Origin of the sequence: Telluribacter humicola, assembly GCF_017355935.1 — a bacterium.
Taxonomy (GTDB): domain Bacteria; phylum Bacteroidota; class Bacteroidia; order Cytophagales; family Spirosomataceae; genus Telluribacter; species Telluribacter humicola.
On record NZ_JAFIQT010000008.1, the window covers coordinates 1 to 211,126 of the forward strand.

General features: G+C 49.5%; 174 protein-coding genes, 3 tRNA genes and 1 riboswitch. Of the genes, 100 read left to right on the plus strand and 77 right to left on the minus strand.

What is annotated here, in order from left to right:
- Nucleotides 1–198: 198 nt before the first annotated feature.
- The gene (locus JUB14_RS23960) at nt 199–525 is read right to left on the minus strand and encodes a single-stranded DNA-binding protein (protein WP_207509400.1); all 327 of its coding nucleotides are present in this window, start codon (nt 523–525) and stop codon (nt 199–201) included.
- A 262-nt stretch (nt 526–787) separates the two neighbouring features.
- Between JUB14_RS23960 and JUB14_RS23965 the strand changes: the two genes are divergently transcribed.
- Entirely contained in the window at nt 788–1,078 is a 291-nt protein-coding gene (locus JUB14_RS23965; protein ID WP_229368214.1) for a hypothetical protein, read from the plus strand.
- A gap of 358 nt (nt 1,079–1,436) precedes the next feature.
- Here JUB14_RS23965 and JUB14_RS23970 read toward each other — a convergent pair whose 3' ends face one another.
- Nucleotides 1,437–3,002 carry a phytoene desaturase family protein gene (locus JUB14_RS23970; RefSeq protein WP_207509402.1) on the minus strand — a complete coding sequence of 522 codons (1,566 nt, stop codon included), beginning with the start codon at nt 3,000–3,002 and terminating at the stop codon, nt 1,437–1,439.
- Nucleotides 3,003–3,177: 175 nt separating this feature from the next.
- On the opposite strand from JUB14_RS23970, the gene JUB14_RS23975 reads away from it, so the two are divergent.
- The 5 genes from JUB14_RS23975 (at nt 3,178) to JUB14_RS23995 (ending at nt 7,288) form a co-directional block, all read left to right on the plus strand.
- The gene (locus tag JUB14_RS23975) at nt 3,178–3,918 is read left to right on the plus strand and encodes a response regulator transcription factor (RefSeq protein ID WP_207509403.1); all 741 of its coding nucleotides are present in this window, start codon (nt 3,178–3,180) and stop codon (nt 3,916–3,918) included.
- 11 nt (nt 3,919–3,929) lie between these two features.
- Nucleotides 3,930–5,309, plus strand: a complete 1,380-nt coding sequence (locus tag JUB14_RS23980) for a HAMP domain-containing sensor histidine kinase (RefSeq protein WP_207509404.1) — start codon at nt 3,930–3,932, stop codon at nt 5,307–5,309.
- A gap of 161 nt (nt 5,310–5,470) precedes the next feature.
- The gene (locus JUB14_RS23985) at nt 5,471–5,965 is read left to right on the plus strand and encodes a hypothetical protein (RefSeq protein WP_207509405.1); all 495 of its coding nucleotides are present in this window, start codon (nt 5,471–5,473) and stop codon (nt 5,963–5,965) included.
- A 40-nt stretch (nt 5,966–6,005) separates the two neighbouring features.
- Entirely contained in the window at nt 6,006–6,491 is a 486-nt protein-coding gene (locus JUB14_RS23990) for a lipocalin-like domain-containing protein (RefSeq protein ID WP_207509406.1), read from the plus strand.
- Between the two features lie 2 nt (nt 6,492–6,493).
- Nucleotides 6,494–7,288, plus strand: a complete 795-nt coding sequence (locus JUB14_RS23995; protein WP_207509407.1) for a YoaK family protein — start codon at nt 6,494–6,496, stop codon at nt 7,286–7,288.
- Nucleotides 7,289–7,366: 78 nt separating this feature from the next.
- Here the strand turns inward: JUB14_RS23995 and JUB14_RS24000 are convergent, their stop codons facing one another.
- Together JUB14_RS24000 and JUB14_RS24005 are read right to left on the minus strand one after the other, a co-directional pair.
- A complete protein-coding gene (locus JUB14_RS24000; protein ID WP_229368217.1) occupies nt 7,367–9,712 on the minus strand; it encodes a CehA/McbA family metallohydrolase in 2,346 nt (781 codons plus the stop codon).
- A 356-nt stretch (nt 9,713–10,068) separates the two neighbouring features.
- Nucleotides 10,069–10,323 (minus strand): hypothetical protein, encoded by a 255-nt coding sequence (locus JUB14_RS24005; RefSeq protein WP_207509408.1) that lies wholly within the window; start codon nt 10,321–10,323, stop codon nt 10,069–10,071.
- A gap of 311 nt (nt 10,324–10,634) precedes the next feature.
- On the opposite strand from JUB14_RS24005, the gene JUB14_RS24010 reads away from it, so the two are divergent.
- Nucleotides 10,635–12,905 (plus strand): DUF7133 domain-containing protein, encoded by a 2,271-nt coding sequence (locus JUB14_RS24010; RefSeq protein WP_207509409.1) that lies wholly within the window; start codon nt 10,635–10,637, stop codon nt 12,903–12,905.
- A 14-nt stretch (nt 12,906–12,919) separates the two neighbouring features.
- On the opposite strand, the gene JUB14_RS24015 is transcribed toward JUB14_RS24010, so the two are convergent.
- The 3 genes from JUB14_RS24015 to JUB14_RS24025 form a co-directional block, all read right to left on the minus strand.
- Nucleotides 12,920–13,840: a DUF5996 family protein gene (locus JUB14_RS24015; protein ID WP_207509410.1), complete on the minus strand. Its 921-nt coding sequence runs from the start codon at nt 13,838–13,840 to the stop codon at nt 12,920–12,922.
- A 315-nt stretch (nt 13,841–14,155) separates the two neighbouring features.
- Nucleotides 14,156–14,674 carry a hypothetical protein gene (locus tag JUB14_RS24020; RefSeq protein ID WP_229368220.1) on the minus strand — a complete coding sequence of 173 codons (519 nt, stop codon included), beginning with the start codon at nt 14,672–14,674 and terminating at the stop codon, nt 14,156–14,158.
- 10 nt (nt 14,675–14,684) lie between these two features.
- Entirely contained in the window at nt 14,685–15,839 is a 1,155-nt protein-coding gene (locus JUB14_RS24025; protein ID WP_207509411.1) for a zinc-dependent alcohol dehydrogenase, read from the minus strand.
- 372 nt (nt 15,840–16,211) lie between these two features.
- Between JUB14_RS24025 and JUB14_RS24030 the strand changes: the two genes are divergently transcribed.
- The gene (locus tag JUB14_RS24030) at nt 16,212–16,613 is read left to right on the plus strand and encodes a hypothetical protein (RefSeq protein ID WP_207509412.1); all 402 of its coding nucleotides are present in this window, start codon (nt 16,212–16,214) and stop codon (nt 16,611–16,613) included.
- Between the two features lie 622 nt (nt 16,614–17,235).
- On the opposite strand, the gene JUB14_RS24035 is transcribed toward JUB14_RS24030, so the two are convergent.
- From JUB14_RS24035 to rpoN, 4 genes are all read right to left on the minus strand, one after another.
- Nucleotides 17,236–17,309: transfer RNA gene (locus JUB14_RS24035), tRNA-Arg, on the minus strand.
- Between the two features lie 93 nt (nt 17,310–17,402).
- Nucleotides 17,403–18,182, minus strand: a complete 780-nt coding sequence (locus JUB14_RS24040; RefSeq protein WP_207509413.1) for an enoyl-CoA hydratase/isomerase family protein — start codon at nt 18,180–18,182, stop codon at nt 17,403–17,405.
- A 48-nt stretch (nt 18,183–18,230) separates the two neighbouring features.
- Nucleotides 18,231–18,869, minus strand: a complete 639-nt coding sequence (locus tag JUB14_RS24045) for a hypothetical protein (RefSeq protein WP_229368222.1) — start codon at nt 18,867–18,869, stop codon at nt 18,231–18,233.
- A gap of 98 nt (nt 18,870–18,967) precedes the next feature.
- A complete protein-coding gene (rpoN, locus tag JUB14_RS24050; protein ID WP_207509414.1) occupies nt 18,968–20,428 on the minus strand; it encodes an RNA polymerase factor sigma-54 in 1,461 nt (486 codons plus the stop codon).
- Nucleotides 20,429–20,765: 337 nt separating this feature from the next.
- On the opposite strand from rpoN, the gene asnS reads away from it, so the two are divergent.
- Nucleotides 20,766–22,217, plus strand: coding sequence for an asparagine--tRNA ligase (asnS, locus tag JUB14_RS24055; protein ID WP_207509415.1), 1,452 nt, complete (start codon nt 20,766–20,768; stop codon nt 22,215–22,217).
- Nucleotides 22,218–22,343: 126 nt separating this feature from the next.
- Here the strand turns inward: asnS and JUB14_RS24060 are convergent, their stop codons facing one another.
- Complete coding sequence (locus JUB14_RS24060; protein ID WP_374757831.1) at nt 22,344–23,405, minus strand: hypothetical protein; 1,062 nt, start codon at nt 23,403–23,405, stop codon at nt 22,344–22,346.
- Nucleotides 23,406–23,772: 367 nt separating this feature from the next.
- Here JUB14_RS24060 and treS point away from each other — a divergent pair, with 367 nt between their 5' ends.
- Together treS and JUB14_RS24070 are read left to right on the plus strand one after the other, a co-directional pair.
- Complete coding sequence (gene treS / locus JUB14_RS24065; RefSeq protein ID WP_207509417.1) at nt 23,773–27,126, plus strand: maltose alpha-D-glucosyltransferase; 3,354 nt, start codon at nt 23,773–23,775, stop codon at nt 27,124–27,126.
- 115 nt (nt 27,127–27,241) lie between these two features.
- On the plus strand, nt 27,242–28,327 hold the full coding sequence (locus tag JUB14_RS24070; RefSeq protein ID WP_207509418.1) for a complex I subunit 1/NuoH family protein: 1,086 nt from the start codon (nt 27,242–27,244) through the stop codon (nt 28,325–28,327).
- 75 nt (nt 28,328–28,402) lie between these two features.
- Here JUB14_RS24070 and JUB14_RS28045 read toward each other — a convergent pair whose 3' ends face one another.
- Both JUB14_RS28045 and JUB14_RS24080 read right to left on the minus strand, forming a co-directional pair.
- The gene (locus tag JUB14_RS28045) at nt 28,403–30,949 is read right to left on the minus strand and encodes a PKD domain-containing protein (protein ID WP_207509419.1); all 2,547 of its coding nucleotides are present in this window, start codon (nt 30,947–30,949) and stop codon (nt 28,403–28,405) included.
- Between the two features lie 383 nt (nt 30,950–31,332).
- The gene (locus JUB14_RS24080; protein WP_207509420.1) at nt 31,333–32,163 is read right to left on the minus strand and encodes a universal stress protein; all 831 of its coding nucleotides are present in this window, start codon (nt 32,161–32,163) and stop codon (nt 31,333–31,335) included.
- A gap of 181 nt (nt 32,164–32,344) precedes the next feature.
- Between JUB14_RS24080 and JUB14_RS24085 the strand changes: the two genes are divergently transcribed.
- From JUB14_RS24085 to JUB14_RS24095, 3 genes are all read left to right on the plus strand, one after another.
- Nucleotides 32,345–33,112: a LolA-like protein gene (locus JUB14_RS24085; RefSeq protein WP_207509421.1), complete on the plus strand. Its 768-nt coding sequence runs from the start codon at nt 32,345–32,347 to the stop codon at nt 33,110–33,112.
- Nucleotides 33,113–33,184: 72 nt separating this feature from the next.
- A complete protein-coding gene (hemH, locus tag JUB14_RS24090) occupies nt 33,185–34,249 on the plus strand; it encodes a ferrochelatase (protein ID WP_207509422.1) in 1,065 nt (354 codons plus the stop codon).
- A 33-nt stretch (nt 34,250–34,282) separates the two neighbouring features.
- Entirely contained in the window at nt 34,283–34,876 is a 594-nt protein-coding gene (locus tag JUB14_RS24095) for an NAD(P)H-dependent oxidoreductase (protein ID WP_207509423.1), read from the plus strand.
- Between the two features lie 39 nt (nt 34,877–34,915).
- Here the strand turns inward: JUB14_RS24095 and JUB14_RS24100 are convergent, their stop codons facing one another.
- The 15 genes from JUB14_RS24100 to JUB14_RS24170 all read right to left on the minus strand — a co-directional run bounded on the left by JUB14_RS24100 (nt 34,916) and on the right by JUB14_RS24170 (nt 49,647).
- Nucleotides 34,916–36,061, minus strand: coding sequence for a cysteine desulfurase family protein (locus JUB14_RS24100; protein WP_207509424.1), 1,146 nt, complete (start codon nt 36,059–36,061; stop codon nt 34,916–34,918).
- A gap of 80 nt (nt 36,062–36,141) precedes the next feature.
- The gene (locus tag JUB14_RS24105) at nt 36,142–36,501 is read right to left on the minus strand and encodes a hypothetical protein (RefSeq protein WP_207509425.1); all 360 of its coding nucleotides are present in this window, start codon (nt 36,499–36,501) and stop codon (nt 36,142–36,144) included.
- 71 nt (nt 36,502–36,572) lie between these two features.
- Entirely contained in the window at nt 36,573–37,973 is a 1,401-nt protein-coding gene (glmM, locus tag JUB14_RS24110; RefSeq protein ID WP_207509426.1) for a phosphoglucosamine mutase, read from the minus strand.
- Nucleotides 37,974–38,083: 110 nt separating this feature from the next.
- Complete coding sequence (locus JUB14_RS24115) at nt 38,084–38,923, minus strand: transglutaminase family protein (protein ID WP_207509427.1); 840 nt, start codon at nt 38,921–38,923, stop codon at nt 38,084–38,086.
- Complete coding sequence (locus JUB14_RS24120; protein WP_207509428.1) at nt 38,913–39,656, minus strand: proteasome-type protease; 744 nt, start codon at nt 39,654–39,656, stop codon at nt 38,913–38,915. Before JUB14_RS24120 ends, JUB14_RS24115 begins: the two co-directional genes overlap by 11 nt.
- A 90-nt stretch (nt 39,657–39,746) precedes the next feature.
- Nucleotides 39,747–40,754 carry an alpha-E domain-containing protein gene (locus JUB14_RS24125; RefSeq protein ID WP_207509429.1) on the minus strand — a complete coding sequence of 336 codons (1,008 nt, stop codon included), beginning with the start codon at nt 40,752–40,754 and terminating at the stop codon, nt 39,747–39,749.
- A 215-nt stretch (nt 40,755–40,969) separates the two neighbouring features.
- The gene (locus JUB14_RS24130; RefSeq protein WP_207509430.1) at nt 40,970–41,833 is read right to left on the minus strand and encodes a M28 family peptidase; all 864 of its coding nucleotides are present in this window, start codon (nt 41,831–41,833) and stop codon (nt 40,970–40,972) included.
- 75 nt (nt 41,834–41,908) lie between these two features.
- Complete coding sequence (locus JUB14_RS24135) at nt 41,909–42,949, minus strand: methionine synthase (protein ID WP_207509431.1); 1,041 nt, start codon at nt 42,947–42,949, stop codon at nt 41,909–41,911.
- 187 nt (nt 42,950–43,136) lie between these two features.
- Nucleotides 43,137–43,916, minus strand: coding sequence for a sugar isomerase domain-containing protein (locus JUB14_RS24140; protein ID WP_207509432.1), 780 nt, complete (start codon nt 43,914–43,916; stop codon nt 43,137–43,139).
- A 43-nt stretch (nt 43,917–43,959) separates the two neighbouring features.
- Nucleotides 43,960–44,748: a class D beta-lactamase gene (gene blaOXA / locus JUB14_RS24145; protein WP_207509433.1), complete on the minus strand. Its 789-nt coding sequence runs from the start codon at nt 44,746–44,748 to the stop codon at nt 43,960–43,962.
- 17 nt (nt 44,749–44,765) lie between these two features.
- The gene (locus JUB14_RS24150) at nt 44,766–45,458 is read right to left on the minus strand and encodes a hypothetical protein (RefSeq protein ID WP_207509434.1); all 693 of its coding nucleotides are present in this window, start codon (nt 45,456–45,458) and stop codon (nt 44,766–44,768) included.
- 136 nt (nt 45,459–45,594) lie between these two features.
- The gene (locus tag JUB14_RS24155; RefSeq protein WP_207509435.1) at nt 45,595–46,494 is read right to left on the minus strand and encodes an ROK family protein; all 900 of its coding nucleotides are present in this window, start codon (nt 46,492–46,494) and stop codon (nt 45,595–45,597) included.
- Between the two features lie 19 nt (nt 46,495–46,513).
- Nucleotides 46,514–47,305 carry an SDR family NAD(P)-dependent oxidoreductase gene (locus tag JUB14_RS24160; RefSeq protein ID WP_207509436.1) on the minus strand — a complete coding sequence of 264 codons (792 nt, stop codon included), beginning with the start codon at nt 47,303–47,305 and terminating at the stop codon, nt 46,514–46,516.
- 107 nt (nt 47,306–47,412) lie between these two features.
- Nucleotides 47,413–48,654, minus strand: coding sequence for an ATP-dependent Clp protease ATP-binding subunit ClpX (gene clpX / locus JUB14_RS24165; protein WP_207509437.1), 1,242 nt, complete (start codon nt 48,652–48,654; stop codon nt 47,413–47,415).
- Between the two features lie 318 nt (nt 48,655–48,972).
- Nucleotides 48,973–49,647, minus strand: coding sequence for a ClpP family protease (locus JUB14_RS24170; RefSeq protein ID WP_207509438.1), 675 nt, complete (start codon nt 49,645–49,647; stop codon nt 48,973–48,975).
- A 222-nt stretch (nt 49,648–49,869) separates the two neighbouring features.
- Between JUB14_RS24170 and JUB14_RS24175 the strand changes: the two genes are divergently transcribed.
- Nucleotides 49,870–50,247 carry a helix-turn-helix domain-containing protein gene (locus tag JUB14_RS24175; protein WP_207509439.1) on the plus strand — a complete coding sequence of 126 codons (378 nt, stop codon included), beginning with the start codon at nt 49,870–49,872 and terminating at the stop codon, nt 50,245–50,247.
- A 169-nt stretch (nt 50,248–50,416) separates the two neighbouring features.
- Here JUB14_RS24175 and tig read toward each other — a convergent pair whose 3' ends face one another.
- Nucleotides 50,417–51,766, minus strand: a complete 1,350-nt coding sequence (tig, locus tag JUB14_RS24180) for a trigger factor (protein ID WP_207509440.1) — start codon at nt 51,764–51,766, stop codon at nt 50,417–50,419.
- 266 nt (nt 51,767–52,032) lie between these two features.
- Nucleotides 52,033–52,114: transfer RNA gene (locus JUB14_RS24185), tRNA-Leu, on the minus strand.
- Nucleotides 52,115–52,288: 174 nt separating this feature from the next.
- Between JUB14_RS24185 and JUB14_RS24190 the strand changes: the two genes are divergently transcribed.
- The 19 genes from JUB14_RS24190 to JUB14_RS24280 all read left to right on the plus strand — a co-directional run bounded on the left by JUB14_RS24190 (nt 52,289) and on the right by JUB14_RS24280 (nt 73,407).
- Nucleotides 52,289–54,550 carry a RelA/SpoT family protein gene (locus JUB14_RS24190; RefSeq protein ID WP_207509441.1) on the plus strand — a complete coding sequence of 754 codons (2,262 nt, stop codon included), beginning with the start codon at nt 52,289–52,291 and terminating at the stop codon, nt 54,548–54,550.
- Between the two features lie 96 nt (nt 54,551–54,646).
- Nucleotides 54,647–55,153 carry a Fur family transcriptional regulator gene (locus JUB14_RS24195; protein ID WP_207509442.1) on the plus strand — a complete coding sequence of 169 codons (507 nt, stop codon included), beginning with the start codon at nt 54,647–54,649 and terminating at the stop codon, nt 55,151–55,153.
- A gap of 141 nt (nt 55,154–55,294) precedes the next feature.
- Nucleotides 55,295–56,590, plus strand: coding sequence for an adenylosuccinate synthase (locus tag JUB14_RS24200; RefSeq protein ID WP_207509443.1), 1,296 nt, complete (start codon nt 55,295–55,297; stop codon nt 56,588–56,590).
- Nucleotides 56,591–56,718: 128 nt separating this feature from the next.
- Nucleotides 56,719–57,909, plus strand: coding sequence for a glycosyltransferase (locus JUB14_RS24205; RefSeq protein WP_207509444.1), 1,191 nt, complete (start codon nt 56,719–56,721; stop codon nt 57,907–57,909).
- A gap of 192 nt (nt 57,910–58,101) precedes the next feature.
- Nucleotides 58,102–59,280 (plus strand): sulfite oxidase, encoded by a 1,179-nt coding sequence (locus JUB14_RS24210; RefSeq protein WP_207509445.1) that lies wholly within the window; start codon nt 58,102–58,104, stop codon nt 59,278–59,280.
- Between the two features lie 35 nt (nt 59,281–59,315).
- Nucleotides 59,316–59,732, plus strand: coding sequence for a hypothetical protein (locus tag JUB14_RS24215; RefSeq protein ID WP_207509446.1), 417 nt, complete (start codon nt 59,316–59,318; stop codon nt 59,730–59,732).
- A complete protein-coding gene (locus tag JUB14_RS27800) occupies nt 59,732–60,550 on the plus strand; it encodes a hypothetical protein (RefSeq protein ID WP_229368225.1) in 819 nt (272 codons plus the stop codon). Before JUB14_RS24215 ends, JUB14_RS27800 begins: the two co-directional genes overlap by 1 nt.
- A gap of 175 nt (nt 60,551–60,725) precedes the next feature.
- Entirely contained in the window at nt 60,726–61,883 is a 1,158-nt protein-coding gene (locus JUB14_RS24225) for a hypothetical protein (protein ID WP_207509447.1), read from the plus strand.
- A gap of 84 nt (nt 61,884–61,967) precedes the next feature.
- Nucleotides 61,968–63,356, plus strand: a complete 1,389-nt coding sequence (locus JUB14_RS24230; RefSeq protein ID WP_207509448.1) for a hypothetical protein — start codon at nt 61,968–61,970, stop codon at nt 63,354–63,356.
- Between the two features lie 121 nt (nt 63,357–63,477).
- Entirely contained in the window at nt 63,478–63,990 is a 513-nt protein-coding gene (locus tag JUB14_RS24235) for a GNAT family N-acetyltransferase (RefSeq protein ID WP_207509449.1), read from the plus strand.
- Nucleotides 63,991–64,053: 63 nt separating this feature from the next.
- On the plus strand, nt 64,054–64,899 hold the full coding sequence (locus JUB14_RS24240) for an MBL fold metallo-hydrolase (RefSeq protein ID WP_207509450.1): 846 nt from the start codon (nt 64,054–64,056) through the stop codon (nt 64,897–64,899).
- Between the two features lie 185 nt (nt 64,900–65,084).
- Entirely contained in the window at nt 65,085–66,800 is a 1,716-nt protein-coding gene (locus JUB14_RS24245) for an AMP-binding protein (RefSeq protein WP_207509451.1), read from the plus strand.
- A 207-nt stretch (nt 66,801–67,007) separates the two neighbouring features.
- Nucleotides 67,008–67,739 carry an alpha/beta fold hydrolase gene (locus JUB14_RS24250; protein WP_207509452.1) on the plus strand — a complete coding sequence of 244 codons (732 nt, stop codon included), beginning with the start codon at nt 67,008–67,010 and terminating at the stop codon, nt 67,737–67,739.
- A gap of 106 nt (nt 67,740–67,845) precedes the next feature.
- Nucleotides 67,846–69,216: a sugar porter family MFS transporter gene (locus tag JUB14_RS24255; RefSeq protein WP_207509453.1), complete on the plus strand. Its 1,371-nt coding sequence runs from the start codon at nt 67,846–67,848 to the stop codon at nt 69,214–69,216.
- Nucleotides 69,217–69,318: 102 nt separating this feature from the next.
- Complete coding sequence (locus tag JUB14_RS24260; RefSeq protein ID WP_207509454.1) at nt 69,319–70,521, plus strand: alpha/beta hydrolase family protein; 1,203 nt, start codon at nt 69,319–69,321, stop codon at nt 70,519–70,521.
- Between the two features lie 197 nt (nt 70,522–70,718).
- The gene (locus JUB14_RS24265) at nt 70,719–71,696 is read left to right on the plus strand and encodes a mechanosensitive ion channel family protein (protein WP_207509455.1); all 978 of its coding nucleotides are present in this window, start codon (nt 70,719–70,721) and stop codon (nt 71,694–71,696) included.
- 45 nt (nt 71,697–71,741) lie between these two features.
- Nucleotides 71,742–72,614, plus strand: a complete 873-nt coding sequence (gene cysM, locus JUB14_RS24270) for a cysteine synthase CysM (protein ID WP_207509456.1) — start codon at nt 71,742–71,744, stop codon at nt 72,612–72,614.
- A 125-nt stretch (nt 72,615–72,739) separates the two neighbouring features.
- Nucleotides 72,740–72,973, plus strand: coding sequence for a hypothetical protein (locus JUB14_RS24275; RefSeq protein WP_207509457.1), 234 nt, complete (start codon nt 72,740–72,742; stop codon nt 72,971–72,973).
- Nucleotides 72,974–73,167: 194 nt separating this feature from the next.
- Nucleotides 73,168–73,407: a hypothetical protein gene (locus tag JUB14_RS24280; protein ID WP_207509458.1), complete on the plus strand. Its 240-nt coding sequence runs from the start codon at nt 73,168–73,170 to the stop codon at nt 73,405–73,407.
- Nucleotides 73,408–73,450: 43 nt separating this feature from the next.
- On the opposite strand, the gene JUB14_RS24285 is transcribed toward JUB14_RS24280, so the two are convergent.
- Nucleotides 73,451–75,568, minus strand: a complete 2,118-nt coding sequence (locus tag JUB14_RS24285; RefSeq protein ID WP_207509459.1) for an outer membrane protein assembly factor BamB family protein — start codon at nt 75,566–75,568, stop codon at nt 73,451–73,453.
- Between the two features lie 64 nt (nt 75,569–75,632).
- A complete protein-coding gene (locus JUB14_RS24290) occupies nt 75,633–76,055 on the minus strand; it encodes a cytochrome B (protein WP_207509460.1) in 423 nt (140 codons plus the stop codon).
- Between the two features lie 165 nt (nt 76,056–76,220).
- On the opposite strand from JUB14_RS24290, the gene JUB14_RS24295 reads away from it, so the two are divergent.
- From JUB14_RS24295 to JUB14_RS24320, 6 genes are all read left to right on the plus strand, one after another.
- A complete protein-coding gene (locus JUB14_RS24295; RefSeq protein WP_207509461.1) occupies nt 76,221–76,523 on the plus strand; it encodes a DUF4286 family protein in 303 nt (100 codons plus the stop codon).
- A gap of 236 nt (nt 76,524–76,759) precedes the next feature.
- Nucleotides 76,760–77,128: a ribosome hibernation-promoting factor, HPF/YfiA family gene (gene hpf / locus JUB14_RS24300; RefSeq protein WP_207509462.1), complete on the plus strand. Its 369-nt coding sequence runs from the start codon at nt 76,760–76,762 to the stop codon at nt 77,126–77,128.
- Nucleotides 77,129–77,391: 263 nt separating this feature from the next.
- Nucleotides 77,392–78,594 (plus strand): hypothetical protein, encoded by a 1,203-nt coding sequence (locus JUB14_RS24305; RefSeq protein WP_207509463.1) that lies wholly within the window; start codon nt 77,392–77,394, stop codon nt 78,592–78,594.
- Between the two features lie 183 nt (nt 78,595–78,777).
- Nucleotides 78,778–79,983, plus strand: a complete 1,206-nt coding sequence (locus JUB14_RS24310; protein ID WP_207509464.1) for a hypothetical protein — start codon at nt 78,778–78,780, stop codon at nt 79,981–79,983.
- 383 nt (nt 79,984–80,366) lie between these two features.
- Nucleotides 80,367–81,449 carry an efflux RND transporter periplasmic adaptor subunit gene (locus JUB14_RS24315; protein ID WP_207509465.1) on the plus strand — a complete coding sequence of 361 codons (1,083 nt, stop codon included), beginning with the start codon at nt 80,367–80,369 and terminating at the stop codon, nt 81,447–81,449.
- A 29-nt stretch (nt 81,450–81,478) separates the two neighbouring features.
- On the plus strand, nt 81,479–84,592 hold the full coding sequence (locus JUB14_RS24320; RefSeq protein WP_207509466.1) for an efflux RND transporter permease subunit: 3,114 nt from the start codon (nt 81,479–81,481) through the stop codon (nt 84,590–84,592).
- 64 nt (nt 84,593–84,656) lie between these two features.
- Here the strand turns inward: JUB14_RS24320 and JUB14_RS24325 are convergent, their stop codons facing one another.
- The 5 genes from JUB14_RS24325 to JUB14_RS24345 form a co-directional block, all read right to left on the minus strand.
- Nucleotides 84,657–85,553 (minus strand): MBL fold metallo-hydrolase, encoded by an 897-nt coding sequence (locus JUB14_RS24325; RefSeq protein WP_207509467.1) that lies wholly within the window; start codon nt 85,551–85,553, stop codon nt 84,657–84,659.
- A 132-nt stretch (nt 85,554–85,685) separates the two neighbouring features.
- The gene (metK, locus tag JUB14_RS24330; RefSeq protein WP_207509468.1) at nt 85,686–86,966 is read right to left on the minus strand and encodes a methionine adenosyltransferase; all 1,281 of its coding nucleotides are present in this window, start codon (nt 86,964–86,966) and stop codon (nt 85,686–85,688) included.
- Between the two features lie 79 nt (nt 86,967–87,045).
- Nucleotides 87,046–87,157, minus strand: a riboswitch (SAM-I-IV-variant riboswitch).
- A gap of 67 nt (nt 87,158–87,224) precedes the next feature.
- Nucleotides 87,225–88,385 (minus strand): lycopene cyclase family protein, encoded by a 1,161-nt coding sequence (locus tag JUB14_RS24335; RefSeq protein ID WP_207509469.1) that lies wholly within the window; start codon nt 88,383–88,385, stop codon nt 87,225–87,227.
- 137 nt (nt 88,386–88,522) lie between these two features.
- Nucleotides 88,523–89,401: a lipoyl synthase gene (gene lipA / locus JUB14_RS24340; protein ID WP_207509470.1), complete on the minus strand. Its 879-nt coding sequence runs from the start codon at nt 89,399–89,401 to the stop codon at nt 88,523–88,525.
- Between the two features lie 105 nt (nt 89,402–89,506).
- Nucleotides 89,507–90,265 carry a hypothetical protein gene (locus JUB14_RS24345; protein WP_207509471.1) on the minus strand — a complete coding sequence of 253 codons (759 nt, stop codon included), beginning with the start codon at nt 90,263–90,265 and terminating at the stop codon, nt 89,507–89,509.
- 148 nt (nt 90,266–90,413) lie between these two features.
- Here JUB14_RS24345 and JUB14_RS24350 point away from each other — a divergent pair, with 148 nt between their 5' ends.
- A complete protein-coding gene (locus JUB14_RS24350) occupies nt 90,414–90,842 on the plus strand; it encodes an OsmC family protein (RefSeq protein ID WP_207509472.1) in 429 nt (142 codons plus the stop codon).
- A 58-nt stretch (nt 90,843–90,900) separates the two neighbouring features.
- Here JUB14_RS24350 and ytxJ read toward each other — a convergent pair whose 3' ends face one another.
- The gene (ytxJ, locus tag JUB14_RS24355) at nt 90,901–91,257 is read right to left on the minus strand and encodes a bacillithiol system redox-active protein YtxJ (protein WP_207509473.1); all 357 of its coding nucleotides are present in this window, start codon (nt 91,255–91,257) and stop codon (nt 90,901–90,903) included.
- Nucleotides 91,258–91,339: 82 nt separating this feature from the next.
- Nucleotides 91,340–91,723, minus strand: a complete 384-nt coding sequence (locus JUB14_RS24360; protein WP_229368228.1) for a hypothetical protein — start codon at nt 91,721–91,723, stop codon at nt 91,340–91,342.
- 83 nt (nt 91,724–91,806) lie between these two features.
- On the opposite strand from JUB14_RS24360, the gene JUB14_RS24365 reads away from it, so the two are divergent.
- On the plus strand, nt 91,807–93,069 hold the full coding sequence (locus tag JUB14_RS24365) for a 3-deoxy-D-manno-octulosonic acid transferase (protein WP_229368231.1): 1,263 nt from the start codon (nt 91,807–91,809) through the stop codon (nt 93,067–93,069).
- A gap of 25 nt (nt 93,070–93,094) precedes the next feature.
- Here the strand turns inward: JUB14_RS24365 and JUB14_RS24370 are convergent, their stop codons facing one another.
- Entirely contained in the window at nt 93,095–94,318 is a 1,224-nt protein-coding gene (locus JUB14_RS24370) for an ROK family protein (RefSeq protein ID WP_207509474.1), read from the minus strand.
- A gap of 362 nt (nt 94,319–94,680) precedes the next feature.
- On the opposite strand from JUB14_RS24370, the gene rsgA reads away from it, so the two are divergent.
- Nucleotides 94,681–95,592: a ribosome small subunit-dependent GTPase A gene (gene rsgA, locus JUB14_RS24375; protein WP_374757832.1), complete on the plus strand. Its 912-nt coding sequence runs from the start codon at nt 94,681–94,683 to the stop codon at nt 95,590–95,592.
- Between the two features lie 61 nt (nt 95,593–95,653).
- Nucleotides 95,654–96,070 (plus strand): methylmalonyl-CoA epimerase, encoded by a 417-nt coding sequence (mce, locus tag JUB14_RS24380; RefSeq protein WP_207509476.1) that lies wholly within the window; start codon nt 95,654–95,656, stop codon nt 96,068–96,070.
- 21 nt (nt 96,071–96,091) lie between these two features.
- Here mce and tamL read toward each other — a convergent pair whose 3' ends face one another.
- From tamL to JUB14_RS24395, 3 genes are all read right to left on the minus strand, one after another.
- Complete coding sequence (gene tamL, locus JUB14_RS24385; protein WP_207509477.1) at nt 96,092–98,452, minus strand: translocation and assembly module lipoprotein TamL; 2,361 nt, start codon at nt 98,450–98,452, stop codon at nt 96,092–96,094.
- On the minus strand, nt 98,449–103,386 hold the full coding sequence (locus JUB14_RS24390; protein WP_207509478.1) for a translocation/assembly module TamB domain-containing protein: 4,938 nt from the start codon (nt 103,384–103,386) through the stop codon (nt 98,449–98,451). Before JUB14_RS24390 ends, tamL begins: the two co-directional genes overlap by 4 nt.
- A gap of 70 nt (nt 103,387–103,456) precedes the next feature.
- The gene (locus tag JUB14_RS24395; protein ID WP_207509479.1) at nt 103,457–104,191 is read right to left on the minus strand and encodes a hypothetical protein; all 735 of its coding nucleotides are present in this window, start codon (nt 104,189–104,191) and stop codon (nt 103,457–103,459) included.
- Between the two features lie 316 nt (nt 104,192–104,507).
- On the opposite strand from JUB14_RS24395, the gene JUB14_RS24400 reads away from it, so the two are divergent.
- Nucleotides 104,508–105,881 (plus strand): cystathionine beta-synthase, encoded by a 1,374-nt coding sequence (locus tag JUB14_RS24400; protein WP_207509480.1) that lies wholly within the window; start codon nt 104,508–104,510, stop codon nt 105,879–105,881.
- 91 nt (nt 105,882–105,972) lie between these two features.
- Here JUB14_RS24400 and JUB14_RS24405 read toward each other — a convergent pair whose 3' ends face one another.
- On the minus strand, nt 105,973–108,402 hold the full coding sequence (locus JUB14_RS24405) for a TonB-dependent receptor (RefSeq protein ID WP_310586193.1): 2,430 nt from the start codon (nt 108,400–108,402) through the stop codon (nt 105,973–105,975).
- A gap of 257 nt (nt 108,403–108,659) precedes the next feature.
- On the opposite strand from JUB14_RS24405, the gene JUB14_RS24410 reads away from it, so the two are divergent.
- Nucleotides 108,660–110,300, plus strand: coding sequence for a beta-N-acetylhexosaminidase (locus tag JUB14_RS24410; protein ID WP_207509481.1), 1,641 nt, complete (start codon nt 108,660–108,662; stop codon nt 110,298–110,300).
- Nucleotides 110,301–110,424: 124 nt separating this feature from the next.
- Nucleotides 110,425–110,865: a peptide-methionine (R)-S-oxide reductase MsrB gene (gene msrB, locus JUB14_RS24415; RefSeq protein WP_207509482.1), complete on the plus strand. Its 441-nt coding sequence runs from the start codon at nt 110,425–110,427 to the stop codon at nt 110,863–110,865.
- A gap of 23 nt (nt 110,866–110,888) precedes the next feature.
- Here the strand turns inward: msrB and JUB14_RS24420 are convergent, their stop codons facing one another.
- Nucleotides 110,889–111,656, minus strand: coding sequence for an EcsC family protein (locus JUB14_RS24420; RefSeq protein ID WP_207509483.1), 768 nt, complete (start codon nt 111,654–111,656; stop codon nt 110,889–110,891).
- A gap of 378 nt (nt 111,657–112,034) precedes the next feature.
- On the opposite strand from JUB14_RS24420, the gene JUB14_RS24425 reads away from it, so the two are divergent.
- The 4 genes from JUB14_RS24425 to lolA1 all read left to right on the plus strand — a co-directional run bounded on the left by JUB14_RS24425 (nt 112,035) and on the right by lolA1 (nt 119,412).
- Nucleotides 112,035–114,641, plus strand: a complete 2,607-nt coding sequence (locus tag JUB14_RS24425) for a zinc-dependent metalloprotease (protein WP_229368233.1) — start codon at nt 112,035–112,037, stop codon at nt 114,639–114,641.
- 284 nt (nt 114,642–114,925) lie between these two features.
- Complete coding sequence (locus JUB14_RS24430; RefSeq protein ID WP_207509484.1) at nt 114,926–115,972, plus strand: quinone-dependent dihydroorotate dehydrogenase; 1,047 nt, start codon at nt 114,926–114,928, stop codon at nt 115,970–115,972.
- Between the two features lie 46 nt (nt 115,973–116,018).
- Nucleotides 116,019–118,616 carry an FtsK/SpoIIIE family DNA translocase gene (locus JUB14_RS24435; RefSeq protein ID WP_207509485.1) on the plus strand — a complete coding sequence of 866 codons (2,598 nt, stop codon included), beginning with the start codon at nt 116,019–116,021 and terminating at the stop codon, nt 118,614–118,616.
- 145 nt (nt 118,617–118,761) lie between these two features.
- A complete protein-coding gene (gene lolA1 / locus JUB14_RS24440) occupies nt 118,762–119,412 on the plus strand; it encodes an outer membrane lipoprotein periplasmic chaperone LolA1 (RefSeq protein ID WP_229368234.1) in 651 nt (216 codons plus the stop codon).
- A 139-nt stretch (nt 119,413–119,551) separates the two neighbouring features.
- Here lolA1 and purQ read toward each other — a convergent pair whose 3' ends face one another.
- The gene (purQ, locus tag JUB14_RS24445; protein ID WP_207509486.1) at nt 119,552–120,241 is read right to left on the minus strand and encodes a phosphoribosylformylglycinamidine synthase subunit PurQ; all 690 of its coding nucleotides are present in this window, start codon (nt 120,239–120,241) and stop codon (nt 119,552–119,554) included.
- Nucleotides 120,242–120,452: 211 nt separating this feature from the next.
- Between purQ and JUB14_RS24450 the strand changes: the two genes are divergently transcribed.
- Both JUB14_RS24450 and JUB14_RS24455 read left to right on the plus strand, forming a co-directional pair.
- Nucleotides 120,453–122,090, plus strand: coding sequence for a sulfatase-like hydrolase/transferase (locus JUB14_RS24450; protein WP_207509487.1), 1,638 nt, complete (start codon nt 120,453–120,455; stop codon nt 122,088–122,090).
- A 436-nt stretch (nt 122,091–122,526) separates the two neighbouring features.
- Nucleotides 122,527–122,910 carry a hypothetical protein gene (locus JUB14_RS24455; RefSeq protein ID WP_207509488.1) on the plus strand — a complete coding sequence of 128 codons (384 nt, stop codon included), beginning with the start codon at nt 122,527–122,529 and terminating at the stop codon, nt 122,908–122,910.
- A gap of 82 nt (nt 122,911–122,992) precedes the next feature.
- Here JUB14_RS24455 and ahcY read toward each other — a convergent pair whose 3' ends face one another.
- The 5 genes from ahcY to JUB14_RS24480 form a co-directional block, all read right to left on the minus strand.
- Nucleotides 122,993–124,309, minus strand: coding sequence for an adenosylhomocysteinase (gene ahcY, locus JUB14_RS24460; protein WP_207509489.1), 1,317 nt, complete (start codon nt 124,307–124,309; stop codon nt 122,993–122,995).
- Nucleotides 124,310–124,766: 457 nt separating this feature from the next.
- Nucleotides 124,767–125,351, minus strand: a complete 585-nt coding sequence (locus JUB14_RS24465) for a hypothetical protein (protein WP_207509490.1) — start codon at nt 125,349–125,351, stop codon at nt 124,767–124,769.
- 98 nt (nt 125,352–125,449) lie between these two features.
- Nucleotides 125,450–126,040: a carboxymuconolactone decarboxylase family protein gene (locus tag JUB14_RS24470; protein WP_207509491.1), complete on the minus strand. Its 591-nt coding sequence runs from the start codon at nt 126,038–126,040 to the stop codon at nt 125,450–125,452.
- A gap of 83 nt (nt 126,041–126,123) precedes the next feature.
- Nucleotides 126,124–126,678, minus strand: coding sequence for a peroxiredoxin (locus JUB14_RS24475; RefSeq protein WP_207509492.1), 555 nt, complete (start codon nt 126,676–126,678; stop codon nt 126,124–126,126).
- 338 nt (nt 126,679–127,016) lie between these two features.
- Nucleotides 127,017–128,318 carry a UDP-N-acetylmuramoyl-tripeptide--D-alanyl-D-alanine ligase gene (locus JUB14_RS24480; protein ID WP_207509493.1) on the minus strand — a complete coding sequence of 434 codons (1,302 nt, stop codon included), beginning with the start codon at nt 128,316–128,318 and terminating at the stop codon, nt 127,017–127,019.
- Nucleotides 128,319–128,432: 114 nt separating this feature from the next.
- Between JUB14_RS24480 and JUB14_RS24485 the strand changes: the two genes are divergently transcribed.
- The 3 genes from JUB14_RS24485 (at nt 128,433) to JUB14_RS24495 (ending at nt 132,036) form a co-directional block, all read left to right on the plus strand.
- On the plus strand, nt 128,433–130,658 hold the full coding sequence (locus JUB14_RS24485; RefSeq protein WP_207509494.1) for a T9SS type A sorting domain-containing protein: 2,226 nt from the start codon (nt 128,433–128,435) through the stop codon (nt 130,656–130,658).
- Nucleotides 130,659–130,853: 195 nt separating this feature from the next.
- On the plus strand, nt 130,854–131,249 hold the full coding sequence (locus JUB14_RS24490) for a hypothetical protein (RefSeq protein WP_207509495.1): 396 nt from the start codon (nt 130,854–130,856) through the stop codon (nt 131,247–131,249).
- A 307-nt stretch (nt 131,250–131,556) separates the two neighbouring features.
- Nucleotides 131,557–132,036, plus strand: a complete 480-nt coding sequence (locus JUB14_RS24495; protein WP_207509496.1) for a hypothetical protein — start codon at nt 131,557–131,559, stop codon at nt 132,034–132,036.
- A 618-nt stretch (nt 132,037–132,654) separates the two neighbouring features.
- Here the strand turns inward: JUB14_RS24495 and JUB14_RS24500 are convergent.
- Nucleotides 132,655–132,984, minus strand: a complete 330-nt coding sequence (locus JUB14_RS24500) for a DMT family protein (protein WP_207509497.1) — start codon at nt 132,982–132,984, stop codon at nt 132,655–132,657.
- Between the two features lie 254 nt (nt 132,985–133,238).
- Here JUB14_RS24500 and JUB14_RS24505 point away from each other — a divergent pair, with 254 nt between their 5' ends.
- Both JUB14_RS24505 and JUB14_RS24510 read left to right on the plus strand, forming a co-directional pair.
- Nucleotides 133,239–134,651 carry a purine-cytosine permease family protein gene (locus JUB14_RS24505; RefSeq protein ID WP_207509498.1) on the plus strand — a complete coding sequence of 471 codons (1,413 nt, stop codon included), beginning with the start codon at nt 133,239–133,241 and terminating at the stop codon, nt 134,649–134,651.
- A 33-nt stretch (nt 134,652–134,684) separates the two neighbouring features.
- Nucleotides 134,685–134,864 (plus strand): hypothetical protein, encoded by a 180-nt coding sequence (locus tag JUB14_RS24510; RefSeq protein ID WP_207509499.1) that lies wholly within the window; start codon nt 134,685–134,687, stop codon nt 134,862–134,864.
- An 11-nt stretch (nt 134,865–134,875) separates the two neighbouring features.
- Here JUB14_RS24510 and JUB14_RS24515 read toward each other — a convergent pair whose 3' ends face one another.
- Entirely contained in the window at nt 134,876–135,355 is a 480-nt protein-coding gene (locus JUB14_RS24515) for a RidA family protein (RefSeq protein WP_207509500.1), read from the minus strand.
- A 165-nt stretch (nt 135,356–135,520) separates the two neighbouring features.
- Between JUB14_RS24515 and JUB14_RS24520 the strand changes: the two genes are divergently transcribed.
- The 7 genes from JUB14_RS24520 (at nt 135,521) to JUB14_RS24550 (ending at nt 142,215) form a co-directional block, all read left to right on the plus strand.
- The gene (locus JUB14_RS24520) at nt 135,521–136,678 is read left to right on the plus strand and encodes an FAD-dependent oxidoreductase (RefSeq protein WP_207509501.1); all 1,158 of its coding nucleotides are present in this window, start codon (nt 135,521–135,523) and stop codon (nt 136,676–136,678) included.
- Nucleotides 136,679–136,831: 153 nt separating this feature from the next.
- Nucleotides 136,832–137,590, plus strand: coding sequence for a molybdate ABC transporter substrate-binding protein (modA, locus tag JUB14_RS24525; protein ID WP_207509502.1), 759 nt, complete (start codon nt 136,832–136,834; stop codon nt 137,588–137,590).
- A 53-nt stretch (nt 137,591–137,643) separates the two neighbouring features.
- Nucleotides 137,644–138,318, plus strand: a complete 675-nt coding sequence (gene modB / locus JUB14_RS24530; RefSeq protein ID WP_207509503.1) for a molybdate ABC transporter permease subunit — start codon at nt 137,644–137,646, stop codon at nt 138,316–138,318.
- A complete protein-coding gene (locus tag JUB14_RS24535) occupies nt 138,299–139,189 on the plus strand; it encodes an ABC transporter ATP-binding protein (protein ID WP_310586195.1) in 891 nt (296 codons plus the stop codon). The genes modB and JUB14_RS24535 overlap by 20 nt, the downstream gene beginning before the upstream one ends.
- A 55-nt stretch (nt 139,190–139,244) precedes the next feature.
- The gene (locus tag JUB14_RS24540) at nt 139,245–140,684 is read left to right on the plus strand and encodes a sulfatase family protein (protein WP_207509504.1); all 1,440 of its coding nucleotides are present in this window, start codon (nt 139,245–139,247) and stop codon (nt 140,682–140,684) included.
- A 27-nt stretch (nt 140,685–140,711) separates the two neighbouring features.
- The gene (locus JUB14_RS24545) at nt 140,712–141,482 is read left to right on the plus strand and encodes a LytR/AlgR family response regulator transcription factor (protein WP_207509505.1); all 771 of its coding nucleotides are present in this window, start codon (nt 140,712–140,714) and stop codon (nt 141,480–141,482) included.
- Nucleotides 141,483–141,537: 55 nt separating this feature from the next.
- Nucleotides 141,538–142,215, plus strand: coding sequence for an SGNH/GDSL hydrolase family protein (locus JUB14_RS24550; RefSeq protein ID WP_207509506.1), 678 nt, complete (start codon nt 141,538–141,540; stop codon nt 142,213–142,215).
- 53 nt (nt 142,216–142,268) lie between these two features.
- Here the strand turns inward: JUB14_RS24550 and JUB14_RS24555 are convergent, their stop codons facing one another.
- The 7 genes from JUB14_RS24555 to thrA form a co-directional block, all read right to left on the minus strand.
- Nucleotides 142,269–143,252, minus strand: a complete 984-nt coding sequence (locus JUB14_RS24555) for a sterol desaturase family protein (RefSeq protein WP_207509507.1) — start codon at nt 143,250–143,252, stop codon at nt 142,269–142,271.
- Nucleotides 143,253–143,434: 182 nt separating this feature from the next.
- Nucleotides 143,435–144,394, minus strand: coding sequence for a DNA-3-methyladenine glycosylase family protein (locus JUB14_RS24560; RefSeq protein WP_207509508.1), 960 nt, complete (start codon nt 144,392–144,394; stop codon nt 143,435–143,437).
- A gap of 43 nt (nt 144,395–144,437) precedes the next feature.
- Nucleotides 144,438–146,027: a hypothetical protein gene (locus tag JUB14_RS24565; RefSeq protein ID WP_207509509.1), complete on the minus strand. Its 1,590-nt coding sequence runs from the start codon at nt 146,025–146,027 to the stop codon at nt 144,438–144,440.
- A 195-nt stretch (nt 146,028–146,222) separates the two neighbouring features.
- Entirely contained in the window at nt 146,223–147,119 is an 897-nt protein-coding gene (locus JUB14_RS24570) for a nucleotidyltransferase family protein (protein ID WP_207509510.1), read from the minus strand.
- A gap of 189 nt (nt 147,120–147,308) precedes the next feature.
- Complete coding sequence (locus JUB14_RS24575) at nt 147,309–147,635, minus strand: HesB/IscA family protein (RefSeq protein ID WP_207509511.1); 327 nt, start codon at nt 147,633–147,635, stop codon at nt 147,309–147,311.
- A gap of 122 nt (nt 147,636–147,757) precedes the next feature.
- Nucleotides 147,758–148,696, minus strand: coding sequence for a homoserine kinase (locus JUB14_RS24580; RefSeq protein WP_207509512.1), 939 nt, complete (start codon nt 148,694–148,696; stop codon nt 147,758–147,760).
- A gap of 22 nt (nt 148,697–148,718) precedes the next feature.
- Complete coding sequence (gene thrA, locus JUB14_RS24585; RefSeq protein ID WP_207509513.1) at nt 148,719–151,181, minus strand: bifunctional aspartate kinase/homoserine dehydrogenase I; 2,463 nt, start codon at nt 151,179–151,181, stop codon at nt 148,719–148,721.
- A 244-nt stretch (nt 151,182–151,425) separates the two neighbouring features.
- On the opposite strand from thrA, the gene JUB14_RS24590 reads away from it, so the two are divergent.
- On the plus strand, nt 151,426–152,706 hold the full coding sequence (locus JUB14_RS24590) for an MFS transporter (protein WP_207509514.1): 1,281 nt from the start codon (nt 151,426–151,428) through the stop codon (nt 152,704–152,706).
- Between the two features lie 28 nt (nt 152,707–152,734).
- Here the strand turns inward: JUB14_RS24590 and JUB14_RS24595 are convergent, their stop codons facing one another.
- Both JUB14_RS24595 and JUB14_RS24600 read right to left on the minus strand, forming a co-directional pair.
- Nucleotides 152,735–153,472: a hypothetical protein gene (locus tag JUB14_RS24595; protein WP_207509515.1), complete on the minus strand. Its 738-nt coding sequence runs from the start codon at nt 153,470–153,472 to the stop codon at nt 152,735–152,737.
- Nucleotide 153,473: 1 nt separating this feature from the next.
- Nucleotides 153,474–155,063 (minus strand): McrB family protein, encoded by a 1,590-nt coding sequence (locus JUB14_RS24600; protein WP_207509516.1) that lies wholly within the window; start codon nt 155,061–155,063, stop codon nt 153,474–153,476.
- A gap of 181 nt (nt 155,064–155,244) precedes the next feature.
- Between JUB14_RS24600 and JUB14_RS24605 the strand changes: the two genes are divergently transcribed.
- The gene (locus JUB14_RS24605; protein ID WP_207509517.1) at nt 155,245–155,493 is read left to right on the plus strand and encodes a hypothetical protein; all 249 of its coding nucleotides are present in this window, start codon (nt 155,245–155,247) and stop codon (nt 155,491–155,493) included.
- Nucleotides 155,494–155,506: 13 nt separating this feature from the next.
- Here JUB14_RS24605 and JUB14_RS24610 read toward each other — a convergent pair whose 3' ends face one another.
- The gene (locus JUB14_RS24610) at nt 155,507–158,458 is read right to left on the minus strand and encodes an FAD-binding and (Fe-S)-binding domain-containing protein (RefSeq protein WP_207509518.1); all 2,952 of its coding nucleotides are present in this window, start codon (nt 158,456–158,458) and stop codon (nt 155,507–155,509) included.
- Nucleotides 158,459–158,615: 157 nt separating this feature from the next.
- Here JUB14_RS24610 and JUB14_RS24615 point away from each other — a divergent pair, with 157 nt between their 5' ends.
- Both JUB14_RS24615 and JUB14_RS24620 read left to right on the plus strand, forming a co-directional pair.
- Nucleotides 158,616–160,103, plus strand: a complete 1,488-nt coding sequence (locus JUB14_RS24615) for a TlpA family protein disulfide reductase (protein WP_207509519.1) — start codon at nt 158,616–158,618, stop codon at nt 160,101–160,103.
- 83 nt (nt 160,104–160,186) lie between these two features.
- Nucleotides 160,187–161,506 (plus strand): porin, encoded by a 1,320-nt coding sequence (locus JUB14_RS24620; RefSeq protein WP_229368237.1) that lies wholly within the window; start codon nt 160,187–160,189, stop codon nt 161,504–161,506.
- Nucleotides 161,507–161,598: 92 nt separating this feature from the next.
- Here JUB14_RS24620 and JUB14_RS24625 read toward each other — a convergent pair whose 3' ends face one another.
- Nucleotides 161,599–162,177 (minus strand): DUF4136 domain-containing protein, encoded by a 579-nt coding sequence (locus JUB14_RS24625; RefSeq protein WP_207509520.1) that lies wholly within the window; start codon nt 162,175–162,177, stop codon nt 161,599–161,601.
- Nucleotides 162,178–162,567: 390 nt separating this feature from the next.
- Nucleotides 162,568–163,803, minus strand: a complete 1,236-nt coding sequence (locus JUB14_RS24630; RefSeq protein WP_229368239.1) for a DUF6786 family protein — start codon at nt 163,801–163,803, stop codon at nt 162,568–162,570.
- A gap of 233 nt (nt 163,804–164,036) precedes the next feature.
- Between JUB14_RS24630 and JUB14_RS24635 the strand changes: the two genes are divergently transcribed.
- Nucleotides 164,037–165,194, plus strand: a complete 1,158-nt coding sequence (locus JUB14_RS24635; protein WP_207509521.1) for a pyridoxal phosphate-dependent aminotransferase — start codon at nt 164,037–164,039, stop codon at nt 165,192–165,194.
- 97 nt (nt 165,195–165,291) lie between these two features.
- Nucleotides 165,292–166,149 carry a prephenate dehydrogenase gene (locus JUB14_RS24640; RefSeq protein WP_207509522.1) on the plus strand — a complete coding sequence of 286 codons (858 nt, stop codon included), beginning with the start codon at nt 165,292–165,294 and terminating at the stop codon, nt 166,147–166,149.
- Nucleotides 166,150–166,275: 126 nt separating this feature from the next.
- Here the strand turns inward: JUB14_RS24640 and JUB14_RS24645 are convergent, their stop codons facing one another.
- On the minus strand, nt 166,276–166,554 hold the full coding sequence (locus JUB14_RS24645; protein WP_229368242.1) for a nucleotidyltransferase family protein: 279 nt from the start codon (nt 166,552–166,554) through the stop codon (nt 166,276–166,278).
- Nucleotides 166,555–166,719: 165 nt separating this feature from the next.
- Here JUB14_RS24645 and JUB14_RS24650 point away from each other — a divergent pair, with 165 nt between their 5' ends.
- From JUB14_RS24650 to JUB14_RS24685, 8 genes are all read left to right on the plus strand, one after another.
- Nucleotides 166,720–167,289 (plus strand): Uma2 family endonuclease, encoded by a 570-nt coding sequence (locus JUB14_RS24650; protein WP_207509524.1) that lies wholly within the window; start codon nt 166,720–166,722, stop codon nt 167,287–167,289.
- 102 nt (nt 167,290–167,391) lie between these two features.
- Nucleotides 167,392–168,693, plus strand: coding sequence for a TolC family protein (locus tag JUB14_RS24655; protein WP_207509525.1), 1,302 nt, complete (start codon nt 167,392–167,394; stop codon nt 168,691–168,693).
- Between the two features lie 90 nt (nt 168,694–168,783).
- Nucleotides 168,784–169,878, plus strand: a complete 1,095-nt coding sequence (locus tag JUB14_RS24660; RefSeq protein ID WP_207509526.1) for an efflux RND transporter periplasmic adaptor subunit — start codon at nt 168,784–168,786, stop codon at nt 169,876–169,878.
- Nucleotides 169,879–169,930: 52 nt separating this feature from the next.
- A complete protein-coding gene (locus JUB14_RS24665) occupies nt 169,931–170,302 on the plus strand; it encodes a GxxExxY protein (protein WP_207509527.1) in 372 nt (123 codons plus the stop codon).
- Nucleotides 170,303–170,367: 65 nt separating this feature from the next.
- Nucleotides 170,368–171,618 (plus strand): ABC transporter permease, encoded by a 1,251-nt coding sequence (locus JUB14_RS24670; protein WP_207509528.1) that lies wholly within the window; start codon nt 170,368–170,370, stop codon nt 171,616–171,618.
- 56 nt (nt 171,619–171,674) lie between these two features.
- Complete coding sequence (locus JUB14_RS24675) at nt 171,675–172,382, plus strand: ABC transporter ATP-binding protein (protein WP_207509529.1); 708 nt, start codon at nt 171,675–171,677, stop codon at nt 172,380–172,382.
- On the plus strand, nt 172,366–173,391 hold the full coding sequence (locus JUB14_RS24680) for a sensor histidine kinase (protein ID WP_207509530.1): 1,026 nt from the start codon (nt 172,366–172,368) through the stop codon (nt 173,389–173,391). The genes JUB14_RS24675 and JUB14_RS24680 overlap by 17 nt, the downstream gene beginning before the upstream one ends.
- Before the next feature lie 85 nt (nt 173,392–173,476).
- Nucleotides 173,477–174,229 (plus strand): class I SAM-dependent methyltransferase, encoded by a 753-nt coding sequence (locus JUB14_RS24685; RefSeq protein ID WP_207509531.1) that lies wholly within the window; start codon nt 173,477–173,479, stop codon nt 174,227–174,229.
- Nucleotides 174,230–174,373: 144 nt separating this feature from the next.
- On the opposite strand, the gene JUB14_RS24690 is transcribed toward JUB14_RS24685, so the two are convergent.
- A complete protein-coding gene (locus tag JUB14_RS24690; RefSeq protein WP_207509532.1) occupies nt 174,374–175,780 on the minus strand; it encodes an MBL fold metallo-hydrolase in 1,407 nt (468 codons plus the stop codon).
- Between the two features lie 162 nt (nt 175,781–175,942).
- Nucleotides 175,943–177,328, minus strand: a complete 1,386-nt coding sequence (locus tag JUB14_RS24695) for an MATE family efflux transporter (RefSeq protein WP_207509533.1) — start codon at nt 177,326–177,328, stop codon at nt 175,943–175,945.
- Nucleotides 177,329–177,758: 430 nt separating this feature from the next.
- Here JUB14_RS24695 and hflX point away from each other — a divergent pair, with 430 nt between their 5' ends.
- The 5 genes from hflX to JUB14_RS24720 all read left to right on the plus strand — a co-directional run bounded on the left by hflX (nt 177,759) and on the right by JUB14_RS24720 (nt 180,985).
- Nucleotides 177,759–179,018 (plus strand): GTPase HflX, encoded by a 1,260-nt coding sequence (gene hflX, locus JUB14_RS24700; RefSeq protein ID WP_207509534.1) that lies wholly within the window; start codon nt 177,759–177,761, stop codon nt 179,016–179,018.
- Nucleotides 179,019–179,094: 76 nt separating this feature from the next.
- Nucleotides 179,095–179,166 (plus strand) — tRNA-Arg (locus tag JUB14_RS24705).
- A 263-nt stretch (nt 179,167–179,429) separates the two neighbouring features.
- Nucleotides 179,430–179,717 (plus strand): TM2 domain-containing protein, encoded by a 288-nt coding sequence (locus tag JUB14_RS24710; protein WP_207509535.1) that lies wholly within the window; start codon nt 179,430–179,432, stop codon nt 179,715–179,717.
- 44 nt (nt 179,718–179,761) lie between these two features.
- Nucleotides 179,762–179,947, plus strand: coding sequence for a hypothetical protein (locus tag JUB14_RS24715; protein WP_207509536.1), 186 nt, complete (start codon nt 179,762–179,764; stop codon nt 179,945–179,947).
- 159 nt (nt 179,948–180,106) lie between these two features.
- The gene (locus JUB14_RS24720; RefSeq protein ID WP_207509537.1) at nt 180,107–180,985 is read left to right on the plus strand and encodes a DNA/RNA non-specific endonuclease; all 879 of its coding nucleotides are present in this window, start codon (nt 180,107–180,109) and stop codon (nt 180,983–180,985) included.
- A gap of 215 nt (nt 180,986–181,200) precedes the next feature.
- Here JUB14_RS24720 and JUB14_RS24725 read toward each other — a convergent pair whose 3' ends face one another.
- Nucleotides 181,201–182,145 carry a DUF808 domain-containing protein gene (locus JUB14_RS24725; RefSeq protein WP_207509538.1) on the minus strand — a complete coding sequence of 315 codons (945 nt, stop codon included), beginning with the start codon at nt 182,143–182,145 and terminating at the stop codon, nt 181,201–181,203.
- A 459-nt stretch (nt 182,146–182,604) separates the two neighbouring features.
- Nucleotides 182,605–183,033: a response regulator gene (locus tag JUB14_RS24730; protein WP_207509539.1), complete on the minus strand. Its 429-nt coding sequence runs from the start codon at nt 183,031–183,033 to the stop codon at nt 182,605–182,607.
- A 398-nt stretch (nt 183,034–183,431) separates the two neighbouring features.
- Here JUB14_RS24730 and JUB14_RS24735 point away from each other — a divergent pair, with 398 nt between their 5' ends.
- The 6 genes from JUB14_RS24735 to JUB14_RS24760 all read left to right on the plus strand — a co-directional run bounded on the left by JUB14_RS24735 (nt 183,432) and on the right by JUB14_RS24760 (nt 193,292).
- On the plus strand, nt 183,432–184,025 hold the full coding sequence (locus JUB14_RS24735; RefSeq protein WP_207509540.1) for an RNA polymerase sigma factor: 594 nt from the start codon (nt 183,432–183,434) through the stop codon (nt 184,023–184,025).
- A 71-nt stretch (nt 184,026–184,096) separates the two neighbouring features.
- A complete protein-coding gene (locus tag JUB14_RS24740) occupies nt 184,097–185,281 on the plus strand; it encodes a FecR family protein (protein ID WP_207509541.1) in 1,185 nt (394 codons plus the stop codon).
- 266 nt (nt 185,282–185,547) lie between these two features.
- A complete protein-coding gene (locus JUB14_RS24745) occupies nt 185,548–189,018 on the plus strand; it encodes a TonB-dependent receptor (RefSeq protein ID WP_229368245.1) in 3,471 nt (1,156 codons plus the stop codon).
- 20 nt (nt 189,019–189,038) lie between these two features.
- Complete coding sequence (locus tag JUB14_RS24750) at nt 189,039–190,481, plus strand: RagB/SusD family nutrient uptake outer membrane protein (protein ID WP_207509543.1); 1,443 nt, start codon at nt 189,039–189,041, stop codon at nt 190,479–190,481.
- A gap of 121 nt (nt 190,482–190,602) precedes the next feature.
- Nucleotides 190,603–191,778: a M14 family zinc carboxypeptidase gene (locus JUB14_RS24755; protein WP_310586196.1), complete on the plus strand. Its 1,176-nt coding sequence runs from the start codon at nt 190,603–190,605 to the stop codon at nt 191,776–191,778.
- A complete protein-coding gene (locus tag JUB14_RS24760; protein WP_207509545.1) occupies nt 191,775–193,292 on the plus strand; it encodes a PQQ-dependent sugar dehydrogenase in 1,518 nt (505 codons plus the stop codon). Before JUB14_RS24755 ends, JUB14_RS24760 begins: the two co-directional genes overlap by 4 nt.
- A 110-nt stretch (nt 193,293–193,402) precedes the next feature.
- Here JUB14_RS24760 and JUB14_RS24765 read toward each other — a convergent pair whose 3' ends face one another.
- The gene (locus JUB14_RS24765) at nt 193,403–194,959 is read right to left on the minus strand and encodes a hypothetical protein (protein WP_207509546.1); all 1,557 of its coding nucleotides are present in this window, start codon (nt 194,957–194,959) and stop codon (nt 193,403–193,405) included.
- Nucleotides 194,960–195,557: 598 nt separating this feature from the next.
- Here JUB14_RS24765 and JUB14_RS24770 point away from each other — a divergent pair.
- Genes JUB14_RS24770 through JUB14_RS24780 form a run of 3 tightly spaced genes read left to right on the plus strand, consistent with a single transcriptional unit; the run spans nt 195,558 to nt 199,694 of the window.
- Nucleotides 195,558–196,979 (plus strand): DegT/DnrJ/EryC1/StrS family aminotransferase, encoded by a 1,422-nt coding sequence (locus tag JUB14_RS24770; protein WP_207509547.1) that lies wholly within the window; start codon nt 195,558–195,560, stop codon nt 196,977–196,979.
- Between the two features lie 7 nt (nt 196,980–196,986).
- Nucleotides 196,987–198,354: a neutral/alkaline non-lysosomal ceramidase N-terminal domain-containing protein gene (locus tag JUB14_RS24775; RefSeq protein ID WP_207509548.1), complete on the plus strand. Its 1,368-nt coding sequence runs from the start codon at nt 196,987–196,989 to the stop codon at nt 198,352–198,354.
- A 20-nt stretch (nt 198,355–198,374) separates the two neighbouring features.
- Nucleotides 198,375–199,694, plus strand: a complete 1,320-nt coding sequence (locus JUB14_RS24780; RefSeq protein WP_207509549.1) for an NHL repeat-containing protein — start codon at nt 198,375–198,377, stop codon at nt 199,692–199,694.
- A 71-nt stretch (nt 199,695–199,765) separates the two neighbouring features.
- Here JUB14_RS24780 and JUB14_RS24785 read toward each other — a convergent pair whose 3' ends face one another.
- Both JUB14_RS24785 and JUB14_RS24790 read right to left on the minus strand, forming a co-directional pair.
- On the minus strand, nt 199,766–199,996 hold the full coding sequence (locus tag JUB14_RS24785; protein ID WP_207509550.1) for a hypothetical protein: 231 nt from the start codon (nt 199,994–199,996) through the stop codon (nt 199,766–199,768).
- 144 nt (nt 199,997–200,140) lie between these two features.
- Complete coding sequence (locus JUB14_RS24790; protein WP_207509551.1) at nt 200,141–200,566, minus strand: response regulator; 426 nt, start codon at nt 200,564–200,566, stop codon at nt 200,141–200,143.
- Nucleotides 200,567–200,994: 428 nt separating this feature from the next.
- On the opposite strand from JUB14_RS24790, the gene JUB14_RS24795 reads away from it, so the two are divergent.
- From JUB14_RS24795 to JUB14_RS24815, 5 genes are all read left to right on the plus strand, one after another.
- Nucleotides 200,995–201,252, plus strand: a complete 258-nt coding sequence (locus JUB14_RS24795; protein WP_207509552.1) for a hypothetical protein — start codon at nt 200,995–200,997, stop codon at nt 201,250–201,252.
- Between the two features lie 194 nt (nt 201,253–201,446).
- Nucleotides 201,447–202,055 carry an EF-hand domain-containing protein gene (locus JUB14_RS24800; protein ID WP_207509553.1) on the plus strand — a complete coding sequence of 203 codons (609 nt, stop codon included), beginning with the start codon at nt 201,447–201,449 and terminating at the stop codon, nt 202,053–202,055.
- Between the two features lie 219 nt (nt 202,056–202,274).
- Nucleotides 202,275–204,698, plus strand: a complete 2,424-nt coding sequence (locus JUB14_RS24805) for a glycoside hydrolase family 2 TIM barrel-domain containing protein (protein ID WP_207509554.1) — start codon at nt 202,275–202,277, stop codon at nt 204,696–204,698.
- Between the two features lie 70 nt (nt 204,699–204,768).
- Nucleotides 204,769–204,981, plus strand: a complete 213-nt coding sequence (locus JUB14_RS24810; RefSeq protein WP_207509555.1) for a hypothetical protein — start codon at nt 204,769–204,771, stop codon at nt 204,979–204,981.
- A gap of 119 nt (nt 204,982–205,100) precedes the next feature.
- Nucleotides 205,101–205,349, plus strand: coding sequence for a hypothetical protein (locus tag JUB14_RS24815; RefSeq protein ID WP_207509556.1), 249 nt, complete (start codon nt 205,101–205,103; stop codon nt 205,347–205,349).
- Nucleotides 205,350–205,466: 117 nt separating this feature from the next.
- Here JUB14_RS24815 and tnpA read toward each other — a convergent pair whose 3' ends face one another.
- From tnpA to JUB14_RS24830, 3 genes are all read right to left on the minus strand, one after another.
- A complete protein-coding gene (gene tnpA / locus JUB14_RS24820; protein ID WP_207509557.1) occupies nt 205,467–205,946 on the minus strand; it encodes an IS200/IS605 family transposase in 480 nt (159 codons plus the stop codon).
- A gap of 260 nt (nt 205,947–206,206) precedes the next feature.
- The gene (locus JUB14_RS24825) at nt 206,207–207,226 is read right to left on the minus strand and encodes a patatin-like phospholipase family protein (protein WP_207509558.1); all 1,020 of its coding nucleotides are present in this window, start codon (nt 207,224–207,226) and stop codon (nt 206,207–206,209) included.
- Nucleotides 207,227–207,258: 32 nt separating this feature from the next.
- A complete protein-coding gene (locus tag JUB14_RS24830; RefSeq protein ID WP_207509559.1) occupies nt 207,259–207,804 on the minus strand; it encodes a hypothetical protein in 546 nt (181 codons plus the stop codon).
- A gap of 627 nt (nt 207,805–208,431) precedes the next feature.
- On the opposite strand from JUB14_RS24830, the gene JUB14_RS24835 reads away from it, so the two are divergent.
- Both JUB14_RS24835 and JUB14_RS24840 read left to right on the plus strand, forming a co-directional pair.
- Complete coding sequence (locus JUB14_RS24835) at nt 208,432–209,400, plus strand: hypothetical protein (protein ID WP_207509560.1); 969 nt, start codon at nt 208,432–208,434, stop codon at nt 209,398–209,400.
- On the plus strand, nt 209,390–211,042 hold the full coding sequence (locus JUB14_RS24840) for an RNA-directed DNA polymerase (protein WP_207509561.1): 1,653 nt from the start codon (nt 209,390–209,392) through the stop codon (nt 211,040–211,042). The genes JUB14_RS24835 and JUB14_RS24840 overlap by 11 nt, the downstream gene beginning before the upstream one ends.
- The last annotated feature ends 84 nt before the right edge of the window (nt 211,043–211,126 follow it).

Genomic DNA, 211,126 nt, shown 5'->3' on the forward strand with positions numbered 1-211,126 from the left:
CAAGACAGGAGCCACAGCCAACGCTGCGGCTCCTTTGCTGTTTATATACACCTGCCTACTACTACTCTTCAGCAACAACAAAGAGAGCCCTGTATACAATGGATGAGGCTCTCTTTACAAATCTTTATATATTACTTCTTAGCCTAAGCAAGAGAGGTACGGCAATGCCGTACCTCCCAATTTTTAAGCAACCTCACATCAGGCTCTCACTCTGTTTACTTCCTCAACTTTACTGGCAACTATCTCTATTACCTTTACCGTCTGATCATCTTTGTTCTGGTATTGGCGGTAGTTCAAACGACCTTCTACAGCGATCAATTTTCCCTTGGCTAGTAGTTGTTCACATGACTGTGCCAGCTTGCCCCAGGCAACGACAGTATGCCAGGATGTATTCGTGACTTCTTCCTTATTACGATTAAGATAAGTCTCGCTGGTAGCCAGGCTGAAGGTAGCTAGTTTGCCTCCTTCGAATTCTTTCACGGTGATTTCTCTTCCAACGTTTCCGATTAATTTTACTGCGTTCATAAGTCTGTATTGTTTAAAGTTCTAAAGTTGTCTTTGTTAATTAGGTTGTTGTAAACCCGCAGTACAAAGGTGGCAAATCGGAACAAATGGATTCGGTTAGTAAGTGTTTATAATCGTATAAAAATGCTTGTAGTCGTTTGCAAATGGATGTGTATCTTCGTATCTTGTAGAAGATCAACAGGATAAGCAACGACGAATGAAATATTGCTTGGAATGCGAGACTCCCATTACGGGAAGGGCAGACAAAAAGTTTTGCTCAGATATGTGTCGTAATAGCTACAATAACAGGCTCAATTCTGACTCATATAATGTAGTCAGGAATATAAACAACCAACTGCGCCGGAACCGGAGGATACTGGAAGAAATTTGTCAGGATGACAAGGCTAAAACAACGAAGAGTACCCTAATTACCAGAGGGTTTGACTTCAACTTTATTACTAGTCAACGTACTACTCAGAAGGGCAACATCTACCACTTTGTGTATGACTATGGCTATCTGGAATTAGAAAATGATATTTATCTGATTGTAAAGGATAGCCGGAATGAGAAGTAGTATGCTGCTGCGAACACGGCAGCATACTACTTCTTAGAATTTAGAATGATGTTTACTTAAATGCCTTGGAGTCGCTTGTATACAGGTGCTGAACTTATCTTCGGTACCTTAATCTACTGGTATATCTATATATACTTTTCATTTCTGGTATAATAGCTGGTCATTTTACAACAGAACCTTCCATAGCCTCTAAACTTATAAATTCATACCCATCATATTTTGGCATATTGATTAACTGCTCGAAGTACTCCGCAGCTAGTTGCTTGCTATGACTGAGAGATATCTGGCTGAAGGTTCTGCTGTAGAGTTGTTGCAACAGCTTTTCAAAGTCAACAGTCGGAATAGCACAGAGAGGCATTCAGGATCCGTAGATTAATTTCATGGCGGCGTGGTAGCCGGGTATGCCACTTACAGCGCCTCCGCGTTCGGCTCCCGAGCCACAGAGTAGTATACCAGCATGATTGGTTTCGACACCTCGTTTCCCTACATAATCAGCCCCATCAGCATAAAACCAGCTGAGCGGTGAGTGAAATATATTACCACGAGGTAAACGAAGTTCCTTTTCCAGGTCTAGTGCACTTTTTGCTTCCATACATAGGGTGCCATCAGCCTGTCGGGCTATACAATCCTGAATGGGTTCGTTGAACCACTCATTGAGCGTACTGAGGTACTTGTCCAGTAGCTGTTGTTTAGTTAGCTCAGGATTATCCAGAAACAGAGCGTAGGGGGCATCCAATCCAAAGAGGGTAATTGTGTGGTACCCCTGTCGTTGCAAATCATCACTTAATATGGAGCCATCGGTCAGGGTGTGGCAGTATATTTCAAAAGGGGGCCGCTCGGGCAGTTGACCTTGCTGGCTTAGCTCAAAAGCTGTGGCCTGGTCGGTGTAGGATTGGTTAAAGTGAAATGTACCGGCAAAGGCATCTTCCGGATTAGTATCCGAGCGAAGGTACGGCAATCTGCGGAGCAGCATATTCACTTTGAATGCAGTACCTTCCTGTTCAGTGGTAACCTCTCCAGGTGCCTGACCAACTAATCGCTGGAGTTCAGCCGGAGCCGCATTGACCAGAACATGTCCGGCCTGCACGGTTACCTCTTTGTCTCTACTTATAAATTGGACCGATGGATGAGTAGCATGAGGACTGATATGAAGAACCTCCGCATTGGTAAGTACTTCTACTCCCGATTGAACCGCTTGCTGGTACAAAGCTGAGGTTAGGGCTCCCATACCACCTACAGGTACCCGCCACTCACCCGTTTGGTTGCCGATAACGTGGTACAGGAATGTACGGTTTTGCAGCAAGCCAGGGTCATGGGCATGCGTATTAGCACTGATCCGGGCATCTGTCAGTACCACGCCCCGTAGTACATCGTGTTGTATGTGCTTTTCTATGAATTCACCCAGTGGCTTCTCGACCAGCCATTCCCAGATAGCCCGATCTTCCGCATCGCTAAACTCACGTTCCCATTCTTCCTTCGGGCGTAGTGGTTGTAGCAAGCTGGGCCACACCTTATCAGCAAACCGTTGAATCCGCCGCTGCATGAGTTGATACCCTTTATAATCATCAGGATGCAGGCGCTCGATCTGTGACTGGTTAGCGGCTTCATGTTCGTTACTCAAAAGAAGCCCGTCGGCTTCTGAGCCGCGCCAGAAGGGGGTGTAGGAGGTAGTACGTCTTCTTCGTAGATCCAATTGCAGCTGCAGGTCATGCATGATCTGCCGGGGAAACAGGCTGATCAGGTAGGAGTAGCGCGACAGATAGGCTTCATAGTCAGGGAAAACGCGCTGAGAGGTAGTAGCCCCACCGACGTAGCTATTTCGTTCCAGCATCAGCACGCTTTTTCCTGCCTTCGCCAGGTAGCAGGCTGCGACCAGACCATTGTGTCCGGCTCCGACTATAATTACATCATATTTTGATTTCATTCTATTAGCTATATTACCTTCATGACAGGTAGCTACTTATTGCTGTTGTAGCCATCTCCATGTATACTCCCGCTTCCTTGGTAAGAAGGACGAGAGTGAACCCTTATCATTGTACGGGTAAAGGAAAGATGTAATTTTGAGAAATAGACCGGCCTTACCTATACTTTTTATAAAAATGCAGGATAACAAGCACAACGATTTTATACTGACAAGCAAAAAGAAAAAGATCCTGCTCATAGAAGATGATGCGCATGTATGTTCGTTTGTTAATAAAGGATTAAGTGAAGAAGGCTATGAGGTAAGCATAGCGATGGATGGAAACGTAGGGCTGCAGATGGCGCTGTCACTGAGCTACGACCTGATCATTCTGGATATTATGCTACCCTCAATCAGTGGTATAGATGTGTGTACGTACATCCGGGAACACGACGGTCAGATACCTATCTTATTGCTTTCGGCCCTGGGAAGTACCGAGAATGTCGTGATGGGACTGGACATAGGGGCTGATGACTACCTAACCAAGCCCTTCAAATTTATTGAGCTAGTAGCCCGGATCAAGGCGCTGTTGAGACGGAAAGAAAACAAGAAAGCCGAAGATACGGGCCAGGAGGTCATGCATTTTGCGGATCTGGAGCTTAATAACTATACCAAAGAGGTAAGGCGGAATAACCACGAAATATCACTCACCTCTACCGAATACCGCCTCCTGCATATGTTTATGCATAACCCAAGACGGGTACTATCGCGGGTGGAGATACTGGAGGAAGTATGGGGCGTCAATTTTGATATGGGGACCAATGTAGTAGATGTATATGTCAATTACCTCCGGAAGAAGCTGGAAAAGGCCGGTGAATCGCGACTTATACATACCGTAATTGGGATGGGCTATGTGATGAAGGAGAACCACGAAAACTAAGCGGACAACCTATGAAGATCACAACCCGAATCTTACTGCTACTTACAGGAGTCTTCTTATCGCTTATCCTGCTGCTTAGTGGATTTATCTACTACGCCTCAGCCAACTACTCGTTTGAAGATTTCTACAAAAGATTAGAGATCAGAGCGGCTACTACGGCCAAGATCTACCTCGAAGACAATCAGGATATCAATGCCATCAAAGAGGTGAGGCAGAGTTATCTGGAGCAGCTCCCTAAGGAAGATATCCAGATCATGCTTACCCCATATGGAGATTCGCTGCGGATCAAGGCGAGTCAGTTGAATGTACCTATAAAGTTTCTTGATGATATCAAGAGGGAAGGAAGCGCCAACTACAGGAAACAAAACCTGTTCTATACCGGGATCCGGTACAAGCCTTCGGACACGAATAAAGACTACCTGGTCATCGTTTCGGCCGAGAACTACTACTTTACCCATCATATAACGTACCTCCGAAACCTGTTGATTTCGGCGCTTATCATCTCCCTCGTACTGGTACTGTTAATTTCTTTCTGGATATCCAGGAAGATAGTTCAGCCACTGCAGGACATTACTACCCGCGTAAAAGACATTAGTTCTGAGAACCTGAATCTCAGGCTTAAGGCGTCCGAAAACGAAGATGAACTGAGTACGCTGACTAAAACATTCAACGACATGCTCGACCGTCTGGAAGCCGCTTTTGAGACCCAGAAGAACTTCGTAAGTAATGCTTCTCACGAGCTGAATACCCCGCTGACATCCATCATAGGTGAAGCTGATGTGATCCTGTCGAAGCCAAGGCAGCCACACGAGTACCAGGAGGCCATATTGGCTATACTGGAAGAAGCCGAAAAGCTGAACAAGAAAACCCAGGCGCTGCTCTTCCTGGCCCAGACCGGGTACAATGGGAAGGTACTGAAATTTGATAAAGTACGTATAGATCAGTTGGTACTGGATGTAAAAGAAACCGTGGATAAGATATATCCTACCAATAGGGTAATCATCGACTTCAGCTTCCTGCCCGAAAGCCCCGAAAAGCTTAAAGTCAAAGGCAACGAACAGTTGCTGCACCTGGCTCTTTCTAATGTGATCATGAATGCCTGTAAGTACTCTAATAACGACACCGTGCGGGTATCGCTGGGGGCATCGTCGCAGCAGATTATCATTGTAGTAAAGGACCTGGGGATAGGTATACCCGAAAATGAAATCAAATACATATATGATCCCTTTTTCAGGGCCAGTAATACCAAACGATTTGAAGGATACGGCATCGGATTACCGATCACCCGCAACGTAGTGAAGATGCATGATGGCGAAATAGTAGTGAGCTCGGTTCTTAATCAGGGGGTCACGGTTGAGATCAAACTTCCCGTCGGCAACTATAAACTATGACTTTATAATGATATTTTACAACGTATAGTTGTTTCTAATCCCGCTTTAATCCGGCTCTTAACACATTCTAATTTCGCTCTTACAGCATTCTAATTCCACTCTTAAGCCGCTCTAATACCTTCGCCATAGCTTTGTAAGTATAAAAAATAACTTATAAAGCTATGGCGAACACTATTCTTATACCTACCGATTTTACCATTGAATCACTGAATGTAGTAAAGGGAGCTCTGAGGCAGTTGGATGGTGAAGAAGTTAATCTCATTCTTGTATATTCTGCTCATCTCTCGGACTGTATTACAGATTTGCTCTTTTTCTCCAAAAAGAAATATCTGGAAGACTTGCAGAATGAAAAGTTTAAGGAAGCCTGTGAGATTCTGCTGAATAAGTACGCCTCTCAGATCAACTCCTTCTCCATTGATCTGTTTACGGGCAATTACCAGAGTACCTTCCACAACTTCCTGTTGGGCAACAAGGTCGATGCCATATTTATTCCCAAAAGTTACAAGCTGAAATTAGGGCAAAAGCAAAGCTTTGACTTGCTGCCCTATTGCAGGAAAAGCCCTGTACAGTGTGTGGAGATTGACTGGAACGAAACCCGCAATGTACCTGAGAAGGACAAGGTAGCAGAGTTGTTTTTTATGCCTAATCCCGTATAAGCGTACAGGTTAAGAATAGACCTTAAGTAAATTGATAACTATGAGAAGCAAGTTAGGTGCATACTATATAGGAATTTTTTTGGCAGCCGTATCAGGTTTTCTGCTTCTCGTTTCCAGTGCTGCCAGCCCGGATCAGCTACTAGCGGGTACCTGGGAGGAAGTGGCCTGGGAATACGAAAAGGTAGATAAGTCGCGGGGGGCTGATACGCTCTCGAGCAAGGTAATCTCAGAGGATGTGAAGCAGATGATCGCTCAGGACCTGATTGTTCACCGAGCGGAGAAGTGGCACTTCTGGCCCAACGGTACCCTGAGCCTCATAGCGGAAGGTGATATAAACGACGCTCCTCGTAAGCGACTCAACTGGCGGCTCAAGGGACGGGGACACATACTCCTGCTGCACTATAACGATGAGACAGAAGAGAGCTACAACATAGTAAAGTTGACTCAGGACGAGCTGACGCTGCACTTCTATACCGAAATGCAAGCACGAGGGATAGCGAAAATAACGTTTAAAAGAGTCAGATAGCCATGCTTAGAAAATACAGCAATAGCAGAAGCCTGAGAGATAACATCCAGTTAGGAGTACTGACTGCTTTTTCGGCGGGTATGGTAAACGTGGCGTCGCTTATCATATTTTTTGCATTTACTTCGAACGTAACGGGTCATTACGCCATCCTGGCTGAGGAAATCGCTAAGGGGCACTGGTACCAGGTAGGGGTGGTCTTTGCCTGGATACTGCTCTTCTTTATGGGAGCCTTTGTAGCCAATTTTATCATTATCAATCTTAATAAGAAAAATGCCTACGCGGCTCACGCGCTTCCGCTCCTACTGGAAATGCTGTGTTTAGTTACGGTAGGAATATACGGGCAGTACTACTACCAGGAGACTCTCACCGAAACCGAAGTACTCGTTGGCCTGATGTTATTCGCAATGGGTTTGCAGAATGGTATGACCGCCAGTGTTTCAAACTTTGTGGTAAAGACCACCCACCTCACCGGTCTTACTACTGATCTGGGTATCCTGTTCTCCATGTTTACTCAGAAGGAGTTCCGGGATAATCCCACGTTGGTAGGACGAGCTAAACTGCTTGTTTCTATTGCGGTGTCGTATGTGAGTGCCGGTGTACTATCAGCTCTGATCTACCACAGGCTGCAGTTCAGGGTGTTTTTTGTAGTAGCGTGCGTTATTGTAGTTATTATATGCTACGACTACTCTAAGCTACGGTTCCTGCAATTGATCAAGCGAAGAAATGTAGGCAAGGCACTCGAGGCCAAGATGGAAGCTATCCATCAGGACCAAACGGTCGGGCAGACTTCACATTAAGTAGTATAAAGATCTATAAATAGAGCCTACCTCTGTTAGTTAAGGGGTGGGCTATATTTGTAAGATTCGTTGTAGCTGCTAATCTACTTCACTTTCGGCTAGGATCTGATGGTAGGTATGCCGGGCATGTTCGTAAGCTTTTCGGGCTGCTTCTCGCTCATGGGCAGCTATCTGAGGTTCTTTCTGCCCCCAGCACTGATCTACGGCTCTGGCACACCAGTCGGCACTCTTCCGGGAGGCGCGTACGGGCTTGTCATTCACAGTAATGAATACCGGATTGGTATGTGATGAGGGCAGAATACGTAAGGCTACCCAGCTACTTCGCTCAATAGGTACCTCAAATGCTATATCCCGTACAGTACCATCGGCCACTATACTTTTGGTGGCGACTACTTTCCCATTGACCACTACCTCTACAGGTACTTCGCGGGTATCCCCCTTACGCGCGCGCTCCAGGTCCCAATAGGGTTGCTTGTCATAGCTACGCTTACGGATTTCCTCATTGGGCTTTTCGTCCAGCCGGGCGGCTACCCTTGCCGTTACCCGTACCTTGGCAGGCTTACCGAGTTTTAATTCACTTCCATTAGTACCTACGGGGAGGTCGTTGACCTGGAAGTCCATCAGGTGACTTTTGCCATCTGATACATAGGCTCGTCCCTGCCGGATACCTTCTACCCAGGCATCGTAGTTGAGCTGGTCGTCCAGCTGTACGTAGCTGCGTCCCAGCCCCACCCGCTCACCGTAGATACAGGGGAAATCGGTTTCGCCGCTGATACGGGTCCGGAAGCCGCAGTTGAGGGTATGGTACCAGATGTTAAGCTCCCATACCGAGGGAGTATCTACGGTTGAGATGAAGTCTACTGCATCGTGTGTGACATCGACGATGTATTCATTGGCCCCGATGCCGTCGAACTTCGGCATATCAAAGTGGGGGAGCTGGCTGGTCTTGACTTCCAGTCCCCAACCTGAATGGGCGAAGCCAACTACGGCCCCCTGCTTTTTGGCCCACTGGAGTACCGGCAGGTCCCAGGTTGGCCAGTCTTCCAGTACTTTGGTACCCGGATAATTCTGCTCTATGAGGCGTAGTAGTACCAGGTGGCCGCTATGGCTGGAAGGAAACCCCGATACTTCCAGATCGTACCGCATGAGGGTGTTCTCCGTAGATAAAGCGTTATCCTTCGCCTCAAAAAACTGCTTCTGGTAGTAGTAGCCCGGCCCCCAGGTCAGGACGCTACCCACATGGAGCGCTTCGCCTAGTATATGTCGCATCATATCCTGCGGCAGTACCCCTTCCGTAGGAGACTCATAGTGCATACAGCCTGCGGCATGAATGTGGTGGTCGCCCGAGTACCAACCTGGTCTGGAAGGACCCTTTCGAGTCGTTCCCGGTCGGGCCGCCGCTCCCACCTTAGAGGGATCAATCCATCTTTCCAGCCGAACATTTATCGTCTGTGGCTGGCCGGGCAGCACAGTAAGGCGTTGTTGCTTCTCTATATACTCTGGTCCACGGGTGTACTTAATGTTGTACTCTCCAGCCGGAAGCCGGATGCTCTCGCCGTGGGCGCGGTAGATCTGTGGGTGAAAGTTAAAGTCGGGGGCCAGACGCTTGGCCCGGGAGGGGTAGATGCGCCCCTGCGGGTCCTGGATCAGAAAGGAGGCCGTGGTAGGCTGGCCGTACTCATCCAGTACCTGAAATTTGACCTCCTGAGAGGGCTGACAGGTAAAAAGAATATCTGCATCGTTGCGGAAGCCAATATCCTGGGTACCCTGCCCTACATTAAAGCTGATTTTAGCTTCGCGCTTACCGGCGTCACGGCTATAAAGCTGAATAATGCGGTATTCGAGTTCGAGCCCTGAAAGCTGAGGACGTAGCGGAGGCTTATCGTACATGCTCAGATCCAGCCAGCGATTAGCAACATCATAGGCGGTAATGGTCTGCTGAGGACGCGAATCAAAGCTAAACTTAATATCGTTATTACCACGAGCATATACGGGCAGCGCATGAGGACTTTCGGCTTTGAGCTGTGCCGTGACTCCGGCTTCATTCCGTACCTTGACCAAATACGTCCGCCAGCCTTGTTCAGATAGTACCGGCTTAGTAAGTCCCTGATCTACCTTTACCCGGCTTTCAGGATTGATATGTATTTCCAGCAGGCAGTATTTATCCAGCACCTCCTGGATCTGAGTCTGGGCTCTGGCTGTGTTAGAATCATGAAAAGCTTTTTCCAGTACTTGAAGATCAGGAGGAGAGATAGGCTCCCCCAGGTATTCCATCGCTTCCACAAGGCGTTTGACCTGGGCCGTTAGCGGTTGTAACTCGACAGTTTTCTCTACCTGATGATGATCGTGCTGTGCCGTAGCAGGCGTTGGTAACAGACATGGGAAAAACAGCAAAAAAAGCCACATGAATAAGCAGCGACTCATAGGCTGACGACAGGCTATCAAGGAAAGTAAGATCCTGCGGATGTACATACGTATATGCATTTAGAAGGCGCCAGTAGTGATGTTGACCGCTGTGCAACTTGTGAAATCACAAGCCTAAGCAAGATACTAAGAGTAGCAATAAACTCAATGAGCTTAGGCAGGAAGCTTGCGTTGGAAAGAGTAATACAAAATTAGCTTCATCAAAACGGACCTCTTAAAGTTTCGTCTGAAGACAAATCCAACTAAGAAAGACTATGAGATGGTATTGGGGAGGAAAAGGCAAAAGTGTAGAATACAGGCAACATTTTATTGCCCAAATAGAAGAATGGTTACTAGTAAAAGATCATGCCTGTTTATTATGCGATTAGAGTTGTCCCTAGCTCTGTTGCTGGCTTTTGCTGCATTACGGCTTGAATTGTCCCGCTAATTTCACTCATTTTCTGATCTTCAAAGAAAGTCAGGAGAGCAGGAAGACAAGCTGGATTGATTGATCCAAACATTTCACGAAAGCTATCCAGATCATCTTCGGTGTAATCTACCTGATGACCACGTTCAACTATTTGCATAGCTTTTATTACCTGAATTACAGAGCCATTAAAGTCTCTAATCATTTACGCTATTTTTTATTGTACGACTATTATCCTTGTAACCTTAATAGATTATAGGGTAGATATAAAATAACTGTACCAGTAGTTACTATTTTGTCGCTATTGTTAGTAAGTGGTCATTAAAGTATTGATAACCTCGGTGTAGACTGATAATCATCGGTTTATTGGCTGTTCGTCTGCCTGCATAAAGGCCACTCTGAACCTCCTGCTTTGATCTGATGGAGCAAGGGCATAATAACGTAAATCTATATGGAAATGAGTAGGTGAGCAGATTCATCAGGTTTTGAATTAGGAGCTTATGTATCGCTACGCTTATGAAACAGATTATATGGCCTGCTGTCGCCCTTGCTGCGCTCCTGGTAGTGACAGTCGCTGCTCACCAGACCACACCCTCGGAGGGGCAGGAAGATCCATTCACTACACCTCGTACCGTTAGCCAGGCACCTAATACACTCACTCTGTCACCGCAGGAGGCTCTGAAGACCTTCAGGCTACCCGAGGGATACAGACTAGAGGTAGTAGCCAGTGAGCCTATGATTTCGGAGCCCTCTTCGCTGGCCTGGGACGGGAATGGACGTCTATATGTGGCTCAGTTGGAAACTTATATGCAGACTATCGATGCCAAAGAGCAAGATAGCCCCCGAAGCCGTATCATGCTCCTGGAGGATACCGACAGCGATGGGAAGATGGATAAAAGCTCTGTTTTTGTAGATGGGCTGCTGTCCCCTCGTATGATCCTGAGCGTAGGCCATGAGCTACTGGTCAATGAAACAAACTCGTATGATATTACTGCCTATAAAGACACCAATGGTGATGGCAAAGCCGACCAGAAACGGCTGGTGTACAAGCATCCCAAAAAGGCCTATGGCAACGTAGAACACCAGCGCAGTGGCTTGGACTGGAACCTGGACAACTGGATCTATGTCACGACCGATCCGGTCAGGTTTCGGTATAAGAAGGGAAGACTGGAGGTGGATACACTCGTTGGGGGCTCCAATGGCCAGTGGGGGCTCACCCATGATAACTACGGACGGTTATTCTTCAGCCGGGCTGCGTCGGGCATCGCGGCATCCGGCTTTCAGATCAATCCTGTTTACGGGCAGCTCGACCTTACTGATGCTACCGATAAGGAGTTTGGTCAGGTGTGGCCTATCATCAAAACTCCCGATGTGAACGGAGGTCCTCGCACCCTGCGCCCTGATAGTACTATGTTTGGCTTCACGTCGGTGTGCGGCCAGTCGGTATTTCGAGGGGATAGACTACCACAAACTATACAGGGAGACTATATAGCGGCTGAGCCGGTGGGGCGGTTTATTTGGCGTGCCAATATCACCGATACCGACGGAAAGATCACGCTGAGCAATGTCTATAAGCAGGATGAATTCATTGCCTCTACGGATATGAATTTCCGCCCGGTCAATACCTACACCGGCCCCGATGGATGTCTGTACATTGTTGATATGTACCGTGGAGTGATACAGGAGTCGACCTGGGCGCAACCGGGCAGCTTCCTGTATGACCAGATTATGAGCAAGGGCCTCCATAAAAACGTAAGGAACGGGCGTATCTATCGGCTGGTATATGAAGGGATGAAGCGGGGACCAATGCCCCGTATGCTGGATGAGCCGGCTACCCAACTGCTTACCTACCTGGACCATCCTAACGGCTGGTGGCGTGATAATGCGCAGAAAGAGTTGATAGTACGGGGAGATAAATCAGTGGTGACCGCCTTACGTAAGAAGGCCATTGGCAAAGACAGAGCTACATCAGCTTTGGGTCGACTGCATGCCTTATGGACGCTGGAGGGCCTGGAGTCGCTGGACAAGCCGACCCTTTTAAACGCCTTGAAAGACTTGGATGTTCAGGTCAGAAAAGCAGCTGTAAGAATGAGCGAGCCCTACCTGAATAAAGCTGATGCCCCGGTGCTTGCAGCCCTAAAGGTGTTAATCCATGATGCCAGCCGGGATGTGCAAAGTCAGCTGGTGCTTTCACTAAGTACCTCCCGCTCCCCACAGGCAGTACGTCTGGCCGAAAGTATCCTCAGAGGAAAGCCGGAAGACGAACTACTGGCAGGTATACAAAAAAGCCTTAAGAAGAACGAGGAGGCTCAGAAGTATGGTTATAAACTATTGGCGCTGGAAGAGCCGGTCAGAAAGTCTATCATGGAAGGGGCTACTATATTTAACTCCCTCTGTGCCTCCTGCCATGGGCCGGAAGGGCAGGGGCTGACTACCCGAATCGCCCCTCCGCTCATCAGCAAGTTCAAGCTCATTGAGAACAAGGAGGAGGTAATCAAGATCATGCTGCACGGCTTGAAAGGACCCGTAGATGGTCACGTATACAACGATCAGATGCCCCCTATGGGCAGCAACAGCGACGAGTGGATAGCCTCAGTACTCAACTATGTACGCTATGACCTATGTATGCGTAGCTTTCCGCAAATGGGCTCCGGGTATATCAACTGGGTTATTGTAAAACCGGAGCAGGTACAAGCCGTTCGGCAGCAAACCGCCGGACGCAACACCGCCTGGACCTGGCAAGAGCTACTAGCCGAGCGGGAAAAGTTGCGCGGAGCCCAGAGGTAGGAGCGTTAGCTAAATCAGGATTGGGGCGTATAATTCATTTCCAGCGTGGGCCTGTTCCAATGTGCCAGGTCTGCGGCCGCCTCGTAGGTACTGCGCAGAAAGCTTAGGAGCATGGCAGAAGGATCTTCTGCACGTTGTACCACCTCATAGGGAAGGATAAATTCTCCCAGCTGTGGATGGTAGTATGCTTGCTCGGGTTGTACGGTAGCCTGCTTGTACCCATCCGGCTCGGGATAAACATAGCTGTAAAAAGCTGCCTGCGGAAAGGCCTCACTACCGGGCCAGAAACCACAGCTACTCACTTCCTGCGAATACGCTTCCTGTGCTACCCAGTCGGGTAAGTTAGGGACGCCCCCCGGGTGCTTCGGCGCCTCGCGACCTGAAAAGCGTGTAACAGCCAAATCAAAACTACCCCAGAAAAAATGTACCGGACTGCACTTCCCCCTAAACTCCGAACGAAAACGGGTAAATACCTCCTGAGCCCGCAGCAGTACCTGGTGAAGCGCCGCCGCCTGCTCGGGATCGTAGGTAGCGTGTGCGTGATCTTCATGGAAAGGAACAGGATCTACCAGTTCATTGGGTACGGGATGAATGTCAACCTCTATGTCCAGTTGCCTCAGCGCACCCAGTACCTTCTCATAGCAGCCAGCCACCGACAGTTCCTGTAAGTCAAAGGATCGCTCTTCGGCCGTACTGGTTTTGATCAGGAGATGGTGTTTATGAAAGTCAAAGTCAATCTGAAAATGTTTGTTGCCAGCCGGAACGTCGGAAGTAGTCAGGCCGGTGGGCGTAACATAGAGCGTCACGTGCCAGGAGTGGTTGATCCAGGGCGTTTTGGCCAGCCGGATCTTTCCTACAATCTGCGTCCACAGATGCAGCGTCTCGTAAGTAGCTTGGGCTTTTTCAAAGGAGAGTGCGGGCCATACTGCTTTCATAGGGGTATCAGGTTTGGGAGTAGTTGATTCAGGTAGCTGCGGTAGAGTTCCTTTACAGGAACTACCTATAAGAGGTTCTGTTTAAAAGTTGCTGAGACTTGGTCTATGGCTATAACCGTAAATCATGATCTGTTTGTAAAGAACTAGCTCGGAAGAACGAGAAGCTGGAGCAGCTTGAAGCCATTGTGAAGGAGCTCCAGAAAGAAATAGAGGCACAGCGGGAAGTGAAATAGCCTGTTCAGGTATATCTATATTAATCAAACAGCCCGGCTCCTGCGAGCCGGGCTGTTTGATGAGGTACTAGCGAAGTGAGGACTAGTCGTCTTTATCCCGATTTAGAAAGGCAAACAGGGCTGTCACTACTAGCGCCCCGATAGCTACCTTCTTGGCTAACCCCATAGGGTTGTGCTTCAGCTCAGCTTTGATGCCTCTTTCAGCGAATATATTAGGGAAATGACCGTTCTTGATATCATCAATGATACCTTCTACTACATTGACACGATCGGCCAATAGCAGAGGTAACCAGTGGCCATAGCTCGATTCGCCGTATTGAAAGGCATAACGACGGAGTTGTCCGCTGAGGCCCTGAGGCGGCACGGTACCTCCAAATACAGCCGTTACATTCGGACGCTCATTGGAGTGCAGTACCTCGCTCGTAATGGGCTGCAGCGGTGGCCGCTCCCAGGTATACCCTTTATGCTCATCGTTGTTACGCTGCTTCATCGGGTAGGTAGGGTCATTTTTTGGGTCGGCATCTATACCCCAACCTTTAATGTGTGAGTGGTCCCCACCCCTGTTATTCTCAAATGGCATGTTTTCAATTTTCTTTTCCATAACGTCCTATTTACATTCTGGCTGATGGTGGAATAAGTACTGGCTTGATGCAGTTATCTAGCTTATCGGCAAATATGCGATAGGCATCGGATACCTCTTCCAGAGGAATGCGGTGCGTAATAAGTGCTTTTGGGTCCAGGATACCATTCTGCACGTGCTCAATCAGCCTCGGTAGCAGGCGTTTTACCGAGGCCTGGTTGGCCCGGATGGTAATGCCCTTGTTCACTACGTTGCCGATAGGTACCAGGTTATCAGTTGGTCCGTATACCCCCACAATAGACACAATACCCCCCTTCTTTACTGAGTTGATAGCCCAGTGCAGTGCCGTAGCTGATCCGGCCTGCAGGAGCAGCTTGCGGCCGGTTATGGTTTGCATGGTACTGCCCGCAGCTTCTGCGCCTACGGCATCGATACATACATCCGCACCCAGCGAGTCAGTTGTACGTTTCACAAATACCACCGGATCTCCTACTGACATAAAGTTGTAGGCCTCACATTGCGCGTAGTTGCGGACGAATTCAAGTCGGTATTCCTCTTTGTCAAATACGATAACCCGACCGGCTCCAAACAGCCAGGCGCACCGGGCTGCCATGATGCCCACCGGGCCGGCTCCAAATACCACCACCGTGTCACCCTTCTGTATTCCTCCCATTTCGGCGGCCTGATAACCCGTAGGTACCACATCCGTAAGCATGACAGCATCGTCCAGATCCATCCCCTCGGGTATCACCGTAGGCCCTACATTCGCATAGGGTACGCGTACATACTCAGCCTGTCCACCGGCATACCCACCGGTCGTATGGGAGTAGCCAAATATACCACCGGCGGCAGTCGCCTGGGGGTTTGCCTCGTGGCAGTTTCCGTAGAGTCCCTGCTTGCAAAAGGCACATCTTCCGCAGGCAATATTAAAAGGCACTATTACATTATCACCGACCTTTATTTTGTGCACATCCGCTCCTACCTCTTCCACCACGCCGACGAACTCATGCCCGAAGGTTTCTCCCACGCGCGTGTCGGGTACATTACCATTATACAAATGCAGATCAGACCCACAGATACAGGAGCGGGTCACCCGGACAATAGCATCCTCAGGATGCTGTATCTGGGGTAGGGGTTTGTGGTCGATGCGGACCCGTTGCGGTCCCCGGTAATTCATTGCCAGCATAGTCTGTTCCTTTCCGTTTTATCGTTACCAAATCTATTACACAATTTTACCCTGTACTTCTATAAGGTCCAGGAAACAAATACCTGAATCAATACAGAAGCATATCCGGTAAATCCTATAAACAGGGTTGAAGTAGTATTGTTTGGCTTGATGATCAGTGAGAAAGGAACTTGTAACAGTGTGTGACTTAGAAGTGCCCCGGGAGCGAAAGCAGAACCATACCGTTCTGCCCATTCATAATATATGATGAGCAGGACAACGCTACCAACACAAATGGTCGTAATCTGATACTAAAATTGGCTCGGAAATTGATGGGAGGGTAAATTGGCTTGATAAGCCTCTACTTTACACCATAGAATAGACTTTAGATCAATGCAAAATGTCCCTCCTGCCGAGAAGAAACTACTTCTTTGGCAAATGATCGGAATCTGTGTACTAGTCCTACTCGCACTGGTCCAGATGAGGCGAGTGATACCAGGATCATCCCCTGTTACCGAGCCTTCGGCCTCCAATTCCAGCGTAGCCTATGAGCATGAAAACAGAAGGTATAATGCTACACAGGCCATCCTGGAAAGCCTGGGAGAGCCCGGAAGTTATGAGGAGATAAACTACCGGGAGTTTTTTTCGAATAGTTCTGATCCAAAGAGGTATTACCAGGCTACCATCCGATTCAAAGCCAAAGACGCCTCGGGAGCCTATGTTGTTCAGAGGCTCTGCTTTCACTTCACCAGCGAGGGGGACGTAACGGAGATTTTTACCTGTGGCTTTCACTAGCCACAGGCTTTTCTTGTCTCAGCCTTGCCATAGGTACTTCCGTAACTACTTATATACAACTGAGCTATCAGCCCTTGTAAAGGGACTTACATAGGGGGATAGGGCCTGGATACAAGGCTACTTGCGTGCTCAGGCAGTCGTGGTCTTATGTCTTTGTCTGGTCTTTAGCAGGGACTTGCTCCGTCGGCTATTCCCGTTAAATTTTACTGAACAAATCGCTCCCCAGATACCAACCGACCACATCAGGCAAATCAAAAGTTCGAAGATCCTCATTGTGTATTTATACTATTATAGTGTGTTAACGGACTCCCTTTTAAGAAGATATTTTCTCCAAAAATATAGCTCACCTATACGAATACCAAAAAAAGTCTACTAAAAGTTGCCTCACAGTCTGCACTATAGTCAAAAAGTGTACTTATTATGGTAGTATTTAAGGAGTATAGATTGTGCCGCAAGGGTATTTTGAGCCCTTGCTTTCACTATCTAACTTGTGTGGATTAGGTGACAAGATTAGGCTCGAAATTGAATAGCCTTCCTGCTGCTGAGTTATGTGAAGACTTAATCACGGAAAGAAGCTTATTAAACAAAGAAGCCGCTAAATCAGATGATTTAGCGGCTTTTGTGGTCTCGTAGGGATTCGAACCCCAAACCTCCTGATCCGTAGTCAGGTGCTCTATCCAATTGAGCTACGAAACCGTTGTCGTTGAATTGGATTGCAAAACTAAGGGATTGGCCTATACGACGCAAGTACTGTCACAAAAAAATATCTTAAATTTTTAGCTGCCACATTCAACGTCCCTGATAATCAGGAGTCCGCTTCTGCAAAAAAGATTGAATGCCTTCGCGCGCATCCTGAGTTTGACTAAGCTGGTCCTGTAATTGGGCTTCCAGATCGAGCATGGCGGTGAGGTCAGACTGTAACGAGCTGTTAAATGCCTGCTTCATGGCACCGATGGCCTGGGTGGGAGCGGAGCGGTAGTAGGCGAGTACCTCCTGTACGGCTTCGTCGAGCTGAGCAGCGGGTACGGCACGGGCTATAAGGCCCATCTGAGCAGCTTCGGTGGCATAGACGCGCCGACCGGTCGAGGCCAGTTCAAAAGCGCGGGCCACGCCTACCAGACGCGGTAGCATGTAAGTAGCGCCGGCGTCGGGCATAAGGCCTATACCAACAAAGAGCAGGGACAGGTAGGCCTCCTCAGAAGCAATAACTAGATCACAAGCTAGAGCCAGTGAACAGCCGGCCCCGGCGGCCAAGCCATTGAGGCGGCAGACTACCGGCTTGGGAATGGTACGTAGCGCCATGATCATGGGGTTATAGCGGGTGCGCAGGGCTTCGCCAAAGCCCGCGGCATCACCTATGCCTACTTTGAGGTCAGCGCCTGAGCAGAAGGCCTTATCTCCGGTAGCGGTAAGTAGTACAACCCGTACACCAGAGTCTGCAGCGGCTGCCTGTACGGCATTGGTAACTTCCAGTATGAGGTCAGGGCTGAGGGCGTGAAAGACCTGGGGGCGGTTAAGGCTGATACGGGCTACGCCCTCGGCTACTTCATAAAGCAGGTGCTGATACATGTAAAGCAGGATCTGGTGGTCACAGGCGGTAGCAGCTCCGCCATCCGCCTAAAAAAATGTAAATATGGCAACAGTACTCACCACTACACCCAAAGCCAGACCGGCACCTACCTGGGCCGGGGTATGGGCGTTGAGGTGGAGGCGGGCACTCATCAGCCAGCCGGTGATCAAGATACCGAGAATCAGCGGATAAAACAATGTAGTGTCGCCGTAACGCAGAAACAGACAGGCAATGGCTCCTAGACAGCCGCCCATACCGGTAGCATGGGCGCTGATCTTCCAGCGCAGGCTGATCAGGGCTACCACGGCCATAGAGAAAGTAATACTGCCCAGTACGATCGAGATACCGGGGGCCAGATCACTAATAGGCTCAAATTGCCAGCCAAACAGGTAGGTAGCAAATGTATAGATGATGACTGTAGTAATGTAGGGCAGGCGCCGGTCGGCCAGGTTGTCGAGGTGCAGACTCCTGATATAGCCGAGTTTATAGAAGTAGAATATGACCAGTGCCGGGGCCAGAAAGGTATTCATAAACAGCAGGAGCAGTAAGCTCCCCTGCGCGGAGAGACTCAGGGTATTGATGCCCAGCAGTTCGGGTACAAACAGAAACAGTAACCCAAACAGGTAGGTGGGCATCAAAAGGGGATGCAGAACTACCGACAGAAAAAGCGCAACTCGCGTATTCAACGTATTCTTAACAACTTGGTTTGTGTAACAAACAACAAAATTAGTCTGAATTGGTACACGAACAAGCTGATTTATACGGAAAAGACGTGGCGGGGGCTTTATATCTGCTTGCGCAGGCGCGCAACCGGTATATTTAGCTGTTCACGGTACTTGGCTACGGTACGTCGGGCAATGTTGTAGCCCTTTTCGTTAAGCAGCTTTTCCAGTTTGTCGTCGGAGAAAGGTTTACGTTTAGGCTCGCTCTCTATCAGCTCGCGCAGTATGTTCTTCACCTCGCGGCTACTCACATCTTCACCCGATTCGGTAGAGATACCCTCCGAGAAGAAGTACTTAAGTGGATAAAGACCAAATTCCGTCTGGACAGACTTGCTGCTGGCTACCCGCGATACCGTCGACACATCCATCTCGATGATGTTGGCGATGTCTTTCAGGATCATGGGGCGAAGCTTGGTTTCGTCACCCTCCTGGAAGAAGTCGTACTGGTACTTCAGGATAGCGTTCATGGTGCGCATGAGCGTAGCCTGGCGCTGCTTAATAGCATCAATAAACCATTTGGCTGAGTCGAGCTTCTGCTTTACGAAAGTTACCGTCTCACGGACATGGCGGTTGGACTTGTCGCTTTTATGGTAGGTGTCCAGCATTTCGGCAAAGGTACGGTTGACCCGTAACTCCGGCGCGTTACGCGAATTGAGGCTTACTTCCAGCCGGCCGTTGTGGCTGGCGAGTATGAAGTCGGGCGTCAGGTACTGAGCACCATTATCATCGCCTTCCACAGAACCCGGTTTGGGATTTAGCCGTATAATGAGGTTAAGCACCTGGCGGGCTTCCTCCTGATTCATATTGAGTCGCTTCTGAATCTTCTCGTAGTGCTTCTTGGAGAATTCTTCAAAGTAGTGCTCAATAGTCTGCAGGGCCAGCTGTACGATGAGGTCACGCTGATCTTTGCGACGTAACTGCAGCAGCAGACACTCCTGCAGGTTACGGGCTCCGATGCCGGCGGGCTCCAGGCTCTGGATTTTTTTCAGAACATCTTCCAGTTCCTGTTCGCTGGTATATATTCCCTGCGTAAACACCAGGTCGCTGGCAATGGCCTTGAGCGGACGACGCAGGTATCCATCACCTTCCAGGCTACCCAATAGGTGCAGGCCCAGGTAACGCTGCTGATCAGTTAGATGTAGAAAACCAAACTGCTGATACAGGCTATCAATAAGAGTCAGGCGGGTGGCTACCGGAAATTCTCTATCCTCGTCATCACTTCCAAATGATCCGTCGCCATACATTTTATAACCGCTGAGCTCATCCTGATTAAGATAGCTCTCAATATCTATATCATCATTAGAGGCCTGACGCTCATCGTAATCAGCATCATCATCCCCATCAGACTCGTATTCACTTTTCTGAATTTCTTCGGCTCCTTCCTCAAGGGCCGGATTCATTTCTAACTCTTCCTTAATACGGGCATCAAGTTCGGCAGTGGGTATTTGCAATAACTTAATAAACTGAATTTGCTGCGGAGACAGCTTCTGCAGTAGCGTTTGGTTTAAACTCAGTTTTTGCATGTACTAGTAGAGGTTTTCATACGCAATTTTAATAAAGATCACTTTATACGAACCTTGAACACCAAACAACCTTGGTTCGTTTTCAGGGGTATCAATTGTTGTACCAAATTAGTGCAATTTAAGAAAATAGTTAAAAAAAGTTTGTAACCATTTTTGACATAGTTGATTATTAGCCTCTTAGGCTACAAAAAACTTTAGAGGGTCTGTAGGGCTAAGATAGCGGGGGGCATAGGGGAGCACGTATTATTACTATATGATACGTAGGTTTTCGCTATTGATATTTATAAATTTGCAACCTTATTTTGCTAAGTTTCAACATTTAAGAAGTACATAATCAATGGGTCCAGTACAGATCAAGCAGTTAATACAAGAAGCGCCCGTAGGTGAGTCGGTCGAAGTTAAAGGGTGGGTACGTACCAAGCGTGAAAGCAAGAATGCCATATTTATCGCGCTTAATGACGGTTCTACCATTCATACCATACAGGCGGTTGCTGAACCGGGCCAAATAGCCGAAGACCTACTGCGCCTGATCACTACCGGATCATGTATAAAAGTAACCGGTCAACTGGTAGAGTCGATGGGCTCGGGACAGTCGGTGGAGGTAAAGATAGTGGATGTTCACGTATATGGCACGGCCGATCCGGAAGTATATCCGCTACAGCCTAAAAAGCACTCGCTGGAATTCCTGCGCGAAATCGCCCACCTGCGCCCGCGGACCAATACCTTCAGTGCTATCCTGCGCCTGCGTCATGCACTGGCCTACGCTGTGCATAAGTACTACAATGACAACGGATTCTTCTACCTGCATACGCCTATCATTACGGCTTCTGATGCGGAAGGAGCGGGGGAGATGTTCCGGGTCACGACCTTGGATATGTACAATCCTCCTAAGGATGAGGAAGGCAAAATAGACTATAAAGAAGATTTCTTTGGCCGCGAAACCAACCTGACCGTATCCGGCCAGCTGGAAGGGGAGCTGGGGGCCCTGGCCTTATCAAAAATCTATACCTTCGGACCTACATTCCGGGCCGAAAACTCTAATACCACCCGTCACCTGGCTGAGTTCTGGATGATCGAGCCGGAGATGGCCTTCTTTGAGCTGGAAGACAATATGGATCTGGCTGAAGACTTTGTGAAGTACGTGATCCGGTACGCCCTTGACAACTGCGCAGATGATCTGGCATTCCTGGAGAAGCGCCAGGCCGAAGAAGAAAAGAGCAAGCCACAAAACGAGCGCTCTATGCCGCTGCTGGAAAAGCTTCATTTTGTAGTGGACAATCCGTTCGAACGGTTGACCTATACGGAGGCGATTGATATACTCTTAAAATCAAAAGCACATAAGGAGAAGAAGTTCCAGTTTCCGGTGGAGTGGGGTATAGACCTACAGAGTGAACACGAGCGTTACCTGGTGGAGAAACACTTCAAAAAGCCGGTAATCCTGACCAACTACCCCCGCGAAATCAAGGCTTTCTATATGAAGCAGGACGAAGAGTCGTCGGCGACTCCCGGGCCAACCGTACGCGCCATGGATGTACTGTTCCCCGGTATCGGTGAAATCATCGGTGGTAGCCAGCGGGAGGATGATTACGAGAAGCTCATCCAGCGTGTACACGAAGTAGGTATCGAACCTGAGAATGTGTGGTGGTATCTCGAAACACGTAAGTTCGGTTCGGCTCCTCACTCCGGTTTTGGGTTGGGTTTTGAGCGTCTGGTTCTGTTTGTATCGGGTATGGGTAACATTCGTGACGTGATCCCATTCCCCCGCTATCCCAAGAGCGCCGAGTTCTGATAATCTAGTAGTTAGATAATTATTAAGGAGCCGTACAGCAGGATACATACCTGGCTATACGGCTCCTTAATAATTTAGGATGCTTTAATTCATAAATCAGAATGAAGAATTCATCATTCAGAATTATTAATTCTCTCCTCCTCCGGTTATCTCTTTTACTTTATCAAAGAATCCGCGCTTGCGGTCGGAGTTGATGCCCCAGTCGGCGGGTATACTCTGATACCCTTCGTTGAAGCCTTCCCCCGCTTTGCGGTAGTCGAAGTAGCCCCAGGAAGCGTAGGCCTTGATGGCGTTGACGAAGTTGTTGACCGGCTGGTCAAACCCAAAATGGTCGTCCTCGTTAAAGACGATGGGCTGGCTGCGGTAGCCTTCGACCTGCCGGGTTTGCTCGACCATCTTGGTAATACGGGCCGGGGCTTCTACACCATTGCCGTGCAGCAGTATATAATCAGCAGCCTGTACTACATTGGGTTTGGGTATGGCCCCTCCTCCGTAGCTGGTACTAACCAGCAGGCGGTAGCCATTTCCTTCTTTCTGCTTTACCCACTCTATAAGCTCATGTACCCGCTCAGGTTGCAGGATAGCGTGGTCGTACCGGATGTTGCACTCGTTGTTGATCTCGATCAGGACGTTGCGGTAGCCTTTGCGTAGCAGCCAGCCCGTAGCATTGTCGACAGCGTTGATGACCGCTTTTTCGTCTTCCAGGTGTTCGTCCTGTCCGAAGTAAAAGAGCCCCAGCATGACTACCATCCCCAGCTCATCGGCTCTTTTCAGGATGCGATCCAGCCGGGCCATGTAGTCAGGGCGCAGGTTACCCTTAGGGTCAAAAGCCGAGTTGATCCAGCCCTTGTTGCCGTAGCCCGTTGGGCTGCCTCCCTGCAGGTTGAGGGTAAACGCCAGTAGTCCGTGGCGGTACCACAGTTCCATGGCCCTCACAAATTCGTCAGTATTACGGTCAGGGTCCCACTTTTGGGTGTCTGGGTAGCCAAACTGATTTCGGGTCTCGGCATTGAGGTCATCAAAAATGCCCTGTACCATTCTGGAATTGATCAGTAACCCTTCAATCTTATGCCCATCCCAGTAGCGACCTGGGTAGGTAGGTTTCCCATTGATGTAGAATTGTTCCCCCCTTATTTCCACAATCGTTCGGGGACGGTTCTGAGAGTAGCCGGAGTAGCTGACCAGCATACCCGCTATACCTAGTACTATAAATGCTCTGATCCTGCTTCGCATGTGGGTAGAGATGTAAAGTTTCAGTAATAATTCACACTTAATCAAAGCGTATTTCCAAACATGACTACTTAGATATAGTTATGATAATAGAAATAGGTACGGTGGCTGCCTTACATTCCTTCACTGCTGCCGCAAATCTATTCTCCCCTCTGTCTATATACGTTAGCGCTTAGAATACCTTGCCCGGGCGGTTGAATTTAATACTGCTAAAACCCGGCATTTTGAGCAACAGACACAATCTACTCCTGTGCGGCCGGCACTTTCTCCGATGTGGGTGGCACGTTAATTTATGTAGGTATAAATCGAAAAATTAAGAGAAACTATGGCAAAAAGTAAAACCGTATTAGACGATAACCTCCACTGGTATAAGGACGCTATTATATACGAGCTGCACATCAAAGCATTCAGAGACGGCAACGGAGACGGTATAGGCGACTTCCAGGGTATCATGGAAAAGCTGGATTATCTGGAAGATCTGGGTGTAACAGCCATCTGGGTACTTCCCTTTTATCCTTCTCCACTGCGTGATGACGGCTACGATATAGCCGACTACTATAGTATTAACCCGTCATACGGTGATATAAAACAGTTTAAAGCTTTCCTGGATGAGGCGCATAGCCGCAACCTGAAAGTAATCACTGAGCTGGTTATTAACCACACGTCGGACTTGCATCCGTGGTTCCAGCGGGCGCGCAAAGCTCCTAAGGGGTCACCCGAGCGGGACTTCTACGTATGGACCGACGATCCTACAAAGTATAAGGATGTCCGTATTATTTTTCAGGATTATGAAGTTTCTAACTGGACCTGGGACTCGGTGGCGCAGCAGTACTACTGGCACCGCTTTTTCCACCACCAGCCTGACCTCAACTATGATAGTCCGCTGGTACAGGAAGAGGTGTTTAAGGTTATAGATTTCTGGTGTGAAATGGGGGTAGATGGCTTCCGTCTGGATGCCGTTCCGTACCTCTACGAACGCGAAGGTACTAACGGGGAGAACCTACCCGAAACGCACGCTTTCCTGAAAAAGCTGCGGGCGCATATGGATAAAAAGCACCCGGGCAGGGTGTTCCTGGCGGAGGCAAATATGTGGCCGGAGGACTCCGCCTCTTACTTTGGAGATGGCGATGAGTGTCATATGAACTACCACTTCCCGGTCATGCCACGGATGTTCATGGCCCTGCAGATGGAAGACCGGTACCCCATCACCGATATATTTGACCAGACTCCCGAGATACCTGAGGTATGTCAGTGGGCTATATTTCTGCGGAACCATGATGAGCTGACGCTGGAAATGGTGACAGACGAAGAGCGGGACTACATGTATAAAGTATACGCCAAAGACCCCAAAGCCAAGATCAATTTGGGGATCCGGCACCGTCTGGCACCGCTCATGGAGAACAACCGCCGGAAGATCGAGCTGATGAACTGCCTGCTGTTTTCACTGAGTGGTACGCCGGTAATCTACTATGGTGATGAGATAGGAATGGGTGATAACTACTACCTGGGTGACCGCGATGGAGTACGTACGCCTATGCAGTGGTCGCCCGACCGTAATGCGGGATTCTCAGAAGCTAATCCACAGAAACTATATCTGCCCATTATTCTTGATCCGGAATATCACTACGAATCAGTAAACGTAGAAACGCAGCGCCGCAACCCATCGTCGCTACTCTGGTTTATGAAGCGCATGATCAACATGCGGAAGCGGTACAAGGCATTCAGCCGGGGCGACATGAAGTTTATCAATGTAGATAATCCTAAGGTGTTAGCCTTTACCCGTACCTACGAGGATGAAACCGTGCTCGTGATGGTAAATCTCTCACGTTATTCGCAGCCAGCCGAGCTGGATCTGGGTGAATACAAAGGTTTTCAGCCGGTGGAGGTATTCAGCAAGAATCGCTTCCCGGCCATAAAGGAAGAAAGTCCCTACTTCTTTACACTGGGCTCACATGGGTATCAGTGGTTTGTATTGGAGAAGGTACATCCGGAGATAGATGAGGCTGCTCCGCTCACGAGACTGAACGTAAACAAGTGGGAAAATCTGTTCCGGAAGGACAGTGTTAAACAACTGGAAACCAGGGTGCTGCCTAACTATCTGTCTATGGTGAGCTGGTTCAACGGGAAAGAGCGGACTATTCTCAACGTAGAAATTGTAAAGCAGGCTGATTTGCCATTCACTCAAAGTAATGTACAGCTATTGCTTATCGAAGTACAGTACGAAAGTGGTATGTCCGACGCGTATCAGTTGGCGGTGACCTGGGTGAAAGAAGATGCTGCCAAGCGTATGTCCGAAAGTTGTCCACATGCCGTACTAGCTGAGTTACAGGTAGGAGAGGAGGAGGGGCTCTTGTGTGATGCTTACTTCACCACTGAAGTACAGCAGGAGTTATTTACTCTTATAGCCTCTGGGAGTCAGATTTCGCTGTCGAGTGGTGGTGAGCTGGTTGTGCATGGAGGTAAAGCGCTGGGTGATAGTTCACAAGGGCAGGAGGAGATAAAGCCCCGACTGCAGTCGACGGAGCAGAATACCTACATCTCGTACGACAACAACTACATACTAAAGATGTATCGCCGTGTGGATCGTGCGGTTAATCCTGATGTGGAGATTACACGCTTCCTGTGCGAGCATGCTAATCTGGAAAACATTCCGGCCTTTTTGGGTACCATCGAATGGCGGTTTGACAAGGACTTTGTGGCACTGGGAATGATGCAGAAGATGGTGGAGAGCCACGGCGAAGGCTGGTCGTATATGCAGGAACGACTCAATAACTACTACGAGCGGATCCTGGCGCTGGATCAGGACAAGCTGCCGTCCTATGAGCTAAGAGGAAGCCTTATAGAACCAGTACCGTATGATGAAATACCCGACGATCTGAAAGAACTACTGGGAGGCCCTATCGCTGAGGGTACCCGTCTGCTGGGCGTCCGCACCGGAGAGATGCACCTGGCGTTGGCCTCGGATGCCAGTCTGAAGGACTTTGCACCGGAGGATTTCTCCCTGCACTACCAGCGCTCGCTGTATGCATCGCTGCAGTCGCTGGTACGGGAAACTTTCCAGAACCAGGCCCGTAATCTCAAGAAGCTACCGGAGCAGGTAAAGCCGGATGCGGAGGAAATCCTTAAAAGCAAAGAAGATATTCTGAAACTGCTGAAGCGGATCTACGCCAATAAGCTGGATGTAGTGAAGATCCGGATCCATGGTAATTACCATCTGGGTCAGGTACTATTTACGGGTAAAGATTTGGCAGTATTTGATTTTGGTGGTGATCCAAGCCGTAGTTACAGTGAGCGCCGACTGAAACGGTCACCGCTGCGCGACGTAACCGGTATGATTCACTCATTCTACTACGCGGCCTACTCGGGGCTGCTCCTGAATGACCAGATTCGTGATGAGGATATCGCCAAGCTGACGCCTTATGCCGAGCTGTGGGTACATTATGTATCCGGGTTCTTTATGCAGGCCTACCTCGAAACCGTAGCCGGCAGCCAATTCATACCAAATGACAAAGAAGAGTTGACTATGATGATTCAGACGTTCATGCTTGAGAAAGCTATTTATGATCTGAACCGTGAGCTGCGCTACCGTCCGGATTGGGCTATGGTTCCGCTCCGCATCATCAAGACCATCCTGAGCCAGGTGACGGCGCAGAAAGGCGAAGCCGTAGCCGGCGCTTAGCCGATTACAGGTCTTACTATTTTTGTATACCTTTGCAGGTAGTTGAGTACAACTATGCAGGGGCGGGTTTACAGCCCGCCCCTGCATAGTATATAAGCTAACCAGTTACCTGCCAATGCCCCTAACTTTACTTATTTTTCTGCTCATGGTACCCGGCTTTGTGGTCGTAGGGGTATACCTCGAGCGTAAGGTATCCGCTTTCATTCAGGATCGTTTGGGGCCCATGGAAGTAGGGAAGTGGGGACTACTTCAGCTGTTTGCTGATCTGCTAAAACTCCTCCAAAAAGAAGATATTGTTCCCACCGCCGCGGACAAGTGGCTGTTCCTGATGGCTCCCATTGTCATATTTACAGCCATCTTTGCTGGTTATGCGGTGTTGCCACTGGCTCCCGATCTGTCCGGGTCAGGTGCTGCTGTAGGTGTTTACTATCTGCTGACTATTGTTTCTATCGATGTTATTGGCCTCCTGATGGCCGGATGGGGTTCTAATAATAAGTACTCGCTCTTCGGTGCCATGCGGGCCGTATCCCAGATCCTATCCTACGAAGTACCCCTAGGACTCTCGGTCCTGTGTGTAGTCATGATCTCCCAGACGCTGGACCTGCAGGTGATCAGCTACCAACAGGGAATCTATTCACCCGATACCAACTACCTCTTCGGATTGAAAGGGCTGGGGCTGGACGTGACCCAGGTAGGGGGCTTCCTGACCTGGAATATCTTCCGCAACCCTTTCCTGCTCATTGCCTACATTGTATTCTTCATTGCCTCCCTGGCTGAGTGTAACCGCGCCCCCTTTGACCTGCCCGAAGGTGAATCGGAGATTGTGGCCGGATTTCATACTGAGTACTCTGGTATGCGCTGGGCCCTGCTGATGCTGTCGGAATACGGTATGATGCTGCTGGTGTCGCTACTGGGAGCTATCCTGTTCCTGGGAGGCTGGAATACCCTTTTTCCGAACTTAGGCCCTGTCCGCCTTGCCGACTGGACCAGTGGAGAGCCAGGTACTATCTTTGGGTACCTGTCGGGGGCTTTCTGGCTCCTGTCCAAGGCTCTGCTGGCCGTACTGGTACAGATGTGGGTACGCTGGACGCTGCCCCGCCTGCGCGTAGACCAGCTCATGTACCTCGGCTGGAAGGTACTTACCCCTGTAGGGCTGGTACTATTCTTCTTCTCCGGCGTGTGGCGGTTACTGGGGGTGTAGGAGAATAATGTTATGTACTTATAAAGCATTTTAAAGCGCAGACAGCGCTCCAGACGCTGTCTGCGCTCTATAGATTTACTCTACTAAGAGTTTAACCGACTTTACTCCATATGCTGTTATAAGCCGCGTAATGTACAGGCCTTTCGGCATTTGACCTTGCTCCAAAGGGACCCGCAGATACTCACCCGCTTGCACTGTGCCATGTTTCAGGTGCTGTACCCGGTTTCCCCTCGCATCCATCAGGTCTAGCTGGTATTCCCCTCCCTGTGGGAGCATAAACTCAAATGTTATTTTGCCGTTGCCGGGGTTCGGATAGTTGCTCAGTTTGATATAGTCAGATGGGGTGATGTATTCATTGCCGATGCCTTCTCTAGCATTTCTGTTGCCGCCATTTTGTATCATAATGGCACCACCGCTAATGGTTGTGGACGGGACGGCATTGTCGGCGGTTCCCTCGGTAGACCCTATGTTGTTATCATAAACAGTACTTGTATTGTCCCAGATCCTGATCCGAAACTTATCCGTTCCACTTCCTCCGTTGACCTGTCCGTCTATGGCCGTCAGCATAAAACTATAATTTCCGCTCCCGTTAATAGTACCTTTTCCTTTAAACTGGGCTTTGGCTCCGGCTATGACCAGCCACTCGTAAGAGGTACTATGAAAGTTCAAAGTGCCGGCTTTGAATTCAAATTGTGTATTGCCTTCCGGAACCGTAGCTCCTTTCTTGTATTTACTTACCAAGCCAAAGTTGGCTTTGCCAGTCAAAGTCGGATTAGGTACATAGGCACCTGGCGGAGAGTTGATCCAGCCACCCCCTGTGATAAAGCCGGCACTTGGATCATAGACTACTGCGTATTGGTAAGTGTTCTGGATAGTCTCGCCACAGGTATTCTCTACTGCTAGAGTAATGGTGTACACGCCGGGTGTTGTATAGGTATGGGTGCCGTTAATGGTGCTGCTGCTAATCGTGCCGGAAGCAGTTTGTCCGTCTCCCCAGTTCCAGATGGCAGCGCTCAGGTTATTATCCGTAGTGGTACCTGTGACAGCGAAAGTAGTATTTACCTGCACCGGGTCAACGCTTGCTGATACCTGACTAATAACCGGGACCGCGGGAATAGGGCAGCTTTCTCCTTCCAGCTTAATGATCCAGTAGTCATAGCTGCCCTTTGAATTCCCTCCTTTTTCGCCACTAACAGGGGAATCGGAGTAGCCACCGAAAATATAGCCACCGTCAGTAGTCTGCTGAGCTGAAGTCATAAAATCATATCCAGTACCGCCGAAGGTTTTATCCCATTCCTTATGTCCGTCAGCATTTAGCTTCACTACCCAATAATCCGCATTTCCTCTTGAACCTTCACTTTTGTCATTGCCAGCACCCGAGTAGGCTGTTGTTCCCAAAATATACCCGCCATCCTCTGTTTGATTCATTGTAAATCCCTGGATACCACCGGTTGTGCCAATGGTTCTATCCCAAACTTTATTGCGGTCAGCATCTAGTTTTACTATCCAGAAATCTCTACTACCTGTGAAACTTCCTTTAGGATTTTCACTTTTATCGCCACCGATAGAAGAAGAAGAAGTTCCTCCAAGCACATAGCCACCATCAATTGTTTGATAAACGGAGTTTAATCCGTCATACCCGCTCCCTCCAATAGTTTTATCCCACTCTTTATTACCAGAAGCATCCAGTTTAACTAGCCAGAAATCAGAGTTACCCTTTGAATTTTCCGTTTTATCCCCACCTGCATTAGAGTAAGATTCTCCTCCCACTAAATAGCCACCATCAGCAATTTGTTGAATGGAGCTTAATCCATCAAACCCGCTCCCCCCAATCGTTTTGTCCCACTCTTTATTACCAGAGGCATTGATCTTTATTATCCAAAAATCCCCCTCTCCCTTAGAGTTTTCACTCTTATCGCCTCCGGCATTAGCCGAGGATATTCCTCCCAGTATAAAGCCTGCATCAGTAGTCAATTGAATTGAACGCAAATCATCATCACCGGTGCTTCCTACCGTTTTGTCCCATATTTTGCTGCCAGTCGCATCCAATCTTATTATCCAGAAATCAGGGCCGCCCTTGGAATTTTCCGTCTTATTACCGCTTGCGTTAGATTGGGATTGTCCTCCAATAAGGTAGCCGCCATCTGGTAATTGTAGTAAAGCACGGAAATTATCAAAGCTGTCTCCTCCAAATGTTTTGTCCCACATTTTAACACCGGAAGCATCCAGTTTTACCACCCAATAATCCTGACGATTAGTCACGCCAGGGGTAGACCCGCCCATAACATCCTCAGTTTTGTCGCCACTAGCGATGGAATAGGATGTTCCACCCAGTATGTAGCCGCCATCAGCCGTCTGTCTAGCTGAATATAGCGCATCAAAGTCGTTACCGCCAAGGCTTTTGTCCCACTCTTTAGCAGGAGCAGGCTGAGCCATGAGGCTCACCATTGTGAGTGCATTGCACAAGACGCAGAGAATCCCCCTATTCAATATCCTGCGAATTGATATCGAATGACCAATAGGGGAAATCACGGAAAGGGTAGAGTGATTTCTCATTGTAATCAAAATAAGATTTAAAAGACTCAGCGAAAAAGTAAGATAGCCAGCGAAAACTGCATCCACTAATGGCAGGAAAGTTAATAATAAGTAAAAAGTGGATATCAGTTGGAGAAGAACGCCTTAACAATAATCTACATACAGATCTTTTGGAGCTCCAAACAGTTATTGAAGCAAAGTATGGCTTGCGTCTAGGGTTGGAGTACTACTGACTTGATAAAATTGTATAACTCAACCCGTGGTCGTTGGTGCTTATAACGAGTGTCTAGCGCCATATAAAAATATATGTTTTTCAATTAAATAAAAACTAAAATAGTAACTATTTCAGTCGCATCGGGCTCATATGGGTTCATGGTGCTTCGAACACAAAACACCCGGGCCGGAAGCCGGCCCGGGTGTCGAAAACAACCCATTCACGTTACACAGGCCGCTAAGCCTGCACGTACTGATTATGCGTCTTCATCCAGGTGGCACACCAGCAGCGGTGTCTGGCTATCCAGTACCATCGCCTTGGACAAGCTCGGATTTAGTAGGTTAGACAGCCAGTCGCGTTTCTGGTTGGCCAGTACCAGCAAGTCGGCTTTTTCTTTACTTATATATTCATTCAACCCTTCCCGTACTGAGTTGGCATCTACCTGCTTCAGCGTAAAGGCCTCGTCGGGAAATTGCTGCTTTATATCAATGATGAATTGCTCGTCCTTAAAAATATTCAACTGCTCGGGCGAGTTAATCTTCAGTAGTGTCACCCGGGCGTTGCAGTGGCGGGCCAGATCAAACACAAAGCGCAGTGCTTCGTGCTCAATGTACTCCAGCTGGGTAGCATACACGATGGTTTCGATCTGAGGGATATCCAGCGTCGTCGGTACAACCAGCACCGGACAGGGCGACTTGATCGCAATGCGACTAGCTACGCTGCCCAATAGTTTATCCAGTACCCGCCCTTGCCCCGTACGGCCCAGTACCACCAGGTCAGGCTTGACATGCTGAATGGCCTCCATAATTCCGTCCGTGGCGACACCATAACGAAAGTCTATCTCTACCTTGATACCATCCGCTTCCACCTCTCTCCGTAGTCTGACCAACTGATCAAACGCCAGCTTCTCTGATTCGTCCATCAGGGTCAGCATCAGGTCCGAAGGCAGGTTGTTGTCCAGTAGCATCGGACGAAACACGTGCGTCAGATAAATAGTAGCTCCATTTTTCAGGGCTATACGTTTGGCCAGGGTAAGAGCCACATCGGCGTTATCAGAGAAGTCAGTAGCAGCGAGTATCTTTTTCATAAGTTCTGTGTCTGTTTTCTACGATGTAAAATTCACAGGAAAAAATCTCTATCTCCCTGACCTACGGCAGGATCCAAACATGACAGTTGTCAGCTATTTACGTTAAGTTTACAGACAAATCAGACTTTGAACTGTTATTTCTACCAGACACCCATCTATTTACTAAAACGCTCCAAATTTTATGAAGCTTCGTTGCCTGTACCTCCCCCTGCTGATTGTAGCCCTACTGAGTAGTGCCAGTATAGCTCAGAAATCATCAAACCCCGCCGCTGAGGGATTTAATATGTCCGCCTCTGACCCCAAAGCCGTAGCGCTGGCCGACCAGGTGATGGCAGCCATGGGCGGGCGTAAAAACTGGGACAATACACGCTATCTGACCTGGAATTTCTTCGGCAACCGTCGGTTGTACTGGGATAAGTGGTCGGGTGACGTGCGGGTAGAAAATCTCAAGAATGACCAGACCGTACTCCTGAACATTAATACCGACAAGGGCCGTGTCTTCAAAGACGGTAAGGAACTGACTCATGCCGACTCCATTGCCAAATACGTGAAGCAGGGGAAGAGCGCCTGGATCAATGACTCGTACTGGCTGGTAATGCCTTACAAGCTCAAAGACTCCGGGGTGACGCTCAAGTACCTGGGAGAAGAGCAGACCGAAGCGGGCGAAAAGGCCGAAAAGATACAGCTGACTTTTAAAGAGGTAGGCGACACGCCCCAGAACAAGTACCACGTCTGGGTTAGCCCTGAAACGCGCCTGGTTAACCAGTGGGCATATTTTTCGAAGGCAGACAACGAAAAGCCGAACTTTGTACTACCCTGGAAGAGTTATAAGAAGTATGGAAAGATCATGCTATCGGGCGACCGGGGACAGCGTCAGATTACCGATATACAGGTATATGAAAAGTTGCCGCCCAGCGTGTTTCAATCGTTTGATAAGCCACAGCTCTAGTAGCCGGCTTAACCAAACAATTGATTTATACACCCGGTATTGAGTGTACTGATAATATAAGAATAGCTTTTTATGACACCCCAAACTTTATCGGCCCCTTCATCAACCACTAACAAAGCTATCGGCAGGACGGGCGTACTCATCGTGAACCTGGGTACTCCTGATAGTCCTAATGTGCCGGATGTGCGGAAGTACCTGCGCGAGTTCCTGATGGATGGCCGGGTGATTGACATTCCCTTTTTCCAGCGCTGGATGCTCGTCAATCTGATCATTGCTCCGTTTCGCGCTCCCAAATCAGCCAAAGTATACCAGGAGGTATGGACACCGGAGGGCTCCCCTCTTAAGGTATATGGCTTTGCCGTAGAAGAAATGCTGCAAAAGGCACTGGGGGATGACTTCGTAGTGAAGCTGGCTATGCGCTACCAGAGCCCCAGTATTGAGTCGGGGCTGGCCGAACTACAGCGGCAGGGGCTTTCCAGGATCGTGGTGATCCCGTTCTTCCCGCAGTACGCGTCGGCTACGACCGGCTCGGTGTATGAGGAGGTAATGCGGGTACTGAAGGGCTGGCAGGTAATGCCAGAACTGCGCTTTGTAAATAGTTTTATAGATCATCCCAAGTTTATTGAGGGCTTTGTGCAACTGGGTAAAAAGTACATAGCTGCGCATCAATACGACCACTACGTATTCAGCTACCACGGGGTACCGGAGCGACACATCTACAAGGGCGATGTGACCAAACAGTACTGTAAAATCGGAAGCTGTTGTGATACGCTGACGCCCATGAACCAGCATTGCTACCGGGCTCAATGCTTTGAAACGACCCGCTTGCTGGTGAAAGAGCTGGGAATACCCGAAGGAAAATATACTACCTGCTTCCAGTCCCGCTTAGGCAAGGATCCCTGGATACAGCCCTATACGGAGGATCTGGTGCGGGAACTACCTAAGAAAGGTCTAAAGAGCGTACTGGCTTTCTCGCCCGCATTCGTCGCCGACTGCCTTGAAACTACCGTTGAGGTAGGAGAGGAGTACAAGGAGATGTTTGAGGAAGAGGGAGGAGAGCACTGGCAACTGGTAGAGAGCCTTAATGACAGCGAGATCTGGGTGGAGGCACTGGTAGACATGGTCAAAAAGGCTTAGTATTTTTGATTTAATTATAATACCTGACTTATTGTGAAAGTAGCAGTAATATCCACTTCGCCGAGGAAGAATAGTAACTCGTTGAAAACAGCCAAATACGTGAAAAGCGTATTGACTGAGCAGGGGGCGAAGGAAGTAGAAGTATTCCATTTTGAAGAGGTAGATATACCTATGCTGGGGCGCGCCAGCCTGAATAAGGCTAACCTGACACCGTTTCAGCAGAGGCTGCATGATACCTGGAATGAGGCAGACCTCATCATATTTACACTGCCTGAGTACAACTGGACGCTGAGCGGTGAGATAGTGAACACCATGCACCAGCTGGGTGGTAAAGACTTTGCGCATCTGTTCAACGGGAAAGTATTCGCGATGGTAGGTGTTTCGACCGGGCGCGGCGGACGTACTCCTTGTCTGGATATGATTACCCTGACTAACAAGCTCATCAGCTTCCTGAATCAGTATTCAATTGTATCGCCTAAGATTTTTGAATCGCACGAGACAGGTAACAACCTGGATCAGGATGGCCGCTCAACCGGTAATCCGGTGTATGAGAAAGGAGTGAAAGACTTTGTCGACTACACGTTGAAGGTCGCCTGGAAATGGCATGGAGAACCTTGCTTAGTATAAAACAGAAGAGGCGGTGTTAGCACCGCCTCTTCTGTTTTATTAGAGTACCGATTCCTTTTTATACAGCTCGGCGAGCTTTCCTACGGCATAGTCTACTTCTTCGATCGTATTGTACTTGCCAAACGAGAACCTGACGTTACCCCGGTCGGGATCTACGTTAAGAGCAGTCAGTACGTGTGAGCCTACGTTGGTACCACTGGCGCAGGCGCTACCACCCGATACCGATATACCGGCGATATCCAGGTTGAACAGCAGCATGTCGCTCATATCCGTCGGCGGCAGGCTCACACTTAGTACAGTGTACAGGCTCTGATCCAGATCAGCCGAAAGGCCGTTGAAGGTAATGCCTTCCACTTTTTCCAGCAATTGCTCCATTACCCGCTTTTTTAGACCTTCAATGTGCTTTCGGTGGCTGTCCATGTCGCGGTAGGCGATTTCGAGGGCTTTGGCCAGGCCTACTATGCCATAGACATTCTCGGTACCACCGCGCATATTACGCTCCTGGGCTCCGCCGTGTACAAAAGGATGAATCTTGGAGCCGGGGCGGATGTACAGGAAGCCAACCCCTTTAGGGCCGTGAAACTTGTGCGCTGATCCTACGATAAAATCTGTCTTCAGCTTCTGCATATCATGGGCATAGTGTCCCATGGTCTGTACGGTATCGCTGTGGAAGATGGCCTTGTACTGTTCACAAAGCTGTCCTACCGCGTCAAGATCCAGCAGATTACCAATCTCGTTGTTGCCGTGCATAAGCGACACCAGCGAGCGGGAGTTAGTTTTTAGTAGTTCTTCCAGATGCGCCAGATCAATCCGGCCCTGCGCATCCACCTGTACCAGGCTCAGCTTTATCTTTCCCTGCTTTTCCAGGTGCTCAAGGGTATGCAGTACCGCGTGGTGTTCAAGCGGGGAGGTAATGGCGTGCTGCAGTCCAAATGTATCTATGCTGGAGTGGATGGCGGTATTGTCAGCTTCGGTACCTCCCGACGTAAAGAATATCTCGGCCGGGGCGGCATTCAGCAGCTCGGCTACCATTTTGCGGGCCCGCTCGATGGCTGAGCGTACTACCCGTCCGTGGGAGTGAATAGATGATGGATTTCCGAATTGCTCCGTCATCAGCGGAAGCATTACTTCCAGCACCTCCGGGTCGAGGCGGGTAGTAGCGGCGTTATCAAAGTATACTTTCATGGTTGAATCAACAATCTGTACCCAAAGATACGGCTCTTCCGTGATGATTGCTAAAACAACGGGTACTCAGGCCGGTAAAGCTACCGCTCGCTGATGGAGGATAAAGTCAGGCAGTAGTAGTGGTCCCAACAGCAGACACCCTTGAAGCTGAGGCTGGTTTGGTACAGGGTACCACTCACCAGTACCTGCTTACCCACCTGACGGTACTGCTCGGGCAACTCACAGACAAAGCCGCCTTCCATGGAATCAATGGTACCGGGTACGTGCATGGCAATGAGGTAGCGGGATGAGGTGGAGTCGTAGGTTACGGTACCTGGCCGATCTGTTAAGGTACCTGTCTGTTTACCACAGTCGAGGCAGGTGGGTTTTAAGGATTCCTGCTGACAGGAGTAAGAAGCAACCAGCAGGACTATGATAAAAAGAACAAGGTACTTTTTCATATGTCTTAGTTGTAAGCCGTCGAACATAGGAAAGAGTACCTTGCGGAATGAAACGTTGGAATATAAACCGGCTACTTACGCTCCGATATTACCTCCCTGATATCTGATATAATTTTATTCGCCAGGCTATCAGCCGTAGTGCGAGTTTCTGACTCGGAGTAGATACGAATAATAGGCTCCGTGTTGGACTTGCGCAGGTGAACCCACTCTTTATCGAACTCGATCCGGACACCGTCAATGGTATTGATAGGCTGCTTGGAGTAGCGGGCCTGAATACGCTCCAGGATAAGATCTACGTCTATGTCCGGTGTCAGTTCTATCTTGTTCTTGGAAATAAAATAGTTGGGGTATGCTCTGCGTAGCATGGAGGCCGATTTGCCGAATTTGGCCAGATGGCTCAGGAAAAGCGCTATACCTACCAGCGCGTCACGACCGTAGTGTGATTCGGGGTAAATAACGCCTCCGTTGCCTTCTCCTCCGATGACAGCATTATGCTCTCTCATCATATTCACGACATTGACTTCACCTACCGCTGAGGCAAAATAGCTTCCTCCGGCCTTTACGGTCACGTCGCGCAGGGCAGCGGTCGAAGATAGGTTTGAAACCGTATTTCCGACCTGGTGCTTCAGTACATAGTCCGCAACGGCTACCAGAGTATACTCTTCACCAAAGGGAGTACCATCTTCACAAATAAGCGCCAGGCGATCTACATCAGGGTCAACTACTATACCTAGGTTGTAGGAGCCATTCTTCATTTCGGTGCGGATTTCGCGCAGGTGTTCGGGGAGTGGCTCCGGGTTATGCGCAAAGTGGCCGGTCGGGTCGCAGTTTATTTTAAGGGTATTTTCCATCCGGACGCCCAGGGCCTCTAGCAGCATAGGTACGGCTATTCCTCCTGTGGAGTTTACGGCATCTATCGCTATCCGAAAGTTGGCGGCCTCGATGGCGGCTCTGTCCACCAGCGACAGCGTAAGGATGTGGTTGATATGTTTGGCGAGGTAGCTGTCGTCTTCCTGGTAAGTACCCAGTTTTCTGACTTCCACAAAGTCAAAATCTTCCACTTCGGCAATACGCAGGATTTCGCTGCCCTCTTCGCCCGATATAAATTCGCCGGTAGCGTTGAGCAGTTTCAGCGCATTCCACTGGATAGGATTGTGGCTGGCCGTCAGGATAATACCTCCGGCAGCTCCCTCAGTAGGAACGGCTAGTTCGACAGTAGGGGTAGTAGAAAGACCCAGGTCTATGACGTTAAGGCCTACGCCCTGGAGGGCACCGGCCACCAGACGGCTTACCATATTACCTGAAATGCGGGCATCGCGCCCGATTACCACCAGATTATTGGAAGGGTTGGTTCGACGCAGCCAGGTACCGTAAGCGGCTGCGAATTTTACGACATCAACAGGGGTAAGAGCTTCACCGGTTTTGCCACCGACAATTCCCCTAATCCCAGAAATAGATTTTATCAGCGTCACAGCTCAATTGTACTTATTAGTTCGGGTACAAAAGTAGCGAATTTCCTATGCCGTAACAGGATTAATGTATTAAATCGGTCAAGCTCTTATTAAGTGGTGCAGGATAGCGGTCAGGCGGGTTCGATGTCGACCTGCGTGGTAAGCGTAGAGGTAGCCTCGCCATGGAAGGTTCCCATAACCGGGGCCAACTGGTCAAAATCAGCCGAACTACCCAGACTGATGTGATTATTGGCAATAGCTTTGCCTTCAGTAGGATCAAAAGCGCGCCAGCCAGCTCCGGGCAGGTATACCTCCACCCAGGCGTGTAGCTCATGCTCCTGCTGCGGATTGCCGTACAGGTAGCCACTCACAAATCGGGCGGCAATGCCCAGACTACGGCAAGCAGCTATGAAAAGTCGGGAGAAATCGCGGCATGAGCCGCAGCGGTCACGGAGCGTATCATCAGGTGGGAGCGCATCGCCCTGCTCACGCATCTGATAGGCAAAGTTTTCGTAAATGTACCTGCTGAGCTCGACCAGGAATGGTACCGTCTCCCACCTGGCTTCGGCAGCTATCTGCCGGGCAAACTGCTCTATATACGGAGTGATTTCCTGACGACCCAGGTACGGGAGCAGGTACTTGTGGGTACGCTCCGGGTACTGAAAAGGCATGTTCTGAGTATTGAACGGAAACAGCACAAAGTCAAAGACATTGAACTCATCTGAACTAATTACGATCGTGGTCTCTACCGACAGCTGACTGGTAGCTCCCTGGAAGTAAGCGATTTGCTGTACATTACCCTCAACATCTACATTCCTGACGAGTTTGGAAGGGAGTGGGTCAATAACTAAACTGTAGTTAATCAGCTGCTGGTGTGGATAGGACCGCGGATAGAGATATACAGTATGAGGGTGAAGTACTATGGGTTTGGAATACTCGTAAACCAACCGGTGTCTTACCTTAAGATTCATGATGGGGTTCCGTAAGTTTGGAGAATATAGGAGTCATCCAGTCAACGGGAAGTTTCTGTACGGCATTTTTCAGTAGAGCACTCCACTGGTTAGCTATAAAGTCCAGGTCGTCTTTTTCGAAGCGGTGCTCTATGATATGAAATGAATCTTTCTCGTACATCACTACATCCACGGGGTAGTCCACGTCATTGGAGCTTACCCGGGTGGAGTCGAAGGAGAGTACTCCCATCTTAAGGGCATCCTGCATGGATGTATCATAACGCAGACTGCGGTACAGGAGCGGCTTGCCATAGCCGGAGTTGCCAATGATAAAGAACGGTGAGCCCGGTCCAACTTCTATCCAGTTACCCTCGGGGTACAGCAGGAATAGTTTGTGGTCCTCATCGTCTTCGAGTTGTCCGCCTACAATCGCGAACAGGTTGAAGGAAAGCCCCGCGTCCAGCAGAGCGGCTTTGTCTTCCTCTGCTACGCGCCTTACCTGCGCTCCAAATGCATTGACAGCTTTATAGAGTTTGTTAAAAGTATCGTCCTGCTCTTCGAGTACCTCTTTAAAGTAGGTGATCGCCTTGTCACGCACAGAGCGCAGCCCCGAAGTCATAATAAACAGGGAGTGGTTTTCGAGTTGGTGAACGGATACCTTCTTGTTACTGGATACTTCCGAACCGGAAGTGAGTCGGGTATCAGCAATGGCCACAAGACCCGAAGCTACTTTTATGCCGAGGCAATACGTCATGAGTAAGATACTTTTAGAAATATATTTCCAAAGAAGGCAGAGTCTATATTTCTCTACATTCTCCAACCGCTAAATTATGAAAAAGTTTCGTCAGTCCATCCGCTGACTCTGGAATTGTCCACCTGGGGTCTGGCTCTGTGACTGCACTGGTTTCAGGCCAAAGTACATATCATATATGGCGCTGTCTATCTCATTGTTACGGATCTGGAACTGGTCGAGGTACTGGTGCAGACCCATCCGGAATATATCTTCTATTTCAGTATATTCGATTTCGCTGCGCAGCTTACTCAGTACCTTTTCGGCCGGATTGGTATGACCTCTTTCGGGGGTAGAGCCGGCAATGCAGTAAAGTGACAGCTCCGCCTGGCGCATACAGTACGCGATAGACCTAGGGAACAGCTTGTCCAGGATCAGGAAAGCCACGATATTCATCGGGGTCAGGGCAAGGTGGGTTTGCCGGTACATATTGTACGCACTGACCGACTTAAGCACCGCCGTCCACAGCATCAGGTCCAGCGTAGTGCCTATAGTATTGGTGTCCTGTAGCAGGGTGAAGTACTTTACATCCAGAAATCGGGAGCTCTTGTCGGCGCGTTCGATGTGGCGTCCCATGCGGCCAAAGTGCCAGGCTTCGTTGCGGGTAATGGTGGAGTCTACTACGCCATGAAAAAGCTGGCAACTCTTTTTGACCTCGTTAAAGAATCCCTGCATATGTTCCATGTTACGTAGGTCATCCGGAGAGGTGTCGCGCAGCCACAGATAAAACGTATTGATCGTTTCCCACATTTCCTTCGAAATGGTTTCGCGGATGGTGCGGGCATTTTCGCGGGCTTCGGACAGGCAGCTAACGATGGAGTTAGGGTTGCGCTTATCGAAGGTCATAAAGTGGATAACATCTTCCCGCGTGGGTTTCTCGTAGTATTGATAGAATGTATAGTTGTCGGCCGTAGCGATGATTAGTGGCTCCCACTGCTCATCTATGTTAGGAGGTAGGTCCAGTGCCAGATTAAAATTGACTCCTACAAAACGGGCATAGTTTTCGATCCGCTCCATATAGCGGTTCATCCAGTAGATCGAATTGGCAACGCGGCTCAGCATCTTATGTATTGGTGATTAGTTCTATAACTTACGGTTGTCCTGTCTTGGAAGCCGGACCAGGTACCTTGTAATTAAGGAATAAATAAAAAATGGCCTGCATATGCAAGCAAATAGCAGAGGATCAGGGAAAAGTATAAAAAAGACCTTGATCGTTTCTACATTATAGGCTGAGGAGAGTTGGATGGTTTGGTTTTGACTGGTTAAACAGTCTCACCCTAAGCAAGATGTACGATGGCCCGGCAGGCCCCGTTGACTACTTCTGTCATCCTGGCAAAGTCGAGCGTATCAATGGTATCTGACTTTTGGTGGTAGTTAGGGTTGCGGATAAAGGAGGTATCGTTGATCATAAGAGCCGGATAGCCAAACTGCCAGTAGCTGCGCTGGTCAGATAGTCCGGCCAGCCCGTCACCCGTTGGAAAGTGTATGACCTGTACATCAATGGCTGCCCCCTCGGCCATCAGGCGGTGTACCTTGCTGGTAAAGTCGGTATAGGTTTGGATACCTACCACAATGATGAAGTTGGCAGTATGAGGGTATATCTTGGCCAGTTCGGGAGAGGGAAAGCCCTGGGAGTTGGGCGCATCCGAGAAGTACCCGATCATTTCGTAGCAGATCATCCCGATTACCTCCGCATTTTGCTCATGCAGAGATTTAGCATGTATATAGCTACCCATCAGATCAGTACTGAAGAATGGAGGCTCCTCCAGGCAGTACGCCACAAAGTCGATCTGGTAGTCCAGGACGGGCTGCTGCTCAAACACTAGCCGGGCGGTCTCGAGCAGACCGGCTACGGCACTGGCGTTGTCGTCGGCTCCGGGCTGGTCACCACATACATCGTAGTGGGCACCTACAATAAGCCTTCTGGACCGGCCGGGGTTATAGGTCGCAATGACGTTCTTGTACTCGTTGCCGGTGGCCCTCCAGGTTTGTATCTCGGTAGGGGCACCGGCATTGTTAAATTCATCTTCAATATACTGTACTACCCGGTCCAGGGATTCCAGGTTCTGGTAGTTTCTAGCGGGTTTTATGGACGTCAGAAATTCAACATCTTTATATAATCTGGCAGTGTGTGCTCTCATATCCGGATCTTTTATTCAGAAAAACTATTGGTCATAGTCTTTCCTAAACCCTTTTTTTGCCAGACTGTTTTTGGGCTACACCAGTCCCAGTTCCTGCCTCACTTGCCGGGCACCGGCGCACATATTAGCTAGTTTCTGACGGGAGGCCCAGCGGGCGGTCTGGCTAAGGCCGCAGTCAGGGGCCACGGCCAGTTTTTCGGCGGGCAGGTACTTCAGGCAGCGGTGAATCCGCTCCACTACGTCCGCTACGCTTTCGACGTAGTAATTCTTTACATCAATGATTCCAACGGCCACGTCCATCTTCTGCCCGAACTCCGCAATCAGCTCCAGTTCATCAAATTCACGATTAGCCATTTCGACGTGTACTTCATCCACACTCAGGTCCAGGAAGTCGGGTAGCATAGGGTGAATTTTGCGGTAGCCGACAGGACGCCCCTTAAAGTTACCAAAGCACAGGTGGGTAGACAGGCGGCATTTGCCTACAATGGGGGCTACCGTGCGGTTAAAGATATCTATGAAGCGGCGGGTATCCTCCTTATAGGCATAGCAGCTCATGGAAGGCTCATCGACCGTAATCTCGGTACAGCCCGCTGCCACCAGATCTTCCAACTCCTTGCGTACGATGGGTAGCAGGGCTTCGGTCAGGTCATAGCGGTCTTTGTACAGCTCACCATCCGGAATCATACGGCCGCTGAGGGTGTAGGGGCCGGGTACGGAGGCTTTGAGCGTGGGACCGGCAGGGGCCAGTCGGTTTAGTCGTTTGTATTCGGCTACGGCACCCAGTCCGCCGGGAGCGGTCAGTGGCTCTACGACACTATGCTTACCCCGCTGGTCATGGGCAGGAGGGCCAAACTTGCGTGTTTCGGCGTGGTTAGGTATCAGGCCTTTCAGAAATCCGTAAAAGGAGAGATTGAAGTCCAGCCGGGTTTGTTCTCCGTCAGAGATAACGTCGAGCCCCGCCGTGACCTGATCATGAATAGCGGCTACCACAGCATCTTCGATCATTTCTTCTACATCGGCCGGACCAAATTTATCCAGGTTCTGCGAAGCAAATTCCAGCCAGCCCGGAAAAGGATAGCTGCCAATAACAGTAGTACGTATGGGAGTAGGTTGCATGGGGTTTAGCTGTTAGTTTTTGAGTAGTATAGACTGCTTGCCATGTAGTTAATGGTGTTGTGGTAGAGGTGAGTGTGGCTTCTTCTGAATGGCTGTTTTATCGTCTTCGTGGTTACAAAACACAGTAGCTTTTTCTTGCTGTTGAAAAGTGCTAACAGCTAATAACTGCCAGCTAACAAGCTAAAAGCTACTTCCCTACGTTAGCGTACAGCCGGGCCAGGCGGTGGGCATGCTCATCGTAAGCAGCTTCGAACAGCTCTACGGCACGCTCAGGACCCACTACGACGCCGGCACTAAGTACCTTGGGTGGTTGCCCCGCCTCAGTCAGCAGGCGGGCTACTTCGGCTTTGATGCAGTTGACCAGTACGGCTCCTCCCAGGGTACTTCCGGGCGCTACGGGTGTATCCAGCCCCGGTACCTGTACCATGGCGTCGCCCACGGGAGCTCCAGTATCCAGCACCAGGTCCGCAAAGTCACTCAACTTTTTGCCGTCGGTCCGTTTGGAAGTACTCTGGTCGGAATGGTCTTTGGTGATCAGAGCTACCACCTTCACCCCACGCTGCTGGAATAGTTCTGCCATTTCGATGGGTACTACGTTGCAGCCGCTGGAAGAGATGACCAGCGCCGTGTCCAAATCCGATAGGTCAAAGTTGCGCAGGATGCGGTCGGCCAGTCCGGATACATTCTCCAGAAACATCGCCTGACGCTGGCCGTTGGCACCTACCACCAGGTTATGAAAAGTAAGCGATAGCTCTACGATAGGGTTGAAGCCGGGGAAAGAGCCGTAGCGGGGCCACATTTCCTCGACCATAATGCGGCTATGGCCACTCCCGAATACATGTACCATGCGTCCGGCCAGGATGGAGTCGGCAAACAAGCGGGCAGCCGTTTGAATTGAAGATTCCTGCTGCTCTATAGTATCGAGTAGGGAACGGCTCTTGGATAAGTACTGCTGAATAACGTTCATGCTAAAAAGGTAGTAAGGGTAGGGGTGAGGCCAGAGCAGCCTATTATAGTATGTTGAGGTCTTGCAGGATCTGGCGTGTAATGGTTTTTCGCTTGGGGCCAAAACTATCCATCTTCTGATCCAGAGGCTTGTAGATACGGGTAGCGAAGAAGTAGACATTCCCCTTCGACTCTACGTAACCCACGTACCAGCCAATGTCAGACGAGTCTACTTCTGCCCAACCGGTCTTGGCACGTAGGGTATAGGCAGGGGTACGCTCCTCTATCATGATTTCTTTCCCGATGCGGTAGGTCTGCTCACTGAACGGCAGCGACTGGGTATGTATCTTCTGTAAAAATTTAAGCTGCTCTTCAGGAGATATTTTCAGACTCGTTCCCAGCCAGAACTTCGTCAGTCCACCGCTTATATCCTGATTGCCGTAGTCCAGCTTCTTGAGGTAGCTCCTGTACTTGTCTTCCCCGATATGCCGGGCCAGCTCCTGATAAAACCACACCGTTGAATTCCTGTAAGCCATCTTCAGGTCGTTGTCTTCATTCCAGGCGGGTACCATACGCTGGGTGCCATCCCATTTAAGTACTTCGTTTTCGTCCCTGACGGCCTGTTCTTCCAGGGCAATAAAGGTATTGGGTATCTTGAAGGTCGAAGCAGGGGAGGTAGCTTTGCGGAATTCGCTGGTATTGGTAGTATAGTACTTCTTCTCATTAAGATTATAAAGACTGAAACTACCGGTTACACCCGCTTCCCGGAAGTACTTATCGTAAGGGAGTTGGGTCTGAGCGGAAGCCATTAGGCTGACCAGCGATAAGCCCGCTAGAACTAGTACATATTTCATGCGTAAGTACATTGCTTCTATTGTAGTTGTATTCCAAGTTCTGCTAAATGGGCCTTGAATGTAGATCTTTTTAATCCAGTGGGCATCTCCCTTTCGTACAGCAGTTGCAGGGCCCTTACATCAGCGGCAGGTATAACGGCCGGACTACTATCTAATAACTCAGCGCTCTCGAGGCTTGGAATGTTAAGTCTGCCCATTAGGTGCTCTTCATAGTAGTACCTTTTTGAGTGCCCACTTAACCCCAAGGCATGGCAGAACTCATGCCTTAGTACGGCGTTTCTTTTTCTGTTTTTCAAGAGTGGACTTAGATAGATCTTTACCTGCTTCATTTTATTCGTAAATAATGAAGAAGTAGGATCAACGAAGCCACGTACTTCTACTCCAAGGCCTTCGGCAGTCTTGATAGACTCAAATTCAGGTTCTGAATCAGGAAAGTGGACCTGCACATTTCCCTCCTCCTTAGTAAGTACTACCTTCGGGAAAGCTATGATCCTCGATAGTTCATCTACGACCTTAGCTACCTCTGCACTGTCTTGACGGCTACAGGAACCAGCTATGCTTACCCTTATGGTCTGGTCCCATTTCTTAATTTTATTTGGATATCCAAAACCGACATCTGCATAGTACAGAAGGTCTTCCTGTGAATACTTCTTCAGAAATAAAGGTGAGTCAATCCTGGTCTGACTATCAATAAAGAGGTAAAGTATCATGGATAGTACTCCTATGCGTAAGATCCAGAGTAGTGGTTTTAGCTTAGCTCTCACTGTAGTAAGGTCATAAGGGTAGGGCGTTACTCTTTTATTTCAAATAGTAAATAGCAATGTGCTTTTGCGGAGGCAACTAGTCTTACTTCCCACCATCTTTTTTTCTCAGTGCAAAACTAGCTGCGCCAATAGCGCCGGCCATGTCGCCAAACTGGGCCTGCACTACGGGTGTCTGCTTATCTCCCGGTCGCCATTCGTAGATATCCAGAAAGGAGCGGAGTGGCTCGAACAGGGCGTCGTCGGCCAGGGTAATGCCTCCGGCCAGTACAATGCGCTCCGGAGAGAAGGCATTGATCAGCGAGCTGAGGGCTATAGCCAGTGAGCGTACCGAATGGAGCCAGACATAAGTAGCAAAGTGGTCGCCCTTTCGGTAGGCTTCTACGAGTTCCCAGGTAGAGGTAAATCGATTACGGGAGCGCTTCGCTACGGAGTAGTTGCCGATGGCGTACTCCAGGCTACCGGGTATGCCTACGATGCTACACTCGTCGTCGCTGGTATTGAGGCACAGGTGTCCCAGGTGGCCCGCCATCTGGGACAGACCCTGGTAGAGTTCACCGTTTAGCAGGATACCTCCGCCTACGCCCGTGCCCAGGGTTAGCAGTACTACGTTGCGGTTATCACGGGCGGCGCCAAAGGCGGCTTCGGCCATGAGGGCAGCGTGGGCGTCATTGATGATATAAGTGGGGAGGCCGAAGTAGTCTCCCCATACATAATTTTCGAGGCCGTTGAGCCGGTTGGGCAGAAAGGCAATACAGCTGTTGGTGTCGTTGGGTAGTCCGGGAGCCGATAGGCCCACGGTACTGATGGGCTCCTGCCAGTAGTTCTGCAGGTATCTGACCATGTCCTTCACGTTTTCCCGCCATAGCCCCTGGGGATCATCGTGCGTAGGTATATAGTGCTGCTTCAGTACCTCCCCCGCTTCATCGATCAGGATACCTTTTATATTGGTACCTCCCAGGTCTATTCCTATGGCAACGCTCATGGTTCTGGTCCGTTATCCGTTATTGGTATTGGCCCTCGGTAAGTGCCCAGCCTCCATCCACCGTGAGTACCTGCCCGGTAGCAAACTTTGAATAGTCAGACATGAAGTAAATGGCTGCTCCGTCCAGATCGGAAGGCACCCCATTGCGTCCGCCATCCAGGGGTTGTTTCTGCTGTATAAATTTCAGGATATCATCATCCTTGGAGGCCCGCTGCGACATGGGGGTATCTACTAGGGCCGGTGCCAGCACATTGATCCGGATATTGTACTTGGCATAATAGGCAGCAGTCGACTTGGTAAACCCAATTACGGCCGACTTGGAGGCGGCGTAGGCATGGGTCGAGAAATAGTGAGGAGAAGGTGACTGCCCCAGTACTGAGCCTATATTCAGTATGGTACCTCCCCGGCCCATACCCATGAAAGCCTGGACGGCTGCCTGGTTGGAGAGCATCAGTGAGGTCATATTCATCTCGAACGTACGATTCCAGCCTTCCAGCGTAAGCTCGTGCAGGGGGCCATCTCCGTACTTGCGACCACTGCCACCCGCTACATGATAGAGCCCATCAAAACTACCAAACTCACGTACACACAATTGAATGGCCTCGAGGGCTGTCTGGGGCTGGGTAGCGTCACCCTGCTTAGCCCGTGCCTGACGTCCCAGCTCTACTTCGGCCATAAGACAGGTTTCAGGGTTACGACCAACCACTACTACGTTGGCTCCATGCTGCACAAAGGCCCGGGCCGCCGAAAGTCCCAGACCGGTAGTTCCACCGATAATGACAATAGATTTGTTGATTAGCCAGTTTTCCACGTTGTACTGTGTTTTTGAAATGAACGTCCAAAATAAGGAAAGTTTATCAAAAAAATACCCCCGCCCTTTTCACAAAGGCGGGGGTATCAGGTAAGATAGTAAGTGGATTAGGCCACCGAGCGCAGCAGCGACAGCGATGACTTCTCAAACTTAGCGCGGGCGTAATCAAGCGAGACCGTAAATTCTTTTACTTCCTTCATCGAAGGCAGCTCGAACATGGCATCGGTCATGATGGACTCACAGATGGCGCGCAAACCACGGGCACCCAGCTTGTAGGCATCGGCCTGGTCAACGATGTAGTCCATGACATCCTCCTCAAAATGCAGATCGATATCTTCCATCTTGAACAGCTTCTTGTACTGCTTCACCAGCGCGTTCTTAGGTTCCGTAAGGATACGCTTCAGCGTGTCGCGGTCCAGTGGGTTGAGGTGAGTCAGTACCGGCAGACGACCGATCAGCTCAGGGATCAGGCCGAATGACTTCAGGTCCTGCGCCGTTACGTACCGCATCAGGTTACCTTTATCAAAAATCTCAATGATGCGGTTGTCACCCGAGAATCCGATCGGGCGGGTATTGATCCGCTTGGCTATATGGCGCTCGATACCGTCAAATGCTCCACCGCAGATGAATAGGATGTTCTCCGTGTTCAACTGGATCATCTTCTGGTCCGGGTGCTTACGACCTCCCTGGGGTGGTACGTTTACTACCGAGCCTTCAAGCAGCTTCAGCAGAGCCTGCTGTACACCTTCGCCGCTTACATCGCGGGTAATGGATGGGTTGTCAGACTTGCGTGATATCTTATCAATTTCATCAATGTAAACAATCCCACGCTCGGCGGCTTCTACGTTGTAGTCAGCTGCCTGCAGCAGTCGGGTCAGGATGGTCTCGACGTCTTCTCCCACGTAACCGGCTTCGGTCACCGTAGTAGCATCGGCTATACAGAATGGCACCTGCAGTATACGAGCTATGGAACGGGCCAGGAAGGTCTTACCGGTACCGGTTTCGCCCACCATGATGATGTTGGACTTTTCAATCATGACATCATCGTCCAGTACGGGCTGGTTAAGACGCTTGTAGTGGTTATATACCGCAACGGCCAGCGTACGCTTGGCCTCGTCCTGTCCGATTACGTATTGTTCCAGAAACTGTTTCATCTCCACCGGCGTAACCAGGTTGAGCTTCGGCAGCTTCGGTTTCTTTTCTTTCTTTTCTTTTGGATTAAGCTCATCCATCACCACCTGATGCCCCTGCGTAATACAATTATTACAGATGTGGGCATCTATTCCCGAAAGTAACAGTTCGACTTCGTTTTTTCGGCGTCCGCAGAACGAACAACTTACTTGTGCCATTTTATCAGTTTATATAATAGAATAATTAGAGTCAGGTATTATAGTACTTGTGTGAGCGTAGGCTCTGTCAGCACATGATAGTACAACTATTTGTCCTGTTAGCTGTAATGTGTATTTCAGAAAAAGAAGCTTCCCGGGAAATACCTTTTTCTTGTATGATTGGAGTATTACCCCAGTCCTTCCGGAAAAGTTTCGTAAAGTTCCGGTTTTTTAGGCGGCTAACCAAGTCTGCCTGGTACCGTAGAATAAAAAAACCTGTAAGGTTCATAAAGATACCTTACAGGTTGGATACAGAAAGGCTCACGCCCCTGGTACTTTTTATTTATCGCGGGTAAGGATCTCGTCGATCAGGCCGTACTCCTTGGCTTCGCCGGAGCGGAACCACTTATCACGATCAGAGTCTTTTTCGATAGTCTCCTTGCTTTGACCGGTGTGGTCAGCCAGGATCTGGTATAGCTCATCACGAAGTTTAATAATCTCACGGGCGGTGATCTCAATATCGGTAGACTGTCCCTGTGCTCCACCCGAAGGCTGGTGAATCATAACCCGGGCGTGGGGTAGGGCTGCCCGCTTACCGGCGGCTCCACCGGCCAGCAGTACCGCACCCATCGAAGCTGCGAGGCTGGTACATACTGTAGCTACGTCAGGACGTACGTACTGCATTGTATCATAAATACCCAGACCGGCATATACCGACCCGCCGGGGCTGTTGATATACATCAGGATGTCTTTCTTAGGGTCTGCCGATTCCAGGAACAGCAACTGGGCTACAATGATGTTAGCGATGTTATCATCAACGCCGGTACCCATAAAAATAATACGATCAGCCATCAGACGGGAGAATACATCCACCTCGCGGAAGTTCATAGGACGCTCTTCAATAACGGCGCGGGTCATGTTTTCGACAGTGTGCTTTACGTAACCGTCCACGGTAAGGCCATTCATGCCCATGTGGTGTACGGCGTATTTTCTAAATTCGTCTCCGTGGTTCATTAGTATTGAATTAATTATTTTGAAAATGACAAGTTGAAAATAAGTGTTAATAAAAACAACTAAAACCGGGAAGAGTTAGTTTGGCTGAATGTTCCGTGGCTAAGAGTTGTTCTACACAAAAATGCTCATTCATCCAGATTTTCCTTGTCGCTTAGACTGATAAATAGTCGGGTAAATCGATAAGGCTGGATTACTACATAATCATTCAGGAAGGAAACGGCTATGAAAACAATTGAAAATCTACCCGAGCGACTGCGCCAGCTACGCCTACAAAAGGAATTCTCGCAGGAAAATATGGCTGATATGCTGGGAATATCCACGACGGCTTACGGAGATATAGAGCGGGGGCGTACGGAGCTGACGCTGTCGCGTCTGGAAAAAATTGCGCGGGTACTGGAGGTGTCCCTGCCGGACCTGCTGGGACTATCGGCTACTACGCTTACCGAAACAGAGTGGCTCCGCCGGGAAAACCAGCGACTCAATGTAGAGAATTCCCGGCTTCGCCAGGCACTGGACCAGTGGCAGCGGAAGTTTCAGGAGTGGGTGGCGGCGGCTCTGGTTCGTAAAGCCCAGGAAAGCCGCGAACGGATTGGATTCTGAGGAAGGTTGGTAGCTGTTAGCTTATTCTGATTGGTGTGTTTTACAGCTAGGGGATTAGAAGTCTGGACAGCGTGTAAAGACACTTTTTAAATAGCGAAAGACCGAAGCATTGCTCCGGCCTTTCGCTTATATAATGAAGTAGTTGTTCAGCTAAAAGCCTACCGCCTACTTACTCTGCTTTATCTTCGCCGCGGGCGATACGCTCAAACTCGCTTACTTCGATCGTTTTCTCTTCGGTAGCGATCTGATCACGAACTACGTCAAGTACTTTGTTGTCAAATACCTGATTGAACACGTTCGAGTAGTTGTCGCGCTCCTTGTCAGCCAGGTATCCGGCAGCAATGCGGTCGATGGTTTCGTTCATGCTGTCGTCATCACCGTACATACCAAACTGGCCACGTACCATGTTGCGGGTATACTCGAGTAGCTCGGGGTACTCTACTTTGATACCATGGGCTTCAGCGATCTTATTTTTGATCAGGCTCAGCTTCAGTGATTTTTCGAAATCAGCGAACTGCTCTTCGATCTGCTCACGGGTAAATTTGCCTTCGTTGCTGCGCTCGAGCCAGTCTTTCAGGAAGTCGGCTGGCAGGTCAATTGAGATATTGCTTACCAGAGCTTGCTCCATATCGCGACGGAGTAGAGCTTCGGCTTCGCGCTCGTAGTTGCCCTTGATGATTTCAAGAACTTTCTCGCGGAACTGCTCCTCGCTCTCCACCTGACCAGGGCCCAGTACCTTATCGAAGAACTCCTGGTTCAGCTCGGCAGGAGCTGAGCGGGTGATATCCTCAACAACAAATGTAAACTCACCTGACAATTGATCGATATCTTCCTTCTTCTTACCGGTTACGTGGGCAATGGCCGAAGAGTCATTGAACGTATTCTGGATATCGAAAGTAAGAGTATCTTCTTTCTTAACACCTATGAACTTAGGCAGGCTCTCTGCATTAAGTTGCTTGGTAGGGATGGCCGTCTTGGTCGAGAACTCCGAAGACTCCTGCTTCAGCTCACCGTACAGCATATCACCTTCTTCTGAAGTTTCAGGGTGGGCGCTGTCCGCAAAACGCTCACGCAGGTTGGTCAGGGTACTTTCCAGCTCCTGCTCATCCGCGTTGATCGTGTAGTGAGGTACTGCCGCAATATTGGTGAAGTCTACTTCAAAGTCAGTAGCCAGACCTAATTCATACACAAATTCAAAATCAGTTTGCTTATCCCAGTCAATACTGGCAGCCTGCTCACGGTTAGGCAGGGGATCGCCTACTACCTGAAGCTTATTATCACGGATATAGTCGCTCACGGCATGGCTCAGCATGTGGTTGACCTCATCCACCAGGATGCTCTTACCGTACATACGGTTGATGACATGCGAAGGTACCTTGCCGGGACGGAAACCTTTCAGATTTACACGCTTAGAGTAATCTTTGATGGTTTTATCAACCTTAGGCTGGTAGTCTTCCTTGGTAAGCTTCACTCTGAGCGAAGCCGTGGTCGGCGAGCTCTTCTCTAACAGAACTTCCATTGGTTATTTATGCAGTTATATTAAAATAATAATCCTTAATTCCAGTTACAAACACGCAGACCGGCAGCTTCAGTCCTTGTACTCATCCTCCGGGTATTACTTTTTACATGTAGTACAGAAGGAGGAGCTTTTTTCAAATAGGTAAAATGAAAAAGCCCTCAAAACAAAGGGTCCTGAGGGCTTTTGACGGGTGTGCTACGGAGCTATTCGGTTCTAATAACAACTTAATAGTAGGGAATTAAAGCCCCGTCTACCCCATTTTTAAGTACGGGCGGAGGGAATCGAACCCCCACGCCTTGCGGCACTAGATCCTAAGTCTAGCACGTCTACCAGTTCCGCCACGCCCGCGTTTTTCAATCGTTTCCTGATAGCAGGATGATTGATTTGGGAGTGCAAAGGTAAAAACATATTTAGAAATGATCCTAATTTTTTCTAAAATTTTAGTGTTAAAAAAAATGCTATTGTAATCCGTGAGGTAATTCGTTATTTTGGTAGAGAGTTTTTTAGAAACAAAATGTAGATGTGGAAGCTATTGTGATTGATCTCGAGCAGGAGCGTAAAGAGATACTTAAAAGATATCGTAAGCTGTTACGTACAGCTAAGCCATTTCTTAAAGACAACGATGCTAAGCTAATAAAGAAAGCCTATAATACCTCCGTTGAAGCCCACAAGGAAATGCGTAGGCGTTCGGGGGAGCCTTATATATACCATCCGCTGGCCGTAGCGCAGATAGTAGTGGAGGAAATTGGCCTGGGTACCACCGGAATCGTATCGGCTCTGCTACATGACGTGGTAGAGGATACCGATATGACCATTGATGATATCGAGCGGTTATTTGGAAAGAAAGTAGGGCAGATCATCGATGGATTGACTAAGATTTCCGGGAAGTTTGAGTACGGTTCTTCACAGCAGGCCGAAAACTTCCGGAAAATGCTGCTCACCCTGTCGGATGATGTACGGGTAATACTTATCAAGCTGGCTGACCGCCTGCACAACATGCGCACGCTGGACAGTATGCCGCGTGACAAGCAGCTGAAGATAGCCTCAGAAACTATATTTATATATGCTCCCCTGGCGCACCGCCTGGGGTTGTATGCCATCAAGTCCGAACTTGAGGACTTGTACCTTAAGTACGCCGAACCGGATGCCTACCGGGCCGTAGCCCGCAAGCTACGCGAGACCAAGAGTACCCGTGACCGCTTTATTGCCCGTTTTACTGAGCCGATAGAGCATGACCTGAATGAGGCCGGATTTAAATACGTGATCAAAGGGCGCCCTAAGTCCATCTATTCCATCTGGAACAAGATGCGCAAGCAGAATAAGCCTTTTGAAGAAATCTACGACCTGTTCGCAATCCGTATCATTCTGGATTCTCCCTCTGAGTTTGAACGCGAAAAAGCACTTTGCTGGCAGGCGTACTCGATAGTTACAGACCACTACAAGCCCAACCCGGACCGCCTCAAGGACTGGATCAGTACCCCCCGGGCCAACGGATACCAGTCACTGCATTCGACCGTTATGAGCAAGACGGGCCAGTGGGTGGAGGTACAGGTAAGGACGGTGCGAATGGACGAAATTGCCGAAAAAGGATACGCTGCCCACTGGAAGTACAAGGGGAACAACACCAGCGTACGCGGCAATATTGAGATGTGGATTAACCAGGTCCGCGAAACACTCGAAAACGGACTGGGCGATAAAACAGCAGCCATTGAGTTCCTGGACGAGTTTCGCAGCAACCTGTTTACGGAGGAGGTATTTGTATTTACACCCAAGGGAGAGCTGAAAGTACTTCAGCGGGGCGCTACCGCCCTGGACTTTGCCTTTGATATTCACTCCGAGGTGGGTGCACGCTGTATGGCTGCGAAGGTAGGAGGTACATTAGTACCTATCAGCTATGTCCTGAGTAACGGCGATCAGGTAGAGATCATCACCTCCAATAAACAGAAACCCAACGAGGACTGGCTCCGGATCGTAGTCACCTCCAAGGCGAGGGGCCGTATCAAGGAGTACCTTAAGGAGGAGAGTCGCCGTTACGAAACAGACGGGCGGCAGATGGCGGAGAAAAAGCTGAAGACCCTTGGTATAGAAGTAAACCATGAGGTGATCAACCAGCTTCGGGCTTTCTTTGAGTGTAAAACGCCAATGGATTTCTTCTACCGGATCGGAAAGGGGTATATCCATCTGGATGAACTCAAGAAGTTCAAGAAATATAAAGAGGCCAAAGACCGTAAGACCAAGATCAGTACCGATGAGATCACGGACGGAAAGACCTTTACCAAGATACTTAAGAATATCCATGGTGACCAGGCCGACAGTGATACACTGCTGATCGGGGAGGATATGGATAAGATTGACTATAAGCTGGCGGCCTGTTGTAACCCTATTGCCGGGGATGATGTATTCGGCTTTGTGACTATCAACGAAGGGATCAAGATTCACCGTACTACCTGCCCTAACGCCGTGGAACTGATGTCAAAGCATGGGAACCGTGTTATAAAGGCTAAATGGAAGTCGCAGAAGGAGGAGGCTTTTCTGGCGGGGCTGCGTATTACCGGTACCGACCGGATGGGACTGGTGAACGACGTAACCCGGATTATTTCTAATGAACTACATATAAATATGCGGGGCATCACCATCGATACTAAAGATGGTGTATTTGAAGGAGATATCCGACTGTACGTGCAGGATACCAAGCACCTGGATATGCTCATTAACAAGCTGGACCGGGTAGATGGTGTTTTTAAGGTACAGCGCTTTGACGCCAACCTCAACGTCGTACCCTGATAATGAACCGCCAATATGCAAAAGACGTTATGGATTATTAGACTTTCTGTGATTTAAGTCTAAAAACCACGTAATTTGCACCTGATTTTTGAAGCTATGCCACAAGCACGTAAAGCCAATCTGGATGCCGCCAAAAAAATATTGACGGCACACCTTGAAAATAAGGGGCTCCGAAAGACTCCGGAGCGCTTCGCGATACTGGAAGAAATCTATACCCGCGAAGACCACTTCGATGTGGATGAGCTGTATATCAGCATGAAGAATAAAAAGTATCGTGTAAGCCGCGCTACTGTATATAATACGCTGGATGTACTGGTGGACTGTGATCTGGTAACCAAGCATCAGTTTGGTAGAAATCTCGCGCAGTACGAAAAATCCTATGGATTCAAGCAGCATGACCATCTGATATGTACCGAATGCCATAAGGTAATGGAGTTCTGTGATCCGCGTATCCAGTCTATTCAGAACATGGTAGGGGAGATGCTGCACTTCAACGTTGTACATCACTCCCTTATATTTTATGGAAGCTGTACCCGCTCCAATTGCGAAAACAAGAAGGATATTCCCGAAGAAGAAGCAATGGGACAGGAAACAGAAGACTAAGTCGCTTATACACTCATCAACACTATTCTATACTGATTCTCCAACATAACTTATATCTATGCGACGCAGATAAGCACCGGTAAAGTGTGCCCTGGAGCCGCATGCTCCTGTCCGCGTCCTGTACTTAAAACTTGATAGTGAATGAAAGTTGACGTATTACTTGGTCTTCAATGGGGAGACGAGGGAAAAGGTAAAATAGTAGATGTACTGGCTCCCCAGTACCAGGTGGTGGCCCGTTTTCAGGGAGGACCCAACGCCGGCCATACCTTGGAATTTGATGGTTTTAAGCATGTACTGCACCAGATTCCCTCGGGTATTTTCCGTACTGATATTCAAAATATTATAGGTAATGGAGTTGTATTGGACCCTATTATATTCCGTAAGGAAATCGAAGGATTAGCGAAGTTCAACCTGGAACTGAAGAAGAATCTGCAGGTGTCCAAAAAAGCATCGCTGATATTACCTACGCACCGCCTGCTCGATGCTGCCTACGAAAGTGCTAAGGGAGAATCCAAGATCGGTTCTACCCTGAAAGGAATCGGACCTACCTATTCAGATAAGGTTTCCCGTCAGGGACTACGGGTAGGTGATATTCTTTCGGCTCGTTTTCAGGAGAAGTACCAGAAGCTGGTGGATGCCCACAAGGTAATCCTCGACTTCCATAAGTTTGATTATAGCGAACTACTGCCACAGGCTGAAGCTGACTTCTTCGCGGCGGTTGAGTTCATGAAGGAGTTTTCGCTGGTAGAGAGTGAATACGTAGTAAACGAGGCCCTGGCAAAAGGTAAGAATGTACTGGCCGAGGGAGCTCAGGGATCACTATTGGATATTGATTTTGGTTCATATCCTTTCGTAACCAGCTCTAACACCATGACCGCCGGTGCCTGTACGGGACTGGGTGTATCACCTCGTCAGATCGGAGAGGTATACGGTATATTCAAGGCCTACTGTACCCGCGTCGGAAGCGGACCTTTCCCAACGGAGCTACTCGAGGAGACAGGGGAGCGTATGCGTCAGGAAGGCCGTGAGTTTGGCTCTACCACCGGTCGTCCGCGCCGTTGTGGATGGCTGGATCTGCCCGCGCTTAAGTACGCTATCATGATCAATGGTGTTACCCAGCTGGTCATGATGAAGGTAGATGTACTTAATATCTTTGATACTATACGGGTATGTACACAGTACCGCCTGTCTGATGGAACTGTTACGGAGCAGCTACCCTACGACCTGTGTGACGCGGATGTTGAACCTATCTACCGTGACTTTGCAGGCTGGCAGCAGTCCCTGGAGAATATCCATAGCTTTGATGAGCTCCCAGCCGCACTCGCAGCCTATGTGGAGTTCCTGGAAAACGAACTGCAGCTTCCTATACGCTTTATATCTACCGGCCCTGACCGGGAGGCACTTATTCATCGCGAAGCGGCCAAACTGGTAGGCTAACCGATATCTTCTACTCTGGGTTTATGCAAAAAGTATAAACCCAGAGTACTTATTTTCAGTTTATGTTCACAGGGCCTCCACGGGTTTCATACCCAAGCTAATGCACTGGTATGGCTGAACGCAGCAGCATGAAACTACTGATATTTGATACCATACTGAATGGACATCATTCTGACTATATTTCCTGTCTGATTGATTACTGGTATAGCAATCAGCTCCCCGGACAGCTCTACGTCGTAACTCCCAAAGGACTTTCTAATTCTCTTCCCGCCGACTATTCGGCTTCTTCCCGACTTACTTTTATTGAGATTCCTGATCAGGAGCTGCACCAGGCACAGCATGCCTCAAGGCTGAACCGTGCCTTTGCAGAGTGGAACCTGTATGTCAAGTATGCCGAGCAGATTCGCCCTACTCACGCTATGCTCATGTACTTTGATCTCTTCCAACTGGGTGTGTGGCTAGGTAAGAAGTCCCCCTGTCCGGTATCAGGTATTTATTTTCGCCCCAGCTTTCATTATGGTATGACCGCTTCGCTGAAAGAAAAAGTGGTGGTACTACGGAAGAAGTGGCTGCTCAAAGGGGTACTTACTAGTAAAGAGCTTAAGAATTTATTCTGCCTGGATAAATCCTCCGTCCCGGTTATACAGCAGATGGCGCCGAAGGTAAAGGTACTGCCACTTAGTGATCCGGTCAGGAGGTACGAGGTATCAGCGGGTGAGGTATCCGCTCTAAGACAATCATTGGGAGTGGAAGACAACCGCAAAGTCTTCCTGTTATTTGGATATCTGGATGATCGGAAAGGGATAGAGCCGGTACTGGATGCTATTGGTCAGCTTTCTGAAGAGGAAAGTGCTAGACTTACCCTGATTCTGGCAGGACCTATTACGAAAGAGTACCGGTCAATAATAGATGCCCATATTGCATCTTTCAGGACCAATGCACAGATAATCTGTCACTACAAAGAAATTAAAGGCGCTCCGATACAGGCTCTGTTTGAAATGTCGGATTTTGTGCTGACGCTCTACCAGAAGCACGTAGGCATGAGCTCTATCGTCATTAGAGCCGCCCTGTCCGAAAAGCCGCTTATCTCTTCTGACTTTGGCTACATGGGCTCTCTCGTAAAAGAAGAAAATCTGGGGGTGGCGGTCAACTCAGAGTCAGCAGAAACAATCAGTAATGCCTTCCGTCAGGCCCTCAATGGTACTATTACTGGCTCCCGGACAGCTATGCGAAATCTGGCCGAGCAGAATACCTCACACACCTTTGCTCAGCAGATCATCGAAGCCATCGCTGAGAACACGGCTACGGCTGCGCACTAAATAGGTCTTTACTGGATTGCATCTTCAGCAGGAAGAACCAACCTTTGGGTATCGTTTTGGTAGCTATATACGTTTAACTATTAGGCAATATTTCCTAACTTTGAGTAGTGACCATCTAAATCCTTCCTTACAGTGTCTTTTAATTCGTACTTCAATCGTCGTGGATTTCTAAAGAAAAGTACCCTGACTGCTATGACTGCTGCCTTAGGTACAGAGATTGCGTTTGCCGATAAGCTTCCCAACGGCTATGTGCCGCTGGTATTTGATGAAAAGGATGCTCTGAAAGGCAAGCATAAGGACCTGATTGTACTGAGCGACCGGCCCTGGAACGTAGAAACCCCGGTACATCTGCTGGATGATAAAGTGACCCCTGTTGAGAAGATGTTTATCCGGAACAATGGTCTGGTACCTGAAAGCGTGGATGTAGCAAAATGGACCTTAACCATAGATGGGGAATCAGCAAAGAAAGCTAAAAGCTATACGCTGGATGAGCTGAAGAAGAAGTTTAAACAATATACTTACCAGCTTACCCTTGAGTGTGGTGGCAACGGACGGTCGGGCTATACCCCTGTCGCTTCGGGCAACCAGTGGGGCGATGGCGCGGTACACTGTGCCGAGTGGACCGGCGTACGCCTGAAAGATATACTGGCGGATGTAGGCGTGAAGGATGATGCCGTGTACATCGGGTACTATGGAAAAGACCTGCACCCCAGCCGCGACCCTAATAAGTCGGCTATTTCAAGAGGAGTACCTATTAAGAAAGCCCTGGAAGACGAAACCCTCATTGCCTGGGCAGTTAATGGTCAGCCCATTCCAGAATTCCATGGATACCCGTTGCGCCTGGTAATTGGTGGATGGCCGGCGTCAGTATCAGGCAAGTGGCTGCACCGGATCGCTGTTCGTAACAAGGTACACGACGGAGCCAAAATGGATGGACACAGCTACCGGGTTCCGCGTCATCCTGTACAGCCGGGTGAGCAACTCGCCGAGACGGATGAGAATTACAAAATCATAGAGTCAATGCCGGTGAAGTCGATGATTACGTTCCCAAAGTCGGGAGCTATGATACCGGAGGGGCAAAAACTATCTCTGCGCGGGCATACCTGGGCGGGGGACCGGCAGGTCAAGGCCATGCAGGTGTCTATTGATTACGGTGCTACCTGGCAGCCCTGCAAGCTGGCGGCTCCGGTTAATAGGCTAGCCTGGCAGCATTGGTCAGCTGACGTGCAGTTTCCGGGAAAAGGCTACTACGAAGTATGGGCTCGCGCCACGGATGATAAAGACGTAACACAGCCCATGGTGATACCAGCCTGGAACCCCGGCGGGTACCTCAACAACGCCTGCCAGCGTATAGCAGTGAAGGTGGGGTGAGGAGATAACAGGTAGATGCATTAATCAGAGAAGCTATGAAACAACGTGGGACTATTCTGCTGGGAATACTTACAATGACTTTATTCCTGCTGGGCGCTTTTCGCCAGCATATATATACAAGCCATTCTATCCCGGCCACTGAATTGGCAGTAGCGGGTGATACCTTAAAAAAAGATCCGGATACGGGACTGGTGGTAGACGAAAATCTGATGATGGTGAAGGCACAGTGTACCAGTTGCCATTCGCCCAAACTAATTAGCCAGAATCGCTTTACCCGTGATGGCTGGCGGCAGAAGATACGCTGGATGCAGGCTAATCATAACCTGTGGGACTTGGGCGATACCGAGAAGGTAGTGCTGGACTACCTGGAAAAGTACTACGCTCCCACGCAAATCTACTCGCGCCGTGCTCCGCTGACTAACATAGAGTGGTATCCGCTAAAACAGAAGTAATGAGTAACAACTCCGCGTTTTATAAAGCTTTATTCCAATACGATACGCTGTTCAGGGTAGAGGAGGATCTTTCTATGCTGAAAGTACCTTCATTACCTGCTGAGCCTGAAAGAGATTTAACACCTGCTCCCCCAGTGGAAGCTATCAGTGTGGAAGCTCCCGGAGTGGAAACTCCCGGAGTGGAAACTCCCGGAGTGGAAACTCCCGGAGTGGAAACTCCCGGAGTGGAAGCTCCCGGAGTGGAAACTTCGCAAGTAGCTACTTCCCAAGCCGAAATGTCCGGAGTGGGAACTCCCAGAGTGGATGCTCCCCGAGTGGAAGTGCCTCAAGTTGTATCTCTTAATGTCGAGGCACCAGTTGAAGCCAAAGCACCTGCCATGGCACCTCCACAGCCCGTAGCTCCCCCTCCACCGGTGGTGACTGTACCAACTGTACCTTTTCCGGCGCTCAAGCACAAGGTACTTGTTCTCGTCGATGAGCCTAATCAGCCCGATATGCTGCCTTCGGAGTACATACTGCTATCCAATATCCTGAAAGCCGTAGGACATTCGATCGACGAGGCCGATATCGTCAATCTTAGCTATATACCTTCGGCGGATGCCCGTAGCGTGTTTGCCGACAAGCTTACCAACCACTTCATTACGTTTGGGGTGCCGCTGATCAAGCTGCAGCTTGACCTGCTCCTGCCGCCTTACACCCCCAAACAGGTGGAAGGTATCTGGTTCCTGCTGGCTGATCCGCTAGCCGTCATTGATGCGGATAAAGCCCTGAAAAAACGTCTCTGGCTCGCCCTTCAGAAAATGTTTGCAGTGAGTTGAGGGGGAAGCAAATATTCACCAGCTATCACAATATTTTTGTTTCTTTAGATGTTTTGGAAGATAATCGTGCAGTGATTGTTGGTCATGATCTATGCTTCTCTGGAAGCTATTAGTAATCAGGCTGATAAGCTCGGTTAGAGTAATCGTTTAGTCATACACAGTACTACTATATTATATGGCCACTATTTGGAAGCGTATCACAAACCTATTCGGCTCGTCCAAGCCCGGCGATCTGGATTACTATGATGAGGAGGCCGAGCCGGGTGGAGAACCCGCTACGCCAGTGGCTGCTGTAAGCGCTACACCAGAAGCGGTAGAGTCGCCGAAATCTCATGCTACCACCTTGCAGACACAGATAGAAAATACATCTCCTGAGCTCCAACCAGATATGGTACTTCATAAGATGGAAGTACCTACCATGGAGATCCCGTACTGGCTCGAGGACGAGGATACACTCCGCGACGAGGGGGTACTGTTCGGACTGTCGGAGTCGGAGCCTACCGAAAAAACCGAAATCATTAACAACTACTTTGCCCACCTGGCTGCTGACTATGAGCGTGCTATTGAGCAGCAAAATGAGCGGGTGCAGGAGCTGAACCTGTTTATAGGACAGAAGGAAAACCGGATCGAGGAGCTGCAGTTCAAGCTCAAGCAACTGGAAGAGAGTAAGCCCGGTGGTGAGCATAACCTGCCCCGTACGCTGGTAGGTCTGGCTCTGTCAATAGCTATGTGCGTAGGTAACTACTACCTGATTGAGGAAACGCTGCGCCCCAACTTTGCTACCAGCTCTTTCATAGCTCTGGGCGTATTCCTGGCGGGTATGTTCAACCTGTTCGGAGGTATATCACTGTTTCACGATGCCGATTCTAATGTCACGCGCCGTCGCCTGCTCGAAGAGGTAGGGATGCCCTTTGCAGCGGCCTTGTTTGTGCTGGCGCAGGCCTGGCAGCACCAGGTCTGGTGGCAGGCGGTGTCGTTGTTCATCTTTGTATTCTTCCTGTTCCTTTTTGCCGGTAAGCTATTCCTGAGCAACATTACCGTACTGCGCAATGATCTGCGGGTGTGGCTGGGAGTGAAGCGCGAGCGCATTGAAGCTACCGATCATTCTGAATCATGGGAAGATGAAATTACCCGCCTACGTGGTGAAATAGACGAACTGCGTGTACAAAAATGGCAGGTACTTAAGCAGCAGGGCGAAGCCGAAACCGAATGCGACCGCCTCTACGCCCGTCGGGACATGCTCGTGAAATTATTTGAAAGCGAGTTTTATCTGGCCCGCCGGATGAAAGGCCGCCTGACTGATCGTCAGCTGCGGGAGATACGCGGGCAGTAGCCTGATAAGGTATCGGTCTGGTACCTAAGGCGGAATTTCAATTGACAATTAAATGTTAGTTAGTAATTAACATAAAGAATCTAGATGGAGGATCAACATCCAAATCAACAGCCCGACTACCAGCACGGCTATACGAGCGGTATAGAGGGGATAGATCGTCAGGTGTACGAAGCGTACCTGTCGAGCAAAGTTAGCCATGAGTGGGTAACGGAGCGTCTGGAGGAGAAGCGGGGTGACCTGGGACGACTAGATGGCCGAAAGCAGGATACCATTGCTCAGCGGAAGGCTGCTTTTGATCGCCTGCAGGACCAGCTCATGGGACTGAACCAGACCGCACGGCGGGTCAAAGAGCTGGAGGATACCATCAGCGAAGCCGACCAGCGGACCCAGGCCCTGCGCGAAAAGCGTGAAAAAGCAGCAGGTGACTACTCTCTCATCGCGGGGGTTATATTCCTGGCGGCCGGTATATCTTTTATCCTGGGTGACCTGATTATTTCACACGAGATTGTAGCCTACGCGCTCAACATCCGTAACTCTACGGAGGCCTGGGCCTTTGCGATCGGTCTGGCGATGGTATCAGTACTACTGAAGCCGGCCTATGATCGTCTGATTGAAGGACCTTATCAGAATGATGATTCACCTAAGGCCAAGAAGCGCTACGGTCGCTTTAAAGTAATATTAGCGGTATTTGCGGTGATCACTCTGACGGTACTGGGTTGGTTCCGCTACGAAGCGTACAGGACTGATAAGCTAAAGGAGGCTATTAACAAGTCGATCAAAAATCTGCAGCTTAATGCCGTGGATCCGCTGACCGGAGCTCCCATCAACAGCCCCGAGCTTACTAACAAAATAGAGCAGGCGCTGCGTGACTCCGATAACCTGAACCTGAACCTGGTCAATAGCCCCTGGGCGCTACTATCGTTTGTACTGAGTGGAGTCTTGTTTGCCATAGCCGGTGCCGTATCACTCGGGATGGCTCTGCCGGTACTGCAGAGCTACTGGTACCGCTGGTTACAGATCGACCCGAATCTGTGGCGACTGAAGCGTCGCCGGAAGCGGGTACTTAAAGAGCTGGCCGCTCAGGAAAAAATATTGGCGCAGCAGATGGTTCAGAAAAACATCATGGAGAACGATCTGTCTATACTACCTACGCTGGACCAGTTGAAAGAAGAAGAGCAGCAGCTCCGGGCTGAGATCGAACAGTTGGAAGAAGAGCGCAAGCTAGCCTTTACCGACAGCCGTATCCAGTCGTATAGCGATGGGTACCTGCGTGGCGAAGTAGCCCGTAATATCATGACAGAGGAGGAGTTTGAGCAGTGGCGTAACAGCCACCTGACCGTGTCGAACCTGGCACTCAGAGCCAGATCCAATGCTACCGACCGCGCTGTACCCCGTACGCGCAGTACCGGTATGCGTCCGCATCAGGCTATTCGCAAGGCCATAACCGACCGTTTTGATCAGGATAATCAGTAGCATTGATTAGCAGGTAATTATATAATACGATACGAGTATACTCCCCGTGCTACTGGACCTAATAGTCTGTCAGCACGGGGAATTTTTATATATTGACCCCAAATATTAAAGTAGTAAAGCAATGATAGAGACTCCCCACTTACGCCTGATACCTTGTGATGATACTATATTCGAGGCTATCAAGATGGGTAACAATGTACTGGGCCGTGTACTGGGAGCTAATGTTCCTAAGAGATGGACCAGCTACCGGGAAGTATTTACCCCCTCGTTTCATCGGTGGAAGACACACCCTCCCCTGCGCGACTGGTGGACGCATCTGGTCCTGTACGTACCGGATAATATGCTGATCGGTTCGTGTGGATATAAAGGGGAGCCCGACGCGGAAGGTGTCGTAGAAATAGGCTATGAGATCCGACCTTCGCACCGGGAGCGGGGCCTGGCTACAGAAGTGGCCAAAGGATTGGTGGATCATGCCTTTGCCCACGACTTAGTACGTAAGGTTATCGCCCATACATTGGCCGAAGAAAGCCCCTCCACGAGTATACTGAAGAAGGTGGGATTTGAGCGTACCGGCGATATACAGGACCCTGATGATGGGTTGTTATGGCGCTGGGAGCTCCTTAAGCAGGGTTAGATTCCCATTTAAAAGAGCTTTTACTGATAAATTTCTCCTCTATATCCTGATCTGCTACAACTAATGACCCTGATCCCGGCTTACCAGAAAGATGACGTACTACTGGCGGATATTCAGCGGACCCGGTCCGGGGAGAAAGGGTTTCGGGTGTGGTGGCTGGGCCAGAGTGGCTTCCTGCTGCAGTGGCAGGGGCGGCACTTGCTGTTTGACCCCTATCTTTCTGATTCACTCACGAAGAAGTACGCGACTACCGATAAGCCCCACGTACGCATGAGTGAGCTGGTCATTGATCCGGCCCGGCTGGACTTTCTGGATGTCGTTACAAGTAGCCACAACCATACCGATCACCTGGATGCCGAAACCCTGCAGCCTATTCTGGCTCGTAATCCGGGTATCCAACTAGTTATACCCGAGGCCAACCGACTATTTGTAGCTGAGCGTCTAGGGTGTGATGAGGTATTTCCGGTTGGCATGAATGATGAGCCGGTAAAGGAGATAGCAGGTTTTCGTTTTTATGGAATACCCGCCGCGCATAACGAACTGGAGCGCGACCAGGCGGGGCAGTGCAGGTACATGGGCTATGTGGTAGAGTTCGGCCCTTATCGGGTGTACCATAGTGGTGATACCCTCTGGTACGATGGATTGGCTGAATTACTGACTCCTTTCAGGGTAGATGTAGCTTTTCTGCCGATCAATGGTAATAAGCCGGAGCGGCGTGTAGCGGGTAATCTGAGTGCGGAAGAAGCGGCCCGACTGGGGCGAACCATCGGAGCCAGGTACGTAGTCCCCCACCACTACCACCTGTTTACATTCAATACCGAAGATCCGGCGCGCTTTGCTGAGGCGGCAGAGAGCCACCATACGCCCTATCGGATACTACTAATTGGTGAAGGTATGGAGGTACTATAAGAGGAACGTGATTAATCATGCAATGGGCGGGGAATAGTTATTTTAGAGGAGAAGCGTAGGTAAATCCAGAAACAGGAGAGTATTATTACTGGTAAGAAATAGCATATATCCAATATTTTTTTAACTTCAAGCATTATTAATCGTTCTAAAAGAAAATCAGTAACTATCATATTCAGAAGAGACCTATGTCAAATCTAACCTCTGAAACCTATCCCTGGCTGAAATACTATCCCGAAGGAGTACCCTATGAAATAAATCCGGATGCGTATCCTTCTCTCATACAAATGATGGAGGAAGGCTTCTCAAAATTTACCAGTCATCCGGCTTATTCTAACATGGGGAAGGAGATCACCTTCGGCGAAGTAGATCGTCTGTCGCGCGACTTTGCTGCTTATCTCCAGAGCCTGGGCCTTATGCAGGGAGATCGCATTGCGATTCAGATGCCTAATCTGCTGCAGTATCCCATTGCTATGTTTGGTGCGCTGCGGGCGGGCCTTACGATTGTTAATACCAACCCACTCTATACGCCGCGGGAGATGCTGCACCAGTTCAAAGACTCCGGTGCTAAGGCTATCGTGATACTGGCTAACTTTGGCAGTAACCTCGAAAAGATACTGGCTGATACCAACATTGAGCATATCATCATTACCGAGATTGGTGACCGGCTGGGCTTCCCTAAAAAATTGATCGTAAACGCGGTAGTGAAGTACATCAAGAAGATGGTACCGGCCTACAATCTGCCAACCGCAGTAGCCTTCAATGATGCCTTAGCCAAAGGAGCCGGCGCAACCTACACACGTCCGCAGGTGTCTAACCAGGACCTGGCCTTTATACAGTATACGGGCGGTACAACGGGGGTCTCCAAAGGAGCCATGCTAACTCACCGTAACCTCATCGCTAATGTAGAGGCTAATAATGCTTGGCTCAAGCCACTGATTGATGTGGACGGAGGCGATCTCAATCCGATCATTGTAGCGGCACTACCACTGTACCACGTGTATGCCCTTACGGTCAATGCTCTGTTTGCGCTCAAGAGCGGGGCTATGAACCTGCTGATTACCAATCCGCGTGATCTGAATGCCTTTATTGATGACCTCAAGAAGTACAGGGTCACTATGTTTACCGGGGTTAACACGCTGTACAACGGCCTGCTCAACCACCCCCGCCTCAAGGAGGTTGATTTTTCTAAACTTAAAGTTACCTCGGCCGGAGGTATGGCTCTGCAGAAAGTAGTAGCAGAGCGCTGGCGCGACGCGACAGGGTGCCTACCCGCCGAAGGTTACGGCTTGTCAGAAACCTCACCGGTACTATCGTCCAATCCCCTGGTTGGTGAAAACCGGGTAGGTACTATCGGAATACCCTGGCCTAGTACCGAAATTCGTATTCTGCGAGATGATAATACCTGGGCTGATGTAGGAGAATCCGGTGAAGTATGCGCCAAAGGTCCGCAGGTGATGCTTGGGTACTATAACCGTCCCGACGAAACAGCGGCAGTAATCTTTGAAGAGGAGAGTGGGCGCTGGTTCAAGACCGGAGATATCGGTATTCGTGATGCGGATGGCTTCTTCCGGATCGTTGATCGTAAGAAGGATATGATCCTGGTATCGGGCTTCAACGTATATCCCAATGAGATAGAAGATGTGATGGCTAAGTGTCCTGGTGTACTGGAGGTAGCCTGTGTGGGGGTACCCGACGAGAAAACCGGGGAAGCTGTAAAAATATATGTGGTAAAGAAAGATCCAGAGCTAACCATTGACAAGATCAAGAGCTATTGCCGCGAAAATCTCACGGCCTATAAGTGTCCCAAAAAGATAGAGTTTCGGGATGAGTTACCCAAGACCAACGTAGGAAAGATCCTGCGTAGGGCGCTACGGGATGAGGATGTGGTAAAAGCAAAGTAGATAAGGCTGTTGTGTAGATGAAATACAGGATTGACTAATAGCCTGGACAACGATATGACTGTCTGATGGGGTGTGAGTAGTAATAGCCTGTCCGGAAGCGCATAGTTCCATTTCAATGGATTATGCGCTTCCGAATTTATGGGCTTTGCTATTTTATGCCTATTTTGGTAAAACAGAAAAACCTTCAACTAACAAACGATCAATTCCATGAAGCTTCATAGACAAACTCTGGTGCTACTGCATGGGCATGGTGTAGACGATAAAATCTGGGAAGATCTGGATGCGCAGTTGAATGATTGCTGCACACTCATTCGACCTAACCTGTCACTGCTTACTTCCTGTACGAGCATGGAAGCCTATGCCGAAGAACTATACAGGTTTCTGACAAGCGCTGCCGTAAATAAATGCATCCTGATCGGTCATTCGATGGGAGGCTACATAGCTTTGGAGTTCGCCAGAAAGTACCCGGATATGCTGGAGGGTTTTGGCTTGTTCCACTCCATAGCTTTTGCAGATGATGATGCCAAGAAGGAACAGCGGGATAAGATGGCTGACCTTTTACACAATCAGGGCGCGGCTAACTTTCTGCGTCACACTGGCGCCAATATGTACGGTCAGCGCTATAAAGAGCTATATCCTGAGAAAGTACAGGAACATATAAACCACTATGGCAGGCTATCGGCCGAAGCGCTGGTTGCTGGCATAAAAGCCATGCGAGACCGGGCTGATCGTACTGATGTACTGGCTGGGCTGCCCTTCCCGGTACTTTTTATCATCGGCATGCAGGATGATATACTGCCTTTTGAGCGTAGTATGGAGATGATCCGCTATCCGAAGCAAAGCTACCCTATGATCCTGGCTGAGGCAGGTCATATGGGCATGGTGGAACGTCCGGATGCTTCTGCCCGGATTATCCAGTGGTACATAGATCAACTGTAAGCCTACTTGCTAATTCTACGAAAGTCCACCGGGTAAAGGATCTGCGTGGACTTTTTTCATTTTATTTGTAAATAGTGGAATTATATTGAGTGTTAACTTCTAGACTATGTCAACTTCTTCTTCCAGAAATTTATTGGTGTACGCCATCACGGCAGTGGCGGCCACGGGAGGTCTCCTGTTTGGGTTTGATACAGGAGTCATCAATGTGGCTCTGCCTTCGCTCAAGGAGCATTTCCAGTTACAGGATTCGCCTAGTACGGTAGGCTGGATTGTAAGTGCCGTACTGATAGGGGGAATGGCAGGCCCTTTTATAAGCGGCCCGCTGACCGACATACTGGGCCGGAAGAAGATCAACATTATAGCGGCTCTGGTATTCGTGGTAGGATCTATCCTTACCGCCGTGGCCCCTTCGGTAGCCTTCCTGATCATTGGACGCCTCCTGCTGGGGTTGGCCATTGGTATTGTAGCGGCTACCATTCCTCTGTACATAGCCGAAATTGCCCCTGCCGATAAGCGCGGGCAGATGGTTACCTTCTTTCAGTTGGCGATTACGCTGGGCATTCTGCTTTCGTATGTGGTGGGTTACCTGTACGGTGAGCTGGCCGACGGCTGGCGTAATATGTTCTGGGCGGGTTTTATCCCGGCGGCTATTCTGTTGATAGGTATGTTGCTGGTACCTGAAAGCCCCCGCTGGCTTATTAATAAGGGGAGGGGCGAGGAGGCCATGGCTGTACTGACCAGGTTGCGCGGTGAAGCTGGCGCCCGTAATGAATACCAGCAGACGATGGAACTGATCGAGCGGGAGCGCACGAGCCGGGCCGACTGGCGTGAGTTGTTTGGACGTCGGTTACGAATTCCTCTGCTGATCGGAATCGGAATCTTTGCTATTCAGCAGTTCTCGGGTATCAACGCCATTATCTACTATTCGACCGATATTTTCAATTCCGTTTTTACTTCTACGCGTGAGGCTACCCTGGCTACCGTAGGGGTGGGTGTAGTCAATGCCGCTTCCACGCTAATTGCGGTTTTCTTTCTGGATCGCTGGGGCCGTAAGCCCCTGCTCTATACGGGTCTGGTAGGTACGGCCGTATCACTGGCTACGGTAGGATGCGCCTTCCTGTTCCGGGACTCCATCAGTGCCGATCTGCAGCAGATCATGCTGGTAGGTGGCGTATATGTTTATCTTTTCTTCTTTGCTATCAGTCTGGGACCCATGGGCTGGCTGCTGATCGCTGAGGTATATCCGCTGCGCATCCGTGGCTTTGCTACCAGTATGGGTAGCTTTAATCACTGGTTTTTTGACTTCTGGGTGGGCTTTACCTTTCCACTTATGCAGGCATCAGCCCTGGGACTCAACGGGGGTATCTTCTTTATCTACATGGGAGTGGTACTGCTCGGCTTACTATTTACCAAGTTTATCGTACCTGAGACCAAAGGTCTGAGTCTGGAGGAGATCGAGGGCTTGTGGAAGAAATAAATCAGTAGTGCGGGAAAGCCTATTTCCCGCACTACTGCCCAAACGAAAAAAGGGTAGCTTACGTTATACTTACTGACAACTAACTTTTCGAGCTACTTTTTCATGAAGATACAGCCCAAATTAATGCCTTCTATGAGGCTATGGGGACTTTTATTGTGGAGCCTGCTGTTCCTGCCAGGTTGCGATCGTGATAATCCTATCACTACCCCTCAGAATAAATACCTGGTTGAAAGTAAGCAGGTAATCGAATTCTCAAAGGAACAACTTAGTCAGCAGCTATCAGCCTTGAGCCCCCTGCTGGCCGGACTGGTCCGTAACGGAGTAAAGGTTCACCGCATTACCTATAAAACCAAAAATACGGACGGTACTGATATCACCGCTTCGGGAGCTATCATCCTTCCTTCTACAACGGAGGCGGCTCCCATGATCAGTGTACAGCATGGTACGATCAGAAGCGATTCAGAGGCCCCTTCTAATTTCAGCCCCGGAACCGAAGCTTACTATGCCGGGTCGCTCTTTAGCGCCTTAGGCTATATTATTGTGTATCCTGACTATATAGGCTATGGGGCTTCCAAAGATCTTCCGCATCCGTATGAGCACCGGGAGAGCCTTGGCTCCGCGTCGCTGGATATGTTGCGGGCGGCTAAGGAGTTTCTGAAAGAGCAGAAAGATATAAAGTGGGACGAGCGCCTGTTTATTACGGGCTACTCCGAGGGAGGCTATGCTACCCTGGCTTTACAGCAAAAACTGGAACAGGAGGCAGCCGGTGAGTTTAACCTGCGGGCATCAAGTGCCGGGTCGGGAGCCTACAATAAAACGGCCTTCATGAATTATCTGATCAACAATCAGACCAGTGGTGTGGCCAGCCGCAATTCGCTATACCTGTGGGTACTGCTGACGTATGATCGCATATATGGACTGAACCGCCCGGCTTCGTACTATTTTAAGGAGCCGTATGCTACCCAGATCCAGCAACGGGGCAAGGATGCCGTTATAAACGTGTCACTAAGTGATATTATGACAGATCAGTTCAAGCAGGGGCTGGCCGATGGTACGGATAAGGCTTTCCTGGATGCCGTCGCGGACAACAATGTCTATGACTGGAAGCCTGTTACGCCTACCCGCTTGTACCATGGTGATTCAGACCGTCTGGTATTCTACTTCAATTCACAAAATGCCTACGATGCTATGATCAAGCATGGGGCTACCAACGTTAGTCTGTTCCCGATTAAGGGCGGAGATCATGATACGTCCATTGATAAGTTTCTGCTCGGAACGCTGGAGTTCTTTACCTCAACGAACTAGTACCGTTTAGTGATTCAAGAATATATTTTTGCCCATAGTCTATAACAAAAACTATGGGCACTTTTTTTATAGATTATCAGGAGTAATAACTTTCATCTCTTGCTGGTTCTTAATCTGTATCCTATCACTTATTACTATACTTCGCCGGTAACGTGTATGGCCGGTGTCAGCTACTTAACATTGCGTGTTGCCATCTTATGATACCATTGCTTATTCTGCTTCAGGCCAATACACCGGCTATCGCCAAAGGGGCGGAAAAGATCAGCCAGGGATTACCGCGTGAGGTACGGCGATTCCTGGAATTTAATCTATTCAAAGTCAAAAACTTCGAGATTACTGTTTTTGACATCCTGATTATTGTCTCACTCATTCTGTTGGGGCGGCTCCTGATATGGCTGCTGGCGGGGGTACTTCGGAGAGGATTCTTTCAGCGTAACCAGGTTGACCAGGGACGGCAGGAAGCAGTTATACAGCTGATCAGGTACTTTATCTATACAATCGTATTTATACTGGGGCTTGAAATAGCGGGTGTACAACTGTCCATACTGCTGGCTGGTTCGGCTGCCCTGCTGGTAGGTGTAGGTCTTGGACTTCAGCAGACTTTTAATGATCTGGTATCTGGTTTGATTTTGCTTTTTGAAGGCAGTATCAATGTCGGTGATATAGTGGAGCTGGACAACGGCCTTGTAGGGCGTGTGACGGATGTAGGGCTGCGTACCTCAAAGCTAGAAACTCGTGACTCGATTGGAATTATTGTTCCCAACTCGAAGTTTATCAATAACAACATCATCAACTGGTCGCACAACCGTTCGCTGACGCGCTTTATTATTAAAGTAGGCGTATCGTACCGTAACGATCCCCGACGGGTAGAGTCCATACTACTATCGAGTGCCGGCGAACATTCGGAGGTAGCCCAGAATCCGCCACCTACGGTGCGCTTGATGGACTTCGGAGAGTCAGGATTGATGTATGAGCTCTTGTTCTGGACGTACAGCGCGTGGCGCATTGAATATATTAAGAGTGAAATACGCTTTGTGATTTTTGAGCGGTTCCGGCAGGAGAAAATAGAAATACCCTATCCGCAGCGCGATATTAACCTGCACTTTGGGTGGGAAGATCTGATAGAGAAAGTAACAAAGAATGATAAAGGGAATAGTAACAATCCTAACACATAAATAGCAGCTACTCCACCGTCAGAGCGGATAGTACTAGTAAACAGAATGGCAACACTCCTTGACTTAGTAGGTAATACACCTTTGGTCGAACTGACCCACCTCAATCCTAACCGCAACGTACGCATATTTGGTAAACTGGAAGGCAATAACCCTGGTGGTAGTGTCAAAGACCGTGCCGCGCACAGCATGATCAGCGGAGCTATCGAGCGCGGTGAACTCCAACCCGGTATGAAGCTCATAGAAGCTACCAGTGGCAATACCGGTATAGCGCTGGCCATGATTGCCCGCCTATACGACATAGAGATAGAGCTGGTGATGCCGCAGAACTCCACCCGTGAGCGGGTACTTACCATGGAAGCCTTCGGGGCGAAGGTAACTCTCACCGAAACCATTGAAAGTGCGCGCGACTACGCCGAGCAGAAAGTACAGGAGGGGGGCTTCCTGATGCTGAATCAGTTTGCCAATCCTGACAACTGGCTCGCTCACTACCGTACTACCGGTCCCGAGATCCTGCAGGCTACTAACGGACGTATCACTCATTTTGTCTCTTCCATGGGTACTACGGGTACCATTATGGGAGTTTCACGATTCCTGAAAGAGAAGAACCAGGCTATTCAGATCGTAGGTTGCCAGCCTACCGACGGGTCCAGCATACCCGGTATCCGGAAGTGGCCTCAGGAGTACTTACCCAGGATCTTTGAAGCCGATCGGGTAGACCGGGTAATAGAAGTGTCGCAGGAAGATGCTACGATCATGGCCCGTCGCCTGGCTAAGGAAGAGGGAATATTTGCCGGTATGAGTAGTGGAGGAGCGGCCTGGTCGGCCATAAAGCTGGCACAGGAGCTGCAAGAGGGCGTGATTGTATTCATCATCTGCGACCGTGGTGATCGCTATCTGTCCAGCGAGCTTTTTGGGTAATAAGAGCAGGAGTAGCAGAGACGTACTTCGCTAGAAATCTGATATATATAGTAACAGAAGGGGTAGATAAGTTGTTAAGACTTAATATACCCACCATTACTTCTATACTTTAAATCAGATTGATTATGAAAACAGTACGCAACATTTCCCTTACGCTCCTGCTGGCTGGCTCGAGCCTGATTTTTTCTTCCTGCTTCCGACAAAACATGCTACGTAATAATGATGTGAATATTGGTAGATATGATATCGCGGTTATAGATGGTTGCCAATACATCGTGCTGGGACGTAAAGACAATACAGAAAGCAAGAGTATAGCTCATAAAGGCGATTGTAACAATCCTATTCATAACCGTCGATAGTAGTACCTTTTATCTTTTAAAGCCGGAAGCCCCGCTGTTAGGATCAGCGGGGCTTCCGGCTTTTTAGCCAGTAAAATAATGGTAAATTTTAGTTTGATGGGTGTTAGGCTTACGGAACAAGTAGCTTATCTTGCTCTTATAGTCCTAAGAGGCTGTCGTGTTCACACTTACTCCATTCCAACTACTACCGTACCATGAGAAATTGTAATGTTCTTTTCGGCATTCTGTTCCTGTTAGGCTCAGCCTTGGGGGCCACTTCCTGCGTTGGACCCAACACACTGCGCAACAATGACCGAAACATTGGTAAGTACGACATCACTACCATTGATAGCTGTCAGTACATTGTAATAGATCGAGGTAGGGATGGAGTAGCTCTGGCTCATAAGGGAGACTGTACCAATCCCATCCATCCTCGCGTAAACCAGGTTCGGTAACAACAGGGAGCCAGGCTGTATAGTCCGGCTCTCGATGCTTCGGCTACGGCAACGCAAAGGCTACGTAACTGTCGCCCTTGGGAGTACCTAGCTTGGTACCTCCGCAGGCAATCACTACGTACTGTTTACCCTTGACCTCATATACGGCCGGAGTGGCAAAGCCCGCTGCCGGAAGCTTGGTCTCAAACAGGACTTTACCCGTCTTCTTATCGAAGGCCCTGAACATGCCATCCTTAGTAGCGGCTATAAAAAGTACACCTCCGGCAGTAACTACGGGGCCACCGTAATTTTCGGTACCCGTTGGCGGTATTCCTCTAGCGGAGAGTTCTTTAAATTCACCTAGCACCACTTTCCAGACGTATTCGCCGGTATTTAGGTTAATAGCGCTTAGTTGCCCCCAGGGAGGAGTAATGGCCGGATAACCATTCTTATCCAGAAACTTGTTGTAGCCATCCATCTTGTAAGGCAGCGGGAACATACTGGCGTGTACATCATCCCCTACTTCTTTCTTTTCCTGCTCAAACAGAAAGTCAATCAGAGCCTGCCGTTCCTCGGCCTTCAGGTGCGAAAAGCCCGGCATCATTCCTTTTCCGCTACTTACAATGGCATGAGCAGTAGCCTGGTCACGGCGCTTGTTAATCCCTTTCAGCGAGGGGTATCCACTGGCCGGATTACCCTGAAGTTCGGGGCCGTGGCAGCCGGAGCAGTTGAGGGTATAGACCTTATGACCCGGTGACAGGCCAACCAATTGGTCGGCTTTGGGTACATCTTCCATTTTCATCACCCAGGCCATCTCGTTGGAGTTGACATAGAGTATTCCTGTCTCGGTATCGTAAGCCGGGCCTCCCCATTCGCCACCGCCGTCAAAGCCGGGAAATATAAGGGTACCTTCCTGGCTGGGTAGCTCAAACTGATTTTTATGACGGATCTTTTTCAGCTTCGCCAGTAGCTCCTGCCGGTTCTCAGCATAGGGACTAACGTCATTGTCGCCGATGGTCTGTCGGGAGAAGGGGGCGGGCTTCTGCGGAACAGGCTGTGTAGGCCACGGATGTTCACCCGGTAGGCCATTGGTAGGTACAGGTACCTCTTTGATGGGGAAAAGAGATTGACCTGTTACCCGATCAAATACAAAAACGAAGCCCGACTTGGTGATCTGGGCGACGGCGTCAATGGTCTTGTTATTACGCTTAACCTGTACCAGCGTAGGGGCCGAAGGCAGGTCGCGGTCCCATACATCATGGTGGATAAACTGGTAGTGCCACTTGCGCTTGCCGGTAGCGGCATCCAGGGCCAGCAGACAGTTGGCGTACAGGTTTTTGCCGGGGCGGTTGCCACCGTAAAAGTCATAGCCGGCCGAGCCGGTAGGTACATACACAATACCACGATTCCGGTCAATGGCCATACCGGCCCAGTTATTGGCTGCCCCTACGTCCGTATTTTTCCAGTTGTCCTTGTCCCAGGTCTCGTAGCCCGGCTCGCCCGGATGCGGAATGGTACGGAAGGTCCAGGCCAGCTTACCGGTCTTTACATTAAAAGCCCGTACGTGTCCCGGTGCGGCATCCGGTCCCTCCGACAGTCGTACGGGCATTACGATCAGGTCTTTATAAATAGTACCCGGTGTATTGGAGCAGATGAACTTGTTCTGTGCTATCTCCGGCAGCCCCAGCCGCAGACTGGTGCGTCCGCCTTCCCCGAATGACTCGATCATCTGACCCGTACGGGCGTCCAGGGCGTAGAGCCAGGGACCCGCCGTAAAAAGAATACGCTTATCATCGCCCTCGGCCCAGTAGGTCACGCCACGGCTGGTATTGTACCACTGCGGATCGCGGGAGTCAGCAAAACGCCATAGTTCCTTACCCGTAGCGGCATCCAGCGCAAATACCTGTACCGAGGCCGTGGTAGCAAAGAGTACCCCATCAACCATGATGGGGTTACACTGCATCTGGCCGGAGGTGTCGCGGGTATGGTACTCCCACGCCACCTGCAGACCTTTTACGTTTTCGGGCGTAATCTGTTTGAGGGTAGAGTAGTGGGTACGCTCAGGTCCACCCAGGTACTCGGGCCATTCGGCGGTGGCAGCCTTAAAGTCGGTGAAGTTAAACAGGAGGACACTACCCGCCAGACCGGCCCCCAGTGTTAGTATGGTTAATGTTTTTTTCATGCAAAAAGAAAGAAGCCACTTTCGTTATAAAAGTGGCTTCAGAATAATAGTTACTCAATACGTATCAGAACCAACCGGCTCCCAGATCACGGAAAGGCCAGGGTATAGCCACCAGCATTATGACCAGCGCCATGGCGTAGAAGAACAGAACTGTGCGGTGCCTCAGGGCACCCTCTGCCTTGCGTGAGCGAACGCGACCTACGGTAATCAGTGTGACTGCGATCAGCATCATGATAGAGTGCTCTATCGTAAAGAAGCGGTACAGGCGGTCGCTTATCATTTCAAACTCTACTTTAGGACTTATAACGTACAGCACTATGCCTATCAGTAGCTGAATGTGGGTAGCAATCAGGGCAAATGAATAAAGTTTGTTATCCTTAGTGTCACCTTTCTGCCAGTTGGAGTAGGCCGTGCCGATAGCAGCCAGCAGGAGGATCAGCACTACGTAGCGTAGTCCTGAGTGAGCATGTAGTAAACCGTTATACATATAGTAGATTAATTACTTTTAGGATGAGTAGTTAGTAGATTAGATTTACAAATAAAAAGAAAAATACGAAACCGACCGCAATTTATCCCCTCCGACAACTCGCTTGAAACGAATTTTGTTCAGGTACGGTTGCACAGCTAGAGGTACTTATTTACAATTAACATCATGATTCTTTACAATATAACGATCAGTATTCTGCACGAAGCGGAGCAGGAGTGGCTCCAGTGGATGAAGGAGGTACATATTCCCGAGGTGATGGCAACCGGACAACCGGTAGAAAACCGTATGCTGCGCCTGCTGACGGAGCTCGACAACGGTGGTGTTACCTATACCTGTCAGTACTACTTCAATACCCTGGCAGACTACGAAATTTATCAGGCTGTGTACCATCCCAAGCTTCAACAGAAGCATCATGAGCGCTATAAAGAGCGCTATGTTACCTTCCAGACCCTACTGGAAGACGTGTAATATCCCCCTACAGCACCCAGGGAGGCATTTGTGAAAAAAGCCTCTTTTGGGCTTGACATATCCCTCTATTTTCACTAGATTTATTCTACCGATTTCGTCATCCGGCGGTTGTACCGGAACGCGTAGCGGTTCGGCACTTTGGTTACAGGAGCGCCGGACCGCTATTTTATCCCCGGCCTTCCACCTGGGATGAAGAAACGGTGCAATACATGTTTCACCTTAAATTTAGTGTGCTTATGAGACTGCAGATGCGTGCTGTTCACTTTGATGCTGATCAGAAACTATTATCGTTCATTCAGCAGAAGATGGACAAACTGGATACGTTCTATGACCGTATCACTAGTGGTGAAGTAATTTTAAAACTGGATAAAAGTGGAAGTACCAAGATACATACGAAGCTTCTGGAAGTGAAGCTTTACGTACCCGGTGGTAGGGTGTTTGTGAAAGAGCAGGGTACGACGTTTGAGGAGGCTACTGACCTGGCCCTGGACGCTCTGAAAATGCAGGTAAAGAAATATAAGAATAAGCGTAAGGATGGAAGGGCACCAAAGCTAAACCAGGTAAATGCTTTGGAAAGTGACGAAATGGAAATGGATGAATTGTAAATGACATATAAATCAGAAGGTTACGGGGCGATTCACAAATGTGAGTGGCCCCGTAACTTTATCAAGCCTATGTATACGAATATTTATTTATAGGCTACAAGTAATAACAGCCGTTTACTAACTTGGCAGAACAAATAATTTGGGTAGTAGTTATTAATTGTCAGAAGCAATAATGTGGCAATACTACTAGTGAGCTAACGCTTGCTGTGGTGCGATAATAATGGTTAAAGTTTCAAGAGGGACCTTTTCCTATATACAACACTATGTCGCTATACATATCCCGCCCATCAACACCAGGTAGTCATTTTTATTCTTATCTGGAGAACTTTACTCATACAAGCTACTGGCAGCTCAAGTTGTCGGTGGCTATTTTTGGCTTTGTGCTGCTGACTACCTATCCCAATTACCTGGATATCCTGAAAGATCCTGCTCCTAAGACTACTTTTTCCTATTTTTTCGATAAAGTAGCTTCACCCCTGGCTCCTGTTACGTTTGATGAAACAACGCATGGCTCTAAAATAGCCTTTCGGTTCACGGTGCCTCTGCTGGCCAGGCTGATCAACGTAGGGAGTACTGTTTCCGGTAGGGATATCGTGCTTATCTTTATGCTGCAGTCGCTGTTGCTTATACCTTTTCTGTTGCTGCTGATCCGGCTTCTTAACCGGTACATGGACTCTGTCAGTACGGTGTTTATGGTGGTGGCCTGCTCGGCTACTTATCTAGGCAAAGCCTTCTTCTGGGATTATGAATGCTGGTTTGATGGTTACGCCTATTTCTTTTTGCTGGCAGGTATGTGCTTTAGGCGCCAGTGGCTGGTATTCAGTATGTTATTGTTAGCCTGCTGGACCGATGAAAGGGCTGTAGTAGCCCTGGGGTCTGTATACCTGTTTCACCGATTGCGGGAGAATGACTTTACGTTGAGTTCTATAAAAGAGCTGCTGCCCCAGCGCTTATCTTCTGATGCCTCCGCGGTAGTGCTGCTGGTGCTGGTAGCCTATGGTCTGATCAGGTGGTGGCTAGCTACCGCCTATGGATTACAAACTCCTTCGGGACAGAAGGCCGGAGTAAGCTTGTCGTTTCTGCCCTTTCAGCTTAAGCACCGGCTCATAGGTATTCCTTTTACTTTCGAGGGGCTCTGGATTCCTTTTGCACTGGCTATGTGGGTACTTATGGAACAAAGGAATAAACTGCTGGCGGCCCTGCTGCTGGGGGGGATGATCATACATACGATTATTGCTTATTGCGTATTTGACATTACCCGAAGCCTGGCCTATGCTTTTCCTCTGATCATTATTAGTATTATTTTGACGGCCAGGCACTATGCACATAACCGCAATCAGATTTTGATGTTGGTTATGCTTGTCTGCATCCTGATCCCTACGCACTATATTGTGATGTATATCATACAGATTCCCTGGTCGCTATCTTCCTTCGAAGAATTTAGTGTGGCTTTGCGAGCCTTATAATGTAAGTATAGCACTAGGTGCATGAATGTGTGCCTGGTAGGTAGCTAAGAGTAAAGAAATGTAATAACGAGTACTGGTATGAAGCTACGAGAAGAAGTTTTTAACGGAGAGTGGGTGAATCATATCATTCAGAAAGTACCACTGGCGGTGCCTCTTGCCTTCACATAATTTAGTAAGTAGTATATGACCCTTAAAGAACTTTACCAGTTATCCCACTTTAATTACCTGTACACATACATTGAAAAGTTTACCCAAACCTCCTTCTGGCAGTTTAAGTTAGCACTCGTTTTATCGGTCTTTGTGTTTCTGACTACCTATCCCAACTATCTGGATATACTAACCGATCCTTCTCCAAGAACTACATTTGACTATTTTTTCAGCAAGTCCGAAGCTCCATTTGCCCCGGCCGTAGTAGGCCACACCGGATCGCACGGTGCCAAAATAGCTTTTCGGCTTACCATACCACTCCTGGCCAAAGCTCTTCGTATAGGCTCAACGGTAACCGGCAAGGATGTTGTACTTATCTTTATCATTCAGTCTCTGCTGCTACTGCCCTTTCTATGGGGCTTCATGAAAGTAGTAAACCGTCACCTCGACAACGTAAGTACCGTATTGGCCGTTACTGCCTGTTCGGCTACCTATCTGGCCAGCGCCTTCTTCTGGGACTATCACTTCTGGTTTGACGCTTATGCTTTCTTCTTCCTGCTGATGGGGATGTTTTTCCGGAACCGGATAGCCATTTTTACCTTTCTGCTACTGGCCTGCTTTACCGACGAGCGTGCAGTTATAGCCCTATTGTCAGTTTATATTTTTCACTTGCTGGAAGAACGGAACTTCACCCTCACCGGATTCAGAGAGCTCTTTCCCAGGAGTATACTGAGTAGCCGGGCCAGTGTAGTGGTTCTGGTGGTTGGTACCTATGTACTGGTAAGGTTATTGCTGACTACAACATTTAGTCTCAGAACTCCTTCCGGTGAGAACGTAGGGGTAAGTGTGTCCATCATTCCTTTTCAGCTCAAGCACCGGCTTATCGGTATACTCTTTTCGTTTGAAGGCTTCTGGATACTCTTTGGGATGTCTATAGTGTTGCTGATTGTTAACCGGCAGAGGTTACTGGCAGGGGTACTTCTGGCTTGCTTACTGCTGCATATAGTAGTAGCCTATAGCGTATATGACATTACCCGTAGCCTTACGTACGGCTTTCCGCTTTTTATCACAGCATTGTTAATTACAGGTAAAGGTCTTGCGAAGGAAAGAAAGCATATCCTGGCAGTAGTACTTCTGTGTTGCCTTGTTGTACCTACCCACTACGTTATTTACCACATCATTCAGATCCCCTGGACGATAACCGCATGGGATGAGCTGAAACTGGTTGTGCAAAGCCTCTAACATGATTAATCTAAGACGATAAGGGCGGCCTGACATACGGGTCGTCCTTATCGTATATATACACACCTTTGACTCCTCAATCCTGACTGCATGAAAAAATGGTAGGAATATAGATAGATACATCCGCTTCCCGACTTCTATGCATGTACCTTTTGTTCAGAATAAGAGATAAATCAAGCGTCAATAGAATTGAAGATATCGAAGTAGTAAAGGATATATACCCGCACAGATACAATAGAGTAATATAAATTATAAAGAGCGTTAATTCTATAATTATTGATTGTTTTTTATAGGTTTGACTTATAATTTATTATGGATTACTACTTAAAGACGGAATAAAATTTTAAATATAAAATATTAGATTAAAATAAGGTAAAACTTGTATGCGTACAATTATACTGATAGGTGGAGTCATTGCGGTACTGGCTCTGGGTAAGGTCTTCTACTTTGCCAAACCTGATATGGAAAAAGGTAATGCCGGGGGGAGCTCGCCCTCGGGTAGTAAAGGTGGTGGAGGTAAGGCCGGAGGAGCCGTTCCGGTAGATGTGTATCTGACGAAGCTGGAGACGGTCGAGAATGCACTTTACGCCTCAGGTACCATAGTGCCTAACGAGGAGGTAGATATGAAAGCCGAAATGTCAGGAAGATTGATAAGCCTGAATATCCGGGAGGGGAGCTACGTTCAGAAGGGCCAGCTGATTGCTAAAATCAATGATAAGGATCTGAAAGCGCAGCTGGCAAAAGTGGAATACAATGAGGAACTGGCCAAACGCATAGAGGCTCGACAGAAAAAACTGCTGGATATTGAGGCCATCAGCCGGGAGGAGTACGAGATTACCGCCAATAACATCCGGACTATCGGAGCTGACAAGGACGTGATCATGGCCCAATTGGAAAAGACCGAGATCCGTGCTCCTTTCAGTGGGACCATCGGCCTTAAAAATATCAGTGAGGGAGCTTTTCTGTCGCCGGGTACTTCGGTAGCTACACTGGTGCAGACCAACCCGGTAAAGGTTGATTTTACGGTACCCGAGAAGTATTCCCGCTACATCCGCTTAGGCAGTGAGGTGAGGCTGAATCTGGATGGTGATAATACAAACTATTCGGCTCGCGTCGTAGCCGTTGACCCGAAGGTTGATGCTGAACTCCGGACCCTGCGGGTAAGGGCGGTAGCTGCCAACCCCGGCAATCGCTACGTACCCGGTATGTTCGTAAAGGTACAGGCCAACCTGGAAGGTAACAACAACGCCATCATGATCCCCACGGAGGCGATTGTGCCGGTACTGAAAGGGAAAAAGGTATACATAGTGAAGAATGGCAAAGCACAGGAGGCTATGGTGACGACGGGTATGCGTACCGACCAGAAGATCCAGATTACGGATGGCCTGAAAGCGGGCGATTCCCTGATCGTAACGGGTATTATGGCTCTCAAGCCGGACGCTCCCGTAAAAGTCAATAAGCTCTAACCCAACCGGTACTTTAACGATCAACTAGTATGAGTATCTCTACGATCTCCATAAAGCGTCCGGTGCTGGCCATAGTGATGAATCTGCTCATCATTCTGTTCGGGTTTCTGGGCTTCAAGTACCTGGGTATGCGGGAGTTTCCTTCTATTGACCCACCGGTGGTGTCCATTCGGACCAGCTACACCGGAGCTAATGCTGATATCATCGAATCGCAGATTACCGAGCCCCTTGAGAAGCAGCTTAACAGTATAGAAGGGATTAAATCCATCAGCTCTACCAGTAGTCAGGGCGTTAGCCAGATTACCGTAGAATTTGGTATTGGCGCGGATATGGAACGTGCCGCCAACGACGTACGGGATAAGGTAGGATCGGCGGCACGTACGCTGCCGCTGGACATCGACGGACCACCCATCGTAAGTAAAGCCGATGCAAACTCTGAACCCATCATAGTACTTACTTTTCAGAGTAATACCCGCTCGCACCTTGAAGTGAGCGACTACGCCGAAAACGTAATCGCCCAACGCCTCCAGACGATCAACGGTGTGAGTGATATCCGGATATTCGGGCAGAAGAAGTACGCTATGCGTGTATGGATGGACCCCGGCAAAATGGCTGCCCTGGGTATTACAACGCAGGATGTAAAACGAGCTCTGGACCGGGAGAACGTAGAGCTCCCTAGTGGAAAAATAGCCGGTAATAATACGGAGCTTACTGTAAAGACACTGGGGCGCTTCAAAACGGAGGACGACTTTAACGAGATGATCGTGAAGAATACTTCCACGCAGATCATACACCTGAAAGATATTGGTCATGCCGAGTTGGGACCCGAGGTGGAAGAAACCATCCTGCGACTGAACAACGTACCTATGATTGGTCTGGCTGTCACGCCAATGCCTGGCTCTAACTACCTCGAAATATCCGACGAGGTAAACAAGCGTCTGGCTGATATCAAGAAAGAACTGCCCGCTGATTACGAACTGGACACGCTCCTCGATAACACCATATTTGTGCGCCGCTCTATCGAGGAGGTGGGCGAGACTCTCCTGATTGCTATTGTACTGGTAGTACTGATTATCTACCTGTTCTTCCGTGACTGGCTGGTAGCGTTCCGCCCACTCATTGATATTCCGGTATCGCTGATTGGTACCTTCTTTATCATGTACCTGATGGGCTTCTCAATCAATGTACTTACCCTGCTGGCTATCGTACTGGCTACCGGACTGGTGGTGGATGACGGTATTGTGGTTACTGAGAATATCTTCAAAAAGATTGAGGAAGGCATGAGCCCGATTGAGGCGGCCATCAAAGGCTCCAACGAGATTATATTCGCGGTTATTTCGACTTCTGTTACGCTGTCATCCGTATTCCTGCCGGTGATATTCATGCAGGGGTTTGTGGGTAAGCTATTCCGGGAGTTTGGTATAGTCATATCGGCGGCGGTATTAATATCCGCCTTTGTGTCGCTGACGCTGACGCCCATGCTCAATGCGTATCTGAACCGTAAGACGCACAAGCGTAGCTGGTTTTATGAAAAGACGGAACCCTTCTTTGAACGGCTTACCACCAACTACAGCAATGCCCTGTCCAGCTTCCTGCGGGTGCGGTGGGTAGCTCTGCCGCTGATCGCCCTGACGCTGGTGATGATCTGGTTTTTTGGAAAAGGGCTACAGTCTGAACTGGCTCCCCTCGACGACCGCAACTGGTTCCGTATCTCCATGACGGCTCCGGAGGGCTCCTCCTTCGAATTTATGGATAAGTACGTGCAGAGCGTTAGCCAGATGCTAATGGATTCTATGCCGGGCAAGAAGGGAATTATGCTGGTTACTTCACCCAATGGCTTTGGCCTGGGTGCCTCTAATACCGGTAACGGGCGGGTAGCGCTGGTAGACCGAATGGAAAGAGAGATGTCGCAGCAGGAAATCGCCGACTGGATCACCAAGCGACTCAAAAAGCTTCCCGATGCTAAGTCGTTCGTGGTACAGCAGCAAACCATTGCGGTGGACTCACGAGGTGGGCTACCGGTGCAGTACGTAATACAGGCACCTGATTTTGAAAAGCTACGTGAGTACCTGCCCCGGTTTATGGAGGAGGTAGCAAATGATCCTACGTTTGCGGTAACAGATGTGAATCTCAAATTCAGCAAGCCCGAGCTACAGGTGGTCATTGACCGTGAAAAGGCCAAGGCGGTAGGGGTGTCGGTGGCGGACGTAGCACAGACTATGCAACTGGGCTTCGCGGGGCAACGCTTCGGGTACTTCACCATGAACGGCCGACAGTATCAGGTTATAGGCCAGTACGACCGGGCCAACCGTGATGATCCTTTGGATCTGAAAAGCATGTTTGTCAAGAACAGCCAGGGAACGCTGGTGCAGCTGGATAACATTGTGAGAGTGGAAGAGGAGAGTAATCCCCCGCAGCTATTCCACTACAACCGCTACATGAGTGCGACGGTACAGGCCGCTCTTGCCCCTGGCAAGACTATTGGTGACGGTATCGAGGCCATGGATAGGGTGAAGGATAAGCTGAATGACGAGTCTATTCAGACTGCTCTGAGCGGTGCATCCCGTGACTATGCCGAAAGCTCATCCAATACGATGTTTTCGTTCTTCCTGGCTCTGATCCTGATTTACTTCATTCTGGCCGCTCAGTTCGAAAGCTTTGTGGATCCGTTTATCATTATGCTTACAGTACCATTGGCGATTGGGGGAGCAGTATTTTCGCTCTGGTACTTCAACCAGACCCTGAATATTTTCAGCCAGATCGGGATGATTATGCTTATAGGTCTTGTAACTAAAAACGGTATCCTGATCGTGGAATTTGCGAATCAGCTGCGGGAGCAGGGGAGGGGAATCAAAGAAGCCGCACTGGAAGCCGCTACCCTACGCTTCCGGCCTATCCTGATGACCAGCCTTGCCACTATCCTAGGGGCCATGCCGATCGCTCTGGCGTTGGGTTCGGCGGGTAAGAGCCGGATGTCAATGGGTATTGTGATCATGGGGGGATTAGCCTTCTCGCTGGTGCTGACGCTTTACGTAATACCAGCCATGTATACCTTCCTGTCGCGTCAGAAAAACTTTGAGCGGATGCGTGAAATAGAGCGTCTCTCGCAGGAAACGCAGACCGAGGAAGTAGAGTTGATTTAAGCACTCAACAAGTACCTATAATCAGAAAAGGCCGGCAAGTTGCCGGCCTTTTCTGATTATCTAGTTAAGCTTTTGATAGTTCATCATAAGCAGCCCCTAGGCTGCGCTCTATACCCTGCCCCTGCATGTAGGTCACTCCCGGTATGCTTGTGGCTTTCATAACCTCATCCTTCGACTTCCCGGCTTTAATCTCGCTACCGACAAAAGTGACCAGCTTCTCAAGAAAGTCTTTAAACTGCCTGATTTCTTCCTTGCCACCCGTGATCTTCTCCGGATCAAAGGCGTGGCCAAATACGAACAGCGTCTTGTTATCAAAGGTCTTGAGCGTCTGGTCCAGTACTTTTACCCAGTTGGTCACACTGGCTCCGGCGGTCATATCGACAAAGGGATAGCGGCCGTTGAAGAGCAGGTCACCCATATGGGCTATGTTAGCATTCTCAAAGTGGATGATGCTGTCGCCGTTAGTATGGCCGGGACCGAAGTAGTACATCCGTATGTTTTCGCTGCCCAGCTTTTGCTTCCAGGTATCGGTAAAGGTCACGTCCGGGAGTAGCTGCTTATCTAAGGAGTTTTGCTTCTGGGCTACTTCCCTTTGGTTCTGGAGGGAATTTTGATGGGCTACTACGTGCTCCGCCAGCCCTTTAAAAGCAATGTTGCCTCCCGAGTGGTCGCCGTGGTGGTGGGTGTTGATCAGGTATTTTATTGGCTTATCTGACTTCTCTTTCAGAGCATTAATCAGATGCTGCGACTGCTCCGGAAACTGAGAGTCTACGACGGCTATACCCTGCTTATTGATGAGGTAAGCAATGGTGCCGCCGCGTTCGGTAAAGATGCCTACGCCCTCGCGCAGGTCTTTCATTTTGTAAGGATCTTCGGCGAGTATACCTGCCATTAGTTCTTTACTGCTAAGCATAGCGCCCAGACTCAGGGCTGTAGTTTGGAAGAAATGTCGTCTGTGCATAGGGAACAGGTGAAAAGTGATAAACGAAAAGCAGGAGGCTATTCACTTAAAAGTAAGCATTAGTAGGATACATAACTAGAAAGGCCGCTCAATTTTGAGCGGCCTTTCTAGTTATAAGAAAATAGCTAACAGCTACAGTTCAAACGTTTCTTTAATTTGATCCACGAAGTCGAGCTTCTCCCAGGTAAACAGTTCTACTTCTACCTCTTTTTCGGAGCCGTCAGCCCCCTTGAATTTCTTCTTTACTACTTCATTCTTACGTCCCATGTGACCATAGGCAGCAGTTTCAGAATAGATAGGGTTACGGAGTTTGAGACGCTGCTCGATAGCGTAAGGACGCATATCAAAGATCTCACCAATCTTCTGGGCTATTTCTCCGTCAGTCAGCGATACTTTGGAGGTACCTTTAGTGTCGATGAACAGACCACAAGGCTTAGCTACCCCGATGGCGTATGATACCTGTACCAGTACTTCGTCGCAAAGGCCGGCGGCTACCATGTTCTTAGCTACGTGACGGGTCGCGTAGGCAGCGGAACGGTCTACCTTTGAGGGATCTTTACCGGAGAAGGCACCACCACCGTGGGCTCCTTTACCACCGTAGGTATCTACAATGATCTTTCGGCCAGTCAGACCGGTATCGCCATGGGGTCCACCGATCACAAACTTACCGGTAGGGTTGATATAGTAGGTAATTCCGTCGGTGAATAGCTGCTGCAGTTCAGCTGGCAACTGATCTTTTACCCGTGGAATAACAATATTTATGATATCCTCTTTGATCTTGGCCAGCATAGCCTCTTCGCCGTCAAAATCATCGTGTTGAGTCGATACTACGATCGTATCAATGCGCTGAGGTACGTGGTTGTCGCTGTACTCAATCGTTACCTGTGACTTGGCATCAGGGCGCAGGTAAGGCATCAGCTCGGGTTCGTTATTACGAATGTTTGAGAGCTCCTTCAGGATCTTATGAGCAAGGTCCAGCGCCAGCGGCATGTAGTTTTCGGTTTCGCGGGTAGCGTATCCGAACATCATACCCTGATCACCCGCTCCCTGAGCGTTGGCTTTGGCTTCAAAGTCTTCGTTCTCCACCTTACGATCTACCCCCTGGTTAATGTCTGCACTCTGGTCATGAATAGCCGACAGTACTCCGCAGGAGTTCGCCTCAAACATGTATTCGCTCTTGGTATAGCCAATCTTACGAATTACGTCGCGGGTAATTTTCTGAACATCCAGGTAGGTGTTGGTTTTTACTTCACCGGCCAGTACCACTTGTCCGGTTGTAACGAGGGTTTCGCAGGCTACTTTACTGTTCGTATCCCAGGCAAGAAAGTTATCGATGAGGGCATCCGAAATCTGGTCGGCTACTTTGTCCGGGTGTCCTTCCGAAACGGACTCCGACGTAAATAGATAAGGCATAAGTATTCGTTAATGTAGTGATTTATAAAGAACTGGTTTGAATATATTACTAATTACAGTGACCAGATAGTAGGCGGGAGAGGTGAACGTTGTTTGACCTGGCCGTTATTCAGGCAAGGCCCGCATCGTTCGTTACCACCGTGGCGCTCTGACTCGGTTGGCGCTTCCGCCGAAGCTTCTGGATGCAATGTACAAAATTGAATTATTTCGGGAATATAACCAAAAGATATACAGTAAATCAAAGAGAATCTCTACTAATTAGATTCGCTTGACCAGGGCATGGATCATGCCGCGGGTAAAAGCTCCCAGTGGGACGGTAGACATAATACGCAGATCGTCTACCAGGTGGGTATCTTCATCCAGAAAAGCCAATAGCCGGGGTGTGGGGTTACGCTTGTACAACCGCGTAAATACTTTCTTGCCCGGGTACCGGTTGTACAGGAGTACATTAAGTAGCGTGCTATCCAGGAGTCCCTTGAAGAATTGCCGTAGGGTCTTCTTGGGGCGTACTGGTGCTCCTACCGTCAGCAGCTGCCCTACCAGTTGCTGGGTAAAGCGCTGGGTCCGGTTGAAGGCATAGCCGGTGGAGGCTTTGACGTAGCCGCCGGAAGTACCAATACGTATCACGTACTTCTGGTCCTTATCGTCGGCCGGTTCGTCGGTCATGGGTATTACGCCAAACTCTTCGTGTTCAATGGTAAAGTCCTCGATCTTCAGGTAGTCACGGATGTAAGTATGAAGCTCCGCATCATACTCGGCCGGCGGTAGTAACTTATCCGAAAACAGGGTATATTCGACCAGTGCCCGGTGGGCGTCAATGGGCAGTACATACCCAAAGCGTACACCTACGCCATTCTGCTCCACGCGATAGTCCATCATGATGGGGCAGTCAGGGTTAAACGTTGCATGGGGGGTAGTAATCTCCCAACCTTTGAAGTGCTGGAGCATGTTGTGCCGCTCTGGATTGTCGAGCTTGAGTGGTGTGACACTGTCAAAAACGTAGTCGGCAATAAACTGTCCCTGATCAGTAATGACAAACCCACCGTTGGCCGTGTCCCTGATCCGCTCAATAGTAGCGGTCAGAAATGTAATGTTAGGGTTGGTACGTAGGTCGTTCAGGACGAAGTCATAGAAGTCGATGCCACGGATCCACTTATAGATGTAATCGCCTAAATCGAGTGCTTTGGCAAAGTTACGGGCTCCGTAAAAGTAGACTTGGTTCCAGCTCCGGTATACGATCGGGTCGAAGGCGTGGTTGCTTCCTTTTTCCCAGAAACACCAGGTTCGGTCATTCTTAGACTTGGCCTCTTTATCAATAATCAGGATTGATTTGTTGCGTAGGATTGATTGATTGATATGATAAGCCAAGCTGAGTCCGGCCAGTCCGCTTCCTGCTATTATGTAGTCGTATCGTTTCATGAAGCCTCCGGTCCCCGGGGAGGAGTAGTAGTTTGTGATGAATATCAAAAGAAGAGCCTTGCCATGGATTGACAAGGCTCTTCTTTTGATACAACCTCTATAATTCTATGTATGTTTTCGGCAAAAGGCACCGAAACTTATATCGGTACGTTGACGTGACGCTCGGCGTGGTAGCTTGACCGTACCAGAGGTCCTGACTCCACGTACTTAAGCCCCCGCTTCAGGCCTTCCTCACGGTACAGCTCAAATAGCTCCGGCGTGATCCACTCGATCACTTCGTGGTGCATCTTGGTAGGTTGCAGGTACTGGCCCAGCGTCAGGATATCCAGCCCGTGCTCTACCAGGTCATCCATCGCCTTAAATATTTCTTCTTTGGTTTCACCCAGACCCAGCATAATACCTGACTTAGTACGCTGGCCAAAGTCTTTGGTACGGCGGATCTGCTCGAGACTGCGGGCGTACTTAGCCTGCGGGCGTACCCCACGGTATAGTCTTTCGACAGTTTCCATGTTGTGTGATACTACTTCCTGACCGGCTTCGATCATACGGGTAAGAGCCACCCAGTTCCCCTTGACATCCGGAATCAGGGTTTCAATGGTAGTCTCAGGACTCATCTCCTTGACCATCTTCACGGTCTGGTACCAGATTTCGGCTCCACGGTCTTTTAGCTCATCCCGGTTTACAGAAGTAAGTACGGCATGCTTCACACCCATCAGCTTGATGGCCTCCGCTACGCGACGAGGCTCGTCCGCATCGTACTCAGTAGGACGACCCGTAGCCACGGCACAGAAGCTACAGCTGCGGGTACACACATTACCCAGTATCATAAAGGTAGCGGTGCCGGCTCCCCAGCATTCACCCATGTTAGGGCAGTTACCGCTTTCGCATATGGTATGTAGCTTATAGTTATCTACAAGTTGACGTACACGCAGATAGTCAGGCCCGGACGGCAGCTTTACGCGCAGCCAGTCGGGGCGCTTTTTGCGTTCAGAGGGTATTACAGGTAATTCAATCATATCAGCAGTCACTATTAGTAAGGAGGTAGTCAACGGGTTCTATACTACCCTCTTTTATTGTTTTAATATAAATAACCCTACGGGTTACAAAGGTAGTGATACTTCCTATTTTTTGTTGCCAAAATAGAGCGTTACATAGCCCGAGGTAAAGAAGCTACGGTTCTGGGCAAAGGGCATAATGATAATTTTACGGGTAAAGGCTTCGGTTAAAAATCCAATTTCCAGACCGGTCATGTTATCACGGAAAGCGCTCAATTCAAAGCTGAGGGCGGTCTTAAGGTGAAGGCCAGGGACTATGCTGGTCTTGTCGAAGCCCTGGAAGAAGCTACCTGAGCCCACAATAAGCTCAGTTTGCGCGTGTTTTATCTCATCATAAGGCTCGGAGACAATCACACCGGGTCGGCTCTGGAACTGGATGATATACGGCTTTTCAAGACCAATAGAGGGACCAGCCGCTACAATACCACTGATAGAGATACCTTCGTCAGCGTGCCTGTTGAAGAACATTATTTCCCGACCATACTCAGGACGAAGTACAAAGAGATAGTTTTTCTTACCGTAGGTGAAGCGGGAGCCTGTAATGAAGTTCTGCGAGGCGATCTCCTTCGGATGCTTTACGTTGACCAGCTCCAGAGCCAGGTACCTAAACTGGTGCTTTCCTTTCAGAAGCGTGGGTAGTGCTTTGGAGTGGCGATATACAAATCCGCCCAGAATGCCGGAGTTGGTATTGGTAGTAATTCCTATCGACGAAACGGAGTTGTAAACTTCTTCTTCGGCCTCGGGATCGGTGCGTCGCTGGGCCCATGATTCTGTAATGAGTAGCAGAGTCAGAGCACCTGCCAGAATATATTTGAAGCGATTCATACGTAAAGGTTTGTAGACATACATCAAGCACCGGTACTACATGTTGTGGTAAGTGAAAATAGGAACTTTTATCCTAATTTCTACTCGTGAGGTACCTCTTTAACTGTTTTTTGTAAATTTATGTTCTTATAACGAAAAAACTTGCCAAATGCCTACAATCAAGACCGAATACTTGGGTGAACTACGTACTGAAGCGACTCACCTTCAGTCAGGAACGGTAATCATCACGGATGCGCCCACTGACAATCAGGGTAAGGGTGAGGCTTTCTCACCGACTGATCTGGTAGCCGGAGCTCTGGGTAGCTGTATGATCACCATTATGGGTATTGCTGCCCGTCGTGATGGGATAGATCTTAAAGGCTCGGAAATGGAAATAACCAAAGGTATGTCGGCCGATGCTCCCCGTCGGATCGCGCGGGTAGAGGTAAAGCTGATAATGTTGACTGATCGTGAGATATCGCCTGAGGAGCAGGCCCGGCTGGAACGTGCGGCTCATACCTGTCCGGTGGCGCTTAGTCTGCATCCGGATATCGAGCAGGCGGTGGAGTTTGTCTGGAATGTAGCCGAGAAAGCATGATAAATAAGAAAAGGCCGGATCCAGATCCGGCCTTTTCTTATTTATAGCATATACTATCTTAGGCTGCTTCAAGGGCACTCACCTGCTCTTTGATCGTGTCAAAGCTGATATCAAAGTGAGAAGCGTTATATACGCATTCTCCACGGTTGATGAGGAGTATCTGGGGAGATTCGTGATCGACTGAGAACTCCTGCGCAATCTTATTGGACAAAGAACGGAAGCTGAGCAGGTCCAGATAGTATGGTTTTACACGGCTAATCTCTTCTTTTTTCCAGTTACGCTCCAGCCGGGCCCAGGCTGTAGCACTTATGGAGCAGCGGGTGCTGTGTTTAAATATTAGTACCGGGCGCTCATGCGATTCCTGCTTTATAGCTTCCAGCTGGGCTTCGGTGTCAAGTGGTGTCCAGTTATTCATAACTATATATAATTGGTTGTAGTACTCGGATCAGAGAGTAGATTGTACTCCTATACAAACCCTAATACCTTACCATAAAGTTTCATTTGCTGTGATCATGACGGGCAGTGATATGGCGGGTATCCAGCTTCTTGATCATCTCATGCGACAGGCTGTCGCCATATACACCATAGGCGTCAACCAATGTACCCTTCAATCCGGATTTTGATTCGATGGCGTAAAGGATAGCCATATCAGATGGATTGGTAGGACCCTCAAACCGGTAAACATCTACGATCTTAAACTCCTCAGGAGAAAGAGTAAGCGGCTTACCATCCTCAAAAAACTCAATGGCATGTGATGTTAGGTTAAAATCGTACTTGTAGCCTCTCTCTTTGAGCTCATTAAGTACCTCTGACATAGTATCCATTTTGTTGTATGACTCCATGCCATCCTCGTTGGACTGATCATTTGCTCTGTTGTCCATAGCTGTATTTGTTTATATTAGGTTTAGAGACTAGAAATAGTAAATCTGCGTAGCTTTGCAGCGAGATCTAATAGTGTAATTCATTGAGTGCTTTCTTATATCAGTTGTCCATCCGGACCTATTCGTTTTTAATGCATATAGTAGCCTGGTTTCATCCCAAAGCCAGGCTGTGGGTACAGGGCCGGAAGGGGTTACTACAACGGCTGGCTGATGACCTGCCTGTGCGGATCGGGCAACAACCGGTAGTCTGGTTCCATGCTGCCTCACTGGGTGAGTTTGAGCAGGGGAGGCCGGTGATAGAAGCCTTCCGGGAGCAGTATCCACAGTATTTTATCCTGCTCACATTTTTCTCTCCTTCAGGGTATGAAGTGCGAAAAAATTATGCCCTTGCTGACTACATCTGTTATTTACCTGTAGATACACCTCAGAATGCCCGTCGTTTTGTAGAAATTACTAAACCGAAATTTGCCTTTTTTATTAAATACGAGTTTTGGTACAACTATCTGCGCGAACTTCGGCGGAAGGAGGTGAATATTCTGTCCTTTTCGGCCATATTTCGGCCTCAGCAGCTATTTTTTAAGTCATACGGGAATTTCTATCGGGATATATTGAGGTACTTCGACCACATTCTGGTGCAAAATGGGGAATCAGAGGCGCTTTTACGTTCTATAGGCCTCCAGCAGGTGACCCTGGCGGGTGACACCCGCTTTGATCGGGTGAAGCAAATTGCCGAAGCTGCCCGTGAACTGCCCGAGATCGCTGCTTTTGTAAAAGATTCACCTTGCCTGGTAGTAGGGTCAGCCTGGGATGCTGATATGCAGGTACTCATTCCATTCCTGAATTCAGTACAGGTACCTCTTAAAGTCATTATAGCTCCCCACGAGATTCATAATGAAGAGATAGAACGGTGGCGACAGCAGCTGACACAGCCATCCCTACGCTACTCAGCCTATGTATCCGATGGGGGAGTAGCCCCCGAGCATACCCAATGCTTATTCATAGATAACGTGGGTATGCTGTCGTCGCTGTACCGGTACGGACACTTGGCATATGTGGGGGGAGCCTTTGGCACAGGACTACACAATATATTAGAGGCCGCTACATTTGGAATGCCCGTATTTTTCGGAAATCGGAAGTATCAGAAGTTCCAGGAAGCGGTAGACCTGATCGGAATGGGCGGTGCGCAACCGGTGCAGAATACGGAAGAGCTCCGGCAGTATATGCAACCTCTCCTGCAGGACTACACGCTGCGGCAGCAAAAAGGAGAAACTTGCCGCCAGTACGTACTGGCACGCACTGGCGCGACAAGTCAAGTAATGAGTGAGGTGGAGCAGTATATGCGTTGATTACTGCTCTATGAACGATGATATATTAAGCGAACTCCTTCACTATTAGGTGCTCGAACAGGTGCGCCTGCGTACCCAGCAGTCGGGCCTTGGTACCGAGCTGTGATATACGAATGGAGAGACTGCTCTTAAAATCAGACAAGCAGTACTTGTTTATGGCCTGTTCGATAGGATTAGAGATAAAAGGTCCCGCATCGGCCAGCACGCCACTTACAATGATTATTTCGGGATTGAATAGGTGTACGGCGGTGGCAAGTCCCTTGCCGAGTTCGGTACCTACGTTGCTGAGCAGGTCAATCGAGAACTCATCTCCGGCGTGGGCGGCCTCAATGACATGATGCGTATGAAGTGCTTCAATATCGCCCTGAACCATTTGAGGTAGTATACTTACCCGTCCGGCTTTAATCCCATCCTGCGCCTGACGAATAAGGGCCATGGCTGACACCACCGTATCCAGGCAGCCTATCTTACCGCAGTGGCAGAGCATGCCATCCGGCCGGACCTGTATGTGTCCCAATTCACCGGCGTAGCCCGAAGCTCCGTTAAATACCTCTCCGTTTAGCAGTATCCCCAAGCCTATCCCCCAGTCACTGTTGATGGTCAGGACGTGTGACTTCTCTTTAGCCAGACCAAAGCGGTGCTCACCTATGGTGGTAGCACGGGTGTCGTTGATGAGGCAGATAGGTCGCTGGAAGTGCTCCTGGATGCGATTGGCCAGGGGCTCACCGGGCTTAGTCAGACTCAGGTAAGTCTGGTTGACTCCGTACTGAGTGTTAATCAGACCTGGCATAGATATACCTATTCCCCAGAGTCTGTCCTGACGGATGTCGTGGTCTTCCAGGAAGTTATCAGTTTCGGTAAGAAGACTATTTAAAAACGTAGAGGTGTCGTCAAGCTTAAGATCAATCTGGCGTTTTACAACAAGCTGGTTTTTTAGGTCAAAAATAACCAGCTGCGTTTCGTGCCGGTTTATATCCATGATCAGGGTCAGGTACTTATGTGGGTTGAGGCCATAAAGTACCGGAGGTCGGCCAGCCCGGGCAGGACCTGTACCCGTCTCGATCATCCACCCTTCCCGTATGAGTTCGTTGACAATAGCAGTCGCCGAGGGAATACTGGCGTGGAAGAGACGGGCCATTTTGTTGATGGATGTATCTCCCGACTGGAATAGCTCTAGTAGTAGGTTGCTTCGGAGGCGATTTTTACGAATATCAATAACGGAACTAGGCTCCTCTGAAATAGAAGTCATGGGGTTAGTGGCTAGCGGTGGTAAACCATGGAATTATAAGCAGTAAAGTTTTTCAGTTCTACTACTTATTGTCAAGCAATATATGTAAATAAGACATTTAAAATGTACATCTACTTTAACTGACACTAAATTAATTAATTTTATTTATAAATTATTAAAGGCTTATTAATAAATTTAATTTAAGGTGGTGGTTACCAATTGAAATCGCTTCTAAAGAAATGTGAATGGTAACTAGTAAGCAAGGAAGATGCCATGAATAGAGAGGTATGATTTTGATAGGAACTTCTCTATCTTCGTTGGAGTATTAATGGAAATTTTTGCGTAAAAAAATAGATCAAATCGGTTTGAAAGAAGGATTAGTAATGCGCTCCACGGGCTCGTGGTACGATGTACGGGACAAAGAAGATGGCCACGTATGGAAGTGCCGGCTGAAGGGGAAATTTAAGATTAGGGATCTAAAGGTAACCAACCCTATAGCCGTAGGAGACCGTGTGCAGTACGATATAGAAGATGAGGTAGAGAACACGGGTATCATACTGGATATACTGCCGCGGGATAACTACATCATCCGTCAGTCGGTGCACAAGACAGCCCATTCTCACCTACTGGCTGCCAACGTAGACCAGGCTGTCCTGATCGCTACGCTTGTTTTTCCGCGTACTTCCCTTGGGTTCATTGACCGTTTTCTGGTTACGGCTGAGTCGTTCCGGATACCGGCGGTACTGATATTTAACAAGCAGGACCTGCTCAATGACGAGGCTAAGGAATTTCAGCAGGAGCTGATGGATCTTTACGAGAGTCTGGGGTACCGCTGCCTTACCACAACCGCTATAGATAGGGAAGGACTAGATGAGTTTGCGCAGTTACTGGACGGAAAGATATCTCTGCTGTCGGGACACTCGGGGGTAGGTAAGTCGTCACTGGTTAATGCCATAGCGCCCGACCTGGATCTGCGTACCCAGAATGTTTCTACCTTTGCTAATAAAGGGGTACATACTACTACTTTTGCCGAAATGTTTGAACTGGGCCCCGATACCTATTTGATCGATTCCCCCGGTATCAAGGAGCTGGGGCTGGCAGATATGCAGCCAAGCGAAATCAGCCACTACTTACCCGAGATGCGGGAGCGCCTTAATGAATGTCGCTTTCATAACTGTCTGCATGTGAATGAGCCGGGCTGCGCGGTCAAGGATGCGGTAGAGAACGGGGAGATTGCCATAAGCCGGTTTGAGAGCTACCTGAGTATGCTGGGCAACCAGGACAATCGGAAGTAAACTCCTGTCAGTACACGTACCTTATCTACCTACTACTTTAACTATACGCTTATAGCCTGCTATGCTGACCAACGTTGAACATATTGGTATCGCGGTAAAAAGTCTTGCCGCATCGAACGAGCTTTTTACGAAGCTCCTCAACGCGGCTCCTTATAAGCAGGAGGCCGTGGAGTCAGAGGGGGTAAGTACTTCTTTCTTCAAAGTAAACCAGACCAAGATCGAGTTGTTGGAAGCTACCCGGGAGGACAGTGCCATTGCTAAGTTCATTGACAAGAAGGGAGAGGGAATTCACCACATTGCCTTTGAGGTAGAGGATATACAAGCCGAGATGGAACGCCTGAAGCAGGAAGGCTTTGTACTACTCAACGAAACCCCCAAACCCGGAGCTGATAACAAACTGGTCTGCTTCCTGCACCCCAAAGGTACCAACGGAGTACTGGTAGAGTTGTGTCAGGAGATCCGGCAGAAGGCCGACTAAACAGCTGCTATTTACCCCTGCTTAGAATGGGTAGGCTATTCCTATGTTCAGCACCAGGTTTTCCTGGCGCCAGGCTTTACTCCGCAGATTGATCTCATCAAACACCCACGGGTTTCGCTGTTCCTGCCGGTTGGGGTTAGTATACCAGGGCTTCCTGAACGGCGTAGCCAGGTCGAGCCGGAGTACCAGGTAGGTGAAGTCCAATCGCAGCCCCAGTCCACCTCCAATAGCTACTTGCTTATAAAAATCTTTGGAGAATACTGTCTCTGGTGGGTAGAAGCTATTGATATCGTACCGGTAGTTCCAGACGTTACCGGCATCCACGAAGGCGGCTCCCTCAATGATGGAAGTAATATCAAAGCGCAGTTCCGTGTTTACTTCCAGCCTGATGTCTCCAAAGGAATTATTACCAAAAATAGCTCGGGTAACGGAGTCGGCATGGTAGGTACCGGGGCCCAGGGTACGGGCCCGGAAGGCGCGTATGCCCGTACTACCACCAGCAAAGTACTGCTTGAACTGGGGTAAAGCCAACGAGTTACCATACGGTATACCCAAGCCTCCAATGAAGCGGTTGGCCAGGCGCATCTTAGGCGTCAGGTCCAGGTAGTAGCGTACCTCTCCGTCAAACCGCGCAAACTGCTCGTAGGGGATATCTAGAATCTTTCCTCTTACACCCGACTCCTGATCGCCGTTGCGGACCAGCAGACCCGCCAGGTTACCCGCCAGATTGATGCCCCCATTGAGCAGGAACCGGTGCCTGGTGTAGGGCTTGGGAGTAGGGTGGTACGAAATAGTATACAGCGACTCGAGGATGAGCCGGTTCTCAGTTATTCGGATAAAGCGCAGAATGTCTTGTGGGTTCCTACTATTAAATATGGAATCAACAAAGGCTTCCGTGATATTGGTAGGGCGGATCAGGTTAATGCCAAAGGGAGTAAGTGAGTGCTCCACTTCGGAGTTACGCTGCCACACGTACCCCCACTGGGTACGGGCGGAAGTCTGGGTGTATAGGCCCTTCTGTCTGAGCGTTTCGTAGGCGGCAGTAAGTACTGTTTTGGGGAGAGCCTGGTTAGCTACGGGGTCATACTTGAAAAAAGGAATAAGAAAGCGAGGGAATGATAGCTCTGCCTGATTATTGAATCGAACGAAGTCATTGCCCAGGTTGCGGCTTCCCCCCCCTACCTGAAAGTCAAGACCGAGGTTGCTGCTTATGCGTAGTTGTTCGGCTCCGCGGAAGGTATTGCGGTTACTCCAGGTCAGGCTCAACTGGGTACCGGCCAGGTTATTGGACTTGGTAACACCGCTGAGCTCACCCCGTAATGATTTCTTCTGGAGAGGAGTAAGGTAGTAATACACATTCAGCAGCGCTGAGTCGGCACCCGTTACCAGCTCAAAACGGTTCTTGACGAACTTAAAGTTGCGTAGGTTGGTGAGCCGGGAGAGTGATATATCGTGCATCTCGCTGTTGTAGCGCATGCCACTCTGGAATCCGATGGCATCATCGAATATGCGGGATTTAAAACTATTCTGCTGGTCTACTATGTACAAGCCGCGGCGCTGGCGTGCCTGGGTGGGCAGTGTATCCGGCGTCAGGGCATCATAGTCGGTATAGACATAGATATCATTAATATAATACTGCTTAAGGGCGGTTTGTGGGGTAGTAAGTTTGGGTTGCAGGAACAGATTTACCTTATGATCACCAATTGTTGAATCAACTTCAATAATGAGGTAGTCCGGGCTGAAGTAGTAGTAGCCCTTGGTCTTCAGAGCCCGGTCGATGCGTTGGCGTTCGGTTTCGATGACATCAAACCGATAGGGATCATTCACCCGAAGAAACGTTTTCTCTTTGGTAGCCAGCAGGTTTTTGCTGAACTCACTACTGTCATGAACTACAAAGTTGATGTCATTAACGAAATAGCGTGGTTTGACATACGCTGTATATTGGGCTTCAACCGTTCTATTTTTTTTCTCGACCAACTTCCCCTCGGCAGTAGACCTGAAGTAGCCGCTATTAGCCAGGTAGGCCTCCATGATTTGGGCATTGGTAACTACTACCCGCTGACTGGCATAGACAGGGGGTTCTCCCAGCTTTTTGCGAAACCAGCTTCGAAATCCTTTTTCACGCTTAGGCTCACCGATAACATAGTAAAGCCACACCTTATAAGGAAATCCAAACAGGGTTTTGTTGGGATAGGGGCGTAGCAAACCTTCTAACTGGTCTTCCAGCCCTGACACCTGAGTACGGGCGGCCGAATCAGGTACTACTTTCACACTTCCTCCTACGTACAGGCTTTCGTTGGCTGGTACATAACGACTTATAGAGCAGCCCCCCAAAAGCAAACCTGTCAGAACGATGAGTATATAGTGTGTAATAAGTCTCATTTTTTATTCTTTTGAAACAACTCAAGGAACTGGTTGTAGTCCAGATTCACGATAAAGCTGATACCAGTTTCGATAATGAATCCTTCCAGAACCGCCTGGTACTGATTCTTCCGGTAGGCTCGTACCAGATAACGACCATCTTTGGTAAGGGCATAATTGACAGCCACGTTGTCAAACACCTCGTTGGAGGCGGGGCCGGTCGTTGTATTTTCCAGTTCGAAGTTACGGCCAACCGACACTGTAAGTCGGTCGTCGAGGAAAGCCCGGCTAAGACCTACATTAAGATCAGTACGGGCACCGGCGCCTTCGGCGGTGGAGTTCAGGTCAAAATTAAGGTTTACCCCCTGAACAAAGTTAGTAGCTAGCATATTGAGCTGTTCGCTGAGTAGCTGACTTACACTCTGGCGGGCAATCGCCTCGGCATTGAAGCCTGATGAACTGCTGGCGGTCTGCTCGCCCATGAACCGGTTCAGTACCAGCAGCGCAAATACTTGCTTGTTCATTTCGGCGGGGTTGTTTTCCAGCTGAGCCAGCAGGTTCTCATTTCTGATCTTTTCGGCATCATCTTCATTAACCTGCGACGATACGTCAATACCAAAGCTGATGATGGGGTTGGTCAGGCTACCCTGCATTTTTAGGAGTACATCCAGTGGTACCTTTCCTTTTATGTCGGTGGGGCCGAGAGGACTCAGATCAGCATTGACTGTATACACCGCCGTAATATCAACCTCTGCCTTCATGGGGTCGCCGGTCCATAGTAGCTGGCTGCCCTTCTGGATTGTAAACTGTCTTTTTAGTACCTGGAAGGTCAGGTCATAAGAGCCCTGAGTAAGTTCATAAAGTCCCAGCAGGTACAGCTGACCATTAGGGGCAATACCCGTATTGAGCTGCGCGTTACCCCGTACCTGGAGGTTATCACCGTTCAACTCATCTATAATAATAGTTAGTTGTGATTCGTCGGTGGCCTCTATGTTCAATGACAATTCTGATGCAAAGTCTACCTGTACCCCGGTATTGGTTTCTGTTGAGTCAGCCTCGGGCTGATCCGGATTGCTTTTATCTACGAACCGGACAACGCCTTCGGTAGACTGCGCTCCCGCGGCATCGTCGGGCAAAATAAGAGAAATGTTGCTGCCCGGCTGGAGCCTGACCGTACCGTCAATGATCGATTCAGTACCAACGCCCTTTACATTAATATGAGCGTCAATGGCACCATTACCATACACCATTTCATTGTCAGTTCTCCGGGCATTCAGTACTATGAAGTTGGTGGCGTCGATGGTCAGGTTATAGGCTACATTGGGAATGTTTTTGATATTGACGTTTCCGTTGACCTCCAGGTTGTGGTTAAGCGAATCATTAACTACAAAGTTGTTGAATATAATCTGCTGGCCACGAAGCTGGATCTGCTCCTGATTGATGCGGTAGCGGGTTCCCAACTGGGCCAGCTCAAAAGCCAGACTATCGAACCCAATTTCACCATTCAGAAGCGGACTTTCGGTACTACCTCGTATGGATACCTGACCTACCAAAGCTCCACTGCTCCGTCGTATCTGCTCAAAGCTGAAAGCCTCGATGGTCTTGGCACCTAACCGCTGTATGTTCAGGTCAAAGTTCAGTGGGGTGTTAGACTCCAGCTGATAGAAGCCTGTTAGTTTTACGTCGTTCTGCTGGCTTTGCAGACTGGCATCTACCGTAATGCGGTTAGCTGTTTCGTTGGTGGCATGTACATCCAGATCACCAATAGGGATCTGCATGAAAGAAAGATTATTGACGAGGAAGTCTCCCGTAAAAGCGGGAGTTTCCATGTAGTTGCTGAGCAGGATATTACTGTTAAGGGTACCCGAAGCCAGGGTAGTATCTTGGGTGGCAAGAGCTACAAACTGACCAATCGCCAGGCTATCAGCTATAATGCGGAGGGGACCATTAGGTTGGTCGGTGGTGGAATTAATGACCAGTTGCTGATCTGATCTGCGGATGGAGAAGTCCTGAACCAGCAGGCCATCGGGACCGTATTGCACATAGCCGGTAGAGTCTGTATTCCAGGGCTGGTAGTCCAGCAGCAATCCTTCGCGCAGATGAAAACGATACTGTTCATTAGTATACGCAAGCCGACCTGATATCGCATGCCGGTTGTCATCAGTGGAGTCTTTTACGGCAAAGTCAAAGAGCAGGTTGTTATTAGTCACCGTACCGTCTATAAATGCCCGGCGCACTCGGAACCCATCATAGAGTAGCTGTCCCACCTGACCCGAGAAAGCTGCTTCCCCATCTACTCCGGCTACATCCATCGAAACGTTTTCCACCCGGATGGTATCGTACTCCACCAGCGGGACAACCAGGCTCATTCGAAGCGTTGTATCAGTCTGGTTGCTGATACGGCCCGCGAGCTGTGCGGTTTCCAGTGTGGTTAGTTCGGGGACGAATGTTTGTATGGCCGGGTGATTGGCTACGCTGGCCCGGATCTGAATATTGTAAGGAGTTGTAACAGGAGTATAAGCCGTATCCGCTACATTGAAGTACTTATTGACTTCGGTCATGACGATATCACCCAACTGCGGGTAGCTAAACTCCCCACTCATCCGGGCCTTCATGAAGGGGGAATACAGAATAGCTTCCCGTCCGCCTTCGCCTGGATTGTTTTGGAGTAGCAAGTTCAGGCTATCAATACTGATAGGTGTTCCATCATTGTTAATGACAAGCTGATTGGCACTGATCACTCCGAGCGGATTTTCTGGGTTGGTGGAAGTAAGATCCACGTTGATCCGACCGGCCAGACTTATATTTTCAGAGTACAGATTCAGCGGCTGCAGATTCAAGCGTTCGACCACGGCATTGGCCTGTACGGTAGGGTACTCCTCCGAAATATCGGCATTGGCCGTAATATCCAGCGCGATGTTCTGATCCTGAATACTGGCTTCAAAGTCTGCCTTTCCCTGGTTGATGCTACCCGTCAGAGTCAGATTATTGTACTCGTACCCTTTGATACTGGCACTCTGTACGGTACCATCTACGCGGGCCTGCATCGTAGCCGGATCAAATCCCTGGCCCTGTAACTGAGTATTGAGCGTAAGCTTACCGAGTTCCTGAGGAGGCTGCTTGAGCAGCTTACCCATGTCAAACTCGTTGAAGCTGAGTTGGCCATTGTAGCGAGCCTGCTCGGGATTAGTAGCATTTTTGATATTTCCGTCAAAGGAGCCATTACCCAGCGAAGAGGTAAGGGTGGCGTCCATGGTAAGGTTTTCAAGTGTACCCCGTACCTGCCCCGTCAGGCCCACCTGCTCAGGTAGCTCAATGGAGGTAGGTACTGAGCCATCAGGAATCATCTGCAGGAGGTCTGACCGGGTAGATGACAACTGCCGGATGTTTACATCCAGCGCCAGCCGGTCGGGATCGGGTAGGCCTCTTATGCGGCCCTGCAGGGCTAGACGAGTACCTTCCAGGGTGCGGAAGTCAGCCTCCGAAATCAGCAGGTTATCAACGGTACCAGTGATAAGTCCGGTACCGGCAATATAGGCATTGGGATTTTTACTAAAGGGAGGTACCCCGGCCATATCAGGTACCAGGGCTATAATATCGCTGTACGCCAGGCGGCTGTTCTGGATCTGGAGGCGTACCTGCACATTACCCAGGTTTTCGGTGAGCTGTTCCTGGCTCTTATACCGTAGTACCAGCTCATCGCGGAGTATGGACTTGGGAGTCTTCAGGTACAGATCACGCAGGTAGGTTTCCTTGGCCGTATAGCCAAACGAGGTACGTAGCTCCTGCAGGGTAAACCCGCTTTGCTCCTGGAAAGACATCTGCTCCAGACGTCCCGAAATGTTATCAGGAGCAAAGACAAAGTCGGTAAGGTTGGTATTCAGGTTGCGGACTTCCAGGTGCGCGTAGTCAAGACCTTTGGGCTGGCGTGGCTCGTTAAAATCATCGTACATCAGCGCGTTGTTGACTAGCTTGATCTGACCTACCCGTACGTTCCAGTCGGCGGATGCACTGGTGTCGGCAGGAGTAGCCGGAGCTGGCTCCGGAGAAGATTTACGAGCAGGCTGTGCGGCGTATTCTACAAAGGCGGTGGTGTTCTCAAGGAGTATATTTCTAAGATCAGCCTGCTGGCTGCCCATGTAGATATTGTTGACGTGTCCTTCCAGCCGTCCCAGGCTCACGCCGTTTTTAAGGCCAGATGTTTCATCGGTAAAGTCCCATTTCAGGTTACGGATGCTGATATCCCCCAGTTTGATGTCGAGGGAATCGGCGGGGTCTGCAGGAGTAGCAGGAGCAGGCTCAGCGGTAGGCGTGGCCAGGGCTTCGTACATACGTAAGTTAGCCCGGGCTCCATTCATGGTTATTTGTGTAGGGTGGTACTGCGACTTGGTCGGATTAAACGCCTCAAACAAAACCTGAGCCGTGTTAATTTCGGCCTCAGCATCTGTACCGATGACAGCATCCCGATAGGTTAGATACACACGTCGGAGATTAAGCTCATCAAGCCGCATTTCGAGTGGAGTTGCAGCCGTATCCGCCGGAGTAGGAGGGGCATCGGTCACAAAGGCATCCACCACAAACTGAAAGTTAAAGGTAGTATCGGGCAAAGTTCGGTTGATCTTAGCCCGGATGCCTTCCAGTTCCACCTCGTTGATACCTACACGACCCTTAATGAGGCCTATCATGTCCAGATTTACATAAAGCCTGTCTCCGGCAATGAGGGTATCACCTTGCTTGTCTTCAATGTATACTCCTTCCAGTGTAATCCAGTCAGGAATGTCAAACCGTATTTTATCAATATCAACCCGGGTCTGTAGCTTCTTGCGTAGGTATGAGTTAGCTTGCCTGGTAAGAAAGTTCTGTCCGGCCGGGGTTTGCAGACCCCAGAACAGCGCTCCCACCAGCACAATGAGAACTATAAAAATTATAGCCAGTACATTTACAGCTTTTCTCATACACTATACTAACCCCGTACTCATCCGGATAGATGGGAGTACGGGGGGAATGGGTCAATAGGTGGTGCTTTTATCGTTTAAAATATTCCTGATCAATGGGTTTGTTGACATTGAGAGAAGTAGTTACCGTTACTGCTCTTTTGTCTTTAGTATTGGTTTCTATCGCCGTGGCCGGGTATACAATCCCGTAGTCAGACTTCTGATAATTGGAATAATCTATGACTACTTCCTCACCGGGGATTATCCTTTTCTGCCTTACCAGCAAGCCGGTAGCATCATCAAAGTAGAGGTTGTACCGGGCGCCTTTGCTCTGTAGCTCCACCTGATTTACCTGCTTTCCATTGAGTGTTTCCTGACCTACATAATTAGCGACAAACCCCCTGTTCTTGTATTCGATGAAGGGTACCAACAGGTCGTACATCTCCAGACGCATGGTACTCTGTTCTCCCTGGCTCAGGTCCTTTACCTGGTAGTTAGCTACCTTGTCATAGCTGCCAAGTGGTATTTTCAGCCATCCTTCGTTTCCTTTAACAGCATAGACAAAGTTACGTTTCAGGATGATTTTGGCTTTATGCATAGCCTTATCCGGCAGAGATACATATACTTCAGCGTCGTAGTCAGCGGAGGAGTTGGAGCGATAGGAACGCTTCATCGAATAGGACTTCAGGCCCTCCCAAAGGTCCTCGCCTCCGGTGGCCTCATAATACTTGTTAAATACTGAATCAACAGAAACTTTGGTGGCCTGACCAAATGATAAAGTGGTCGCCAGTACAAAGGCAGTTACTATTCCTAATAAATTTTTCATGGTTTTTGTTTTAGCTAAAGTTATTATACCCATCAACAGATCACAGAAAAAGTACCTATGATTTGTCTATAAAACGTGTACAAGAGTAGCTATCGTTCATTGTGAGGTAATATCTCTACTATATACTACTAGTAGTGGCAAAAATTGTTCCAGCCAATTTCCAGAAGCCTTTTCGTAGCTCATTGAGACTGAGTAGAAATGAATGAGGGGCAGGGGGCTAGGCCAGGCAGGAAGAAAAGCACAGGCTGCCTCTAACAAGAAGTACTCTACAAAAGTTAGAAAAGTATGAAGAGTACAACCATAACTCAACAGCTCTATGCATTACTACAATTCAATTATAGATACCATTGGTAATACCCCTTTGGTGAGGCTGCACAAAGTGACCAAAGGAATCAAAGGTACTATACTGGCCAAAGTAGAGTACTTCAATCCGGGCAATTCGGTCAAAGACCGGATGGCCGTCAAAATGATTGAAGACGCCGAAAGGGACGGGGTACTTAAGCCTGGTGGTACCATCATTGAGGGTACCAGTGGTAATACTGGGATGGGACTGGCACTGGCAGCCATTGCCAAAGGCTATAAATGTATCTTTACCATGGCCGATAAGCAGTCGCAGGAAAAGATCAATATCCTGCGCGCGGTAGGAGCCGAAGTGGTGGTATGCCCTACCAACGTCGAACCCGACGATCCACGCAGCTACTACTCCGTAGCCCGTAAGCTCAATCAGGATATTCCTAACTCATTCTACCCAAACCAGTACGATAATCCTTCCAACTCCATAGCTCATTACGAAACAACGGGGCCGGAGATATGGCAGCAGACGGAGGGACAAATCACGCATTTTGTGACTGGAGTAGGTACCGGTGGTACCATCAGCGGGATCAGCAAGTTCCTCAAAGAGCAGAAGCAGGATGTATTTACCATCGGCATAGACACCTACGGCTCAGTATTCAAGAAATATAAGGAAACGGGGGTCTTCGATGAAAAAGAAATATTCCCCTACCTGGTGGAGGGGATCGGTGAAGACATCCTGCCCAAGAACGTAAACTTTGATGTTATAGACCATGTCATCAAAGTGACCGATAAGGACTCGGCAATTATGACGCGGCGCCTGGCCCGTGAGGAGGGACTATTTGTGGGATGGAGCTGTGGCTCGGCGGTACACGGAGCGCTGGAGTACGCCCGTGAGCACCTCACTGACGATGACGTCATGGTCATTATCCTGCCCGACCACGGTACCCGCTACCTTAATAAAGTGTACAACGATACCTGGATGAAAGACCACGGATTCCTGGAGCGGAGCTTTGCCACGGCGCGCGATATAGTCCATCGAAAGAAAGGTCAGGCTAAGCTGCTGACGGTCTCGACCGGTACCAAAGTAGGGGAGGCCATCAGCCTGCTCAACCGCGAAGGTATATCGCAGATACCCGTGCTGGATGGCAGCGGCGACGTAGTAGGTAGCCTGACCGACTCGGTGATCCTGCACCGCCTCATCGAAAACCCGGAGGTACGGCAGCAGAGCGTAGAGGAGGTGATGGATAAGCCTTTCAAGTTTGTAGCTCTGGATAGTACCGTCGATACCCTGTCGTCGCTGATTGACAGAGAAAATAAGGCACTGCTGGTTCGTGATGAATCCAATGGTGTCCACATCATCACCCAGGCGGACCTGCTGGCCGCGATGACCCAGTAGTTATTTATAAAACGGGTAAAAAAGAAGCAGCCTTAGCTCCGGTCTATACCGACGCTAAGGCTGCTTCTTTTTGTATAATTACTGGTACGGTTTAGGCGTCGTCACTATCTCCACTAGCCGATATCTTGCCAAATTTGTACTGGAAAGTCACCCCTACGTAGCGGTTGGTGCGCTGCCATAGTGAGTTCTGCGCGTACGTATCGGTCCGTAGCTCACTCTTATACATTCGCGATAGCAGGATATCCTGCATGTTGAATGACAGCGTAGCCTTGCGGTCCAGCAGGTCTTTACGAATACCCATGTTGGCAACAAACACTCCCTGACGGGTACCCTGGGCAATAGCGCGGGGACCATCGTAGTTGAGGTAAGCCGAGGCGCGTACGTCGTAGGGGAGTTGCAGGAATGCGTTAAGGTTGCCCGAGTAGCTCCACGTACGGTTGTCGATATTAGCCGCTCCCGATACTACCTCACTCCGGAATAATCGACCGCTGGCGTTCACTTTTAGCTTCTCGCCCAATTGGTGTGATACGTCCGTCTCAAAGCCGTAGGCCAACTCACGACCTACGTTGGCAAACTGCGTATATGATATGCCCTCATCGTCAATGGTACGGATGCGGGTAATGGCATTGTTGGAGTAATCCACGAATAACGATGGTCCCCAACCACCCTTCTGCTCGTAGTCCGAGTAGCCTACCTCAGCCTTGTGCGTAAATTCAGGGCGCAGGTTAGGGTTACCGGAGCGAATGTTGCGCGGGTCCGATATATCCGTAAAAGGATTCAGCATATCGGCCTGCGGACGCTGTACCCGGCGGCTGTAGTTGAGTTTGAGCTGACGCTCTTCATCCAGCTTACGGGTCAGGGCCAGCGAAGGTACCAGCGTAATGAAGTGAACCGAGAAGTCCTGTCCGCGGCTGATCTGATTGATATACTGCGTAGCGTCAGTCAGTCGCAGTCCTCCGCGTATGCCCCACTCGTCACTCTTTTGGGTAAAGGTGGCGTAGCCGGTATGGATGGCATCGGAGTACCCAAACTCGTTACTGATAGCTTCATCCAGTGTGTACAGGTCCGAAAGCACATCGTAGGTATAGAAAGCATTGTTGCTCTGACGGCTGTTCAGACGGGTACGTAGACCAACCTCCAGGGTAGCCCTGGTCGTAACGGGCCAGGTGTAGTCCGTATTCAGAAACAGGGACTGGCGGTTGTTATCGCGCAGGTTCTGCTGGCGGCGGGCCAATTCTTCGGCATCGCTGCGCTGGTCAAACTCAGAGTACCCGTCAGAGACTCCTTCGGAGTAATTAGCCGTAAAGGTCAGTACGTGGTCATTATCGCTGAACACACGGCGGTAGTCTACATTGGCACTAAGGTTATTACCATCTGAGTTGCCGTTGGCTGTACGGTCAAACTGCTGAATGAGCTCACCGCTAAGTAGGCGCGTTTCGTTGTTGTTAAAGCTGTAATTGAAGTTATAATCCTTAGAATAGTTGATGGAGGCCGAGACGCTGTTCTTCTCGTTGATGTCGTAGTTGACACCCAGTCTACCAAACAAGTTCTGGTTGCGGTCTTTGCCGGTGCCGGTCTGTTCCAGCAGGGTAGTTGTCTCGCCCAGGTAGTTCTCCCGTTCCAGCGAGCGGCGGTACATCCATACCCGTTGCTGTGCATTGCCGGAGGCGCGCAGGCCCCATTTACCGCTCTTGTAGCTGATGTAGCCCGAGGCGTTGTTGTTCCAGTCGTTACCGAGGCTGGCCCGCATGCTGCCGTTGGTACCCCGGATGCGTGTTTTCTTGGTAATAATGTCTATCACTCCCGACGCACCTTCGCCTTCGTACTTGGCCGAAGGAGTGGTCATGACATCGATGCGCTCTATGAGTTCAGCCGGGAAAGACTGCAGTACCGTGGGCAGGTCATTGCCGTAGAGGGTTGAAGGCTTACCATCTATCAGTACGATAACGTTGCCCTTGCCACGCAGCATGGGGTTGCCGTTTTCATCCAGTGATACTGATGGTACTTTCTCCAGTATCTCGCTGGCGTTGTTGCTGGTAGCCAGAAGGTCTTTGCCTACGTTTATAATCTTCTTGTCAATATCATTGACGATCATAGTCTTTTCGCCCCGTACTACTACTTCTTGCAGGCTTTGTACGGCCGATGCCAGTCTGATCACTCCCAAGTCGGTGGTACTGGCTTCGGTAGCTACATTTACATTAGGGACAAATTGTGTATCATAGCCCATCAGGGTAATCCGGATCAGGTAATGGCCGGGAGCTATGTTAGGGATGATAAATACTCCGCTTTCATCGGCGGTGGTACCCGTTACGAGGGTGGAGTCGGTGCGAAGCAGAGCTATGGTAGCAAAGCTTGCTGGTGTATTGGTACTGGTTCCTTCTACTACTTTTCCGATAATCTTACCCTGATCCTTACGACTTTCCCTGATTGGGGGGCGGTTGATACCGGCTACTGCATCGATTGCAGGAGAGGCTAATACCAGCGCGCCTACCAATCCAAAACATCTTAATCCCTTTTTCACAATGTTGTATTTTTATAGTTGGTTACATATTCGCTCCGACCTATACCCGTCTCCAGTCCCTTCTCTCCTATATCTCCTGATGTATACTTGGTTTTGCGTTGTAAAGTTTTTGAGTATATAAGGATAGTTTAACAGAATCTTAACCTGCCGGCGAATGAAAAAATATAAAAAAAGCAAGATGATAGCTTTTTTAAGCAATCTAGGCTTAATTTGAATATATTTTAAAATTTTTTAATAATATTTTCTTTATCTATTCAATGAGACACATTATTACTACTGTGCTCCTCTGCCTTAGCCTGACGGCAGCCTGGGCACAGTACCACATCCTGCCCAAGCCTTCGCAGCTAACACCGGGTAAAGGTGAGCTGGTTATTACCTTCCGGACTACCGTAGGAGCTCCCGCCGATGAGCGCTGGAGTCATGTAGCCCGTATGTTCGCGGATCAATTGACAACGGCCAGTGGGATGAAAGTAAAGACGACGAACGGTAAAGGTACTATCACCTTTCAGCCTTCTAAAGATGCCTCACTGGGGGAAGAAGGATACAAGCTCAATGTAACACCCAGGCAGGTAACTATTGAGGCCAATACTGCCAAAGGTGCTTTCTACGGTATGCAGTCGTTGCTTCAATTGCTGCCCGTAGAGGTATTCAGCCCTCAGCCGGTGAGCGGAGTAAAGTGGACTATTCCGGCGGTGAGTGTAAAGGATGTACCCCGCTACGAGTACCGCGGTATGCACCTGGACGTGGCTCGTCACTTTATGCCCGTTGACTTTGTTAAGAAGTATATCGACCTGCTGGCCTTGCACAAGCAGAACCAGTTCCACTGGCACCTGACCGAGGACCAGGGCTGGCGCATCGAGATCAAGAAGTACCCTAAACTGACCGAAATAGGTTCGAAGCGGAAGGAAACCATGGCAGGTCACTATGGCGATCAGAAGTGGGACGGACAGCCCTACGGCGGGTTCTATACCCAGGATGAAATACGTGAAGTAGTTAAGTACGCGCAGGATCGTTTTGTGAATGTAATACCTGAGATCGAAATGCCCGGCCACTCGCTGGCAGCCCTGGCAGCCTACCCGCAGTACGGTCATAATCCCGATAAGATCTATGAGGTAGGTACTAAATGGGGAGTATATGATGATATATACATGCCCCGCGAGGAGACCTTCCTGTTCCTGCAGGATATCCTGACGGAGGTGATGGGCCTCTTTCCCAGCGAGTACATCCACATCGGAGGCGACGAGGCTCCCAAGAAGCAGTGGAAAGAAAGCCGCTTTGCGCAGGAGCTGATCAAGAAGCAGGGACTGAAAGATGAGCACGAGCTGCAGAGCTACTTCATCCAGCGTATTGACAAGTTTATTACGTCCAAAGGCCGCAAGATGATCGGCTGGGACGAGATACTGGAAGGGGGTCTTTCACCCAATGCCATCGTGATGAACTGGCGGGGTACCGAAGGAGGTATTGCCGCGGCTAAAGAACACCACCAGGCCATCATGACGCCCGGCGGCTACTGCTACCTCGACCACTACCAGGCCGATCCCAAGACCCAGCCCGTAGCGTTCGGTGGCTTCACTGACCTGGCTAAGTCATACTCGTATGAGCCTACCCCTGCGGAGCTGTCGGCCGAGGAGGCTAAGTACATACTGGGTGTACAGGGTAACGTATGGACTGAGTACATGAAAACACCTGCCTATGTGGAGTATATGGTATGGCCACGGGCCGTTGCCCTGGCCGAGGTAGGCTGGACGCCTAAGGATAAGAAAGACTTCGAAGATTTCAGCAAGCGCTGGGATGTACACAAGAAGCGCCTGGACCTGATGAAGGTCAACTACTTTGGCGCTCCGATCAATGACCAGTTTCAGTACCAGTGGCCGCTGAAAAAGGCTGCCAAGAAATAATAGATTGGAAGTGACGCGGAAGGGGAGCTGTCAGGAGGCTCCCCTTTCTGTTTTCAAACCAGATTTGCTAATTGGTTGTTGTGAGTCTAAACCAGTCAGGAATGATAAACCTACCAGTAACGATATGAATTGGAATGACGTGCTGGATTACGCCAGCAAAGGAAATCCTGAACCACCACGCCGGGTGGAACGGACAGAAGAGGAGTGGAAAGGACTGCTCTCGCAAGAAGAGTACTATGTAACACGCCAAAAAGGAACCGAACGCGCCTGGACGGGGGAGTACTGCGAAGCCCATGATCCTGGATTGTACGCCTGTCGGTGCTGCGGTACCCCCCTGTTTGACTCTACCGTGAAGTTTGAGTCGGGTACGGGCTGGCCTAGCTTTACGGAGCCGGTGTCGCAGGATGTGATCAAGTACGAGATGGATACCAGCTACGGCATGCGCCGCGTGGAGGTCATGTGCAATGTGTGCGACTGCCACTTGGGGCACGTGTTTCCGGATGGTCCACCTCCCTCAGGGCTACGGTTTTGTATCAACTCGGTATCTATTCTGAAAAAAGACTAACATCTTACTGGATTATCGACTACTTAAAGCTGCTTACTCCCCGGTGGAGGAGGCAGCTTTTCTTCTTTAGCCCGTGCCTCCAGCCAGCGCATCCGGTAGGCATTCATAGCCGTAGTACCCAGGCTGTCGATGAGCCGGTAGTTAACCACCAGCCCTACCGCGGCTCCCACGCCGGGTATCAGCTGTGCCATCTTAGCCAGGTCAATATAGTCGCGGTACTCGAGCTGGAAAGTAAGCCAGTCAAACTGATTAATGTCCTCGGGAAGTAGTTTGCTTTGCTCATCCCAATTCGCGATTTGCTGATATACTTCGCGCCGCCGCTCCTGACTCGAAAACGCCAGTTGAAAGATATGCAGGATAAAAAGCCGCTCCCGGTAGTCATCCACCGAGTGTCCGTACAGGGCTGCTATCTCAAACAGCATCTTCATCTTGATACCCAGCAAGAGCGGAAAGTCAGCTACCGCCAGCCAGAAACCTCCCGCTCCCGTTACGGCTCCTTCGGTAGCCCCGGCTTTCTTATAAAAATCAATACGTTGCCGTACGGCGGCTTCACAGCTTTGTAGTCGACAGTCGGTGGATGGGGTACGGGTAGTAAATCCGGCTCCGTACAGTACCGCCCGGGTCATCTGCTTAATGGTAGCCGTCACGGCCTGATGTACCTTATCGGGTATGATGCGGTTGATTCGGCGCTGCATAGCCTTAGCCAGCCGGTTGGCTGTCGAAGGTGGCTTCTGCATCTTGTGTTGCCACTGGTGCAACTCCTGCTGGACTACCTGCTCATAAATGGTCATAGCTGTCAGGAAAAATGGGTAGTTATTTGAATACGAATAAACAAGTAATATATTAGTAGGCAAATAGCTAAGCGTTGGTTACTATCAGAGTTCTGACCCCAGGCTTAGCTGTACAGGCATGTGACTAAGTGCGGTGGCAAGCTACTTCTATTCCTGAAATTAGCGTTGCATTAGTTTGGTTGAGATTCAGCTTTGCATTGATAATTAGTGCCAGGATCATTTAGATCTATACCTACCTCCCATTTTCCACTTCTTACTCCACTTCTGATGTGATCCGGTCTCTGACACGGACCGGCAGGGCTGTTTGTCGTATGGCCGCATCAGCAAGTGCATAGCGCATTATTTAGTATCATAATTTATACCTAAATCCTGTACCCTATGTCAACACTATTCAAAACAGGTGTGTGTATTGCCACGCTGGCAGCCTGCGTAGTAATGGTCCCACTTACTGATGCTCACGCACAAGCACGTAAGGAAAAGAAGAAGAAAGAGGAAAAAGAGGCTCCGGCGGCCGCCTCCGACAAAAAAGACGCCCCTCCCAAAAAACTCGCTGATGTTACCAAAAAATGTAAGGAGTACCCGGGCCTCTTTACCATGTACCAGGATACCACCAACGGAACAGCCTACCTGCTGGTACGCAACGATCAGGTAGATAAGGAGTATGTCTACTTCAATCATGTTGCGGATGGGGTACTTGATGCAGGCTACTTCCGGGGAGCATATGGTGATAATGGAGTCTTCTCGATCCGGCGCTACTTTGACCGTATGGAGTTTATCGGAGAAAATACCTCCTTCTACTTCGATAAGGATAATGCCCTCAAACGGGCCGAAGGAGCCAACATCAACCGTCCGATCATCGCCAGTCAGAAAATCGAAGCGCAAAATGATGATAAGACAGCTTTTCTGATCAAGGCGGACGATATTTTCTTAGGTGAAGTACTGGGGCAGATCAAGCCTTCGCCTAACCCCAACAGCAAACCCGGGCAGTCGTTTGATCTGGGAAAACTGAGTAAAGAAAAGACCAAGACCTCAGCCATCCGAAATTACCCGGAGAATACGGATATCGTGGTTGAATATGCGTTTGAGAACCCATACCCGGTCAAGTATGGCTCCAGTGCCGTGACCGACAGCCGTAACGTGGTCGTAAAGGTACAGCACAGTCTAATCCAGATGCCACAGAACGACTACCAGCCACGCCGCGACGATCCACGGGTAGGGTACTTTACGGATCAGGTGACGGATATGACCAGTCCGGAGGTAACGCCCTACCGTGACCTGATTCACCGCTGGCACCTGGTCAAGAAAGACCCAGCTGCCGCCCTGTCAGAGCCGGTGGAGCCCATCGTCTGGTGGATAGAGAATACTACGCCACTCGAACTGAGACCGACTATCAAGGCTGCTACCCTCCAGTGGAACAAAGCTTTTGAGAAAGCCGGATTCAAAAATGCCGTGGTGGTAAAAGAGCAGCCGGACGACGCGACCTGGGATGCCGGTGATATGCGTTATAACGTACTCCGTTGGACATCTTCACCCATACCTCCCTTTGGAGGCTACGGCCCAAGCTTTGTCAACCCACGCACCGGACAGATACTGGGAGCAGATATCATGCTGGAGTACGTATTTGTTACCAATCGTCTGCAGTCGGGGAAGGTATTTAACAGCGCAGCATTAGGGCTGGAAGAAGCCGAGGTACAGCACTTGGGAGACAAACATTTCTGTACGCTCAGTAATACCCTACACCAGAACAACCTCTTCGGTATGCAGATGATGGATGCTCTGGGTGGCTCAGGTATTGAGGTGGAAAAAGACGAGATGCTCAAGCAGTCGCTGTACTTCCTGGTGTTGCACGAGGTGGGCCATACTCTGGGACTAAACCACAACATGAAGGCCAGCCAGATGATCCACTACAAGGAAATCCACGACCGTACCAAAGCCGAACAGCTAGGGCTTACCGGTTCCGTAATGGACTACCCGGCGGTTAACTACAGCCTGGACCGGGCGAAGCAGGGCTACTACTACACCACCCAGCCAGGCCCTTACGACCTGTGGGCTATTGAGTACGGCTATGCTCCTGCTGATGAGGCGCAGCTACGCCGGATACTGGCCCGCTCTACCGAACCGGCTCTGATGTTCGGCAATGATGCCGATGACATGCGTGCGCCCGGCAAAGGTATCGATCCCCGGGTCATGATCAATGACATGTCAGGGGATGCCATTGGCTATTCAGTGGATCGGGTGGAACTGGTGAAGAAGGCATATCCCACCCTCAGGAAGAAGCTCATTACTACTGATCAGTCGTTCCATGAGCTACGCAATGCCTACCTGGTACTCACCGGGGAGCAGGCCAACAGCCTGCGCATCATCAGCCGGTACATTGGCGGTGTCTATGTAGACCGGGCTTACAACAACCAGAGCGGGGCCACTCAGCCCTTTACTCCCGTACCTGCAAGTGAACAGAAGCGGGCCATGAAGGCACTGGCCGAGCTGGGCTTTGCTCCCGACGCGTTCAACGTACCGGAAGGTATCTATCCGTACCTGCAGGCGCAGCGCCGGGGCTTTGATCATTTCGGGAACAACGAAGATCCGCGGCTTCACGCCCGTATTCTGATGATTCACCAGGACTTGCTGAACCAGCTCATGCACAAAAACGTGTGGGAGCGCATTACCAACACCCAGCTCTACGGCAACGACTACAACCTGCATAGCTTTTCCAGTGACCTTACCGAGGCTATTTTCAAAGCAGATATGAGCAAATCAGTCAATACTATGCGTCAGAATCTGCAGCAGGAGTACGTAGACCGATTGGCTGGTATCATGCAGGGCAAAGGCGAGTACGACCATATAGCCCGTACCACCGCATTCAGCCAGTTAAAAGCCATCCAGACGATGCTTGCTGCGGCTAAAACGGACGATGCGGCTACCCGTGCGCACCGGGAGCACCTGAAGTACAAGATTGATGCCGCCCTTGAAGCCAAAAGGAGCTGAGGTAGATAGAGACAAGCCGGAGCACCGCTTAGTGATAGGCGGCGCTTCGGCGCTTTAGTATATAGAGGATTATAAGTAGGATAGGTACTATTGATGTCACAGGGCCGGCCGGATGGTATACTTACCTGGAAGAGTCAGGGGAGAGGCTAATAAGCTGCTTTTAAAAGCAATGGGCTTCAGCCTTAGTAAAAGCCCCGTGTTTATAGGGGAAACATACTACTCAAGCCGAAAATAAATAGTCTGCCAATCGTATCCACATCCTCCGAACCTTCTATTTTTGCGGTATGTACAAACGTCTTTTGCTCCCCCTCCTCTTTCAATTTGATCCCGAGCAGGTTCATCACTTTGTGTGCGATGCCCTCCGGTTTTTTTATCGTTTGCCGCTGATGCCCGGTCTGATGCGGAAGCTCTTTGTTTATGAGCATCCATCCCTGGTACAGGAAGTAGCCGGACTACGGTTCCGGAATCCAGTAGGACTGGCCGCGGGCTTTGATAAAAATGCCGAATTGGTAGATGAAATGGCGGCGCTTGGTTTTGGGTACGTAGAGATAGGTACCGTTACACCCCGCCCGCAGCCCGGCAACGACCGGCCGCGTCTGTTCCGTCTGAAGGCCGATGGGGCTCTGATCAACCGCATGGGGTTCAATAACAAGGGAGCGGCGGTAGCTGCCGCTAAACTTAAAGCGCGTAAGTCGGATATACTGGTAGGGGGCAATATTGGGAAGAACAAGGTGACGCCCAACGAGCAGGCTCTGGATGACTACATCGCCTGCTTTCATGAGTTGTACGAGGTAGTAGATTACTTTGTAGTCAACGTGAGCTCGCCCAACACACCCGGACTACGTGATCTGCAGGAGAAAGAACCACTCATGCACCTGCTTCGGGAGCTGCAGAGCCTGAACCTGACCAAGCCTAAGGCCAAGCCTATCTTCCTGAAGATAGCGCCTGACCTGAACCTGAGCCAGCTGGATGATATTATTGATATAGTAAAAGAGACAAAGATCGCGGGAGTAATCGCGACCAATACGACCATAGTCCGTAAAGGGTTGGAAACACCGACCGAAGCGGTAGAGAAAATAGGAGCGGGGGGACTAAGTGGACAACCGCTTAAATACCGTTCCAGTGAGGTAATTCGTTATCTTTGTACTAAATCGGAGAATGCCTTCCCTGTCATTGGTGTGGGAGGAATTGCATCTCCTGCCGATGCACTGGAAAAAATTGGAGCCGGAGCCGCCCTGATACAGGTATATACCGGTTTTATATACGAAGGGCCGGGACTGGCCCGCCGTATCTGCAAAGCATTGGTCTCGGCTGCTGAGCCTCGCGCCTGATATGACGTTTCGATTAGAGAGAAAATTGTAAATTATTATTGCTACAATGCCCGAGAAAACACCCCGAGGAAATTCATATCGCCCGAAGGAAAAGAAGGAGGAGTCCTCATCCGGCTTTCAGTTCTCGCTGAACTGGAGGGGAATTATCTCCAGTCCTAGAAGTTCGCTGGCCTGGGGCATGTTTTTTATGCTGATTGGGCTTTTGCTCGAAATCTCTTTTCTATCCTATATTTTTACCGGCACCGCCGACCAGAGCGTAGTAGACGGCCTAGGTCAGGAGCCCATCCGGGACGCCGGACGCCAGACCCGCAATGCGCTGGGGCTGTTCGGAGCTACGGCTTCGCATATATTCGTGTACCGTTGGTTTGGTGTAGCCGCCCTGGCCCTGCCACTAGTCCCTTTTCTGTCGGGTTGGAAGCTTGTATTTCGTTCTGAGCTGCTGCCCCTGGCCCGTACTACCAAGGAAGTGATCTTCTATACCCTCTGGGTTAGTATGCTGATGGGGTATGTAGTACTCATGAGTGGTACCGAACAAAGCCTGAGCTTCCTGTCCGGTGGCTTTGGCTATGAAGTCAATACCTTACTTTTTGGGTTGCTACGGTGGGGAAGTATACTGGCTATCGCCTTTATTCTATTTCTCTATGTGGTGTACTTCTACAATGTCACATCTATTGATCTTAAAAAGAAAGTAGGTCGACAGTCAGATACCTATGCTTCGGATTATCCATCGGCGGATGCCGAAGTCACAGGAGACGATGCCGAGGTACAACCCGCACCGGCTCCGGTAGCTCCCTACCGCCCCCTGGAAGAGTATACCTACGAGGAGGAGATACCTACCAATCATGCACCGGTCAGTACTGTACCGACTAATGGTGTAGCAGATAGTGACCTATCGGAAGAAGCCCCGGTAGAAAAAGAACTGCCTGTGGAGGTACAGCCCAAAGCTGTCGTTCCTAAGGTAGAAGAGCCGCTAGAGCCTGAGGATTTCGCAGGGTTCTTCCTAGATGAGTCGCCCGTTGTGGCCACGGAACCACCGCTTATTCTGGAGGTAGATGAGGCTCCCTCTCTGGGCTTGCCTCCGGATGATGAAGAAGAAGATATCAGTGAAAAAATATTGCGCGAAGCCGGGTACTATGATCCTACCATTGATCTGCCTTCGTACCAGTTCCCGACCGAAGAGCTGCTGAATGAAATCAACGAGAACCAGCAGGAGAAGGTATCGCAGGAGGAGCTGGAAAGCAACAAGAATCGCATCGTAGAAACGCTGGGTAGTTACGGTATTAATATTTCGAAGATCAAAGCTACCATCGGACCTACCGTAACCTTGTATGAAATCATACCCGAGGCGGGCGTCCGTATATCCAAGATCAAAAACCTCGAAGGAGACATCGCGCTAAGCCTGGCGGCTCTGGGTATTCGTATTATTGCGCCCATGCCAGGCCGTGGTACCATCGGTATCGAAGTACCTAATAAGAATAGGGAGACCGTATTTATCCGTTCGGTACTGGGGAGCGAGCGCTTCCAGAAAGCCAACTACGACCTGCCGGTAGTACTGGGCAAAAACATCTCGAACGAAATCCACATTGCGGACCTGGCCAAGATGCCCCACCTGCTGATGGCTGGAGCCACCGGTCAGGGTAAGTCAGTAGGTCTGAACGTAATTCTGGCTTCGCTGATCTATAAGAAGCACCCTTCACAGCTCAAGTTCGTACTGGTCGACCCCAAGAAGGTGGAGCTTACCCTGTTCAACAAGCTGGAGCGTCACTTCCTGGCCAAGTTGCCTAACAGCGAAGAGGCTATCATTACGGATACTAAGAAGGTAATCTATACACTGAACTCGCTTTGTATCGAGATGGACGCGCGCTATGACCTGCTGAAGGAAGGAGCCGTACGTAACATTAAAGAATACAACGCCAAATTTGTACAGCGGCGCCTGAACCCGGAAAAGGGGCATAAGTTTCTGCCGTATATAGTACTGGTCATAGACGAGCTGGCCGACCTGATGATGACCGCCGGTAAAGAAGTGGAGACGCCCATTGCCCGTCTGGCCCAGCTGGCGCGTGCTGTAGGTATTCACCTGGTACTGGCCACGCAGCGCCCCTCGGTCAAGGTTATTACCGGTCTCATCAAGGCTAACTTCCCGGCTCGTTTGTCGTTCCGGGTTACGTCCAGCATCGACTCCCGCACCATTCTGGATACGGGTGGAGCCGAGCAACTGGTAGGGCAGGGGGACATGCTCCTGGCGATCAACTCCGACATCGTGCGCCTGCAGTGCCCGTTCATTGATACCCGCGAGGTAGAGGATATATGTGACTTTATCGGTAGTCAGCGTGGCTACGAAGAGGCTTACGCGCTGCCTGAGTATGAGGGCGAAGACGGCGGAGAAGGACGCGCCGAACTGAATGTGGAGGACTTTGACCAGCTACTCGGTGAGGCAGCTCGCCTGATCGTGACACACCAGCAGGGTAGTACTTCGCTCATACAGCGTAAAATGAAGCTTGGATATAACCGGGCCGGCCGGATTATGGACCAGCTGGAGGTGATTGGTGTGGTAGGGCCCTTTACCGGAAGCAAGGCCCGCGATGTACTTTTCCACGATCTGGAGAGCCTGGAGCAGCACATGAAGAGTATGGCTATAGCCTAGTGGCTCCCGCCGTAGATCTATTTGGAACAAGGAAGCATGATGCTGCGTTAAACCTCATGTACTTTTGCTTGTCAAACTACTGAATCTTTGAAACAAGCAGGTAAAGACATTTGTAGAATTAAGTTTAGCAATTAATACGTATATCATGAAAAGAACAATTGTTTTCGTAGTGTTGGTGATGGCTGGTTTTCTGACCGCTTTGGCTAACCCCGCACTGGCTCAGAATGATAAGAAAGCAGCGGCTATACTGGATGCCATGAGTAATAAGTATAAGAACATGAAGGCGTTCAAAGCTGCTTTTACCTATGTGCCGGAAGGGGGAAAACCAATGAAAGGAGACGCTACGGTAAAAGGTAGTAAGTTTCGCTTAAAAATGGCCGGGCAGGAGATCTTTAACGACGGTACCACCATGGCTACCTATATCAAGGAAACCAACGAGGTCAACCTTCAGGACTTCGATCCCAACGAAGCCGGTGGACTGGACCCTACCAAGATCTACACCGCCTATAAGAATGGCTTTAAGTATAACTTTCTGAAAGAAGTAAAAGAGGGTGGACAGACCTACGAAGTAGTAGAGTTGACTCCTACGACCAATAAAAATGGTCAGGTATCTAAAGTAGAGATTCAGGTAAATAAAGCTGATAAGTCGATCAAGAGCTGGAAGATCTTCCAGAAGAATGGTCAGCGTGTGACTTACAAAGTAGATAGCTTCGAGCCTAATGTTAACGTAGCTGATACCTTCTTTGCCTTCAACGCCAAGCAGTATCCTGGTGTAGAGGTAGTGGATCTGCGATAGCTTTTAGTTGTTAGCTTCTTCTTATTGGACTGACAGTGCTATTTAACATTGAAATGCAAAGAGGGTGAAACGATATCGTTTCACCCTCTTCTGTTATATAAGAACTACTAGCTAATAACTAAAAGCTAACAACTAATAGCTACACCAGTACATTCAGAACCTGCTCCAGGATAAGCTTTCCATCGGTATTGCCCAGGGCGCAGTCCGCGGCGCGCTCAGGGTGAGGCATCATCCCGAATACATTACGACCTTCGTTACAGATACCGGCTATGTTGTCAAGGCTACCATTGGGGTTCGCTGCGTCGGTAATAGTACCATTCTCATCGCAGTAGCGGAACAGTACCTGATCGTTATCGTTAAGGCGCTTCAGCGAATCAGCATCGGTAAAGTAGCGTCCTTCAGCGTGAGCGATGGGTATCTTGAAAGCTCTGTCCAGATCCAGACCGCTGGTCAGCAGAGAGTTGTTAGTTTCAGCCTTAAGATGCACATTACGGCAGATGAACTTCTGGCCGTTGTTACGCAGCAGAACGCCCGGAGTCAGTTCGGCTTCACAAAGGATCTGAAAACCATTGCAGATACCTAGTACGTAGCCTCCGCGTTTGGCGTGCTGAATCACCTCATTCATAATGGGCGAAAAGCGGGAAATAGCTCCCGAACGCAGGTAATCACCGTAAGAAAAACCACCAGGCAGTACGATCAGGTCGCAGCCCTGCAGGTCATGGTCTTTGTGCCAGAGCTTAACTACCTCCTGGCCCAGGTTATGCTGCAAAGCGTATACGGCGTCGTCGTCACAATTAGAGCCCGGGAATACTACTACTCCAAATTTCATATCTTACTTATATAAAGGATGTTCGGTTATTTACGCAAAGATAACGCTTTGACGCAATGAATCATTCATGAAGTACTAATAATAGATAAACGTAACACCAGGAATATAAAACATAAAGTCTGCACAGAGGCTGAGTTAAGAGTAAATGCCGTCTGTCTAAACCCTTTACTAGGGTATTTAAAGATCTGCTCATTATCCCCCGCATTTTTATATGAAATACTGTCTGCTATTAGTAGTACTGGCTGCCGGACTGGCCTTTAGATTGCCTCAGCAACCGGCCGATACACGTCCGAATATCATATGGATTACCTGTGAGGACATGAGTCCGGAGCATCTGGCCAGTTACGGCAGTAAGCTTACCCGCACACCCCATACCGACAGGCTGGCGGCGGAGGGTATCCGCTATACCAACACCTATTCGATATCGGGCGTATGTGCTCCTAGCCGCTCTTCCCTGATTACAGGTATGTACCAGACCTCCATTGGTACCCAGAATATGCGTACGCTGGCGCTTTCGGCCAATGCTAAAGATGACTACCCGGCTGGCTTTGTATCTTATTCAGCGGTGTTGCCCCAGGGGGTGAAGTGTTTCTCGGAGTACCTGCGGGAGGCAGGGTACTACTGCACCAATAACGTCAAGCAAGATTATCAGTTTGAAGCGCCCGTAACGGCCTGGGATGAGAGCAGCCCTCGCGCGCACTGGCGAAATGGTACAAAGTCGAAATCGGGTGGAAAGCCCTTCTTCGCTATTTTTAACTTCACTACTACGCACGAGTCGCAGGTATGGTCGCGGGAGCAGGAGCCACTCCTGGTACGGCCGGAGGATGTTGTAGTACCTATATATTACCCAGACACCCCAAAGGTACGGCACGATATAGCCCGCCACCAGTCCAACGTGATGCGAATGGATGCGCAGGTAGGAGAGGTAATGGAGCAACTGGAAGAAGATGGTCTGCTCGATAATACCATTGTATTCTTTTACAGTGACCACGGCGACGGCCTCCCCTTTGTAAAGCGGGAAGTATACGACCGGGGGCTCAAAGTACCTCTCATCGTGCGGTTTCCGGATAAGCGGGGTGCCGGTACTACGGATAGTCAGCTGATCAGCTTTGTGGATTTTGCTCCTACCGCCCTGTCGCTGGCCGGAGTACCCATCCCGAAGCACATGCAGGGGCAGGCGTTTTTGGGAAACCAGAAGGCTACAACTCCCCGGCGGTACATCTACGCAGCCCGTGACCGGATGGATTCGGAGATTGACCGGGTAAGAGCTGTGCGGGACCAACGCTACAAGTACATTCGCAACTATCAGCCCGAGAAACCTTTCTACCAGAATATCAAGTACCGGTTGCAACAGCCGGGTATGCAGGATATTATCCGGCTCCGGGACGAAGGCAAGCTGAATAGGACGCAGATGCGGTGGTTCCAGACCAAGCCCAAAGAAGAACTCTACGATTGTGAGGCTGACCCGATGGAATTTACTAACCTGGCTGAGAAGCCGGAGATGCAGGCCAAACTCAACGAGCTTCGGAAAAAGATGGACGAATGGCAAAAACGCTACGGTGACTACGGCGATATGCCCGAAATGGATATGGTCCGGAAGTGGTGGGGAACCAGTGATCTAAGCAAGGGAGCTCCTGTGACGGCTACTCCGGTTGTACAGAGAAAAGGGGAGCGCGTTGCCATAAAATCGGCTACACCGGGTGCTTCCATCGGCTACCGTTTTACCAACAGTGGTCCCTGGTCAGTATATACCGGGCCATTTAGTATAGAGGGGGACACTTTATATTTAATAGCACACCGTATTGGCTACACACCTTCAGTAGTAAAAGCAGAAAAACTGGCACGATGAATGTATAGGAATGATTGAGCTTATAAAGTACCGGCTAGATATGTTTCCAGTACTAAAGCCCATTGCATTTAATTGAATTTTAATGCCTTAAATAATGGCATGAAGTAACCTATGTGTAAATTGTGACGACAATAACAGAGGTGTGACAGACTCATAAACGATTGGACTATCCTCAGTAAAGAAAGTAGATACTTTGAAGCGGATGAGAAGTATATACAGCCATTACTGGAGAGCCTTCCTGTTATAATTATTGTAGCCCTATAGAATACAAAATAACGTTTACCCTCGAAACCTTATCGGCTATTGCTCTTGAGGTAGCATGATGTCTGATCAGCTATGATAGAATCATAATGACATTGTAGACCGAGGCGCCGGAGGTAAAGGAGCTGACAGCATAACAAATACCCACTCTATATATTACCCTCTCTGTGATTGTATGATTAAAAAACTACTTCTAGTAGCCTGCCTCGTCGGAGGCAGTCAGGTGTATGCGCAGCAAACGTATTTCAGGTCCCGCATGGGCAACTCAGATTTCCAGATTAATTATAGCAATGGACGCTATCTGATGATGGAACTGCCCGTAAAGGAATGTCAGGACTCAATGGCCCGTCAGGGGGAATTTATTGTAACGGAGGTTGAAGAAAAGAAAGACAATTTCTTTCACTTTGGATACACCATAATGCGGGGTATATGGGTAGAAGGTATATTCGTTCATAACCTGACGCTGGTCTGTAACAGCAAGAAAGATCCTGAACAAACTTTCGTGCTCTACTTCGGCAATCGATTCTTTGCCGGCAACCGCTATCTGGTCAGACGCTGATCCAGGCGGTAAAGTCTATCAAAAAAGTCCCGGCCAAGTGGCCGGGACTTTTTTGATAGACTTTACTATGTACTGTAATCTCTTAGTAACGGTACGTATCCGGCTTGAACGGACCCTGAGGCGTTACACCGATGTACTCAGCCTGATCAGATTCAAGCGTCTCCAGACGGGCACCTACGTGAGCCAGGTGCAGAGCAGCTACCTTCTCATCCAGTACCTTAGGAAGTACATATACTTTGTTCTCGTAGCTCTGTGAGTTAGTCCACAGCTCGATCTGCGCCAGTGTCTGGTTAGAGAATGAGCATGACATCACGAATGATGGGTGACCCATGGCACAGCCCAGGTTCACCAGACGGCCTTCGGCCAGAACGATGATATCCTTGCCATCAATGTTGTACATATCCACCTGCGGCTTGATCTGCGACTTGGTGTGACCGTACGCCTGGTTCAACCATGCCATGTCGATCTCGTTGTCGAAGTGGCCGATGTTACATACTACAGCCTTATCGCGCATTTTCTTGAAGTGACGCTCCGTAATAATACGAACGTTACCGGTAGCCGTAACAAAGATGTTAGCACGCTCAGCCGCTTCGTCCATAGGGATTACTTCGTAGCCATCCATAGCAGCCTGAAGCGCACAGATAGGATCGATTTCGGTTACCAGTACGCGGCAACCGGCTCCACGCAGTGACTCAGCCGAGCCTTTTCCTACGTCACCATAACCCGCTACCACGGCTACTTTACCAGCCAGCATCAGGTCAGTGGCACGACGAATCGCGTCAACCAGTGACTCGCGGCAGCCGTACTTGTTATCAAATTTCGACTTCGTTACCGAGTCGTTTACGTTGATAGCAGGCAGGTGCAGCGTACCTTTCTTCTGACGCTCGTACAGACGGTGTACACCGGTAGTAGTCTCCTCTGACAGACCCTTGATATTAGGGATCAGCTCAGGATATACATCAAATACCATGTTGGTCAGGTCACCACCGTCGTCCAGGATCATGTTCAGAGGCTGGCGCTCTTCACCGAAGAACAGCGTCTGCTCGATGCACCAGTTAAACTCCTCTTCGTTCATGCCTTTCCAGGCGTACACCGGGATACCGGCAGCCGCGATAGCGGCAGCGGCGTGATCCTGCGTAGAGAAAATATTACAGGAAGACCAGGTAACTTCGGCACCCAGGGCGGTCAGGGTTTCGATCAGTACCGCAGTCTGAATAGTCATGTGCAGACAACCGGCGATGCGGGCGCCTTTCAGCGGCTGCTGAGGACCGTACTCGGCACGGATTGACATCAGACCGGGCATCTCAGCCTCAGCCAGGGTAATTTCTTTACGACCCCACTCGGCCAGTGTAATGTCTTTTACTTTGTACGGAACGTACGTTTGTGTTGAAGTTGACATATCAGTATAGTGATTTTAGTCAGAATATTGACAAAGGTACCAGCTAAGACTAATATTTGGAAGAAATGTAGATTAAAATTGCCTAATGAAGCCTAAAATTGGATATATTATCTAATATACCTCTACTGCAGCAGAAAGCTCTAGAAAGATCATCAGCTATATAACTGCTTTACAGATATTTTGTCTAGGGTCACTTTAAAGAAAAAGACAGCTTTCACTAGGCTGTCCTTTTCTTAATTTATAACAGTATACCCCTCGCTGCCGCCAGTTTGCAACTGGCGGCTTATGCTATTAATAAAGTCTATGACTGGCGCATCAACCAATTTCCTTTGTGCCTTACTCCCAGATAGGTAGTAGTAGGGTAGTTACCGCTGGGCATACAAGTCAAAGACTTGCCAGATATATCCCGCCAGTTGCAAACTGGCGGGAGCCTCGGGGATCGTATCCGGCTATCCCATCATACCGGTATCGCTATAGTATAGGTACCATCAGGATAGAAAGTAATCTGTTTTTCGTTGTATACATTTCCACCCTGAACTCTGAATTGTTTAACTCTTAGCGGTTCGCCAGTTTTGGCATGACGAATAGGTACTCCAGGCTTCTCTTCTGCATTGTACCATCTATCCTGCTTGGGAGGACGAATGTACAGCCTATCCTGAATGACCTCCTGCAGGCAACTAATCAACTCTTCTTTCTGACTATCAGTCAAGGGTCCCGATAGATGATCCTGGTTGTAAATAAGGACTACGTACCCATTGAAGGAGGCCCACTGCGTGGGAGGATTGTCCCGGTATCGGTCATCAATGATAGCCCGTAGGTACCACGTCTCCCTCCCCATAAGATCCTTGGACTTCGTTAAATGTACCACTCCTTTATCTCCCAAGTAATACCGTTTCTGGAAAGATTCCCGTATATACTCCATTAATAAATTTCGCTGTTGATCGTTATGCAGCTTCACTTCCTGGCATAGTTGACCAATACTGGCAGCAGGCTTAAGGAGTAATAACAGCAAAGGCAATAGGAGGTAAGGTCTTGGTTTCATACGTGCGTAACTTTATGGCAGGAATCTTCTTGACGAATAACAAGATAAGAACAAAAAAATATTGACGCCATTTTTTTGAGCTTGGGATATACTACCTATTACAACAATACGCAGAAGCTCTTGAAGATAGCGCCTAAGCGTACAGCGTCAAAGATGCGAGCCTGGGTACCCCCGTGGCCAAGTACCGACTGCTCGTGTGAGGTAACGCAGAGTTCGCACCCGTTGAGAGCCGACACTACCAGGCTTAGCAGTTCGAAGAACTCCTTACCCAGGACCGGATTCATCATGATGCTCATCTTGATACCTGCCTGGGTAGTTTCGTAGTACTCCTTCTTCACAAAGTGACGGAAGCGGTAGAATACGTTGTTAGCATTAAGCAACGATACGCACGAAGCTACCTCGGCCAGTTCCTTCTCGTCGGCCCCTTCTTTGGCTGCCAGCTCTTCCAGAGCAGCGATCAGGGCCGTGCTTTTCTCGTTGATAGCTACACCCAGGGCCAGCAGGAGGGCTTCCTTACGGTTCAGGTTTTGTGACTTGAGTACGTTACCTACGTTGATCTTGAGGTCCTTGAGGTAACGGTGGTCCTGCTTGGCGAGCTTGTCCAGCAAGACGCTTTCAAAATCAGTCGGAAGGTTTACTTCCTTATATAGCGACTCCTTCGGGTTGGTCGCGGCTGCGAATGGATACATGGTATTGATCTGGTTAAATGAGAGTTAAAAAAGAGGGGGAGGCTTGTGGCCACCCCCGGTATAGTTTCTGCCTTTACGAAAGATTAAGCTTCAATAGTAGCCTCGCCTTTTGTCCAGTTGCAGGGGCACAGTTCGTCAGTCTGCAGAGCATCCAGTACGCGGATCACTTCATTAACGTTACGGCCTACCGACAGGTCATTTACACATACCCAACGGATGATACCCTGAGGATCTACGATGTACGTTACACGATACGCTACTTTCTCGTTGGCTTCGAGGATACCCAGTTCTTCGGCCAGTGACTTCGACGTATCAGCCAGCATTGGGAACTGCAGGCCACGCAGGTCGTCGTGGTTTTTGCGCCAGGCCAGGTGAACGAACTCAGTGTCAGTAGAAGCACCAATCAGGATCGCGTCACGATCAGCGAAGTCTTCCACGTGCTTGTTGAATTCAGCGATTTCGGTAGGGCACACGAATGTGAAATCCTTAGGCCACCAGAACATCACCATCCACTTACCGGCATTCTTATGGTCTTCTGAAGTAATGTCGTAGAACTCCTGACCTTTTTCGAGGGATACAACGGCCGTTTTCTTGAATTCAGGGAAAACCGAACCTACAGATATAATTGAGTTTCTCATGATTAGTAGTTTGTAAGATTTGCACTTTTTAACGAATGCAAAGTTACAGGCCACAGCAGAGACTCCCAAGTCAGTGCATAGTATGATTCCTGGAAAATGTTAAACGGAAAGCAGGAAGTGATATATGTCAGTAATGAGAAGAATGTAGGTCGTAAAGAAGCTAGTAGAACAGTACTTGGGAATAATAGTACTTATCAAATAAGTAAAGCAACAGACTGCCATTCTTAATATGGATAAGAATGGCAGTCTGTTAGGTACTGGTACAGTAGCTGGCTGATTAGGAAGAATAATTCTTAAAATACTTTGGGATACTTACATCTCCCCCAAAAGCAGGTACTTTATATAAACTGCACTACACTTTCCAGCCCCATACCCCGCGATCCTTTGATAAGGATATGCGTATCCTGCTGAGGATTATCCATGATCCAGTTGTGCAGTGAAAACTTATCCGGGAAATAGTAGGCCTTGGGCAGGGGCGGTAAGGCGTGTGCTATGAGTTTTCCGGACAGTATAACCAGGTCAAAGTTTCCCTGCGCGATCAACTGCCCCAGTGCCAGGTGCTCCGCTTCGGTTTCGTCGCCCAGCTCGAGCATATCCCCCAGGATCACCATTTTGCGCTGGGCTTTGAGGTGAGTAAAGTTACCAATGGCAGCCACCATGGACGAAGGGTTAGCATTGTAGGCATCCAGTACAATAGTATTAGAGCCCTTCTGAATTACCTGTGAGCGGTTGTTATCAGGCTGGTAGTTGGCAATGGCTTCGTGAGCATCCACTTCCTCTACACCCATATGGATACCTATGGCCAGGGCTGCGCACATATTGTCAAAGTTATAGCTGCCCGGCAGGTGCGTTGTCACGGTTTTGCCGTTGTTGCCCCGATAGACTACTTGTGGGGTATCTTCCAGTAGGGTAGGATTGACGGCACCATTCTCTGAGCGATAAAAAACAATTTCTTTAAAAGCATGACGCTTGCTGACCATTTCCATCAAGGTGTCATTTTGTGCATTTACAAATACAGTCCGCTTCTTTTTAGAAAGAAAGTCGTACAACTCACCTTTTCCCTTGCGAACCCCTTCGATTCCTCCGAAACCTTCCAGGTGCGCCTTGCCTATGTTAGTGATCATGCCATGCGAGGGTTCGGCAATGCTGCTGAGCAGGGCTATCTCCTGCTGGTGATTGGCGCCCATTTCTACCACCGCCATTTCATATTTAGCAGGGTCAATAGCCAGTAAGGTAAGGGGGACTCCTATATGATTATTAAGGTTGCCACGCGTGGCGTAGGTTCTGAATTTCATGGCCAGTACGGCGGCTATTAATTCCTTGGTAGTAGTCTTGCCGTTGGAGCCGGTCAGGCCTATCACCGGAAAGTCAAATGTACGGCGGTGGTGGCGGGCCAGATCCTGCAGGGCCAGCAGTACATCATCCACCAGTACATAGCGCTCATCCTGCACTACCTCCGGGTTGTCCACGACTACGTAGGCAGCTCCCTTGGTGAGGGCTTCGGAGGCAAAGAGGTTTCCATCAAATTTATCTCCTTTGAGGGCAAAGAAGAGGCAGCCAGGCTCGATCTTGCGGGTATCAGTGGATACCGTCCGGTGTTTCAGGTATACCTGGTATAGTTCGGCAGTAGTAGTCGACATTGTTATAGAATAGTAGCTAAGACCAAATAGCGGTAAATTTCGTTTATTTTAAAGCAGGTCATCCAAAACCTGATTTTATTCGTAGGTCCAAAAATACATGAATATTCTTCAACGATGAGAATACCTCTCCTGTATCTATTTATACTTCTTCAGGTCTCCTTCAGGTTACAGGCTCAGACGCCCTGGTTCCGGACAGATACCCTAACGCCGGTTAGCTACCAGGGCAAGCCTCTGCTGAACCCGTGGGCGGGCGGACTCAACGCCGGTCAATTCTCCAAAATGCATCTGAACAATGACGGCGTAGAGGATCTGGTAGTATTTGATCGTACCAATAATAAAGTCACTACGTTTCTGGCTGATCCGGCTACCAAAGCCTTTCGATATGCCCCCGCCTACGAAGCGCGCTTCCCCTTCGTGCAAAACTGGATGCTGCTCGTTGATTACGATCAGGATGGACATAAAGATCTCTTCACCCATACCCCACAGGGAGTACAGGTGTACCGTCAGGAGCTGAATGGTACTTCCTGGACCTGGAAGCTGGCCAAGCCCCTGCTGTATTCCAGAGGCTTCTCGGGACGAATCAATCTATTGGTCTCGGCTACCGATATACCGGCCCTTACCGATGTGGACGATGACGGAGACCTTGATATTGTCACTTTTGAGATGCTGGGGCACTACGCGGAGATGCATCAGAACATGAGTATGGAGAAGTACGGCGTACCGGATAGTCTTGAGTTTATCCGGAATGGCGTGTGCTGGGGAAACTTTACAAAGGAGCATTGCAATGATTTTCAGTTTGGTCTTGATTGCGGTTCGCTTGAGAGCCTCGGCAGTAGTACCGATGCAACTGCCCGGGTCATGCACTCCGGAGATGCGTTGCTGCTACTTGATCTGAATGGGGATGGAAAGAAAGACATGCTACTGGGCCACGTCACTTGCAATAATATAATGCATCTTGTCAATCAGGGTACCAATCGGGTGGCCAACTACACCAGCTTTAGTACCACCTTCCCGGCTAAAGATCCCATTGATTTTACCATATTTCCGGCCCTATACCTGGAAGATGTAGACTTCGATGGTGTCAAAGACCTGTTGGCTGCTCCTAATGTGTATGCCAACGAAGGAAACCTGATGGACTTCCGGGCCTCCGGCTGGTACTACCACAACAACGGTACGGCTACAAATCCAGACTTCGTGCTGCGTCAGAAAGGTTTCCTTCAGGATCAGATGATAGATGTCGGCGAGAATGCCGCCCCGGCCTTTTTTGATGTAGATGGTGACGGTGATCTGGACCTATTCATTGGAACAGGGGGAGTACGTAAGGGCAATGGATTTAGGGCAAGTATGTGGTACCTACGTAATGTAGGTACAGCTCGTGAGCCGCGCTATGAAGTGGCCTCCGAAGACTACCTCTCGCTATCGGAATCATTGCAGATTACAAACCTGCGCCCCCAGTGGGCTGATTTTAATGGGGATGGTGTGCCAGATTTGGGCTTTGCAGGGGTTACCTTCAAAGGAACAGAGTATCGGTACATGCCTAATCGTGCTTCGCGTGGGGCCGCCGCTCAGCTTAATGCCGCCGAGGCCGTAACCTTGGTACTGCCCGCCGAAGTACAACCCGGCGATTCACCCTATTTTTATGATGTTGATCGGGATGGCGACCTGGACCTGATCGTTGGAAAGACCCAGGGTAATATCGCTTACTACCTCAATACCGGCACGGCCCGTCAGCCGGTATTCCAGCTACAGACCGACGAACTGGCTAATGTTTCATTTAATTACCGCGGACGCTTTGTAAGTATTGGTGTAGAAGATATAAATCTGGATGGCCAGCCTGATCTGCTAACCACCGATCAGAGTGGAACCATGAAGATATTTCATTCTGGTGAATGGGGGAAATGGAGCAAGCATGATAGCCTTCTGGTAGAGAACCCGGTACTAGATCGTACCATACAGCCTTACCTGGGTACCTATCTGTATCCTGCCGTAGCCGATTATAACGGTGATGGCAAACCTGACCTTGCCATAGGTACAAACGCCGGAGGACTGCGCCTGATGACCAATATCCTGCCTGTGACTATTACCGCTCCTGAGCCGGGTCTCACCTGGCGTGCCGAGGTATTTCCGAGCCCGGCTGTTGACTACGTATATATAACAACGGATACTAATGCAGAGGTGGAAGTATATAATCTGCAGGGTATCACTATGCTGCCTAAACCACTGCCGGTTAAGGCCAATCAGGAGGCGGTAGTGGATATTCAAAACTGGGTACCAGGACTTTATATTTTTCGAATTAGCAATACCAGGGGCGTAGTAGTAAAGAAAGTACTTGTGCGGTAGGTAAACCTACGGCGGTGGTCTTACCGTTGACTACATGTATTTGCTATTATGGAAAACAACTCATCTCTTTTGTGTGTTGATTGTAAGTCAGTAATATTGTCCTAAAAATGATTTGATATTTGTAGAAATAGATATACTTTGATATTGCTTATTTTTTATTAAGTTTATTATTTATAATAGACTGGCAACTAATCTATGGGAAAATCAAATATTTACCTCCTCGTTGAATTAGAGAAGTTTATAAAAGGACTCGCTTTGCATTATCAGGATTTGCAGAAAGCATTCTTAATCAATGCGGCTTATTTCCAGATACTGGAGCCTAAATATTTTTCGGATGATCTCTTTCTGACCTGGAAGAATATAGTTAGACAGGCGAGTGGTCTGAAAGATCCTTTTGCCGTAAAAGAGGCTGTACTCAAAACCCAGATCATGTATACTATTAGTCAGATGTCAGAGCAGGAATGTTATGAATTGGCTATGAAAATAAACAATCTCTACGTAGCGGTTAGTGCTGAGTTAAAAGGAGCAGAGTCGTATAACCGGGCAGTTTCTCCTGCCGGTAACTTATCTTTTTCGACTTATCACCAGTAATAGTACTTACTAACTATTAATTGGTACTATATGCTTTCACAATGTGAAGAGCCATGGCAGGCTTTTAGTCCCTTATACTTCTCTTGAGCCTGCCTTTCATTTAAATAAATTACCGTTTAAAAAGATTTTTTGGTACATATAGTATATATCGATATACTTGACGGATTTTTTACAGGACTATTCAGAACATATATAGCTTCAGGTTGTTGTAATCGGAGGTTATCGAATAAAAATAGTGTTCTGAGTATCTTTTGAATATTTAGTAACAATTCGAGTGCTGAATAGACATATATCCCGCCATCACCATATGAATCAAAAAATACCCCCAACCAAGGTCGCTACGACAGAGCTGGCCTTGTTATTTTGTGCCATTATTGGTCTTACAACTGCGTATCTGAGCGTCAAAAAGAGTGGCTTTTCTCCTTTACCTGTTAAGACTTCCTATGCGGCGGCCCGGGCTGATAGTGAGGAAATTTTCGATAATACATTTGGAGAGTTTCAGGGATCTATACTGGCATCGTATGACGACCGGTTTCCGCTGTTATATAACCAGATCCAGGAGTACGAATTAGAAAAGGGGATGAGAGATGGAATTATTGTGCTTTTGAAAAAGCAGACTAAGGTATTGGTCGTAAAGAGAGATGAAATAGTATCATTGGTAGAGGTACAGGCAGGGGAGCATTACAAGAAAAAACTGTATGTACTTACAGCTTGCCTGAAGAAGTATGGTGATGCTATACACAAGAGAGAGACATTCAGGGCTTTAGCGACTACAGAGCCTCGATAGATGCATTAAAATAAAAGTAACATCAAAAATCTTGCCATTTTAGAATTATTTACAGATATTGCTTTGGATTACGAAATCCACCCTACCAATAACTGTGATAGTCTAAATGAATACAACTTCCTCATGTGAGATCTATGAGAAGCTCTATTCAATTATCAATTGCCTTATAGTCGGAAAGGGGGACATTAAGTCCCGCCTCTTACATAAGGACAGATATTTTGTTGAGCTCGATGAAGAAAGTTTTTCGGAAGCCCTTTTGCCCCTGTGGCTTTCGATCCGAATCCGACTGATGGGCTATGGGCAATACGCTAGCCGTAACCAGAAGTTGGCCGCTGTAAAGCAAAACGGAGTGCAGTTGAGTTTGGAAGAGTGTTCACGTATAGCGTCTGATTTACATGAGCTTTACATAAAGCTGCAGCATGAGTACTATGCTCGCTAAGTTTCAGTTTTGAATAAAGCCATAGGCATTTGCACACTATACACACACACACATACCTTTTTTAGGGAAGCCTTACGCAGGTACCTGATGTCATTGTATTGCTCTTGTCTTCTACAGAAGGCAAGAGCAATTTTTTTTAATTAAAGTTTAGAAAGGAGACTACTCTATGTAGGTCTGTACTACCACTTCTTGAATATAAAGTACACCGCCAGCACGATCAACCCGAATCCTACTAGGTAGTTCCACCGCACGGGCTCTTTCAGATAAAAGACGGCAAAAGCCACAAACACCGCCAGACTCACTACTTCCTGAATCGTTTTTAGTTCAAAGGCATTGAAGCTGTACGACCCGATCCGGTTTGCGGGTACAGCTATACAGTACTCCACAAAGGCTATCAGCCAGCTAATCAGGATTACCTTCCAAAGGTCCGTCTCCCGGAACTTAAGGTGCCAGTACCAGGCCGTAGTCATAAACAGGTTTGACAGAAAAAGCAGTAGTATAGTACGCATGGGCGGGTAGTTGAGAGATAAAAATTTTCCAAAGCAAATATCATCAATGGTTATCATATTAATGAGATAGGCAGCCAACAGTTGCCTTGCATGACACCACAGGAAAGTTATTCCCAAAAAGAAATAGTACTTCGAAAGGAAAATTTTAGATTAGTTGGCTTTGTGTAAAAGGTACAGCTCTCGTAAGGCTTATCTTACCCACTGCCCGACTTACGGTTGAATCCATTAGTTAACTCTTAACCTCCTGATTGCCCATGAACCTGTCTCAGTTTACTGATAAGTTAAATGCCGTTGAAGAGTATGAGCGCGAACGAGTACCGGAGCGAAAGCTGCGCAGTAGTAAAAGTTTTCTGGGACTATATGCAGGGGAGCATACCGCAGGTACTGAGTTTGTAATTGGGCCGCTGTTTGTAGCGCACGGGGTAAGCGCCGGTGATCTTGTACTGGGGTTACTGATAGGTAATATACTGGCGGTGCTTAGCTGGGCTTTCCTTTGTGCACCCATCGCCATCAAGGAGCGTATTACGTTGTACTTTAAGCTTGAAAAAATATGTGGTCCGCGGCTAACCAAGGTATATAACCTGGTCAACGCGCTGATGTTCTGCTTCCTGGCGGGCTCCATGATCGCAGTATCCGCTACGGCGGTGGGTATACCCTTCAACCTGCCACTGCCTACGCTGCAGGATGTCCTACCTAATAGTGCCCTATGGGTGGCTATAGTACTGGTGGTAGGGCTGGTGACTACTGTTATAGCCATGCTTGGTTACGACCTGGTGTCTTATGTGGCCAATCTGGCGGCACCCTGGTTGTTCCTGGTGTTTGTGGCGGCGGCAGTGGCTGTGTTACCCGAAGCGGGTGTTACTTCAATAGGTGACTTTTGGAGTGTGGCTAACGACAAGATCTGGACCGGAGTACCTCTGGAAGGGCAGTCAAAGTTTACCTTCTGGCACGTTATGTTTTTTGCCTGGTTCTGTAATATGGCTATGCACATCGGTATGGCTGATATGTCGGTACTACGTTATGCCCGTAGCTGGAAAGCCGGATTCACGTCAGGAGCTGGTATGTTCCTGGGGCATTATATAGCCTGGGGAGCATCGGGTATCCTTTACGCTATTTTCTTACAGCAGGCAGCTAATAAGCTCGAGTTCTCGCCTGGGCCGGTAGCCTACTACGCGGCCGGACTGGCGGGTGTGATCTGTGTAGTAATAGCGGGCTGGACTACGGCCAACCCTACCATCTATCGGGCTGGTCTGGCCCTGCAGTCGTGGTATCCCAAGTGGAAGACCTGGAAAATTACTCTATTAGTAGGATTGATCACTACCTCGGCGGCCATGTTTCCGGCGCTGGTAATGCGCCTGCTGGACTTTGTGGCCCTGTACGGATTGCTGCTGATGCCGATGGGAGCTATCATCTTCTCGGATGTATACCTGCTGCCGCGGCTCGGGTTGAGTGAGGAATACGCCCGTAAGAAAGGATTACATATCAACTGGGCCGCCGGACTGACCTGGGTACTGACGCTGGCATTCTGCCTGGTCCTGAACTGGATTTTCGGAATTGAAATATTCTTCCTGGGACTACCGGGCTGGTTTGTGGCCGTAGGATTATACCTGGCAATGAGCAAGGTGTTCCAGTCTGCTAATGTATCCCAAACCGTAGATGTTGTATAAAATAAGTTGGTAATCCCTCAAATAGTACTCCCTATGACTTTGCCTAAAACACTAGCTTATATACTCGGTGCCCTGGGTTTGGGGCTGACCATCATACCCTCCATGCTGTCTTTTGCGGGTACTATTACTCAAGATCAGAACAAGACGCTCATGGCGGTAGGTATGGTACTATGGTTTATAGCCGCGTTCCGTATCATCAAAAGGGAGAGCTGAAACAGGACTGGCTACGGATATACCGCTACCAGTTCTATTTCGATAAATTTCTCCGGACTCACCAGACTGGCAATTCCAACGGTGGAGCGAATGGGCTTCACCGGATTTTCCTTTGTTCCAAAATACTGCGCGTACGCCTCGAACCATCCCTGGTAGTCGTGGGTGCCCTTCCATTTGTCTGGTGCTACGTACACCCGTAGCATCAGCACATCCTTAAAGCTAAGCCCTTTTGCCTTCAGGGTCTTTTGCAGATTGTTGAGTATATTCAGGGCCTGCGCTTTGGTGTCGCCAAAGCGGGCAGGTGTACCTTCCTGTGCGGTACTATCCACCACTCCTCCGACCGTGCCACTGGTCCAGAGCATCTTCTTGCCTTCCGGAATAATAGCTCCTGATGAAATGGGCGAAGTAGGTGCTCCATAAAATTCAACGGTTTGGGCTTTGCCACTGATGCAGGTAATACAAATGAGTAAAAGTGAGAGTAGGTGTTTCATTTGTTTGGTGTATTAGGATTATTAAAATTTTAAATAGTAAATAAATCTAAATAATTAAAATAATATTCTGCAATAGTAAATATATTCAGAATAATGTTTGACGTCAACAGGCTTTGTCTATAAATTTCGGCTGAATCAACCCTGTTTAACCCCCATTATGCAGCTATGAATCGTCGAGACTTCTTTCAAAAAACCGGATTAGGCAGTCTGGCTTTGACCACAGGTGTCGTGTCATCCTGTACATCTACAACTCAATCCCAATTCGCGGACAAGCACTTTCACATTAATCGGGGGTACCACCAGATACCCAAGCTACGCCTATCCATGGACCGGATTGTGAAGGAGACCGTGGGGCTGCGTCCGTTTCGGGCCTCAGGACCACGGCTGGATACGGAGCAACTAGGCAACAAAACCATTGTCCACAACTACGGGCACGGGGGGAGCGGCTGGTCACTATCGTGGGGAACGGGCAACATAGCCCGGCAGAAAGTACTGGCGACTCCGGAGCGAAAAATAGCGGTACTGGGCTGTGGTACGGTGGGCATAGCTACGGCCCGGCTGTTACAGGAGAGCGGCTGTGAGGTTACGATCTATACCAAAGATGTACCTCCCAACATTACCAGCAACCTGGCTACGGGTACCTGGTCACCGGCTTCGCGCGTATGCGATCCGACAGTGGCTAAGCCGGAGTTTCGGTCAGTATGGGAGGAGGCTACGCGGTTTTCACACCGCCGGTTCCAGTTACTGCTCGGGATGGATGATATAGCCGCCTGGGTGGAGGAATACAGTGCCTTTGATGAGCAACCCGCGCGAAGCGGTGCGGTAGCCGCCGGAGGAGAGGTGTATGAGCTACCCGGCCTGATACCGGAGCGGGTAAGGCTCAGCCAGAAAGAGCATCCATTCAAGGCCGAGTACGTAACACGCCGGTCCAACATGATCTTTAACATCCCGACTTACCTGCGTCACCACCTCAACGACTTCCTGATGTTTGGCGGGAAGGTAAAGATCCACGAGATTAAAAAACTGGAAGATATAGACGCGCTACCGGAAAAGGTCGTAGTCAACTGCATGGGGCTGGGGGCGAAGCCGGTATTCAATGACGAAGAGCTGACGCCTGTATCGGGGCAGTTGTCCTGCCTGATCCCGCAGACCGAAGTACAGTATAAGTTCAATACCAAAGGAGCCAACTTCATCGCCCGCAAGGATGGTATATACCTGGGCAGTAATGGCATCGTAGGCAACTGGGACACAACCCCCAGTAAGGAGCAGACCGAGAAAGTAGTGACGATCCTTCAGAAAGTAATGAGTGAGATGCGCGGCTAGCCCCCTTTCCGGCTCGTGTCTGTGCTGCCAGGTACCACGAGCCGGTATATCTTGCCTTTGTACAATCCGGCCCTTCTATTCGTACATTTCTTAATCTTTGCTACCTTTACCCTATATCATTTCCTCACACGTATGAGGTGTATATCAGGGTTCATGAAATATATCGCGCTGCTAGTAATAGTACTTACAGGATTAGGAGGCTGTACCGAGCCTAATAAAAAAGTAGTGGTAGCCACGGCCGCCAATGTGCAGTACGTGATGCAGGAGCTCAAAGAGGAGTTTGAGAAGGAGTCAGACACTGAGGTTGAAATGGTAGTAAGCTCCTCCGGCAAGCTCACCGCCCAGATCCGCGAAGGCGCCCCGTTTGACGTATTCGTGTCGGCAGACACCCAATATCCTAATGAAATTCATAAGAACGGAGGCAGTGATGTGGCTCCACGGGTATATGCCCGAGGTACCCTGGTACTCTGGACGCTGGATTCTACGGCTATCGACCTTTCTATAAACAGACTTGCTGATAAATCCATCCGGAAAGTAGCGCTGGCCAATCCGCGTACTGCCCCTTATGGCGAAGCCGCCGTACAGGCTATGGAGAAAGCGGGTATCTATGAGCAGGTAAAGGATAAGCTGGTATACGGCGAAAGCATTGCTCAGACCTCACAGTACATTGCTTCCGGCGCGGCCGATGCCGGCTTTACGGCTATGTCGGTAGTACTTTCGCCGGAGATGAAGGGCAAAGGACATTGGGTAAAGGTAGATAGCTCAGCTTACCAGCCCATTGAGCAGGCAGCCGTACTACTCCGGCACAGCGAAGACTCCTTCAAAGCGCAGCCCAGCCGTGACTTCTTTGAGTTTTTATTTTCCGGGAAAGCAAAAGCTATTTTTCGGAAGTATGGCTATTCGGTGGAGTAGCGCATATCTAAGTACCTGATAAGGCTAACTTCAAACCTATACCTGCAGCTTACATGGATCCTGAACCTCTCTGGCTTACCTTACGACTGGCTACCCTTACTACCCTGATCCTGTTTGTAATCGCGTTGCCGATGGCGTACTGGCTGGCGTATTCGCGGTTTAAGGGTCGGTCGGTGGTGGAGGCCATTATCGGTATGCCGCTGGTGCTGCCGCCTTCGGTGCTGGGCTTTTACCTGTTGCTGGCATTTAGTCCTTCCCGGGCCTTTGGGCAGTGGCTGGAGAGTACCTTGGGGCTGCGGCTGGTATTTTCGTTTCCGGGGCTGGTCGTTGCTTCCATTATTTATAGCTTGCCCTTCATGATCTATCCGCTGCAGGCGGGTCTGCAGTCGTTACCAGCTTCCCTGCGCGAAGCCTCCTATACCCTGGGCAAAAGCGCCTGGACTACGTTTTTTAAAGTACTGCTGCCCAATAGCAAATCGGCTATTCTGACGGCGTTGGTACTTACCTTTGCCCATACGGTGGGGGAGTTCGGGGTAGTACTGATGATTGGTGGCAACATACCCGGTGTGACCAAGGTAGCTTCCGTAGCTATCTACAACGAGGTAGAGGCGCTGAATTATGATGCGGCTAATCAGTACGCGCTCGTGCTTTTTGTGGTAACATTCTTAATTTTATCGATTATTTATACGATCAACAACCGATTGCTGCGTGTCCGACACCCCGCTTGACATATCGATCCGGCATAGTCTGAGTACAGCCCAGGGGGTGATCTCTATGGAGGTGGCACTGGCGGTAAAGCCGGGTGAAATACTGGCGCTGACGGGTCCTTCGGGGGCTGGCAAAACTACCCTGCTCCGGATCGTAGCAGGGCTGATTCAGCCGCAGTCAGGACTGGTCCGGTACGGTAGTGAGGTATGGACCGATACGACGGGGCAAGTACTTAGAGCGCCCCAGCGGCGGCCGGTAGGCTTTGTCTTTCAGGATTACGCCCTGTTTCCCCACCTGACAGTACGCCAGAACCTAGCCTTTGCGCTGGATAGGGGGCAGGATGAGGGCATAGTAGATGAGCTACTCCGTGCCGTAGAACTTACCGAGCTGGCCGGACAAAAACCGGCTCAGCTATCGGGAGGGCAGCAACAGCGGGTCGCACTGGCGAGGGCGCTGGTGCGTAAGCCCCAGGTACTGCTCCTGGATGAGCCTATGGCTGCTCTGGATCGCTCCATGCGGTACCGGATGCAGGACCTGCTGCTGGACCTACACTGGCAGTACCGGTTCATGATGATTCTGGTCACGCACGATCTGGCGGAGATATTCAGGCTGGCCGATCGGGTCGCCCGGCTCGAAGACGGACGTATTGCACAGGTAGGGAGCCCCGGCGAAATCTATACGCACAATCAGGACCTGAGCGAGGAGCCTCTGCTTTATGGGGAAGTACTATCGGTAGAGGTTGCAGATGATCAGCTGGTGGTACTGGCTCTGATTCAGCAGCAGGTACGTCGGCTGAGACTACCACAGGCTCTGGCTCCGCAACTAACGCCCGGACGCTCATTTCTGCTCCGGTACTCTCTCGAAACACCTATGATCGAACTGATTGATTAGTAGTAAGTAGTCAGCTATACAGTCTTATAGTATGTAAACTAACATGTAGCGACGAATGAAGTACTTTGGTATTATAGTAGGTATAGTACTACTGTCTGTACAGGCTGTTATTGCTCAACAGCGCCCTAACGTGGTTATATTCATCGCGGATGATGTAAGCTGGAATGATTTCGGCTGCTATGGCAACAAAGAAGTCAAAACGCCAAATATTGATCGTATAGCCAGGGAAGGGCTACGCTTTACCAATGTGTACCTGACGGCCAGCTCGTGCAGCCCCAGCCGCAACAGCATTCTGTCGGGACGGTACCCGCACAACACAGGTGCCGCTGAGCTACATACACCACTGCCCGCCGAAGTACCTACCTTTCCGGGAGCTCTCAAAGAGGCCGGGTACCACTGCGTATCTGCCGGCAAATGGCACTCGGGACCCCATGCCGTCAAAGATTTTAGTTTGGTACAATCCAAAGGAAATGGGAATGGCGGGGAGGAGCAGTGGGTAAATGTGCTGCGCGACCGGCCGCGGGAGAAGCCTTTCTTTATGTGGTTTGCGGCTCTGGATGCGCATCGGGAATGGGGCGAAAACCAGTACGCCGGCACTAACCCTCCTGATGCCATATCGCCCCCTCCCTACATGGCCAATACTCCCGCTACCCGCAGGGACCTGGCGCAGTACTACGACGAAATAACCCGCTTTGATACCTATATAGGTGAAGTGGAAGAGGAGCTTGCAAGACAGGGCGTACTGGATAATACATTGATTATAATAATGGCTGATAACGGGCGCCCCTTTCCCCGAAACAAAACGCGCCTCTATGACGAAGGAATCAGGACTCCGTTCATCGTCAAATGGAAGAAGGGGATAAAGGCACAAGTACCTCAGGTATCGGAGAGCCTGATCAGTGTGATAGATATAGCCCCAACCGTACTCGAACTGGCGGGGCTTTCGGTACTCCCGGGATTTCAGGGAAAAAGTTTTTCGAAAGTACTCAAGGAGCCCGGCAGTAGCTTCCGTAACTATGTGTTTGCGGAGCACAACTGGCACAACTACGAAGCATACGAGCGTATGGTACGGACCAAAGACTGGCTCTATATCTACAATGGCCGCCCGCAGTTTGCCAGTTCTTCCGCTTCGGACATTCATCGTTCGCCAGCGTTTCAGGATTTAGTGAAAGGATATCACACTGGGGAGCTTACCAAAGCGCAGCAGGATAATTTTATCCAACCCAGACCCGCCGAAGAACTGTATAATTGCGCCAAAGATCCTTATCAACTGACCAACTTGGCTGAACAGGCTGTTCACAATAAAGAACTCCAAAAACTGAAGCAGGTACTTAAGAACTGGATGGACCAGACCGGCGATACCCAACCTGACCATCTTACGCCTGCTGATTCAGATTGGTTTAGTGGCAATAAGCTGGATACACCTCTTGTACGTGGTGAAATGCCGGGCACAAAAAGAGGGGCGGTCAGCACTACCAACAAAGGACCATTCTGATGCTTTACCCAATCCAATACTTCCTCTATGCATATACTTATTATTGAAGATGAACCTCTCGTGGCTCGCAACCTGCAGAACACCGTACGGCAGATTGAGCCCGAGGCGAGGCTGGATGGCCCGCTCGAAAGCGTAGAGGCTGCTATCGGCTGGTTCCGGAATAACCAGACCCCCGATCTGATCCTGTCAGATATCCAGTTGTCGGACGGAGTAAGCTTCGAGATATTTCGCCAGGTCGACACCGACTGCCCTATTATATTCACAACGGCCTACGACGATTACGCCATCCGGGCTTTCAGGCTCAACAGTATTGACTACTTACTGAAACCCATCCACGAAGAGGACCTGAAGCGGGCGTTTGCCAAGTACCACCGATGGCGGGGAACCGACCGGTCCAATTATTTCCCGACCCAGCTGAGCAATCTGCTCGAGCAGCTGGATACCCGTCCCTCCAAATCCTATAAGCAACGCTTCCTGGCGCATCACCAGCGTACGGTCGTGGCCGTACCGGCTGAGCGGGTAGCTTTCTTTGTTCGTGATGAGGTAATCTGGCTGGTGACTCTGGAAGGCCAGCGGCTCATCACCGATTACGCTTCGCTGGATGAGCTGGACGAACTACTGGATCCGGTGCATTTCTTTCGGGCCAGTCGTCAGTATACGATTAGGAAGGAGGCGCTGGAAGGCTACCGTACCCATCATACCGGTAAACTGGAGTTAATCGTGACAGCCGCTCCTGATGAGACTATTTCGGTGAGTAAGGAAAAGGCGCCGCAGTTCAGGCGGTGGTTTGAAGAGTGATAGGGTAGGTACGGCGGCTGAGATTCTTTGTATTTTAAAACCATTTTCAACCTTTATGCAGACTTTTTACAAGCTACTACGAATTGCACTTATGACGTTACCTCTGCTGGCCATGCAGCAGGCCAAGCCTACCCGCGTTGTATTCTTTGGCGACTCTATTACTCAGGCGGGCGTAGGGCCCAAAGGGTACATTTCTCAGATGAAGGAAATGCTGCAGGCACGCGGCCTGAGCGATCAGTACGAACTGATAGGGGCGGGCATAGGCGGTAATAAAGTATACGACCTGTACCTGCGCATGGAAGAGGACGTACTGGCCAAAAATCCTGATGTAGTAGTTGTATACGTAGGTATCAACGATGTATGGCACAAGCGTACCCACGGCACCGGTACCGATCCGGATAAGTACGTGAAGTTTTACGAAGCCATTATTAAAAAGCTACAGGCCAATAATATCCGTGTTATCCTGAGTACACCTTCGGTCATTGGGGAGAAATCAGACTACTCCAATGAGCAGGACGGCGACCTCAACCGCTACGCCGGTTTTATCCGTGACCTGGCGAATAAGCATAATCTGACGCTGGTGGACCTACGCAAAGATTTTCAGGACTATCTGGTAAAGAATAATCCTGACAATAAGGAGTCAGGCATCCTTACCACCGACCGCGTTCACCTGACCGAAGCCGGTAACAAGTTTGTAGCCGAGAGAATGCTGAATGCCCTGGTGAAGAAGTAGCAGGTGAATACCTGTAAAAAAGGCGAGCCGATTAACCAGCTCGCCTTTTTGTGTTATGAAGCTTTTGGAGTTACTTTGAATTCCTCCTGACCTATTTCCTTGATAGGTACTGGCTTTTTCTTTCCGTTAATAACTTCTTTGGCTTTTGCCACATCTATCGGATCTCCAAATAGATAAAACATTTTCATTTTGAACCCTTTGGCATTCTTCATATCCTCCCAGATATCCATGTACTCATGGAAATTGATGTAGATTGGGTTAGCCTTATGCTCTAAGCTAGTGGTAATACCATAAATAGCCTGCTCTTCCTCTTCCTGGTAGGTACCAAACATCCGATCCCAAAGGACAAAGGTGGCGCCGTAGTTCTTGTTGATGTACTTCTCCTGTGAGCCGTGGTGTACCCGGTGGTTGGATGGGGTAGCAAAGATGTATTCGATGGCAGGGTGCAACTTGCGGATGTACTCTGTATGTACCCAGAACTGGAATAGAACCGCTATCTGGTTAACAATAAAGAATATAACGGGGTGGAAACCCATAATGGCAATGGGGAAGAAAAAGATCAGCTTCAGGTGCTGTACCCAGCTTAACCGGAATGATACCGTCAGGTTGTAGTTTTCGCTGCTGTGGTGTACCACATGCGTAGCCCACCAGAACCGTTGCTCGTGCGAAATGCGGTGAGCCCAGTAGCTACACAAGTCAAAGAATACATAGCAGGGTATAAACGTCCACCAGGCAAAATGCATGCGCCAGGGTACTAGGTTATACATCCAGACTATAATGGAAAAAAGCGTGAATTTTAAGAGGAAAGCAACTATTACGTTTCCAATTCCGACCAACACAGAGCCAATAGTCTCATTTTTGTCGTACAGATGTCTGTCGTGCCGATAAGAGATATACCACTCGATCAGCACAAAGAAGAACATGACTGGTGCGGCCCATACTATAATCTCGGGGGCACTTTTTGTAAGACCATCAAGTTGGGTAAAGTTAATTTTTGGGGCACCAAAAAGAGTAGATAAGTTGAGTAATACCGTCATTCCTTTGTCAATTGTGTTTCACTAAATAATAAAGTCAGCTTTAGAAGAAATGTTTTAAAGATCCGCTAATCTGTTGTTCAATAGTCAGAGTTGAAAAATTTATAAGTAGTAAATAACTCACTTTTACCATAGTATCCCAACGTTATCTGATTAAATCTGCCCAATCAGCTATAAAAAAAATGTTAAGGAGCCACAGAGGGAAGGTCAGGCTTGCTAAGGGTACGCCAGAGATAAAAGGTAAGATAGGCTTCCCAGCCACAGAAGTTACTAAAAACCAGATCCAGTTCTGCCCGCTCGGGTCGCCGTGCCAGCCCCTTTACCTTATGCAACGCATTGTATAATCCTACGTCTCCGTAAGGGACGCAGGTGGCTACTTTCAGTGACTTCATAAGAGCATAGTTAGCGGTCCACTCACCGATGCCTTTATACGAAGTCAACTGACGGATCATAGCCTCGGGCGTGGATAAGGTACTCAGTTGCTCTTTTGAAACCTCCCCGGTACTAAAAGCCCTGGCGATGGTGATGAGGTATTGGGCCTTTCTTTCCGAAAATTGAAGCTCCCGTAGCGCAGCAGGCTCAACCATAGCAACCTGCCTGGGCTCCGGAAAGAGATAGTAGGTTTCATCCTGCCAGTCTATCCGCTCTCCGAGGGTTTCTACCAGCCTCCTTTTTAACTTATAGGCAAAGGACAAGTTGATTTGCTGCCCGATGATGCTCCAGCAGAGAGCCTCAAATAAGTCAGGAATACCAATCAGGCGCAGGCCGCAGTACTCATCTGCCATGAAAGCAAGCTCCTGGTCTGACCTGAGCAGCTTGTAAAAAGGCGCCAGATCCGTATCCAGATCAAACAGGTCCCGTACATATTGGATCAAGGCGGCTTCGTCCGTGATGGTACCTCGAAGTACCTCAATATGGAGGTTACTGTCTACTTGCGATATTTTTACCAGAACCGGCTGCCCGGCTATTCGGATGGGTTTAATGACGGCATCAGGCAAAATGCGGTGCATGATATCGTCGTAGTTCCGGTCCAGAAACCACAGACACTCCTGAAAGCTGAATAAGGGAGGAGTAGGGGTAAGGTAGGATAAGCTTTCGGAGATCAACTGTTTCTTTGGATTAGATAAGTGAAAAAAGCCCGGCATAACCGGGCTTTTTAAGAACGAAAGACAGACCTTTTAGTATGTACTATAAAGTGATTTCCTCGCCGGTAGATAACCTGAAATACTCATTGTCTTTAATAACTCCGGCGTATAGCTTAAACTGGGAAGCATTCAGGTACTTTTTCAGGATGGAAATAGAAGTAGCTCCGTCGTGGTAGTATCGGCCTGTACGTAGTACCCCCAGTACACTACGATGATTGTTTTTGGTGGGAAAGAAATGCAGCTCCGACCCCGCCTGAAGGATTACATAGGCTCCCTCATTTTTACCCAGATCCCGGCTCACTTCCGGGAAACGAAACGTTATAAAATCCTGACCGTTCTCGACCTCTACCGGTGTACTGCCCTTAATCGGAGCATTGGCCAGGCGTTCAAAATAAAACGAAGGCATCTCATACACCCCGGTGGCTATCGATTCTTCATAAATGGTATCTACCGGCTTCCTTACCGCGACGTAGATCGGTGAGGAGGGAATAGCCCGGTTGTTTTTCCATTCGTAGGCGTCCGTTAGTAGTACTTTCCGGTAGTAATCCACTGCTTCCCAGTTCTGGAAGTAGGCATTGAAAAAGTAGAGTAGCGCTATACCCAGGCCTGCTGTACTAAGTATTTTGGGATTGTGCCGGAAGATTGGAGTTCGGAGTAACAGGAGGTAGATAAATAAGATCCAGTACACAAACATATGCTTATAGCGGTTGGTCAGGATAGAACCGGCCCCTTCGGAGGCACGACCCAGCGCAAACACACTAAAGACAATAAATAAGAAGGCCAGACAGCCCCATACCCATACCTCATTGGCGTAAGGTGTCTGCTTCTTTATAAGTACCTTCTTTATGAATGGTATGAATAGCCATATAACCAGCGCCAGGATAATCAGTCCTGCAACCCCTGCTATTACTAGTCGTATTTTATCAGAAAGGGTAGGGAATATGTCCACAATCATCCCTGGCATGGTGACCAGTATCTGGAGCAGCGAGTCAAAGTGCCTCAAGTTTTCACTGATGGGGGGACGGAAGTCAGGTACTTTTAGCTGGTAGTAGTAGTAAAATACCAGCAGCCCCATGACCAGACCCCACACACCCAGCCGCTTAAATTTCTTCTGGACGAACAGTACCAATGCACCCGCCAGGAATAAAAAGGTACCGGTAACATCAGAGTACAAGGCTATGATAGCGGCAACTATACCTAGTGCAAACCACCCTACCGAATGTCTGGATAAGAGCCAAAGTGCCAGAAAAGACCAGATAAATACGGCTATATGCTGCATGGGAATCATAGCCCAGTATACAGCCCCATAGTTGATCGGGGTGAACAGCAGAAATGGAATAGGCAGGAAGTAGAGCCAATTAATGTTTTCCTGACGAAACCAGTTAATAAACAGCCCTAGCAGGATCAAGTAGGTAGAGATACCCAGTACCATCATGATTCTGAGATCCAGCGAACCATTTAGCAGATATACCCAGTAGGATACAAGACGGTCCACGACTATACGCCTTTCGTCATCCTGCGTATACAGGATGTTCCAAAAGCCCCTGATCCCGTCATAGTTGCCTTTCAGAATTTTTACCGTAGGCTCCAGCAGTGCGTCAAAGTCATCCTGAAAAGGTATATTAACGGACATTTCAAAAAAAGTAAAATAGAAAAATACAATTGGAAATGCCGTTACTATAAAAAGTAAAATACCTTTTAAGGAAAGCTTAGAAGCCATTGGAATCGTTGGTGATGAATGATTTGATAGTGTAAATAGAATCAGGATATAAAATATATCCAAGTCCAGGGGCAAAATGTTAGGGTTGGGTACTCACCCAACCCTGGTTTACCAGAGGTTGGATGGGTACTTACCCGAAGTATGTAGTTCACTAAGAGCGGCCTGTACAGTAGGCTTATCTTCAGGATACGTCACCCCAAACCAATCGGACTGGCTGGTGAAGACCCTGCATTTGCCTAAGTCATTAAAGATCATATTCGTGACAATGTACGGAATATAAAACTCAGCCTTAGGCGTAGTGAAATTAGCCCGGGCATAGGCCTCAAATAAGTTCTTTGTAATGGGGAACACAGAAGGTTTGAAGCCCCAGAAATTCATGGATACAATGGTCTCGGCAGAAAGCTCGGTCATGATTTCATCTTCCTCAAAGTAGATCTTGCCGAGGTCGCTGGATATTTTGGTACGCTCTACTACCGACGACAGGTTACCGTCACTATTCACTACGCATACACCGCGGGATACAGTACCATTTTCGGACAGTGTACGCTTCAGCTCGTAGCCAATCATAGCATGTTGTGTATCGTCGGTATCGCTCTGAAGAAATTCCGCCATGGTCGCAAAAGCTTCCCGACCATAGAAATCGTCGGCATTGATTACAGCAAAAGGAGTAGAGGTTTGTTCCCAGGCGCAAAGCATAGCGTGTCCGGTACCCCAGGGTTTGGTGCGCTCTACGGTGCCCAGATCTTCGGGTACGTACGACTGTATACCCTGTATAGCAAAGTCATAGTCAATCAGGCCCTGTAGCTTGGGAGCAAATACAGCCTCCATTTCATCTCTGATTTCTTCCCGTACTATAAACACTACTTTGCCAAAGCCACCCCGGATGGCATCAAAAAGAGAATAATCTATAATGGTTTCCCCATTAGGGCCAAATTGATCGAGTTGTTTAATGCCTCCGTAGCGGCTGCCCATACCGGCGGCCAGTATCAAAAGTGTAGGTTTCATTCGTATGTGTGATTTTGGGTGTATATCTAAAAGGAGCGGCAAGTTAAAAACTTATGCCTAAAGCTAATTAGGTTGTTTACCAGATTTAAAAATCGGACAACAAAAAAAAGCGCCGCGTGGAAGCTCGCGACGCTTTAAATCACACTTAATCAAAAATAAAAAGCTCGCCGGATGGATCCGGCCAATATTTTATACTGCGAAGCTTTCCCCGCATCCGCAGGTACGCGAAGCGTTAGGGTTGACAAATTGGAATCCTTTGCCATTTAAGCCATCGCTAAAATCTAACGTGGTACCAGCCAGGTACAGGATACTCTTTTTGTCTACCACGATTTTGATGCCTTTGTCTTCAAATACCATGTCAGTAGGCTTGTACTCTGAATCGAACTCAAGGTTATACATGAGGCCTGAGCAGCCACCACCTACTACACCAACGCGGATATGATTTACGTCCGCACGGCCCTCCTCGTTACGGAGTTCTAATATTTTATCTTTAGCCTTATCAGTTACTGTTACCATCGTCTGAGCAATTATTCGTCTTACCTTCAGTAGTAATAACTTTTTTTTGGAGAGTAAAGTTCAGTTGCCGGATCGTTTAATAGAGCTTTTTAGCCTCTGGATTAGACTATATGGCTATATACTTAATTCTTTTCCAATAGCTTAGGGCCTTCCTTATTAATAGCCGAAACGTGCATCTTACTGCCGATACCAGCCTGCTCAAAGGCGTTCTGCATAGCCTTGCCAATGCGCTCAGCGTCGCTGCGGCTTCGGCTTAGAGCAAACATAGAGGGACCCGCACCCGAAATGCTGCACCCAAGGGCTCCGTTGTCAATAGCGGCCTGCTTTACCTCGTTGAACTCCGGGATCAGGATAGCGCGCACGGGCTCAATGATCACATCAACCATAGAACGGCTGATCAGATCGAAGTCTTCCTTCATGAGTCCGGTGATGAGTCCGGCTACATTACCCATTTGTGAAATGGTATTTTTGAGCGATACCTCGTTGCGAAGGATGTAACGGGCATCTTTGGTATTGACTTCAATATCGGGGTGTACCAGCGTACAGTGCAGGCTAGAGGGTACCGGAACGGTGAATACATCCAGCGGATTATAGCTCCGGATCACGACAAAGCCACCCAGCAGCGAAGGACCCACGTTATCAGCGTGGGCTGATCCGCAGGCGATGCGCTCACCTTCAATGGCAAAGGGTAGGAGTTGCTCACGCGTAAAGGGCTGATCAAGCAGCTCGTTAATGGCAAACACACCGGCTACGGCACTGGCCGCGCTGGACCCCATACCGCTGCCTAGCGGCATGTTTTTATGAAGCGTTACCTCACAGCCTACGTCCAGCCGATTCAGCTTATTCAGGAAGTGCTGCATCACTACCGTCACGGCGTTACGCGAGGCATCGCGGGGAAGCCGGCCTTCGTCACCCGTTATGTCAGCAATGACAATACCGGGCTCATCGCGCCGACGTACCTCTACGATATCGCCGGGTTCATCCACGGCAAAGCCAAATATGTCAAATCCGCAGGCTACGTTGGCAACGGTAGCGGGGGCGAAGGCTTTTATGTAATTCATGTGTTTGGTCAGGTCTGCTCTATTACCCCAGATAGCTACTGATACTCATAATGTCGGCAAATACGCCCGAAGCTGTAACCTCGGCACCCGCACCGGGGCCTTTTACAACCAGGGGACGATCCTTATAGCGCTCCGTTGTGAATGATACAATGTTATCACTGCCGGATAAAGTATAGAAGGGATGCTGCGGCCCTACGGTACGTAGCTCTACTTTTGCTTCACCATCTTCAAGGGTTGCTATGTACCTGAGTACTTCACCCTTAGCCTGAGCACTGGCTAATAGCCCTTCAAAATACTCGTTGGAGGCTTCCAGCTCAGCGAAGAAAGCTTCCACGCTGGGGGCTTTCAGACAATTATCGGGAAGTAGCTGGGCTACGCTGACATCTTCCGGTTCGAGGGGTACACCTACTTCACGCGACAGGATCAGGATCTTACGGGCTACGTCGGTACCGCTCAGGTCGTCGCGCGGATCAGGCTCGGTATAGCCTTTGGCTTTGGCATCACGCACCACATCCACAAAGCGGACACCGGACTTGAAGTTGTTGAATATGTAGGAAAGGGTACCGGAGACAATAGCTTCTATCTTCAGAAACTTATCACCGCTGGCCATCAGTCCCTGAATGGTATTTATAATGGGTAGTCCGGCTCCTACGTTGGTTTCGTAGAGGAACTTCACCCCCCGCTGCAGGGCTGTCCGCTGCAGGCGCAGGTACTCGTCGTAACGTCCGGAGTTGGCCACCTTGTTGGGAGTTACTACCGAAATGCTGGCGTCGAGGAGCGTTTCGTAGTAGCGTACTATGTCCTTATCGGAGGTACAGTCCACAAATACACTGTTGGGCAGGTTCAGCTCCTTGATACGCTGTACAAAGGCAGGCAGGCTGGTTTTGACGCCCTGTTCGGCCAGTTGGTCACGCCAGTCTTTCAGCGAAACGCCTTCCGGGTAAAGCAGCATTCTCCTGGTATTGGACAAGCCTATGACATTCACGATCAGCAGTTTTTCGGTGCGGAGGTATTTTTCCTGGTCGCAGAGCTGCTTGAGTAGGGTACTACCTATCAGTCCGACACCCACTATGAAGAGGTTGAGGGAGCGGGTCTCGGACTGAAAAAAAACCCCGTGTATAGCGTTTAGCGCTTTCGACAGGTCATTCTTGGAGATAACTACTGATATATTCAACTCAGATGATCCCTGAGCGGTAGCTATCACGTTGATACCGTTTTTTCCAAGTACTGAGAAGAGCTTGCCGGATACACCGGTACTCTTCTTCATCCCTTCACCCACAATAGCCACGATAGAAACATTCTTCTCGATACTGATGCTGTCAATATCTCCGGTGGCAATTTCAGCTTCAAATTCTTTCTCCAGTACCTCACGCGCCCGGTCAGAGTTGCGGGGGTCGATAGTGAAGCAGATAGAGTGCTCCGATGAAGCCTGTGAGATCAGAATAACACTTATATTATTGACAGAAAGCGCCGTAAACAGGCGGGCCGATATACCAGCCACCCCGATCATACCACTACCCTGTACGTTGACCATAGCGGTATCATCAATGGATGATATACCTGTGATAGCGTAGGCGTAGTCTTTGCTGTTAGCTGTACGGCTAACGAGGGTGCCTTCAAAATCGCGATTAAAGGTGTTAAGTACTTTAAGAGGTATATTTTTGGCAAAAGCCGGCTGTAAGCTAGGGGGATAAATTACTTTAGCCCCGAAGTGCGACAGTTCCATGGCTTCAGCGTACGAAATCGAAGGAATCGTAAAAGCATTAGGTACCTTACGCGGATCGGCCGTCATCATGCCATCTACGTCCGTCCATATTTCAATGACTTCGGCATCGAGGGCTGCTCCAAAGATAGAAGCCGTGTAGTCCGAGCCTCCGCGTCCGAGTGTGGTCGTGATTCCATCCGCCGTAGAGGACACAAAACCAGTAATGCACTGTAGGGCGCTGCTCTTGGCAAAGTGCTCAAGAATAAGGCGATCCGTAGTGGCGAAGTCTACCTCGGCCATACCAAAGTAGGCGTTAGTCCTGACCATCAGACGTGCGTCGCAGTATTCTGCAGCTACTCCTCTGTGCTTGAGGGCTTCGGTAATGATAGTCGTAGACAGCCTCTCCCCAAAGCTCATGATCAGGTCGAGGGTACGTGGGGTAAGTTCGCGGATAAGGTACACCCCGCGAAGCAAGTCTTCCAGTTCGTTCACCAGCCCTTTGACGGTGGCAAAGGTACTGCTCTGGCTTTTTACACCGATCAGTCCGCGGATGGTAGTGAAGTGTCTTTCTTCTACCGCTTTCATCAGATCAAGGTACTCCCCATTTCCGGCGGCGGCCATTCGGCCTATCTCGATGAGCCGGTTCGTGACGCCTCCCATCGCTGAGAATACCACCGCAATGCGCTCACCCTGCGCAAGATTATCTTCCAGAATACTGATTACCTGCTTGATGCTGTCAACCGTACCGACCGACGTACCGCCAAATTTGAGAACTTTCATTAATTACTGATAGCGAAATGAAAAAATAGCTTCAGACCAGGCCTTACAAGTGGCCAATCCGGCTGCAAATATAGTAATTCGTAGGCTGTCAGGACGAAGCGGGCCAAAAACTATAAGGATTCGACGTATTTAGTTTTGGAAAAAATAAAGATATTAGAGATTTGGGGAGCAGGTACTTCCGGTACCTCGCCACTCGATCATGTTCTGCCCTATTCTCTGCCTCCCTTAATCTGACCTGATACCTATGCTGTACCGCTACCGAGTGCTGATCTTCTTGTTTTCGCTCTCCATGATTACCTACCTCGACCGGGTGTGTATATCGGTAGTGGGTAAGCGGATGAAAGATGACATGGACCTGACCAATGAGCAGTTCGGCTGGATACTGGGAGCTTTCTCGCTGGCGTATGCCCTGTTTGAAGTACCTACCGGTGCCCTCGGTGATTGGTTAGGGCCACGAAAGGTCTTGCTGCGGGTGGTATTGTGGTGGTCGGTATTTACCGCGCTCACTGGTGTCGCTTCTGGACTCATCATGCTTATTGCTATTCGCTTCCTGTTCGGAATGGGCGAGGCGGGGGCTTATCCCAATAGCTCCATTGTCATCGCCCGCTGGTTTCCAGCCGTCGAGACGGGGCGGGCGCAGGCTTTTATATGGGCGGCAGGGCGACTGGGCGGTGCTTTGGCTCCTCTGGTGGTGGTACCGCTGGCGGCTTCACTGGGCTGGCGGGCATCGTTCTGGGTAATGGGTCTGATTGGGGTGGTGTGGGCAGTGGTGTGGTACCAGTGGTTCAGAGACTTTCCGCGCGAGAAAAAGGGCATCTCCGAAAATGAACTGGCCTACATTCAGGAGCATCGGCGCTTTCGCGTACAGGCGCACGGACTGGCATGGGGCGCCCTGCTGCGGAGTCGCAACCTATGGGCGCTCGTACTGATGTTCCACTTCTACATGTACGGAGCGTACTTCTTTTACAGCTGGTTACCCATCTACCTGCAGGAGGGGCGCCAATTTACCGAAAATGAAATGCAGTTCTTTACCACACTTCCTTTCATCTCAGGAGCTATCGGGTGTTTCATGGGAGGCTTTATCAGCGACTGGCTGGTGAAGCGCTTCGGGTTGCGCATAGGCCGGGCCAGTGTAGGAATGGTAGGCATGGGTTTGTCGAGCCTGGTGATGTGGGTTTCGGCTCTTTCAGAAGATAACCTTACGGCGGCCTATCTGCTGTCGGCGGGGATGCTGTTTAAAGACCTGACCTTACCCGTATCCTTCGCGGTATGTGTGGATATTGGTAAAAGCCGGGCCGGAACGGTGTCCGGTACCATGAATATGATCGGGCAGTTGGGAGGCTTTTTTCTGGCGGTGTTCTTTGGGAGAATTGTGGATCTGTCCGGTGACTACAACTATCCGCTCTACATCATAGGTACCCTGCTCGGCTTCAGCAGTCTGCTGTGGCTGGTGATTGATCCAACGCAGGAACTGTGGGAGCATGAGCAAACGCAGAAAGTGGATACAGGGCTGCTGGATGGCTAAACCAATACATTTTATAGATAAGGATAATTTAGAACTCAAAGACCAGCCCCGCTCCGGTATTGAGTACTCCTATAAAGCGCCACTTGCTCTGTAGGGATTTGATAGGGCCTATATCGCCTACTATTGCGTAAGTCGGTACATCTTTAAAGTACATATTGGAACCGATCCATTGGCCTGTGATCTGGAAACGGAGCCGGTTCGATATAGGTACACTAGCACTACCCCCAGCGCCATACCCCAACGCTTTAGTACTGCCTTGTGCTACCCGGGCCTCCACCGGATTACGCCCCGTGGAGGAGGTGCCAATAACCGATAGCCCCGGTGATCTGGCAAATGCCACTCCTAGCTGTACGTGCCCTTCCAGCATGACAGGACCCGTGCGAAGATACACCGCAGGGCCAGCCAGTACCGAACCAAAAAGCCACTTGGTTACATCGGTCTGCCAGGTATAGGTATCCCTGTTGGGGAGCAGAATACTGTATTGTTCTATGAGGGGATCCGCGTTGGTTTTGTTTATATTCAGGCTTCCTGACAGGCGTACACCCAACCAGGAGCTAAAACGTTGTTCGTAGCTAAGCTCACCAAAGTATCCTGAACCCGCCAGACCCGCTTCCGGGTCGCTGAACTGCTTGCTGGCAAATTTGCCGATGGGAATGCTGTAACCGCCAGAGAAAGAAATAGCGCGAGGAGCTGTACTTTGTGCCCATCCGCTTGTGGTTATGCCAAAGAAAAGGATGGCGTACAGTAAATGGACAGGTGGACGCATACTAGCTGACAGGTTTTTGGTATATGTACAGAAATGCTTCTTTAGGTACCTGATCGTACTCCTTTCGGGTCAGGAAAGGGTTGATTTCGTACAGGTAAGGCTCGTTGTGATGAAGGACTTCTTCACCAAAGAGCTCGCGCTCGGGCAGGGTAATACGGCGCACCAGTTGCTCATTAAACGATTTTCCCCAACGTATGTTGTCGCCCAGTACAAGCTGTATTTTTTCCCAGTCGTCATAAAAGTACTCCCGAAGCAGGGGGATGATCTTCATTCTGAATACCTCACACAGCCCCGCGTACGACTGGACCGGCAACAGATAAGCGTGCCCCAGCGTATGATCCCGGTCGTAGAGGGCTTCGATGCGCTGGTTGATGGTGGCTAAAAGCTGCCGCAAGTCTATGCCCTCAATAGTACGTCCGGCCAGTAGCTCCGGTTCGGGAGCATACTCTTCAAAGTCAAAACGGCGACGCAGGGCCGTATCCAGCAGGGCGATGGAGCGATCGGCTGTATTCATACTTCCGGCTACATAGAGGTTGGCCGGTATGCCAAAGCGGCCCCGCGAGTAGGGAAGCTGAACACTCTGCTCATAGGTACTTCCCAACCTTTTGTCCGGTTCAAGCAGGGTGATCAGTTCGCCCAGTACGGCTGACACGTTGGCGCGGTTGATTTCATCAATCACCAGCAGCACCGGTTCGGCTTCGGCAAAGCGCTGGCGTCGGTTGTCAGAGGTATCACTCAGGCAGCCCTCAAAAGAACTGTAACCTGCTTTGCGAAGCGCCTCCAGACAGGCTTCGTAGAAAATGCCCTTTTTGATCTGGTAGCTTACCTGACCACCAACTACCTCGGGTCGGATACCTTCCATAAACTCCTCGTAGCTAAATGAGGGGTGGAACGTAACGGAGTAGTGGCTTTTCACCTCCTGCATCAGCTGCTGTAAACGGTAGGTTTTGCCCGTGCCCGGCGGGCCAAACAGGATGTAGTTGAGCGGGATACTGAGTTGGGTTCGGGTCTTGGACGAAACATAGCTTTCGCTGCGCTCTTCTACCTGACTGGCAGCTCGATCGTCGTCGGTACTGGCTGGATTACTTACCCGCATGAGTAGTTCACCCCGAAAAGCTTCGTCCATGGCGGCCCGGTAAGCCGAGTCGTTGTGGTGGTCCCGCTTAGGGCTTTGGGCCATCTTTTCGGCTATTTCATTGATGCAGTCCTGCCATGCCTTCTGGACCAGCGGGTTTTCGATCCAGTGTTTCTGCTCGTAGGGGATCTGCAGGTGTATATACCGGCTGCTTCTGGTAAAATTGACGAATGAAAACTGATTTAATTCGGAGAGTTGGATGCTGCCATCGTGCTTAATCAGTAGCAAAAGGTGCACGCCTTTTTCGCGCCGGATGGCCAGAGCAATGTTGGAATTTACGTTGGCCGATATCATTTTATCCTTGCGGACTACGATGGCCAGACGGTTATCATTTTCAGAAAGACTATGGTACTCAATCAGGTCGTGGAGCAATTTGAAAAAGATACGGCAGGCTTCGGGCTGGTTGATTTCCCGCAGTTTTTTGATCAGTTGTTCTCTCTCTTCGTCTTTAGGCATAGTCTGTATTACCAATTGGTGAGCCAATATACACAAAAACCTACTGCTCTTACCAAGCGGCTTTTAAGGCCATCCAGTGGATAAATTTCTACATTCCATCCTAAAACGAATGCGCCATTACCGTGGGTATCTATTGGTACGGAATTATTGCATACCTAATCAGAAAACACAGACTATTGATATGGACAGGAACGAAATGAACAAAGAAACCCATGCGACCAAAAGCACCGCCAGTACCAGAAGAATCTGGATCTGGGTGATTGGCGCAGGGATTATCTTATCGGCGATTGCTCACTTTGGCGGATGGTTCTATCATGATCTTGATATGACTCCTACCACAACACCACAAGAGGAAATTGTACCCTCGGATACAGTCAGGGGAGACGTAATTGTAAATCCGGATACGTCGGCTACCGATGTACGACGGTAGCACCTTATGGGTGCTACCTTAGCGCTTCCCACAGAATCTCCACCGGATGTAAGGCTTTACGTCCGGTTCCGTCCTTAATCTGATGGCGACAACTCGTGCCCGGGGCTGCAATAATGACCTCTTCGGGTTGTTGACGTACCGTTGGAAAAAGTACCAGTTCACCAATTTTCATTGAGACATCATAATGCTCTGCTTCGTACCCAAATGATCCGGCCATACCACAGCAGCCGGACGGAATAAGCTGTACATCATAGTTTGCTGGCAACGAAAGAGCCTTCTTAGCGGGCACCAGCGAGGAGAGAGCCTTCTGGTGGCAATGTCCGTGTAATTTGATAAGTCGCTTTTCAGTCGTGAAAGCGTCTTTTTTTATGCGCTTCCCTTCTATTTCACGGGCTATAAATTCTTCGAACAGCAGGCTATGTTCCGCTATGCGGCGCGCGTCTTCAACCAGGTGCTCCGGCATCAGGTCCAGGTACTCATCACGGAACGTCAGGATAGCCGAGGGCTCTATACCAATCAGTGGAGTATCCGCTGTAATCAGCTCTTTCAGCAGCTCTACATTCTGAATAGCGATCTGCTGGGCTTCCTTTACAAACCCTTTGGAAAGATAAGTCCTGCCTGACTCGCTATGCTGGGGAATGATTACCTCGTACCCTAGCTTTTCGAGCAGGAGTACTGTTTTCTGCCCTATTTCTACATCATTATAATCCGTAAACTCATCACAGAATAGATATACCTTGCCGGAAGGGCTGCTTTCTGAATTCTTCCGGTGCTGCTTGTACCAGTTGCGTAGGGTAGTAGAGGCCAGGGCAGGCATGGTACGGTCAGGGTGGAAGCCGACGGTGCGGTTAGCTACGCGTCGCAGGGCCGGATTTCCAAATACAGCGTTATACGCCCAGGGAGCCAGGGAAGCCAGCTTCATTTGCTTAGTGAAGTTAGCGATGAGCTTAGCCCGGGCGGGTGCTCCGTGTTTGTCGTACTGCTGCTGGGTAAACTCGGCCTTCATCTTACCTACATCTACCGTAGAAGGACACTCGGCCTTGCAACCCTTGCACGAGAGGCACAGGTCCAGCGTTTCCTTCACCATATCCGCACTGGTAGCATCCTCCTTGGGACTGGGCCATGCAGTATAGAACTGCCGCAGCATGTTAGCGCGGGCGCGTGTGGTATCTTTTTCGCTGCGGGTGGCCATAAAGCTGGGGCACATGGTACCCCCGCTTAGTTGTGACTTTCGGCAGTCACCGGAGCCGCTGCACTTTTCGGCCAGGCGCAGTATACTTTCGTCTTTGGAGAAGTCAAAGGTAGTCTTGGGGGCGGGGGCCGCGTAGTCGGGAAGGTACCGGAGCGACTCGTTCATAGGTGGCGTGTCGACGATTTTGTTAGCGTTGAATACCCCGTTAGGGTCCCAGATACGCTTTACCTGCCGGAACATCTCGTATACCTCCTCGCCCATCATGAAGGGGATAAACTCGCCCCGCAGGCGTCCGTCGCCGTGCTCGCCCGAGAGGGCACCGTTGTACTTCTTGACCAAAACGGCTGTATCCGCCAGTACCTGTCTGAACTGTTGCTTGCCTTCGCTGGTCTTGAGGTTGATCATGGGCTCTACGTGCAGCTCGCCGGCTCCCGCGTGGGCGTAGTAGGAGGCATGCAGGCCGTGCCGGGTCAGTAGTTGCTCCACATCCGCTATGTAGTCAGGTAGGTCCTCAACGGCCACGGCGCAGTCTTCAATAAGGTTGACGGGCTGGGTGTCGCCGGGTAGGTTACGGATCAGGCCGAGGCCTGCCTTACGAATATCCCAGGCTTTAGTGGCGTCGGCTCCGAACAGGAGCGGATGAGCGTAGCCCAGCTGTTCCTGTTGCAGGTCGGCAATAAGAGATACGGCTTTCTGCTTGACTTCCTCTTCGGTATCTCCCCAAAACTCCACCATCAGCAGGGCCGCCGGGTCGCCTTCCAGGAAGAAGCGGTTCTTGGAGTACTCGTGGTGATCTTTGGTGAAGTCCATGATGTACTTGTCCACTAACTCGGAGGCCTTGGGCTGGTGCTTCATAGCTACACGGTTGACGTGCAGAGCTTCGGCCAGCGTGGTAGTATGCACGCACAGTACCCCTACGGCAGCCGGAGGGACATCTACCAGTCCTATCTTTATTTCTGTGACAAAGCAGAGGGTACCTTCTGAACCGGCTATGAGGTGACACAGGTTGATGTTTTGGTTCTCGAAACCCTTCACCAGGGCATCCAGAGCATAGCCGGAGTTGCGGCGCGTGACGGTGGGCTTCGGAAACTGCTTTTTGATCAGTTCCTGATCCACCGGGTTGGACAGCATGCCCCACATACCCGCGTAGATGGCCTGTTCGCGCTTGCTGTTGGCTCCTTTATCGGCTAGTTTTTTAACAAAGTCTCCTGTACTGAGGTTATGAAAGGTGGCCTCACTACCGTCCGACAGCAGGACTTTTACTTCCAGCAGATGGTCGCGGGTGGTGCCCCAGGTGATGGAGTGTAGTCCGCAGGAGTTATTCCCAACCATTCCCCCGATCATAGCGCGGTTGGCGGTAGAGGTTTCCGGTCCAAACAAGAGCCCGTAGGGTGCCAGGTGCTTGTTAAGATCGTCACGAATAACGCCCGGTTGTACGCGTACCCACTTCTCCTCCGCATTGATTTCCAGTATCTGACCAAAGTACTTTGATATATCCACCACGATGCCTTTCCCAACTACCTGTCCGGCCAGTGATGTACCAGCCGCCCGTGGAATGAGCGTTACCTTTTGCTTATTGGCGAAGTCAATAAGACGACGAATATCTTCCACCGTACGGGGAAGTGCTACGGCGAGGGGGAGCTCCTGATAGACAGAGGCATCCGTAGCGTACAGGTGGCGCTGCGCCTGGTGCAGGGTAGAGTCGTCGTAGTAGAGCTCACCTTCAAAAGCGGACCGAAGGGTATTAAACTGGAACAGGGATACGCGGTTCATGTACTATCTGAATGATTGCTTATGCAAAAGTAATAGGGGCGGCGCCATTTTAGACGGGCCTACAGGTCAAAGATCGCTATATACGCCACATAACTACGCTGGCAAACTTTTTTTATTACAGCAGCTACTAAACAACAACCTTACGTACAGGATCTATATGAAAATCAACAAAGCGATTCTGGCTCTGCTGAGCCTGCTGGCCGGGTCTGCGACCTGGGCTCAAAACATAGCCCGCGTGACTGTAACAGCGCCGGATGGCCTGAATCAGAAGGTGTCCTTAACGGCAGAGCGGGTCAAGTTCCATGAGACACTGGGTATGGGCCTGGCCGATACGGAGTTTGATAACCTGGGAGTAGTGGACCTTAGTACCCAGAATAACGGAGTGTTTGACATCAAACTGGATCAGCCAACTCTGGTACGGATGACCCTGCCTCCATCGGGTGCCGCCGGTGGCTCTAACGAGGGGAGAACGCAGCTCCTGTACCTGAAACCGGGTGATAACCTGACGGTAAAACTAAATGCTGACCGGAGCATGGAGTTTTTGGGTAACAGTGCTGCATACCAGCAGCTCCTGCGCGACTACTACCGCGAAAACCATTTCCAGTACCTGCCGGCTTATGGCTATAAGCCTACGCAGGTAGATAACCAGGCCATCCTGAAGCAGAGTGATAGCCTGCAGCAGCTACGCCGGACCCGCTACAACGAGTTTAAGTCATCCACCAATGTAGACAAAGCCTTTGATGCGTACGTGCAGGCGGCCTCTATGACGGAGCCTTATCTATTACAGGCACTGGTGATGGACCGCGACATGCGTAAGAACCGTCCGGTGAAGCTGACAGCCGACGAGCAGAAGAAGCTAACAGAACTCACTCTGCAGAATTTTAAACTTATGCCCGATGAGGCACTGATCAGCCAGACCTACCGCAACGAGCTGCGAAACTGGATACAACTACAGGCTACTCAGGGGGCACAGGGCAGTACCGAAGGGCATAATGCGCTGAGTCAGCAGGCGTTGCAAAAGGCGTATCAACTAACGCAGGAGAAACTTAAAGACTACCCCCGCCAGCGGGAGTACCTCTCGACTTACTGGCTCAACCTGGCCAGTACAGCCTATCCGACCACGCAGACCGCCCGTACCATTCTGGCTGACTACCGGAAAGCCTATCCGCAGTCTCAGCAGATCGCTTACTTTGAAGATTGGCTTAACACCAGAGACCAGCTCAAAGATGGTACCATGGCTCCGGATGTAGCTTTAATGGGTGTAGATAGTACCCCAGTTTCTATAAGCAGTCTAAAGGGAAATCCGATGGTACTGGCTTTTGCCTTCAATCTGAAACAGCACGAGCCATCCCTGAAAGCGCTGGAAGAAAGCTATAAGGATAAGGTTAACTTTGTATATGTGAGTGTGGCACCGGGCATTCCCTTCACTACCTGGAAAAAGTACGCTGAGGCGCGTCCGGGGGTAATGCACCTGTGGGCATCTCCAAAGGCTATTGAAGAGCTGAAAGATAAGTATGCCATAACGCCCAATCATCCGTTCGTACTGATCGATGCGCAGGGCCATATCGCCAACCGCTGGATACCAATGGGCTTTCCCGAAAGTAAGGTGCTGAAGACTGAACTCGATAGGGTAGCCGGAAAGTAGATAATAAGGCTACCTTCGTATCTTCGATCAACGATGGGTGTAGTACATTATTCAGCGTCTGACTCCACTATGATACACTTATAATGAAGCTTAGTTATATAAAGTACTTAGGCAGGATAGCTGCGCTGAGTTTTCTGGTAAGCGTCTTGCTGAGCCAGAAAAGCTCAGCGCAGTTTATTATGGATGACTTTACGGATACTACCAAGTACCAGTCGGCTCTTTTTGCCATTTATAAACAAAGCGACCGTCTGCGGTTTAGTGGCTACATCCAGCCGCAATTCCAGATAGCTCAGTCCAAAGGAGCACCCAGCTACAACGGAGGCGATTTTCCGGAGGGAGTAAGCAACCGGTTCATGATCCGGCGGGGGAGGCTGCGTGTCGACTATTCACACTTCAATAAGCAGGGGCAGCCGACGGTATTTTTTGTTTTTCAGTTTGACGGTACCGAACGGGGCGTTGTAGTCAGAGACTTTTTCGGGCAGTTTTATGAGAATAAGTGGAGTGTTCTGAACCTGACCACGGGTATATTTCCCAGACCCTTCGGCTATGAAGTGAATCTGAGCTCGGCCAGGCGCGAGTCGCCGGAGCGGGGACGTATGTCTCAGATACTTATGCGCACCGAACGTGATCTGGGAGCCAGATTATCTTTTGAGGCCCAGGAGGATGATTATCCGCTGGATTTTCTTAGGGTGGATCTGGGGGTATTTAACGGACAAGGGCTGACGGCTACAACGGACTTTGACAGCCGCAAAGACGTAGTTGGGCGGGTCATGCTGAAACCAATGGAGGTGTGGCCGCGAGTGGTTATCTCGGCGGGTACTTCGGTGTTGTACGGAGGTATGGAGCAGTTTACCAATGAGATCTACCGGATGGGCAGAGACGGGTACCGGCTTGATGCTTCTCCTGATAACGTCGGAAAGATAGCGCCCCGGCACTACTACGGTGGCGACATACAGATCAAGTTTTTGTCTGAAAGAGCCGGTACCGAACTGCGGGCGGAGTACATTACCGGTACCCAGACATCCACCCGAACTACCTCCGAAACTCCAAGTCAGATTCCCGAGTTTAGCAATGGCCTGAGGGCTCCGCTGTTTATCCGGCCCTTCGATGGAGCATACTTTTACTTCCTGCAGACCCTGTTCCATCCGGAGCACCAACTGGTGCTCAAGTACGACTGGTACGACCCTAATACTGAGGTTGCGGGTACTGACATTGGTACTGGATTTACGGGGGCCGATGTTTCGTTTCGTACTCTAGGATTAGGGTATAACTACTACGCTACGGATAACCTTCGTTTTCTGCTGTACTACGATTTCGTAAAAAATGAGAAGACCCAGCTGGATGGCTATCGGGCCGACCTGCGGGATAATATTTTTACCATGCGGGTACAGTATAGTTTCTGAACGGGTGCAGCCTATACATAAAGAGCCCCGGTAGCCATTCAGCTACCGGGGCTCTTTACTTCTATTTATTAAGTTACCTTACCTGATTATGATTATCGGGTAGTATAGGTATCAGCAGTAGCTCCCGGGAATGGGCGCAGAATATCCATAATGATATCTTTGACCATAGTCTGGCGATCATCACGCTTGTTAGCGGGCTTTACTCGTCCGGACGCCCATCCCTGCCATACCATCCTATCCTTTGCCTGATTCTGATAAATATTCAGAATAAAGCGTCCTTCCTGATAATTGTAGGTAGAGATGTTGTTATTCATCGGGCCGTACCACCACCAGTAGGGACCCATATTATTATTGGATCTAACCTGCTGACGGTCTTTTACGTCAGTAAGGTACCGTAATACGATATCCGGATTATTCTGATCCAGTACGTATCCTTTGCTTTGCATTACTTCTGTAATAGCATCACTCAGACGTCTTCTGTTAAGTTCACTGCCCAGGAGGGGGTCTTGCTGCATATCTTTCTCAGCTTCTACCCGGAAGGTTTTAAACTGCTTCAGATTTACCGAGGTATCATAATCATGTTGTACCTGAAAAGATGGACTACAGGCTACCGTTACGGCCCCCACCATCGCTATCATCAGGTATGTTGCTAATTTTCCTGTTCTTTTCATGGGTCTTATTTTAAGTTAATGTACTATCTGGTTTAGTGCCTTAGAAAACACCTATTGTATAAACTCAAAAAACCATTCCATTAGTATACTAATCATTGTTTAACTGCAATTTTGTCAGGTACTTAAAGGGGGTTTTAGGAAGTTTTTTCAGTATCGCACTGGTCGGGATATTCAGCAGTTGGCTGCCTGATTGATATTTAGATTCATCCTGAAATTGTACCCTCACTTTGCACAGCAGTATATTATTCAATGCTTTGGTTTTATGTGCATAAACTAAATAACCTTGCCAAATGGCAAGGTTATTACACGCTGGGACCGAAGTAGGAATATGCCCCTCATGTACATTCTGTCAGTATAAATAGTGAATTGATATAGGTGCTATTGAGAGCTTTATTCGAGCGTGGATAGATCAACGCCCAGTGCCTTAGTGGCTATATCAGCAAGGCTTTTTTTATCACCTTCAAAGTGAAAGGTACTATGGCGGTGGACCAGGCTTTCTCCTTTCTTCAGAGCTTTTACGGATGAGCTAGACTCTAGCTCATAGAAAGGGCCCATCTGCGAGCCGTCTTCCAGCGGACCGTCGTTATAGGCGTTCAGCGCATCACCCTGATAAGGCTCCTGATGAATCTCCCAGCTCGACTTCAGATAATCCCCCTCCGGATTGAGATCATACTGTACGACGGTCAGTATCCCTTTTTCCGCATCGTAGCTCCCGGCTACTGGCCGGGCCGACCGGGGAGCCAAGCCTATCTTGCTACGATACTTTCCATCGGCGCTCAGTAGTACTGCGGTATCAGTCACACGAAGTCGTTCGGTAGGTATCTTTCCGAAGTAGTTGTCCGTCAGGAGTAGTTGGGCGGAGCGTTGTTTGTCAATGGGAGCAATGATGGTTGTTTTCTCCGTGGGTTTGAACATCCCCAGTATCCAGATTCCCAGCAAGCCTCTTTCCCGGGTCCAGTCGTCACCCCGGTTGGTGAGTGTATTTCTGGACTCATAGGCAACCGACTTTACCTGATCGGGCAGCCTGATACCCAGTCTGTCCGCGATAGTACCTTTATCCATCATACTTATTTCCCGTTCGATGTCAAACATAAAGCGGGTACCGCTGTAGTTATCCAGTACTGCACTCTTCCTGAAAAGGGCTGATGAAGCGTTGGATTGAACTACCTCAAAGGGCTCGCTATCGATCAGGGGTGGTGTCTGCCAGTTGTCAAAGGTGAAGGGTTTTCCTTTTTCGAAGTACACCGAATATTGCCCTCCCTCCGGCGACAGCCAGAAGCGCTCTTCACCCCCGTAGGCATTCATGTGCGGGGTATGTTGGCCGCTGCTGATGTGGGCGTAATTAAGCCAGCCGTAGCTGCCCCCAGTGGTACCACCAGATGTACTGGTCATGACGCGCCCCTGGTAATCAGGTACCAGTACGGCCTGTGCCATCGGATTGTCCGGGGCCTGTAAGAGTATGACTTCTTTCTGCTTTTTCAGAAAATCTACATCGTAGCCAAAGGTACCTTCCATAGCGGTTGTGTCCTGTTTAGTGGAGGAGTTAGCGGTGTTGTTCTGGTTTTGGCAGGCGAGCGTACCTATAAGTACCGCTATCGCCATAGTAGGGAGGAAAGCTTTTATCATACATTCCTGTTCAGAGCTATACTACTAAAAGCAGCACAAGGGCTATATATAATAGGAGAGGATGACGTAAGGCTTTTAAAGTACTTGGGAGGAGTACCGGAGGCTCATTTTCAAACATTATTTCGCTAACTTGCCGACTATTTTAAAGCTTTCGCTGAATGGGCAAAAAGATAGGTCCTTACTTTCTCTTTTTCAGTTAATTTGGCGGATTTTAATCTTTTGATTTTTAAGTAATGATAGTAGAAACTGCGCAACGTACGCGTCAGACCTCCGAGTACTACTTTTCTGTGAAACTGGCCGAGGTACGGAAACTGGTAGCCGAAGGACATGACGTAATCAATCTTGGCATCGGTAATCCGGATATGATGCCTTCGGATGAGACCATTGAGGCCCTGACCGACGCCTCACATAAGCCTCAGGCGCACGGGTATCAGCCTTATACGGGTACCCCCACCTTTCGTAAAGCCGTTGCGGACTACTACCAGCGTACCTATGGTGTGACGCTGGACTCTAATTCTGAAGTACTACCCCTCATTGGTTCCAAAGAGGGCATAACGCATATATCACTTACTTTCCTTGATCCGGACGACGAGGTACTGGTACCCGAACTGGGCTATCCGGCCTACCGGGCCGTAAGTCAGATGGTAGGTGCCAAAGTTAAAGAATATCCTCTGAGGGAGGACTTCGGCTGGCAACCCGACTGGAATGTCATGGGTGAACTGGTCACTCCGCGTACCAAGCTTCTCTGGCTCAACTACCCCCACATGCCCACGGGAGCCCCTGCTACCCGGGAGCTGTTTGAGGAGGCAGTAGCTTTCGCTAAGAAGCACCGTGTACTCCTGTGCCACGACAACCCGTATAGCCTGGTGCTGAATAAGAAATCACCTATCAGCCTGCTATCCATAGAGGGAGCCAAAGAGGTAGCTATTGAGCTGAACTCCATGAGCAAGTCGCATAACATGGCGGGCTGGCGCCTGGGCTGGCTGGCAGGAGCGAAGCCTTACCTGGATGCTATACTTAAGATCAAGAGCAACGTAGACTCCGGCATGTTCTGGGCCTTGCAGGAAGCTGCCGCTACCGCTCTGGCCAATACTGACGAGTGGCACCGTGAGCGAAATGCGGTGTACGAAGGACGACTGGAAGCGGCTCAAGCTTTTCTGGCGACCCTAGGCTGTACTTGGGATCCGAAGCAGGAGGGTATGTTTTTCTGGGGCAAGCTACCCGAATCGGTTGAGTCAGCCGAGAAGCTTGTGGATGAACTACTGTATCAGAAGCATGTCTTCATAGCTCCGGGCTTTATATTCGGCCCCAAAGGCCAGCGCTATATCCGACTGTCACTATGTACCCCTAAAGAGCGCCTTTGGGAAGCGGCGGAGAGAATCAAGGGCTAAAATAAATTTCGATTTTCGAATGTAGAATGGGGCGCCGGCGCGCAGACAAGTACTGTCGGTGCCATTCAGCATTCATAATTCAGCATTCATAATTCAGATGATAGTAAGTATAATAGGAGTAGGGTTACTGGGAGGTTCGTTTGCCCTGGCACTTCGCGAGAAGTACCCCAACATGAGGTTTATAGGGGTAGATAAGTCTGAGGTGAATCAGAAGATAGCCCTTGCCAAAGGCATTGTAGACGAAATCATGCCCCTTGAGGAGGCCCTGCGGGTCTCTGACCTCAACGTGCTGGCTACGCCCGTCGATACCATCATGCACCTGTTGCCCGTACTCCTGGATCAGCTTTCTGATGGAAGTACAGTCATGGATCTGGGCTCTACCAAGGGACTCATCTGTGAAGCAGCCGACGCGCACCCGCGCCGGGCGCAGTTTGTGGCGGTACATCCTATGGCCGGTACCGAAAATTCCGGTCCGGGCGCGGCTTTCAAAGAATTGCTGCCGGGTAAGAACGTCATCATCTGCGACCGCGAGAAGAGTAATCCTGACGCCGTAGCGCTGGTAGAAGCCCTGTTGCGCGATGTCGGCATGAAGATCCACTACATGACCCCCACCGAGCACGACCTGCACCTGGCTTACGTATCGCACCTGAGCCACATTAGTTCGTTTGCCCTGGGTCTGACGGTGCTGGAAAAGGAAGAAGACGAAAAAGCCATTTTCGATATGGCCAGTACCGGTTTTTCCTCCACGGTACGCCTGGCCAAAAGCTCACCCCAGATGTGGGCCCCCATCTTCGATCAGAACAAAGCCAATGTCTCCAAAGCCTTAGGTGACTATATTGAATTCTTAAAGCGCTTCAAGGAAGCCATTGATAGCAAAGACCTGGAAGCCAGCCTCCGCTTCATGGCGCGTGCCAACGATATCGGCCGGGTACTGGGCGGGATTGAGAAGAAGTAAAATGGAGGTTATAAAAGCCTTTGATGAAGCTTTATATGTAGCTACGGAAGAAGAAATGGGGCAGCATAAATCTCTATTTTACCGATAGACTCAAGCATGACAAGCAAAGGCAAAAGGTCATTGGCTCTATCGGGTAACATACTTCAAGTCTTTACGAGCGCGGTAGAGGATAATAGGGTCGGCGAACTTCGCAGGTACCAGGTCCACTTTTGTGTGAAGTAGCGGTTGTAATCTTCCCCGTAGCTGTTCACGTACTTTGTAATCCAGGGGCTGTTCCAGCAGGATGTCTATATCGTGGTATTTCTCTCCACGGGCAAACGATCCGAAGAGCGCCAGGCGGTTAATACCAAACTCTTCAAAGATGCCCTCACGGCGTAGAATCAGTTCTAATTCCTGAATAGTCATAGCGGTGTCTTTTCTCAAATATATAAAAAATACCGGTACTGCCAGCCTCCGCTTTATGGCGAGTGCCAACGATATCGGCCGGGTACTGGGAGGTATTGAGAAGAAGTAGCCAACCATGGGTACCGTTTTTTTCGTTACATTAGTATAAATTCTATATTCGGAGCTATGGATAATGTATTTAAGATAAAAACGGTGGAGGGACTGACGGACGAGCTGTTTTTTGACTTGTGCCAGGCCAACTCTGAGCTACGTATAGAGCGTGATCAACACGGAAATATTATCGTCATGTCACCAACGGGAGCAGATACTGGTAACTTTAATCTTGGTATAAGTGCCAAAATCTGGTTTTGGAATGAATACTCTAAACTTGGGTATGCTTTTGATTCATCCACAGGATTTACACTCCCCAACAGTGCTGTACGCTCTCCCGATGCCTCATGGGTATCTAAGAGTCGATGGGAAAGCTTGTCCAAAAGTGCTCAGGAGAAGTTTGCCCCGATTTGTCCTGACTTTGTAGTAGAAGTTCGATCCAAGACTGACCGTCTTACCGACCTGCAGGCCAAAATGGAAGAGTACCAAGCGAACGGCTGCCGCCTCGGCTGGCTTATTGACCGCCAGGTTAAGACCGTATACATTTACCAGGCAGTGGGCGCTCCTGAAGTCATCAAGGGGGAGCCGACGAAGCTATCCGGAGAAGATGTACTTCCGGGGTTAGAGATAGAGATAAAGTATTAATTCTGCTTCGCGGCGTTTTTTCTCCGCTTCGTGTACATAAGTTTTCCGGTTTCGTAGCTTTCCCTGACTTTTGAAGCACGAAACCGGAATTTTTATATACCCATGAAAAAGTACCTACTTATTGGATGCCTGCTGGTAGGAGGGGGATCTGTCAGTGCACAGACTGAGCTGAACAGTGTCGAAGAAGCACTCGCGCTGGCCCGCCAGCATAACCCTGACCTACAGGCTACCCGCCAGACCGCCCAGTGGCAAGCCGGAGCGGTAGATGTAGCCAGAGCCGGGCGTTTGCCTACATTAAGAGCTACCAGTTCACTGGATTATAACTATGCCTTACCCGTACAGCTGGTTCCCGCTGAGTTTTTAGGTGGCCGTCCCGGAGAGTACCAGCGGCTGCAGTTTGGGGTACCTTACAACCTGACTGCCGGACTGGAAGCGAACTATAATCTGCTCAGCCCTACGCTCACGCACGACATCCGCCTGGCGGGCCTGAATCAGCAAATAGCCGAAGCCCAGGTAGCCGCTCAGCAGGATCAACTGGCTACGCAGGTGGTACGAGCCTACTACCTGACGGCCCTGGCGCGGGAGGCCATGCAAATCTCAGAGGTAAACCTGCGCAATGCCGATACCTTGTTGGTACTGGCTCGCGAGCGCTATAACGCGGGTGTCACCGAGCAGCTCGACCTGAACCGTACCCAAAGTACCCGCCTGTCCCTGGCGGACCAACTGGAACAAAACCGGCTGGCCTATACCAACAACCTCAGGCAGTTGAATATGCTGGTAGGGCAGGAGGTAAGAGTACCGGCCGATGCCGCACAGGGTTGGGCCGTAGCCGGAGAGGCCCCCGCCACCACAAACCCCGACGACTACCCCCAAATCCGTCTGAAGGCCAGTCAGCTCAGCTACTTTCAGGCGGCCATTCAGCGCGAGCAGGCTACCCGGTTGCCTCAGCTATCGCTGTACGGCCGCTACTCCGCCCAGGCCCAGCGACGGGAGTTTAACTTCCTGGACTTTGACAAACCCTGGTTCAGCATCGGGGTAGTAGGTATCCGGCTGGATGTCCCTATATACAGCGGAGGCGTGAAGTTGCATAACCTAGCCCGGGCCAAAGTACGAGCCGACATAGCCCGTACCGAAATGGAAGCCGAGCGTCGCCGGCAGCTGGCTCAGGATGAGGAGTGGCAGACTTCCTTCGCGCAGGCCCGCCGGTCACTGGCGCTAAGTCGGGAGAATCTGGACCTGTCGGCTCAGAACCTGAGCCTGGCCCTGATCAAGTACCAGGCCGGTACCTACACCTACGATCAGTACCTGACGGTATTCAACGAGTCGCTGCAGACCCAGAACCGCTACCTGCGTACCCTGGCTGACGCTATGATCTATGGTGGGCTCCTGCGAACCAGACTTTAGATATTATACAATGAATATAGTACAGCATGATTAGCTACTGTAAAGCTATCGGCTAATCCTCTACCAGCTAACACCTACTACCTACTTACCATGAAATCCAGATACATCTCAGGCCTGATCGTATTAGCTATGATAGGCTGCAAATCAGGTGAAGAAGGCACTACGCCTACTTACAAAGAACTAACCGAAGCGGTGTATGCATCGGGTAACGTGTACCCGCAGAACGAATACAAACTCTTTGCCGAGGCTGATGGGGTACTTACCCAGCAACTGGTCAACGAAGGCGACAGCGTAAGCAATAACCAGCTCCTGTTCGTGCTGGCAAGCGCGGCTACGGATGCCCGTTCACAGGCCGCCGCCAACATCTACCGCCAGACTGAAGCGAACCTGTCTCAGACTTCGCCCGTACTAAGCGAGTTGGAAGCACAGATACGTACCACCCGTACCCGGCTGGAGAATGACTCGGTCAACTACTTTCGCCTGAAAGGCCTTTACGAGCGGAACGCTACCTCACGGGCTGAGTTTGAACGGGCCGAGCTAGTCTACCGCACCAGCCGCAATGAACTGGCGGCGCGTCAGCAGTCTCTGCAGCGCACTCGAAATCAATTGTACGTTGACTTGCAGAATGCCCGTAGCCAGTACCGGGTCACCTCCGTCGATGCCAGTAACTACCGCCTGCGTAGCTACGGCAATGGTAAGGTATACGAGGTGTACAAAAAGCCGGGAGAACTGGTACGCCGTACCGAAGCCGTAGCCCTGATCGGTAGTGGGAACAGTACCTACGTACAAATGGCGGTGGACGAAAGCGATTTTACCAAAGTGAAGGTAGGGCAGGAGGTACTCATTAAAGTCGATGCCTTCAATCAGAAAGTATATAAAGCCCGTGTCTCCAAGATCTACCCCAAGCTCAACCGTGTAGACCAGTCGTTTCGGGTAGATGCGGAGTTTGAAGGCGAAGCCCCCGAAGGGTACTATGGTCTGACGGTGGAAGCCAACATCATTATCAGTCAGAATCCCCGCGCTCTGACTATACCCAAGTCGTACGTTGTAGGTGGTGATAGTCTATGGGTCGAAGAAGGGGGAGAAAAGAAAAAGATCCGGATCAGCAAAGGTGCCGAAAACCTGGACCTGGTAGAGGTGAAGAGCGGGCTGACCGAGAGTAGTGTTGTCCTAAAGCCAATTTAAGTTTAACCACAGAGTTAAATGAGGTTTGGCACAGAGTTCAAAAGAGTAAAAAATGGATGTTAATCAAGTGACACATAAGGTACTAAACTGTGCTTTTGAAGTGCATACCGCCTTAGGCCCAGGATTGCTGGAGAGTGCGTATAAAGAATGTCTCTTCTATGAGCTTACTCTGCGAGGTATTTATGTAGAGAAGGAGAAGCCAATGCCCCTGGTGTTTAAAGAAGTAAAACTCGACTGCGGATATAGAATTGATCTATTCGTAGAAAATCAACTGGTAGTTGAGCTTAAGGCGGTTGATGCAATCCATGATGTACATATAGCTCAGGTACTTACCTATATGCGGTTGAGTAACTCAAAGGTGGGACTACTACTCAATTTTGATGTGACAAGCCTCAAGAACGGTATCAAGAGATTAGCTCTTTAAAAACTCATATAACTCTGTGCCATACCTCATTTACCTCTGTGGTTAAAATCATTCATTCTGGAACCATGAATCTAAAAATAGCCTTTAATATCGCGCAGACGCACTTGCTGACCAAGAAGAAGCAAACCATGGTGGCCATGCTGGGCGTTACCTTCGGGATCGCCATGTTCATCGTCATGATCAGCTTTATGCAGGGCGTCAACCAGTTCCTGGAAGACTCCGCCCTGGATGCTTCGCCGCACGTGCGCATATACAAGCAGATCACCTCCGACCGTCCCAGTATTATAGAGACCATCAATCCCGATGGCCTTAACGTGGTACACCACCAGAAGCCCAAGCAGGAACTGGCTCGTATCAAGAATGGCCTGGTGATAGCCCGGAACATTGAGCAGCAGCCGGAGGTACTGGGCGTATCGCCGCAGGTAAGTACGCAGGTGTTTTTCAACGTGGGCTCTGTGCCCGTGCCGGGTACCCTGGCCGGGGTGGATGTCATGCGAGAGGAGAAGCTTTATCGCCTGAGCCAGCGCATGAAGTCGGGTACCATCGAAGACCTGCAGTCCAATTCCAACGGAGTTATTCTGGGGCGTCTCCTGGCCCGCAAGCTCAACCTCAAAGTAGGCGACAAGGTCAATGTGACCTCCTCGACGGGTGGTACCGCACTGCTGCGGGTAGTAGGGGTATTCAGCTTTGGTATTCAGACGGTTGACGACGCCCGTGGCTACGTCAACCAGGCCAAGGTACAGGAGTTGATTCAGAAGGATGCCAACTACATCACCGACCTGCATATCAAGATGAAAGACCCCATGCAGGCCATTCCTTTTGGGCAGCAACTGGCCCGGCAGTACGATTACAAGGTGGAAGACTGGGCGACGGCCAATCAGGCTATCCTGGCTGGGGAAAAGATCCGGGGCGTTATGACGTTTGTAGTTTCATTTACCCTGCTGGTAGTGGCGGGCTTCGGGATCTACAACATCATGAACATGAACGTCATGAACAAGATCAAAGATATCGCCATTCTGAAAGCTACGGGTTTTGGAGGCAAAGACGTCATCGCCATCTTCATGATCCAGTCCATCATCATTGGTTTTTTGGGAGCTATATTGGGTGTAGTGATTGGGTTCAGCCTTAGCTACATACTCTCCATCACGCCCTTCGACGCCGGAGACTTCCTGGCTATCGATACCTTCCCGGTCAAGTTTGATCTGAAGTACTACATACTGGGGGTGCTGTTCGGAGTTATTACGACGTTGCTGGCAGGGTACTTCCCCTCCAAACGAGCCGCCAAAATAGATCCCGTTGAAATTTTAAGAGGTTAACGAGGTACTCAATGCGTGAAGCGGGCAACGCTCATAAACTCATAGACTTTAAACTCATGGACTCTCAAAAAACGGCTGTTCTTAAAGCCACGAATATAAATAAGTACTTCACCGAGCCGGTCAGGTTTCAGGTGCTGAAAGACATTAGTTTTGAAGTACAAAAGGGTGAGTTTCTATCCATCATCGGGAAGTCCGGTTGTGGCAAATCTACCCTGCTCTACATCCTGTCAACCATGGATACCAGCTATGACGGTACTCTGGAGGTAAACGGACAGCCGCTCACGGGCAGGAGTCAGGATCAACTGGCGACATTTCGTAATGAGCACCTGGGGTTCGTGTTTCAGTTTCACTTTCTGTTGCCCGAGTTTTCAGTATTGCAGAATGTCATGCTACCGGGACTGAAACTGGGCAAGTTTCCAACCCGCGAGGTGGAGGAACGAGCCTACCAGAAACTGCGGCTGGTAGATATGCACGAGCACGCCCTGAAGCCCTCGTCCAAGCTATCGGGCGGGCAGCAGCAGCGGGTAGCTATCGCCAGAGCCCTAATTAATGAGCCTACTATTATTATGGGTGATGAGCCTACCGGCAACCTGGACAAGGCCAACTCGGAGATGGTATTTGATATATTCAGGGAAATTTCCCGTACCAACGGCCAAACCATCATCACCGTGACGCACGATCCTGACTTTGCTGCGGGTGGTGACCGGATCATTGAGATGTCGGATGGAAAAATAATCTCACACGGCTATGAAGCTAAAATTTAACCTCTACGTCGAGCTGATCTTTGGCTTTTTTACCCTCTTAGGGTTTGCCGCTCGCTTTTGGGCCGTTCCCGAGGTGGGCTTAGGCATCCACATCATATTCGCCATTATCCAGTTCATTTTCATGAATCTGATCTGGATCTTTTACTACTGGCTGGACTACAAGCTCAACCGGGTTATGCCTTTTGATCGGGGCATTGGCCGACGGGTAGTGGTGCAGTTGCTGATCGGCTGGGGAGTCCTAAAGCTTTTCCTGATTCCGGTGGGGGCATTCTTTTTAGTGATCGCTATACCTTCCATTGCCGCATATATTAATAAACTTAACGTCGTATTCATCGTGCTTACCGCTTTCTTCGGAAGTACCGTCATGAATTCGGGATTTATAGCCATGCATTTTCTGAAGCGCTGGAAGGAGGATGCTGTCCGGGCGGCCAATCTGGAAAAGGAAAAAGCACAGGTACAGTTCAACAACCTCCGCAATCAGGTCAATCCGCACTTCCTGTTCAACAGCCTGGCATCACTGGACACGCTCATTCAGGAAAACCCCGCTCTGGCGCGGCAGTTTGTCCACCAGCTTTCTAAGGTATACCGCTATGTACTCCAGAGCCAGGAGAAGGGGCTGGTCCCGCTGGAGACGGAAGTTGATTTTGTGAACAACTACATCTCGCTGCTGAAAGCCCGCTTCAACGGCTTCCTGCGGGTAGATATCAGTATACCCGACGAGCTCTACGAGCGACCCATCGTACCCGTGACGCTGCAGGTACTGATTGAGAATGCCATCAAGCACAATGTCATCAACCAGGAGCACCCGTTGCAGATCGAGGTAGGAGCCAACGAGGACCAACTGGTCGTGACGAATACAGTCTGGAAAAAGCGGCAGGTAGAAACCTCCAATGGTTATGGCCTCAAGAATCTGAAGGCCCTGTACCACTACCTCAGCAAGGAAGATGTACAGGTCGAGGAGTCGGCCGATCGGTTCACGGTACGGGTTCCCTGGGCCGTTGAAGGGTAGCTGAGCGCCATCTTTGCCAATAGGTTTTTCTGCACCTGAGCATAATAATGGTTACCTTCACGGCCAGAAATCTAACGGATAAATCGTGGCCTGGTATCATACATTTTTTGAAGGCTTGCCCCAGCAAGCCTGGAAGCTCAATCAGAACGAAGAGTACACAGAGTGGGAGGTAGACTTCCTGGCGGATGTACTCGAACTGGAACCGAACAGCCGCGTGCTGGATGTATTTGGAGGTTACGGCCGCCACGCGTTACCGCTGGCGGAGCGGGGCTACCGGCTTACCAGTGTAGACATAGCAAAGGGGTATTGCGAGGAGCTGAGCCAGGCCGCTACTGCCGGGGAGTTGCCGGTAGAGGTAATTTGCGGCGATTTCCTGACCATACCCCTCGAAGGCGGAAAGTTTCAGGCGGCTTATTGTATGGGCAATAGCTTTAGCTTCTTCCCCTATGAGCAGATGGTTCCCTTTATTCAGCGTATCGCCGATCTGATGGAGCCGGGTGCCCGCTTTGTAGCCCATACCGAACTCGTTGCCGAAAGTGTACTGCCTCATTTTGTAAATCGGAGCTGGATGCCAGTAGGAGAAGGCGATGAGGAATTGATCTTCCTGATGAATAGTACCTATAACCCCCTGGAAGGCTGTATAGAAGCCGAGCTCACCTATGTGAAGGGTATCGAACGCCTTAGCCACGTAGTACAGCAGTATATCTACTCCCTGGCCGAACTGAAGCGCATATTCAGCCTCGCCGGTCTCACCATTACCGAAACCTTCACAGATCTGGACGGCGAACCTTTCCGCCTGGGCGACGAGCAGTTATACCTGCTGGCGGTGAAGGAGTAGGGGAGTTTATGAATTAGGTTAATAAGGAGGAAAGCAGGAAGGGAGGAAAGTGATAAGGGGCGTCGTGTGGGAAGTAAGAATGCCCATACTGCCCCTATTTATCTTTTTAATTTCCTCTTCCCGCTCTTTCACTCATTCGCTCATTCACTCTTTGTTAGAGTACACGGAGGTGGTACGGGGAATGTCCGTTTTGGCCAGGGTACCAAAGCCTCCTTTTATATCCATCACCTTATCAAAGCCTCTTGATTTCAGGATAGAAGCCGCTACCATGGAGCGGTAGCCGCCGGCGCAGTGCAGGTATATGGTCTTGTCCTTGGGGTACTCCGCCATTTGTTCGCTGATGTAGTCGAGGGGTAGGTTAAGGGCACCTTCTACGTGTCCGGCCTCGTACTCATTGGGCTTGCGTACATCTACAACCGTCAGATTCTCTCCCTTGATTTGCTCTGCCAGTTGCTCCGCCGTAATGGATTCGATAGTATCTACCTCCTTACCGGCTCCAACCCAAGCTTCCAGGCCACCATCAAGGTAACCCAGGGTATAGTCGTAGCCTACACGGGCCAGCCGCGTTACAACTTCCTCTTCCCGGCCGGACTGGGTAATGATCAGCAGCGGTTGTTTCAGATCCGGAATAAGAGCACCTACCCAGGGGGCAAAGCTACCGTCAATACCAATGTTGATGGAGTTAGGAACAAATCCTTTGGCGAACTCCGGGGCAGGGCGCGTATCCAGTACCAGGGCTCCGGCGGCGTTGGCCGCCGCTTCAAAAGCCTCCGGGCTCAGCGCCTGTACGCCCCGTTCCAGTACCTCGTCTATGCTGTCGTAGCCTTCCCGGTTCATTCGTACGTTCTGGGGGAAGTACTGCGGCGGTGCCAGCAGTCCATCTGTTACTTCCTTTATGAACTCTTCGCGGGTCATATTGGCCCGCAGGGCGTAGTTGGTCCGCTTTTGGTTGCCCATCGTGTCGTAGGTTTCCTTACTCATGTTCTTTCCGCAGGCCGATCCCGCTCCATGAGCCGGATACACGATTACCTCGTCGGGTAGGGGCATGATCTTGCCGCGGAGGCTGTCGTACAGGTAGCCCGCCAGGTCGTGCATAGTTAGATTACTCTTCTGCGCCAGATCGGGACGGCCTACATCACCAATGAACAGGGTATCTCCGCTGAATAGGGCGTTGGGCGTACCCTGTTCGTCCAGGAGCAGGTAGCAGGTCGACTCCATCGTATGACCGGGGGTATGAATAGCCCTGATCGTTACCTTACCTACTTTAAACTCCTCCCCATCCCGTGCTATATGAGCGTCAAAGCTGGGATTCGCCTGGGGACCGTACACAATGGGAGCCCCCGTTTTCTGCGACAGGTCCAGGTGACCCGATACAAAGTCAGCGTGGAAGTGGGTTTCGAATACGTACTTGATCGTGACTCCTTCGCGGTGGGCCTTTTCGATGTAGGGCCCCACTTCGCGCAGAGGGTCAATGACTGCCGCTTCTCCGTCTGACTGTATAAAGTAGGCGCCCTGCGCCAGGCAGCCGGTATAGATCTGTTCAATTTTCATGACGTGATGAGTGTAAGGTAGTTTGTTGTGAACAACAGGTCTAAGGTATAGCTATTAAACCTTTTTTTATAGCTATACAACAAAAAGGGAGGTACCTGCTGGTTCCCTTCCCTCCGTTTTACAGAGATCTCCTCTCTGTGATAGATTAGTACTTTACCCACACTATACCTGTACCAGTTTCCACTTGCCCCGTCGGAATACCCATATACCCAGCAGGGCCAGCAGCGATTCCGCAATGGGTACTGACATAAATACACCAAGCGGCCCCATCTCCAGCCCGATCGCGAGTATGTAGGCCAGCGGAATCTCGACCAGCCAGAAGCAGACCAGGTTCAGCAGGGTAGGGGTGCGGGTATCACCGGCCCCATTGAGCGCCTGGATGATCACCATCCCGAAAGCGTAGAAGCCGTAGCCCATACACAGTACCCGTAGCGCCCGTACGCCCGTGTCTACTACCGCCGGGGTAGAGTTGAACCAGCCGATAATGGTACTGGCCTCGATGTAGAACAAGAGCGCTACCAGCACTAGGAATACCATGTTGATATAGGCCGAGCGCCAGACCGAGGTTTCGGCCCGTTCAGGTTGGTTGGCGCCCAGGTTCTGACCTACCAGGGTGGAGGCGGCGTTGGCCATTCCCCAGGAGGGCAGCAGCGTAAATATGATCACCCGTATGGCTATCGTATAGCCAGCTACGACATCACTGCCAAACTCGGCCAGGATGCGCGTCAGGAATATCCAGCTCGCCGACGACACCAGAAACTGTCCCGTTCCTCCGGCCGCGATGCTAAGTATACCCGCTATAACCGGACGGTCGGGCGTAAAGTCGGCCCGGCTGATGGCAATGCCCCGGGTCGTTTTGTAGAGGTAGTACAACTGGTAACCTACCCCGACCGTACGGCCGATAGTGGTAGCTACGGCGGCTCCGGTTACGCCCATTTCGGGAAAGATGCCCCAGCCGAATATAAAGAGCGGGTCCAGTATGATGTTGAGGCCGTTGGCGATCCAGAGCGAGCGCATGGCTGCTGAGGCCGCCCCGGCCCCGCGCAGGGCACCGCTTAGCGAGTAGAGCAGCACGATTACCGGGCTACTCAGGTACTCGATCCTGGCGTAGGTAGTACCTACCGCGATCACCTCCTCCGAGGCCCCCATCAGCCGCAGGATATGCTCCGCCGACAGGAAGCCCACCAGCCCCATCACGACCGAGACTACCAGTGAGATCAGGATCACCTGTCCGATGGCCCGTCCGGCCTGCTCGGGATTGCCTTCGCCTACCCGACGCGACACCAGGGCCGTGGCCGCCATACTGAGCCCAATGGCTACTGAGTATACCAGCGTGATCACCGACTCGGTAAGACCTACCGTAGCGACGGCCTCAATGCTGACTTTGGATACAAAAAATACGTCTACCACCGCAAAGAGCGACTCCATGACCATCTCCAGGATCATGGGTACCGATAACAGAAATATAGCGCGGTTGATACTCCCGCTGGTATAGGTTTGCTCCGACCCGTCCAGGGCCATACGAAGCAGCTTAAACCACTTTTTCATAGATAATAGATGCAAAAAGGAATAGGAAAGTAGGATATCGGAGCGTAGCAGACGCAGCGATTCCTTAAACAAGTAAATCTGAAAAAAGAGAAAGATGGCCTGAATTAAGCCAGGGCTGGAACAATCATGGGCGTAGACGTTTTCACAAAAGTAAAAAAGAGTTTTTGATTGTAGCTGATAATCAGGCTCAATTTTTTTTTGTAAATTAGTAGGAGAGGCAGCAGATGGATATAAATGGTTACTGTTTCAGTCTCCTTGCCGGATAGGGATAAACAAGCCCTGTCAGGAGAATAAGATGTTAGCCTGGATTGACTATAAGTACTATAAATATAGGCCTGTTTAGCCTGAACTTTTGCCCACTCTGACTGGTTATCTTTAGCCGACCTGATTAACTTTTTTCACGGCAACTTTGCTAGAAAACTCATACTGAATGATTGATAAAAATAAACTGAATTCTACGGCCAAGCGTCAGGAAACTGCCGTTCTGGTAGCGGTAAGTACCCAGCGTCAGTCTGCCGAAAAAACCCAGGAATATCTGGATGAACTTGCCTTCCTGGCTACCACACTGGGCGTCAAAACTCTGCAGACTTTTTCCCAGAACCTCGACCGTCCGGATATTCGGACCTACGTGGGTAAGGGAAAGCTGGATGAAATAAAGACCTTCATCATCGATAACCCCGTGGATATGATCATCTTTGACGATGATCTGACTCCCTCGCAGGTGCGTAACCTTGAAGGTGCTTTTGAAGAGATCAAAGTACTGGACCGGGGGCTCCTGATCCTGGATATATTTGCTATGCGCGCGCAGACCTCACAGGCCAAAGTACAGGTTGAGCTGGCTCAGTATCAGTACATGTACCCCCGCCTGACCCGCATGTGGACGCACCTTACCAGCCAGAAGGGTGGGGTGGGTATGCGCGGACCGGGTGAGAAAGAGCTCGAAACGGACCGTCGTATCATCAAGGACCGGATTACGTTCCTGAAAGAAAAGCTGGACAAGATAGACCGGCAGGCCATTACCCGCCGCAAAGAGCGTAACCGCCTGGTGCGGGTAGCGCTGGTAGGGTATACCAACGTAGGGAAGTCCACGCTGATGCGCCGCTTGGCCAAGGCCGACGTATTTGCCGAGAATAAACTCTTCGCTACCGTAGACTCTACGGTACGGAAGGTAACGCTGGAAAACATTCCTTTCCTGCTCACCGACACAGTAGGATTTATCCGGAAGCTGCCTACTACCCTGATTGAGTCCTTCAAATCGACGCTGGACGAGGTACGCGAAGCCGATGTACTGCTGCACGTAGTGGATATATCGCATCCGTCTTTTGAGGAGCATATTGAGGTGGTTAACAGTACCCTGGCCGATATTGGTGCCGCCGACAAGCCTACCGTTCTGGTCTTTAACAAGATCGACCTCTACCAGCAGACTGCCGAAGAGGAGTTCTGGCACGAGGATGAAGAACCCGCCGGCGAACCCCTGGTAGAGCAGGTACCGGCCGAAACGCTGATCGAGCGCCTCAAGAAGAGCTACATCGCCCGCAAAGCCGACCATGTGGTGTTTATCTCCGCTGAGCAGAAGGAGAATATGGAGGAGCTGCGCAACCTGATTTTTAAGCTCGTCAAGGAAAAACACTTCACCATCTATCCCAACTGGGAGAACGTCAGCCTCTCCGACTTCGATTGGGAAGAATAAGGGTTTGGTATAAATAGGAAAATTTCAGAAATTCGCCCACGGTTTCCGGACAGTACTCCGGAAACCGTTTCTTTCTGACCCCGTAGTTCAACGGATAGAATAGAAGTTTCCTAAACTTTAGATATGGGTTCGATTCCCGTCGGGGTCACTAAGCCAGGCACTTGCCTGGCTTTTTTTGTTCCCTGCCAGCTCAACCTGATCTGTGACCACGCAGCGAGTAGATACTAAGGCCAAAAAAGCTCTTGTAATACCATGTCCCGCGGGATTTTATTCGCATAAGGCTAGTCTTAAAAATTATGACATAAATCATTCGAACCATATAGCCCTATACTGGCTCTTTGAAGTATTAATAATTTACTAAGTTTGCCTCTCCTGTGAGGATTATATGTATTTTCAACCCTATACACCACTATGAAAGATAAATTTGTCGCTGGCCTGTTGGCCCTCCTGTTCGGTGGCTTTGGATTACACCGCTTTTACCTGGGGCAAACCCGCCTGGGCGTACTCTACCTCCTTTTCTGCTGGACGCTCATTCCCTTCCTGATCGGCATCATTGATGCCTTTATCTTCTGGTTTGGCTCACGACACGCCTTCAACTTGGAGCACAACTTCCATGCGTTCTCACACACCGGTGCCGAAACGGTCCGATTAACTTTTGAGGACCTGGAAAGGATGCAGAAAAGCGGGGAAGTAGCTTAAAAGCCTCCTACCTGTTACCCTGTAATCCACAGTTACATATAGATATGAATAAACTTCTACTGGGAGTAAAGATCTTCAGTGTCACAATTCTTTGCCTAAGTATCACAGCCTCTTTACTATCCATCCTGTACGGTAGAGTAGTTGTGGGAATAGTAGCCATTGCCTTTCAGGTTTACCTGATCTGGATAATTATGGGAAGGCCAGAGTTCTGGAAGCAGAGAATGGAGTAAGAGAGCTTACATGCTAATACCTTATCAAGAAATAAAATCTCGCCTAATGTCTAAATCAGGCGAGATTTTTGCTGGTATGTCACTATTTGTGTAGTTGAGTCCTAAGCCATTTGAACCGAATAGCTCTGTACTGGCTCTTATGAGTATTGATCATTCAGTATGTTTACCTCTATCGTGAGAAAGTACCTGCCCCTGTTGCTTCTGGCCCTATGCATAGTTGCCTGTGACGAGAATACTACCCCCTATCCCTATCCGGCCCCCGAAAGCGTACACCTGAGCCTGGGCAAGCCTACCAACACCAAAGCAGACACCGCCAACGCCACAGATTTCCTCATGATCAAGGAAGCTTATGCCCTGTCCTACAATCGCACTAACAGACATCCTAACTGGATGAGCTGGGAGCTGACCAGCGATTGGTTAGGTGTAGTCGATACGCATGAAGGTTTTAGAAATGATCCGGAGCTACCTAAAGGATGGAGTCGTATTTCTCATCTGGAGTATCGTGATTCAGGGTTCAATATGGCTCAGCTTTGCCCTAATATGGATCGTACCAGTACAGTTGAAAGCTTCTCAGCTACCTACCTGACTACAAACGCTATCCCCATAGCTAACGTCCTACATGCTACTCTCTGGGCGCAGCTTGAAGTATTCGCCAGGAGCCTGGCCGTAAAAGGATACCATGTGTTTATTATAGCAGGAGCCTACGGCAGTGGGGGAGAAGGTTACAAAGGAGCTATTAGTAGCATAGGTAACGGCATCAATGTCCCCGCTCATCTTTACAAAGTGATCGTGGCTATTCCCAACGGCGGTAACCTGGAAAAGATCAACGCAACCACGCCAGTCATAGCCGTAGACTTTCCTAACCGCAACAGCCAGACCAGGAACAAGAGCTGGACAGACTTCATCACTACTCCCGAAGCCATCGAAAAAGCCGCTGGCGTTAGCTTCTTCACTTACCTGCCCGAGCCTATAAGGAGCCAGCTAAAAACTTTACGATTTGATCCCACTACTTCACCAATAGCTCAACCCCTGCGGTAAGAATAGTATATAAATTCAAGGTTGTATTGTAATGCGCTAATTGCCAAATAGTTTAAATCTATTATTCTTTATAGTAAATGGGGGGCTCCTACTTTATACGACGTAAATAAGATGGTACAGGCCCAGTGATTTGGAATAGAGATACCCCTGAATCATAAGTAAAAGAGGTCGCCTATACATAGGCGACCTCTTTTACTTTAAATAAATCAAATCTATCAATGCGCAGCCTTTGCGTCTGAGCCCTTGAATAGTTTGCTACCCAGGGTTACAAATTGTGCGATCACAGCTCCCAGTAGTACACCACCCAGCGCCAGCACCAGCACTTTTACCAGCCACGCCAGTACAGGTACACTAGCCAAAGAGTGCTCTAACGCCTCCAGCGGGTGGTGCAGAAATGGCAAGCCGTGGGCAATGATTTCGGCCCCTACCCACAGCATGGCCGCCGTACCAACATAGCCCAACGTAGTCAGGAAATTTGGCATCGACTTTACAATACCACGCCCGATCTTTTGAGTGGTGGGGCTGAATTTCTCCTGCGCCATGTGCACACCAATGTCATCTGCTTTCACGATCAGTGCCACAAAGCCATACACCGCAACGGTAATAAAGATAGCGACCGTCAATAATACCACAATTTGGGTAACCAGGGGACTTTCGGTTACCGTGGCATAGGCAATGGCCATGATTTCTGAAGAAAGGATCAAGTCGGTTCGCACCGCACTGGTCACCCGCTCTTTCTCCAGCTCCTGCGGGGTAATTACTTTCATTTCGTCGGTTGGCTCATCATCCGGTGCGTGGTGAGATTTGCTGAAAATAGAATGTACCTTTTCATAGCCCTCAAAACACAGGAAGGCACCGCCGATCATAAGTACATAAGGTATAATGGCCGGAGCAAAGTACCCAAGCAACAGGGCCGCCGGCCCCAGAATAAGTACCTTGTTGATGAGCGACTTTTTAGCAATCTGATAAATGATGGAAAGTTCGCGCTTGGGATCGAGACCCACCACATACTTAGGTGTTACGGCCGTATCGTCGATAACAATGCCGGAAACCTTGCCTGTTGTTTTAGCCACCTGCGTCGGAACGTCATCGAGGCTTGCCGCACTGACTTTTACCAGTGCCGCCACATCATCTAAAAGTGCGAGAAGACCTGTCGCCATTATATAAAGTTTAATTTAAGTTTTAAGTAAGCTCATGCTGCCTCCCAATTACTACGGAATAACTGTGCCAGCCCTATTTTCCAAGATTCGAATGTAAGCGAAAGATGTGGGAATGTAATTGAAGGGGAGTCGTAATGTGGAAAAATTTGGATGGGGTGGTGTAGGCAGAGGTACTCTCCACTATAAAGTAGAGAGCTTTAGGCTGTACAGGTGGTGGGGCACACGTAGAGCCGGAACCTCGTTACATGCGTTAAACTTGCCCATAGATAATTACTTCACCAGACCACTGATAGCGATCACATACCCTTGTACCGGTAGGGTATGGAGTAAACTGTATTTTGAAGTACCTACCTACTTTGAAAAACGATACTCAGGCCAACCTGGAGCTGACCCGAGTCATTCGTGAAGTACCATAGCGATAAAGCGGAACGCAGGTATCAGATAGCCATGCCCATACTACTACCTGGCGGGTATCTCTTTGAAGTAGTGCCTTAGTGCTTCGTGCTTTTTCAGATCTTCCAGCACATGCAGGCTGAGGGGCTTGTTAATGAAGTTAATGACGCACGGATGTACGATGGCCTTTACTTCTTCGCTGGGATTCAGAAAAGAGGTAATACAGATTTTTGTGGATGGAAACAGAGGTAGAAAGTATTTGGTAAATAGCTTGACAAATTCCCAGCCATCTATAACAGGCATGCTCAGATCGTGGAAAATTAGATCAGGAACTACCTTTTCTTGATTGGAAGCTAAAAAGTCGAAGTAATCTAATGCCTTGGTGGACTTGGTCATGGAAATGATATTTTTAGCGAATCCGGTTTTAGTGATCTTGTGTTTTGTGATAAACAGGGAGATCTCATCGTGATCAACCACCATTACGTTCCTTATCATTAGTTTGGTTTTAGTTGAGTAAAGCAGATGTGTCGATGTCTGTTAGTCAACAATAATTGAGCCGAGTCTTATAAATTTGTAAGGCAATTAGTATACGGTACTGAGGCCTGTACGGCCCAGATCCAATACTATTGCACCCGCAGACGGATTTAGTGCCTGGTATGGCTGGTGGTAAGAGTAGCTGTGAGGCTGTCTGTTATTGAAGGTGAATATAGAATTGTATGACACAGTTGGGAGTAGATCCGGCAGCTATTTGTAATCCCTTCCATACTTTGATATATCACCTGACCCTACAACTTCAGTACTTGTGTTTCAGTAGATTGAAAAATCCGGCTACTTTGTTGTAATCATCAGATTCATCCAATTTCTGTAAGTAATCATACCTTAAGCTTTTGGATATGCCCTACCTTACCGCTCTGAAACAGGAAAATGAGATTCTGCAGCAGGTCTCTCAGGGGAGCGAGAGGGCATTTGCAACGCTTTTCCATTACTATCATCAGCGTTTAGGGGTTCACATTTACAGAATCACCAGGTCGGAGGAACTGGCGGAGGAAATAGTTCAGGACGTTTTTCTGAAAATATGGCTGAACCGAGAGCTGCTTACGGACATAGATAACTTCCCGGTTTACCTGTATGTCATCTCAAAAAATGCTGCACTTAACTGTCTTAAGAAGGTTGCTAACGAGAAATCGAGGACTATTGACCTGGACCTGATTCCTGATGCAGCCTATGCTCCCGACACGAGTGAAGAGGATTACCGCTACCTGCTCATTGATGAAGCCATTGATCGCCTGCCCACCCAGCAGCGGCAGGTATATCTGCTGAGCCGGCACGAGCGCCTGCCCTATACAGAGGTGGCTACTCGTATGAGCATTTCAAAAGAAACGGTAAAGAAGTACCTGCAGATTGCAACGGAATCCATCTCATCGTATACCCGTAATCGCTTATTGATAAGTACTTTAGTGATCTTGTGCTATTTTATTCTAAAATAATTCAGAGTCAATACCCCCTTTTTACTACCCCCGATTGTCCTATTGGCAGAGTATGTCAATAATCATAACTTATGGACAATCCAGACAGCCGACTACAAGTACTTCTTGACCGCTATTACCATGGTACTGCTACTGCTCAGGAGAAAGAGGAGCTGATGTCACTTGTCCGTTCGGGGGAATATGATGCGCTTCTGGAAGAATATCTTAAAGACCAGTGGTCTAACTCTGCGGAAGGGGAGGAGCTATTCTCAAAAGAAAAAAGCAGTGCGATACTTAACTCCATCCTCGAGTATCCACAACAGGAAGAACCAGTTGAAGCAAAAGTTTTCAAACTAAACTGGATGCGATATGCCGCCGCCGCCGTGATTATTCTGACTGGTTTTGGCGTTTGGTATAGCTATGATAAGAATCAGACTAAAGATAAGATACAGCCACAAATTGTAGAAAGTAACAGCATCAGGCCTGGGGGCAACAAAGCCTTACTCACACTGGCTGATGGTTCATCTATCGCCCTGGATCAGGTAAAGCAAGGCGTTCTGGCCAGACAGGGCAATGTCGAGATCAGTAAGCAGCAGGACGGTATCGTGGTATATAGTGCGAAATCAACCGGAGGTACCGCTGCTGCCGGAATCAATACACTAACTACTCCCAAGGGAGGCCAATACGAGATCTTATTGCCGGATGGCAGCCAAGTCTGGCTCAACGCGTCCTCATCAATACGTTTCCCTTCTGTTTTTGCGGCTACCGAGCGCCAGGTTGAAATTACCGGCGAAGCTTATTTTCAGGTAGCGAAAGATAGGAGCAAGCCTTTCCGGGTCAGGTTCAACAAGTCTGAAGTACTGGTACTTGGGACGAGCTTCAATATCATGGCTTATCCTGACGAAGAAACCTCAAAGACTACTCTGGTTGAAGGCTCCGTTTCAATCAGCAATGTTCATCAGCAGGCCAGGCTCGTGCCTGGTCAGCAGGCGGCTGTATTGTCAACGGGTCAAATCAAGACCCGGTACATTCCGGTGGATGAAGCCGTTGCCTGGCGAAAGGGAATGTTTCAATTCAAAAATGCTGGTGTAGAAGAAGTGGCCAGGCAGCTTGCCAGGTGGTATGATGTCGAAATCGAGTACCAGGGCCAGGTACCCGTTAAGCAGTTCACCGGCAGCGTTTCCAGACAGGTAGAGCTTACAGAAATAGTAGGGATGCTGCGGTACGCAGGAGTTAACTGCCGGATTGAGAATAAGAAGATTATTATAAGCCCGTAGGACTGCATATACAGAATACAATCCTGACTAAACCTAAACCCTTAACACAATGACACCAATCCTACACCCACCGCCCTGAAAGTAGGGCGCCAAAACAAAAGGGGAAAATGCGCTAACATTTTCCCCGATGTTCAGGCACGCAACCGAGCTTCTCTCACAAAGTCCTTTTGCTATTCCTAAACCTTTACAAATGTATGAAAATAAACTTCTTACCCTGCCACGCAGGGCATAGGCAGTCCTATTTCGCAGCAAAAATTATAGTTGTCATGACCAGGATAATGCTTTTGCTCGTCATCACCCTCACGCATGTTACGGCGGATGGGTTCAGTCAGAAGATCTCCATCAATGCCAAGGGCGCTCCCCTCGAGAATGTCCTGAAGGTTATTGAAAAGCAGACTAACTACCTCTTCCTGTACGACAAACTGGACCTGCCGGAGTCGCAGAAGGTATCTGTACGCATTAAAAATGCAGACATAGACCAGGTACTGGGAGCACTTTTCAAAGACATACCCGTGTCATACAAGATCTTTAATCAGAATATAGTCCTGAAGAAAGTAGTCAGAAGCCAGGGGCAGGAAGCAGTGCTACCGCTCAAACTACCGGAAAGCAAACCAACTATACAACTAAACTACCGGGAAGTAGAGACACCACCCCAAAACCTGGACAGGCCCATTCGGGGAAGGGTGACGGACGAAAATGGGGCTCCCTTCCCGGGAGTAAGTATTCTCGTAAAAAATTCACAGATCGGTACTACAACGGACGCCAGTGGTGAATTCAGGTTAAATGTACCTGATGGATTTGTTCAGAGTAATGAGCTGGTTGTAATTGCCAGTTTTGTAGGGTATAAAACGCAGGAGATCGCTGTCGGTACCAGACAAGACATCAGCTTCGGAATGTCGGTAGATACCAAGTCGCTCAATGACGTAGTGGTAGTAGGATATGGTACCCAGAACAAGAGCAGCATTACAGGGTCGGTGGCCTCGCTACCGATGAAGTCAATCGAGAATCAGCCCGTGACCAGTCTTGATCAGGCACTTGGTGGGCAAATAGCTGGCGTGAATGTAGCCCAGACCAAAGGCGCTCCCGGCGGTGGCGTATCTGTACGGGTTAGAGGCACGGGATCAATTGGTGCTGGCAATGAGCCGCTCTATGTCATCGATGGATTTCCGGTTTCCGGTGATTTTAACAGCACTTTTAATCCGCTTTCGACGATCAACCCTAATGATATTGCATCCATCGAAATCTTGAAAGATGCTTCTGCCGCGGCCATATATGGATCAAGGGGAAGCAATGGCGTGGTGCTGGTCACCACGAAGCGCGGCAAGTCCGGCAAATCCACCATCCAGTTCGATACGTACTACGGGTTACAGCAGGTCGCCAATAAGATCGAGATGCTTAATGCCCGGGAGTACGCCATATTCAATACCGAAGCCAGAAATAATGCCTGGGTAGATCGTGGTGGCAAAGCTACCGATCCGAATAGCGTGCGCCCGGCGAATCTGCAAATACCTGAAATGTTTATGAATCCGGAGTCACTTGGAAAAGGAACGGACTGGCAGGATGAAGTTTTCCGTACGGCCCCCATTCAGAATTACCAGTTGTCAGTTTCGGGGGGCAATGATAAAACGCAGGTTTTTGTGTCAGGCGCCTACTTCAAGCAGAATGGAATAGTGATGAATACGGGCTTTGACCGCTACTCGGCCCGAATTAATGTGGATCACAGAGTATCTCAACCCATTAAGATCGGGATGAATCTGTCCCCTTCGTTCGCGTCCAACAAGCTGCTGCCCGTAGAAGATCAGGTTTTTTCAGGAGGAATACTGGGTTCTGCGCTTTCTATGCCGCCTACTGTGCCGGTGTATAATCCGGACGGTTCATTTACTACTTTGCTAGGACCTTCTCCCTACAACATCGGTGTGATCGACAACCCGGTTGCGATTGCCAGCAAAGTAAAAGATAACAAGACTGTCTTCCGGACCCTGGGTACTGTGTACGCAGAGATAGACTTACTGGCCGGACTGAAGTTCCGTACTTCTTTCGGGCTTGACTACTCAGACGCCCGCCAAAGCGCCTACTTCCCATCTGATTTGGGCTTTTTTGGAGTACCTGCTCCCGTACAGGCCCGAGCCAACGCGAGCACGGGTCGTGACATCAACTGGCTCAATGAGAATATATTGAGCTATAAGAAAACCTTCGGAGGAAAACACGAACTGGACGTACTAGGGGGCTTTACCTCCCAGAAAGCGAAGTACGAAGCCATGGCGCTGGCGGCCACCAATTTCCCGACTGATCTGGTCACCACGCTGAACGCGGGACAGGTGACGAGCGGCGGGACGGGTATTTCGGAATGGTCGCTGCTATCGTATTTGGGAAGGGTCAACTATACCTTTGCCAACAAGTACCTACTCTCTGCGACTATTCGACGGGATGGCTCTTCGCGCTTTGGTGCACAGAATAAATGGGGAACGTTCCCTTCGGCTTCGGTAGGATGGTACCTTTCTGAAGAAGCCTTCCTGAAAGGGCAGAACGTCATTACCGACATGAAACTCAGAGCCAGTTATGGACTCGCCGGAAATAATACCATTGGTAACTATAACCATATTGGGTTGCTGTCCAACCGCCGTTACAGCTTTGGTGAAGGTACCGGTAGTGTGGCGTATGGGCTATACCCAACCTCCATCACCAATGAGTACCTGGGCTGGGAAATGATGCAGCAGTTTGACATTGGCCTTGATTTTGGTATGCTGAGAAACCGGCTGATGTTCACCGTCGACTATTACAATAAGAACACAACTGACTTGCTACTAAACGTACCAGTGCCTGCTTCAACCGGGTACGAAAGCGCGCTACAAAACATCGGTAAGCTCAACAATCGGGGCTGGGAGTTCAGTGTCAGTTCCAAGAATTTTACCGGAGCCTTCAAGTGGTCCACCAACTTCAATATCTCGTTCAACAAAAATGAAGTAAAGGCACTCGGACCTTCCGGCAAGCCTATTATTTCAAAAAGTCCATCTTTCAGTCCCAATACACACATTACCCGGATCGGCTCACCCATTGGTAGTTTCTGGGGATACGAAGCAATCGGCGTATACCAGTCGGAGGAGGACGTAAAGACTAGTCCTGCTGTACAGGGAGCTACCGGGTCGCGACCGGGGGATCTTAAATTCAGAGATATTGATGGCGATGGAGTGATCACTCCTAACGACGTGACCATAATAGGAGATAACATTCCTGACTTTTTCTACGGCGTCACCAACAATTTCAGCTATGCCCGATTCAATCTGAGCATTCTGGCTGATGGGGTAGAAGGCATTCAGTTGCTGAACGGATCAAGAAGGAATATCGGGCTGGTACATGGCAGCTATAGTCGTAAAGATGTACTGGGGAGATGGCAATCAGCTGAGAATCCCGGCGATGGCCGTACGCCGAGGGCCAATACCGTGGCCACGGGAGGAAATGTGAGCTATGTGTCGAGCCTGTTGGTAGAGGATGCCTCGTTTTTTCGGATCAGGAATATCAACCTACGTTACTCACTTCCTGAACGGGCTTCCAAGGCTCTGTTTGTCCAGCAAGCCAGCATCAGTCTGTCTGTTCAAAACGCCCTGACCTTTACAAAGTACCTGGGGTACAATCCCGAGCAGAGCCTGAACGGAAGCAGTTCGCTGACACCCGGTGTAGACTTTAACGGCTACCCTCTGGCACGTACCTACACGCTTGGCTTGAACCTGACCTTTTAACCAAACCCGATCAACTCGCTATGAAATCTCATATATCTATATACATCCTACTGGTCCTGATGTTGACCGGTTGCTCCGACTTCCTGGAACTGTCGCCTAAGGATGCTGCCAACGTGAGTAACTTTTACAGGAATGCTTCGGATATGCAGGCTGCGGTCAACGCGGCTTATGGAATGCTCGCTTCCGCAGGCGAATACGGCTACGCCAATTATAATGTATCGGAGGTACGGTCTGATAATACCATGAACTGGGAAGGTGGGGGCAACCTGCCTGATGCGGAGCTTGATCAGTTTAAGATGTCAACTACCAACGAGATCATCCGCCTGATGTGGATCGATACCTACCGCGGAATATTGGCCTGCAATACTGTACTGGATCACATTGAGGGTGCGCAGATGGATCAGGCCCTTCGTGAAAGATTCATTGGGGAGGTCAAATTCCTGCGTGCGCTCAAGTACTTCAATCTGGTTCGTACTTTCGGTGATGTACCCTTGGTACTGTCAGAAACCAAGTCGGTTGATGAGGGGTACAGTCAGACACGGGTGGCACAAGCCGAAGTATACAAGCAGATCATTGCAGATCTGATGGATGCCGCGCCAAAACTACCGGCTAACTACACCGGCAATGACGTAGGCAGAGCTACCCGGGGAGCTGCCAAAGCCCTCCTTGGTAAAGTATATCTTACGACCGGCGACTTTGCAAAGGCGAGGGACATCCTGAAAGAAGTGATCGATCAGGGTACTTACCGACTACTTGATGATTATAGTGCCTTGTGGCTGGTAGCCAACGCCAACAACCCCGAATCTATCTTTGAAGTACAATTCAAAAAAGGCGGTACCGGAACCGGCAGTAACTTTTACAACAACTTCGCCCCCCGCAACTCCGGATCTTCGGTCGCCAAGATTGGCTTTGCCGGTGGCCGCAACCTCCCGACCTCCGACATGGTGGCAGCCTATGAGCCCGGCGATATCCGTAAAGCAGCTTCGCTCGCGCTGGGTTATACTGATCAGGCCGGTGCTTTTGTTGCTGATCCTTATACGTTGAAATACCACGATGGTACACCTTTTTCGGAAGGCGATGCCGATAACAACTGGGTAGTACTCCGGTACGCTGATGTACTACTAATGTACGCCGAAGCCATTAATGAAACCAATAACGGACCAACGGCAGAAGCGTACGAAGCCATCAATGCGGTAAGGAGGAGAGCGAAGTTAGCGGCGCTCCCTGCGGGGTTATCCAAAACGGCATTTGCGCAGGCTATTGAGCACGAGCGCCAGGTAGAATTAGCCTTTGAAGGCCACCGCTGGTTTGATCTGGTTCGTACAGGCAGAGCAGTACCTGTGATGAATCAGCATTTCCAGGCTCCCGTCGTGAAAGAACACAATATGGTATTCCCGATTCCCCAAACACAGATAGACGTTAACCCTACGGGTATCAAACAGAACCCAGGCTATACTTTCTGATCAGAGGCTCTCATTCTAAATAGAACTGGATATGTACTATAGTTTCTCTTTACGAACGTTACTTGTTCTTAGCCTGTGCCTGAGTTGTGGTATTACCCATGCGGCAAAAGCACCGATTGCTGTGCAGCCGGCGAAAGCGGATAGCGTTGTTGCGCCCAGGGTATTTGTCCATACCGGGTTTGAAAATGCGTCACCTATGAACTGGGAAATAGACTCGGCTGGTCGAATTCTGGCCAGTCTGGTCTATGACCACGAGCGCTTTTCGCAAAATAGAGCGAATGGGCACTGGCATTTCAAAGTGGAGGCTCCGGTTGGCCAGGAAGTGGTCGTGATCTTGAAGAATTTTGACAATATATGGAACAACACACCTGCCAGTCAGATTTCCAAACGCTCACATGCGGTCATCTCCTTTGATAATAAGACCTGGGAAAGTCGTCCCGGCGAACTGTTGCCGGGTAACCGGTTGCTGATCAGGGTGAAGATGAATGCGCCCAGCGTCTATATGGCCAGTGTGGAACCGTACCGGATCAGTGATCTGGAGAAATTCCTGACCAGGATAAAAGCTAATAAGCTTGTGACCGTCACCGAAATTGGAAAAACTTCGGAGGGGCGCCCCCTGGAAATCATTAAGGTTGGAAACGAGAAGGCCCCCAAAAGAGTCTTCCTCAGGGCGCGGGCGCATGCATTCGAAGCAGGGGGCAACTGGACGGTTGAAGGCCTGGTGCAGCGCCTGCTGCAAAACGACGAGGAGACAAAACGTTACCTGCAAAGGTACTGCGTGTACATCATGCCTATGGCCAATAAGGATGGGGTAGCCCGCGGAAAAACGCGCTTCAACAGCAACGGCTACGACCTGAACCGAAAGTGGGACAAGCCAGCCGATTCACTGATCGCACCGGAGAACTACTACCTCGAAAAGTGGCTGAGCAGGATGGTCAGCGAAAACAAGAAGCCTGATCTGGCCATTGACCTGCACAACGATGCGGGGGGGAATCTGCACATAAGCAGGCCGGATGGAGACATTACTGCCTACCTGGCCAACATGGAAAAACTGGATGGGCTACTGCGAAAACATACCTGGTATACCGAAGGCTCCACCAAGCCCAGTTTCCGTAATCCGGGTACGCTGGGGGAGGGGTTTATGGATCGATTTGGGATAGAGGCTCTCGTGTATGAGTTGAATTATGAATGGGTGGAAGGGCTAAAGAAAGTACCCCTCGCTGCTGATTGGGTATCGCTGGGAGGCATGCTTCCAAAGGTATTTTATGATTATTTTGAAACTCCGGTCACCCGATGAAAAACCTGTTGTATGCGCTGGCGTGGATCGGGGGACTTGGCTCGGTAGTTAGTAGGTCTGCCGGTTATCAGCAGGCCGAAAACCTTCCATCCATTGACTCTACAATTTCGGAGAAGTACGATCTGGATTCGACGGTACTCAGCATTAGTACCGTTGCTTCCAATCTGAATGCTACCTGGGACATGGCCTGGGGGCCGGACAACTGGATATGGTTTACGGATCAGGATGGAAAAGTTAGCCGATTGAATCCAAATACCGGTCAGATTATCGAGCTTTTACAGATAAGGGATTATTACCGAAAAAGGCTCGGACTCATGAGTATGGTGCTCCACCCCGACTTCAAAATCCACCCGCAGGTATTCATCAATTACAGCCATATTCAGAGCGACTCGTCCATTGTCTCCAGACTGGTCCGGTACACCTATGATGGCAAACGCCTTACCAGTCCTTTGCTCCTTTATCAGATTCCGGGCTATCTGGGTCACAATGGCTCACGACTGGTGATCAGCAAGGACCGGAAAATCCTATGGGCGACGGGTGATCTGAAACACAAGGAAACGGTTCAGAATCCCAACTTTCCAAATGGGAAAGTACTTCGTCTTAATCTTGATGGTACCATTCCTAAAGATAATCCCTATCCCGGCAGCCCGGTATGGAGCATGGGCTTTCGGGTGCCGCAGGGGCTCGCCTATACCGGCAATGGCAATCTGTTCGTTGCAGAGCACGGCGACGCCACCGATGACGAAGTTAACCAAGTTACCAAGGGAGCTAGCTACGGTTGGCCCGACATAGCCGGGTTTTGCGACCTCCCCGACGAACAGGGGCATTGTCCGGACTCGGCAGTGGCACCCGTTAAAGCCTGGACGCCCACCATTGCTCCGGCGGGTATGGACTACTACAACGGCACTATACCGGAATGGAAAAACGCCCTGTTGCTGACCACGCTAAAAGACCAGAGTCTGCGCGTCTTACTTCTGGATGTTAAGCAGGAAAAAGTTGTAAGCGAAAGTATAGTTTTCAGCGGCAAGTTTGGTCGACTGCGGGATGTCTGTGTGTCGCCCACCGGTGATATTTACATTTCGACCAGTAACCGCGATTGGAATCCCCCCGCCAACTTTCTCGTCAAGGCCGACGACCGGATCATACGCATCAGCAGGTCCGGCCTGATCCCCAAGCATAAGCGAATGGCAAAGGAGCAAAGTCATGAGGAGTCAAGCGATGCCGCCTCCTTGTATCAAAGCTATTGTCAATCCTGTCACAAAGAGGATGGTCGTGGTGTCGCTGGTTCTTTTCCCTCGCTGGTATCTTCATCCCGGTTGTCCGGAGAAAAAAGTACTCTGATCAGGTTCCTGTTGAAAGGCTCTCAGTCACCATCCGGAGAAGCCATGCCCGCCTTCAGCTTTTTAAGTGATACCCAGCTTGCAGCGGTTAGCTCCTACGTCAGAGACAAATTTGCAAAAGGGGCCTCAGAAGTAAGTGCGTATGAGGTAACTGAAGTCAGGAAAGCGAACTGATAGAGCGAAATATTTTGTCTACATAGAAAACATTGTATAAATGGATAGAGGGAGGGTCTACATAGGCTACAAAAAGCTTCTGAGGCTGGACAAAAGAAGTCAATGATACATCATCTGGTAATTTCCACGATACTACACCCAACCAGTGAAGAGCAGTCAATGGGATCGTTGAGATTGGCTGTCGATATGGTAATAGCGACTCTTTTATTCTTTCTGCTTCGCAGCCACTGCAGTAGATCAGGGCCATGCGGCTCTATCGGAAAGTAGTAGTGGACATTATGTACATCTGTAAGTTCAATCAGTAGCGTGCGGTTAAGTATCCGGTCTTTCAAATGGGACGTAACAGCGATCTCCTTTGTGTAGTGGTCTAATTGACAGTTACTCTCAAGCCGTTGCATCTTAAAGTCTGGTAAGTTGTAGTAGCCTTCGTGCATGACATATTCCGTCACATTATTTGCCATTATGTACTCATTAGCTCCCTGTACTATCGGGTGTAGCAGCCATTTTTTCTGCTCTTTGTAATTTAAGGCATTAGCGATCTGGTAGTCAAGGTGCTTGGCAATGCGTGGAGTGGCGATTACGTAGTTAGTGAGTGCAAGAGTAATGGCAAAAAACAGAACAACTTTCCGAAGCGGAGTAGTAATGGGAAAACTGAGCGCAATGGTATACAGCAGGCATCCTAAAAATAGCTGGGGGTACATCAGGTAATGATCGGCAATAATGGCAACGCCATTAAACACTGCTTTCCGTTTTAAGGCAATGAGCCCCATACTCATGAGCATGAACAGCATGAAGAATAGCAGACCTTTCTGATGGTTGGTGAACTTCTTCAGGTTAAGCAGAAAAGCTATGAGTAAAAGGCAACCAATCGGTATGCTGATCCAGGGTAGTATATCGGGTGTCCAATCGGTGATTTTTCCAAGGAGTTGTACGTAATACAGCAGGCTGTGCCAGAGGGACTCAACAGATATATCCGTAGGGGTGACTAAGTCAGAAGACTGAACTGTATAGACAGCAAGGGAAAATAGCAGAGCCATAAAATAAAGGAGGCCCAGCCGCCAGTTTCGAAGCTGTATGGCAATGAGTATACCCACCAGCCAAATAAGAAACCCGTTACCATTGACCGTTGTACAAATAGCCGAAAGTAGTACTGCATAGGCTATTTTATTTTTTAGTAAGCAGTAGATAGATAAGTAGGCAAATAGCAAAACGGGTAGGTTAAAAAAGGCGCATTCAAAAAAGTTGTAGTAGGATACGGGTTGAAAGAAAATCCAGCTGAGGGCTATCTCCCTATACGTAATGCCGGACAGTTTGGCTACGTTCTGACTAATGATCAGGATAAACAGCAATACGAAGAATGAATTACCTACGCAGGTAAAAAACAGGACATTGATATTGTTGAACAGGCCTATGAGTAGTAGGTAGACAATACGTTGAAACGTATGCAAGTGCCCGTTATACGGTTCAAGAAATGCGATTAGCTTGTTTGTAAAAGAATGTCCATCAATATCTTTTATGAACTTGAAGTACCAGTAGTAGTCATCTATCCAGGGTACATTCAAGGAGAAATTAAAGATGTAAAACAGATGTAGAGCGATGGGAAGTAGAAGAAGAAGCAGCTTAGCCGCTGTGTGGGATTTGTAGCTGTGCGAAGTAATCTCAATCATAGTTATACAATTGTGAATTTGTTAATAACTATTATGAATGAGGAGGGGTGTCTATCTTCTTTATTCTTCGAAACCTGGTGTGATCTTACCTGTTTTGCTGGGTATGGACACCAACAACAGTATATAGCTATGTACTAGTACCAGGCTACTTTATTGACTTTTTAGAGTTGACTTTTAGGAGGGAAGCGCTAAATATAAATTAAATAGCAGCGAGTTACAAAAAAAATTATCAAGTGGTGTAATTTAGTTACATACGAGGTGGGTATTAGCCCTTCCGGTTGGTTTGTAGCAGGTTACGAAGCTCTGCTCTTTCTCTCTTCTTTAAGCACATAGCAGCTACGGGTATTAACTATACGGTATGATAGTTGATCTAAGTCCTCAAAGAGGATGCTGTCGTTTTACCATTGTATAATGCTGTAATTAATTGAGCTATCTGGTATATTTATCGGTAATCCTGCCGGTGTCGCTCCTTTTCATGATCAAAGGCCTGTTATGGTCATGGTTGTGCCTTCAACAACCTGAGTACCATAACACAAAGCCTGCAATGAAGAGGGGCCATATCCCTGAATACTTCCTAAACTTCCTAACCCGAAAGAGCATGTCAAAAGACCAGTTTTCAAGACGTGAATTTATCCGGCGCAACTCCCTGACCGGCCTGGGAGCCGTGCTAACCCCGGCCTTGCTGGCTGAGGGGGCGAAGGCTGCCCTACCCGTAGCAGATGGGCCGGCGGTTCCGACCGTAATCAACACGATAAGTACCCCTGCCCTGCTGGGTGGTCAGCCGGTACGTACCCGCGAGTGGCCCCAGTGGCCCCTGTGGAAACCCGAAGCCGACGAGAAAAAGCTGCTGGAGGTAATCCGGAGTGGCGTGTGGTCGCGGGGAGCTACGGTAACCGAGTTTGAAAAAGAATGGGCCAACGCCGTGGGAGCCAAGCGCAGCCTGGCGGTGGTCAATGGGACTAACGCCCTGATTGTGGCCCTGACTCAGCTGGATATACGAGGAGGCGATGAGGTGATCGTACCTCCGTATACGTTTATCGCTACCGTGTCGGCGGTACTGGCCACGGGAGCTATGCCCGTATTTGTGGATGTGGACCCGGAAACCTTCCAGATCGATCCGGCTAAGATTGAGGCTAGGATCACGCCACGTACCAAAGCCATCATACCAGTGCATATCCTGGGCTTGCCTGCCAATATGAAGCAGATCATGCCCATTGCCAAAAAGCATAACCTGGTGGTGATCGAAGATGCCTGCCAGGCTCACCTGGCTGAAATAGACCATCAGAAGGTAGGTACTTTCGGCAACGCCGGCTGCTTTAGCTTTCAGAATTCCAAGAACCTGCCCATCGGCGAAGGAGGAGCGGTGGTCAGTAACGACGATCAGTTTATGGACCGCTGCTTCTCCTTCCAGAACTTCGGAAATCCCTACGGGGCTACCATCGGGGCGGTGAGCATGGGCAGTATCATGCAGGGTACCAAGTTGCGCTTCACCGAGTACCAGGCCGCCATCGGGCTGGCCCAGCTCAAGCGCCTGGAAGAGCAGACCGAGCGACGCAGCCAGAATGCCGCCTACCTGAAGTCGCAGATCAAAGACATCCCTGGTATAGTACCCTACAAGCTGTATGATAATGTCACACGGGCGGTGTTTCACCTGTTCCCGTTCCGGTACAAGCAGGAAGAGTTCAAGGGGCTGCCACGGGAAGTCTTCCTGCAGGCGCTCAAAGCCGAAGGAGTGCCCTGCCAGAGCGGCTACGCTACGCTGTACAACCAGCAGTTCCTTAACGATGCCTTCAAGTCCAAGAACTATAGGAAGATGTACCCCAAGGAAATGCTGGACTTTAAATCCTATGTGGAAAAGAACCGTTGCCCCGAAAACGACCGGCTGTGCAACGAAGAGGCTGTATGGCTGACGCAGAATATGCTGCTTGGCCCAAAATCAGATATGGATGAAATAGCCGGGGCCATTCAGAAGGTGTACAACAATGCGGATCAGCTCAAAAAGCTGACGAAGAAAAGCTGATACATACATGAGAAAAATCGTATTACTCCTGACTAGCCTGTGCCTGCTAGCGACGTTGGGAGCCGAAGCTGACGGCCTGGCTAAGGGCTGGAAGGTAGGAGTGGCCCGCAGGGTTATTACGCCGAAGCAGTCCATGTGGATGGCCGGCTTTGCCGTTCGTAACCACCCTTCCGAAGGTACTCTACACGACTTGTGGGCCAAGGCTCTGGTGCTGGAAGACGAAGAGGGTAAGCAGGCCGTACTGGTGACTACCGATCTGTTAGGTATACCCAAGGGCATCTCCGACCGCATCCGTAACCGCCTGTACACCGACCATAAGCTGAGCAAGGCACAAATCATCCTCAACAGCTCCCATACCCACTCGGGGCCGGTCTTGTCGGATGCGCTTTTTGATATTTATCCGCTGGATGCGGAGCAGATTGCGCGGGTCAACCAGTACTCACGCTTTCTGGAAGATCAGATCGTGGCGCTGGTCGGGGAGGCCCTGCGCAAGACGGAGCCCGCGCGCATCTACGCTGAGAATGGTGTGACCCGCTTTCAAGTCAACCGGCGCAATAACAATGCTGCCGTGCTGCCCCGCCTGACGGAGCTACAAGGTCCTAACGACTATGCGGTACCAGTGCTGAAAGTGGAGAACGAATGGGGGGAGCTGAAAGCCGTGGCCTTTGGGTACGCCTGTCACCCTACCGTGCTCAATGGGTATCAGTGGTCTGGTGACTACGTCGGATTTGCGCAGATTGAGCTTGAAAAAGCTCATCCGGGTGTTACGGCCTTGTTCTTCCAGGGTACCGGAGCCGATCAGAACCCGCTGCCCCGCAATACCATCCCCTTGGCGCAGCAGTACGGCCGGGAACTGGCCGCGGCGGTGGATCGGGTACTCCAGGAGCCCATGCACGTCCTACCCGCCCGGTTATCTACGGCTTACTCCGAGATAGAGCTGCCTCTCACGGCTCACCCGGATAAGGAAGGTTACGCCAAAATAGCGAAAGAAGTTACTACGGACTACCAGAAGCGCTGGGCCAACCGCATGGTCAGCAAGCTCCAGCAGGGCGAAACCATGCCCAAAACCTACCCCTATCCGGTACAGGTGTGGCACCTGGGCGACCTGCCCCTGGTGACGCTGGGCGGAGAGGTGGTGGTAGAGTACGCCATCAAGCTCAAGCAGATATTCGGCCCCAGTACCTTTGTCATGGGCTACTCCAACGACGTCATGGCCTATATCCCCTCAAGTACTATCCTGCGCGAAGGCGGCTACGAGGGCGAGTCGTCCCAGATGGTGTACGGGCTGCCCAGTACCTGGGAGTCCACCATCGAGACCATGATCCTGTACGAAGCGGTCAGGCTGGCCCGACAGGCCGGTGTACCTACTCCCTAACCCTTATACCTACTAGTCTGATGAATACCACCACCTACGATACAGATACCGCATCCACCACCCATACCCTCACCGCCCAGGCCTACTACTCAGGTTTTGAGCTGGCCCATGATACGTACAATGCCATCACGGTAGCCAGCGATGGAAAGGTATACTATGTACTCTCGTCCCAAGCCTATGATCGGGGGGGGCAACTATACGTATACGATCCGGCTACGGACCAGATCCGGTACCTGGCCGACCTGACCGAGCTATGCGGGGAGACTACCGCTCAGGCCATCGTACAGGGCAAGAGCCACGTTCGTTTCTACGAGCGGGCAGGTAAGCTTTACTTTGCCACCCACGTGGGGTACTACGAGATGATCGACGGCATGGAACGCCTGCCTCAGAATGCCCCCGAGGGCTACGGCCTGTACCCGGGAGGCCATCTGCTGTCGTACGACCTGAGTAGTGGGGAGTTTGAAGATCTGGCCCTGGCACCTGATGGCGAAGGTATCCTGACCATGATGCTCGACAGGGACCGGGGACACATCTATGCACTCACCTGGCCGCTGGGCTACTTCCTGCACTACGATCCGGCTACTGGCGAGCTGAAAAACCTGGGCCTCACCTGTGCCAGAGGCGAGGCGGGTACACCCGGCGACGACTACCGTGTGATCTGTCGGTCGATGTTTGTGGACCCGCGTGAGGGAGCCGTGTACTTCTCCACCGCCGAAGGTGATGTACTTACCTACCAACCCGGTGATGCTGAATTACGGCAGCTGGCAGACTTCGACCTACGGCTCGACTACTTTGGCCGGTACGATGCCACCCGCCCCGGCAGCATGGGGTACAACTGGCGCAAGATATTCTGGTACGCCCCCGAGGAGGTAGCCTACGGCGTTCATGGCAACTCGGGTTACCTGTTTCGCTTTGATCCACGCGAGCCTAGGATTGAGATTGTGGAGCGGATTACTTCTGAGCCTTCAAGGCGGAGTGGTATGTTTGATCAGTTTAGCTACGGGTACCTGGGCTTTCAGCCGGGGCCTGACGGCGACACTATTTACTACCTGACAGGCGGGCCCATCTACATCAACGGCAAGCGGGTAAAAGGAGCGGAGGAGATTGCAAAAGGAGGAGTAAAAGGGTTAGAAAACCTGCACCTGGTCACCTTCCATATACCCAGCCAGACCTACAAGGACCACGGGACCATCTTCTACGCCGACGGGCAGCGGCCTACCTACGTCAACTCCATCGCCATCGGTCATGATGGTACCGTCTATACCCTGGCGCGCTTTGAACACAACGGGAAGGAGATACAGGATCTGGTGAAGATACAGGGTCCCTTTGCCCCCGTATAAGCGAAAGAGGGAGCCAGCTCCCTCTTTCGTTGTATCTGTTTTTAATTATAACTAAATCTTATGGTACCTGACTATTCGAGCCGGATCAGGTACCCGATCTCTTCCAGTTGATCCAGCAGGTGATCCATACCCCGTAGGGTTACCTTCCTTCCGTAGTAGACCTGAATCCGAAGTGCCAGTACCTCCAGAAACTCCCATAGGCTTAGCTTAGAATCGTACGAAGAATCATTTTTCAGATTTTCGAACACCTCTACGGGTGAGTCACCTTCAACAACTATACCCGTAGCGGTTACGAATTTCATAGTCCTATACCTTTCTTCTGCGATTTTTTATACCAGCTAGTTAAGAGTGAACAGATAATGTGAACCTGGTACTTTATTATGTTACGGAACCTGCGTTTTCCGCTGGTATCAAAGTACACATACCTCAAAAAGGTACCGGAGCTTCTAATATAGTTCTGTGGATAACAAAATATCTCTATCCAGGGAAGAGCTGTTAACCAGTTGCATCAATAGTTGTACCCATTTACTAATCGTATCCGGTTTTACTGTAAAGCACCAGGCACCCAGTTCTATCATTTCCTGCACCCCCTTTTCTTCCGGGGCTGACAGTACCACTACCGGAACATGTCGCAATCGCTCTATCTTTTTTAGTTCAACGAGTGTCTGCCTGGCATCCTTGCCCGGCAAATCAAGACTTAAAAAAATATAATCCGGGATAAAAGCCGGATCTTTCCGCAGCTTCCCGAGCGCCTCCTTACCACTCTTTGCGGATACACAGTCAATATGGGCGTCCACCTGAACCATGGCTATGGTTAGAAAACGCTGATCTTCTTCATTATTGTCTATAATCAGACTTACCCGGTTCCTCATACTTCACTTATTTAGCTTACTAACTCACACACCACACCACTTCACTAGTCGGGATGAGCAAGTCACTATGCTCTGGAACTGCTTTTCTACACTTTTAAACATGAGCAGCCATACCAGGCCAACTTCCGGACTTTAAGGCTCCTGAACCCATTACAGAAGCTTACCAAACAGAATAAAAATAATATACCAATGGTAATAAAAATTTGCACTTTATTTATGGTATGTGAGTGGGAGGGCTGCTCTGTGTCTTGTTCCACTTTCTGATGAGCCCCAAGCACAAACTAGTAGAAAGCCCCTTTCGCGCTGATTAGTGGGGGCAAATCGGGCATATAAGGCGACAGGTCCATATACCTCAGGTATAGTTACAAAACCTCAACGAGGTGAATAGAGTTAAGAGAAGAGTTAATCAACCTAAAATAGGAAGCTTCATGGCAACAATGGTTCACTTAGATAGTACTGATTTTGTGATCAACCTGGATCATGTAGTAGGTATCAAACGATTCAACAAAGAGGGTACCTACGGCATCCAGTTCATCACCATTGATTCCAGAAAGGACGTTTGGGAGTTCAAGTCCAGGGGTCGGAGAGACGAAACCTTTACCTCGCTGATCCATTCAAGCCAGGGACAGGTATTCAAGGCAGAGGAGGAGGGTGAGGTAATACCACCCGTTGTAGGGATATCCTGATATATTCCTCCCTATTACTGATCACAGCACCCGATATCGGTGCTGTCCGGGGGCTTAGGCACTATTTTTTTGGTATATACTACCTGATAATTAATGGGATAGCAGTAGCAGGGCTTTGGGTTGAATAAAAACCTATCTGCCGACTGCCTGTATGAACACCCTAAAAATGAATGTTATACCAAAAATGAAAAATCATGAATAGGCAAGAAAAAAGTGTACTGAGAGTGATTACGAACGGACTTTGCGTTTTCCTGCTGGCGGGTATGGTTGCCTGCTCTAATGATGGAAACCGGGAACAGGAAATGGCCGAAGAGGCCGCTACTGCCGAGGCGTATGACAACGAAAGATTTTATAATACATTCTCTTCCAATAGCTACTTTGCCGAGTGGGATAAGAATGGGGATACCTTCCTGGACAACAACGAGTACCTCCAGGGCGACTACCGTAACCGGGATGCTAATCAGGACAGTAGAGTAGACCAGAACGAATGGCGGACCTCCGCCGGTATATATGGCAGGGATACCGTAGGCTGGGCCGATTGGGACCTTGACGCAGATAACTTCCTGAGTGACCAGGAATACGGAGCAGGTTTTACCCGTTCCGGCTGGATTGAGGCGTGGGATAGTGACGGTGATAAGAAAATAAGTGAGCGGGAATACTCCGATGGTATATTCAAGCAGTACGATAGAAACCGGGATAATAGCCTGGATGAAACTGAGTACGGTGAGTTTGAAAACAACTTTAAGAACCGTGGCGGAGCCAATACGCAGGCCCAGAATACCGGAGCTACTGAGCAGCAATAGTAACTATCTACATACTATGTTAAATGCCTAACAGCCCAGGCTCCACCGGAGTCTGGGCTGTTAGGTTTATTGGTGGCTGTACAAGTACCAGCACATTGTCATACATATCCCAATACCGCTTACTGGGTAGTTACTTCAAAGTATAGATAGGTAAAATATGCTTTATTATGAATAAGTCACCTGCCCGGTGTAAGGTATGTAGTAGCTAGTCCTGTATATATGAGAAAGTTATTAGTAAGTTGTCTGTTATTTGTTTCGTTTGGTCTTCTTGCTCAGAGTAATCTCCTTCCCGCCGTCCGTACCATTCCCTTTGATAACGGCTGGCTGTTTATAAAAGATAGTACCATCAAGGCCGAGCAGCCGGGCTATGCCGATACCCACTGGCGCCAGGTAGACCTACCCCACGACTGGAGCATCGAAGACCTGCCCAACCAGAATGGTCCTTTCGATCGCAGCAGCATCGGAGCTCACTCCACCGGATTTGTAGTAGGTGGTACGGGCTGGTACCGAAAAAGATTCAGGACCGGACCGGCTGAGCAGAACAAAAGGATAACCATCCATTTTGACGGGGTGTACATGAACTCGGATGTATGGCTGAATGGCCACCACCTGGGCTTTCATCCCTATGGCTATACGCCTTTCTACTACGACCTGACACCCTACCTCAAGCCCGCCGGTCAGGACAATGTACTGGCGGTACGGGTGCGCAATGAAGGTAAAAACTCCCGCTGGTACAGTGGCTCGGGCATCTATAGAAACGTATGGCTTACGGCTACCGATCCGGTACACGTAGCTCCCTGGGGAGTATTCGTCACCACGCCGGAGGTATCAGAGCGTCAGGCCTCGGTACAGGTGCAGACCCAGGTTATTAATCAGCAGACCACCGCGGGTACCCTTACCCTTACTACCACGCTGATGGATCCGGACGGCAAAACCGTAGGCCAGAGCCAAAGTAACCTGACTGTTGAAGCAAATGGCTACGCCACTGATAACCAGCGCCTCACGCTGACGAACCCGGTTCTATGGTCGGTCGATACGCCTGTGCTGTATAAGGCCGTTACCGAAGTCAAGTCCGGTAGCCGGGTACTTGACCGTGTCGAAACACCATTCGGCGTCAGGAGCATCCGGTTCAGTAGTACAGAGGGCTTTCTGCTCAATGGTAAGCCGCTCTTCCTCAAAGGCGGCTGTATCCACCATGATAATGGTCCTCTGGGAGCCGCAGCCATTGACCGGGCCGAAGAGCGCAAGATCGAAATCCTGAAAAAGAACGGCTTCAACGCCATTCGTTCCAGCCATAATCCTCCTTCTAAAGCCTTGCTCGACGCCTGTGACCGTCTGGGTATGTTGGTCATCAATGAAGCCTTTGATATGTGGGAGGTCCCCAAAAATCCGCAGGACTACCACCTGTACTTTCAGGACTGGTGGCAGAAAGACCTGGAAGCCCTCATTCTGCGCGACCGCAACCACCCGTCGGTGATCCTATGGAGCATCGGCAACGAGATACCCGAGCGGGCCGATACGCTAGGCCTGCGCATTACGCGCCAACTGGTTGCCGAAGCCCACCGCCTGGACCCTAGCCGCCCGACCACCGAAGCTATTTGCGGGTTTTGGGAGCCCATGAACAAGGGGAAGGAGTGGAGCGACACCGCGCCGGCCTTTGCCCTACTGGACGTTGGCGGCTACAACTACATGTGGCAGCGCTACGAACCTGACCACCAGCAGCACCCCGACCGGATTATGTTGGGTACGGAGTCATTTGCCCGGGAGGCGCTCGAAAACTGGCAGATGGTGGAGAAGCACCCGTATGTAATCGGTGATTTTGTGTGGACAGCTATGGACTACCTGGGCGAAGCCTCCATCGGGCATACCGTCCTGAGCAACCAGAAGGATAGCCCCATCCTGGGTTGGCCCTGGGTGAATGGCTGGTGCGGGGATATTGATCTTATCGGCTATAAAAAGCCGCAGTCGTACTACCGCGATGTGGTATGGCGGCAGAGCCCCATCGCTCTGGCGGTACACCAGCCCATCCCGGAGGGGCTGACGGAGATAGTCAGCAAGTGGGGGTGGCCTGAAGAGCTACCCAACTGGACCTGGCCCGGTGCCGAAGGAAAGTCCCTGCAGGTACGAGTGTTTTCGAGGGCACCCCGGGTACGCCTGACCCTCAACGGCCAATTGATCGGTGAGAAAGCCATCGCCGACAGCAGCATCACGGCGGTATTTGAGGTACCCTACCAGCCGGGCGTCTTGAAAGCGGTGAATGTCGTAGAAGGTAAAGAAACCGAATCGGTGGTGCTCTCCACGGTAGGGGAGCCCCGGCAGCTGCGCCTCACGGCCGACCGCCGCACCATCCGGGCCAGTCGCAACGACCTGTCTTACGTGACGGTGGAGGTAGTGGATGCGCAGGGGCAGGTGGTACCCGGTGCTGAGGTGTCCGTACAGTTTGCACTGAGCGGAGCCGGCGAACTGGCCGCCGTCGGCAATGCTAACCCTACTGATGTGTCGAGCTTCCAGAAACCGCAGAAGAATACGTTCCGGGGAAGGGCGCTGGCTATTATCCGTCCTACCGAAAAACCGGGTACTATTACCCTCAAAGCAACGGCACCCGGTCTGGCACCGGCCACCATTACGATCACTACTAAGTAATGTACCTGCTGTGATAACACTTTGGGCTTATATGAATTTTATATCTATCCACCTTTAACTCCATCCGATTATGAAGGATCAGGACAAGCCTCAGGATAAAGGTGAAAGCCGCCAAGAGCCTACCAAAGGCCAGGGAACAAATCCCGCCAATCAGGAAGACGAAAATGCGGGTGCTGATGTACTGCTGAACACTCGGACCCAGCGTGGCATATTCGGCGCTAATGATCTAGACTATGACGACCTGAAGCAGGAAGAAGAGAGCCAGGACGATGAAGATGTTTAGGGAAGGTACTTTGCTGCAGAGCAGGTACCTGTGTTAGTAGCCGGATTTTATCTAACGGTAACTCAAAAGCGGTTTTTGCTTTTCTTGCCGGTGCTCATCCACCTACTATCAACTACCTAATGAAGCGATTGTATTATCTCCTTTGGCTGGTGCTGCTTTTTGCGGCTTCCTGTACCCGACCGGATGACAATGTCTTTTCCCGGGACGCTACCTACTTTCTGGGACAATGGAAGGCAAATAGCAAAGTTGCGAGTAGCAGCTCTTTCAGAGCAGTACTTACCTTCTCGAAGGATGAAACTTTCACTCTAAATCTCAATACAGATAAAGGGCCTTTGACCTACAAGTGGTCGTATGATGAATCTACTTAGGAGCTAACTCTTAAAGATGAAGCCTATCAGGTAGTACTCATGGAGAAGAATCAGTTTTCTATCCGGTCAACTTATTCAGGAAGTGTTTTGAGCTATACTCGTAAGTAGCTCCTTTACTCACTCCTGCGTGTGGTACGGTACCAGCTCTTCAAAAAGGTACTGGGGATCGTACTGCACCCCGAATTTTTCTAATAACCCAACATACTCTTCTCGGAAGGTTTGCTTACGGTGATGGGCTTCCTGATTCTGTATGTAGCGGTACACCCAATCGATGTGGGAGCGGCTGTACGAAAAAGCCCCGTAGCCGACCTGCCACTCAAAGCGGTTGCGGAGCAGCCCATTTTCGTTCACCCACTTAGACGATTTGGCTTTGGCCTGCTGCATCACCTCCGAAAGCGCTATGGAGGGTTTGAGGCCAAAGAAGCAGTGGACATGGTCTTCAACGCCGTTGACGATGAAGGTCTTGCAGCCGGTTTCGTTAATGAGGTTACCAATGACCGCCATCAACTGCTCCTTCCACTCTTTTCGGATCGTGGCTTCGCGGTATTTCACCGCAAACACCGCCTGTATGTATAGTTGCGTGTAGCTGTTGGGCATAGATTAGCATGGATATACACCTGAATAAATTCAGGAGGTACCAAATAATCGTGCCTCTGGCACTAGCATGTTAACCTACATCACCCGCTACAAAATTGGTCGTGCCTACGGCACTCAGACGCCAACCATAGTGCCTTAGGCACGACAGATGTATACCAGGCCCGGACTTCAGTTCGGGCTTCACAGGCACAACCAAACGCCATCCACAGTGCCAGAGGCACGACCGATGTACATCAGGCCCATATTTCAATCCGGGCTCTTTAAATCGTCAGGTCCTGAACACTGGCTGGGGTTAACGCCTCGAAGAAAGCCTTGGCTTCGGCAAAGCCCTGCTGGCGCATCAGCTCCATAGCGGCCGGATTAAAGGTAAGGCCACCCGGTCCGCCCCCTTCCAGCATTCTTGAAGGTCGTATTTCGTGGATGGTAGTGACCGCTGTATTAGCGAAAGGATTACTGGTCTGAGCCAGGGCGTTGTTTACAACAGAAGCGGGTACACCGGCCGCCAGTAGCCGACTGCGAACGGCCTGAAGGTACTGGTTGCCCCGCTGGTAGAGCCGGGCCAGGCGGTAATCATTCTGCCCCACATCCTCGCTAAACATATCAATCGTGCGCTCCAGGATCTGGACCGCGCTGGTGAGTCGGTTGGGGTCGGGTGGCAGTACTTTCGGAGTCAACGTGATGGAGATGATGGTTTCGGCTCCCGCGTCAATGGCGGCCTGTAGCGGAGTTATTTCGCGTACACCCCCATCCGTGTACTGCTGGCCCCGCATCTCTACGGGCTGCATAAATACGGGCTGGCAGCTCGATGCCAGCATCGCCCCGCGCAGGATGTTGGCGCTGCTGATCGTCTCCACATCGTAGTCCCCACCCACCCGCAAGGGCTGCGTAGCCCAGTACACCAGGCGCTCTGTCTGCAGGCATACCGTCGCGATGTACACCGGAAGGCCCCGGCGCTGAATCTCCGCAAAGTGACTATCCGTAAGAGTTCGGTCGATCAGCCTTTTCAGGGGCTGGGCGTCGTGCAGCGAGATACTCCGGGCCAGGTTGGTAATGCCTCCCAGTATCAATACATCGTTCTGGCGCGTGGTGGTGTACAGTCGGCGGAGCAACGGCAGCTCACCACAGGCCGCCAGCGGGACAATGAGCGAACCCGTACTAGTACCGCAGTAGATATCAAACTGATCAATGGGACGGACATGCGCTTGCATGTATTCCAGTACACCCACCGCGAAGGCTCCGCGCGAACCGCCTCCGCTGACCACTAATGCCGTTTTTGCCATGGTTAAGAGATGTTAGGTACGTCAGAAGAGAACTATTCAGTAACAGGAGGTAATGGCCGTATCCGGGGCTTTGTCACATTAACTGATACCCCAAACTGGAAGTAGGTTATCGGTTGCCGTTGGTCGCGGTGTAGCTTGAGGGAGAGAATTAGTAAGTCATCCAGCTCAAAACCTACGCCGCCGCCCAGCCACTGCCGCTCATTTTCGGCTCCGCTGCGTTTGCCGAACAGGTACTCTCCCAGCAGGTGTATATTGTACGACGAAGCTGTCAGTACACTGGGTCCCTCCAGTACCTTCAGCGTCACCCGGGGGCCACCCAGCCAGCCAAACCGACTCCCCTGGTAAAAGCCGCCTCCGGTGACTCCCGCCCGCAGACGCCCCGGTACCAGGGTATACTGTGGAGTGATCTGCAGCGTAGCCAGGTATAGTTTGGGAGCCCCCCGGGGCTGATTAAATCCGTTTCCCGCTTCTACCCATACCCAGGGAGAGCCGTTGTTCTTCGGGAAGCTCTGCGCCGTAGCCCGCGAAGGAACAGCCAGCAGCAGGCTCAGTACCGTAAAGGAGATAAAGGCTTTCATAGAATTAGGGACAAGCTACTAGTACGGATCTTGAATAGGGTAGCGGGAAATGTAGGGCCTGATCGTTAGATCAGTACAGTAATAGCAACCGTTAATCTTTCAGGTTGTTACCAGCGTTGGTCATGTACCGCCTGGAACATAAAAGGCTAGTAGCCTCTTTGCTAGTAGTAAGTTACACAGGTTCTGTGAGTATAAGAAGTAGTTTTTAGTGAGTGGTAGGGGTGAGGCCTGGCGCCTTCAGGAAGGGTACCTTTTGCATTTCCAGATTCTCCAGGCCCGGCTGAAAGAGGGCTGTCTCTCACCCTCCTCGGCCAAAGCCGAAATCCAGCTATAAACTCATATAAAAGAATAACGTATCTGATTAAGATACGTACTAATCCATACCCCTTTTCACACGGATGCGAGACCTGGTGAAAGGGGTATGGACAGGAAGCCCGGGCACCTAGTAGCCGGGCTTCCTGTTTGTTTGTCCGTTGCGGGTGATATTGCTGATAGATTTCTGCCTTATAGTAGTTTGTTTGAAGCCTTCGCTCGTAAGATTACAAACAACAACTTGAAAATTTGAATAAATTCACCCCTTGATAATTTAGATGTGATACTAAGTGTAGAACCCTCCGGTAAGAAGCCATGACAAATCAGAATAGACTTTTACCTCCACATACTTTGCCTGAAACTCTTTGGGATCAAGCAAATGGAGTAATAGAATTATCTCCAATACTTAAGAAAGCATATCTTGAAACACTTTCTGAAAACAACTTAGAGCATCTAAGCTTATCGAGAGGTGCTAACGACTCCCCTATTGGAGGAATAAGCCAAGAAGAAACTGACGAACATTTTGCCAGATCTTTTGATGGTTCATCTGCCAGAGTACAGCTTGCTCTAATAGACCCTAACTATGACATAAATGGGGCCTCTGATGCTTTGATTAATAGCTTATCAGGTAACAGATTAGTAATAGTGGATGCTCCTTGCGGAGCTGGTGCAGCATCACTTTCATTATTAACCACAATAGCTGAGCTAAGAAGTAAGCAAGTACTACCTCGGATACCACTTGAAGTAGTATTCATAGGAGGAGAGATTGCTGAACCGGCAAGGAGATACGCACAAATTATGGTGGATAAAGTAACTCCTGAGTTAGAAAAACAAGCCATTTTCTTAAAAACTGAATTCCGCTCATGGGATGCTACTTCAGATATAAGTACAACTGATTTAATTAAAGCAGTTGTAAGAGCTGAATCCACTAAGTCAAAACTGTTAGTACTAATAGCTAACTTTAGTGGCTTCCTTGAAAAAAAAATGAAGGATGCTGAACCACAAATAAGGGAACTGCTAAGATATTCAGCAGGTCAGAACAGCTCAGCCATTTGGATTGAGCCCCAAAGAAATAGTGTCACTAAACAAGGTGGCCTTTTTTCTAAGATTGAGACACTTGCATTAAGATTCGCGAGATTTATACAGTTATATAAAACAAACTCTGATACTGAAAATCATGCAAAAGCATCTTCAAAATATAGGCGGCCGATCAAGTCACAAGACACTGTCCGAGTTAATCTTGCTGTTATTTCATTAGTGTTGAAGAAGCCATATGCAAAATAATCGTCCAGAAACACTTGCTATTAGAACTGTAAATCAATATCGACGTCGTGATGTAATTTCTTATCTGTCCGTACGATATTACGTTGAAAGCCTTGCCGCCAGAACTGATCACTGGGCTAACAACGCGGCGATAGACCTAGTCCTAACCAGAAAGAGTAGTTCCTATTTTAAAACTTACCATTTCAAAGAGATTGATGAGAACGGAGAGATACAGTATAGGGAAATTTATTTACCCTCAGCGAACGAAGCGCTAGCGGAAGCAGCATTATTAAATGAATGCTCTAAATATTCTGAATTTTCAAATGACTCGACATGTGTATTTAGTTACAACTTAGTTAGAAACTTAGACCGTACTGGTTCTTTCAAGCAGTATATTGTGGGGCTACGAGAAAGACAGAATGCTATCACCAAAGCATGCGAAGACAATAAAGATGGTATAGTAAGACATACTGATATTAAGCAATTCTATCCATCAGTTAGCCTAGAGTTAGCTTCTCGTATATGGCAGAGGACTTGTGATGATGCGGAAATAGATACAAAGTTCAGGCTCTTAGGCCAAGAGTTGATTTCTGGCTATGGGACAGTAAATGAGAATAATGCACTAATTGTTGGCCCAGCCTTTTGTCACTTTATTGCTAATTTGGTCCTTAAAGAGTTAGATATACATTTTTCCAATAAACTTCCAGCTAAGTACTTTAGGTATGTTGATGATATTACACTTGTAGGCAATAAAACCTCCGTTGACAATTCTATAAAAGCCATAAAAGAAAAGCTTGGCTCAATAGGTCTTCTTTTACATGACGACACATCACCTAAGAACATTCAAGGATCAACGCTAGAATGGCTAAGTTACAGACATGACTTCCATGAAAGCCATCGACCTATCTCCTGGAAAACATTGATAGGTGATTTGCGTCGCTTTCTCCTTTTGTACCCCGACAAGAAAGAAGATCTGAAACATGCTTTGCAAAATGAGGGTTTTCGGATTCCTTTATATGATTATATGGCAACTACAAAGGAAAGAACCTTTTTGGAGACACTTTTGAATCTCGTAACAGATATACGATTTAGAATACGCGCTCGAGGTATTAGCATACAAAGCCTCATAAGACAGTGCCGTTTCTTACGAAACTGCTATAAAAATGAAGTTGATGACTTGCTAAAAACTCTAAATGATGAGCATGGTTTTGATAGAAAGAGTAAGATTACTAAAATTCGTTATAGAGCATCTCGGTTGATTTATCTTGCATCAGAACAGGATCTTCATAATTTAGCTGTATCCTTATATCTGATTCCTGAATTAAAATTCCATGCAACAGTACTGGAGTCAATTAGGTCAAAAAATATTGACAAAGTAATATCTTTAGGTACAAATTGTGCTCAAGCTGCTGCCCAAGCTTTCAAAGCCTGTTCAAGTACTGTATTTTTAACTTTACAAGAGTTAACACCTGTTCAAGAACAATCACTAGCTATATTTCAGTTATATGCGATACCTGTGGAAGGTGGTCAGGTACCAACATGTGATCTATTTGAATTTGCAACCTTAGGGTGTAATAATTACCTTATGACATGTGAGGATAGTTTTATTAAAGAAATATCATGTTTACATGGAGTACAGGAAACTATTCGTCATAGTGTATAATGCTCCCCAAAAACTGGACAGTAGTTTAAAGTTTAAAATCATTAACTTAGATCTACAAGATGTCCAATTATGGCCAAATCGACC

Excerpts from the sequence above, each read along its gene's own strand:
- asnS (WP_207509415.1), top strand. The coding sequence starts at position 20,766 with ATGGGTCCAGTACAGATCAAGCAGTTAATACAAGAAGCGCCCGTAGGT.
- JUB14_RS24200 (WP_207509443.1), top strand. The coding sequence starts at position 55,295 with ATGAAAGTTGACGTATTACTTGGTCTTCAATGGGGAGACGAGGGAAAA.
- JUB14_RS23970 (WP_207509402.1), bottom strand. The coding sequence starts at position 3,002 with ATGAAATCAAAATATGATGTAATTATAGTCGGAGCCGGACACAATGGT.
- JUB14_RS24555 (WP_207509507.1), bottom strand. The coding sequence starts at position 143,252 with ATGACGGTATTACTCAACTTATCTACTCTTTTTGGTGCCCCAAAAATT.
- JUB14_RS24645 (WP_229368242.1), bottom strand. The coding sequence starts at position 166,554 with ATGACTATTCAGGAATTAGAACTGATTCTACGCCGTGAGGGCATCTTT.
- JUB14_RS24570 (WP_207509510.1), bottom strand. The coding sequence starts at position 147,119 with ATGAAACCTACACTTTTGATACTGGCCGCCGGTATGGGCAGCCGCTAC.
- JUB14_RS24450 (WP_207509487.1), top strand. The coding sequence starts at position 120,453 with ATGAAATACTGTCTGCTATTAGTAGTACTGGCTGCCGGACTGGCCTTT.
- JUB14_RS24030 (WP_207509412.1), top strand. The coding sequence starts at position 16,212 with ATGCAAAATGTCCCTCCTGCCGAGAAGAAACTACTTCTTTGGCAAATG.
- JUB14_RS24540 (WP_207509504.1), top strand. The coding sequence starts at position 139,245 with ATGAAGTACTTTGGTATTATAGTAGGTATAGTACTACTGTCTGTACAG.
- JUB14_RS24345 (WP_207509471.1), bottom strand. The coding sequence starts at position 90,265 with ATGAATCGCTTCAAATATATTCTGGCAGGTGCTCTGACTCTGCTACTC.
- JUB14_RS24695 (WP_207509533.1), bottom strand. The coding sequence starts at position 177,328 with ATGAAAAAGTGGTTTAAGCTGCTTCGTATGGCCCTGGACGGGTCGGAG.
- JUB14_RS24655 (WP_207509525.1), top strand. The coding sequence starts at position 167,392 with ATGAAAAAGTACCTACTTATTGGATGCCTGCTGGTAGGAGGGGGATCT.
- JUB14_RS23965 (WP_229368214.1), top strand. The coding sequence starts at position 788 with ATGTGTCGTAATAGCTACAATAACAGGCTCAATTCTGACTCATATAAT.
- JUB14_RS24840 (WP_207509561.1), top strand. The coding sequence starts at position 209,390 with ATGCAAAATAATCGTCCAGAAACACTTGCTATTAGAACTGTAAATCAA.
- JUB14_RS24740 (WP_207509541.1), top strand. The coding sequence starts at position 184,097 with ATGGACAATCCAGACAGCCGACTACAAGTACTTCTTGACCGCTATTAC.
- JUB14_RS24435 (WP_207509485.1), top strand. The coding sequence starts at position 116,019 with ATGCCCGAGAAAACACCCCGAGGAAATTCATATCGCCCGAAGGAAAAG.
- JUB14_RS24000 (WP_229368217.1), bottom strand. The coding sequence starts at position 9,712 with ATGAGTCGCTGCTTATTCATGTGGCTTTTTTTGCTGTTTTTCCCATGT.
- ahcY (WP_207509489.1), bottom strand. The coding sequence starts at position 124,309 with ATGTCAACTTCAACACAAACGTACGTTCCGTACAAAGTAAAAGACATT.
- JUB14_RS24410 (WP_207509481.1), top strand. The coding sequence starts at position 108,660 with ATGAGACACATTATTACTACTGTGCTCCTCTGCCTTAGCCTGACGGCA.
- hemH (WP_207509422.1), top strand. The coding sequence starts at position 33,185 with ATGACACCCCAAACTTTATCGGCCCCTTCATCAACCACTAACAAAGCT.
- JUB14_RS24275 (WP_207509457.1), top strand. The coding sequence starts at position 72,740 with ATGAAAACAGTACGCAACATTTCCCTTACGCTCCTGCTGGCTGGCTCG.
- JUB14_RS24125 (WP_207509429.1), bottom strand. The coding sequence starts at position 40,754 with ATGCTGAGCCGCGTTGCCAATTCGATCTACTGGATGAACCGCTATATG.
- JUB14_RS24215 (WP_207509446.1), top strand. The coding sequence starts at position 59,316 with ATGAAACAACGTGGGACTATTCTGCTGGGAATACTTACAATGACTTTA.
- JUB14_RS24430 (WP_207509484.1), top strand. The coding sequence starts at position 114,926 with ATGTACAAACGTCTTTTGCTCCCCCTCCTCTTTCAATTTGATCCCGAG.
- JUB14_RS24070 (WP_207509418.1), top strand. The coding sequence starts at position 27,242 with ATGCCCCTAACTTTACTTATTTTTCTGCTCATGGTACCCGGCTTTGTG.
- JUB14_RS24465 (WP_207509490.1), bottom strand. The coding sequence starts at position 125,351 with ATGAAACCAAGACCTTACCTCCTATTGCCTTTGCTGTTATTACTCCTT.
- modA (WP_207509502.1), top strand. The coding sequence starts at position 136,832 with ATGAAATATATCGCGCTGCTAGTAATAGTACTTACAGGATTAGGAGGC.
- lolA1 (WP_229368234.1), top strand. The coding sequence starts at position 118,762 with ATGAAAAGAACAATTGTTTTCGTAGTGTTGGTGATGGCTGGTTTTCTG.
- JUB14_RS24170 (WP_207509438.1), bottom strand. The coding sequence starts at position 49,647 with ATGAACCACGGAGACGAATTTAGAAAATACGCCGTACACCACATGGGC.
- JUB14_RS24650 (WP_207509524.1), top strand. The coding sequence starts at position 166,720 with ATGGATAATGTATTTAAGATAAAAACGGTGGAGGGACTGACGGACGAG.
- JUB14_RS24575 (WP_207509511.1), bottom strand. The coding sequence starts at position 147,635 with ATGGTAACAGTAACTGATAAGGCTAAAGATAAAATATTAGAACTCCGT.
- JUB14_RS24490 (WP_207509495.1), top strand. The coding sequence starts at position 130,854 with ATGGGAAAATCAAATATTTACCTCCTCGTTGAATTAGAGAAGTTTATA.
- JUB14_RS24305 (WP_207509463.1), top strand. The coding sequence starts at position 77,392 with ATGTCGCTATACATATCCCGCCCATCAACACCAGGTAGTCATTTTTAT.
- JUB14_RS24225 (WP_207509447.1), top strand. The coding sequence starts at position 60,726 with ATGGCCACTATTTGGAAGCGTATCACAAACCTATTCGGCTCGTCCAAG.
- JUB14_RS24085 (WP_207509421.1), top strand. The coding sequence starts at position 32,345 with ATGAAGCTTCGTTGCCTGTACCTCCCCCTGCTGATTGTAGCCCTACTG.
- JUB14_RS24485 (WP_207509494.1), top strand. The coding sequence starts at position 128,433 with ATGAGAATACCTCTCCTGTATCTATTTATACTTCTTCAGGTCTCCTTC.
- JUB14_RS24470 (WP_207509491.1), bottom strand. The coding sequence starts at position 126,040 with ATGTATCCATTCGCAGCCGCGACCAACCCGAAGGAGTCGCTATATAAG.
- JUB14_RS24720 (WP_207509537.1), top strand. The coding sequence starts at position 180,107 with ATGTTTACCTCTATCGTGAGAAAGTACCTGCCCCTGTTGCTTCTGGCC.
- JUB14_RS24005 (WP_207509408.1), bottom strand. The coding sequence starts at position 10,323 with ATGATTAGAGACTTTAATGGCTCTGTAATTCAGGTAATAAAAGCTATG.
- JUB14_RS24505 (WP_207509498.1), top strand. The coding sequence starts at position 133,239 with ATGAACCTGTCTCAGTTTACTGATAAGTTAAATGCCGTTGAAGAGTAT.
- JUB14_RS24195 (WP_207509442.1), top strand. The coding sequence starts at position 54,647 with ATGCCACAAGCACGTAAAGCCAATCTGGATGCCGCCAAAAAAATATTG.
- JUB14_RS24020 (WP_229368220.1), bottom strand. The coding sequence starts at position 14,674 with ATGGAAAAGAAAATTGAAAACATGCCATTTGAGAATAACAGGGGTGGG.
- cysM (WP_207509456.1), top strand. The coding sequence starts at position 71,742 with ATGGCAACACTCCTTGACTTAGTAGGTAATACACCTTTGGTCGAACTG.
- JUB14_RS24135 (WP_207509431.1), bottom strand. The coding sequence starts at position 42,949 with ATGCAACCTACTCCCATACGTACTACTGTTATTGGCAGCTATCCTTTT.
- JUB14_RS24620 (WP_229368237.1), top strand. The coding sequence starts at position 160,187 with ATGAAGCTTAGTTATATAAAGTACTTAGGCAGGATAGCTGCGCTGAGT.
- JUB14_RS24550 (WP_207509506.1), top strand. The coding sequence starts at position 141,538 with ATGCAGACTTTTTACAAGCTACTACGAATTGCACTTATGACGTTACCT.
- metK (WP_207509468.1), bottom strand. The coding sequence starts at position 86,966 with ATGCCTTATCTATTTACGTCGGAGTCCGTTTCGGAAGGACACCCGGAC.
- thrA (WP_207509513.1), bottom strand. The coding sequence starts at position 151,181 with ATGAAAGTTCTCAAATTTGGCGGTACGTCGGTCGGTACGGTTGACAGC.
- JUB14_RS24495 (WP_207509496.1), top strand. The coding sequence starts at position 131,557 with ATGAATCAAAAAATACCCCCAACCAAGGTCGCTACGACAGAGCTGGCC.
- JUB14_RS24545 (WP_207509505.1), top strand. The coding sequence starts at position 140,712 with ATGCATATACTTATTATTGAAGATGAACCTCTCGTGGCTCGCAACCTG.
- JUB14_RS24310 (WP_207509464.1), top strand. The coding sequence starts at position 78,778 with ATGACCCTTAAAGAACTTTACCAGTTATCCCACTTTAATTACCTGTAC.
- JUB14_RS24360 (WP_229368228.1), bottom strand. The coding sequence starts at position 91,723 with ATGGACAACAGAGCAAATGATCAGTCCAACGAGGATGGCATGGAGTCA.
- JUB14_RS24765 (WP_207509546.1), bottom strand. The coding sequence starts at position 194,959 with ATGATTGAGATTACTTCGCACAGCTACAAATCCCACACAGCGGCTAAG.
- JUB14_RS24130 (WP_207509430.1), bottom strand. The coding sequence starts at position 41,833 with ATGAGAGCACACACTGCCAGATTATATAAAGATGTTGAATTTCTGACG.
- JUB14_RS24260 (WP_207509454.1), top strand. The coding sequence starts at position 69,319 with ATGAAGATACAGCCCAAATTAATGCCTTCTATGAGGCTATGGGGACTT.
- JUB14_RS24780 (WP_207509549.1), top strand. The coding sequence starts at position 198,375 with ATGAATACCACCACCTACGATACAGATACCGCATCCACCACCCATACC.
- JUB14_RS24010 (WP_207509409.1), top strand. The coding sequence starts at position 10,635 with ATGAAACAGATTATATGGCCTGCTGTCGCCCTTGCTGCGCTCCTGGTA.
- JUB14_RS24290 (WP_207509460.1), bottom strand. The coding sequence starts at position 76,055 with ATGTATAACGGTTTACTACATGCTCACTCAGGACTACGCTACGTAGTG.
- JUB14_RS24605 (WP_207509517.1), top strand. The coding sequence starts at position 155,245 with ATGGACAGGAACGAAATGAACAAAGAAACCCATGCGACCAAAAGCACC.
- JUB14_RS23980 (WP_207509404.1), top strand. The coding sequence starts at position 3,930 with ATGAAGATCACAACCCGAATCTTACTGCTACTTACAGGAGTCTTCTTA.
- JUB14_RS23975 (WP_207509403.1), top strand. The coding sequence starts at position 3,178 with ATGCAGGATAACAAGCACAACGATTTTATACTGACAAGCAAAAAGAAA.
- JUB14_RS24425 (WP_229368233.1), top strand. The coding sequence starts at position 112,035 with ATGTCAACACTATTCAAAACAGGTGTGTGTATTGCCACGCTGGCAGCC.
- JUB14_RS24715 (WP_207509536.1), top strand. The coding sequence starts at position 179,762 with ATGAATAAACTTCTACTGGGAGTAAAGATCTTCAGTGTCACAATTCTT.
- JUB14_RS24760 (WP_207509545.1), top strand. The coding sequence starts at position 191,775 with ATGAAAAACCTGTTGTATGCGCTGGCGTGGATCGGGGGACTTGGCTCG.
- JUB14_RS24040 (WP_207509413.1), bottom strand. The coding sequence starts at position 18,182 with ATGTATCAGCACCTGCTTTATGAAGTAGCCGAGGGCGTAGCCCGTATC.
- JUB14_RS24635 (WP_207509521.1), top strand. The coding sequence starts at position 164,037 with ATGATAGTAGAAACTGCGCAACGTACGCGTCAGACCTCCGAGTACTAC.
- JUB14_RS24255 (WP_207509453.1), top strand. The coding sequence starts at position 67,846 with ATGTCAACTTCTTCTTCCAGAAATTTATTGGTGTACGCCATCACGGCA.
- JUB14_RS24395 (WP_207509479.1), bottom strand. The coding sequence starts at position 104,191 with ATGAAAAATTTATTAGGAATAGTAACTGCCTTTGTACTGGCGACCACT.
- ytxJ (WP_207509473.1), bottom strand. The coding sequence starts at position 91,257 with ATGAATAACTGGACACCACTTGACACCGAAGCCCAGCTGGAAGCTATA.
- JUB14_RS24400 (WP_207509480.1), top strand. The coding sequence starts at position 104,508 with ATGCATTACTACAATTCAATTATAGATACCATTGGTAATACCCCTTTG.
- JUB14_RS24500 (WP_207509497.1), bottom strand. The coding sequence starts at position 132,984 with ATGCGTACTATACTACTGCTTTTTCTGTCAAACCTGTTTATGACTACG.
- JUB14_RS24105 (WP_207509425.1), bottom strand. The coding sequence starts at position 36,501 with ATGAAAAAGTACCTTGTTCTTTTTATCATAGTCCTGCTGGTTGCTTCT.
- JUB14_RS24155 (WP_207509435.1), bottom strand. The coding sequence starts at position 46,494 with ATGAGCGTTGCCATAGGAATAGACCTGGGAGGTACCAATATAAAAGGT.
- JUB14_RS24810 (WP_207509555.1), top strand. The coding sequence starts at position 204,769 with ATGAAGGATCAGGACAAGCCTCAGGATAAAGGTGAAAGCCGCCAAGAG.
- JUB14_RS24725 (WP_207509538.1), bottom strand. The coding sequence starts at position 182,145 with ATGGCGACAGGTCTTCTCGCACTTTTAGATGATGTGGCGGCACTGGTA.
- JUB14_RS24325 (WP_207509467.1), bottom strand. The coding sequence starts at position 85,553 with ATGCACAGACGACATTTCTTCCAAACTACAGCCCTGAGTCTGGGCGCT.
- JUB14_RS24455 (WP_207509488.1), top strand. The coding sequence starts at position 122,527 with ATGATTAAAAAACTACTTCTAGTAGCCTGCCTCGTCGGAGGCAGTCAG.
- purQ (WP_207509486.1), bottom strand. The coding sequence starts at position 120,241 with ATGAAATTTGGAGTAGTAGTATTCCCGGGCTCTAATTGTGACGACGAC.
- rpoN (WP_207509414.1), bottom strand. The coding sequence starts at position 20,428 with ATGCAAAAACTGAGTTTAAACCAAACGCTACTGCAGAAGCTGTCTCCG.
- JUB14_RS24815 (WP_207509556.1), top strand. The coding sequence starts at position 205,101 with ATGAAGCGATTGTATTATCTCCTTTGGCTGGTGCTGCTTTTTGCGGCT.
- JUB14_RS24710 (WP_207509535.1), top strand. The coding sequence starts at position 179,430 with ATGAAAGATAAATTTGTCGCTGGCCTGTTGGCCCTCCTGTTCGGTGGC.
- JUB14_RS24785 (WP_207509550.1), bottom strand. The coding sequence starts at position 199,996 with ATGAAATTCGTAACCGCTACGGGTATAGTTGTTGAAGGTGACTCACCC.
- msrB (WP_207509482.1), top strand. The coding sequence starts at position 110,425 with ATGAATTGGAATGACGTGCTGGATTACGCCAGCAAAGGAAATCCTGAA.
- JUB14_RS23995 (WP_207509407.1), top strand. The coding sequence starts at position 6,494 with ATGCTTAGAAAATACAGCAATAGCAGAAGCCTGAGAGATAACATCCAG.
- JUB14_RS24280 (WP_207509458.1), top strand. The coding sequence starts at position 73,168 with ATGAGAAATTGTAATGTTCTTTTCGGCATTCTGTTCCTGTTAGGCTCA.
- JUB14_RS24205 (WP_207509444.1), top strand. The coding sequence starts at position 56,719 with ATGAAACTACTGATATTTGATACCATACTGAATGGACATCATTCTGAC.
- hpf (WP_207509462.1), top strand. The coding sequence starts at position 76,760 with ATGAGACTGCAGATGCGTGCTGTTCACTTTGATGCTGATCAGAAACTA.
- JUB14_RS24140 (WP_207509432.1), bottom strand. The coding sequence starts at position 43,916 with ATGAACGTTATTCAGCAGTACTTATCCAAGAGCCGTTCCCTACTCGAT.
- JUB14_RS24335 (WP_207509469.1), bottom strand. The coding sequence starts at position 88,385 with ATGAAACGATACGACTACATAATAGCAGGAAGCGGACTGGCCGGACTC.
- tamL (WP_207509477.1), bottom strand. The coding sequence starts at position 98,452 with ATGAGACTTATTACACACTATATACTCATCGTTCTGACAGGTTTGCTT.
- JUB14_RS24245 (WP_207509451.1), top strand. The coding sequence starts at position 65,085 with ATGTCAAATCTAACCTCTGAAACCTATCCCTGGCTGAAATACTATCCC.
- JUB14_RS24060 (WP_374757831.1), bottom strand. The coding sequence starts at position 23,405 with ATGCTGGTCAGCTACTCCGGCTACTCTCAGAACCGTCCCCGAACGATT.
- JUB14_RS24675 (WP_207509529.1), top strand. The coding sequence starts at position 171,675 with ATGGACTCTCAAAAAACGGCTGTTCTTAAAGCCACGAATATAAATAAG.
- tnpA (WP_207509557.1), bottom strand. The coding sequence starts at position 205,946 with ATGCCCAACAGCTACACGCAACTATACATACAGGCGGTGTTTGCGGTG.
- JUB14_RS23960 (WP_207509400.1), bottom strand. The coding sequence starts at position 525 with ATGAACGCAGTAAAATTAATCGGAAACGTTGGAAGAGAAATCACCGTG.
- JUB14_RS24420 (WP_207509483.1), bottom strand. The coding sequence starts at position 111,656 with ATGACCATTTATGAGCAGGTAGTCCAGCAGGAGTTGCACCAGTGGCAA.
- JUB14_RS24670 (WP_207509528.1), top strand. The coding sequence starts at position 170,368 with ATGAATCTAAAAATAGCCTTTAATATCGCGCAGACGCACTTGCTGACC.
- JUB14_RS24520 (WP_207509501.1), top strand. The coding sequence starts at position 135,521 with ATGAATCGTCGAGACTTCTTTCAAAAAACCGGATTAGGCAGTCTGGCT.
- mce (WP_207509476.1), top strand. The coding sequence starts at position 95,654 with ATGCTGACCAACGTTGAACATATTGGTATCGCGGTAAAAAGTCTTGCC.
- JUB14_RS24565 (WP_207509509.1), bottom strand. The coding sequence starts at position 146,027 with ATGTCCGTTAATATACCTTTTCAGGATGACTTTGACGCACTGCTGGAG.
- JUB14_RS23985 (WP_207509405.1), top strand. The coding sequence starts at position 5,471 with ATGGCGAACACTATTCTTATACCTACCGATTTTACCATTGAATCACTG.
- JUB14_RS24745 (WP_229368245.1), top strand. The coding sequence starts at position 185,548 with ATGACCAGGATAATGCTTTTGCTCGTCATCACCCTCACGCATGTTACG.
- JUB14_RS24015 (WP_207509410.1), bottom strand. The coding sequence starts at position 13,840 with ATGAAAGCAGTATGGCCCGCACTCTCCTTTGAAAAAGCCCAAGCTACT.
- JUB14_RS24640 (WP_207509522.1), top strand. The coding sequence starts at position 165,292 with ATGATAGTAAGTATAATAGGAGTAGGGTTACTGGGAGGTTCGTTTGCC.
- JUB14_RS24120 (WP_207509428.1), bottom strand. The coding sequence starts at position 39,656 with ATGACGTATTGCCTCGGCATAAAAGTAGCTTCGGGTCTTGTGGCCATT.
- JUB14_RS24295 (WP_207509461.1), top strand. The coding sequence starts at position 76,221 with ATGATTCTTTACAATATAACGATCAGTATTCTGCACGAAGCGGAGCAG.
- JUB14_RS24770 (WP_207509547.1), top strand. The coding sequence starts at position 195,558 with ATGTCAAAAGACCAGTTTTCAAGACGTGAATTTATCCGGCGCAACTCC.
- JUB14_RS24830 (WP_207509559.1), bottom strand. The coding sequence starts at position 207,804 with ATGAAAGCCTTTATCTCCTTTACGGTACTGAGCCTGCTGCTGGCTGTT.
- JUB14_RS24515 (WP_207509500.1), bottom strand. The coding sequence starts at position 135,355 with ATGAAACACCTACTCTCACTTTTACTCATTTGTATTACCTGCATCAGT.
- JUB14_RS24625 (WP_207509520.1), bottom strand. The coding sequence starts at position 162,177 with ATGAAAAGAACAGGAAAATTAGCAACATACCTGATGATAGCGATGGTG.
- clpX (WP_207509437.1), bottom strand. The coding sequence starts at position 48,654 with ATGGCACAAGTAAGTTGTTCGTTCTGCGGACGCCGAAAAAACGAAGTC.
- JUB14_RS24750 (WP_207509543.1), top strand. The coding sequence starts at position 189,039 with ATGAAATCTCATATATCTATATACATCCTACTGGTCCTGATGTTGACC.
- JUB14_RS24805 (WP_207509554.1), top strand. The coding sequence starts at position 202,275 with ATGAGAAAGTTATTAGTAAGTTGTCTGTTATTTGTTTCGTTTGGTCTT.
- JUB14_RS24630 (WP_229368239.1), bottom strand. The coding sequence starts at position 163,803 with ATGATAAAAGCTTTCCTCCCTACTATGGCGATAGCGGTACTTATAGGT.
- treS (WP_207509417.1), top strand. The coding sequence starts at position 23,773 with ATGGCAAAAAGTAAAACCGTATTAGACGATAACCTCCACTGGTATAAG.
- JUB14_RS24590 (WP_207509514.1), top strand. The coding sequence starts at position 151,426 with ATGCTGTACCGCTACCGAGTGCTGATCTTCTTGTTTTCGCTCTCCATG.
- JUB14_RS24350 (WP_207509472.1), top strand. The coding sequence starts at position 90,414 with ATGCCTACAATCAAGACCGAATACTTGGGTGAACTACGTACTGAAGCG.
- JUB14_RS24600 (WP_207509516.1), bottom strand. The coding sequence starts at position 155,063 with ATGCCTAAAGACGAAGAGAGAGAACAACTGATCAAAAAACTGCGGGAA.
- JUB14_RS24615 (WP_207509519.1), top strand. The coding sequence starts at position 158,616 with ATGAAAATCAACAAAGCGATTCTGGCTCTGCTGAGCCTGCTGGCCGGG.
- JUB14_RS24370 (WP_207509474.1), bottom strand. The coding sequence starts at position 94,318 with ATGACTTCTATTTCAGAGGAGCCTAGTTCCGTTATTGATATTCGTAAA.
- lipA (WP_207509470.1), bottom strand. The coding sequence starts at position 89,401 with ATGATTGAATTACCTGTAATACCCTCTGAACGCAAAAAGCGCCCCGAC.
- JUB14_RS24285 (WP_207509459.1), bottom strand. The coding sequence starts at position 75,568 with ATGAAAAAAACATTAACCATACTAACACTGGGGGCCGGTCTGGCGGGT.
- JUB14_RS24250 (WP_207509452.1), top strand. The coding sequence starts at position 67,008 with ATGAAGCTTCATAGACAAACTCTGGTGCTACTGCATGGGCATGGTGTA.
- JUB14_RS23990 (WP_207509406.1), top strand. The coding sequence starts at position 6,006 with ATGAGAAGCAAGTTAGGTGCATACTATATAGGAATTTTTTTGGCAGCC.
- JUB14_RS24475 (WP_207509492.1), bottom strand. The coding sequence starts at position 126,678 with ATGAGAAACTCAATTATATCTGTAGGTTCGGTTTTCCCTGAATTCAAG.
- JUB14_RS24680 (WP_207509530.1), top strand. The coding sequence starts at position 172,366 with ATGAAGCTAAAATTTAACCTCTACGTCGAGCTGATCTTTGGCTTTTTT.
- rsgA (WP_374757832.1), top strand. The coding sequence starts at position 94,681 with ATGCGCTCCACGGGCTCGTGGTACGATGTACGGGACAAAGAAGATGGC.
- JUB14_RS24730 (WP_207509539.1), bottom strand. The coding sequence starts at position 183,033 with ATGATAAGGAACGTAATGGTGGTTGATCACGATGAGATCTCCCTGTTT.
- JUB14_RS24315 (WP_207509465.1), top strand. The coding sequence starts at position 80,367 with ATGCGTACAATTATACTGATAGGTGGAGTCATTGCGGTACTGGCTCTG.
- blaOXA (WP_207509433.1), bottom strand. The coding sequence starts at position 44,748 with ATGAAATATGTACTAGTTCTAGCGGGCTTATCGCTGGTCAGCCTAATG.
- hflX (WP_207509534.1), top strand. The coding sequence starts at position 177,759 with ATGATTGATAAAAATAAACTGAATTCTACGGCCAAGCGTCAGGAAACT.
- JUB14_RS24660 (WP_207509526.1), top strand. The coding sequence starts at position 168,784 with ATGAAATCCAGATACATCTCAGGCCTGATCGTATTAGCTATGATAGGC.
- JUB14_RS24080 (WP_207509420.1), bottom strand. The coding sequence starts at position 32,163 with ATGAAAAAGATACTCGCTGCTACTGACTTCTCTGATAACGCCGATGTG.
- JUB14_RS24100 (WP_207509424.1), bottom strand. The coding sequence starts at position 36,061 with ATGAAAGTATACTTTGATAACGCCGCTACTACCCGCCTCGACCCGGAG.
- JUB14_RS24025 (WP_207509411.1), bottom strand. The coding sequence starts at position 15,839 with ATGCTGGCAATGAATTACCGGGGACCGCAACGGGTCCGCATCGACCAC.
- JUB14_RS24240 (WP_207509450.1), top strand. The coding sequence starts at position 64,054 with ATGACCCTGATCCCGGCTTACCAGAAAGATGACGTACTACTGGCGGAT.
- JUB14_RS24665 (WP_207509527.1), top strand. The coding sequence starts at position 169,931 with ATGGATGTTAATCAAGTGACACATAAGGTACTAAACTGTGCTTTTGAA.
- JUB14_RS24610 (WP_207509518.1), bottom strand. The coding sequence starts at position 158,458 with ATGAACCGCGTATCCCTGTTCCAGTTTAATACCCTTCGGTCCGCTTTT.
- JUB14_RS24795 (WP_207509552.1), top strand. The coding sequence starts at position 200,995 with ATGGCAACAATGGTTCACTTAGATAGTACTGATTTTGTGATCAACCTG.
- JUB14_RS24580 (WP_207509512.1), bottom strand. The coding sequence starts at position 148,696 with ATGAATTACATAAAAGCCTTCGCCCCCGCTACCGTTGCCAACGTAGCC.
- tig (WP_207509440.1), bottom strand. The coding sequence starts at position 51,766 with ATGGAAGTTCTGTTAGAGAAGAGCTCGCCGACCACGGCTTCGCTCAGA.
- JUB14_RS24175 (WP_207509439.1), top strand. The coding sequence starts at position 49,870 with ATGAAAACAATTGAAAATCTACCCGAGCGACTGCGCCAGCTACGCCTA.
- JUB14_RS24595 (WP_207509515.1), bottom strand. The coding sequence starts at position 153,472 with ATGCGTCCACCTGTCCATTTACTGTACGCCATCCTTTTCTTTGGCATA.
- JUB14_RS24235 (WP_207509449.1), top strand. The coding sequence starts at position 63,478 with ATGATAGAGACTCCCCACTTACGCCTGATACCTTGTGATGATACTATA.
- JUB14_RS24230 (WP_207509448.1), top strand. The coding sequence starts at position 61,968 with ATGGAGGATCAACATCCAAATCAACAGCCCGACTACCAGCACGGCTAT.
- JUB14_RS24265 (WP_207509455.1), top strand. The coding sequence starts at position 70,719 with ATGATACCATTGCTTATTCTGCTTCAGGCCAATACACCGGCTATCGCC.
- JUB14_RS24480 (WP_207509493.1), bottom strand. The coding sequence starts at position 128,318 with ATGTCGACTACTACTGCCGAACTATACCAGGTATACCTGAAACACCGG.
- JUB14_RS24790 (WP_207509551.1), bottom strand. The coding sequence starts at position 200,566 with ATGAGGAACCGGGTAAGTCTGATTATAGACAATAATGAAGAAGATCAG.
- JUB14_RS27800 (WP_229368225.1), top strand. The coding sequence starts at position 59,732 with ATGAGTAACAACTCCGCGTTTTATAAAGCTTTATTCCAATACGATACG.
- JUB14_RS24825 (WP_207509558.1), bottom strand. The coding sequence starts at position 207,226 with ATGGCAAAAACGGCATTAGTGGTCAGCGGAGGCGGTTCGCGCGGAGCC.
- modB (WP_207509503.1), top strand. The coding sequence starts at position 137,644 with ATGGATCCTGAACCTCTCTGGCTTACCTTACGACTGGCTACCCTTACT.
- JUB14_RS24510 (WP_207509499.1), top strand. The coding sequence starts at position 134,685 with ATGACTTTGCCTAAAACACTAGCTTATATACTCGGTGCCCTGGGTTTG.
- JUB14_RS24690 (WP_207509532.1), bottom strand. The coding sequence starts at position 175,780 with ATGAAAATTGAACAGATCTATACCGGCTGCCTGGCGCAGGGCGCCTAC.
- JUB14_RS24735 (WP_207509540.1), top strand. The coding sequence starts at position 183,432 with ATGCCCTACCTTACCGCTCTGAAACAGGAAAATGAGATTCTGCAGCAG.
- JUB14_RS24210 (WP_207509445.1), top strand. The coding sequence starts at position 58,102 with ATGACTGCTGCCTTAGGTACAGAGATTGCGTTTGCCGATAAGCTTCCC.
- JUB14_RS24800 (WP_207509553.1), top strand. The coding sequence starts at position 201,447 with ATGAATAGGCAAGAAAAAAGTGTACTGAGAGTGATTACGAACGGACTT.
- JUB14_RS24150 (WP_207509434.1), bottom strand. The coding sequence starts at position 45,458 with ATGATACTTTACCTCTTTATTGATAGTCAGACCAGGATTGACTCACCT.
- JUB14_RS24775 (WP_207509548.1), top strand. The coding sequence starts at position 196,987 with ATGAGAAAAATCGTATTACTCCTGACTAGCCTGTGCCTGCTAGCGACG.
- JUB14_RS24835 (WP_207509560.1), top strand. The coding sequence starts at position 208,432 with ATGACAAATCAGAATAGACTTTTACCTCCACATACTTTGCCTGAAACT.
- JUB14_RS24390 (WP_207509478.1), bottom strand. The coding sequence starts at position 103,386 with ATGAGAAAAGCTGTAAATGTACTGGCTATAATTTTTATAGTTCTCATT.
- JUB14_RS24115 (WP_207509427.1), bottom strand. The coding sequence starts at position 38,923 with ATGAATCTTAAGGTAAGACACCGGTTGGTTTACGAGTATTCCAAACCC.
- JUB14_RS24320 (WP_207509466.1), top strand. The coding sequence starts at position 81,479 with ATGAGTATCTCTACGATCTCCATAAAGCGTCCGGTGCTGGCCATAGTG.
- JUB14_RS24560 (WP_207509508.1), bottom strand. The coding sequence starts at position 144,394 with ATGCCGGGCTTTTTTCACTTATCTAATCCAAAGAAACAGTTGATCTCC.